Here is a 229150-nt window from a genome sequence, read left to right on the forward strand (position 1 = left end):
TTGGGACGTAAAGCGAAGCAGTCCCAAACACCGGCCCCGGAGGCCCGTCACCGCACCCACCACAAACCCAGCCCGCCGCAGGCGCAACGGCGAGAAGCAACAACGGTGGGACAGACAAGTACGTGCGGGGCGCCGCAAAGCGCAACGGCGACCAAGCCCCGCGGCGGGACGGCCAGGCACGTGGGAGGCGCCGCAAAGCGCAGCGGAACGGCGGGACGGCCAAGTACGTGGGAGGCAAGGTATAACGTGCCACCCCGTGAGCACGTTCATCTGGATCGCCGCCGCGATCATCCTCATCGGCATCTACCTCAGCTGGACGGCCGGCCGCCTCGACCGGCTGCATGCGCGCATCGATGCCGCCCGGGCGGCGCTCGATGCCCAGTTGCTGCGGCGGGCGTCCGTCGCGCAGGAGGTCGGGACGTCGGGGGTCCTCGACCCGGCCGCCTCGATCGTCCTGTACCAGGCCGCCCACGAGGCCCGGCAGGCCGAGGAGGACCACCGCGAGGTCGCGGAGAGCGAGCTGAGCCAGGCGCTGCGGGCCATCTTCGCCGAGGAGGCGCAGCTGGAGGCCGTACGGGAGGCACCAGGCGGCGAGCAGACGATCACCGAGCTCACCGCCGCGGTGCGCCGCGTCCCGATGGCCCGGCGGTTCCACAACGACGCCGTACGGGCCGCCCGCGCGGTCCGCCGCCACCGGGTGGTGCGATACTTCCGGCTCGCCGGCCACGCCCCGTTCCCGCTGGCCTTCGAGATGGACGACGAGCCGCCGGCCGTTCTCGATGACCGCTCGGCGGGCGGCTGACCGGGGAGCGGCAGGGCCCCGGGAAGCGCGTACGACGGACCGGAGGCCGCCCGGGGGAGCGGGTACCGGGCCGCGGGGCGGATGGCCCCAACGAGCCACCGGCCTTGAATTGGCCCTTTTCTTCCGCCGCTCACAAACGGTTGTGTGGTCGGCACGCACAACCACCCGCACTGAGTGAGGTCAAAACCGTGTCCAGCACGCCCACCACGTCCCAGAACCCCGAGACCGGAACCGCGCGCGTCAAGCGCGGAATGGCCGAGCAGCTCAAGGGCGGCGTGATCATGGACGTCGTCACGCCGGAAGAGGCCAAGATCGCCGAGGACGCCGGCGCCGTCGCCGTCATGGCCCTGGAGCGGGTCCCCGCCGACATCCGCAAGGACGGCGGCGTGGCCCGGATGTCCGACCCCGACATGATCGACGGCATCATCAACGCCGTCTCGATCCCGGTCATGGCCAAGTCCCGCATCGGCCACTTCGTCGAGGCCCAGGTCCTGCAGTCGCTCGGCGTCGACTACATCGACGAGTCCGAGGTCCTCACCCCGGCCGACGAGGTCAACCACTCCGACAAGTGGGCCTTCACCACTCCCTTCGTGTGCGGTGCCACCAACCTCGGCGAGGCCCTGCGCCGGATCGCCGAGGGCGCCGCGATGATCCGCTCCAAGGGCGAGGCCGGCACCGGCAACGTCGTCGAGGCGGTCCGTCACCTGCGCCAGATCAAGGGCGAGATCGCCAAGCTGCGCGGCTGTGACAACAACGAGCTGTACGCCGCCGCCAAGGAGCTGCGCGCCCCGTTCGAGCTGGTCAAGGAGGTCGCCGAGCTCGGCAAGCTGCCGGTCGTGCTGTTCTCCGCCGGTGGCGTCGCCACCCCCGCCGACGCCGCGCTGATGCGCCAGCTCGGCGCCGAGGGCGTCTTCGTCGGCTCCGGCATCTTCAAGTCCGGCGACCCCGCCAAGCGCGCCGCCGCGATCGTGAAGGCCACCACCTTCTACGACGACCCGAAGGTCATCGCGGACGTCTCCCGCAACCTGGGCGAGGCCATGGTCGGCATCAACTGCGACACCCTCCCCGAGGCCGAGCGCTACGCCAACCGCGGCTGGTAAGGACGTACGAACGCAGATGAGCACCCCCACCATCGGTGTGCTGGCCCTCCAGGGCGACGTCCGCGAGCACCTCACCGCGCTCGCCGAGGCGGACGCCCTGGCCCGGCCGGTACGCCGCCCCGAGGAACTGGACGAGGTCGACGGCCTGGTCATCCCGGGCGGCGAATCCACCACGATGTCCAAACTGGCGATCGTCTTCGGCATGCTGGAGCCGCTGCGCGCCTTCGTCCGCGCGGGCAAGCCGGTCTACGGCACCTGCGCCGGCATGATCATGGTCGCGGACAAGCTGCTGGACGCCCGCGAGGACCAGGAGACGTTCGGCGGCGTCGACATGATCGTGCGCCGTAACGCGTTCGGGCGGCAGAACGAGTCGTTCGAGGCGGCCATCGACGTGGCCGGCATCCCCGGCGGGCCGGTCGAGGGCGTCTTCATCCGGGCGCCCTGGGTCGAGTCGGTCGGCGGGGACGTCGAGGTCCTGGCCACGTACGACGGGCACACCGTCGCCGTGCGGCAGGGTAACGTCCTTGCCACGTCCTTCCACCCGGAACTCACCGGGGACCACCGTGTCCACGCCCTGTTCGTGGACATGGTGCGGGCCGCGGCCGGCTGAGTCTGCGGCGATCAGGTGAGTAACACCGTGTGACGCGGCCCCGGTAGGATCGACGGCGTTCGTTTCAGGATTGGTTACGCGAAGGAGACAGGCGGATGTCCGGCCACTCTAAATGGGCTACGACGAAGCACAAGAAGGCCGTGATCGATGCCAAGCGCGGCAAGCTCTTCGCGAAGCTGATCAAGAACATCGAGGTCGCGGCCCGTACGGGCGGCGCCGACCCGGACGGCAACCCGACCCTCTTCGACGCCATCCAGAAGGCCAAGAAGTCGTCGGTGCCGAACAAGAACATCGACTCCGCGGTCAAGCGCGGTGCCGGTCTCGAGGCGGGCGGCGCCGACTACGAGACGATCATGTACGAGGGTTACGGCCCCAACGGTGTCGCGGTGCTCATCGAGTGCCTCACCGACAACCGCAACCGTGCCGCCTCGGACGTCCGCGTCGCCATGACCCGCAACGGCGGTTCGATGGCCGACCCGGGCTCCGTCTCGTACCTCTTCAACCGCAAGGGCGTGGTGATCGTCCCCAAGGGCGAGCTGACCGAGGACGACGTCCTGGGCGCCGTGCTCGACGCGGGTGCCGAGGAGGTCAACGACCTCGGTGAGTCCTTCGAGGTGCTCAGCGAGGCCACCGACCTGGTCGCGGTCCGCACCGCCCTGCAGGAAGCCGGGATCGACTACGACTCGGCGGACGCCAACTTCGTCCCGACCATGCAGGTCGAGCTGGAGGAAGAGGGCGCACGCAAGATCTTCAAGCTGATCGACGCGCTGGAGGACAGCGACGACGTGCAGAACGTCTTCGCCAACTTCGACGTCTCGGACGACGTCATGGCCAAGGTCGACGCCTGAGCCGCACGATGGTCGACGCCTGAGCCGCACGATGGTCGATGCCTGAACCGGACGACGGTCGGTGCCTGAGCCGGAACCAGGACGGACCTCGCGCGGGCGTAACAGCCGCGCTTCGACGGGCCGACGGGGAGCACACCCCGTCGGCCCGTCGCGTTGTCGGCGGGCGGCCTTGCCGGCGGGTGGCGTGGTCGGTGGGGGGCGTTGTCAGTGCCACCCGATACTGTGCTGAGCAGGGGATCTCCGCGCCCCCCATGGGGGAGGTGCGGGGTGAAACGGTCCGTCAGGTCGGTAGGTCGACGGCCCGTGGTTCCACGGCCGGTTCGGCAGGTCCCCGGGCGGCAGCACGAGGGTGCGGCGGTCGTGGCGCGGTGCGTGAAGAGGGGAGGCGTCGTGAAGGTGCTCGGGGTGGACCCGGGGCTGACCCGGTGCGGGGTCGGCGTGGTGGAAGGCGTGGCCGGGCGCCCGTTGACGATGGCCGGGGTCGGTGTCGTCCGCACCCCGGCCGACGCCGACATCGCCCACCGTCTCGTCCTCATCGAGCGCGGCCTGGAGGAGTGGCTGGACCGCCACCGCCCCGAATTCGTCGCGGTGGAGCGGGTGTTCAGCCAGCACAACGTCCGTACGGTCATGGGCACCGCCCAGGCCAGCGCGGTGGCCATGCTCTGCGCCGCCCGTCGCGGACTGCCGGTCGCACTGCACACCCCCAGCGAGGTCAAGGCCGCCGTCACCGGCTCGGGACGGGCCGACAAGGCCCAGGTCGGCGCGATGGTGACCCGGCTGCTGCGGCTCTCCGCCCCGCCCAAACCGGCCGACGCCGCGGACGCCCTCGCCCTCGCCATCTGCCACATATGGCGCGCCCCCGCGGTCAACCGCCTCCAGGCGGCGCACGCCGCCGCCCGCCGCACCCCCGCTCCCGTACGTACGCCGAAGGGCACCCGATGATCGCCTTTGTCTCCGGCCCGGTCGCGGCCCTCGCCCCCGATGCCGCCGTCGTCGAGGTCGGCGGGATCGGCATGGCCGTCCAGTGCCCGCCGAACACCCTCTCCGGCCTGCGCGTCGGCGAGCCGGCCCGGCTCGCCACCTCCCTCGTCGTCCGCGAGGACTCGCTCACCCTCTACGGCTTCGCCGACGACGACGAGCGGCAGACCTTCGAGCTGCTGCAGACCGCCAGCGGCGTCGGCCCCCGGCTGGCCCAGGCCATGCTCGCCGTGCACTCCCCGGACGCCCTGCGGCTGGCGGTCGCCACCGGCGACGAGAAGGCCCTCACCGCCGTGCCGGGCATCGGCAAGAAGGGTGCGCAGAAGCTGCTGCTGGAGCTGAAGGACCGGCTCGGCGAGCCGGTGGGCAGCCGTCGTCCGGCGGCGGCCGCCGCGGGCCCGGCCGGCTGGCGCGACCAGCTGCAGGCCGCCCTGATCGGCCTCGGCTACGCCACCCGGGAGGCGGACGAGGCGGTCGCCGCGGTCGCCCCGCAGGCCGAGGCCGCCGTCGCCGAGGGCGGCGCCCCGCAGGTGCCGCAGCTGCTCAGGGCCGCCCTGCAGACCCTCAACCGCGCTCGATGACCGCCGCCGCGGGCCCCGCTCCGCGCCGTGCGCGGCGCCCCGGCCCGCGACCGTACGACCCGACCGGCGGCCCGGCCGCCCCGACCCCGCGAGGCATTCCGCAGTGAACTGGGACGACACCGCACCGTCCACCGACGACGCCGCCCCGGCCGGTCCCGACCGGCTGGTCGGCGCCGACGCGGACGGTGAGGACACCGCCGTCGAGGCCGCGCTGCGGCCCAAGGACCTCCAGGAGTTCGTCGGCCAGGAGCGGGTGCGCGAACAGCTCGACCTGGTCCTGCGCGCCGCCCGCGCCCGCGGCGCCACCGCCGACCACGTCCTGCTCTCCGGCGCGCCCGGCCTCGGCAAGACGACCCTGTCGATGATCATCGCCGCCGAGATGGGCGCCCCGATCCGGATCACCTCCGGCCCGGCCATCCAGCACGCCGGCGACCTCGCCGCGATCCTCTCCTCCCTCCAGGAGGGCGAGGTCCTCTTCCTCGACGAGATCCACCGGATGTCCCGGCCCGCCGAGGAGATGCTCTACATGGCGATGGAGGACTTCCGCGTCGACGTGATCGTGGGGAAGGGCCCGGGCGCCACCGCCATCCCGCTCGAACTTCCGCCGTTCACGCTGGTCGGCGCCACGACCCGGGCCGGTCTGCTGCCGCCGCCGCTGCGCGACCGCTTCGGCTTCACCGCCCACATGGAGTTCTACGCCCCCGAGGAGCTCCAGCGGGTCATCCACCGCTCGGCCGGCCTGCTGGACGTCGCCCTGGAGGCGGACGGCGCCGCCGAGATCGCCGGCCGCTCCCGCGGCACACCCCGGATCGCCAACCGCCTGCTGCGCCGGGTCCGCGACTACGCCCAGGTCAAGGCCGACGGCGTGATCACCCGCGAGATCGCCTCGCAGGCCCTGGCGGTCTACGAGGTCGACGCGCGCGGCCTGGACCGCCTCGACCGCGCGGTGCTCACCGCCCTGCTCAAGCTGTTCGGCGGCGGCCCGGTGGGCCTGTCCACCCTGGCGGTGGCGGTGGGGGAGGAGCGCGAGACCGTCGAGGAGGTCGCTGAGCCGTTCCTCGTACGGGAGGGCCTGCTCGCCCGGACCCCGCGTGGACGCGTCGCCACCCCTGCGGCCTGGGCGCATCTGGGGATGGTTCCGCCGCAGCACCAAGCGGGCGGAAACGGACAGCAGGGCCTGTTCGGGGCGTGACGGCGCGGGGACTCGCCCGGGCAGGAACTGCGGTGCGATGCTGGGCGTTGTTCCACTGGTGGGGACTCGCTTAGACTCCGCCGATGCCGTCCGTAGGGGCCGGCATACCACCCCCGTATATGAGGCCGCGGATGCGCGGTCGTGCGAAGGATCTTCGTCCCGTGCCCAACATCGTCTCTCTCCTCCCCTTCATCGTCCTCATCGGGGCCATGTTCCTGATGACGCGGTCCGCCAAGAAGAAGCAGCAGGCGGCCGCGCAGATGCGCAACCAGATGCAGCCGGGCGCCGGCGTGCGCACGATCGGCGGCATGTACGCCACCGTCAAGGAGGTCCACGAGGACACCGTCCTCCTGGAGGTCGCCCCCGGCGTGCACGCCATCTACGCCAAGAACGCCATCGGCGCAGTGCTCGCGGACGAGGAGTACAACCGCATCCTGGACGGTGCCGACCCGATCCACGCCGAGGAGACCGTCGTCCCCGACGACGCCTCGTCGCTGACCGGCGGCACCGCCGGCGAAGCCACCGAAACGGGTGACAAGGCCGACAAGATCGACCTGGGCAAGGCCGCGACGCCGGCCGACGCCGAGCCCGCCGCCGAGCAGACCGCGGCCGACGAGGCCGTGGCCGGCAAGGAAACCAAGGACGCCGGGGACGGCGCCAAGGCCGACGCGGACGCCGCCGAGAAGGACAAGAAGACCGGCGGCGACGACGCGAAGTAGTCCCTCCCACGGAACCGCGGAGCACGCGTCGAGGCGTGCACCGCGGTTCCGGGACGGTCTAGGCTCCGGCGGGGGCAGGTCCCCACAACACTTCGTGGCCGCTCGGCCGGTACCCCAGGCCGAGGGGTTGGACAGGGAGAATCGAGAAGGTGGCAGCACCGAAAAAGGGCCGCAGGGCGCCCGCGGGCCAGGGGCATCCGGTCCGCACCCTGCTCCTGGTCCTGATCGCGATGGCGGGGCTGATCGGAGGCATGTTCTACTCCGGCACCAAGGCGCCCCGGCTGGGCATCGACCTGGCCGGCGGCACGAGCTTCACGCTCCAGGCCGAGAACATGCCGGGCAGGCCCAACGCGATCAACGAGACCAACATGAAGACCGCCGCCGACATCATGGACCGGCGGGTCAACGGTCTGGGCGTCTCCGAGACCGAGGTCCAGACGCAGGGCACCAACCACATCATCGTGAACATCCCCCGGGGGACGAACGCGAAGCAGGCCCGCCAGCAGGTCGGCACCACCGCCCAGCTCGGCTTCCGCCCGGTGCTGACCACCACCGTGGGCACGAAGACCCTCGAGCCGAAGCCCAGCCCGTCGCAGAGCGGCAAGAACGCCAAGGGCAAGGGCGGCCAGCAGGCCGGCGGCACCCAGCAGCACGCCTCCTCCTCGCCGAAGCCCGACGCGAAGCCCTCGACGCAGGGCCGCGCCGTCACGGACTCCCTGAAGAAGGCGCCGTCCGCCAAGCCCACCCCCTCGGGTTCGGCCAAGCCCTCCACGCCTCCGACGCCCCCGGCGCCCGGTGGCGACCAGATCCCGCCGGCCCTCCAGAAGCAGCTGAACGCACTCGACTGCTCGACGAAGCAGGGCCGCGCCGCCGCCGGTGAGCAGGCCGCCGCGGCCAAGCCCTCCGACCCGGTCGTGGCCTGCAACACCGAGGGCACGCAGAAGTACGTGCTCGGCCCGGTGGCCGTCCAGGGCACCGACGTCAAGGGCGCCAAGGCCGTCTTCGACAGCCAGCAGGGCCAGGGCTGGATCGTCCAGATGGACTTCACCTCCGACGGCGGCAAGAAGTTCGCGGACATCACCGGCAAGCTCGCCACCAAGGCGCAGCCGCAGAACCAGTTCGCGATCGTCCTGGACGGCGCGGTGGTCTCCGACCCGCGGGTCAGCGAGCGGCTCAACGGCGGCAACGCCACCATCTCCGGCGGCTTCACCCAGCAGTCCGCGCAGGACCTGGGCAACATGCTCTCCTACGGTGCCCTGCCGCTCTCCTTCAAGATCGTCGACGAGACCACGGTCACCGCGGCGCTCGGTGGTGAGCAGCTGCACGCCGGTCTGATCGCCGGCGCGATCGGCCTGGGGCTGGTCGTGATCTACCTCGTCGCCTATTACCGGGGCCTGGCGCTGGTCGCGCTGGCGAGCCTCTGCGTCTCGGCGATCCTGACGTACGCGATCATGACGCTGCTCGGGCCGGCCATCCAGTTCGCGCTGAACCTCCCGGCGGTCTGTGGCGCCATCGTCGCCATCGGTATCACCGCCGACTCGTTCATCGTCTACTTCGAACGCATCCGGGACGAGATCCGCGAGGGCCGCACCCTGCGTCCGGCCGTCGAGCGCGGCTGGCCGCGGGCCCGCCGGACGATCCTGGTCTCCGACTTCGTGTCGTTCCTGGCCGCCGCGGTGCTGTTCGCGGTCACCGTCGGCAAGGTCCAGGGCTTCGCGTTCACGCTCGGCCTGACCACCGTGCTCGACGTCGTCGTGGTCTTCCTCTTCACCAAGCCGCTGATGACGCTGCTGGCCCGCCGGAAGTTCTTCGCCGACGGGCACTCCTGGTCCGGCCTCGACCCCAAGCGCCTGGGCGCCAAGCCGCCGCTGCGCCGTCGTCGCACCGCCCCCACCCAGACGAAGGAGGCGTGAGATGTCCAAGCTCGGAAGCATCGGCGCCCGGCTCTACCGCGGTGAGGTCGGTTACGACTTCATCGGCAAGCGGAAGATCTGGTACGGCATCTCGATCCTCATCACCATCACGGCCATCGTCGGCCTGGCGGTGCGCGGTCTGAACATGGGCATCGAGTTCTCCGGCGGCGCGGTCTTCTCGACCCCGCCGACCTCGGTGTCGACCGCGGAGGCGCAGGACCGGGCCGAGTCCGCGTCCGGCGGCCACCAGGCCGTGGTGCAGAAGCTCGGCGACGGTGCGCTGCGGATCCAGATCGGCGGTCTGGACACCAAGCAGGCGGTGCCGGTCCAGGAGCAGCTCGCCAAGGACCTGAAGGTCCCGGCCAACGACGTCAACACCCAGCTGGTCGGCCCGAGTTGGGGCGAGGAGATCGCCAACAAGGCCTGGCTGGGCCTGGGCATCTTCATGGTCCTGGTGGTGCTCTACCTGGCCATCGCCTTCGAGTGGCGGATGGCGCTGGCCGCCCTGATCGCGCTGATCCACGACCTCACGATCACCGTCGGCGTCTACGCCCTGGTCGGCTTCGAGGTCACCCCGGGCACCGTCATCGGTCTGCTGACCATCCTCGGCTACTCGCTGTACGACACGGTCGTCGTCTTCGACAGCCTCAAGGAAGCCTCCAAGGACCTCACCAAGCAGACCCGCTTCACCTACAGCGAGATCGCCAACCGCTCGATCAACGGCACGCTGGTGCGATCCATCAACACCACCGTCGTGGCGCTGCTCCCGGTCGCCGGTCTGTTGTTCGTCGGCGGCGGTCTGCTGGGCGCGGGCATGCTCAACGACATCTCGCTGGCCCTGTTCGTCGGTCTCGCCGCCGGTGCGTACTCCTCGATCTTCATCGCGACCCCGCTGGTCACCGACCTCAAGAACGGCGAGCCGGAGATCAAGGCGCTGGCCAAGCGGGTCAAGGCCAAGCGTGCCGCGGCCGCCGCCAAGGCCGCGAGCCAGGAGGACGGCCGGGAGGCGTCCGACGACGCGGCGGACGGTGCGGACGGCCCCGCGGTCGTCGGCCCCCGCCACCAGCCCGCCGCCCGCAACCGCGGACGCGGCCGCCCGTCGGGCAAGCGCCGATGAGCGCCCCCGCAGCGCTGCGGGAGCTGCTGCTCAGCAAGATCGCGGACGTGCCGGACTATCCCCAGCCGGGCGTGATGTTCAAGGACATCACCCCGCTGCTGGCCGATCCGGCGGCGTTCGGTGCGCTCACCGACGCCCTCGCCGGGCTGTGCGAGCAGCACGGCGCCGACAAGGTCGTGGGCCTGGAGGCGCGCGGGTTCATACTCGCCGCCCCCGTCGCGGTCCGGGCCGGCCTCGGCTTCGTACCCGTCCGCAAGGCCGGCAAGCTGCCCGGCACGACGCTCGGGCAGTCCTACGAGCTGGAGTACGGCTCCGCCGAGATCGAGATGCACGCCGATGCGCTGACGCCGGGGGAGCGGGTGCTGGTGATCGACGACGTGCTGGCCACCGGCGGCACCGCCGACGCCTCGCTCCAGCTGATCCGCCGGGCCGGCGCCGAGGTCGCCGGCGTCGCGGTGCTGATGGAGCTCGGCTTCCTCGCCGGCCGCCGGCGCCTGGAGCCGGGCCTGAAGGGCGCCCCGCTGGAGGCGCTGATCACGGTCTGACCAGGGCCACCCCACCCGCTGGACAAGCAGGGGCATCCGGAACAATCCGGGTGCCCCTGCTGCTGTGTCATGTACCTACCCATGGCCGCGCGGCGGTTGCGGCCCCGGGCTAGATACCATGGCACCCCGGCCTGTTCGAGGGCCTGGGGTCCGGAACCGCTTGAGGAGTGCTCTTGCCAGACGAGGCCCAGCCGCTCTCCCCCGGACTGCGTCCGGCGGGATCCCATGCCGCGCGCCCGGACGAGCCGAAGCCCGCGACCGGGGCTTCCCCGGACGCGTCCCGGCCCGAGCGGCACGGCGCGACCCCCGAGGGCACCGGCAGGTCCGGGACGGCGGCCCCCGCCGACCGGCCCGGCCCCGCGCCCAAGCCGGGGCCCGCCGCCGCCTCGCCCCACCCCGCGGCCGCACCGGCCCGCGCCCCCAAGCCCCCGGCCAAGGCCGACCAGCCCGCCGCCGCCAAGCCGCTGCCGGCCGCCCCGGCGGGCCGCTCCGGCTCCCCGAACCGCGTACGGGCCCGCCTGGCCCGCCTCGGCGTGCAGCGCTCCAGCCCGTACAACCCGGTGCTCGAACCGCTGCTGCGGGCCGTGCGCGGCAACGACCCCAAGATCGAGACCGCGACGCTGCGCCAGGTCGAGCGGGCCTACCAGGTCGCCGAGCGCTGGCACCGCGGCCAGAAGCGCAAGAGCGGCGACCCGTACATCACCCACCCGCTCGCCGTCACCACCATCCTCGCCGAGCTCGGCATGGACCCGGCGACGCTGATGGCCGGTCTGCTGCACGACACCGTCGAGGACACCGAGTACGGCCTGGAGCAGCTGCGGAGCGACTTCGGCGACCAGGTCGCGCTGCTGGTCGACGGCGTCACCAAGCTCGACCGGGTCAAGTTCGGCGAGGCCGCGCAGGCCGAGACGGTCCGCAAGATGGTCGTCGCCATGGCCAAGGACCCGCGCGTCCTGGTCATCAAGCTCGCCGACCGGCTGCACAACATGCGCACCATGCGCTACCTCAAGCGGGAGAAGCAGGAGAAGAAGGCCCGCGAGACGCTGGAGATCTACGCTCCGCTCGCCCACCGCCTGGGCATGAACACCATCAAGTGGGAGCTGGAGGACCTCGCCTTCGCGATCCTCTACCCCAAGATGTACGACGAGATCGTGCGGCTGGTCGCCGAGCGGGCGCCCAAGCGGGACGAGTACCTCGCGATAGTGACCGACGAGGTCCAGGCCGATCTGCGCGCCGCCCGCATCAAGGCCACCGTCACCGGCCGCCCCAAGCACTACTACAGCGTCTACCAGAAGATGATCGTGCGCGGCCGCGACTTCGCCGAGATCTACGACCTGGTGGGCATCCGCGTCCTCGTCGACACCGTCCGCGACTGCTACGCCGCCCTCGGCACCATCCACGCGCGGTGGAACCCGGTCCCCGGCCGGTTCAAGGACTACATCGCGATGCCGAAGTTCAACATGTACCAGTCGCTGCACACGACCGTGATCGGCCCCAGCGGCAAGCCTGTTGAGCTGCAGATCCGCACGTTCGACATGCACCGCCGCGCCGAGTACGGCATCGCCGCCCACTGGAAGTACAAGCAGGAGGCGGTGGCCGGCGCCTCCAAGGTCCGCACGGACGTGCCGAAGAACGCCGGCAAGGGCCAGGAAACCGTCAACGACATGGCCTGGCTGCGGCAGCTGCTCGACTGGCAGAAGGAGACCGAGGACCCGGGCGAGTTCCTGGAGTCGCTGCGCTTCGACCTGTCCCGCAACGAGGTCTTCGTCTTCACCCCCAAGGGCGACGTGATAGCGCTGCCGGCCGGTGCCACGCCCGTCGACTTCGCGTACGCGGTGCACACCGAGGTCGGCCACCGCACGATAGGCGCCCGGGTCAACGGCCGGCTGGTCCCGCTCGAATCGACCCTGGACAACGGCGACCTGGTGGAGGTCTTCACCTCCAAGGCGGCCGGCGCCGGCCCGTCCCGCGACTGGCTGGGCTTCGTCAAGTCCCCGCGCGCCCGCAACAAGATCCGCGGCTGGTTCTCCAAGGAGCGCCGCGACGAGGCCATCGAGCAGGGCAAGGACGCCATCGCGCGCGCGATGCGCAAACAGAACCTGCCGATCCAGCGGATCCTGACCGGCGATTCCCTGGTGACCCTCGCGCACGAGATGCGCTACCCCGACATCTCCTCGCTCTACGCCGCGATCGGCGAGGGCCACGTCGCCGCGCAGGGCGTCGTCCAGAAGCTGGTGCAGGCGCTCGGTGGGCAGGACGAGGCCACCGAGGACATCGCCGAGTCCACCCCGATCCGGCCGCGGTCCAAGCGCCGCTCCAGCGCCGACCCGGGCGTGGTCGTGAAGGGCGTCGACGACGTGTGGGTCAAGCTGGCCCGCTGCTGCACACCGGTGCCGGGCGACCCCATCATCGGCTTCGTCACCCGTGGCAGCGGCGTCTCGGTGCACCGCGCCGACTGCCTCAACGTCGACTCGCTCTCCCGGCAGCCGGAACGGATCCTGGACGTCGAATGGGCACCCACCCAGTCCTCGGTCTTCCTGGTCGCCATCCAGGTCGAGGCGCTGGACCGCTCCCGGCTGCTGTCGGACGTCACGCGGGTCCTGTCCGACCAGCACGTCAACATCCTCTCGGCGGCCGTCCAGACCTCCCGCGACCGGGTCGCCACCTCCCGCTTCACCTTCGAGATGGGCGACCCCAAGCACCTCGGGCACGTCCTGAAGGCCGTACGGGGCGTGGAGGGCGTGTACGACGTCTACCGCGTGACCTCGGCGCGCCGGCCGTAACGCCGCGCACACCGAAAAGGGCAACAGAAGGCAACAGAAAGGGCCCCGGTACCTCGGTACCGGGGCCCTCCTCGTACGCCCAACTACTGCTGGCCGCCGAACTCCTCCAGGCCCTTGAGCGCCTGGTCCAGCAGCGCCTTGCGGCCCTCCAGCTCGCGGCCGAGCTTGTCGGCCTTGGCGTCGTTGCCGGCCGCCCGGGCCGCGTCGATCTGCTTCTGCAGCTTGTCGACGGCGTCCTGGAGCTGGCCGGTCAGCCCCGCGGCGCGCGCCCGCGCCTCAGGGTTCGTCCGCCGCCACTCGGCCTCCTCGGCCTCCTGGATGGCGCGCTCGACGGCGTGCATCCGGCCCTCGATCTTGGGGCGGGCGTCCCGCGGGACGTGGCCGATGGCCTCCCACCGCTCGTTGATCGACCGGAACGCGGACCGCGCGGCCTTCAGGTCCGAGACCGGGAGCAGCTTCTCGGCCTCGACGGCCAGCTCCTCCTTGCGGGTCAGGTTCTCCCGCTGCTCGGCGTCGCGCTCCGCGAAGACCTCACCGCGGGCCTGGAAGAAGACGTCCTGGGCGCCGCGGAAGCGGTTCCACAGGTCGTCCTCGTGCTCGCGCTGGGCCCGGCCGGCGGCCTTCCACTCCTGCATCAGCTCGCGGTAGCGGGCGGCCGTCGTCCCCCAGTCCGTCGAGTTGGACAGCGACTCGGCCTCGGCGACCAGCTTCTCCTTGGCCTTGCGGGACTCCTCGCGCTGCGCGTCCAGCGACGCGAAGTGCGCCTTGCGCCGCTTGGAGAACGCCGAGCGGGCGTGCGAGAAGCGGTGCCACAGCTCGTCGTCCGCCTTGCGGTCCAGCCGCGGCAGGCCCTTCCAGATGTCGACCAGCGCCCGCAGCCGCTCGCCGGCCGCCCGCCACTGCTCACTGGCCGCCAGCTCCTCGGCCTCGGCGACCAGCTTCTCCTTGGCCTGCCGGGCCTCGTCGCTCTGCCGCGCCTTGGCCGCCTTGCGCTCCTCGCGACGGGATTCGACGACCTCCACCAGCTTGTCCAGCCGCTTCCGGAGCGCGTCCAGATCGCCCACCGCGTGGTGCTCGTCGACCTGCTGGCGCAGATGGTCGATCGCGGTCGTCGCGTCCTTGGCCGACAGGTCGGTGGTCCGCACCCGGCGTTCGAGGAGGTCGATCTCGACGACCAGGCCGTCATACTTGCGCTCGAAGTAGGCAAGGGCCTCCTCGGGGCTGCCCGCCTGCCACGATCCGACGACCTGCTCGCCGTCGGCGGTACGCACGTACACGGTCCCCGTCTCATCGACGCGGCCCCACGGGTCGCTGCTCACAGCGCCTCCTCCACATGATGCCGACGAAGGGCGTACGGCCCCCCGGCATCGTCCACAGTTTCTGTCCGGCAGGGCCGCGCCCTGACCGTCCGACGGGTGGTTTTGCGGGTGAGGGTGGAAGCCGTCGGACCAGGCACCCTACCCACCCGCCAATCTAGGCGACGGGCGGTCGGCTGTCCGCATCCAGCACGACCGAAATTCCGCCCGGCGGCCGGTCAGGACTTCGTGACGGTCGCCCGGTCGATCACGACGGTGGCGTGCGGGGCGGTGTTGCCGGTCTGCGGATCGGGTTCCGTCGCCCCGGCGGCGGCGATCTTGCGCAGCACGTCCATACCGCCGGTGATGGTGCCGAACGGGGTGTAGTTGGCGGGCAGCTTGCTGTCCTGGTAGACGAGGAAGAACTGGCTGCCGCCGGAGTTGCGGGTCTTGGGGTTCCTGCCGTCGTAGCTGTTGGCCATCGCGACCGTGCCCGCCGGATAGACGCCGCCCTTGAGCCGCGGGTCCTTGAGGTTCTCGTCCGGGATCGTGTAGCCGGGGGAGCCGCTGCCGGTGGCCGTCGGGTCGCCGCACTGCAGGACGTGGATGCCCTGGTCCACCAGGCGGTGGCAGCGGCTGTGGTCGAAGAAGCCCTGACGGGCCAGGAACGCGAAGGAGTTGACGGTGTGCGGCGCCTTGCCGGCGTCCAGCTTCAGGCCGATCGTGCCGCAGGTCGTCGCCAGCTTCACGGCGTAGGAGGCCGAGGTGTCGATCGACATCTTCGGCTCCTTCTTCCAGGTCTGCTGCGACGGCTTGCCCTTCGCGGGCGTGCGGCAGGGGTCGTCCGGCCGGTGGCTGCCCGCGGCCGCGTCGGAGGTCCGGTCGTCGCCGCCGATCAGCGCGGTGGAGGCGTAGACGGCCCCGCCGGCGGCCAGGGCGACGGCCACCGCGCCGGCGATGACGGCGTTGCGGCGCCTGGCCCTGTGCTGGGCGGCGGTCCGCCGCTGCTGCTGGCGCGCGTACTTCTCCCGGGCGAGCTGCCGCCGCCGCTGATCCTTGCTGACCACCGACTCGTCTCCTTGTCCGATCACCGATCGCTGAGGTGCGCCGTCGCCGTACCGTATACGGGTTCGCCCTGCCGGGAGTCCCGCCGGTAGGCTCTGGAGCTGCCGAGATGTCCGGGAGCGGCCCCGCGGCCGCCCGCCACACCGATCCTTAAGGACGAACGTGCTGATTGCCGGGTTCCCCGCCGGGGCCTGGGGCACCAACTGCTACTTGGTCGCCCCCGCCGCAGGCGAGGAGTGCGTCATCATCGACCCGGGCCACCAGGCCGCCCAGGGAGTCGAGGACGCGGTCAGGAAGCATCGGCTCAAGCCCGTCGCGGTCGTCCTCACCCACGGCCACATCGACCACGTCGCGTCGGTCGTCCCCGTGTGCGGCGCGCACGACGTCCCGGCCTGGATCCACCCCGAGGACCGCTACATGATGACCGAGCCGGAGAAGGCCCTGGGCCTCTCCGTCGGCCAGCAGCTCATGGGCGACCTCACCGTGGGGGAGCCCGACGACGTCAAGGAGCTGAGCGACGGTGCCGTCCTTGGACTCGCCGGCATGGAGTTCTCGGTCGCGCACGCACCGGGCCATACCAAGGGGTCGGTGACGTTCAGGATGCCCGAGCAGGCGGATGTCCCGCCGGTCTTCTTCTCGGGTGACCTGCTGTTCGCCGGCTCCATCGGACGCACCGACCTGCCGGGCGGCGACCACGCCGAGATCCTGAAGTCGCTGGCACGCGTGTGCCTGCCGCTGGACGACTCGACCGTCGTACTGTCCGGCCACGGCCCCCAGACCACCATCGGCCGCGAGCGCGCCACCAACCCCTTCCTGCGCGAGGTGGCCGCCGGCCTCGGAGACGGCGTCCGCGCCGCTCCACGACGAGGAATGTGACGAGAGCTTTCCGTGAGCACCTTCAAGGCCCCCAAGGGCACCTACGACCTGATCCCGCCGCAGTCCGCCACCTATCTCGCGGTGCGCGAGGCGATCGCCGCGCCGCTGAAGAACTCCGGCTACGGCTACATGGAGACGCCCGGTTTCGAGAACGTCGAGCTGTTCGCGCGCGGCGTCGGTGAGTCCACCGACATCGTGACCAAGGAGATGTACGCCTTCGAGACCAAGGGCGGCGACCGGATCGCGCTGCGCCCCGAGGGCACCGCCTCCGTGCTGCGCGCCGCACTGGAGGCCAACCTCCACAAGGCCGGCAACCTCCCGGTCAAGCTCTGGTACTCCGGCTCGTACTACCGCTACGAGCGTCCGCAGAAGGGCCGTTACCGCCACTTCTCCCAGGTCGGTGCCGAGGCGATCGGTGCCGAGGACCCGGCGCTGGACGCCGAGCTGATCATCCTGGCCGACCAGGCGTACCGCTCGCTGGGCCTGCGCAACTTCCGCATCCTGCTCAACTCGCTGGGCGACCAGGAGTGCCGCCCCGTCTACCGCGCCGCGCTGCAGGACTTCCTGCGCGGCCTGGAGCTGGACGAGGACACCCGGCGCCGGGTCGACATCAACCCGCTGCGGGTCCTGGACGACAAGCGGGACGCGGTCCAGAAGCAGCTGACCGGTGCGCCGATGCTGCGCGACTACCTCTGCGAGGCGTGCAAGGCGTACCACGAGCAGGTGCGCGAGCTGCTGACCGCGGCGGGCGTGGCCTTCGAGGACGACGAGAAGCTGGTGCGCGGCCTGGACTACTACACCCGCACCACCTTCGAGTTCGTCCACGACGGCCTCGGTTCGCAGTCCGCGGTCGGCGGCGGCGGCCGCTACGACGGCCTGTCGGAGATGATCGGCGGCCCGGCGCTGCCGTCCGTCGGCTGGGCGCTGGGCGTGGACCGCACGGTGCTGGCCCTGGAGGCGGAGGGCGTCACGCTCGACATCCCGGCGGCCACCGCCGTCTACGCCGTCCCGCTCGGCGACGAGGCCCGCCGGGTGCTGTTCGGCACGGTCACCGAGCTGCGCCGGGCCGGTATCGCCACCGACTTCGCCTACGGCGGCAAGGGCCTGAAGAACGCCATGAAGTCCGCCAACCGCTCCGGTGCGCGGCTGGCGCTGGTCGCCGGCGAGCGCGATCTGGCCGAGGGCGTGGTGCAGCTGAAGGACCTGGAGAGCGGCGAGCAGACGCCGGTCGCGGTGGCCGCCGTGACCGAGGAGGTCCGGCGCCGGCTGGGCTGAGGCGCGGCCGGACGACGACATGGCGAGGGGCCCGGGCGGCGTGACCGTCCGGGCCCCTCGCGTCAACGCCCCGCACCGGGGTTCATCCGCTTTATGCGCAGCGAACGGCCCGTTGTGGTGGGGTTGGGGCACAATGAGGGACGCGGCCGCGGGCCCGCCTGCCGCAGCACCAGCCCCCTTCCCAAGGCATCGACGGAACGGCGATATGACGACGACAGCGGTTGATGACGTGTCCATCGACGACGACCACGCCAGTGGCGCGCGCACCCTGGGCGCGGGCCGCGGCCTCGGGCTGCTGCTGGTGATCACCGGCGCGCTGGGCCTGCTGGCCGCCTGGGTCATCACCCTGGACAAGTTCGAGCTGCTGAAGGACCCGCACTTCAAGCCGGCCTGCAGCCTCAACCCGATCATCTCCTGCGGCAGCGTCATGCAGAGCAAGCAGGCGGCGGTCTTCGGGTTCCCCAACCCGATGGCCGGGCTCGTCGGCTTCGGCGTGGTCGTGGCGATCGGCATGGCCGTCCTGGCCGGTGCCCGCTTCCGCCGCTGGTACTGGATCGGCCTGAACATCGGCACCGGGCTCGCCGCGGTCTTCTGCATGTGGCTGATGAGCCAGTCGCTGTACAGCATCAACGCGCTGTGCCTGTGGTGCACGCTGACCTGGTGCGTGACGATCCTGATGTTCTGGTACACCACCGCGCACAACATCAAGCACGGCGTCATCCCGGCCCCCGCGGGCGTGCGGAACGCGGTCGTGGAGTTCCACTGGGTCGTGCCGGTCCTCTGGTACGGCGTGATCGCGCTGCTGATCCTGACCCGCTGGTGGTCGTACTGGAGCAGCCTGCTCTAGGGAACTGCCCTCCCGTCCGTCGGGAGGCCGCCTGCGCCCCGGTCCGTCCCCGACGGTCGCCGGGGCGTTGTCAGTGGGGTGGCATAGGCTCGTGAGCGTGGAGCCCGACCTGTTCACCGCCGCCGCCGAAGACCGCCAGGAGAGGGACCCCGCGGGGTCTCCGCTCGCCGTGCGGATGCGTCCGCGCACCCTCGACGAAGTCGTGGGCCAGCAGCATCTGCTGAAGCCCGGCTCACCGCTGCGCCGGCTGGTGGGAGAGGGCAGCGGGGGGCCGGCCGGGCCGTCGTCGGTGTTCCTGTGGGGCCCGCCCGGCACCGGCAAGACGACCTTGGCGTACGTCGTCAGCCAGGCGACGAACAAGCGCTTCGTGGAGCTCTCCGCGATCACCGCCGGCGTCAAGGAGGTCCGCGCGGTCATCGACGGCGCCCGCCGCGCCTCCGGGGGGTACGGCAAGGAGACGGTGCTCTTCCTCGACGAGATCCACCGCTTCAGCAAGGCCCAGCAGGACTCCTTGCTGCCCGCGGTGGAGAACCGCTGGGTCACCCTGATCGCCGCGACGACCGAGAATCCGTACTTCTCGGTGATCTCCCCGCTGCTCTCCCGTTCGCTGCTACTGACCCTCGAACCGCTCACGGACGACGATCTGCGCGCACTGCTGCGGCGAGCGCTGACCGATGCCCGCGGGCTGGCCGGGGCCGTCACGCTGCCCGAGGACACCGAGGGGCACCTGCTGCGCATCGCGGGCGGCGACGCCCGGCGCGCGCTGACCGCCCTGGAGGCGGGCGCCGGGGCCGCGCTGGCCAAGGGCGAGAAGGAGATCGCCCTGACGACGCTGGAGGAGTCCGTCGACCGCGCGGCGGTGAAGTACGACCGCTCCGGCGATCAGCACTACGACGTCGCCAGCGCCCTGATCAAGTCGATCCGCGGTTCGGACGTCGATGCCGCGCTGCACTACCTCGCGCGGATGATCGAGGCGGGGGAGGACCCGCGGTTCATCGCCCGGCGGCTGATGATCTCGGCGAGCGAGGACATCGGCCTGGCCGATCCGACGGCGCTGCAGACCGCGGTCGCCGCCGCCCAGGCCGTGGCGCTGATCGGTTTCCCGGAGGCCCGGATCACGCTGAGCCAGGCCACCATCGCCCTCGCCCTGGCGCCGAAGTCGAACGCCGCCTATCTGGCCATCGACGCCGCGCTGGCGGACGTCCGGGCCGGCAAGGCCGGCGCGGTGCCGCTCCATCTGCGCGACAGCCACTACAAGGGCGCCCAGAAGCTCGGCCACGGCCACGGCTACCAGTACCCGCACGACCTGCCCGGCGGTATCGCGGCCCAGCAGTACGCCCCCGACGAGGTGCACGGCAAGCGCTACTACGAGCCCACCCGCCATGGCGCCGAGGCCCGTTACGCCGACGTGGCGGACCGGGTCCGGGCCCGTCTGCGCGGCGCCGCCGGGGAGCCGGCCGCCGAGTAGCCGGCGGGCGGCGCCGGCCCAACCGGCCGGCGGGCGCGGCCTATTGGTCCGCCGCGTCGAAGAGCGTGTGCATCGCCCGCCGCAGCTCGGCCACGTCCCGTACCGGCTCGGGGAAGTCGAAGCGGGCGTCGAAGGAGCGCTGCGCGGGGCCGGTGAAGCGGACCCGCAGCCCGAAGCGGTCCAGGGCCACCGGTACGGCCTTCTCGCGCGCCCCGCAGACCCGGCCGCGCTCGCCCAGCAGCGTGCACAGCCCGCGGATCTGCTCGCCGTGCGCCGCGGCCAGGTGCTGCAGCAGTTCGGCCTCGTGGGCGACGAGCGGATCGGGCGCGGCGGCCGCGAAGTCGTCCGGCTCGACCGGCCCGGCGCCCCAGAGGTCGTCCACCGCCCCCTCGCCGACCTCCAGGCGCAGCATCATCCAGGCGGTCCGCCCGTGGAGCCCGGGCGCCGGCTCCGGGTGCAGCGCCTCGCCGAGCCCGAGGAGTTCGCCGACCGGGTGCCGCTCGGCGAGCAGCAGCGCGGCCTCGGCGCGATGGCCGTTGCGTACGGGGGTCAGCCAGCCGGCCAGCCAGGCCCGGGCGCGGATGCGGTGGGGCACCGAGACCGGTGCCACATCCGTGATCTCCATCACGGCGGTCAGGTCGTCGTCCTGGGCGTGGGCGGCCGCCCGGGCCGCCGCACAGTCGCCGGGAACCAGCAACAGCACGTCTCCGTCGGGCGTCACGGTCCGGCAGACCGGAGCGGTGAGCCCGGTCTCGTCCGGATCCTCGACTCCGGGGACGCTCAGCGACGCCATACCATGGGATTCGACGAGAGTGCGTACGCGTTCGGCGGCGGTCGGCTGCCGGGCGTCTTCCTTGGGACGCGGCTGACCCGTCCCGGTGCTCTGACCAGCACCGGGCAGGGGGATCCCAGGTCGAAACATGCGTTCTCCTCGCGCTAAGGTAAGCCTCACCTAACTTACATGGAGGAACGTTCCACGTGAACCAGTCGCGTCCCAAGGTCAAGAAGTCGCGCGCGCTCGGCATCGCGCTGACTCCGAAGGCCGTCAAGTACTTCGAGGCCCGCCCCTACCCGCCCGGCGAGCACGGCCGCGGCCGCAAGCAGAACAGTGACTACAAGGTCCGTCTGCTGGAGAAGCAGCGTCTGCGCGCGCAGTACGACATCAGCGAGCGCCAGATGGCGCGCGCCTACGACCGCGCCCGCAAGGCCGAGGGCAAGACGGGCGAGGCCCTGGTGGTCGAGCTGGAGCGCCGTCTGGACGCGCTCGTCCTGCGTTCGGGCATCGCCCGCACCATCTACCAGGCCCGCCAGATGGTCGTCCACGGCCACATCGCGGTCAACGACCGCAAGGTCGACAAGCCGTCCTTCCGCGTCCGCCCCGGCGACGTCGTGATGGTCCGCGAGCGCAGCCGCGAGAAGCACCCCTTCCAGGTCGCGCGCGAGGGCGGCTACGCCCCCGACGGCGAGACCCCGCGCTACCTGGAGGTCAACCTCCAGGCGCTGGCGTTCCGCCTCGACCGGGACCCCAACCGCAAGGAGATCCCGGTGATCTGCGACGAGCAGCTCGTCGTCGAGTACTACGCCCGCTGATACGGCACCGCGCGGCGCAGCACCACCTCAGCCCGCCGTCTCCCCTCCGCTGGCGGAGGGGGAGGCGGCGGGCTCGTGCGTGGCCGGCGGCACGATCCGCACCGCCCGGCGCGGCCCCGGCAGCGGGCCGGCCGGCCGCAGGACCCGGGCCACCGCCGCGTCCAGGTCGAGCCGGCCGCCCTCCCGCAGACAGCGCTCGTAGTCCCCGTCCCCCAGCTCCCGCCGGGCCCGGTCCTCGCACAGCGCGTGCGGCCGGCTGAAGTAGCGCGAGCCGAACAGCGGCAGCCCCACCGACGGCCAGATCCGCCCCGCCGCGCCCTGCAGCACCGCCGCCTCCGCCGCATCGCCCTCGCCCACCGTCACCAGCGCCAGCAACTCGATCGCCAGCACCGCGCCCAGCAGGTCGTGGAAGGTGTGGTCGATGGCCAGGCACTCCTCCAGCAGCGCCCGGGCCCGCCCGCCCTCGCCGCGCGACCACGCCGCGAAGGCCAGCACGAACAGCGCGTACGCCAGCGTCCAGCGCTCCCCGTGGTCCTCGCACACCTGCCGGACGTCCTCGCACAGCCGCACCGCGTCCGCCAGCTCGCCCTGGAAGGCCACCGCCATCGCCAGCTCGACCTGCCCCATCAGCACATTGCTGTTGAGCTCGCCGATCTCCCGGTAGCGCGCCAGCGCACCGCGCAGCAGCTCCTCGGCCCGCGGCATGTCGTCGCAGACCAGCGCCAGACAGCCGGTGCGGTGCAGCGCATAGGCGGCCGCGGTGGCGTTCCCGGTCCGCTCGGCCTCCTCGCTGCACTCCTGCAGCGCCCCCAGCGCACCGACGGTGTCCCCCTGGAGCACCGCCACGTAACCGGCCACCCACAGCGCCTTCAGCCGGGCGTCGTCATGGCCGCCGTCCAGCTCCAGCGCCCGGTCCAGCCAGTGCCGGCCCTCCGACAGCCGCCCGCAGCCGACCCAGTAGAACCACAGCGTGCCCGCCAGGTACTGGCCCAGATGCGTCTCGGTGGTGCTCTGCAGGCTCTCCTCCAGTGCCACCCGCAGATTGGGCAGCTCGGCCTCGATCCGGGCTGCGATCTCCGCCTGACGCGAGCTGAACCAGTCCAGCTCGCACCACGTCGCCAGCCCCAGGTACCAGTCCCGGTGCCGCCGCCGCAGCCGCTCGGCGTCCTGCGTCGCCGCCAGCCAGCCCGCGCCGTAGGCCCGTACGGTGTCCAGCATCCGGTAGCGCACCCCGGCCGCGGTCTCCTCGCGGACCAGCACCGACTGGGCGACCAACTCCTCGACCGTGTCCAGGAGTTCGTCGGCCGGCAGCTCCGGTCCCGAGCAGACGTACTCCGCCGCCTCCAGGTCGAACTGCCCGGCGAACACCGACAGCCGCGCCCACAGCAGCCGCTCCCCGGGCGTGCACAGCTCATGGCTCCAGCCGATCGCGCAGCGCAGCGTCCGGTGGCGGGGCAGCGCGCCCCTCGCCCGGCCGGCCAGCAGCCGGAACCGGTCGTCGAGCCGGAGCAGCACCTGGTCCACCGACAGCGCCCGCAGCCGCCCGGCGGCCAGCTCCAGCGCGAGCGGGATGCCGTCCAGGCGGTCGCAGAGCTCAGCGACGGCGGACTCGTTGGCCGGCCCGACGGCGAAACCCGGGACGACGGCCGCGGCCCGGTCGGCGAACAGCGCCACGGCGTCGGCCCCGGGCATCGGCGCCAGCGGCATCAGCTGCTCGCCCGGGATCCCCAGCGGCCGCCGGCCGGCCGCCAGCACCCGCAGCCCCGGCGCGCGGCGCAGCAGTTCGGCGGTCAGACCGGCGCAGGCGTCGACCAGGTGCTCATAGCCGTCCAGGACGAGCAGCAGCTCACGGCCGGCGAGGTGGTCGCAGAGCGTGGCGCGCACCGGGCGGCCGCTGTGGTCGGCGGCCGCCAGGGCCTCGGCGACCGCGTGGTCCAGGAGGTGCGGCTCGCTCAGCGAGGCCAGTTCGACCAGCCACACCCCGTCGCAGAAGCGATCCTGCAAGATCGCCGCGCCATGGCGGACCAGCCGTGACTTGCCGACCCCGCCGAGCCCGGTGACGGTCACCAGCCGGGCCGACCCCACCTGCCGGGCCAGCTCGGCCAGCTCGTCGTCGCGGCCGATGAACCGGTTCAGTTCCGCGGGGAGATTGCCCGGCGCACTTGGTGGCCCGCCCGGCCCGCCCGGCGGTCTCCCGGGCCCTTCCGGACGGTCGGGGGAGGGACCCGAAGCGGGCCCGGAGCCCGTGAAGCGTCGCATGGCACACGGAGCGTACTCGGCGGGATGCGGACCGTACAATCACCTCTCCCGGTTCCCCGGGCGCCCCCGTTCCGGCGCGGAGAACTGGGTACGGACGGACAGTCACGGCGCGATAAGGTCAAGGTTGCCGTTCGAGCAGGACGAGACCAGACCAGTCGGAGAGTGGTGCCAACGTGTCCGGTGGAGAGGTGGCCGGGATTCTCGTGGCCGTCTTCTGGGCGATCCTCGTGTCGTTCCTCGCCCTCGTGCTGGTGAGGCTCGCACAGACGCTGAAGGCGACGACGAAGATGGTGGCCGAGGTGTCCGAGCAGGCCGTTCCGCTGCTCGCCGACGCCTCCGCGACCGTCCGCTCCGCGCACACCCAGCTGGCGCGCGTCGACGCGATCGCCGCCGACGTCCAGGAGGTCACCGCCAACGCCTCCGCGCTCTCCTCGACCGTCTCCTCCGCCTTCGGCGGGCCGCTGGTCAAGGTGGCCGCCTTCGGCTACGGCGTACGCCGCGCGATCGGCAAGAAGGGCGCGGCAGCCCCCGCTGAACGCGCACCGCGCACCGTCGTCGTCGGCCGTACCCTGCCCGGCGCCCGCCGCGGCGGGCGCCGCAACCGCCGCTCCAAGGACTGATCACCGCGATGTTCCGCCGCGCATTCTGGTTCACCACCGGCGCCGCCGCCGGGGTGTGGGCCACCAACAAGGTCCACCAAAAGCTGCGCAAGCTGCAGCCCGACAGCCTCGCCGCCCAGGCCGCGGACAAGGCCGTCGAGACCGGACACCGGCTGCGCCAATTTGCATTGGACGTACGCAGCGGAATGGCGGACCGTGAAGAGCAGTTGCACGAGGCACTCGGCCTGAGCACGCCGGCCGAGCCGCGTGAGCTGCCCGCACCGCGCCGCGCGGTGCTCGAAGGGCACCACCGAACCACGAGAACAACCGGACCGACCGGTCTGACCGGACCGACTGGAAAAGAGGACCACTGATGGAGTCGGCTGAAATCCGCAGGCGCTGGCTGCGCTTCTTCGAGGAGCGCGGGCACACCGTCGTGCCGTCGGCGTCGCTCATCGCGGACGACCCGACGCTGCTGCTGGTCAACGCGGGCATGGTCCCCTTCAAGCCGTACTTCCTCGGCGAGGTCACGCCGCCCTACAAGACGGCGACCAGCGTCCAGAAGTGCGTCCGCACGCCGGACATCGAGGAGGTCGGCAAGACCACCCGGCACGGCACGTTCTTCCAGATGTGCGGCAACTTCTCCTTCGGCGACTACTTCAAGGAAGGCGCCATCAAGCACGCCTGGGAGCTGCTGACCGGCTCGCAGGCCGACGGCGGCTACGGCCTCGACCCGGAGAAGCTCTGGATCACCGTCTACCTCGACGACGACGAGGCCGAGCGCATCTGGCACGAGGTCGTCGGCGTGCCCAAGGAGCGCATCCAGCGCCTGGGCAAGAAGGAGAACTACTGGTCCATGGGCGTCCCGGGCCCGTGCGGCCCGTGCTCCGAGATCAACTACGACCGCGGCCCCGAATTCGGCGTCGAGGGCGGCCCGGCCGTCAACGACGAGCGGTACGTGGAGATCTGGAACCTGGTCTTCATGCAGTACGAGCGCGGCGTGGGCACCGGCAAGGAGGACTTCGAGATCCTCGGCGAGCTGCCCAGCAAGAACATCGACACCGGCCTCGGCCTGGAACGCCTGGCGATGATCCTCCAGGGCGTCCGCAACATGTACGAGACCGACACCCTGCGCGTCGTCATCGACAAGGCCACCGAGCTCACCGGCGTCCGCTACGGCTCCGCCGACGGCACCGACGTCTCGCTGCGCGTGGTCGCCGACCACATCCGCACGTCCACCATGCTCATCGGTGACGGCGTCACCCCGGGCAACGAGGGCCGCGGCTACGTCCTGCGCCGCATCATGCGCCGCGCCATCCGCAACATGCGCCTGCTCGGCGCCACCGGCCCGGTCGTCGGCGAGCTGCTGGACGTGGTCATCCGGACCATGGGCCAGCAGTACCCCGAGCTGCTGGCGGACCGCAGCCGCATCGAGACCGTCGCCCTCGCCGAGGAGGCCGCCTTCCTCAAGACCCTGAAGGCCGGCACCAACATCCTCGACACCGCCGTGACGGAGACCAAGGCCGCCGGTGGTGCGGTCCTCGCCGGCGACAAGGCCTTCCTGCTCCACGACACCTGGGGCTTCCCGATCGACCTCACCCTCGAAATGGCCGCCGAGCAGGGGCTCTCGGTCGACGAGGACGGCTTCCGCCGCCTGATGAAGGAGCAGCGGGAGCGCGCCAAGGCCGACGCCCAGGCCAAGAAGCACGGCCACGCCGACCTCGGCGCCTACCGCGAGATCGCCGACAGCGCCGGCGCCACCGACTTCATCGGCTACGCCTCCACCGAGGGCGAGTCCACCGTCGTCGGCCTGCTCGTCAACGGCGTCTCCTCCCCGGCCGCCTCCGAGGGCGACGAGGTCGAGGTCGTCCTGGACCGCACCCCGTTCTACGCCGAGGGCGGCGGCCAGATCGGTGACACCGGCCGCATCAGGCTGGACAACGGCGCGGTCATCGAGGTCCGCGACTGCCAGAAGCCGGTTCCGGGCGTGTACGTCCACAAGGGCGTCGTGCAGGTCGGCGAGGTCACGGTCGGCGCCCCGGCGCACGCCACCATCGACGTGGTCCGCCGCCGCGCCATCGCCCGTGCCCACTCCGCCACCCACCTCACGCACCAGGCGCTGCGTGACGCCCTCGGCCCGACGGCCGCCCAGGCCGGTTCGGAGAACCAGCCGGGCCGCTTCCGCTTCGACTTCGGTTCGCCGTCCGCCGTGCCCACGGCCGTGATGACGGACGTCGAGCAGAAGATCAACGAGGTCCTGGCCCGCGAGCTCGACGTGCAGGCCGAGATCATGTCGATCGACGACGCCAAGAAGCAGGGCGCCATCGCCGAGTTCGGCGAGAAGTACGGCGAGCGGGTGCGGGTCGTCACCATCGGCGACTTCTCCAAGGAGCTGTGCGGCGGCACGCACGTGCACAACACCGCCCAGCTGGGCCTGGTGAAGTTGCTCGGCGAATCGTCCATCGGCTCCGGCGTGCGGCGCATCGAGGCCCTGGTCGGCGTCGACGCGTACAACTTCCTCGCCAAGGAGCACACGGTCGTCGCCCAGCTCCAGGAGCTGGTCAAGGGCCGTTCCGAGGAGCTGCCGGAGAAGATCTCGGCGATGCTCGGCAAGCTCAAGGACGCCGAGAAGGAGATCGAGAAGTTCCGCGCCGAGAAGGTGCTCCAGGCCGCCGCCGGGCTCGCCGAGGGTGCCAAGGACGTCCGCGGCGTCGCCGTCGTCACCGGCCAGGTCCCGGACGGCACGGCCGCCGACGACCTGCGCAAGCTGGTCCTCGACGTACGGGGCCGCATCCAGGGCGGCCGGGCCGCCGTGGTGGCGCTGTTCTCGGTCGCAGGCGGCCGCCCGGTGACGGTCATCGCCACCAACGACGCCGCCCGCGAGCGCGGCATCAAGGCCGGTGACCTGGTCCGTACGGCCGCCAAGACGCTCGGTGGCGGTGGCGGCGGCAAGCCGGACGTCGCCCAGGGCGGCGGCCAGAACGCGGCCGCGGTGCCCGAGGCCATCGAGGCCGTCGAGCGCCTGGTCTCCGAGGCGGCCTGACGCGCGTGAGTGAGATGCGACGCGGCCGGCGCCTCGCGGTCGATGTCGGGGACGCCCGTATCGGGGTCGCCTCGTGCGACCCCGACGGGGTCCTCGCCACCCCCGTCGAGACCGTGCCGGGACGTGACGTGCCGGCAGCGCACCGCCGGCTGAAGGCGATCGTCGAGGAGTACGAACCCCTCGAGGTCGTGGTCGGTCTGCCCCGCTCCCTCAGTGGGGGAGAGGGGCCGGCCGCGGCCAAGGTCCGGGCGTTCGCCCAGGAATTGGCAAAGAACATCGCACCCGTAGGGGTCCGGCTGGTCGACGAGCGGATGTCGACGGTCACCGCGACCCAGGGCCTGCGCGCCTCCGGCGTACGCAGCAAGAAGGGCCGCTCGGTCGTCGACCAGGCGGCCGCGGTGGTGATCCTGCAGAGCGCACTGGAAACCGAACGCCTCTCCGGGGAACCTCCGGGCGAGGCCGTCGAAGTGGTCATCTGATCGCGATACGGTAACGTGCCGCGCGATGCGGCGGTGGTTCGAACAGCCGCACGTGCAAGTAGAGGCGGATCGATACAGCAAGCGCGCTGCCCGTACGGAGCGCACCGCCTCTCGGCTCTAGGGGATCGATGACCGAGTATGGCCGGGGCTACGGCTCCGAACCGTGGCATCCCGAGGACCCGCTCTACGGAGACCAGGGGCCCTACGGAGGCCAGGAGCACCAGCCGCAGTGGGGCGGGCAGCAGCCCGCCCCGCAGCACCACCCGGATCCCCAACAGCATCCTCAGCAGCACTACGGCCAAGGCTGGGACGGCTCCTCGACCGGGCAGCTGCCGGCGTACGACCCGTACGACCCCTACGCCGCCCAGCAGCCCCCGGCCGATCCGTACGCCGGAGCGGGACAGGACTACTACGGCCACCAGGACCCGTACCAGCAGCAGCCCCAGCACGGGCAGCAGCAGCCACCGCACCACCAGCAGGCACCGCAGCACCAGCACCAGCAGGTGCCGCACCAGCAGCCGTACCCGCCGGAGCAGTACGAGCAGCACCCCGCCGGGGCGCCGTACGAGGACCCCGCCTACGAGAACCCCGCCTACGAGAACGCCGCGTACGAGAACACCGCCTACGAGGACGCGCCGGGCGACGACTGGCGGGGCGACCCCGAGCGGCCGCGGGAACCGGAGCCGGAGCACTCGTTCTTCGCCGGTGACGATGCCGACGAATACCCCGACGACGAACCGGGCGACCGCCGCGGCGGCCGCGAACGGCGCGGCAAACGGAACGGCAAGAAGAACAAACGCCGCAGCGGCACCGCCTGTCTGGTCATGACCCTGGTCTTCGCCGGCGCGGTCGGCACCGTCGGCTATTTCGGCTATGACTTCTTCATGGCCCACTTCGGATCGGCGCCCGATTACGAGGGCGAGGGCTCGGGCTCCGTCCAGGTCGACATTCCGGACGGTTCGACCGGCTTGGAAATGGGCCAGATCCTGGCGAAGAAAGGCGTGATCAAGAGCGCCGGGGCCTTCACCGAGGCGTCCGACGAGAACCAGAAAGCCAGGTCGCTCCAGCCAGGTACGTATTCCCTCCGCAAGCAGATGTCGGCGGCCTCGGCGATCCAGCTGATGCTGGACCCCAAGAGCCGCAACGGCTTGACGATCCGTGAGGGGCTGCGGGCCGGCGCGGTCTATTCGCTCATCGACAAAAAGCTCAAGCTCACGCCCGGGACCACCAAGAAGGTTGCCCGGACCCAGGCCAAGAACCTTGGCCTGCCGTCCTGGGCGAATGACGCGCCGCACATCAAGGACCCGCTGGAGGGTTTCCTCTTCCCGTCCACCTACAGCGTGGGCAACCACGCGAAACCGGCGGACGTGCTCAAGCAGATGGTCGGCCGGGCCACCAAGGAATACGGGAAGTACGACCTGGAGGCCGAGGCCGAGAAGTTCCACCTCAAGTCGCCGCTGCAGGTCATCACCGTCGCCAGCCTCACTCAGGCCGAGGGCATGACGCACGACGACTTCCGAAAGATGGCCGCGGTCGTCTACAACCGACTGTCGCCGAGCAACACCGACACGAACCAGAAGCTCCAGTTCGACTCGACGTACAACTACCTGAAGAACCAGAGCAAGATCGATATCAGCCTGGACGAGATCAATCACTACGACGACCCCTACAACACGTACTTCTACCGGGGTCTGCCACCCGGACCGATCGGAAACCCCGGCGACGAGGCGCTGAAGGCGACGGTCAACCCGGACACCACCAAGCGGTGGCTCTACTTCGTCTCCATAGACGACAAGAAAACCGAATTCGCCACGAACCTCACCGAGCACAACAAGCTCGTCCAGGAACGCGAGAAGTGGCAGCAGGCACACGGAAATGGGAACTGAGGCGAGGCAGGGCCGTGACGGAGAACCAGGCTGTGTCGGCATTCAAGAAGGCGGCGGTCCTAGGGTCGCCCATCGCGCACTCCCTTTCCCCGGTGCTGCACCGCGCCGCCTATGACGCGCTCGGGCTCACCGGCTGGGAATACGGCCGGTACGAGGTCGACGAGGCCGCACTGCCCGGATTCCTGGAAAAGCTCGGGCCGGAGTGGGCCGGGCTCTCGCTGACCATGCCGCTCAAGCGCGCGGTGATCCCGCTGCTCGACGAGATCACCCCCACCGCGTCCTCGGTCGAGGCGGTCAACACCGTCGTCCTCACCCCCGACGGCCGCCGCCTGGGCGACAACACCGACATCCCCGGCATGGTCGCGGCATTGCGCGAACGCGGTGTCACGGAGGTCGAGCGCGCGGCGGTCCTCGGCGCCGGAGCCACCGCCTCCTCCGCGCTCGCCGCGCTCTCCCGGATCTGCTCGGGCCCGGTCACCGCGTACGTGCGCAGCGAGGCGCGGGCCGCGGAGATGCGGCAGTGGGGCGAGCGGCTGGAGGTGGACGTCCGCACCGCCGACTGGGCGGACGCGGCCGAGGCGCTCAGCGCGCCGCTGGTGATCGCCACCACCCCCGCCGGCACCACCGACGCCCTGGCAGCCGCCGTCCCGGACCGCCCCGGCACGCTCTTCGACGTCCTCTACGAGCCCTGGCCGACCGCGCTCGCCGGCGCCTGGGCCGACCGCGGCGGCGCGGTGGTCGGCGGCCTGGACCTGCTGGTGCACCAGGCCGTGCTGCAGGTGGAACAGATGACGGGCCGCTCGCCCGCCCCGCTGGCCGCGATGCGCGCGGCCGGTGAGGCCGCCCTCGCGGCCCGCTGAGCCGCCGGACGGTTCCCGCGCGGGACGCCGGGGTCCGCTTCCTGGACTCGGCGCCGCCGCTCCCGCGTGACGTGGGAGGATCAGGGGGAGACCGTACGCGGATGAGCAGTACTGAGGAGCACCGTTGAGCAGGTTGCGCTGGCTGACGGCGGGGGAGTCGCACGGCCCCGCACTGGTGGCGACGCTGGAGGGCCTTCCGGCCGGGGTCCCGGTCACCACCGACTTGGTGGCGGACGCCCTGGCGCGCCGCCGGCTGGGCTACGGCCGCGGTGCCCGGATGAAGTTCGAGCGGGACGAGGTCACGTTCCTGGGCGGGGTGCGACACGGCCTGTCGCTGGGCTCGCCGGTGGCGATCATGGTGGGCAACACCGAGTGGCCCAAGTGGGAGCAGGTGATGGCGGCCGACCCGGTGGATCCGGAGGAGCTGGCTGCGCTGGCCCGTAACGCGCCGCTGACCCGTCCCCGTCCCGGTCACGCCGACCTCGCCGGAATGCAGAAGTACGGTTTCGACGAGGCCCGCCCGATCCTGGAGCGCGCCTCGGCCCGGGAGACCGCGGCCCGGGTCGCCCTGGGCGCGGTGGCCCGCTCCTTCCTCAAGGAGACCGCCGGCATCGAGATCGTCTCGCACGTCGTCGAGCTGTGCTCCGTGAAGGCGCCGCAGGGCGTCTACCCCACGCCGGCCGACGTCGAGAAGCTGGACGCCGACCCGCTGCGCTGCCTGGACGCGGACGCCTCGAAGGCGATGGTCGCGGAGGTCGACCAGGCCCACAAGGACGGCGACACGCTCGGTGGTGTGGTCGAGGTGCTGGCGTACGGCGTGCCGGTCGGCCTGGGCTCGCACGTGCACTGGGACCGCAAGCTGGACGCCCGGCTCGCCGGTGCCCTGATGGGCATCCAGGCGATCAAGGGCGTCGAGATCGGCGACGGCTTCGAACTGGCCCGGGTGCCCGGCTCCAAGGCGCACGACGAGATCGTGGGCACGCCCGAGGGCATCCGGCGCGTCTCCGGCCGCGCCGGCGGTACCGAGGGCGGCCTCAGCACCGGCGAGCTGCTGCGGGTGCGGGCCGCGATGAAGCCGATCGCGACCGTGCCGCGCGCCCTGAAGACCGTGGACGTCACCACCGGCGAGCCGGCCCAGGCCCACCACCAGCGCTCCGACGTGTCCGCCGTGCCGGCCGCCGGGATCGTCGCCGAGGCCATGGTGGCCCTGGTCCTCGCCGATGCCGTGGTGGAGAAGTTCGGCGGCGACAGCGTGGCCGAGACCCGCCGCAACGTGCAGGGCTTCCTCGACAACCTGGCGATCAAATGACGTCCCCGGTCGTGGTGTTGATCGGCCCGCCCGGTGCCGGTAAGTCCACGGTGGGCGCGCTGCTGGCCGAGCGGCTGGGGGTCGGCTACCGGGACACCGACGCGGACGTCGTCGCCACCGTCGGCCGGCCGATCGCCGAGATCTTCATCGACCAGGGCGAGGCGCACTTCCGCGGACTGGAGCGGGAGGCGGTCCGCACCGCGCTCGACGAGCACCCGGGCGTGCTCGCGCTGGGCGGCGGCGCGATCCTCGACGAGGGCACCCGCACGCTGCTCACCGGGCTGCCGGTGATCTTCCTCGACGTCGAACTCGCCGACGCCGTCAAGCGGGTGGGCCTCGACGCGCCCCGCCCGCTGCTCGCCGTCAACCCGCGCAAGCAGTGGCGCGAACTGATGGAACGGCGTCGTCCGCTCTACACCGAGGTCGCGCGCGCCGTGATCCCCACGGCGGAGCGCACCCCCGGCCAGGTCGCCGAGGCGATCCTGGACGCATTGGACCTACGGCCGGCCGCGGGCGGCGCCCCGCAGGCGGCCCACAGGGAGGAGAACGCATGACGGAGCAGGCCACCCGGATCCAGGTCGGCGGCACCGCGGGCACCGACCCGTACGAGGTGCTCGTCGGGCGGCAGCTGCTCGGTGAACTCCCGGGCCTGATCGGCGCCGGGGTGAAGCGGGTCGCCGTGCTGCACCCGGAGGCGCTGGCCGCCACCGGTGAGGCACTGCGCGAGGACCTCGCCTCCCAGGGCTACGAGGCGATCGCCGTCCAGCTGCCGAACGCCGAGGAGTCCAAGACGGCCGAGGTCGCGGCGTACTGCTGGAAGGCGCTGGGGCAGTCCGGCTTCACCCGCAGCGATGTGATCGTCGGCGTCGGCGGCGGGGCCACCACCGACCTGGCCGGTTTCGTCGCCGCCACCTGGCTGCGCGGCGTGCGCTGGATCGCGATCCCGACCACCGTCCTGGGCATGGTCGACGCCGCGGTCGGCGGCAAGACCGGCATCAACACCGCCGAGGGCAAGAACCTCGTCGGCGCCTTCCACCCGCCGGCCGGGGTGCTGTGCGACCTGGCCGCGCTGGACACCCTGCCGGTGCACGACTACGTCTCCGGCCTGGCCGAGGTCATCAAGGCCGGTTTCATCGCCGACCCGGTGATCCTCGACCTGATCGAGGCGGACCCCGAGGCCGCCAAGCGCCCCGACGGCGTGCACACCGCCGAGCTGATCGAGCGGGCGATCCGGGTCAAGGCCGAGGTGGTCTCCGCGGACCTCAAGGAGTCCGGTCTGCGGGAGATCCTCAACTACGGCCACACCCTCGCGCACGCCATCGAGAAGAACGAGCGCTACAACTGGCGGCACGGCGCGGCGGTCTCCGTCGGCATGGTCTTCGCCGCCGAACTCGGCCGGATCGCCGGCCGGTTGGACGACGCCACCGCCGACCGGCACCGCGCGGTGCTGGCCTCCGTCGGGCTGCCGCTGACCTACCGCGGCGACCAGTGGCCCAAGCTGCTGGAGACGATGAAGGTCGACAAGAAGTCCCGCGGCGACCGGCTGCGCTTCATCGTCCTGGACGGCCTGGCCAAGCCGACCGTCCTGGAGGGCCCGGACCCGGCCATGCTGCTCGCCGCGCACGCGGAGATCGCCTCATGAGTGGCGCACTGCGGCGGGTACTCGTTCTGAACGGGCCCAACCTCGGCCGGCTGGGCTCCCGTGAGCCCGATGTCTACGGTGCCACCTCCTACGCCGGACTGGTCGAGGAGTGCGCCCGGCTCGGCAAGGAGCTGGGCCTGGAGACGGAGGTCCGGGAGACCAACGACGAGGGCGAGATGATCCGCTGGCTGCACGAGGCCGCCGACGGAGCCGTCCCGGTCGTCATCAACCCCGGTGCGTTCACGCACTATTCGTACGGAATGCGGGACGCGGCCGCCCAGCGCACCGCCCCGCTCATCGAGGTGCACATCTCCAATCCGTACGCCCGCGAGCAGTTCCGCCACACCTCGGTCATCGCGGCCGTGGCCAGCGGCACGGTGGCCGGATTCGGCATCGGCTCGTACCGGCTCGCGCTGCGTGCGCTGGCCGAGGAACTGAACGACTGACGCGTCCCGACGGGCGCTTCGGGCCCGCCCCCGGCCGTTCACGCGGTGCGTGCCGGGGGTAGGAGGCCCCCGGCGCGCCGCCGGGAGGGTACCGTTCGCAAGCAGTACCTCCCCACGCCGGCGGCCGTGGGCCCAACGGCCCCTGGGGGCCGCCGGGTTACCGCACGGCGCACCGGGCAGTCCGGCCCGGCGCCGTGCCCCGCACCACGTCGACCGCACGAGACGGAGAGCCACCGGATGCAGTACGCAGTGGGGGCTCCGCTGCCGCCGCCCCACGGGCAGGCATCAGGACCCGGGGCCGCCATGCACTGGACGCCCAACCCGGCAGGGCCCACCCCGCCCACCTCGCCGCCGGCCCCGCCGGCCGCCCCGCCCGCACCTCCCGCCCCCGCAGCCCCGCCGCCGCCCGTGCAGCAGCCCGCCCCGCAGCCGGGCTGGCACGGTCCCGCGCCGCAGCAGGCCCCGCAGCCCACCGGGCACAGCACCGACATCACCGGCCATGTCCAGCTGCCGCCGGGCGCGCCGGTGCCGCTGCCGAGCCCGCCCTCCGACCCGGCCGCGCCGGACGCCGCGCACGCCGCCGTCGCGGTGCTGCTGATCGGCCCGGCCGGCGCGGGCAAGACCAGCGTCGCCCGCCACTGGGCCGACACCCGCCGGGTGCCGACCGCGCACATCAGCCTGGACGACGTCCGCGAATGGGTCCGGGCCGGCTTCGCCGACCCGCAGTCCGGCTGGAACGACCACTCCGAGGCGCAGTACCGCCTGGCCCGCCGGACCTGCGGTTTCGCCGCCCGTAACTTCCTCGCCAACGGCATCTCCTGCATCCTCGACGACGCGGTCTTCCCGGACCGTCCGGTCGTCGGCCTGGGCGGCTGGAAGCGCCACGTCGGCCCCGGGCTGCTGCCGATCGTGCTGCTGCCCGGTCTGGAGATCGTGCTGGAGCGCAACGCCCGGCGCACCGGCAACCGCCGGCTGTCGGACGAAGAGGTGGCCCGGATCCACGGCCGGATGGCCGGCTGGTACGGCTCGGGCCTGCCGATCATCGACAACTCCCAGCACGATGTCGCCACGACGGTGCGGGTGCTGGACGACGTGGTCGCCCGCTCGCTGGCCAGCCCGCCCAGCTGGTAGCCGCCCTCGGGCGCGTCCTTGCTGGTCGTCCCCCGGGCGGCCCCCTCGACCGGCCGCCGCGGGGGAGCCGCCGTACCCTTGCGATATGTCCGAGTTGTACGCGGCCCGACGCACGCGGCTGCGCGACCGCTGTGCCGCAACCGGAAGCGCCGCCGCCCTGATCTCGCGCCCCGCGAACGTCCGCTACCTCACCGCCTGCGCCCCGCCGGGCGCCGCTCTGCTGCTGGGCCCGTCCGACGACCTGCTGCTGTGCGGCAGACCGCTGAGCGGCGATCCGTCCGAGGGGCGGCCGGTGGACGACGTACGGGTGTCGGTGCTGCCCGGCCGCGGCGGTGACCCGGTGGTGGCCGGCGCCGACCTGGCCGCGAAGGCCGGCGCGGACACCCTGGCCGTCGAGGAGCACCACCTGACCGTCACCCGGCACCGGGCGCTCTCCCAGGTCGCCCCGCAGCTCCGGCTGGCCGACCTGGCCTGTGCGGTCGAGGCGCAGCGGCTGGTCAAGGACGACGACGAGATCGCCTGTCTGCGGATCGCCGCGGAGATCGCCGACCAGGCGCTCGGCGAACTGCTGGAATCGATCCTGGTGGGCCGCACCGAGCGGCATCTCGCGCTGGAGCTGGAACGCCGGCTGGTGGACCACGGCGCGGACGGCCCGGCCTTCCCGACCTCCGTGGCGACCGGCCCGAATTCCGGCCGCCCGGGGCATCTGCCCACCGACCGGCGGGTGGAGGAGGGCGACTTCCTCAGCGTCTGCCTGGGGGCGAACTACCGCGGCTACCGCTGCGAGATCGGCCGCACCTTCGTCATCGGCACCACCCCGTCGGACTGGCAGATCGAGCTGTACGATCTCGTTTTCGCAGCCCAGCGGGCCGGCCGGGAGGCGCTCGCGCCGGGGGTGGAGTGCCGCGAGGTGGACCGGATCACCCGCCATGTGCTCGATGCCGCGGGGTACGGCGAGCGGCTCGGACCGTGGACCGGGCACGGTGTGGGGCTCGAAATCGATGAGGACCCTCAGTTGTCCCCGGCCGCCATGGGTAAACTGGACGCTTGCGTGCCGGTCACCGTCGAGCCGGGGGTTCACATCCCGGGCCGTGGGGGTGTCCGGATCGACGACACACTCGTCGTCCGCCCCGAGGCGGACGGCGGGCCCGAGCTACTCACGATCACGACCAAGGAGCTGCTCGCACTCTGAGCCGCAGCGGCTCGGTGGGCGTCGCTCCGGGTCCCACCACCTGCAGTCCAGGAGATTCCGCAACCGTGGCATCCACGAACGACCTCAAGAACGGCATGGTGCTCAAGCTCGAAGGCGGCCAGCTCTGGTCCGTCGTCGAGTTCCAGCACGTCAAGCCCGGCAAGGGCCCGGCCTTCGTCCGCACCAAGCTCAAGAACGTGCTCTCCGGCAAGGTGGTGGACAAGACCTTCAACGCCGGTGTGAAGGTCGAGACGGCCACCGTCGACAAGCGCGGGATGCAGTTCTCGTACATGGACGGCGACTACTTCGTCTTCATGGACATGGACACCTACGACCAGCTGCACGTCGACCGCAAGGCCGTCGGCGACGCCGCCAACTTCCTCATCGAGGGCTTCGAGGCGGTTGTCGCGCAGCACGAGGGCGAGGTGCTCTACGTCGAGCTGCCGGCCGCCGTCGAGCTCGTCGTCCAGGAGACCGAGCCGGGCGTCCAGGGCGACCGCTCCACCGGCGGCACCAAGCCCGCCACGCTGGAGACCGGCCACCAGATCCAGGTCCCGCTCTTCATCACCACCGGTGAGAAGATCAAGGTCGACACCCGCACGAGCGACTACCTCGGCCGGGTGAACAGCTAACCGTGGCTGCCCGCAGCAAGGCCCGTAAGCGCGCGTTCCAGATCCTCTTCGAGGCCGATCAGCGCGGCGCCGACGTGCAGTCCGTGCTCGCGGACTGGATGCGGCACGCCCGGACCGACCCCCGGCAGCCGCCGGTGAACGAGTACACCCTCCAGCTCGTCGAGGGGTACGCGGACCACATCGTCCGCATCGACGAGCTGATCTCCACCTACGCGGTCGACTGGGACCTGGACCGGATGCCGGCGGCCGACCGCTCGATCCTCCGGCTCGGGGCCTACGAGCTGCTCTGGGTGGACGACACACCGGACGCGGTGGCGATCGACGAAGCCGTGCAGCTCGCCAAGGAGTTCTCCACGGACGACTCGCCGGCCTTCGTCAACGGCCTCCTCGGCCGGCTGAAGGAGCTGAAGCCGGGTCTGCGGCGCGAGGCGTAGCAGCCGGCGCCGCGGGACGCGGCAGAGCACGGGACGGGCCCGGAGCGTTGGGTGAACGCTCCGGGCCCGTTCGTATGCCCGCACCGGCGCCCGGGGACGGCGGCAAACGGAACCGCCGCCCCGGGCTTGCCGGAGCGGCGGTACGTTTCTGCAGAGGCCGGGAGAGGCTCAGATCTCCTCGTGGGACACCGCGCGACGGGCGTCGGCGTCGAGCACGCCCCAGCTGATCAGCTGCTCGGTCAGCACCGAGGGCGACTGGTCGTAGATGACGGCGAGGGTCCGCAGGTCGTCCTGGCGGATCGAGAGGACCTTGCCGTTGTAATCACCGCGCTGGCTCTGGATCGTGGCGGCGTAGCGCTGCAGCGGGCCGGCCTTCTCCTGCGGGACGTGGGCCAGCCGCTCCAGGTCGAGCACCAGCTTCGGCGGCGGCTCGGCCGCGCCGCCCGGTGTCGTCCCCGGCAGCAGTTCCTGCACCGGAACGCCGTAGAAGTCCGCCAGCTCGGCAAGGCGCTGCACGGTGACGGCACGGTCGCCGCGCTCGTACGAACCGACCACCACGGCCTTCCAGCGACCCTGGGACTTCTCCTCGACGCCGTGAAGGGAGAGGCCCTGCTGGGTGCGGATGGCGCGGAGCTTGGCCCCGAGCTGTTTGGCGTATTCGCTGGACATATAGCTCCCCAGACAGCTGTATCGACATGCGGCTCCGCCGCGTGGCTGGTAACTCACTGTGAGGTTACGCAGCGTAATCTCGGTTCGTCAAGCGGAATGGGTCAGACCCTCACCCGTCAGGGGTGCAGACGGGCCAGCAGAGCGGTCCTGGTAACCTGACTGCGTAATTCCGACGTCCTTTAAGGTCCGTCCCGTGAGGCGGAGAAGGAGGTCCGTTTCGTATGGACGCAAACAGCTCCGAAGCGGGAGCCCAGCTCCCCGCGCGGCCGGTGCTCGAAGGCCCGGACATCGCGCGCATGCTCACCCGCATCGCCCACGAGATCGTCGAGCGCGCCAAGGGCGCTGACGACGTGGTGCTGCTGGGAATCCCCACCCGTGGCGTCTTCCTCGCCCGGCGGCTGGCCGCCAAGCTCCAGGACATCACCGGCCGCACGGTTCCGGTGGGCTCGCTCGACATCACGATGTACCGCGACGACCTGCGCCTGGGCCCGGCCCGGACGCTCGCCCGCACCGAGATCCCCGCCGAGGGCATCGAGGGCCGGGTCGTCCTGCTCGTCGACGACGTCCTGTTCTCCGGACGCACGATCCGCGCCGCCCTGGACGCCCTGGGCGACATCGGCCGGCCGCGCGCCGTCCAGCTGGCGGTCCTCGTCGACCGCGGCCACCGCGAACTGCCCATCCGCGCCGACTACGTCGGCAAGAACCTCCCCACGTCGCTGCGGGAGGCGGTCAAGGTCCAGCTGACCGAGGAGGACGGCCGCGACGCCGTACTGCTCGGCCTCAAGCAGACCGCCCCGGCCGGCGAGCGCTAGCGCACCGCTGACGGACCCGGTGACCCCGGGCCCGCACGCATGCCTGCCTGACGGACATTCCCGTACCCCTCCCTCACACACGGAGAAAACCGGATGAAGCGCCACCTCATCTCGGCCGCCGACCTCACCCGCGACGACGCCGTGCTGATCCTCGACACCGCCGAGGAGATGGCCCGGGTCGCCGACCGGCCGATCAAGAAGCTCCCCACCCTGCGCGGACGCACGGTCTGCAACCTCTTCTTCGAGGACTCCACCCGCACCCGGATCTCCTTCGAGGCCGCCGAGAAGCGGCTCTCCGCGGACGTCATCAACTTCGCGGCCAAGGGATCGAGCGTGTCCAAGGGGGAGTCCCTCAAGGACACCGCGCAGACCCTGGAGGCGATGGGCGTCGACGCCGTCGTCATCCGGCACGGTGCCTCCGGCGCCCCCTACCGGCTCGCCAACTCCGGCTGGATCGACGCCCCGGTCATCAACGCCGGTGACGGCACCCACCAGCACCCCACCCAGGCCCTGCTCGACGCCTTCACCATGCGCCGCCGGCTGATCGGCCCGGACGCCGGGATCGGCCAGGACCTGTCCGGCCGGCGCATCACCATCGTCGGCGACGTGCTGCACAGCCGGGTCGCCCGGTCCAACGTCGACCTGCTGCACACCCTCGGCGCCGAGGTCACCCTGGTCGCCCCGCCCACCCTGGTGCCGGTCGGCGTCGAGACCTGGCCCTGCGAGGTGTCGTACGACCTCGACGCCGTGCTGCCGAAGTCCGACGCCGTGATGATGCTGCGGGTCCAGCGCGAGCGGATGAACGCCGCGTTCTTCCCCACCGAGCGCGAGTACTCGCGCCGCTACGGCCTGGACGGCGACCGCATGGCGCGGATGCCCGGACACGCCCTGGTGATGCACCCCGGGCCGATGGTCCGCGGCATGGAGATCACCGCCGAGGTCGCCGACTCCGGACGCTGCACGGCCGTCGAGCAGGTCGCCAACGGCGTCAGCATCCGGATGGCCGTCCTCTACCTGCTCCTGGGCGGCAACGAGCCCGCCGTCACCCACCCCCGTACCGAGGAGAAGTAAGACCATGAGCAAGATTCTGATCCGCGGTGCGCAGGTGCTCGGCGGCGAGCCGCAGGACGTCCTGATCGACGGCGAGTTCATCGAGACCGTGGGCAGCGGCCTCGACGCGGACGGCGCCGAGGTCATCGAGGCCGGCGGCAAGGTCCTCCTCCCCGGGCTCGTCGACCTGCACACCCACCTGCGCGAGCCCGGCCGCGAGGACTCCGAGACCGTCCTCACCGGCACCCGCGCGGCCGCCTCCGGCGGCTACACCGCCGTCTTCGCCATGGCCAACACCTTCCCGGTCGCCGACACCGCCGGTGTCGTCGAGCAGGTCTACCGGCTCGGCCGGGAACACGGCTACTGCGACGTACAGCCCATCGGCGCCGTCACCGTCGGCCTGGAGGGCAAGAAGCTCGCCGAGCTCGGCGCCATGCACGAGTCCGCCGCCGGGGTCACCGTCTTCTCCGACGACGGCAAGTGCGTCGACGACGCGGTGATCATGCGCCGGGCGCTGGAGTACGTGAAGGCGTTCGGCGGCGTGGTCGCCCAGCACGCCCAGGAGCCGCGGCTGACCGAGGGCGCCCAGATGAACGAGGGCATCGTCTCGGCCGAGCTGGGCCTGGGCGGCTGGCCCGCGGTCGCCGAGGAGTCGATCATCGCCCGGGACGTGCTGCTCGCCGAGCACGTCGGCTCCCGGGTCCACATCTGCCACCTCTCGACCGCCGGATCGGTGGAGATCGTCCGCTGGGCCAAGTCCCGCGGCATCGACGTCACCGCCGAGGTCACCCCGCACCACCTGCTCCTCACCGACGAGCTGGTGCGCACCTACAACCCCGTGTACAAGGTCAACCCGCCGCTGCGCACCGAGCGCGACGTGCTGGCCCTGCGCGAGGCGCTGGCCGACGGCACGATCGACATCGTCGCCACCGACCACGCCCCGCACCCGCACGAGGACAAGGACTGCGAGTGGGGCGCCGCGGCCATGGGCATGGTCGGCCTGGAGACCGCGCTCTCCGTCGTCCAGCACACGATGGTCGACACCGGGCTGCTGGACTGGGCCGGCGTCGCCGAGCGGATGTCCTTCCGGCCCGCGCGGATCGGCCGCCTGGAGGGCCACGGCCGGCCCATCTCGGCTGGTGAGCCCGCCAACCTCACCCTGGTCGATTCCGCTTACCGTGGAGAGGTGGACCCCGCGGGCTTCGCCTCCCGCAGCCGCAACACCCCCTACGAGGGCCGTGAGCTGCCGGGACGCGTCACCCACACCTTCCTGCGGGGCCGCGCAACGGTCGTCGACGGGAAGCTCGCGTGACTCCTCCACTGATCCAACTGGCCGAGGCGCAGCGGTCCGCGCCGGTCACCGACTGGGCGGCACGGCTCGGCTGGGTCGCCGGCCTGCTGGTCCTCGTCGCGTTCGTCTACTGGCTGATGCGCCAGGGCTGGAAGTGGCGCGGCACGCTCCAGGGCGACCTGCCCGAGCTGCCGGCCACCCCCCAGGACCCGGGAGAGCCGAAGCTGACGCTCAGCGGGCGCTACCACGGCTCCACCACGGCCGGGCAGTGGCTCGACCGGATCGTGGCGCACGGCCTGGGCACCCGCAGCCGCGTCGAGCTGACCCTCACCGAGGCGGGCCTGGACGTCGTACGGCCGGGCGCGACGGACTTCTTCGTGCCGGCCGCCGCGCTGCGCGGCGCCCGCCTCGACAAGGGCATCGCCGGCAAGGTCCTCACCGAGGGCGGCCTGCTCGTCGTCACCTGGCAGCACGGGGACCAGGAGCTCGACTCCGGTTTCCGCTCCGACCGTGCCGAGGAGCACCCCGCCTGGGTCGAGGCCCTCACCGCACTGAGCACCACCCCCACCCGCACCACCCGAAACACCACCGAGCAGAGCGAAACGGAAGGCGCACGATGACGACCTCCACCAGGGGAAGCTCCTCTTTGAGGAACAAGGCGCTTCCCGCCGTACTTGTCCTGGAGGACGGCCGCACGTTCAGCGGGCGTGCCTACGGGGCCGTGGGGGAGACCTTCGGCGAAGCGGTGTTCTCCACCGGCATGACCGGCTACCAGGAGACGCTGACCGACCCCTCGTACCACCGCCAGGTCGTCGTCATGACCGCCCCGCACATCGGCAACACCGGGGTCAACGACGAGGACCCCGAGTCGCAGCGCATCTGGGTCGCCGGCTACGTCGTCCGCGACCCCGCCCGGATCCCGTCCAACTGGCGCTCGGTGCGCTCCCTGGACGAGGAACTCACCGCCCAGGGCGTCGTCGGCATCAGCGGCGTCGACACCCGCGCGCTCACCCGCCACCTGCGCGAGCGCGGCGCCATGCGGGTCGGGATCTTCTCCGGCGACGCGCTGCCCGACGCGGGCACCATGCTCGCCAAGGTGCGTCAGGCCCCCGAGATGAAGGGCGCCGACCTCTCCGCGCAGGTCGCCACCAAGGAGGCGTACGTCGTCCCGGCGATCGGCGAGAAGAAGTTCACCGTCGCCGCCGTCGACCTCGGCATCAAGGGCATGACCCCGCACCGCATGGCCGAGCGCGGCATCGAGGTGCACGTCCTGCCCGCCACCGCCACCGTCGAGGACGTCTACGCCGTCAACCCCGACGGCGTGTTCTTCTCCAACGGCCCCGGCGACCCGGCCACCGCCGACCACCCGGTCTCCGTCATGCGCGGCGTCCTGGAGCGCAAGACCCCGCTCTTCGGCATCTGCTTCGGCAACCAGATCCTCGGCCGCGCGCTGGGCTTCGGCACCTACAAGCTCAAGTACGGCCACCGCGGGATCAACCAGCCGGTCCAGGACCGTACGACCGGCAAGGTCGAGGTCACCGCGCACAACCACGGATTCGCCGTCGACGCCCCGCTCGACAAGGTTTCCGACACCCCCTTCGGCCGCGCCGAGGTCTCCCACGTCTGCCTCAATGACAACGTGGTGGAGGGTCTGCACCTCCTCGACCAGCCGGCCTTCAGCGTCCAGTACCACCCCGAAGCCGCCGCGGGTCCGCACGACGCCGCGTACCTCTTCGACCGCTTCGTTTCCCTGATGGAGGGCCAGCGTGCCTAAGCGCACCGATATCCAGTCCGTCCTGGTCATCGGCTCCGGCCCGATCGTCATCGGACAGGCCGCCGAGTTCGACTACTCCGGCACCCAGGCCTGCCGGGTCCTCAAGTCCGAGGGCCTGCGCGTCATCCTGGTGAACTCCAACCCGGCGACGATCATGACCGACCCGGAGATCGCCGACGCGACCTACGTCGAGCCGATCACCCCGGAATTCGTCGAGAAGATCATCGCCAAGGAGCGCCCCGACGCCCTCCTGCCGACCCTCGGCGGCCAGACCGCGCTCAACACCGCGATCTCCCTCCACGAGGCCGGCACCCTGGAGAAGTACGGGGTCGAGCTCATCGGCGCCAACGTCGAGGCGATCAACAAGGGTGAGGACCGCGACCTCTTCAAGGAGGTCGTGGAGGAGGTCAACCGCAAGATCGGCCACGGCGAGTCCGCCCGCTCGGTCATCTGCCACTCCATGGACGACGTCCTCGCGGGCGTCGAGGAGCTCGGCGGCTACCCCGTCGTCGTCCGCCCGTCCTTCACCATGGGCGGCGCCGGCTCCGGCTTCGCGCACGACGAGGACGAGCTGCGCCGGATCGCCGGCCAGGGCCTCACCCTCTCCCCGACCACCGAGGTGCTCCTGGAGGAGTCCATCCTCGGCTGGAAGGAGTACGAGCTGGAGCTGATGCGCGACAAGAACGACAACGTCGTGGTCGTCTGCTCCATCGAGAACTTCGACCCGATGGGCGTCCACACCGGCGACTCGATCACCGTCGCCCCGGCCATGACGCTCACCGACCGCGAGTACCAGATCCTGCGGGACGTCGGCATCGCGGTCATCCGCGAGGTCGGCGTGGACACCGGCGGCTGCAACATCCAGTTCGCGGTGAACCCCGAGGACGGCCGTGTGATCGTCATCGAGATGAACCCGCGCGTATCGCGTTCCTCGGCGCTCGCCTCCAAGGCCACCGGCTTCCCGATCGCGAAGATCGCCGCCCGTCTCGCCGTCGGCTACACCCTCGACGAGATCCCCAACGACATCACCGAGAAGACGCCGGCCTCCTTCGAGCCGACCCTCGACTACGTCGTCGTCAAGGTGCCGCGCTTCGCCTTCGAGAAGTTCCCGGCCGCCGACGCCAAGCTGACCACCACCATGAAGTCGGTCGGCGAGGCCATGGCCATCGGCCGCAACTTCCCCGAGGCGCTGCAGAAGGCGCTGCGCTCCCTGGAGAAGAAGGGCAGCCAGTTCGACTTCGCCGGCGAGCCGGGCGAGAAGGCCGCCCTGCTGGAGAAGTCCCAGGTCCCCACCGACGGCCGGATCAACACGGTCATGCAGGCGATCCGCGCCGGTGCCACCCCCCAGGAGGTCTTCGACGCCACGAAGATCGACCCCTGGTTCGTCGACCAGCTCTTCCTGGTCAAGGAGATCGCCGACGAGATCGCCGGCGCCGACAAGCTCGGCCCGGAAATCCTCGCGGAAGCAAAGCGCTACGGCTTCTCCGACGCCCAGATCGCCGCGGTCCGGGGCCTGCGCGAGGACGTCGTGCGCGAGGTCCGGCACGCCCTCGGTGTCCGCCCGGTCTACAAGACCGTGGACACCTGCGCCGCCGAGTTCGCCGCGAAGACCCCGTACTTCTACTCGTCCTACGACGAGGAGAGCGAGGTCGCCCCGCGCGAGAAGCCGGCCGTGATCATCCTCGGCTCCGGGCCCAACCGCATCGGCCAGGGCATCGAGTTCGACTACTCCTGCGTCCACGCCTCGTTCGCGCTGTCCGACGCCGGCTACGAGACCGTGATGGTCAACTGCAACCCGGAGACCGTCTCGACGGACTACGACACCTCCGACCGCCTGTACTTCGAGCCGCTCACGCTGGAAGACGTGCTGGAGATCGTGCACGCCGAGACCCAGGCCGGCCCGGTCGCCGGCGTCATCGTCCAGCTCGGCGGGCAGACCCCGCTGGGCCTGGCGCAGGCGCTCAAGGACAACGGCGTGCCGATCGTCGGCACCTCGCCCGAGGCCATCGACCTCGCCGAGGAGCGCGGCGCCTTCGGCCGGGTCCTCACCGAGGCCGGGCTGCCCGCCCCCAAGTACGGCACCGCCTTCTCCTTCGACGAGGCCAAGCGGATCGCCGCCGAGATCGGCTACCCGGTCATGGTCCGGCCGTCCTACGTCCTCGGCGGCCGCGGCATGGAGATCGTCTACGACGAGCCCTCGCTCGGCGAGTACCTGGAGCGGCACGCGGGGCTGATCTCCGAGCACCCGGTCCTCATCGACCGCTTCCTCGACGACGCCATAGAGATCGACGTCGACGCGCTCTACGACGGCCAGGAGCTCTACCTCGGCGGCGTCATGGAACACATCGAGGAGGCCGGCATCCACTCCGGCGACTCCGCCTGTGCGCTGCCCCCGATCACCCTCGGCGGCTTCGACATCAAGCGGCTGCGCGCCTCCACCGAGGCCATCGCCAAGGGCGTCGGCGTACGCGGACTGATCAACATCCAGTTCGCGATGGCCGGCGACATCCTCTACGTCCTGGAGGCCAACCCCCGCGCGTCCCGCACCGTCCCCTTCACCTCGAAGGCGACCGCGGTACCGCTGGCCAAGGCCGCGGCGAGGATCTCGCTCGGCGCCACCATCGCCGAACTGCGCGCCGAGGGCCTGCTGCCGAAGACCGGTGACGGCGGCACCCTGCCGCTGGACGCGCCGATCTCCGTCAAGGAGGCCGTGATGCCGTGGAGCCGGTTCCGCGACGTCCACGGCCGCGGCGTGGACACCGTCCTCGGCCCGGAGATGCGCTCCACCGGCGAGGTCATGGGCATCGACTCGGTCTTCGGCACCGCCTACGCCAAGTCGCAGGCCGGGGCGTACGGCGCGCTGCCCACCAAGGGCCGGGCGTTCGTCTCCGTCGCCAACCGCGACAAGCGCTCGATGATCTTCCCGGCCCGGGAGCTGGTCGCGCACGGCTTCGAGCTGCTCGCCACCTCCGGTACGGCCGAGGTGCTGCGCCGCAACGGCATCAACGCCACCGTCGTGCGCAAGCAGTCCGAGGGCGAGGGCCCGAACGGCGAGCAGACCATCGTCCAGCTGATCCACGCCGGCGAGGTCGACCTGATCGTCAACACCCCGTACGGCACCGGCGGCCGCCTCGACGGCTACGACATCCGTACGGCGGCGGTGGCCCGCTCCGTACCCTGCCTGACCACGGTCCAGGCCCTCGCGGCCGCCGTCCAGGGCATCGAGGCGATGAACCGCGGCGACGTGGGCGTCAGGTCACTCCAGGAACACGCGGAACACCTGACCGCGGCCCGCGACTAGCAGCCCGTGAGGGGGACACAGCGAAACCGCCGCTGTGTCCCCCTCTTCATGAGGACACACACCATGTACCAGCTCTTCTTCCGGCTCTTCTTCACGCGCATGGATCCCGAGCGGGCCCACCACCTGGCCTTCGGCTGGATCCGGCGGGCCGCGCAGGTGCCCGTGCTGCGCACCTTCCTCGCCGCCGCCCTCGCCCCCCGCCACAAGGAATTGCGCGTCGAGGCGTTCGGCCGCCGGATGCACGGCCCGTTCGGCCTGGCCGCCGGCTTCGACAAGAACGCGGTCGCCATCGACGGCATGACCATGCTCGGCTTCGACCACGTCGAGATCGGCACGGTCACCGCCCAGCCGCAGCCCGGGAACCCCAAGAAGCGCCTGTTCCGGCTCGTACCGGACCGCGCGCTGATCAACCGCATGGGCTTCAACAACGACGGTTCCGCGTCCGTCGCGGCCCGCCTGGCGGCCCGCAACCCGGTCTTCCCGACCACCCTCGGCGTCAACATCGGCAAGACCAAGATCGTCCCGGAGTCCGAGGCGATCGGGGACTACGTCACCTCCACGGAGCGGCTGGCCCGGCACGCCGACTACCTGGTCGTCAACGTCTCGTCGCCGAACACCCCGGGCCTGCGCAACCTCCAGGCGGTCGACCACCTGCGGCCGCTGCTGACCGCGGTCCGCGAGGCCGCCGACCGCACGGTCACCGACCGCCGGGTCCCCCTCCTGGTCAAGATCGCCCCGGACCTGGCCGACGAGGACGTCGACGCGGTCGCCGACCTCGCCGTCGAACTCGGCCTGGACGGCATCATCGCCACCAACACCACCATCGCCCGCGAGAGCCTGGGCCTGACGTCCGACCCGGCCGTGGTCCAGGAAACCGGCGGCCTCTCCGGCGCACCCGTCAAGCAGCGCTCCCTGGAGGTGCTGCGCCGCCTCTACGCCCGGGTCGGCGACAAGATCACCCTGGTCGGCGTCGGCGGCATCGAGACCGCCGAGGACGCCTGGCAGCGCATCCTCGCCGGCGCCACCCTCGTCCAGGGCTACAGCGCCTTCATCTACCAGGGCCCGTTCTGGTGCCGCTCGATCCATAAGGGCCTGGCCGCGCGCCTGCGCACCAGCCCGTACGCCACCCTCGCCGACGCCGTCGGCGCCGAGCACAAGAAGGTGAGCCAGTGACCGATCCCTTCGGCGCGCGCCTGCGCCGCGCCATGGACGAGCGGGGGCCGCTCTGCGTCGGCATCGACCCGCACGCCTCGCTGCTGGCCGACTGGGGCCTGAACGACGACGTCGCGGGCCTGGCCCGGTTCACCCGCACCGTCGTCGAGGCGCTCGGCGAGCACGTCGCCGTCTTCAAGCCGCAGTCCGCGTTCTTCGAGCGGTTCGGCTCGCGCGGCCTGGCCGTGCTGGAGACCGCCGTCGTCGAGGCCCGCGAGCGCGGCGCGCTGGTGCTCATGGACGCCAAGCGCGGCGACATCGGCTCCACCATGGCGGCCTACGCCGAGACCTATCTGCGCCCGGGCTCACCGCTGTTCTCGGACGCCCTGACGGTCTCCCCGTACCTCGGCTACGGCTCGCTGAAGCCGGCCGCCGACCTGGCCCGGGAGAGCGGCGCGGGCCTGTTCGTGCTGGCGCTGACCTCCAACCCGGAGGGCGCCGAGGTCCAGCGCGCGGTCCGTGAGGACGGCCGGACCCTCGCGGCGACCATGCTCGGCCATCTCGCCGCCGAGAACGCCGGTGCCGAGCCGCTGGGCTCCTTCGGCGCGGTGGTCGGCGCGACCCTCGGCGATCTCTCCTCGTTCGACCTGGCGATCAACGGCCCGCTGCTGGCTCCCGGCATCGGCGCACAGGGCGCCACCCCGGCCGACCTGCCGGCCGTCTTCGGCGCCGCGGCCGGCAACGTCCTCCCCAGCGTCAGCCGGGGGGTGCTGAAGCACGGTCCGGACGCCGCCGGACTGCGCGCCGCGGCGGACCGATTCACCGAGGAAGTGCGCACCGCGCTCGACAAGGCACCGTAAGACGGGGAGTTTGGTCCCGAATTGTCCTGGTCAGCAGAGTCTGACCAGGACTTTTCGTCTGTTCTCGCTGACTCCGGCGCGCTCGGCCGCTAGTCTCCGTCGAGAGCAGTGCACGTAAGCGCGTTGCTCGTTGCTCCGCAGATGCGGGGCGACTAGGTTCCACACCGGTCCTTATCCGACAGTTCGACATCCGAGGTGACGTAGGCGTGGCTCTTCCGCCCCTTACCCCTGAACAGCGCGCAGCCGCGCTCGAGAAGGCCGCCGCGGCTCGCCGGGAGCGCGCCGAGGTCAAGAATCGGCTCAAGCACTCCGGTGCTTCCCTCCACGAGGTCATCCAGCAGGGCCAGAAGAACGACGTCATCGGCAAGATGAAGGTCTCCGCCCTCCTGGAGTCCCTGCCCGGCGTGGGCAAGGTCCGCGCCAAGCAGCTCATGGAGCGGCTCGGGATCTCCGAGAGCCGCCGCGTCCGGGGCCTTGGCTCCAACCAGATCGCGGCACTGGAGCGCGAATTCGGCGGCAGCGCTTCCGGCTGAATTTTCCGGCATCGCCGGGAAGCTGGAATAATCGCTGCATGAGTTCTGCAGTCTCCCGGGGGACGACCCCCGCCGGCCCCCCGGCCAGACAACCGCGACTGACCGTGCTCTCCGGCCCCTCAGGGGTCGGCAAGAGCACGGTCGTCGCGCATATGCGCAAGGTCCACCCCGAGGTGTGGCTCTCGGTATCGGCCACCACCCGCTCCCCGCGACCCGGTGAGCGGCACGGCGTCCAGTACTTCTTCGTCGACGACGAGGAGTTCGACAAGCTGATCGCCAACGGCGAGCTGCTCGAATGGGCCGAGTTCGCCGGCAACCGCTACGGCACCCCGCGCCAGGCGGTCCTGGACCGCCTGGCGGCCGGCGAGCCCGTCCTGCTGGAGATCGACCTGCAGGGCGCCCGCCAGGTCCGGGAGTCCATGCCCGAGGCCCAGCTGGTCTTCCTCGCCCCGCCGAGCTGGGAGGAGCTGGTCCGCCGGCTCACCGGCCGGGGCACGGAGGCGCCCGAGGTCATCGAGCGCCGCCTGGAGGCGGCCCGGGTCGAGCTGGCCGCGGAGAAGGAGTTCGACGTGACGTGCGTCAACACCTCCGTCGAGGACGTGAGCCGTGAGCTGCTAGCCTTGATGCTGCATCGATCCGGGGACAAGAGCACCAGCGGCTGACCCCGCGGAGCCGCTCCGGCTCCGGACGCACAGACTTTGCGCCGGCCCGTACGACGGCCGGGCGCATGCCACCCAGGCTTCATCCCCTTTCGGAAGGTAGAGAGTGTCCTCTTCCATCACCGCTCCCGAGGGCATCATCAACCCGCCCATTGATGAGCTTCTCGAGGCCACCGACTCGAAGTACAGCCTCGTGATCTACGCCGCCAAGCGCGCGCGGCAGATCAACGCGTACTACTCCCAGCTCGGCGAGGGCCTGCTGGAGTACGTCGGCCCGCTCGTGGACACCCACGTCCACGAGAAGCCCCTGTCGATCGCGCTGCGCGAGATCAACGCGGGTCTGCTGACCTCCGAGTCCATCGAGGGCCCGGCCCAGTAGGCAGTAGCAGGTTCATCCAGGGCCCGGCGGCACTTCCGCCGGGCCTTTGGTGTGTCATAGGGACTACAGAGGCGCTACGGACGTGGTGCGGACCACAAGCTCGGGGAGCGGCGAAGCGATGGACAAGCGGGAGCGGGAGCGGCCCAGGGTCGTCCTGGGGGTCAGCGGCGGGATCGCCGCGTACAAGGCGTGCGAGCTGCTGCGCCGGCTGACCGAGTCCGGGCACGACGTCCGGGTGGTGCCGACCGCCTCGGCGCTGCACTTCGTCGGAGAGGCCACCTGGTCCGCGCTGTCCGGCCACCCGGCCGACACCGAGGTCTGGGAGTCCGTCCACGAGGTCCCGCACGTCCGGATCGGCCAGGCCGCCGACCTCGTCGTGGTCGCCCCGGCCACCGCCGACATGCTGGCCAAGGCCGCCCACGGCCTCGCCGACGACCTGCTGACCAACACGCTGCTGACCGCCCGCTGTCCGGTGGTCTTCGCCCCCGCGATGCACACCGAGATGTGGGAGAACCCGGCCACCCAGGAGAACGTCGCCACCCTGCGCCGCCGCGGCGCGATCGTCGTCGAGCCCGCGGTCGGCCGGCTGACCGGCGTCGACACCGGCAAGGGCCGGTTCCCCGACCCGGTGGAGATCTTCGCCCTCTGCCGCCGGGTGCTGGCCCGCGGGGCCGAGGGGGCCGCCGTGGCGGACCTCGCCGGACGCCACGTCGTGGTCAGCGCCGGCGGCACCCGCGAGCCCCTGGACCCGGTCCGCTACCTGGGAAACCGCTCTTCGGGCAAGCAGGGCTACGCGCTCGCGGCCACGGCGGCCGCGCGCGGCGCCCGGGTCACCCTCGTCGCCGGCAACACCGAGCTGCCCGACCCCGTGGGCGTGGACGTGGTCCCGGTCGGCACCGCCCGCCAGCTCCGGGAGGCCGTGCTGAAGGCCGCCGCGGACGCCGACGCCGTGGTCATGGCGGCCGCGGTCGCCGACTTCCGCCCCGCCGTCTACACCACCGCCAAGATCAAGAAGGTGGAGGGCCAGGAGCCGGAGCCGGTCGTGCTGGTCCGTAATCCGGACATCCTCGCCGAGCTGTCCGCCGACCGCGCCCGGCCCGGCCAGGTGGTGGTGGGATTCGCCGCGGAGACCGACGACGTGCTCGCCAACGGGCGCGCCAAGCTCGCCCGCAAGGGCTGTGACCTGCTGGTCGTCAACGAGGTCGGCGAGCACAAGGCGTTCGGCTCGGCCGAGAACGAGGCGGTGATCCTGGCGGCCGACGGCACCGAGACCCCGGTCCCGTACGGTCCGAAGGAGGCCCTCGCGGACACGGTGTGGGATCTGGTCGCCCCCCGGCTGGCCGAGAATCGCCGCTGAATCCGCGCACCCTCTGCTCTTTCACCCCACCGGCCCCACAAAATCGGGCGTGTTCCCTTGACCATGTCGCCCCCGCACGGTGATCGTCCTACCGTGAGGTGTGGTGTCCCAGGTCACGAGGGGTCCAGAAATCGAGACCGCGTGCCCGAACGACGCATACGACCGATAAACTGGCGAGTGGATCGGGCCGAGCGCAGCTCTCGGCCCTTCCGCCAATGATCAGCCAGCAGCCGCTGCAACCCCAGGGAGCGATGTGTCCCGCCGCCTGTTCACCTCGGAGTCCGTCACCGAGGGCCACCCCGACAAGATCGCTGACCAGATCAGCGACACGATCCTCGACGCGCTCCTGAAGGAGGACCCCACCTCCCGGGTCGCCGTCGAGACGCTGATCACCACCGGCTTGGTCCACGTGGCCGGCGAGGTGACGACCAAGGCGTACGCCGACATCCCCAACCTCGTCCGCAACAAGATCCTCGAGATCGGTTACGACTCGTCCAAGAAGGGCTTCGACGGCGCGTCCTGCGGCGTCTCGGTCTCCATCGGCGCGCAGTCCCCGGACATCGCGCAGGGCGTCGACACCGCCTACGAGAACCGCGTCGAGGGCGACGACGACGAGCTGGACCGGCAGGGCGCGGGCGACCAGGGCCTGATGTTCGGCTACGCCTGCGACGAGACGCCTGAGCTGATGCCGCTCCCGATCTACCTCGCGCACCGCCTCTCGCGCCGGCTGTCCGAGGTCCGGAAGAACGGCACCATCCCCTACCTCCGCCCCGACGGCAAGACCCAGGTCACCATCGAGTACGACGGCCACAAGGCCGTCCGCCTCGACACCGTCGTGGTCTCCTCGCAGCACGCCAGCGACATCGACCTCGACTCGCTGCTCGCTCCCGACATCCGCGAGTTCGTCGTCGAGCACGTCCTCAACCAGCTCGTCGAGGACGGCATCAAGCTGGACACCGACGGCTACCGCCTGCTGGTCAACCCCACCGGCCGCTTCGAGATCGGCGGCCCGATGGGTGACGCCGGCCTGACCGGCCGCAAGATCATCATCGACACCTACGGCGGTATGGCCCGGCACGGCGGCGGTGCCTTCTCCGGCAAGGACCCGTCCAAGGTCGACCGCTCGGCCGCCTACGCCATGCGCTGGGTCGCCAAGAACGTGGTCGCCGCCGGCCTCGCCGCCCGCTGCGAGGTCCAGGTCGCCTACGCCATCGGCAAGGCCGAGCCGGTCGGTCTCTTCGTCGAGACCTTCGGCACCGCCACCGTCGACACGGACAAGATCGAGCAGGCCATCACCGAGGTCTTCGACCTCCGCCCGGCCGCGATCATCCGCGACCTCGACCTGCTCCGCCCGATCTACTCCCAGACCGCCGCCTACGGCCACTTCGGCCGTGACCTGGAGGACTTCACCTGGGAGCGTACCGACCGCGTCGAGGCACTGAAGAAGGCCGTGGGCCTGTAAGCAGCGCACCGTCCCGGCCCCGGCCCCGTACCGCCCCGCGGTACGGGGCCGGCGGCGTTCCCGGGCCACCGCCCGCGGCCGCGCTCCGGCCCGGCGCCGTTGTCGGTGCCGTCTGCTAAGACTGGTGCTGTGAGCAGTGAGAACGGGCGGGATCCGGGGGAGCGGGGCGAGCAGCTGGCCCTCATCAGGGAGACCGTCCGGGAGACCAGGGCGGAGCGCGCCAAGCCACGGACGTGGCGGGGCGCGCAGCTCGCCGATGCCCTCCCCGTGGCCCGGGTCCTGGTCGACAAGGGCCCGGTCCATCTCGACAAGCTGTGGGACTACGCCGTACCCGCCGCCATGGACGCCGAGGCCCGGCCCGGCGTCCGGGTGCGGGTGCGGTTCGGCGCGGGGACCGGCCGGGTGCGCGAGGGCCGGCGCGAGGGCGGCGGGCTGCTCGACGGCTATCTGGTCGAGCGGGTCGCGGAGTCCGACTACCGCGGCCCGCTGGCCGCGCTCGCCCAGGTCGTCTCGCCCGAGCCGGTCCTCGGCCCGGAGCTGCTGGCGCTGTGCCGGGCGGTCGCCGACCGGTACGCCGGTTCGCTCGCCGACGTCCTCCAGCTGGCCGTTCCACCGCGGCACGCCAAGCCGGAGGCGGAGCGCTTCCCCGAACCGCCGCCCCCGCCCGGGCCGCCCGCCCCGGGCAGCTGGGCGCGCTATCCCGACGGCCCGGCGTTCCTGGACGCCCTCGCGCGCGGCGGTGCGCCGCGCGCCGTGTGGACCGCGCTCCCGGGGCCGCGGTGGCCCGGGGAGCTGGCCGCGGCGGTCGCGGCGACCCTGGCGTCCGGCCGCGGCGCCCTGGTCGTGATGCCCGACGGACGGTCGGCGGCGCGGGTGGACGCGGCGCTGACCGAGCTGGTGGGGCCGGGGCTGCACACGCTCCTGGTGGCCGATTCGGGCCCCGAGGAGCGGTACCGCCGCTGGCTGGCCATACGCCGCGGCGCGGTCCGGGCCGTCATCGGCACCCGCGCCGCGATGTACGCCCCGGTCGCCGACCTCGGCCTCGTCGCCATCTGGGACGACGGCAACTCCAGCCACAGCGACACCAACGCCCCGCATCCGCACGCCCGGGACGTCCTCCTGCTCCGCGCGGTGCACGAGAAGGCCGCCTGCCTGGTCGGCGACCTGGGCCGCACGGTCGAGGCCACCCAGCTCGTCGAGAACGGCTGGGCCCGGCCGCTGGAGGCCACCCGCGAACAGCTGCGTGCGGCCGCGCCGTTGGTCCGTACCGTCGACGACCTGCAGGCCGCGCGCGACGAGGCGGCGCGGGTGGCCCGGCTGCCGACGCTCGCCTGGCAGACGGCCCGCGCCGGACTGGCCCGCGGCCCGGTGCTGGTGCAGGTGCCCCGCCGGGGCTATGTCCCCCGGCTGGCCTGTGAGCGGTGCCGGGAGCCGGCCCGCTGCCGGACTTGCGCCGGCCCGCTGGAGGCGCGCAGCAACGACACCGCGCTGTGCTGCGGTTGGTGCGGCAAGGAGGCACCGGACTGGCACTGCACCGAGTGCGGCGGCGCCCGGCTGCGGGCGCGGGTCTTCGGTGCGCACCGTACGGCCGAGGAGCTGGGCCGGGCCTTCCCGGAGGTACCGGTGCGCACCTCCGGCCGGGACCACGTCCTGGACTCGGTCCCGGACCGCCCCGCCCTCGTCGTCTCCACCCCCGGGGCCGAGCCGGTCGCCGAAGGCGGCGGCTATGCGGCCGCGTTGCTGCTCGACGGCTGGGCGCTGCTCGGGCGGGCGGACCTGCGGGCGGGGGAGGAGGCGCTGCGGCGCTGGCTGGGAGCCGCGGCGCTGGTGCGCGGCCAGGCGGAGGGCGGCACGGTCGCGGTCATCGCGGAGCCGACGCTGCGGCCGGTGCAGGCGCTGGTGCGCTGGGACCCGGCCGGGCACGCGCTGCGCGAGCTGGCCGAGCGGGCCGAGCTGGGGTTCCCGCCGGTGTCCCGGATGGCCTCGGTGACCGGCCCGCCCGAGGACGTCGCCGAGCTGCTGCGGGCGGCCGAACTCCCGCCGGACGCCGAGGTGTTGGGCCCCGTTCCGCTTCCGGTGCCGGACCCCGGGCGGCCGCGCCGCCCGGGTGATCCGCAGCCCGGTGAGCAGTGGGAGCGGGCGCTGGTCCGGGTCCGGCCGGGCCGGGGCGCGGCACTCGCCGCGGCGCTCAAGGCGGCGCGGGCGGCCAGGCTGGTCAAGCGGGAGGGGGCGGCGGTGCGGGTCCGGATCGATCCGCTGGACCTGGGGTGATCGCGGGGTGCGGTGCGGGAGTTGGGGGTTCGGGGCTGCGCCGCGTGGGCGCCGGGGCCCGCGGCCGGGCGTGGGGGCGGGCATGACGCCGCCCCGGGACCGAGGTCGGCGGGCGGTCCCGGGGCGCTGGCGAGGGTGCCGGGTGACCGGCGTGGGGGAGGGGTTCAGCCGTTGCGCGGGCCGGGGAAGGCGCCCGGCCGGGTCGGCTCTTCGCGGGCGACCGCGGAGGACTGGCCGGGCATGGAGCGGGCGGCGGGCACGGACGGTGCGCCGGACAGCCCGGTGGTCACGCTCACCGCGCGGGTCGCGGCGGACTCCGGCGTACGCACCGCGGGCTCGGCCGCGCCGTCCGCGGCGGGCTGGGCGGCGGCCCGGCGGGCGCCGTAACGGCGGTGCACCGCCTGCTTGGTGACGCCGAGCGCCGAGCCCACCGCGTCCCACGAGAACCCCAGCGAACGGTCGAAGTCGACCGCGGCCGTGACGAGCGTCTCGACGCTGTCCCGCAGCTCCTGGGCAAGGCGCACGGTCGGCGCGGGCGCGCGTCCGTAGACGACGAAGCCCGCGGACGGACCCGTGCGCCGCGGCCGGTAGACGTTGCCCAGCTGAGCGGTCAGCGTGCGCAGTGCGTCCACCTGTCGGCGGACCCGCTCGATGTCCCGCACCAGGAGATGCAGGCTGGCGCGGGCCTGGGCGTCGTGGGTTGCGTGGTCGGCCATGAGCAAGCCTCTCGAACCGGCGTGGAATGAGGAAAAGGAAAACGATCGGGCCGCTTCGGCGGCCCGGTTCGGGTCAATGCTGTTTGACCAACGCGACAGGAGTGGCTCTGGTCACGGTATGGGGGCGTACGAGCTTCCGTGCGAGGCGCGGGAAATGTCGTACGCCCCCGGAAGCGGCGCTCCCGGCGCGGAGCAAGGCCCATACACTGGTGCGTCGTTCCGCTGCGTGTGAGAGGTAGTCCGCCACCCATGAGGCTTGTCTTCGCCGGCACCCCCGAGGTCGCCGTCCCCTCCCTCGATGCCCTGATCGCCTCCGACCGGCACGAGGTCGTGGCCGTCGTGACCAGGCCCGACGCGCCCGCGGGACGCGGCCGGAAGCTGGTCGCCAGCCCGGTCGCGGAGCGTGCGGAGGAGGCCGGCATCGAGGTGCTCAAGCCCGCCCGGCCGCGGGACACGGACTTCCTGGCCCGGCTGCGGGAGATCGCCCCGGACTGCTGCCCGGTGGTCGCCTACGGCGCCCTGCTGCCCAAGGTGGCGCTCGACATTCCCGCCAAGGGGTGGGTGAATCTGCACTTCTCGCTGCTGCCGGCCTGGCGCGGCGCGGCACCGGTGCAGCACGCGGTGCTGGCCGGCGACGAGGTCACCGGCGCCTCGACCTTCCAGATCGAGGAGGGGCTCGACTCCGGCCCGGTCTACGGGGTGTTGACCGAGGAGGTCCGGCCGACCGACACCAGCGGCGATCTGCTCACCCGGCTCGCGTTCGCCGGCTCCGGCCTGCTCGTCGCGACCATGGACGGCATCGAGGACGGCACCCTGACGCCGGTGCCGCAGCCCGCCGAGGGCATCTCCCTCGCGCCGAAGATCGAGGTCGAGGACGCCAAGGTGGACTGGGCGGCGCCGGCCCTGCGGGTCGACCGGGTGATCCGCGGCTGTGCGCCCGCGCCCGGCGCCTGGACGGCCTTCCGCGGTGAGCGCCTGAAGCTGATGTCCGCCACCTCCGCCGCGGGCCACACCGAACTCTCCCTGGCACCCGGCGAACTCGCCGTCACCAAGAAGGCGGTGTACGTCGGCACCGGCAGCCACCCGGTCGAACTGATCTGGGTCCAGCCGCAGGGCAAGAAGCCGATGCAGGCCGCGGACTGGGCGCGCGGCGTACGCATCGAGGCCGGCGAACGGCTCGGCGGCTGACGCCACCGGGGCCCGCGCGGCCCCGCGGATCCCAGTGGGTGGAATTCCCGGGCCGGTCGTCCGGGGCGGTTTGTATCCTCGGCGGCGCCACCTGAACGACGCGCCGCCCCCGCGGCGCGGCCCCTGGGAAAGGAAGCACCATGACCACCGAGCTGAGCCCCGACACGCCGGCCGGTCTCGTCGAGCGGGCCCGCCGGGACTACCAGGAACTCGCCGGACGGGGGCTCTCGCTCGACCTCACCCGCGGCAAGCCGGCCCCGGAACAGCTCGACCTCTCCACCGACCTGCTGAGCCTGCCCGGCGGACGGTACACCTCCGCCGACGGCACGGACGTCCGCAACTACGGCGGACTGCAGGGCCTGCCCGAGCTCCGGGAGATCTTCGCCGGGCTGCTCCAGGTCCCGGCCGGGCAGCTGCTCGCGGCCGGCAACTCCAGCCTGGAGCTGATGCACGACTGCCTGGTGCACGCCCTGCTGGGCGTGCTGCCGGGCGCCGGGTCCCGCTGGGCGGACCAGGAGCGGATCGCGTTCCTGTGCCCGGTGCCCGGCTACGACCGGCACTTCGCGCTCTGTGAGCGCTTCGGGATCGAGATGATCCCGGTGCCGATGACCGACGAGGGCCCGGACATGGAGATCGTGGAGCGGCTGGTCGCCGAGGACCCCGCGGTCAAGGGCATATGGTGCGTACCGAAGTACAGCAACCCGACCGGCGTCAGCTACAGCGACGCGACCGTGGCGCGGCTCGCCGCCATGCCCACCGCCGCGCCCGACTTCCGGATCTTCTGGGACAACGCCTACGCCGCGCACCACCTCACCGACGAGCCGGTGGAGATCGCCGACCTGCTCGCCGCCTGCGCCGACGCCGGCAACCCGGACCGGGCGTTCGTCTTCGGCTCCACCTCCAAGATCACCGCGGCCGGCGCCGGTGTCGCCTTCTTCGGCTCCTCGCCCGCGAACGTGACGTGGCTGCTCGGCCACAACGCCAAGCGGTCGATCGGCCCCGACAAGGTCAACCAGCTGCGGCACGTGATGTTCCTGCGCGACGCCGACGGGGTGCGCGCCCACATGGAGCGCCAGCGCGCCCTGCTCCGGCCCAAGTTCGAGGCGGTGGGCCGGATCCTCGCGAAGGAGCTCGGCGGGACCGGGCTCGCGACCTGGACCACGCCCAAGGGCGGGTACTTCGTGACCCTGGACGTGCCGGACGGCTGCGCCAAGGAGGTCGTCCGCCGGGCCGCCGAGGCGGGCATCGTGCTCACCCCGGCCGGCGCCACCCACCCGTACGGCGACGACCCGCGCGACGCGGTCATCCGGATCGCACCCAGCTACCCCGGCCTCGCGGAGCTGGAGCAGGCGATCGAGGGCCTCGCCGTCTGCGTCCGGCTCGTCGGCCACGAGCGGCAGGCCGCATAGGGCGGCGGGCCGCACAGGAGGCCGTACCGCGCGGGGAAGAGGCGTACCGCCGCGGTCCCGGGCCCCGCGCAGGCGGGCGTACTGCGGCGGCCCGGGCCCGCGTAGGCTGGGACGGATCCCTCATCCGGGACCCCCAGACCGCATGCCGTACATCCGGAGCACCTTTTCTGTGAGCCAGCCCCAGCCCCACCGCCGTCCCGGCAAGCCGCACCGCCGTCCGAAGAAGGACCCGGTCAGGATCCTCGCCTTCGAGGCGCTGCGGGCCGTCGACGAGCGGGACGCCTACGCGAACCTCGTCCTGCCGCCGCTGCTGCGCAAGGCGCGCGAGGGCGGGGAGTTCGACGCCCGGGACGCGGCGCTGGCGACCGAGCTGGTCTACGGCTCGCTGCGGCGGCAGGGCACGTACGACGCGATCCTCGCGCAGTGCGTGGACCGGCCGTTGCGCGAGGTCGACCCGCCGGTCCTGGACGTGCTCACGCTCGGCGCCCACCAGCTGCTCGGCACCCGCATCCCCACCCACGCCGCGGTCAGCGCGAGCGTCGAGCTGGCGCGGGTGGTGCTGGGTGACGGGCGCGCCAAGTTCGTCAACGCGGTGCTGCGCAAGGTCGCGGCCGACGACCTGGACGGCTGGCTGGCGCGGATCGCCCCGGACTACGACGAGGACCCCGAGGACCACCTCGGCCTGGTGCACGCGCATCCGCGCTGGATCGTCTCGGCGCTGTGGGACGCGCTCGGCGGCGGCCGGGCCGGCATCGAGGACCTGCTGGAGGCGGACAACGAGCGCCCCGAGGTGACGCTGGTGGCGCGGCCCGGCCGGGCCACCGCCGAGGAGCTGCTGGCCGCGGCCGGCGAGCGGGGCGCGCTGCCGGGCCGCTGGTCGCCGTACGCGGTCCGGCTCGCCGAGGGCGGTGAGCCCGGTGCGCTGGACGCGGTGGCCGAGGGCCGCGCCGGCGTGCAGGACGAGGGCAGCCAGCTGGTCGCCCTGGCGCTGGCGAACGCGCCCGTCGAGGGCACCGACCGGGCCTGGCTGGACGGCTGCGCCGGCCCCGGCGGCAAGGCCGCGCTGCTGGCCGCGCTCGCCGCCGGGCGCGGCGCCGCGCTGCTGGCCTCGGAGAAGCAGCCGCACCGCGCCCGCCTGGTCGCCCGGGCCCTCGAAGGCAACCCCGGCCCGTACGCGGTGATCACCGCCGACGGCACCCGCCCGGCCTGGCGCCCCGGCAGCTTCGACCGGGTCCTGATGGACGTCCCGTGCACCGGCCTGGGCGCGCTCCGCCGCCGCCCGGAGGCCCGCTGGCGCCGCCGCCCCGAGGACCTCGACGGCTTCGCCCCGCTCCAGCGCGAGCTGCTGCGCCAGGCGCTGGCCGCGGTGCGGGTGGGCGGCGTGGTCGGCTATGCGACCTGCTCACCGCACCCGGCCGAGACCCGGGCCGTGGTGGAGGACGTCATCAAGGGCCGCGGCGGCCCCGCGGTGGCGGTCGAATGGGTCGACGCCCGCCCGCTGATGCCCGGTGTCCCCGCCCTCGGCGACGGCCCGGACGTCCAGCTCTGGCCCCATCTGCACGGCACCGATGCGATGTACCTGGCCCTGCTGCGCCGCACCGGCTGACGGCGGGCGCACGGGACGGGCCGGGGCCGAGCCGCCCCGACCCGTCCCGCCTCCGTCCGCTGCGGAGCGGGGCGCCATACTGGGGGCATGGCCTTGATCAACCCCAGCATCCTGTCCGCAGACTTCGCCCGGCTCGCCGAGGAGGCGAAGGCCGTCGAGGGCGCCGACTGGCTGCACGTCGACGTGATGGACAACCACTTCGTGCCGAACCTCACGCTCGGTGTGCCGGTCGTCGAGTCGCTGAGCAGGGCGACGGACACCCCGCTCGATCTGCACCTGATGATCGAGGACCCGGACCGCTGGGCGCCGCAGTACATCGAGGCCGGGGCCGGTTCGGTGACCTTCCACGTCGAGGCGGCCGCCGCGCCGGTGCGGCTGGCGCGGGAGATCCGGGCCAAGGGGGCGCGGGCGTCGATGGCGCTCAAGCCGGCCACCCCCATCGAGCCGTACGAGGACCTGCTCCCCGAGCTCGACATGCTGCTGATCATGACCGTGGAGCCCGGCTTCGGCGGCCAGGCGTTCCTGGACATCATGCTGCCCAAGATCCGCCGCACCCGGGAGCTGATCTCCCGGCACGGCCTGGAGCTGTGGCTCCAGGTGGACGGCGGCGTCTCCGACGCCACCATCGAGCGGTGCGCGGAGGCCGGTGCCGACGTCTTCGTGGCCGGTTCCGCGGTCTACGGCGCGGACGACCCCGCCAAGGCGGTGCGGGATCTGCGGGAGAAGGCCGAGGCGGCGACCGCGGGGGCCGGCTGGGCCTGCGCACACTGAATTCCGGCCAACGGGGGCGGGCGGCAAGGCCGTTGCCGGCCACAGGAAGGGTCCCACGGCGGGGCCGAGCCGCCAATTGTCCGTGGCGCCACCGAGCGTTCACGACGGTCGCGGCGGTCAAGGTCCCCGTTGCCGCCGGGTTTCTGAAAGGATGAGCAAAGACTCGATCAGATGCGCAAAAGGGGAGAATTTCGTGGTAGCCAGCCGCCCACAGTCCGGAATGGGCCCTGCCGAGCTGGTGCAGGCCGCGGCCATGGCCCGCCGTTTCTATCTCGAGGGCAAGTCGAAGATCCAGATCGCGGAGGAGTTCGGCGTCAGCCGGTTCAAGGTCGCCCGGGTGCTGGAGACCGCCCTGGAGCGTGATCTCGTACGGATCGAGATCCGGGTGCCCTCCGAGCTGGACGCCGAGCGCTCCGACGCGCTGCGGGCCCGCTACGGCCTGCGGCACGCCGTGGTCGTCGAGTCCCCCGCGGACGCTCCCCCCGCCTTCGGCGGCCAGACCCCGCCCGACGACGCCGCCGACCCCGAGAACCTCGGCGAGGTCGCCGCCGACCTGCTCGGCGAGCTGGTCAACGAAGGCGATGTGCTCGGGCTCGCCTGGGGCCGTTCGACCATCCACATGGCGGCCGCGCTGCACCGGCTGCCGCCGTGCACCGTCGTCCAGCTGACCGGTGTCTACGACGCGGGCACCGCCGACCGCGGCTCGGTCGAGGCGGTGCGCCGCGCGGCCGACGTCGCCGGGGGCGAGGCCCACCCGATCTACGCGCCGATGCTGCTGCCCGACTCGGCCACCGCCGAGGCGCTGCGCCGGCAGACCGGCATCGCCCGCGCCTTCGACTACTTCGACAAGGTCACCGTCGCCTGCGTCTCCATCGGCTCCTGGGAGCCGGGCGTCTCCACGGTCTACGACATGCTGTCCGAGGAGGAGCGCGAGCACTACGCCTCGCTGGGTGCGGCCGCCGAGATGTCCGCGCACCTCTTCGACGCCGAGGGCCGGCGGATCGGCCGGGACCTGGGCGAGCGGTGCATCACCGTCGAGGCGGACCGGCTGCGCCGCATCCCGGAGGTCGTGGCCATCGCGGGCGGCCGGCGCAAGGCCGCGGCGATCGGCGCCGTGCTGCGCTCCGGGCTCGTGACGAGCCTGGTCACCGACACCGCGGCGGCCGACCACCTGCTGCTGGAGACCGGCCCCGGGCCGCGCCCCGCGCTGGACCGGGCGGATCCGGACGGGAAGTGAGCCCGGCCGCCGGCCGGCCGTACCGCCCGGCGGTCATCGGCGGGCGGCCCGGGCGGGCCTGTGACAGCATCGGCCCATGGTGATCCGTCCCCTCCCGCGCCGTGCCGCCGCCGTCCCCGGCGCGCTGCCCGCCGGGCTGCCGCCGGTGCTCACCGGACGGACCACCGGCCGGGCCGGCAGGGGGAGTTCGGCCGCCGCGCGGCACTCCACCCCCGCCGGCGGGCCATGCCCGTACCCGCGGGCCTTTCCCCGGACCTTCGAGGCGGTGCTGCGATGACGGAGCCGGAGGCCGTGCCGCGGCCGCTCGCGGCGGTGCTCGACGGGCGGACGCCGCCCGGGGTGCTGCCCTGGCCCGCCGACCGGCCGGTGGCCGAGGCGCTGGCCGCCGCGCGGGACGCCGGCTGGACCGGTGCCGCGCTGGACCTGGCGGGCGTCGTGGACAAGGCCGCCTTCATGGACCGGTGCGCGGTCGCGCTGCGGCTGCCCGACTGGTTCGGCCGCAACTGGGACGCGCTCGCCGACTGCCTGACCGACCTGTCCTGGTGCCCGGCCGGCCGCGGCCGGCTGCTGGCCCTCACGGGCTGGCACGGCTACGCGGCCGCCGCGCCCGAGGACTGGGCCGTGGTGGAGTCCGTCCTCGCCGACGCGGTGGGCCACTGGCGCGACACCGGCACCGGGCTGGCGGTGGTCATGGCCAGGGGCCGGGGCCGCCGCGAGGCGCCCTGAGGCCCGGCCGGGCGGTCCCTCCGCGGCCCTCTTGGCAGATCGCACACATGGTCCAGCGGGGGCTAGGACAATCGTATGAGCCCTGGTCAGGGCCCGTATCCTGGGCTATATGCGATTCCTGAATCCGAAGAACGGCGCGCTCGAAGAGAGTTCTTCGGTGCCCTACGACCTGACCTACGACGATGTGTTCATGGTGCCCGGCCGCTCCGCGGTGGGCTCCCGCCAGGGCGTCGACCTGGCCACGCCCGACGGGACGGGAACCACGATCCCCCTCGTGGTGGCCAACATGACGGCGATCGCCGGCCGCCGGATGGCCGAGACCGTCGCCCGCCGTGGTGGCCTGGTCGTCATCCCGCAGGACATTCCGATCGACGTCGTCACCGATGTCGTGACCTGGGTCAAGCGCCGTCATCTGGTACTGGACACGCCGATCGTGCTGTCCCCGGTGGCGACCGTCGCGGACGCCCTGGCGCTGCTGCCCAAGCGGGCGCACGGCGCGGGCGTCGTCGTCGAGGGCGGCCGCCCGGTCGGCATCGTCACCGAGCACGACCTGGCCGGGGTGGACCGCTTCACCCAGGTCGCCGAGGTCATGACCAAGGACCTGCTGGTCTTCGACGCGGACATCGACCCGCGGGAGGCCTTCAACCGCCTCGACGCCGCCAACCGCAAGCTCGCGCCGGCGGTGGACGCCGACGGCATGCTGGTCGGCGTGCTGACCCGCAAGGGCGCGCTGCGCGCCACGCTGTACACCCCCGCCACCGACGCCGACGGCAAGCTGCGGATCGCGGCCGCGGTCGGCATCAACGGCGACGTGGCCGGCAAGGCCAAGGCGCTGCTGGAGGCCGGTGTGGACACGCTCGTCGTGGACACCGCGCACGGCCACCAGGAGAGCATGATCAGCGCGATCAAGGCCGTCCGGGCGCTGGACCCGCAGGTCCCGATCGTGGCGGGCAACATCGTCGCCGCCGAGGGCGTGCGCGATCTGATCGAGGCCGGCGCGGACATCATCAAGGTCGGGGTCGGCCCCGGCGCGATGTGCACCACCCGGATGATGACCGGTGTCGGCCGGCCGCAGTTCTCCGCGGTGCTGGAGTGCGCCGCCGAGGCGAAGAAGTACGGCAAGCACGTCTGGGCCGACGGCGGTGTGCGGCACCCGCGCGACGTCGCCATGGCGCTGGCCGCCGGCGCGTCCAACGTCATGATCGGCTCCTGGTTCGCCGGCACCCTGGAGTCGCCCGGCGACCTCCAGCACACCGCCGACGGCCGTCCGTACAAGGAGAGCTTCGGCATGGCCTCGGCCCGCGCGGTGCAGCGCCGGACGAGCGAGGAGTCGTCCTACGACCGGGCCCGCAAGGCGCTCTTCGAGGAGGGCATCTCGCACTCCCGGATGTTCATCGACCAGGCCCGGCCGGGCGTCGAGGACCTGATCGACTCGATCATCGCGGGCGTCCGCAGCTCCTGCACGTACGCGGGCGCGGCCACGCTGGAGGAGTTCGCCGAGAAGGCCGTGGTCGGCGTGCAGAGCGCCGCCGGCTACGCCGAGGGCAAGCCGCTGCACGACAGCTGGAGCTGACCCGTAACGGGCCGCCCACGGCCCTGGGGAGCGCCTGACCGGCCCCGCACCGACCCGGTGCGGGGCCGGTTTGCGTTTCCGGGGTCTTACGGGGTTTCCTGGCGCAACGGCGCAACGATCCACCGTATGGGTCGCCGGTGCGCAACGATCAGCCGTGGTTGCGCAAGGAACCTGCATTACGGCAGCTCAACGGCGCCCCGTAAGGTCTGCGTCAGTACGTGGAGTGGCGGAGACCGCCTGCTCGGCGGTCTCCCGCACGGGGTGCTTTCGCATGCCCGTTTCCTGACCGCCGTCGGTCGCCGTCACCTGACAGGCAGCGATGAAGGAGCCTCCCCAGTGTTGGAGCACGGCGCAGCCCCGCCCGCAGGGGCCAGCGACACCAAGCCGCCCTCTCCCGGCGGCCCCGGCGGCCTCGGGACCCGGCTGATGCGGCGCAAGCCGGTCGAGCGGCTGGTCGCCGAGGGCGGGCAGGGGCAGGGCGGTGAGCTCCGCCGCTCGATGGGCGTCTGGCAGCTGACCATGATCAGCATCGGTGCCACCCTCGGCACCGGCATCTTCGTGGTGCTCGGCCAGGCGGTCCCGGACGCCGGCCCCGCGGTCGTGATCTCGTTCGTGATCGCCGGCATCACCGCGCTGTTCTCGGCGCTGTCCTACGCGGAGCTGGCCGGCACCATCCCGGTCTCCGGCTCCTCGTACTCCTACGCCTACGCCACCCTCGGCGAGCTGGTCGCCTGGGTCTGCGGCTGGTGCCTGATCCTGGAGTACGGCGTCTCGGTCGCGGCCGTCGCGGTGGGCTGGGGGCAGTACCTCAACGAGCTGCTCGCCGGCACGTTCGGCTTCACCCTCCCCGACGCGCTGTCCCAGCCGCCCGGCGACGGCGGCTACTTCAACCTGCCGGCGCTGCTGGTGGTGCTGCTGGCCATGGCGTTCCTGCTGGGCGGTGCCAAGGAGAGCGCCCGGGCCAACACCATCATGGTGCTGGTCAAGATCGCCGCGCTGCTGCTGTTCTGCGGCGTCGCCTTCCAGGGCATCAAGTCCGGCAACTACGCCAACTTCATGCCGATGGGCATGGCCGGTGTGAGCGCCGCGGGCGCCACCCTGTTCTTCTCGTACATCGGCTTCGACGCCGCCTCCACGGCCGGCGAGGAGGCCAAGGACCCGCAGCGCGACCTGCCCCGCGCCATCATGCTGTCGCTGGTGATCGTCACCGCGCTGTACTGCCTGGTCGCGGCCATCGCCGTGGGCGCCATGCCGTGGCAGAAGTTCGAGGGCTCCGAGGCCGCGCTGGCCGGGATCATGAAGGCGGTCACCGGGCAGAGCTGGTGGGCCGTGCTGCTCGCGTTCGGCGCGGTGATCGCCATCGCCAGCGTCGTGCTGACCGTGCTCTACGGCCAGACCCGCATCCTCTTCGCGATGTCCCGCGACGGCCTGGTGCCGAAGGCGTTCGCCAAGGTGCACGCCAAGAGCGGGGTGCCGCGGGTCAACACCGTGATCGTCTCGCTGTTCTGCGGCATCCTGGCCGCCGCGGTGCCGCTGGGCGAGCTGGCCGACGCCACCAGCATCGGCACGCTCTTCGCGTTCGCGCTGGTCAACGTGGCGGTGATCGTGCTGCGCCGGACCCGCCCGGAGATGAAGCGCACCTTCCGTACCCCGCTCTCGCCGCTGTTCCCGGCGATCGGCTTCCTGCTCTGCCTCTGGATGATGACCAGCCTCGGCGCCGTGACCTGGGTGGTCTTCGGTGTCTGGATGGTCGTGGGCCTTGTGATCTACTTCGGTTACGGCTTGCGCCGCTCCCGATTGGCCACGTCAGAGAAGTGATCCACCCGCAGTGCGACTGAACGATCTCGACGAACGCATCGTCCACGCCCTCGCCGAGGACGCCCGCCGCAGCTATGCCGACATCGGCCAGGAGGTCGGGCTGTCCGCCCCGGCCGTCAAGCGCCGGGTGGACCGGCTGCGGGCCGACGGCGCGATCACCGGCTTCACCGTACGGGTGGACCCGGCCGCGCTCGGCTGGGAGACCGAGGGGTTCATCGAGATCTACTGCCGCCGGAACACCTCGCCCGAGGCGATCCACCGCGGCCTGTCGCGCTACCCGGAAGTGGCGTCCGCCTCCACCGTCACCGGTGAGGCGGACGCCCTGGTCCAGGTCTTCGCGTCCGACATGCGGCACTTCGAGCGGGTGCTGGAGCGGATCGCGGGCGAGCCGTTCGTGGAACGGACCAAGTCCGTGCTGGTGCTCTCCCCGCTGCTCCGCCGGTACGGCTCGGGCGCGCCCCGCTAGGGCGCCGGTGCACCCAGGTCCGCAGGCACTTGCGGCGGGGTGCCGCGGGTCCGGACGATCCGCAGCGATGTGGCGGCGGTCCGCCGGCCGTCCGCGGTCCGCACCGGAGCGCTGCCGGTGTGACCCGCGGAGGCGAACACCTCCTTCGAGCCGTCGGCCAGGACGTGGGTGCTCAGCTGGGCGCCGCGCACGGTGGCCCGGTCCCCGTCGATCTCGATGACGGGGTTCGTGCCCAGGTGCACGGTCCGGTCGAAGAGGGCCGTCCCGGCCCGTACGCGGGCCCGCAGGGCGCCGCGGCCGTGGAGCGTGCCGATCGGCATCTCGGCGGTGACGTCGTCGGTGTGGAAGGCCCGGGCCCACTCCTCGTCGAACCGCCCCTCGTCGAGGGAGCGCAGACAGCGGTCCATCAGGTCGCCGATCCCGGCCCGGCCGGTCAGGTACTGGAGCTGGTACTGCATCGCTGCGGTGGCGCTTCCGGTGGAGGTCATACCGCCGAGCCTGCTGCCTCAAGTGGACTTGAGGTCAAGCTGGACTTGAGGTAAAGCGCCGGGCTGCCCGGAGCGCGCCCGGGTCCGCAGGCCGGCCACCGCGGCGATCCCCGCCACCAGCACCACGCCCGCGGCGATCCGGTACCCCAGCGCGGTGGCCTCGGTGAACGCGGTGGTCACCGCCGCGCCGTGCCCGGTGCCCGCGGCGAACCGCACCGACAGCACGGTCCCCACCACGGCGATCCCCAGCGCCGCCCCCAACTCCCGTGCCGCGCCCTGGAGTCCGGAGCCCATCCCCGACCGGTGGGCCGGCACCGACGCCACGATCGCATGCGACAGCGTCGGCATCGCCAGCCCCGCACCCACCGACATCACCAGCAGGAACGCCAGGTAGAGCGGATACGGGGTGCCGGCGGCGGCGGTGGACATCAGCAGCAGGCCCACCGCGATCAGCCCCAGCCCCGCACCCACCGCCCTGGCCTCGCCGGCCCGGTGCGCCCAGCGCATGCCGTACCGCGTCACCGCCGTCATCCCGACGGCCAGCGGCACGATCGCGAACCCGGTCTGCAGCGGCGAGTAGCCCTTCACGTACTGCAGGAACTGGGCGTTGACGTAGAACAGCGCGAACATCCCGAAGAACGTCACGGCGATCCCGAGGGCGCCGGCCCGCAGCCGCGGCAGCCGGAACAGCCGCGGGTCCAGCACCGGATGCGCGGCCCGCAGACCGTGCCGGACGAACACCGCGAACACCACCAGCGCCAGGGCGAAGGCCCCCGTCACCGTGGCCGAACCCCAGCCCCGCCCCGGGCCCTCGATGATGCCGAAGAGCAGCGCGCCCGCCCCGAGGACCAGCAGCACCGAGCCCGGCAGGTCCAGCACGGCGGTCTGCCGCGGGACCCGCGGCGCCACCGCGGCGACCCAGGCCAGCAGGCCCAGCCCGAGCGGCACATACGCCCAGAACAGCCCCTGCCAGGGCAGGTACTGGAGGATCAGCGCGCCGCCCGCGTTGCCCACCATGCCGCCGACGCCCAGCGCCGTGCTCCAGGCGGCGACCGCACCGGCCCGGCGGTCCGGCGGGGTCGCGTGCAGCAGGACGGACATGGTCGCGGGGACCAGCAGCGCGGCGCCCGCGCCCGAGACGGCCCGGCCGGCCAGCAGTACCGGCAGGGAACCCGCCACCGCGCTGAGCAGCGCACCCGTGGCGAACACGCCGAGCCCGGTCAGCAGCACGCCCTTGCGCCCGTAGCGGTCGCCCAGCGCACCGGCGGGGATCAGCAGCCCCGCGAAGACCAGGACGTAGGTGTCGACGATCCACAGCAGCTGGGCGGCGGACGGATGCAGTCCGCTCGCCGCTATCCGGGGGATCGCGAGGTTCATCGCGGCCACCAGTGACTGCGCGACCAGCACGCAGACGCACATCGCGGCCGTCACCGCACGCTGCCGGCCCGGGCCGGCCGCGGGTCTGTGAAGGGAATCCGAGGAAGAGGAACCCGAGGAAGGGGAAGGGGGCGGAGACAGTGTCGAGGTCATGGGCGGGACGCTAGGGTCACTGTGGATTAACCTCAAATGCAAGGTGTGCACTCCATGATTGCGCGAAACGCAAACATCGACCTCAACCTCCTGACGGCCCTCGACGCACTGCTCGAAGAAGAGAGCGTGACCGCGGCCGCCGACCGCCTCGGCCTCTCCGGACCGGCCATGAGCCGCGCCCTCGGCCGGATCCGCCGCACCCTCGGCGACCCCGTCCTCGTCCGCGCCGGCCGCCACATGGTCCCCACCCCGCGCGCCCTGGAGATCCGGGCCGAGGTGCGCCGCCTGGTGGACGCCGCCCACGGCGTGCTCGCCCCCGCCGCCCCCGCCGATCCGGCGCAGCTGGCCCGGGCCTTCACCCTCAGCGCCAACGACCTCGTCGTCACCGCCGTCGGCCCGCGCCTGGTCGCCCGGGTCGCCGAGGAGGCCCCGCAGGTCGTGCTGCGCTTCCTCGGCGAGAGCCACGTCGACCTGCCGCTGCTCCGGGACGGCGCCGCCGACCTGGAACTCGGGGTGATCGACAGCACCGAACCGGAGATCCGTTCCGAGGAGCTGTTCACCGACCGCGGGGTCGCGGTGGTCCGCGACGGCCACCCGCTCACCGAGGGCCGGCTCACCGCCCGCCGCTACGCCGCCGCGCCGCACCTGAACTTCACCCGCCGCGGCCGGCTTACCGGCCCCATCGACACCGCGCTGGCCGCCCTCGGACTGCGCCGCAAGGTGATCGCCACCGTCCCCACCTTCGCCGCCTCGCTGATGATGGTCCGCGACACCGACGCGGTCGGCTTCGCGGGCGAGGTGATCGCCGCCTCGACGGTCCGCGCCCTGGGCCTGCGCACCCTGCCCATCCCGCTCGAACTGCCCTCGATGAGCATGGCGATGGCCTGGCACCCCCGCCAGGAGGCGGACGCCGGCCACGTCTGGCTGCGCGGACTCGTCCGCCGGGTGGTCGGGGAAACGATCGCCGCCGGCCCCCCGCCGGAGGCCCGATGACCTCTGGCGCAACGAATCGCCGCGGAGGCGCTTGAACGCGCAATGAATCGTCCGGCCGCACGCAACGGTGGCGCCTTGTCCGGAATCGTCACCGACCCGTACCGTCATTGCGTCCCGCCCGAACCGTTCGCCGAGGGGTCCCATGACACCGCTGCACACCGCCCTGCTCCAGAGTTCGGGCCGGCCCGGCGATGTCGCCCACAATCTGCAGGTCCTGACGGACGCGGCCCGCGCGGCCGCCGCGCAGGGCGCCGGACTGCTCACCGCGCCCGAGATGTTCCTCACCGGCTACGCCATCGGCGCGGACGTGCCCAAGCTCGCCGAGCCCGCCGACGGCCCGTCCGCGGACGCCGTCGCCAAGATCGCCGCGGACCACGGCCTGGCGATCGCCTACGGCTTCCCCGAGCGGGACGGCGACACGGTCTACAACGCGGTCCAGCTGATCGACGCCCGGGGCGAGCGCCTCGCCACGTACCGCAAGACCCACCTCTTCGGCTGCTTCGAGCGCGAGTGGTTCACGCCGGGCGACCGGCCGGTCGTCCAGGCCGAGCTCGGTGGCCTCCGCATCGGCCTGATGATCTGCTACGACGTGGAGTTCCCGGAGAACGTCCGGGCGCACGCGCTGGCCGGCACCGACCTGCTGCTGGTGCCCACCGCGCAGATGCACCCGTTCCAGTTCGTCGCGGAATCGCTGGTCCCGGTCCGCGCCTTCGAGAACCAGATGTACATCGCGTACGTCAACCGCACCGGCCCGGAAGGGGAGTTCGAGTTCGTCGGGCTCTCCACGCTCGCCGGCCCGGACGGCGTCGCCCGGGCCCGCGCCGGCCGCGGCGAGGAGCTGGTCTGTGCCGCCGTCGACCCGGCCTTCCTCGCCGCCTCCCGCGAGACCAACCCCTACCTGAGCGACCGCCGCCCGGAGCTCTACGGGCCCCTCGTCTGACCCTCTCCCCGCCGCCCTGCCCCGCCCCGCCTTCAGCTTTCCCCGCAAGGAGTCCGTACCCCATGACGTCCACGGTGCCCCCCGCCGTCCCGCACACCGAAGCGCAGCCGCCGATCACCATGTTCGGCCCGGACTTCCCGTACGCGTACGACGACTTCCTGGCCCACCCGGCGGGCCTCGGCCAGATACCGGCGACCGAGCACGGCACCGAGGTCGCGATCATCGGCGGCGGCCTCTCCGGCATCGTCACCGCCTACGAGCTGATGAAGATGGGCCTCAAGCCCGTCGTGTACGAGGCGGACCAGATCGGCGGCCGGCTGCGCACCGTCGGCTTCGACGGCTGCGAGGAGAGCCTCAACTGCGAGCTGGGCGCGATGCGCTTCCCGCCGTCCTCGACGGCGCTGCAGCACTACATCGACATGGTGGGCCTTACGACCAAGCCGTTCCCCAACCCGCTGGCCGAGTCGACCCCGTCGACCGTCGTCGACCTCAAGGGCGAGTCGCACTACGCCGAGACGGTCGACGACCTGCCCCAGGTCTACCGGGACGTCGCGGACGCCTGGAACAAGTGCCTGGACGAGGGCGCCGACTTCTCCGACATGAACCAGGCCATGCGCGAGCGCGACGTACCGCGCATCCGCGAGATCTGGGCGAAGCTCGTCGAGAAGCTCGACAACCAGACCTTCTACGGCTTCCTCTGCGACTCCGACGCCTTCAAGTCCTTCCGCCACCGCGAGATCTTCGGCCAGGTCGGCTTCGGCACCGGCGGCTGGGACACCGACTTCCCCAACTCCATCCTGGAGATCCTGCGCGTCGTCTACACCGAGGCCGACGACCACCACCGCGGCATCGTCGGCGGCTCCCAGCAGCTGCCGCTGCGCCTCTGGGAGCGCGAGCCGCAGAAGATCGTGCACTGGGCCCAGGGCACCTCGCTGTCGTCGCTGCACGACGGCACGCCGCGCCCGGCCGTGACCCGGCTGCACCGCACCGCCGGCAACCGCGTCACCGTCACCGACGCCTCCGGCGACATCCGCTCCTACAAGGCGGTCGTCTTCACCGCCCAGTCGTGGATGCTGCTGTCCAAGATCGCCTGTGACGACGAGCTGTTCCCGATCGACCACTGGACGGCGATCGAGCGCACCCACTACATGGAGTCGTCCAAGCTCTTCGTCCCCGTCGACCGGCCGTTCTGGCTGGACAAGGACGAGGAGACCGGCCGCGACGTGATGTCCATGACGCTGACCGACCGGATGACCCGCGGGACCTACCTGCTGGACAACGGCCCCGACCAGCCGGCCGTCATCTGCCTCTCGTACACCTGGTGCGACGACAGCCTCAAGTGGCTGCCGCTGGACGCCAACGAGCGGATGGAGGTCATGCTGAAGTCGCTCGGCGAGATCTACCCGAAGGTCGACATCCGCAAGCACATCATCGGCAACCCGGTCACCGTCTCCTGGGAGAACGAGCCCTACTTCATGGGCGCGTTCAAGGCCAACCTGCCCGGCCACTACCGCTACCAGCGGCGGCTGTTCACCCACTTCATGCAGGACCGCCTCCCCGAGGACAAGCGCGGCATCTTCCTCGCCGGCGACGACATCTCCTGGACCGCCGGCTGGGCCGAGGGCGCCATCCAGACCGCGCTCAACGCGGTGTGGGGCGTGATGCACCACCTCGGCGGCACGACCGACGCCACCAACCCCGGTCCGGGCGACGTGTACGACGAGATCGCCCCGGTCGAACTGCCGGAGGACTGACCTCCGTTCATCCCCCCGCGCGCGGGCGGCCGGTCACACCCCGGCCGCCCGCGCCGCCGTGTACACCTCCGCCGCGAGGTCCTTGAGCTCCTCGGCGTCCCGGGCGTGGCCCTGCAGATCGATCAGGATCTCCTCCACGCCCACCGCGGCGTGCGCGGCGAGATCCTCGACGATCTGCGCCACGCTGCCCTGGAACGGCCGGCGGTCCGGGCCCCCGTACGGAGCGCCGGTGTGCTCGGTGTTCACCCGCAGCACGCTCTGCACCGGCTCCTCGCGGCCCCGTTCGGCGGCCAGCTCCTGCAGCCGCTTCCACTGCTTCGCGAGCTGCTCCGCACCCGTGCCGACCGGCATCCAGCCGTCCGCCCGGTCCACCAGCCGGCGCAGCGCCCGCGGGCTGTTGGCGGGCAGCAGGATCGGCAGCGGCCCCTTCGGCTTGGGCCCGACCTCGGACGGGGCGATGGTGGTCAGCTCCCCTTCGTACGCCACCGGGTCCGGGCCCCACACCGCGCGGCAGACGTCGATCAGCTCGTCGAGGACCTTCCCGCGCCTCTTGAACGGGGCGACCGCGGCGGCCGCGTACTCGTCCAGCGACCAGCCGGTACCCAGGCCCGCGACCACCCGGCCGCCGCTCGCCGCGTCCAGCGAGGCCAGCTGGCGGGCCAGCTGGAACGGCACGTGCAGCGGGGCGACCAGCACGCTCGTGCCCAGCCGGGCCCGCCGGGTGGCGCCCGCGGCCAGGGCCAGCGTCACCAGCGGGTCGGCGACCGAGCGGTACTGGTCGGGCCAGGGCAGTCCCGGGATGCCGTACAGGCCCTGGGTGGCGGGCTCCGGGAACAGGATCCGCTCGAAGACCCACAGGCTCTGATAGCCGGTCTCCTCCGCGGCCCGGGCCACGTCGGGAACGTCCCGTCCGATGTCGTACTGCCGCATCTGCGGAAGGCTCAGACCGAGTCGGATGGCCATGCGGCGCACTCCTTGGTGGGGTGTGGGGGTGGGTGTCGGGTGTCGCGTCGGTGCCGTTCCCTGCTTTGTGACCCCTTCAACTTACCTACTGCGCAAGGAAGTTCGTAGGCCACGGGCCACGAGGGGCGGCGGGCGGGCTCAGCCGGGCAGCGGGGTCAGCAGCATCCGGCCCACCAGGCCGACGCCGGCGTCCAGCCGCTCGGTGAACTCCTCCGTCACCTCCGGCAGCCGGCGCACGCCCCACAGGGCCCGGGCCGCCACCCAGGCGCCGTCCCGGGCCTTGTCCAGGCTCCAGGAACCGATCAGATGGGTCAGCGGATCGGCGATGTCGAGCAGATCGGGGCCGGGCATCAGCTGCTCGCGGATCCGCTCCTCCAGGCTCGTCAGCACCTCTCCCACCCGGTCGAAGTCGCCCTCCAGCGCCGCCGGTTCGCAACGCAGTGCCCGGCAGGTGTCCAGCACGGCGAGCGCGAGGTCGTGGCCGATGTGCGCATTGATCCCGGCCAGGGCGAACTGCAGCGGGTGGACGCCGGGGTGGCGGCGCAGCTGGAACAGCGGGCGCCAGCAGGCCGGTGGCCGCAGCCCGGCGGCCGCGGCGTCCACCGCGGCGAAATAGCGCCGGGCGAACCGGACGTCGAGCTCCCCGGCGGCCGCCGGGTCCCGGAAGGCACCGTCACCGAGGCGTCGCGCCACCGCCTCGGTGACGGTCAGATATACGCCGTTGAAGACGGCCACCCCGTCGCCGGCGGGCAGCGCCGCGTCCAGCGCCCGCATCCGCGCCAGCACCCCGGCCACGTCGCCGGGCGGCTCCTGGCGGGGCGACGCGGTGCCGATCCGACCCGGTTCGCCGGATTCCTGAATCGTCGTCATCCGACCAGCGTGACAGTTGCCTTGCGGAAATCCGCGTTTCCCGGGCGGCGTTGACCGGAACGGGGTAATAATCGGCGCGCCCTCTTGTGGCTCTCCGGAGAGCCACAAGAGCGGCAACGGCCTTTGAGAAACCCATATCTTTTCGCGTTCCAGGAGGCGCCGCGGTGAACGTGGTGCAGAATTCCGGAGGTTGGCGCATGTCCCGAAGACGTATACCCGCACTCACCGCCCCGCTTCTGGCCATAGCGGCGCTGCTGACCGCAGCCGCTCCCGCCCCGGCCGCCCAGGCCGTGCCCGCCGACAAGCCGCGGGTGCTGTCGAACTGGACCCAGACCGGCGCGGCCAGCTACACGCAGTGGGCCGCCGCCCGGGACCACCGGTCGAAATGGGCCGCCTACCGCTTCAACTGGAACACCGATTACTGCTCCAAGTCGCCCGACAACCCCCTCGGCTTCCCCTTCCACCTCCGCTGTGCGCGCCATGACTTCGGCTATCGCAACTACAAGCGGATGGGCACCTTCAAGGCGAACAAGGCCCGGCTGGACAAGGCGCTGTACGAGGACCTGAAGCGGGTCTGCGGCGGCTACTCCGGGGCCCGCAAGGTCTCCTGCAAGGCCCTGGCCTGGACGTACTACCAGGCGGTCAAGAAGTACGGCCACTGAGGCCCGGGGTGCCCGGGGACCTCGTGGTACGGCGGAGCGCAGCTCCCGGGGGTGGCCCTTCCCCCGGTCCTGGCCGTACGACGAGGTCCCCCGTCCGGCAGTGCTCCCGCGCACGGCAGCGGCGGCCGGGCGTCGGCGCGGTTTGTCCTGACGCAGTCGTTCGACTATGAATCACCTCGGCTCTGTGACGTGCAGGGCGTCGCGGAAGTGGAGAGTGATCATGGCCGGCTTCGGGTGGAAGCTACATGGGGACGGGCGGCACCTGAATCCGGGGGAGGTGGTCCGGCCCGGCGAGCGCCTGACGTGGGGCCGCACCATCGCGCTCGGCGCCCAGCACGTCGTCTCGATGATCGGCGCGTGTTTCGTCGCCCCCGTGCTGATGGGGCTGGACCCCAGCCTCGCCCTGATGGCATCGGGCGTGGCCACGGTGCTTTTCCTGGTGATGACCCGCGGCCGCATTCCGAGCTACCTGGGGTCCTCGCTCTCCTTCGTCGGGGTGTCCGCCGTCATCGCCGGCCAGGGCGGAGATGCCGGCACGCTGACGGGCGCGATGCTCGTCGTGGGTGCCGCTCTGGCGGGCTGCGGAATCGTCATCCACATCCTCGGCGCGCGGGTGATCCACGCGGTTCTGCCGCCCGTGGTGACCGGCGCGGTCGTGATGCTCATCGGTTTCAACCTCGCCCCGGTGACGGCGTCCGTCTATTGGCCGCAGGATCAATGGACGGCCCTGGCAACCATGTTGTTCACTGGTCTCGCCCTCGTGGTCCTGCGCGGGTTCTGGTCGCGTATTGCCATTTTCCTGGGCCTGGTTTTCGGATACGTCCTGTCCTGGGTTCTCGACCGCACCGCGGGAATGATTCATTCCGCCAATGGCGCGGGCAAGGTGACCGACCACTGGCGCATCGATTTCTCCGGCGTGGAGAAAGCCCACTGGATCGGGCTCCCGGATTTCCACGCCCCGAACTTCTCGGCCTCCGCAATTCTCGTGGCGCTGCCCGTTCTGGTGGCGCTGGTCGCGGAGAACGCCGGACACGTCAAGGCGGTCGGGGAAATGACCGGCGACCCCCTTGAGGACAAGATGGGCATGGCCATCGTCGCCGACGGCACGGCCACCGTTCTCTCCACCGCGGTCGGCGGCCCCGCCACCACGACGTACGCCGAGAACATCGGCGTGATGGCGGCCACCCGGGTCTACTCCACCGCCGCCTACTCCGCCGCGGCGGCCTTCGCGGTGCTGTTCGGCCTGTGCCCGAAGTTCGGTGCGGTGGTGGCCGCGATCCCCGGCGGCGTGCTGGGCGGCATCACGGTCATCCTCTACGGCATGATCGGCCTGCTGGGTGCCCAGATCTGGATCCGGAACGGGGTGGACTTCACCGTGCCGCTGAACCTCATCCCCGCGGCGGCCGGCATCATCATCGCCATCGGAGGCGTCTCGCTGAAGTTCACCGAGCACTTCGAACTCAGCGGCATCGCCCTCGGGACGCTCATCGTGCTGACCGGCTACCACTCCCTCCGCTGGCTCTCCCGGGCCGCCGGCCAGCGCCGTATGCCGCTCCTCGACGCGGGGACCAGCGGCTACGACGGGTCCGCGGACCGGAACGACGGACCGGCGTCGTAGCCGTCCCGGACCGTCCGGGCCGTCCGGTGCCGAACGGAGATCCGGCACCGGAACAGCGCCCGAAAGAGGGGAGTTAGCTCCCCTGCGTCGCGGTGTGCCTCAGGGGATGCTTGATCCACCTACCGCTGACAGGAAACGAGGCGACGATGAACGAGCATGGTGCCGTGGTGGGCCTCAGGCCCGGCTGGGGCGGATCCGCCGCCCTGTTATGGCGAGGCGTGGTGCTGACCGGACTGGCGCTGACCGAGGTCCTGCTCCTGGTCTGGGTGACCGTCGTGGTCGCCCTGGCCTGCGTCGGCGTCGGGATCCCGCTGCTGCCCGGGGCGCTGGACACCGTGCGCGCCGACGCGCGGCTGCAGCGCAGGCTCGCACTGGAGTGGACGGGGGTGCGGGTGCCCGAGCCGTACGCGCCCGAACCACCCGGTCAGGCCCGGCTGCCGGGTCTGCGCCGGGTGCACCGGATGATCGGCGATCCGGCCACCTGGCGTGATCTGCTCTGGCTGCTGATCAACCCCTGCATCGGACCGGTCCTGGCGCTGCTGCCCGCGGTGGCCCTGGTGCACGGGCTGTTCGGGCTGATCCTGCCGTTCATCTGGCAGCCCGTGGTGGAGAGTTGGGACAATACCTGGTTCCTCTTCCTGCCGGTGCAGAGCCTGCCCGCGGCGATCGGGGCGGCCGGTCTGGGCGTCGTGGAGATCGTGGTCTCGGTGGGGTACCTGCCGCGGGTGATGCTGCCGCTGCACGGCCGCTGGGCGCGTGCCGTACTGGGGACCTCCCGGACCGTGTTGTCGGCACGCGTCGACCACCTGACGCACTCACGGTCGGACGCGATGCGCATGCAGGCCGGGGAGATCCGCCGCATCGAGCGGGACCTGCACGACGGGGCGCAGGTGCGGCTGGTCGCCCTCGGCATGACGCTCTCCGCGGCCGAGTCCCTGCTGGAGGAGAACCCGCAGGCGGCGCGTGCCCTGCTGCTGGCCGCCAAGCAGGACTCCACCAAGACGCTCAACGAGATCCGGGACCTGGTCAACGGCGTCCACCCGCCGGTGCTCGCCGACCGCGGTCTGGTCGACGCGGTCCGCACCCTCGCCCTCGGCATCCCGCTGAAGATCCAGGTCGCCGGTTCCCTGCCGGGACGGCTGCCGGAGCCGGTCGAGTCCGCCGCGTACTTCTCCATCGCCGAACTCCTCGCCAATGTCACCAAGCACGCGGGGGCCCGTGAGGCACACGTCGACATCCGGCACGCGGACGGTGCGCTGCGCGTCGCGGTGCACGACAACGGCGCGGGCGGGGCCGACCTGAAGAAGGGCAACGGTCTGAAGGGGGTCGAACGCCGGCTGGCGGTCTTCGACGGCCCCCTCGCGATCACCAGCCCCGACGGCGGCCCCACCACGGTGGCCTTCGAGATCCCCTGCGACCTCGCCGACCCGACCGACGACCGAGCGGCGACCAGGTGACACATCGAGCCACGGGGAGCAGCCCCTGCGTACCGCGGGGGCTGCTGCCCGTCGGCCCGAGGGAGAAGGGTGGCAGGCATATGGCGTTACCTCGGTGCGGAGTCGTCGGTACGGCACGGTGGGCCGTCGGCGATCCGGAACGGGCGGTCCGCGGCTGGCTGGTCGTCCTAGGTCTCGCGGTCCTCTTCGGCACCCTGGTCCGGCCGTTCGGCACGGCCGGCCGGTTCGGGCCCCCGGTGGCGCTGCTGGCCCTGGTCACCGGTGCCCTCGCCACGGCCGGCGGGACGCGCCTGCGGCACCTGGCGACGCTCGCCTGGGGCGGCGGGCTGGCGGCGCTCGGCGGCCTGGTGACGCCGGGCGGGGCGCCGGCCGCCGCGGTGGTGGCCCTGGTGGGCCTGGTGCTGGGCCTGGACCTGCTCCCCGCCCACGTACGCCGGTACCAGGAGGAGAGCACCCGCGGATACCGTCCCGCCGCGGCGCTCACCATCGTGGCCGGCACCTCCGGGCGGTCCGTGGTGCGCAGCGCAGGCCTGCTGTTGCTGACCGCGGCCGGGCTCGCGGTGACCGGGGCCCCGGCACTGCCCGGCGTCGCGGCCGGGACGGCGGTGGTGTCCGTGGTGGCGCTGCTGACGGCGAACGTCGCGGTGCCCGCCGCGCTCGTGCTCGGCGACCGGTGCCGCCGCGCCGCCCCGCGCCGCGCGCCCCGCCGGGCGGAGTCCTCCCGGGCGTCCCGGCTGCACCGCGCGGTGCTCGCCCGGGTGACGGACCGTGCGCCGGCCGGCCTCGTCCTCACCGCGGGGGTACTCGCCCTCCTCGCCGGGGCGTTGACCCAGGCGGCCTCCGGTGCGCCGTGGCCGTGGTCGGCCGGGGGAGCGGTGCTGCTGGTCCTCACCGCGGCCGGCGCCGCGCTCGCCCTGCGGTCCTGGGTGCTCGGTCCGCTGGTCGTGCTTTCCCTGGCTCTGGTGGTCTCCGTGACGTGGGCGGTGCTCGGCGACCTGGCGCCGGCGTTCGTGGCACCGGCCGGCCAGGGCCCGCCGGCGGGCCGGTGGGCACCGGTGGCCGCCTGGCCGGTGCTGTCGGCGCTCGTCCTGCCCCGGTACGTCCGGGCGGCGGGCCGGATCCGGGAGAACCGGCGCCTGGGCATGCCGGCCGGCGCCGCCGCCCAGGACGGCTGCCGCCGCGCCGGGTTCCCGCTCGCCGCGCCGGCCGCCGTACTGGTGGTGGCCGGGTGGCTCCCGGCCGCCGGACCGATGGCCCAGATGCGGTCGGCGGCCGTGGTGGCCGCGGTCTCCGCCGTCGCCGTCGAACTGCTCGTCGGCATGGTCGCGCTGCCCGCCTGGTGCGCCTGGCGCGGGACGCACGGGGACTGCGGGGAGTCGGGCAGCGGCCCGGCGGACCTCCTCGGGCGGATCACGGGCCGGCCCGCCGCGCCGCGCCCCGAACGGCTGCTCTCCGGGCGGACGCAGCCCGCGTACCCGGTGCGCGGACCGGCGGCCGTGCTCAGCCGTTCGTCAGTCCCGCGTCAGCGCGCTTGAGCATAGTGAGCAGGACCACGCCGGCAGGCGAGAGGACGAGGGGCGGCCCATGAGTAACCCGTTCGACGACGCAGAGGGAACCTTCCACGTGCTGGTCAACGACGAGAACCAGCACAGCTTCTGGCCGGCGTTCGCCGAGGTCCCCGAGGGCTGGCGGCCGGTGCTCACCTCGGTGACCCGGCAGGAGGCCGCCGGTTACGTCGAGGAGCACTGGACGGACCTGGACCCCGCCCGTCTCGGCAGCCGGGGAGCCTGACGACGTGCCGGACGCGACGGCGGCCATCGAGGTCGAGGGACTGCGCAAGAGCTACAGGGGCGTCGAGGTGCTGCGCGGGGTGGACCTGCGCGTGCCGGCCGGCAGCGTACTGGGACTGCTCGGTCCCAACGGCGCGGGGAAGACCACCACCGTGCGCGTGCTCAGCACCCTCGTGCGGCACGACGCCGGCACCGTCCGGGTCGCCGGGTACGACGTGGCGAAGGAGGCCCGGCAGGTGCGCCGCCGGATCGGCCTGTCGGGCCAGTACGCCGCGGTCGACGAGCAGTTGACCGGCTGGGAGAACCTGACGCTGCTCGGGCGGCTGCTCGGGATGGGCCGCCGGGACGCCCGGGCCCGGGCCGGGGAACTTCTCGAACGCTTCGGCCTCGGCGCCGCGGCCGGGCGGCCGCTCGGCACCTACTCCGGCGGGATGCGCCGGCGCCTGGACCTGGCCAGCACCCTGGTGGGCTCGCCCGAGGTGATCTTCCTCGACGAACCCAGCACCGGCCTCGACCCGGCCAGCCGGATCGCGCTGTGGGACGTGATCAGGGAACTCGTGGCGCAGGGCGTCACCGTCCTGCTGACCACGCAGTACCTGGAGGAGGCCGACCAACTGGCCGACCACATCTCGGTGATCGCGGACGGCGTGGTGGTGGCCGAGGGCACCGCCGACGCGCTCAAGCGCAAGGTCGGGCAGGAGCGGCTGGAGATCACCCTCGCCGACGCGGCGGGCCTGGCCACGGCACGCCGGACCCTGCGCACCGTGGTGACCGGCGAGCTGGCGGAGGACGCACAGCGCGGCGTACTCGGCTGGCAGCTCGACGACGGGCTCGCCGGGATCGCCGCCGCCGCGTCCGCGCTCCACGGGGCCGGGATCGAGGTGGTCGACTTCGCGCGGCGGCGCCCCTCGCTGGACGACGTGTTCCTCGGCCTGACCGGCCGGCAGGCCGTCGACGGGCAGGGGTGAACCGGGCCGTGGCCGAAGCCCCCGTGTGCCGGGTGTGGTGGTCCCCCCTCGTCGACGATCCGGCTGCCCGGGACCTGCTCGACGCGGACGAGCGGGCCCGCCGCGAACGGCTGCACCAGGCGGCGGACCGGGCCCGTCTGACGACCGGACGGGCGCTGGTCAGGACGGTGCTCGGCCGGCTCACCGGGACGCCGCCGCGGCGGGTGGCGTTGCACCGGCGGTGCCGGCACTGCGGCGGCCCGCACGGCAAGCCGTTCGTGCCCGGTGCCGGGGTGCGCTTCTCGCTCGCCCATGCCGGTGACCGGGTGGTACTGGCCGTCACCGAGGGCCCGGAGCCGGGGGTGGACGTCGAGCGGGTCCCCGGCCGGTCCGTGCGGCGGCTGGCCCCGCGGGTGCTGGCCGAGGAGGAGTACCGCGCCTTCCAGGCGCTCCCCGAGCACCGGCGGAACGTGGCCTACGCGGTGTACTGGACGCGGAAGGAGGCCCTGCTGAAGGCGGTCGGGCTGGGCATCGTCGTGCCCAAGCGCGACATCACCGTCTCCGGCCCGGGCCGTTCGGCGGCGCTCGTGGCGTGGCGGGGACCGTACGCCGCCGGGCCGTTCGCCCTGTTCGACCTGGAGCCGGGCCCCGGGTACGCCGGGGCGCTGGCGGTGCACGGCCGCTCGGCGCGGGTCGAGGAGCGGTTCCTGGAGCACCCTCTTGACGACGGCCGAGAGGCGGTCGGGCGACGCCGGCCGCCTCCCTGACGACGCCCGCGTCAGCTGTCGGTCAAGTCGGTGAAGAAGTCCCTTGCTCGACAAGGACTTTGACTGCTCGTCACGACGCCGACGTCTGGGGCAGTCGCGCGTCGATGGCCACGTCCTGGGTGAGGATCGCCCGCTGCAGGCTCCGCAGCTTCCGGCCCGGTTCCACGCCGAGTTCGTCCTGCAGCCAGGAGCGGACCCGCTGGAAGGTGGCGAGGGCCTCCTGCTGGCGCCCGGAACGGTACAGCGCGACCATCAGCAGCTCGGTCAGGCGCTCGCGTTCGGGGTGTTCCAGGGCGAGTTGCTCCAGCCCGTTCACCACGCGGTAGCCGCCGCCGACCAGCTTGGCCTCGTAGAGGTCCTCCAGGGTGCTCAGCCGCTGGCTGGCCAGCCGGCTCATCTGGTTCTGGCAGCGCAGGCCGCCCAGCACGTCGAGCAGTGCGTCCCCGCGCCACAGGGCGAGCGCCTCCTCCAGCACCGCGACGGCCCCGTCGGGCGCGTGCGGCAGCAGGGCCGCTCCCTGCGCGGCGAGCGTGTCGAACCGGTGGGCGTCGACCCGGGCCGGCGGGACGTCCAGCAGGTAGCCGTTGGCGGAGGTGCGCACCATCAGGGTGCCCGGCGTCCCGGTGATCCGCTCCAGAGCGTCGCGCAGGCGGTGGACCCCGGCCTGCAGCGCGTTCTTCGGGTTCTTCCAGGGCCGGTCGGTGAGGAGTTCGTCGATGAGGAAGTCGATGGAGACGACCTCTTGGGCGGAGAGGGCGAGCACGGCGAGCAGGGCCCGGGCACGGTTCGGCCCGACGCCGTAGGACTTCCCCCGGTGGGCGACTTGTAAGGGGCCCAGTAAGCCGACCGACACCTCGCCCGTGTCCATGTTGTCCCCGTTCAGGATGTGCACAGCCATCTGTCTTCCATTCTTCTTCTCCCGGTGGTCAGCGTTCGGCGCCTGCTCCCTGTACTCGGCATTCGGCGTCTTCCCCTGTACTCACTTCGGCGTCGCCGGGCGGGCACAAACGCGTGATCCCGCCTGGTCGTTGCGGGTGCAGAACGGCGCATGCGTGGGCACGCACCGAGAACCCCTACTTCCCCCGGAAAAACGGACGGGAGAATTCCGTGCGAGGGGCGATGAGGTCAGGCTCGCGAACGAGCGAGCCTCCGGGAGATTCCCCACTGGACAACGGTCCGGCATTGCTGCATGAGCTGGTCCCCCCTGGGCCTGAGCTGCTGACCATCACTGTGCGCGTACTACGTGCTGAGCGTGGGTCCATGCTTTTCGGCCACGCCAAGCTAACACACGCCGTACTGGTCAGTGATATCGCGCGAGAGGTGCTTTTGCCTTCCCCTTACGGAAAATCCCGGGGGCGGGCGCCGCCGGGGGCGCCGGGCCGGACCGGTCCGGCCGGGGCCGGGGAAGGCACGGGACGGCGGACCCGTACGCGGCCGGACGCGGGCGCCGGCGCCCCGCACGGCGGCGAGGTTGCGGAGGGGTGGATTCTCCTTGACCACGGCCTTTCCTCGTCGCGCGCAGAGAAAAGGCGGGTGATGGCTCGAAATGGGTCAGGGGACGGCCCCGTTGCCGGACGCTCACCCGGCGAATACCACCGGCCGTTGATCGGCGTGGTCAGTGCTCAGTCAGTGCCTCGTCAATCGGCGCGATTACTTTGGGGCCCGTTCCCCGCACCCAATTCGGGGACAGTCGGGCTCGAAAGGAGTCGGCGGGCTGTGACCTCAATAGCCGAGGTATCCACGCACTGGCCGTCACCGGTTTCCCTCGCGGAGCGTCAGCACGACCTGGGACTCACGGACGCGGAACTGCGCCGCTACATCCGGGGGTTCGGACTTTCCCGGATCTGCTGGGACGAGGAGGTCCCGGAGAAGGAGTTGCTCCTCTCCGCGCTGGAGAAACTGCCGTCGCTGCGGGGTGCGGAAGAGCGGGTGCGTTTCCTGATCCGCGCCAGGACCTTGCGTGCGCCGTCACCGTATCCGCACAGCGTGCTCCAGGAGATACGGCGCGAGGCCGGGCTGCGGCACGCCCGCACCTTCGCGTTGACCGAGCACGCCTGCGCCTCCGGCCTGCTGGCGGTGGAGGTCGCGGGGACGCTGCTGGAGGAGGAGGGCGACCCCGAGGCGCTCGCGCTGATCCTGACCGGGGAGAAGGCGCTGACCCGGGAGACCCAGTTCGTGCCCGGGGTGGGCCCCACCGGCGAGGCGACCGCCGCCGTACTGGTGGCGGCGTCCGGGACCCGGGACCGGGTCCGCGGCTTCGCCACCCGGACCGTGTCCACCGGCCATCCGAAGATGGTGATGACGCCGGAGGCGGCCCGGTCCTTCCGCGGGATGTACGCCGACGTCCTCACCGAGGTCATCGACGAGGCGGTCGGCGCCGCCGGGCTGACCATGGGCGAGATCGCCCTGGTGCTGCCGCACAACGTGAACCGGGTCGCGTGGACGAACCTCGCGGACCGGCTGGGCACCCGCACCGAACGGGTGCTCCTGGACAACGTCCCGCGCACCGGGCACTGCTTCGGGGCCGACCCGTTCGTCAACTACGTCACGGCCTGCGAGCTGGGCAGACTCCGCCCCGGTGACCACTACCTGATGGTGGCCGTCGGGCTCGGGGCGTGCTTCGCCGCGATGGTCGTGGAGCACTGAGCGCCCCGGGTGTACGGGGAGGACGGAGATGCGGTGGAGGAGAACTTCAGCCGGCGGCTGAAGACCGCGGTGGCCGGTGACCCGGGTGCGTCCCTGGTGTTCCTGGGCAACTTCGAGGTCGAGGAGGAGTGGGCCCGCGGCGAGACCGGACTGCCCCGGCTCTCGTCGGCCGGCAACAGCGCCGTGGTCAACCGCATGGAGGAGTTCGCGCTGCTGCTGGGCGACGCCGACGACCACGTCGTCCTCAAGTCCCGGCCCGACGAGGACTACCTGGACCACCTGCGCGGGCTGGGCCTGGCCCTGCCCACCGTGCACGTGGTGGCCGACCAGCGGCCGGACCACATGGTCACCCGGGACGCCCTGGCGGACGACACGCTGATCGCCACCCTCGGGGAACTGGCCGACCGGGGCGCGCTGCTGGCCCCGCACGGCGTCTCCGCCCTGGAGGAGGAGCTCGCCGCCCGGGCCCGGATCCCGCTGGCCGCCCCGTCGGCACCGCTGTGCAAGGCGGTCAACAGCAAGGTCTACAGCCGGCGCGCCGCGGACGCGGCCGGGCTGCGGCAGCCGCGCGGCTGGGCCTGCGAGACGCTCGGCGAACTCGACGCCGTGCTGCCGGACGCCGCCGAACTCTGCGAGCGCGGCGCCGCCTTGATGGTCAAGGAGGCGTTCGGCGTCTCCGGCAAGGGCATCGCGGCCGTCGACGGCCGGCGCCGCCTCGACCGGCTGCACACCGTGATCACCCGGAGCGCCCGCGCCGCCGGCACCGACCGCGCCGCCTTCGTGATCGAGGAACGGGTGGCCAAGGACCGGGACCTCAACTACCAGATCACCGTGGGCCGGGACGGCACCGTACGGCTGGACTTCGTCAAGGAGGCCCTCACCGAGAGCGGGGTGCACAAGGGCCACCGCTTCCCACCGGACCTGACGCCACGCCAGCTCGACGTGCTCCGGCACGCCGCCGGGCTGCTCGGCAAGCAGCTGGCGTCCGACGGGTTCTTCGGCGTGGCCGGCATCGACGCGATCGTGGACACCGACGGCGGTGTCTTCCCGGTGATCGAGATCAACGCCCGCAACAACATGTCCACCTACCAGGTCCGCCTCCAGGAACGCGTGCTCGCCCCGGGACAGTCCGCCCTCGCCCGCCACTACCCCCTCCGGCTGCGCCGGGAGCTGCCGTTCGCCGCCGTGCGCCGGCTGCTGGACGGCCTGCTGCTGCGGGCGCCGGGGGAGGAGGGGCTGGTCGTCAACAACTTCGCCACCGTCAACGCCGGCGCCGGCTCCGGCCCCTTCCAGGGGCGGCTGTACGGACTGCTGGTCGGCGCCCCCGAACGGCTCCCCGCGCTGGACGAGGCCGTCTCGAAGCAACTGGCCACCCTTACGGAGGAGCCCGCCGATGCCCGCTGAGTTCACCGTGCAGAATCTCGGGATCACCACCCTCGCCGAGCAGTTCGGCACCCCGCTGTACCTCTACGACGGCGACCGCCTGACCGGCCGCATGGACGCCCTGAACGAGCTGCTGCACCCGCGGCTGGAGATCTTCTACTCGCTCAAGGCCAATCCGAACGTCTCGGTCTGCGCCCTGCTGCACGCGCACGGGGCCCGGGCCGAGGTCTCCTCGCTGACCGAGCTGCTCACCGCCCGGGCGGCCGGGGTGGCCGCCTCCGACATCGTCTTCCTCGGCCCCGGCAAGAGCCGCGAGGAACTCGGCGCCTGCCTCCGCCACGGCGTGTACGCGGTCATCTGCGAGTCCTTCCAGGAACTGGCGGCGATCGAGGAGCTGGCCGGGGAGCTGGGGCTGACCGCTCCGGTCGCGCTGCGCGTCAACCCGAGCTTCACCGTGAAGGGTTCGGGGCTCACCATGGGCGGCAAGCCCCGCCAGTTCGGCATCGACGAGGAACAGCTGCTGGGCTCGGAACCGCTGGGCAAGCAGCTGACGCACCTGCGGCTGATGGGCGTGCAGGTGTACATGGGCACCCGCATCCTCAGCGAGGAGGCCGTGGTGCTCAACACCGGGCGCATCCTCGGCCTCGCCGAACGCATCGCGGCGCACCACGGCTTCCCCCTGGAGATGGTCGACGTCGGCGGCGGCCTCGGCGTCGCCTACTTCGACGGCGAACGCGACCTGGACCTCGCGCGGCTGGCGGCCGGCGTCAATCCGGTCCTGGACGCCTTCGCCGAAGCCCACCCCGACACCCGGCTGATCATGGAACTCGGGCGCTACCTGGTGGCCGAGAGCGGGACGTACGTGGTCCGGGTCGGCTACACCAAGACCTCGGCCGGGGAGAACTTCGCGGTCGCCGACGGCGGCACCAACCACCACATGGCCGCCGTGGGCATCGGGTCGTTCGTCAAGCGGAACTTCCCCATCGAACTGCTCAACCGGCCCGGCGCCGGCGCCACCGAACCGTGGAACATCACCGGACCGCTGTGCACGCCCAACGACACCATCGGCAAGAAGGTGGCCCTGCCGCCGCTGCGGACCGGTGACCTCCTCGGCGTACGGCGGTCCGGCGCGTACGGCCCGAGCGCCTCACCGGTGTTCTTCCTCTCCCACGGCCACCCCGCCGAGGTGCTGGTCCACCGCGGGCGGGCGCACCTGGTCCGGGACGCCGACACCCCCAGGGACCTGCTGGCCCGTCAGCACCTCTACGACCCGGCGTCGTCCGCCGTGCGCTCGCCGCTCGACCCGCTCCCCACCGCCTAGGCCCGGCACCCGGGCCGGCCCCCTACCGAAGGACACGACATGACCGAAGCGACCATCCAGCAGCCCACGACCGAGCAGGACCGGGTCACCGCCGCCGTCACCGAAGCCCTCGGCGACGTCCTCCAGCGCGACCTGACCGGCCTTGCGCCCGGCACCAGGCTCTTCGACGAACTCGGGCTCGACTCCACCGGCGTGCTCGACCTGCTGCTCGCCCTGGAGGAGCTGCTGGACTGCGAGTTCGACACGGAGAACCTGGAGATGAGCCACTTCGCCACCGTCGGCTCGCTGGCCGACCACCTCTTGGGCGAGCTGAGAGCGCAGCGGTGACGGTCGCCCTGACGGTGTCCGCGACGGCACACCGCCGCTTCCCGGCCGGGGCCACCCGCCCCGGCGCCGCCGACGACGACCGGTACCACGCCCGGGTCGCCGCCGGCGCCGGCGTGCCCCTGCGGGAAGCCGGCCGGCCGACGGTCACCGGATCCACCTTCGAGGAGATGGCGGTCGCCCTGCTGGACCCGGTCGGCGCCCAGGACCGCCCCGTCGACCTGCTGTTGCTGGCCTACGCGACGCCCGACCTGCACCCGCTGACGCTCACCGGACCCACACTGGCGGCCCGCCTGCCCGGCCGGCCCCGGCTCTTCGGCGTCACCGACACCGGCGTCTCGGCACCCTTCACCATGCTGGCGCTGGCCCGCTCCAGCGTGCTCCGCCACCGCCTCCGGCGGGTGCTGGCGTTCGCCTTCGACCAGTCGGACCTGCCGTACGACGCTCCGCCGCCACCGGACCGGCGGGTGGCGGGCGACGCCGCGGTGGCGCTGGTCGTCGAGCCGGCGCCGGACGGCGCCCCGGACGGGCTCCAGGTGCGCCAGCGGGCGGGCGTCCCCGCCGAGGAGGTGCCGCGCACCCTCGACACCCTCGCGGCCGAACTCGCCGCCGACGGCGCCTCCACGGTCCTGGTCGGCGCCGGGGTGGGGGAGCGCTGGCAGCCGAAGATCCCGCACGGTGCGCTCCGGCACACCCCGGAAGGGTGGCCGTGCACCGCGTTGTTCGGGGCGCTGGCCGCACTGCGCCCGGCACCGGACGACGCCCCGGTGCTGCTCGCCGAGTACGACCGGTCCCTCGGTGACCTGTCGGTCTGCCGCGTCGGCCCGGTGGCCGCATGAGCCCCGCCGCCGGGGTGAGCGCCCCGCCCGACCACCGGCAGCTGTACGCCGCGGCCCGGGACGAGGGCCCGGCGGCCGCCCTGCGGGCCCTGCTGACCCGGTACGGCCCGCACGCCCTGGACGGCGGCGCCACCGGCCACGCCGTCCTGCCGGAGCCCGCGGGCCCGGTGGCCGGCCGGGTGCTGCGCCGGTACCCGCTGCCCGGCGGGCCCGTGGTCCTGGTCCGGCGAGCCCCGGACGCCGCGCCGTCCGCCCCCGCCGACCCGCCGGCCCTGCTCTGGATCCGGTTCGGGCTCACCGCCGGACTGCGCACCGCCACCCTGGCCCGGCTGGGCCGGCGCGCCAGCGGGGACGGCACCATCCTGATGCACCAACTGGTCAAGGCCCAGGCCGCGGAGGCGTACGCCGGCGAGCTGGAGCTCACCGCCCACGCCGCCTCGCTCGCCCCGGCCGGCGCGACGCCGGCACAGCTGCGGCAGCTGCACTCCCGGATCACCCGCACCGACCGGGCCTGGCTGCGGCTGCTGGGCGCCCACGGCTTCCTGCGCGAGGGACCCGGCGGCATCGCCGAGGTGTCGGAACTGCTGGCCGACGTCCACCTGCACACGGAGGAGGAACGGTGAACGGTGACGCACGGCTGGCCGCGCTGCGCGACCGGGCCCGCGAGTGGGGCGACCAGTTCCGCGCCGCCGCACTGGAGCTGGACCGGGACCCGGACGCCGTCCACCGCCACCTGGACCTGCCGGGCGTCCGCCACCTGCGCACCTACGGCACACCGCGCGAGTACGGCGGCCGGCCGCTGCGGGTCGGCCCGTACGTCTTCGACGGCACCGGCGCCGTGGAACACGTCGTGGTGCTGGAGGAACTGGCGCGCGGAGACGCGGGGCTGACCCTGGCCGCGCCCGGCCCGTCGATGTCCGGCGTGCTGGTGGACAAGCTGGCCGACCCGGCACAGCGCGCGGAGTACTACACCCGGATCGTGGGCGAACCCACCTGGACCTGCTTCGCGTTGACCGAACCCGGCCACGGCTCCGACGCCTCGGCGATGGAGACCACGCTGCGCCCCGGTGCCGACGGCCGGCTCGTGCTGACCGGCCGCAAACGCTACGTGGGCAACGCCGCCCGCGCCCAGCTCGCCGTGGTCTTCGCCCGCACCGGCAGCGGACCGCTCGGCGTGACAGCCGTCCTGGTCGACACCGGGTGCGCCGGCTGGCGGGCCGAGCCGCTGGACACGCTCGGACTGCGCGGCGCGCAACTGGGCGCCCTCACCCTCGACGACCTCCCCGTCGAGCCCGAGCGGGTGCTCGGCCGCCACCTGTCGCCGGTCCGCCGCGGCATGTGGGCCTGCGTCCAGGTGTTCAACCGGCTACGACCCGGGGTGGCGGCGCTGGCCCTCGGCATCGCCGGGGCGGCCCATGCCTACGTCGTCGAGCAGCGGCCCGCCGCCCGGGGCACCGCCCGGGACCGCATCGAGGAACTGGGCCGCCGGATCGAGGCCACCCGGCCCCTGGTCCTCCGGGCCGCCGCGGAGGTGGACGCCACCGGCGACGGGCACCTCGCCTCGGCCGCCAAGGCGCGGGCCTGCGCACTGGCCGAGGAGGTGACGCTGGCCGCCTGCGAGCTGCTGGCGCCCGCCGCCCGGGCCGGCCACCCGCTGCTGGACAAACTGGCGCGGGACGCCCGGGGCGTCGAGTTCATGGAAGGCACCCGCAACATCCAGCACCTCAACCTCTTCCCCGCGCTGCTGTCCGGGCGGGCCACCGGCTGACCGCCGCGGTCAGGAGTGGTTGAGATAGGTCAGCACGGCCAGCACCCGGCGGTTGTCGTCCTTGGACGGCGGCAGATCCAGCTTCTGCATGATGTTGCCGATGTGCTTGGTGACCGCCTTCTCCGTGATGACGAGCGAGGCGGCGATGCCGGCATTGGACCGGCCCTCGGCCATGCCGTGCAGGACGTCGCGTTCCCGGTCGGTCAGGCGCGTGACCTTTTCGTCCCGCCCGCTGCCGGACATCATCGCGGTGACCACGTCCGGGTCCATCACCGTGCCCCCGCCGGCCACCTGGCGCAGCGCCGAGACGAACTGCGTGGCGTCGAAGACCCGGTCCTTCAGCAGATAGCCCACGCCGCCCTCGCCGTCCGCGAGCAACTCCCGCGCATAGAGCTGGTCGACGTACTGCGACAGCAGCAGTGACGGCTGGCCGATGTGGCGGCGGCGCGCCTCCAGCACCGCGCGCAGTCCCTCGTCGGTGTGCGTCGGCGGCATCCGGATGTCCGCCAGGACCAGGTCGGGGCGTTCCACGTCCAGGGCCCGGACCAGCTCCGGGCCGCTGCCGACGACCGAGACGACCTCGAAGCCGTGCGGTTCCAGCAGCCGGATCAGGCCCTCGCGCAACAAGAACTGGTCCTCGGCGAGCACGATGCGCATGGCTGCCTTCCCCCCATTCGGCACCACCCGGACCACGACGTCGGGCCGGGCCGCCCAGAACCTAGCAACGGCCTTGTAAGAGCGGCAAGTTGGCAAATTCCGGTCAGCGGCCCGTCAACCGGTAGTCAGTGCGATTTGGCAGGATCGCGCACGCATCTGAAGAAGCCCATACCCATCAAGGCGGCAGGTGTCCCATTCACATCATCACCGCTCCCCACGAATTCAATGCCGACGACCTCTTCGTCGATCTGGAACCCCTCGTCGGTGAACCGTTGATGCTGAAATGCGAGGGATTCAATTTCGCCGGTTCCATCAAGCTCAAGGCCGCGCGCGCGATGGTGGACGCCGCCGAACGCCAAGGACGTCTGCGTCCCGGCTCCACCCTGGTGGAGAGCTCCTCGGGGAACCTCGGTGTGGCCCTGAGCCTGCTGGCCGCCGCCCGGGGCTACCGCTTCGTCTGCGTGACCGACTCCCGCTGCACCCTCGGCGCCCGTCAGCTCATGCAGGCACTGGGCAGCGAGGTGCACGTCATCACCACCCCGGACCCGGTGGACGGGCTGCTCGGCGCGCGCCTCGCGCACGTCCGCGAACTCTGCGCCGGCAACGAGGACTTCCTCTGGCTCAACCAGTACGCCAACCCGGACAACGGGCAGGCCCACTACGACACCACCGGCCCGGAGATCCTCAAGGCCTTCCCCGACCTGTCGGTCCTCTTCGTCGGGGCCGGGACCACCGGCACCCTGATGGGCTGCGCCCGGTACCTGCGCGACCACAAGCCGTCGGCCCGGGTGGTCGCGGTGGACGCGGAGGGCTCGGTCACCTTCGGCGGCCCCGCCCGGACCCGCATGATCCCGGGGCTGGGCACCGGCGTGCGGCCCCCACTGCTCGACGAATCGCTGGTCGACGACGTCGTCATGGTCGCCGAGCCCGACACCATCCGCAGCTGCCGCCGGCTGGCCCGCCGCGGCTTCCTCTTCGGCGGGTCCACCGGCACCGTCGTCAGCGGCGCCCTCACCTGGCTCGCGCGGCATCCGCTGCCGCCCGGCGGCCGGGCCGTCGCCATCGCCCCCGACCTCGGCGAGCGCTACCTGGACACCGTGTACCAGGAGCAGTGGGTCGCCGACCTGTACGGCCCGCGGACCCTGGACGACGACGTGCCCGCCCGGGTCGGCTGAGCCTCCCGCCGCCCTTCGCTCCCACCCTCGCCGAGGCGCCCCCGTAAGCGCGGCCCCGCCCTTCCACCGTGACGCGTCCAGGAGACACCATGACCCAACCCGCCGACACCGCCCTGCCGTTGACGGGCGCCCAGTTGGGCATCTGGTTCGACGAGCGGCTCTCGCAGGGGCGACTGGCCTACAACATGGCCGACTACCTCGACATCTCCGGCCCGCTCGACGCGGACCTGCTGCGCCGGGCGCTGGAGACGGTGCTGCACGAGGCGGAGTGCACCAGGGCGCGGTTCTCCGAGACGGACGGCGTCCCCGTCCAGCACGTGCGGCCGCTCGGGGAACTGCCGCTGCGGCAGCTGGACCTCGGCGGCACCGCCGATCCGGTCGCCGAGGCGCTGCGGCTCTTCGACGAGGACCTGCACCGGCCCTTCCGGCTCACCGGCGGCCTGCTGTTCCGGTTGACGCTGGTGCGCATCGCCGCCGACCGCCACCTGCTCCACCTGACCATGCACCACCTGCTCGCCGACGGCTACAGCCGGCTCGCGGTCTACCGCAGGCTCAGCGAGGTCTACGGCGGCCCGGCCACCGACGGGGGCGGACCGGCGGGCACACCGCTGCCCCCGCTGCGGGTGCTGCTGGACGGCGAGGCGGCGTACCTGGCCTCGCCCGCGGTCGAGCGCGACCGGCTCTTCTGGGAGCGCCACCTGCCGCAGGACGCCGAACCGACCAGCCTGGCCACCGGGGACCCGGCACCCGGCACCGCGTTCCTGCGGGTCACCCGCACCGTCGACGCCACCGCAGCGGCCGCCTGGCGCGCCGCCGCGGCGGACGCCGGGGTGACCTGGCCCACCTTCGCCATCGCCGCCACGGCCGGCTACGTCGCCAAGGCCACCGGCAGCCCCGAGGTGCTGCTGACCCTCCCGGTGACCGCACGGCAGTCCGCGCTCGCCCGCACCGTCCCCGGGATGGTCGCCAACTACCTGCCGTTCCCGGCCCGCCTGCCCGCCCCGACGACGGTGGCCGAGCTGCTCGGCGCGACCTCCCGGACCCTCGCCCGCTCGCTGCGGCACCAGCGCTACCCGGCCGAGCGGCTGCGCCGGGCGATGGGGCGGACGGCGGGCGACCGGCGGCCGTTCGGACCGTTCGTCAACGTCCTGCCGCAGAACCCGGAGATCCGCCTCGGCCCCTGCCGGGCGGAGCTGCACAACCTCTCCACCGGGATCGTCGACGACCTGATGATCACCGTCCTGGACGCCGTCGGCGGCGGCCTGGAACTGCACATGAACGGCAATCCCGCGCTCTACCGCCCGGAGGAGATCCGGGACCACCTGAGCCGGTTCGAGGCGTTCCTGCGCCGGCTGGCGTCTGCCCCGGCCCACACCCCGCTCGGCCGGCTGGAGATGGTCACCGAGGACGAACGCGCCGAGCTGCTCGCCGCCGGCACCGGAGCCACCGGCCCGGTACAGGGCGGCGTGGTGGAGCGGATACGGGAGCGCGCCGAGCGCGACCCGTCGGCCACGGCGCTGGCGGAAGGCGAACGGACCGTCTCCTACGGGGAGTTGGTGGCCTGGGCCGACGCGATGGCGCGGCGGCTGACCGAGGCCGGTGTGCGACCCGGCTCCCTGGTGGGCGTCCTGGCCGAACCCGGCGCGGTCTTCCTCGGCACGGTGCTGGCCGTCCTGCAGGCCGGCGGGGCCTGGGTCCCACTGGACGTCCGGGCCCCGGCGGCCCGCGCCGCCGGGCTGCTCACCGACGCCCGGGTGGGCCACTTGGTGGTCGGGCCCGGATGCGCCGTGCCGGCCGACGAGGTGACCGCGCTGACCGGCCACCCGGTGCGGCGGCTGGCGGCGGACGGGGACTTCACCGCGGCGGCCGCGCCCACCGCGCCGGCCGCTCCGGTCGGCGGGCCGCGCGACCCCGCCTACGTGATCTTCACCTCGGGGTCGACCGGCCGGCCCAAGGGCGCCGTCGTCGAACGCCGCGGCATGCTCAACCACCTCCTCGCCAAGATCGAGGACCTCGGCCTCGGGCCCGGCGACACGGTGGTGTGGAACGCACCGGTGACCTTCGACGTGTCGGTGTGGCAGATGCTGGGCCCGCTGCTGGCCGGCGGCGTCGTACAGATCGTCCCGCACGAGGTCGCCGCCGACCCCGAGGCACTGTTCGGCACGGTCGCGGACCACGCGGTGACGGTCCTGGAGGTCGTGCCGTCCCTGCTGCGCGCCGCCCTGGACCTCTGGCAGGTCTCGGGCACCGGCCCCGACACCGCCTCGCTCCGGTGGCTGATGGTCACCGGCGAGGCGCTCCCGGCGGACCTGTGCGCACGCTGGTGGCGGATCGCCCCGGTGCCGATGGTCAACGCCTACGGCCCCACGGAGTGTTCGGACGACGTGACCCACGCCGTGCTGCGGCCGGGGGAGGAGCTGGGCGCCCGGGTCCCCATCGGCCGGCCGGTGCGCAACACCGTCCTGCACGTGCTCGGCGGCGACCTGCGCCCGGTCCCGGTGGGCCAGGTGGGCGAACTCTTCGTCGGCGGCGCGGGGGTGGGCCGCGGATACCTCGGCGACCCGGTCAAGACCGCCGCCTCGTTCGTCGCCGACCCGTTCGCCGGGGGCGGGGCCCGGATGTACCGCACCGGCGACCGCGTGGTGCGCCGCCCCGACGGGCAGCTGGAGTTCGTCGAGCGCCTGGACCACCAGGTCAAGGTGCGCGGACACCGGATCGAACTGGGCGAGGTGGAGGCCGCGCTGCGCGCCGTCGACAAGGTGGCCGACGCGGCGGTGCGGGCGGTCACCGGCCCGTCCGGCGCCACCCGGCTGATCGCCTACGTCGTCGCGCCGGACGTGCCCACGGACGCGGTGCGCGACGCGGTCGCCTCGGCGCTGCCGGAGTACATGGTGCCGTCGGGCTGGGTCGCGCTGGACCGGATGCCGCTGACCGCGCACGGCAAGGTGGACCGGCGGGCACTGCCCGATCCGGTGTCCGGCGGCCCCGCCCCGGCCACCCGGCGGCGCCGCGGGCCGCGGCCGGGGGCCGAGACGGTGCTCTGCGAGACCTTCGCCGAGGTGCTGCACCTGGCCGAGGTCCACGCCGACGACAGCTTCTTCGCCCTCGGCGGCGACTCCATCGCCGCGATCCAGGTGGTCAGCCGGGCCCGGACCCGCGGGGTGACGCTCACCCCCCGGGCCATCTTCGACCACCGCACCCCCGCCGCCCTCGCCGCGCACCACCCCGTGGGCGGGGGCGCGGACGCCCCGGCGGGCCCGACGCCGCACACCGCGGCGGCCGACGACGGCGTCGGGGACGTCGAACCCACCCCGATCATCGCCCAGCTCTGCGAGGACCTGACCACGCTCGACGGGCCGGCGGCGCAGTACAGCCAGTACGTGGTCCTCCGCACACCCCCGGAGCTGACCGCCGAAACCCTCCTCCCCGCCCTGCAGGCCCTCGTCGACCGCCACGACGTGTTCCGGCTGCGGCTGCACGAACCGGTGCCCGGCGTCTGGACGCTGCGCACCGGGGAGCCCGGCACCGTCGACGCCGCCGGCCTGCTGCACACCGCGGACGGCGCCCTGCCCGACCCGGCCGCCCTCGAACGGACCGTGGCGGCGCAGGTCGAGGCGGCCCGCGCCCGGCTCGACCCGCGCGCCGGCGTCATGCTGCAGGCGGTGCTCCTCGGCCGCGGGCCGGACGGCACCGGCCGCCTGCTGCTGCTGGCCCACCACACCGTCGTCGACGGCGTCTCCTGGCGCATCCTCCTCGCCGACCTGCGCTCCGCCTGCGAGGCGGTCGGGGCCGGGCAGCGCCCGGAGCCGGCGCGGGTGCCCACCTCCTACCGGCGCTGGGCCGCCCTGCTGGCCCGCGAGTCCCGCTCCGGCCGGCGGATCGCCGAACTCGCCCACTGGCAGCGGCAGACCGCAGACCCGGCCGCCGGTCTCGGCCGGCGCCCCCTCGACCCGGCCCGGGACACCTACGGCCGGGCCGGCCGGCTGCGGCTGCAGCTGCCCGAGGACACCACCGCCGCCCTGCTCACCTCCGCCGTCACCGCCTTCCACGGCGAGATCAACGACCTCCTGCTGGCCGCGCTCGCCCTGGCCGTCGGCCGCTGGCGGTCCCGCCACACCCCGGACGCCGGCCCGCGGGTCCTGATCGAACTCGAAGGCCACGGACGCGAGGAACTCGACGAAGCGGCCGACCTGTCCCGCACGGTCGGCTGGTTCACCTCCGTCTTCCCCGTCCTGCTCGACCCCGGGGAGTTCGACGCCGCCGAGGCCTGGGCCGCCGGGCCGGCCCTGGCCACCGTCGTCAAACGCACCAAGGAGCAGCTGCGCGCGGTGCCCGACCGCGGCCTCGGCCACGGCCTGCTGCGCCATCTCCACCCGCAGACGGCCCGGTTGCTGGCGGCCGGCGGCACCCCGGAGATCGGCTTCAACTACCTCGGGCGGTTCACCGCGGACGGCGCGGCCGGCCCGTGGACCATGGACGGCGCGCACGCGGTCGTGGGCACCGGCGTCCACCCCGACATGCCGCTGCGCCACCCGCTGGCCGTCACCGCCGTCACCGAGGACCTCGGGACCGGACCCCGGCTGGCCGCCGAGTGGCTGTGGGCCGACGGCGTGCTGACCGCCGCGGACGCCGAGGAGATCGCCCGGGGCTGGTTCGAGGCGCTGCGGGCCGTGGTGCGCCACCTCGCGCTGCCGGACGCCGGCGGACCCTCCCCGTCGGACTTCCCGCTGGTCTCCCTGACCCAGGAGGAGACCGACGACCTGGCGCGGGAGGGCGCCGGTGCCCTGACGGACGTGCTGCCGCTGACCGCGTTCCAGCGCGGCCTGCTCTTCCAGGCCCAACTGCGCGGCGACGGACCTGACCTCTACACCCTCCAGGTCTCCGCCGACCTGACCGGCCCCCTCGACCCCGCGGCACTGGAGCGGTCGATGGCCGCCCTGCTCCACCGGCACCCACAGCTGGCGGCGGGCTACCGCTACCGCGACACCGGCGACCCGGTCGCCGTCCTGCGCGAGGGCGTCACCGTGCCGCTCACCCGGGCCGACTGCCGCGCCCTGTCCGCCGAGGAGCGCGCGGCGGAACTGTCGCGGCTCGCCGCGGCCGACCGGGAGCGCCACTTCGACCTCGCCCGCCCGCCGCTGATGCGCTGGACGCTGGTCCGCCTCGACGACCGGCGCCACCGGCTGATCTGGACCCTGCACCACATCCTGGTCGACGGCTGGTCCATGCCCGTCCTCGTCCGGGAACTGCTGACCTGCTACGCGGACGGCGGCGACGCCCAGGGCCTGCCCGCCCCGGTGCCGTTCCGCGCCTATCTGGCCCGGCTCGCCGCACAGGACCGGGCAGCGGCCCGGGCCGTCTGGCACGCGGCGCTGGAGGGCCTCACCGGGCCGGTCCTCCTCTGCGCGGCCGAGCCGGGCCGGGCACCGGTCGAGCCCGCGTCCGTGCCGTTGCTGCTGACCGAGGCCGAAACCGCCGCGCTCACCGGGTTCGCGGCCGCCCAGGGACTCACCGTCAACACCCTCCTGCTGGGCGCCTGGGCGGCGCTGCTGAGCCGGACCACCGGACGCGAGGACGTGCTGTTCGGCTCGATCGTCTCCACCCGTCCCGGCGGGCTGCCCGGTGTGGAGTCCATCGTCGGACCGTTCCTCAACACCCTCCCGGTACGTGCCGCGCTGCGCCCGGACGAACCGGCGACCGACTTCCTGCACCGGTTGCAGAAGGAGCAGTCGGCGCTGCGCGACGCCGACCACCTGACGCTCGGCGAGATGCTCGCCGGCAACCCCGCCCTCGCCGCGTCCGGTGAACCCTTCGACACGGTCCTGGTCTTCGAGAACTTCCCGACCGTGGCCCCCGAGGACCTGCCCACCGGGGCGGGCCTGCGGGTGGCCGACGCGGGCGCCCGCGACGCCCGCCACCACCCCCTCAGCCTGGTCGTACGGACCGGCACCCGCATGGAGATCCGCTTCGACCACGCGCCCGACGTCCTGGACCGGGCCACCGTCGAGGCGCTCGCCACCGCCTTCGGCCGGCTGCTCCTGGGTCTGGTGGAGCACCCCGGCCGGCCCGTGGCCGGACCGGACGTCCCGGGCCCCGACGAGCACGTGCTGCCCCGCGGCGGTGTCCCGGCGCCCGCCGGCGGGACGGACCCGGCCGGTACCGGACCGGCCCCCGGCCCGGCGGCCGCCGAGGTGGAGCTGCTGTGCGGACTGTTCGCCGAGGTCCTGGGGCTCGGCCAGGTGGGCCCGCAGGACAACTTCTTCCTGCTGGGCGGGGATTCGATCAGCGCGATCCAGGTCGTGGGCCGGGCCCGGGCGCAGGGGCTGGCCCTGACCGCCGGCCAGGTCTTCCGGCTGCGCACCCCCGCCGCCCTCGCCGCCGCCCGGCCACCCGCCGAGCAGCCCGCCCCGGCCGAGGTGCAGGCCACCGCGGGCTCGGCGGGCCCGGCGGACCTCCTCGGCCTGGACGGCGACGAACTGGCCGCACTCGAAGGTGAGTTGGCGGAACTCGACACTGAGCTGGAGTCATGATGGCGACCACCCCCACGAGCCGGCCGGGCAGTGAGTTCCTGCCGCTGTCGCCGCTGCAGCGCAGCTTCCTCTTCCACGCCGACCTCGTGCAGGACGGCCCCGACATCCACGTCCTGCAGTTCACGGCCGACCTCGCCGGCCCCCTCGACGAAGGCCGGCTGCGCTCCGCGGTGCGCACCCAGTTCGTACGCCATCCCAACCTGCGGGCCTGCTTCCGCACCCGCAGGTCGGGCGAGCCGGTGCAGGTGGTGCCCGCCGCCGTGCCCCTGCGCTGGACCACGATCGACCTCGGCCACCTGCCCCCCGACGGGCAGCGTGCCGAACTGGACCGGATCACCGAGGCCGACCGGACCGCACGCTTCGACCTCACCCGCCCGCCGCTGCTGCGGTGCACCCTCGTCCGCCGCGCCGACGGTCTGCACCGCTTCCTGCTCACCGTGCACCACATCGTGGTGGACGGCTGGTCCATGCCGCTGCTGCTGTCCGGCCTCTTCGAGGACTACGCCGCCGCGTCCGCCGCCACCGACCCCGCCGTACGCCCGGGGACCGGCTACCGGGACCACCTGACCTGGCTGACCCGCCAGGACGGCCCGGCGGCACGTCAGGCCTGGCGCGAGGCGCTGTCGGGGCTGTCCGAACCCTCCCTGGTCGCGCCGGACGACCCGGGCCGCGCCGCGGTCGTCCCGCACACCGTGCGCGGCCACCTCCCGCCACCGGCCGCCGCGCGCCTGGCCGGCTGGGCGCGCGGCCACCAGCTGACCACCGGCATGGTGGTCCAGGGCAGTTGGGGACTCCTCGTCGGCCAGCTCACCGGCCGGGCCGACGTCACCTTCGGCGTGGTGGACTCCGGCCGGCCGGCCGAGCTGCCCGGCGTCGACTCGCTGGTCGGGATGTTCGCCAACACCCTGCCCGCCCGGCTCCGGATCGACCCGGCCCGCTCCCTGACCCACCTGTTCAGCGCCTTCATGGACCAGCAGGCGGACCTGCTTCCGCACCGGCACCTCGGCCTCGCCGACATCCAGCAACTCGCCGGCGGCCGGACCCTCCTGGACACCGCGGTGCTGTTCCAGAACTACCCGCGGACCGGCGAGGACGCCTTCACCGAACTGACCGGCCTGCGCCTGCTCGCCTCCGACATCCGCAACGACACCGAGTTCCCGCTGAGCCTGGTCGTCCTCCCCGGGGACGGCCTCGAACTGCGCCTGCAGTACCACCCCGGACTCTTCACCGGGCAGGCCGCCCACCGGCTGCTGGCACGCGCCACCCGGCTGCTGGACCGCCTCCCCGACATCGCCGGCGAACCGGCCGGCCGCCTCGACCTCCTCACCCCCGGCGAACGTGAGCGCGTACTGGCCCGGTACAACGACACCGCCCGGCCCGCCCCCGGACGGCTGCTGCCGGACGCCCTCGCCCGGCGGGCCGCCGCGGACCCGGACCGGGTCGCCGTGGTCAGCGACCACGGGACGCTCACCGCGGGCGCGCTGGAGAGCCGCGCCAACCGGCTCGCCCGGCACCTGCTCGACCACGGCGTCGGCCCGGGGTCCGTCGTCGCCGTGGCGCTGCCCCGCACCGGCGACCTGCTGGTCGCCGTGCTCGCCGTCCTCAGGACCGGCGGCGCGTTCCTCGCGGTCGACCCCGACCACCCGCGCACCCGCATCCGGTACATGCTGGACGACGCGAGCCCCGCCGTGCTGCTGAGCGCCACCGCCGAGGCCGCCGCCATCGGCTGGCCGGGCCGCACCGTCCTGGTGGACCGGCCCGACGTCCAGGACCTGCTGGACACCCTCGCCGACGGCGACATCACCGACACCGAGCGCGGCGGCCCGCTCCGCCCCGGTCTGCCCGCCTACATCCTCTACACCTCGGGCTCGACGGGCCGGCCCAAGGGCGTCGTGGTCCCGCACGGCGCCCTCGCCAACTTCCTCCACGACGTGCCGCGCAGAGTGCCCCTGACCGCGGACGACCGCACCCTGGCGACCACCACCTTCGGGTTCGACATCGCCCTGCTGGAACTCTTCCTGCCGCTGCTGACCGGCAGCGGCCTGGTCCTCGCCGACCGCGCCACCACCCGCGACCCGGCGGCCCTCGCCGCGGCGGTACGCACCCACGGCACGACCGTCCTGCAGGCCACCCCCAGCCAACTGCAGGCCCTGCTGACCTCGCAGCCCGCCTGCCTGGCCGGACTGCGCCTGCTGTCCGGGGGAGAGGCACTGAGCGCGGGCCTCGCCGAGGGGCTGCTCCGGCACGCCCGGTCCCTCGTCAACTTCTACGGACCCACCGAGGCCACCGTCTACGTCACCGCGCACGAGGTACGGGCGCCGGTCGACCGCACCCCGCCCATCGGCACCCCGCTGGCCAACACCCGCGGATACGTCCTGGACGCGGCGTTGCGACCGGTACCGCCCGGCGTCGTGGGCGAGCTCTACCTGGCCGGCTCCCAACTGGCCGACGGCTACCTCGGCCGCCCCGCGCTGACCGCCGAACGCTTCGTCGCCGACCCGCACGGCGCCCCCGGCACCCGCATGTACCGCACCGGTGACCTGGCCCGCTGGGACGCCGACGGGCAGCTGGAGTACCTCGGCCGGACCGACCACCAGATCAAGGTGCGCGGCCACCGCATCGAACCCGGCGAGATCGAGGCCGCCCTCGTCGGACAGCCCGGCGTGACCCATGCCCTGGTGGTGCCGCGGACCTACGGGGAGGACGACGTACGGCTGGTCGCCTACCTCGTCACCCCCGACCCGGACCCGGACACCGCGCGGATCCGCGAACGGGTGGCCGCCGCGCTGCCCTCCTACATGGTCCCGGCGGCCTTCGTCCGCCTGGACGAACTGCCGCTCGGCCCCAGCGGCAAGGTCGACCGCGCCCGGCTCCCGGAGCCGCCGGCCGCCACCCGGGCCCGGCCCCTGCCGGCCACCGGCACCCCCGCGCTGGACATCCTGCGGGGCCTGTTCGCCGACGCCCTGGGCTGCGCCGACGTCGGCCCGGACGACGACTTCTTCGTCCTGGGCGGCCACTCCCTGCTGGCGACCCGGCTGGTCAGCAGGGTCCGGGCCGCGCTCGGGGCCGAACTGTCGGTCCGCGCCCTCTTCGACCACCGCACCCCGGCCGCCCTCGCCGGCCACCTCACCGCCGCGCCGGCCGCCCGGGAACCGCTGCGCCCGCAGGAACGGCCGTCGTTCGTGCCGCTGTCGCACATGCAGCAGCGGCTGTGGTTCCTCAACCGCCTCGCCCCCGGCGGCGGCGCCTACCACGTGGCGTCGGCGGTCCGCCTCACCGGCACGCTGGACACCGGGGCGCTGCGCGCGGCCCTGGGCGACCTCACCGACCGCCACGAGGTGCTCCGCACCGTCTACCCCGAACTGGCCGGCGTCCCCGGCCAAGTGGTGGTGGACGCCGCCGAGGCCCGGCCGGACCTGCCGCGGTACGAGGTGACCGGCGGCGAGCGGGAGCTGACCGCCCGGCTGGCGGCCGAGTGCGCCGCCGACTTCGACCTGACCGCCGAACTGCCCTTGCGCGCCCGGCTGTTCCGGCTCGGCCCGGACCGGCACGTGCTGCTGCTGGTGATGCACCACATCGCCGTCGACGGCTGGTCGCTGGAGGTCCTCGCCGGCGAACTCTCCCAGGCGTACCGCGCGCGGTCCGCCGGCCGCGCCCCCGAGCTGCCCGAACTCCCGGTGACCTACGCCGACTTCACGCTGTGGCAGCGGCGCCTGCTCGGCGACGGGGACGACCCCGAAAGCCTCCAGAACCGGCAACTCGACCACTGGACCACCGCCCTGCGCGGCATGCCCGAAGAGCTGGAACTGCCCACCGACCACCGGCGGCCGCAGATCGCCGGGTACGCCGGTGACGCGGTCGGCTTCACCGTGCCCGCCGAGATCCACCGCCGGCTGGCCGCGCTGGCCGTCTCCGCCGGCGTCAGCCCGTTCATGGTGCTCCAGGCCGCCCTCGCCGCCACCCTCACCAAACTGGGCGCCGGCACCGACATCCCCCTCGGCACCCCTGTGGCGGGCCGCACCGACGCCGCCCTGCACGACCTGGTCGGCTTCTTCGTCAACACCCTGGTGCTGCGCACCGACACCGGCGGCGATCCGACCTTCGGCGAACTGCTGCACCGGGTCAGGGAGGCGGATCTCGGTGCCTACGCGCACCAGGACCTGCCCTTCGAGCGCCTGGTGGAGGCGCTGGGCCCGACCCGCTCCCTGGCGCGCCAGTCGCTGTTCCAGGTGATGCTCATCCTGCAGAACACCGAGCGCACGCGGTTCTCCCTGGACGGGCTGGAGTGCGCGCCGGTGGAGGTGGGCCTCGGCGTCAAGTTCGACCTCGCCTTCGAGATCGCCGAGGAGCACGACGCCGACGGGCCGGCGGGTCTGACCGGCCGGCTGGAGTTCGCCACCGACCTGTACACCCGCCCCACCGCCGAGCGGCTCGCGGAGCGCTTCGTCCGGCTGCTGACCGCCGCGGTCACCCGGCCCGCGGAACGGCTGAGCTCCCTGGCGGTCCTGGCGCCCGGGGAACGCCGGCAGATCCTGGACCGGTGGAGCGCCGACGGGGGGTGGACCGCGCCCCCGCCCGTCACCCTGCCGGCCCTGTTCGAGCAGTGGGCGCGGCAGCAGCCCGGCCACCCGGCGTTCGTCTCCGACCGGGACCGGCTGAGCTACCGAGAACTGGACGAGCGGGCTGGCCGGTTGGCCCGCCATCTGCGGGACCTCGGCGCCGGCCCGGGCACCCTGGTCGCCCTGGCCCTGCCCCGCTCGGCCGACCTGGTGGTCGCGCTGTTCGCGGTGCTCAAGACCGGCGCGGCCTACCTCCCGGTCGACCCCGGCTACCCCACCGCGCGGATCACGCAGATGCTGACCGACGCCCGGCCCACGCTCCAGGTCACCTGCACCGCGGTGCGGGCATCGGGCGCGCTGCCCGACGACGTGCTGCCGGACGGCCGGACCGTGGTCCTCGACGACCCCGCGACCGCGGCGGCCGTCGCCGCGCACCCCGCCCGGCCGCTGACCGACGACGAGCGCACCCGGCCCCTGACGCCCGCCGACCTCGCGTACGTGATCTACACCTCCGGTTCCACCGGGCGGCCCAAGGGTGTCGCCGTCCGCCACGCCACGGCCGCCGACCTCGCCCGCGACCACCGGGCCCGCCTCGGGCTCGGCCCGCACACCAGGGCCCTGCAGTTCGCGTCCTTCGGCTTCGACGCGGCCGTGTGGGAACTGTGCGTCTCGCTGTTCAGCGGCGGCACCCTGGTCCAGGCCGACGACGACCGGCGGGCCGGCGAGCCGCTGGCCGACACGATCCGCCGGCACGCGGTCAACCTCGCGGTGCTCCCGCCGGTCGTGGTCGCCTCCCTCCCGCCGGACGCCCGGCTGCCGAAGGACATGCTGCTGGCGGTCGCCGGCTCGGCCTGCCCACCGGAGCTCGTCGAGCGCTGGGCCGGGGCCACCCGGATGGTCAACGCCTTCGGCCCGACCGAGACCACGGTCTGCTGCTCGATCAGCGAGCGGCTCGACGGGGGACGTCCACCGATCGGCCGCCCCGTCGCCGGACACCGGCTCCACGTCCTCGACGACGCGTTGTCCCCCGTTCCGGCCGGGGTCACCGGAGAGCTCTACGTGGGCGGCACGGGCCTCGCGGTGGGCTACCTCAACCGTCCGGAGCTGACCGCGGCCCGCTTCGTCGCCGACCCCTTCGGCCCGCCCGGCTCCCGCATGTACCGCACCGGGGACCTCGTGCGGTGGCTGCCCGACGGCAACCTGGACTACGTGGGCCGGGCCGACCAGCAGGTCAAGATCCGCGGCTTCCGGGTCGAACCCGGCGAGATCGAGAGCGCGTTGACCGAGGAGCCCGGGGTGGCCCAGGCCGCCGTCGTCGCGCGTGCGGACCGCCCCGGGGACCTGCGACTGGTCGGCTACCTGGTGCCCGAGGCCGGGACCGCACCCGACCTCGCGGCGCTGCGTGCCGCCCTCGCCCGCAAGCTGCCCGGCCACCTGGTGCCCGCGGCCCTGATGACCCTGCCGGAGCTGCCGTTGACCGCGCACGGCAAGCTGGACGTCGCCGCGCTGCCGGCGCCCGAGCGGGGCGGCACGCCGTCCCGGCCGCCCGCGGCCGGGACCGAACGGCTGGTCGCCGACGCCTTCGCGGAGGTGCTGGGGGTGGCCGCGGTCGGCGCCGAGGACGACTTCTTCGCCCTCGGCGGCAACAGCATCGGCAGCGTCCAACTGGTCTCCCGGCTGGCCAAGGACGGCCTGCGGATCGCCGTCGCGGAGGTCTTCACCGCCCGCACCGTCGCCGCCCTGGCCGCGCTGGCCGGCCCCGGCCCGACGGCCTCCGGTCACGGCACGGTCCGGCACCTGGAGGAGCAGTGGACGGCCGGCGGACTCGACGCGGCCGGCCTGGACCCGTTCGCCCCCCTGCTGCCCATCCGGCCCACGGGCGAGCTGCCGCCCTTGTGGTGCCTCCACGGCGGGCTGGGCCTCAGCCTTCCGTACCTCGGTTTGGCCGCCCACATCGACCCGGCCCGCCCCCTGTACGGCCTCCAGGCGCCGCAGGCGAGCGGCGGCGCACCGCCGGCCGGCCTGGAGGCGCAGGCCGACGACTGCCTCCGCCTGATCCGGCGGATCCAGCCCGAGGGCCCCTACCACCTGATGGGCTGGTCCTACGGCGGCCTGCTCGCCCACCAACTGGCCGTCCGGCTCCGGGCCGGCGGCGAACGCGTGGCCTACCTCGCCAACCTCGACGCCTATCCGCACGACCCCGCCCACGACGGCCCGCTGCCCGACGACCGGGAACTCCTGGTGCGCTTCCTCGCCTACCTCGGGCACGAGGACGCGGCCGGGGCGGCCGACGGCGGCGCCGGGTCCGTCGCGCGCACGCTCCGCCGGTACGGGGGGACGTTCGCCCGGCTCGCCACCGAGGACGTCGAGCGGCTGATGGCCACCATGCGGCACCACGCCGACCTGGCGACCCGCTTCCGGCCCGGCAGTCACGAGGGCGAAATGACCCTGGTGGTCGCCGCCGCCGAGCGCACCGCGGAAGCCACCACGCACGCCGTCCGGCGCTGGCGGCAGCACGTGACCGGCACGGTGCACCGGCACGACGTACCGCACGAGCACGAGTACCTGATGCACCCCGGCCCCCAAGCGGCGATCGGGAAGATCATCGACGACGACCTGCGCCGCCTCGCACCGCGGCGCCCCGGAAGGCAGGCATGAGCACCCTCACCGTCGACACCCCAGCCGGACCGTCCGCCGCAGCCGGCGTCGTCAGGGAGACCTTCGCCCTGGCCGGCCGGCGCCTGCGCCATCTGCGCCGGGCCCCCGGACGCATGGTGGGGCTCGTGATGAATCCCCTGGTGATGCTGCTCGCCGTGGGCTACCTGTTCAAGAACGCCATCGTGTCCCCGCCCGGCGGTGCCTACCAGGAGTACCTGATGGCCGGCATCACCGCGCAAGTCGGCCTGGCCGGTGTGGGGCCCACGGCGGTCAGCGTCGCCCTGGACCGGCGGGCCGGCCTGATGGACCGCTTCCGGTCGCTGCCCATCTCCCGGGCGGCGGTGCTGACCGCGCACGCGCTGGGTGACCTGCTGATCGGGCTCGGGATCCTGGTGGTGATCAGCCTCGTCGGCCTGGGCATCGGATGGCGGGTGCACGGCGACCCGCTGTCGGTCCTCGCCGGGTTCGGCGTCGCCGCCCTGTTCATCCTCGCGACCGTATGGGTGGGCATCGCGCTCGGGATGACCGTGAGCAACATCGAGTCCGTCGACTCGATCGCGGCCCTCGGCCTGGTCGTCTGCACCTTCCTCTCGGACGCGGTCTTCTCGGCGTCCGCGATGCCCGCCTGGCTCCGCCCGGTGGTGGAGTGGAACCCGGTCACCGCGGTGGCCGACGCCGTCCGCCACCTGTGGGGCAACCCCGTCCAGCCCGGCTCGGGCTTCCCCGGCCAGCACCCCTTCCTGGTCGCCGGGTGCTGGCTCGGGCTGCTGCTCGCCGGGGCCGTGGCGGCCGCCCTGACCAGCTTCCGGTCACGGGAGTGAGCCACGTCGTGCGGTGCGGCCGCCGCCGGGCCCCGGGGCACCCGGCGAGCGAGCCGTACTGAGCAGTCGCTTACGATGGATGGGCATGTCCGCAACAGCACCAGGAGCCCCGTCCGTGACCGTCGAATCCCTTCCGGCCGCCGCCCTCCCGTACGGCCGGCTCGTCCCCGTCACCGTCCACTTCGACGACCTCGACGCACTGGGCATGCTCCACAACTCCCGCTACCCGCTGCTGGTGGAACGCGCCTGGGCGGAGTACTGGCACGGCCAGGGCTTCGGCTTCGACGGCGACTGGGCCGCGGCCGGCGACATGTGCAACGTCATCAAGGAGATGCGGGTCTCCTACGAGCGCCCGGTCACCCGCCCCGGCTCCTACGCCGCCCACCTGTGGATCGAACGCCTCGGCCGCACCGGCCTCACCTACGGCTTCCGGCTCTGCTCGGCCGACGGCGGCGAGACCTACGCCCACGGCCACCGCGTCCTGGTCCGGGTCGACTCCGCCACGCTGCGGCCCACGCCGTGGTCCGACCGGGCCCGCGCGGTGGCCGGGGAACTGCTCCGGCCGGAGGGCGACGAGCCGGAGACGGCGGCGGAGGCGGCCTGATCCGCCGGACCGCGAACGGCCCGCCGCCGCGACCGGTCCGGGTCAGGACCGTTCCAGGTCGCCCGCCACCGCGGGCGCGCCCCCCGAAGCCGTACGGGCCGGGACGGCCAGCACCCGGGCGCCCACCAACAGACCGCAGGCCAGCGCCGTGACCAGCGCGAACGACACCGTCAGCGAACTGGCCTGGGCGATCCCGCCGATCGCGGACGGGGCGATCAGCCCGGACGTGTAGGTGATCGTGGCGACCCCCGCGATCGCCTGGCTCGGCGCCGGACCGCTGCGCCCGGCGGCCGCGAAGGCCAGCGGGACCACCACCGCGATGCCCAGGCCGATCAGCCCGAACCCGGCCATCGCCGGCACCGGGTGCCGGGCCGCGACGATCAGCAGTCCACCGGCCGCCGCCAGCGCGCCCCCGGCCCGTACCGTGCGCACCGCGCCGAAGCGGGCCACCACCTTGTCGCCGGCCAGCCGCGCGGCCGCCATGGTGCAGGCGAAGGCGGTGGTCGAAGCGGCCGCCAGGCCGGCGTCGGTGCCCAATCGGTCGCGGAGGTAGACCGCCGACCAGTCCAGCCCGGCGCCCTCCGCGAACACCGCGCAGAATCCGATGGCCCCGATGACCAGGGCCGACTTCGGCGGCAGCGCGAACCGCGGCGGCGGATGCTCCTCGGGGGCGCTGCGCAGGTCCAGCACGCCCCGGCAGGCGGCCGCGCCCAGCAGGGTCAACACCAGTGCGGCACCGGCGAGATGGAGCCGGGCGTCCCAGTCGGCGTGCGCGGCCAGGGTGCCGGCCGCCGAGCCGAGCAGCGCGCCCACGCTCCACATCCCGTGCAGCCCCGACATGATGGGCCGCCCGAGCCGGTCCTCGGTCTCCACGCCGAGGGCGTTCATCGCGACGTCCGCGGTGCCGGAGGCCGCGCCGTACACCAGCAGCGCCGGGCAGAGCGCGTACAGACCGGGGGAGAGGGCGGGCAGGACCAGCGAGAGGGTCCACAGCGCGAGCAGGGTGCGCAGTGCCGTCCGGGCGCCGAAGCGGTGGCTGATCCGGCCGGCCAGCGGCATGGCCAGCGACGCCCCGATCGCCGGGAAGGCGAGGGCCAGCCCGAGCTGGCCGGCGGAGATGCCGGTGTGGTCCTGGATCCAGGGGATGCGGGTGGCGAAGTTGCCGGTGACCGAGCCGTGGACGAGGAAGACCAGTGCGACGGACCGACGGGCGCGGCGCAGCCCGTCCTGTGGGAGCGGGCAGAGGGGGGAGAGGCGGGAGAGGGAGCCGTCGGGGGTGCCGGTGCCAGCCATGGGCGGTAAATTATCAGGAACCCTGCCTGTTAATAAGGGAGTTGGCCCGGCCGGATGACAGAATCCCGCCATGCATCCCCCGCGCGCGGCCGCCGCCGGCCGTACCGCCTCCCCGGCCACCGCCCGGCTGATCAACGACCGGCTGGCGCTCCAACTCCTGCAGTCCGACGGCCCGTTGACGGCAGGTCAGCTGAAGGGGCTGACCGGGCTGTCCCGGCCGACCGTGGCCGACCTCGTCGAACGCCTCCAGCAGGCCGGACTGATCGCCGTCGTCGGCGAGAGCGGCGCACAGCGGCGCGGACCCAACGCCCGGCTCTACGGAATCGTCGCCGACCGGGCCCACCTCGTCGGCCTCGACCTGCGCACCCACAGCGTCACGGCCGCGGTCGCCGACCTCCTGGGCCGGGTACGCGCCGAACACACCGCCCCCGTCGGCGCGGACGCCGGCCCCGAAGTGGCCGTCGCCACCGCCCTCGCCGTGGTCGACAAGGCGCTCGCCGCGGCCGGCGCCGACCGGCCGCACACCCTCGCGGTCGGCGCGCCCGGCCTGGTCGACCCGGCCACCGGCCGGCTCGGCGGCACCGACCGGCTCCCGTCCTGGCACGCCACCCTGGTCGGCGAACTGCGCACCCGGACGGCCGCACCGGTCCTGCTGGAGAACGAGGTCAACCTCGCGGCCCTCGCCGAACAGCGCGAGGGCGCGGCCCGCGACCACGACACCTTCGTCCTGCTCTGGCTCGGCCACGGCACCGGCGCCGCGGTCGTCCTGGACGGTGTGCTGCGGCGCGGCGCCTCGGGCGGCACCGGCGAGATCGGCTTCCTCCCCGTCCCCGGCACCGGCGCACTGCCCTCCGCCACCGGCTGCGACGGCGGCTTCCACTCCCTCGCCGGCTCCGCGGCGCTCTGCGCCCTCGCGGCGGAACACGGCCTCGCCGCCCCGCCCGGCGAACCGGCCGGCCGCCGCGGCACCGCCGGCCCCACCGACGCCCCGCCCGCCGAGGCCCTGGTCCGCGCCGCCGTCACCGCCGAGGAAGCCGGCGCCGACGCAGCCGCCACCGCCTTCCTCGACGCCCTGGCCGCCCGGGTCGCCCTGGGCGCGGCGGCCGTGTGCGCGGTGCTCGACCCCGGCTGCGTCGTCCTCGGCGGCGAGATCGGCCTGGCCGGCGGCGCCGCGCTCGCCGACCGGGTCGCCGACCGGCTGGCCCGGCTCTCCCCGCTGCGCACCGACGTACGGGCCGGCGCGGTCGGCGGCCGGGCGGTACTGCGCGGCGCCGTCCTCGCCGCCCGGGACGCGGCGCAGGACGAGCTGTTCACCCCGGCGGGCTGACCCCGTTCCGGACGGACCCGGGCCGCACCCGATGCCGCACGGCCCCGGGCCGACCGGACTCCGCCCGGCCCCGGCCCGGCACCGCTCCGCCCCGGCACCGCTCCGCCCCGCCCGGCTCTACTCCGCCCGGCCCGCGCTCAGTGCGCCGCCCCGCCACCCGCCCGTTCCGCCAGGAACTCCGCGTAGGTCCCCACCCCGACGGCGTTTTCCGGGGTGAGGTTCCCGCCCCGACGCAGCGCCGCGCCCACCTTGCCCGGCACCCGCACCGGCATCAGCAGCCGGCGCCGCCCACCCGCATCGAGCGTCGCCCGCACCAGCTCCCGCGCATCGAGCACCTCGGGCCCGCCCATGTCCGTGACCCGCCCCGCCGGCTCCCCGGCCGCCAACCCGGCCAGCCGCGCGGCCACTTCGCGGACCTCCACCGGCTGCATCCGCACCCCGGTCGGCACCGGCACCACCGGCGACCGGGCCCCCGCCTTGACCATCTGGAGCACCAGATCGTGGAACTGCGTCGTCCGCAGCACCGTCCAGCCGATGCCGGAGTCCTCGATCAACCGCTCCACCGCGAGCTTGGTCCGGTAGTAGCCGAGCGGCACCCGGTCCACCCCGACGATCGAGATGTAGACCAGATGCGGCACCCCCGCCGCCGTCACCGCGTCGAGCAGCGGCCGGGCCGCCTCCAGGTCACCACCGGACGGCGTCGAGGCGCAGTGCACCACGGCGTCCACGTCCGCGAGCGCCACGTCCAGCCCGGTGCCCTCGCGCAGATCGACCGCGTACGACCGCAGCCGCGGCCGTTCGGTGCCGGTGTGCGGCCGCCGGCTCACCGAGCGGACCTCGTGCCCGTCGCCCAGCAGCCGCTCCACCAGCGGCCGGCCGAGCGTGCCGGTACCGCCGGTCACCAGAATTCTCGCCATCGTCGATCAGTCCTTGCGTGCGGGGGGACAGCTGCGTCCCCGGGTCGTACCGTCCCCTCATGACGGAACAGCCGGCCGCGTTCGTGACACCGCGGCGCGCCGGACGCTGTGAGACAGCCCACAGCGGTTCGCCCGCATGGGCGACTATCGGCCGTGGCAGACTGAAGCTGTACTGACATAAGAGCAGCAGCGCACTCCGGGGTCGGTGTAATTCCGAACCGGCGGTAACAGTCCGCGACCCGTCCGCATCCAGTGGCCGGTTGAGCAGGTGGAATTCCTGCACCGACGGTGAAAGTCCGGATGGGAGGCAGTGCGCGGCGGGCGAGCTTCGGTACACCGCCGTCGGCGGCGCCTTCCGGTCGTATCCGGGCGGGCGCTCCCTTTTCCGGCGCGGTGCCCCCGTTGCGTCGTTCCGCTTCCTGTCGTCCAGACAGCCCCGGAGTCCGTGCCCGAAGAGGCAGGAGGACCCGGTGGCCACCGCAGCCCCCGTCGAGACCGCGGCGATGCGCCGAGCCATCGAGCTCGCCGCCCGCGGCCTCGGGCACACCAGCCCCAACCCCGTGGTCGGCTGTGTCGTCCTGGACTCCCACGGCCGCACGGTCGGCGAGGGCTGGCACCAGCGCGCCGGCGGCCCGCACGCCGAGGTCCACGCCCTGCGCGCCGCGGGCGAACGCGCCCGGGGCGGCACCGCCCTGGTCACCCTCGAACCCTGCAACCACACCGGCCGCACCGGCCCCTGCGCCCGGGCGCTGATCGACGCCGGGATCGCCCGGGTCGTCTACGCGGTCTCCGACCCCACCCCGACCGCCACCGGCGGCGCCGTCACCCTGGCCGAGGCCGGCATCGACGTCGAGGGCGGACTGCTCGCCGACGAGGCCGCGGCCGGCAACGAGGCCTGGCTGACCGCCGTCCTGCGCGGCCGCCCCTTCGTGCTGTGGAAGTACGCCGCGACCCTCGACGGCCGGATCGCCGCCGCCGACGGCACCAGCCGCTGGATCTCCTCGCCCGAATCGCGCGCCGACGTCCACCGCCTCCGGGCCGCCGCGGACGCGGTGATCGTCGGCTCCGGCACCGCCCGCGCCGACGACCCGCAGCTCGGCGCCCGGATCAGCGGGCTCACCGACGACGAGATCAGCCAGCCGCTGCGGGTCGTCGTCGACTCCGGCGCCACCGCCGTCAAGCCCGGCGCCCGCGTCCTGGACGGCACCGCACCCACCCTGATCGCGGTCGCCGAGGACGCCGACGCCGCCCACCTCGAAGGTCTCGCCCCGCTCGTCCGGCTGCCGCGCGCCGCCGGCGGGCCCGGACTGTCCATCCCCGCCCTCCTCGCGGCCCTGTACGAGCGGGACGTCCGCTCCGTACTCCTGGAAGGCGGGCCCACCCTCGCCGGCGCCTTCCTCGCCGCCCGGGCCGTCGACAAGGTCGTCGGCTATCTCGCACCGGTGCTGCTCGGCGCCGGACCGGCCGCCGTCGGCGACGCCGGAATCACCACCCTCACCCAGGCGTTGCGGCTCGACGTGACCGACACCCAACGGCTCGGCCCCGATCTGCGCATCACCGCCACGCCCCTTCGCCCCGCCCTCCCCGAGGAGAACTGAAGTGTTCACCGGAATCGTCGAAGAACTGGGAGAGGTCGTCGCCATCGAGGACCTCGGCGACGCCTCCCGGTTCCGACTGCGCGGCCCCGTCGTCACCGAGGACGCCAAGCACGGCGACTCGATCGCGGTCAACGGCGTCTGTCTGACCGTCGTCGAGACCGCCGACGGTGAATTCACCGCCGATGTGATGGCCGAGACGCTCAACCGCTCCAGCCTCGGCGCGCTGACCGCCGGCTCCCGGGTCAACCTGGAGCGCCCCATGGCGCTCGGCGGACGGCTCGGCGGACACCTCGTCCAGGGCCACGTCGACGGCACCGGCACCATCGTCGGGCGCACCCCCGCCGAACACTGGGAGATCGTCAAGATCGCGCTGCCGGCGACGCTGTCCCGCTACGTCGTCGAGAAGGGCTCCATCACCGTCGACGGCGTCAGCCTCACCGTCGTCGAGGCCGCCGACGACTACTTCACCATCAGCCTCATCCCGACCACCCTCGCGCTGACCACCCTCGGCATCAAGCAGGCCGGCGACCCGGTGAACCTCGAGGTCGACGTCCTCGCCAAGTACGTCGAGCGGCTGCTGGGCCGGCGCTCCGCGGACGCCGCGGACCTCCACGACATCGAAGAGATCAAGGAGATGGACCGGTGAGCGTCCTCGACCCGTTGAACGGCGTGGCCTTCACGGCCTTCGGCCAGCACGTCATCTGGTCGGACATGATCGGCAACACCATCGGTCTGGCCGCCCTGGCGCTCGGCTGGCGGCGGTCCATATGGACCTGGCCGGCCCAGTTCCTCTCCGGCCTGATCCTCGTCGCCGCCTACGCCTCGGCCCACCTCAGCGGTGGCGTCGGCAAGCAACTCCTCGTCATCGGCGTGGCGTTGTGGGGCTGGCGGCAGTGGCAGCGTGGCCGCCGGCAGGCCAGGGACGGCTCCATCGCCGTACGCTTCGCCGGCCGGCGCGAGCGCGGAGTGCTGCTCGCCGGCACCGCCCTGGGCACCGCCGCCGTCGGCGGCCTGTTCACCCTCTTCCCGCAACTGTCCTGGAACCCCTGGCCGGACGCCTACATCTTCGTCGGCACGCTCGCCGCGATGGTCGCCCAGGCCCGCGGCCTGGTCGAGTTCTGGTTCGCCTGGCTGCTGGTCGACGTGGTAGGCGTCCCGCTCGCCTTCAGCAGCGGCCTCGCCTTCTCCGGCCTCGTCTACGTCGTCTACCTCGCCCTCGTCGTGTGGGGCATGCGCGACTGGTGGCTGCGCTCGCGCGCCGTCGCAGATCGCACCGTCCTGGAAGGAGCCCTCTCGTGAGCGACGCACGCGCGGCCGCCGGGCCGCAGACAGTCACGAAGGCCGCACCTCTGCGCCGCGCGGGCGGAGAAGCGAACAAGGGAGCACAAGCATGACCGCCCTCAAGAGCTGGTACGACGCGGACGACGCCCTCCTCCTGGACCCCGTCGAGCGGGCCATCGCCGACATCGCCGCCGGCCGCCCGGTCGTCGTCGTGGACGACGAGAACCGCGAGAACGAGGGCGACCTCGTCATCGCCGCCGAGAAGGCCACCCCCGAGGTCGTCGCCTTCATGATGAGCGAATGCCGCGGACTGATCTGCGCGCCCATGGAGGGCCCGGAGCTGGACCGGCTGGAACTCCCGCAGATGGTCGACCACAACACCGAGTCGATGCGGACCGCCTTCACCGTCTCCGTCGACGCCACCGCCGCGCACGGCGTCTCCACCGGCATCTCCGCCGCGGACCGCGCCACCACCCTGCGCCTGCTGGCCTCCGGCGACTCCGCCCCCGGCGACTTCGTCCGGCCCGGCCATGTCTTCCCGCTGCGCGCCCGGCCCGGCGGCGTCCTCGTCCGCAACGGCCACACCGAGGCCGGCGTCGACCTCGCCCGGCTGGCCGGCCTGCGCCCGGCCGCCGCGATCGTCGAGATCGCCGGCGAGGACGGCGCGATGCTGCGACTGCCCGAGCTCGTCCCGTTCGCCCGCAAGCACGGTCTGTCGATCATCTCCATCGAGGACCTGATCGCCTACCGCCGCTCGTCCGAGCCGACCGTCCGCCGCGAGGCCGCCACCCGGCTGCCCACCGCGCACGGCGAGTTCACCGCGTACGGCTACCGCTCCACCGTCGACGGCGTCGAGCACATCGCGCTGGTCGCCGGCGATCTCGGGGACGGCGAGGACGTCCTGGTCCGGGTCCACTCCGAGTGCCTGACCGGCGACATCTTCCACTCCCTGCGCTGCGACTGCGGCCCCCAGCTGGAGGCGTCGCTGCAGCGGGTCAGCGACGCCGGCCGCGGCGTGGTGATCTACCTCCGCGGTCACGAGGGCCGCGGCATCGGGCTGATGTCCAAGCTGCGCGCCTACGAACTCCAGGAGCGCGGCCGGGACACCCTCGACGCCAACCTCGAACTGGGCCTGCCCGCCGACTCCCGCGACTACGCGGCCGGCGCGCAGATGCTGAAGGACCTCGGCGTGCGCTCGCTGCGCCTGATGACCAACAACCCGGACAAGACCGCCGCCCTGACACAGCACGGCCTGCAGGTCACCGGCCGGGAGCCGATGCCGGTCCAGGCCGGCGAGCACAACCTGCGGTACCTGCGCACCAAGCGCGACCGCATGGGCCACGACCTGCCCTGGCTGGATGCCGATCACGCCGGCACCTGCCACAACCAGTAATCCCCCCCAACCCCCAACCCCCGCAACCCCACCACCAACCGGCACCACCACCCCTACAAGGAGAACCGTGAGCGGCAAGGGCGCACCCGAACTGACCGTGAAGAACTGTGGCGACCTGCGGGTGGCCGTCATCGCCGCGCAGTGGCACGAAAGGGTGATGGACGGCCTGGTCGACGGCGCGCTGCGGGCGCTGACCGAGCTCGGCATCGACGAGCCCACCCTGCTGCGGGTGCCCGGCACCTTCGAGCTGCCGGTCGTCGCCAAGGTCCTGGCCGGCCGCGGCTACGACGCGGTGGTCGCGCTCGGCGTGGTCATCCGCGGCGGCACCCCGCACTTCGACTACGTCTGCCAGGGCGTCACCCAGGGCCTGACCCAGGTCTCGGTGGACACCGGCGTACCGGTCGGCTTCGGCGTGCTGACCTGCGACACCGAGGAGCAGGCGCTGGACCGCGCGGGCCTGGAGGGCTCGGCCGAGGACAAGGGCCACGAAGCGGTCACCGCCGCGGTCGCCACGGCCGCCACCCTGCGCACCGTGTCGGAGCCCTGGCGCTGAAGCGAGGGGGCGACCGCGTAGGGTAGTCACCATCATGTCCAAGAAGACGTTCGAGGAGCTGTTCGCAGAGCTCCAGCAGAAGGCCGCCACCGGCGACCCCGCCACCTCCCGTACCGCCGAGCTGGTGCAGGCCGGTGTCCACACGATCGGCAAGAAGGTCGTCGAGGAGGCCGCCGAGGTCTGGATGGCCGCCGAGTACGAATCCCACGAGGCCGCCGCCGAGGAGATCTCCCAGCTCCTCTACCACCTCCAGGTCATGATGGTCGCCAAGGGCATCTCCCTCGACGACGTCTACGCCCACCTCTGAACCACCCCAGGCACCCGGCCCAACTCCCTTTAGCTGCAAAGGAAATCGCTCTCATGCTGCGCATCGCTGTCCCCAACAAGGGTTCACTGTCCGAGCCTGCGTCGGCGATGCTGCATGAGGCCGGCTACCGCCAGCGCAAGGACCGCAGGGAACTGGTCCTGGTCGACGCCGAGAACGAGGTCGAGTTCTTCTTCCTGCGCCCCCGCGACATCGCGGTGTACGTCGGCTCCGGCAAGCTCGACATCGGCATCACCGGCCGTGACCTGCTGCTGGACTCCGGCTCGCCGGCCGAGGAGATCCTCCAGCTCGGCTTCGCCGGCTCGACCTTCCGCTACGCCACCCGTCCCGGCACCGCCAAGGACGTCAGCGAGTTCGGCGGCATGACGGTCGCGACCTCCTTCGCCGGACTGGTCAAGCAGCACCTCGCCGAGAACGGCGTGGACGCCTCCGTGGTCCGTCTGGACGGCGCGGTGGAGACCGCCATCCAGCTCGGTGTGGCGGAGATCATCGCGGACGTGGTGGAGACCGGCACCACCCTGCGCAACGCCGGACTGGAGATCATCGGCGAGCCGATCCTGAAGTCCGAGGCCGTGGTCATCCGCGGCACCGGAGCCCCGGACGACGACCCGAAGGTGCGCCAGTTCCTCCGCCGCATGCAGGGCGTCCTGGTGGCCCGCCGGTACGTGATGATGGATTACGACATCCGGGTCGAGCACGTCGAGAAGGCCGTCGCCCTGACCCCCGGTCTGGAGTCGCCGACCGTCTCCCCGCTGCACCACGAGGGCTGGGTCGCGGTCCGCTCCATGGTCCCGTCCAAGGAGGCCCAGCGCATCATGGACGAGCTCTACGACCTCGGCGCCCGGGCGATCCTGACCACCGGCATCCACGCCTGCCGGCTCTGACCGGCCCGTACCGCCCCAGCCCACCGACGAAAAGACTTCACGACGTGTCCGCGGCACCCCCCGCCCCGCTCCCCGGCCTCCCTGTGACGTTCCGGCCGACCCGCACCCGGGTCGTGCTGTACACGGTCGGCATCGCCCAGCTCGCCGCCCTCACGGCGATCGCGCTGGCGCTGCCGAAGCTGACCGGCGGCGAGCGGATCAGCTTCGTCGTCACCGGACTGCTGGTGGGCGCCGTCCTCCTGCTGCTCGGCCGCCCCAAGGTGGTCGCGCGGCAGGAGGGCGTCACGGTCGTCAACCTCACCACCCGGCGCGAGCTGGCCTGGGCCCAGATCGTCCGGGTCAACCTCCGGCAGGGTGATCCCTGGGTCCATCTCGACCTGGCCGACGGCACCAGCCTGCCCGCCATGGGCATCCAGCCCGGTATCGCCCGAAATCAGGCCATTCGGGACGCTCGTGCGCTGCGTGACCTCACCGAGAAGCACGGTGCGCTCGACCACACGGCCGGATGAGCCTGCCCTAACACGGGCCCCGCTGTTTACTCTGTTCTCCGGGACGCACCCCGCGCCCCGCCCCTTCGTGGGCCCAACCCGACCCGAGGAGTGACTCCCTCCGGCAATGGACGGATCGTCCTGTAGTACCTGCGCCGCCCCTCCGCATACCAAGGGGGCGGCGGCATGACCGGCCCCCTGCTGCTGCTCGCGGCGGCCCTCGTCCTGATCCTCGCCAACGGATTCTTCGTCGCCGCCGAGTTCGGCCTCGTCACCGTCGAGAAGGCGGACGCCGAACGCGCCGCGGCCGACGGCGACCGCCGCGCCGGTACCGTCGTCTCCGCACTGCGCGAACTCTCCTTCCAGCTCTCCGGCACCCAACTGGGCATCACCATCACCTCCTTGGTGGTCGGTATGCTCGCCGAGCCCGCGCTGGCCGACGTCCTGTCCGGCCCGCTGCTCGCCACCGGGCTGCCCAAGGGCGCGGTCCCCGGCATCGCCGTCGTCCTCGGCATGCTGCTGGCCTCCGCCGTCCAGATGGTCATCGGTGAGCTGGTGCCCAAGAACTGGGCGGTCTCCAAGCCGCTGCACGTCGCCCGCGTCGTGGCCGGCCCGCAGCGGCACTTCTCCCGCTTCTTCCGCCCGGTGATCACCCTGCTGAACACCGTCGCCAACCGGCTCGTGCGCGCCCTGGGCGTGGAGCCGACCGACGAGCTGGCCTCCGCCCGCACCCCCGGCGAACTGGTCTCGCTGGCCCGGCACTCCGCCCGGGCCGGCGCCATCGAGCAGGACACCGCGGACCTCTTCGTCCGCACCCTGTCGCTGGCCGACCTGACCGCGGAGAACGTGATGACCCCGCGGGTCCGGGTCAGCGCCCTGCAGGCGTCCGCGACCGCCGAGGACGTGGTGAACCTCACCCGCGCCACCGGCCTGTCCCGCTTCCCCGTCTACCGCACCCGGCTCGACGAGGTCGTCGGCATGGTCCACCTCAAGGACGCACTGGCCGTCCCGGCCGACGAGCGGCTGCGCACCCCGGCGGTCCGGATCGCGGTGCCGCCGCTGCTGGTGCCCGAGACGCTGCCGGTGCAGCCGCTGCTGGAGCGACTGCGCAGCGAACAGCCGATAGCCGTGGTCGTCGACGAGTACGGCGGCACGGCCGGCGTGGTCACCCTCGAGGACATCATCGAGGAACTGGTCGGCGAGGTCCGCGACGAGCACGACCGGGTGGACCTGCCCGAACTCGGGCAGGCGCCGCCCGAGGAGGGCCGCCCCGCCTGGGACGCCGACGGCGGCTGCCGGGTGGACACCCTGCGCCGGATCGGCCTGGACGCCCCCGAGGGGCCGTACGAAACGGTGGCGGGACTGGTGGCCCACATACTCGGGCGGATTCCCGCCCCCGGCGACACCGCCGAACTCGACGGCTGGCGGCTGCGGGTGCGGCTGGTCGCACACCACCGCGCCGAGCGGATAAGGATCGTCCGGACCGCGGCCGCCGCTCCGGCCACCCGTGAGCCCGTCGCGGCCGGTGCGGAGGTGGCCCGATGACCCTGGCCCAGCTGCTGCTCGCGGTGCTGCTCGTGCTCGCCAACGGCTTCTTCGTCGGCGCCGAGTTCGCCCTGGTCTCGGTCCGCCGCTCCCAGATCGAACCGCTGGCGACCGGGGGCTCCAAACAGGCCCGCCGGGTGCTGCACGGTCTGGAGAACCTCCCGCAGATGATGGCCGCCGCACAGTTCGGCATCACCGTCTGCTCCCTGACGCTCGGCGCGGTCGCCGAACCGACCGTCGCCCGCCTCCTGGAACCCCTGTTCGAGGCGGTCCGGATGCCCGCCGCCCTGATCCATCCGCTCGGCTACGTCATCGCCCTGGCGCTGGTGGTCTTCCTGCACCTGGTCATCGGCGAGATGGTCCCGAAGAACCTCGCGATGGCGGCGCCCGAGAAGACCGCCCTGTGGTTCAGCCCCGGCCTGGTGGCCTTCGCCCGGCTGTGCCGTCCGGTGACCGCCCTGCTCGGCGCCTGCGCCCACGGGGTGCTGCGGCTCTTCCGGGTCGAGCCGAAGGACGAGGTCGAGGCGGCCTTCACCAGCGAGCAGCTGACCCATCTGGTCGAGGACTCCGGCCAGGCCGGTCTGCTCGAACCGGCCGAGCAGGAGCGCCTCTCCGACGCCCTGGAGCTGGGCAGCCGCCCCGTCACCGACGTCCTGCTGGACCCGGCGGCGCTGATCACCGTCGAGCCGACGGTGACGCCCCGCCAGGTCGAGGAGCTGACCGTACGCACCGGCTACTCGCGCTTCCCGGTCTGCGCCCCCGGTGGCGCCTACATGGGCTATCTGCACGTCAAGGACGTCCTCGACCTGGAGGAACGGGACCGTGCGGTGCCCCAGCGGATCTGGCACGCGATGACCACGCTGCGCGCCGAGCTGCCCCTGGACGACGCCCTGACGGCGATGCGGCGGGCCGCCTCCCACCTGGCGGCGGTCGCCGACCCCAGCGGCCGGGTGCTCGGCCTGGTCGCGCTGGAGGACGTGCTGGAGATGCTGGTCGGCGAGGTCCGCGACCCGGCCCACCGCCGGACCCCGGCCTCCCGCACCCCGGGCGACCGGCTCGCGGAACCCCGCGACGAGACGTCGCTGCCCGCGGAGGACCGGGCGATGGCGCGCTAGGAAGGACACCCCGGCCGCGTCAGAATCCCGGTGACTCCGGCCCCCGCCCCGACAGCACCTCGCCGTACGCCTGCATCAGATCCGGCAGCCGCAGGGTGGCGAGGTCGTCGCGGGTGGGGGTGCCCTGCCAGGTGGACAGCCGCAGGTCGCGGTAGGCGCAGCTCTTCTCGTAGAGGGTGCGCAGGAAGCGGCCGTTGCCGAGCTCGTCGACCCAGCCCTGGTCGACGACGTGGCCGCTGATGCTGCACAGCTCGTCGCGGGCCTCCGCGTCCCAGCGGTCGCCGTTCTCCGCGGCCAGGACCTCCCCGATGGCGGTCAGCTCCAGCGGCCGGTAACTGGGGAAGTCGACCCGGGTGGTGAACCGCGAGGACAGCCCCGGGTTGGCGGCCAGCAGCCGGTCCATGCCCTCGGGGTAGCCGGCGAGGATGACCACCAGCCGGTCCCGGTTGTCCTCGGCGCGCTTGAGCAGCACCTGCAGCGCCTCGTCACCGTAGGCGTCGCCCTTGCTGTAGCCGGAGTTGGACAGGCTGTACGCCTCGTCGACGAAGAGCACCCCGCCCAGCGCGGAGTCGATCAGCTCGTTGGCCTTGACGGCGGTCTGCCCGAGGAACTCGCCCACCAGGTCGGCGCGTTGGGCCTCCACGAGGTGGTCGCCGCCGAGCAGCCCCAGCGCGTAGAAGACCCGCCCGAGTATCCGGGCGACGGTGGTCTTGCCGGTGCCCGAGGGCCCGGAGAAGACGAAGTGCCGTTTCGGCGGCTGGACCGGCAGGCCCTGGCCCGCCCGCAGCCGGGCCATCCGCAGCTGGGCCGACAGCGCCCGCACCTGCCGCTTGACCGGCTCCATGCCGACCATCCGCTCCAGCTCCGCCAGCGCCTTCTCCAGCAGCACCGGATCGGCCGGCCCGGCGGGCAGCCGCTCGGTGCCGCGCGGTCCCGGCACCGCGGCCTTGGCCCGGGCGGCGGCCGGCTCGCCGCCGGCCGCGGCGGCGCCGAGCGGATCACCGTCCGGCCCGCCCGCCTCACCGGTCGCCAGCAGCTCCCGCCCGTCGACGGGATCGAGCGGCGCCAGCGGGTCCAGGTCGCCGCCGGCCTCCTGGCCGAGCCCGGACGCGGAGACCGCCGCCAGGCCCGCGCCCTCGTCCAGCCCGTCCACCTCGGCGATCGCGGCGAGCCGGGCCGCGGTGTCCATGAACGCCGGGTCCACCCGGTGCACCGCGCGGTAGAGGGGGAGCGCCGCGGCGCTGCGTCCGGTGCCCTCGTGGGCGCGGGCGAGCCAGTAGCGCAGCTCCTTGCGCTGTGGCTGCTCGCTGCGGCACCGCATCAGCGCGGCCGACAGCAGCGGCTCGGCCTGCCCGTACATCTCCAGCCGCACCCGCGCCATCCCGCCGAACAGCCCGGCCTCGATGCCCAGCACCGCATCGCCCAGCAGCGGGTCGGTGTGCCGGACGAGCTGGTCCCAGTCCTTGACGAGATAGGCGCGGCAGGCGTGCAGGAAGCGCACCTGCGGGTCGGTGTCGACCGGCGGGCAGCCGGCCAGCGCCTGGTCGAGCTCGGCGACGTGCCGGCCGTCGAGCCAGTGCGAGGCGTGCGCCAGCAGCAGGTCGCGGCCGGTCTCCAGCACCGGCTGCACCCACCAGCCCAGCCAGTACCAGGAGTTGAGGGTGCGTCGGTGCCGGGTGCGCATCTCGCCGAAGCGGTCGCGGTGGCGGTGCATCCGCAGCAGGGCGATGGAGGTGTCGGCGCGCAGCGCGTGCAGTCCGAGCCAGGCGTCGGCCATCGACGGATCGAGCCGTACCGCGGCCCGGAACTCCTCCTCCGCCTGCGGATAGGCGCCCACGGTGTAGGCGTCGACCGCGCGCAGCCAGGCGAGCTCGGCCGGGGCGGGCGAACCCTGAGTTCCGAAATCCATCCGTCCCCCCACAAAGCGTCCCCCGTGTGTGCCGCCGGGCCGGTGCCCGCCGCTGGAAGCCGTCCGAACCGGCGTACGGCATACGGGAGTTGACCCTCGCCGCGGCGGATTTCCGGTGTGTGGCCTGCGGTGGCACAGACCCGCATGGTACCTGCGGGAACGGCGCGGGCCGTAGAGGGCGGTACGGGGCAGGAGCGGACGAGTGGTACGGCGCGGCGGCGCGAAGAATGCGGTGACCCAGGGTGAGGGTGAAGGCGGCGCACGCCGGCGGCGCGAGGTGGTTTTACGCAGAACGAAGCCCCCGATCACGGGGGAACAACCGGGGGCTTCGCATCTGCGGGCGGTCCGTTGAACCGCACATTGAGAACGTAAGTCCTGTACGCCCCCCAGGTCAAGCCGAGTTGGGGCACTCGGCAAGACCCTGTCGTCGGTGCGCCCCCCACCGGGCGCCGTCCGCTACGCAGAGTGAACTGCGGGGCCGATCACCACGCCGATCCCGGCCCCATCCGTACCTCGTACCCCAACTTCCCCTGGTGCACCAGAAAATCGGCGTAGGGGCGCGAAGGGTCCGCCGCGAAGTGCGCGCGCTCCGCCGGAATCCAGCCACTCCAGAACGCCGAGAGGCTCGGCCCGTCCCGGAGTTGCCCCCTTTCCCAGGAATGTTCGCGCGTCAGTTCCATCCACAGCAGAGCGCTCAGATACGGCCGCAGCGTCCGCCGGCCGGTGCCGACGCCCTCGACCAGGACCACCGGCGCGGGGGCCAGCGCACGCTCCTCGATGAACTCCCCGCGCACCCAGTCGTAGATCCCGTACCGCGCCGTCCCGCCCCGCGACAGCGGCTCCACCACCTGGGTGCGGAACCGCTCGTCCCAGGCGAACAACTCCTCATGGGTGGCCAGGTCGTCGGTGTGCACCACCGGCGCACCGCCCAGTGCCCCGGCGAGCCGCTCGGCGAAGGTGGTCTTCCCCGAGCCCGCGTGGCCGTCCACCGCGATCAGCCGCACCGGTCCGCAGGAGGGCGGCAACGTACGCAGCCGGGCGGCGAGCGGGGCCAGATCGTGAACCATCGCGCCAGCGTACGCCGCGGCCGGCGCCCTCCCGCTCGCCACTGGTGTGGACCAATATTTCCCGGGCGACGCGCGCCGCAGCGCCTTCCGAAGCAGGTCCGGAACGGCAATAGTTGAGCCACTGCCGATCCTCCCCGAGCTCTCCCTCGCGCCGAGCAGGGGAGACGCCGTTGCCCGTCCGCCGCCCCGGCCCGCCCCGCCCATCCGATCGCACGCATCCGACTGGGGGACCTCCACATGACCAAGTCCGCGCCCCGGCGCACCGTCCTGGCCGCCGCGCTCGCCGCCGCGGCCGGCGCCGCCACCCCCTTGGCCCTGGCGCACGCCGCCGACGAACCCCGCAGGACCGCCGCGGCCGCGGGTACCGCAGGGCAGGCGGCCCCGGACGCCACCGCCGACACCACCGCGCGCCGACCGAAGAGCCCCGTGGACTATCACGCCTGGACCACCCCGTCCGACTGGGGCCGGGGCCACGCCGACGGCACCGCCGTTGCCCACGGCCCCCGCCCCGGCATCCGCCTCGCCCGCCCGGCCGGCACCGCCGACTACAAGGACCCGCACACCGGCCGGACCGCCGCCTGGGAGTACGCCACCTGGACCTCCCCGGTGCACGCCCTTGAGGTCCCCGCCACCGAGGTCGTCGCCTCCTGGAACGCGCACACCCCGCCCGGCACCTGGATCACCGTCGAACTGCGGGGCACCTACAGCGACGGCACCGCAACGCCCTGGTACGTCATGGGCCGCTGGACGGCCGGCGACGGCGACGCGGACATCCGGCGGACCTCCGTCGACGGCCAGAAGGACGGCAAGAGCAGCATCTCCACCGACACCTTCGCCGTCGACAACCCCGCCGGCGGCCTCCGGCTCACCTCGTACCGGCTCCGCGCCACCCTCCACCGCAGGCCCGGCACCGCACTCACGCCCACGATCTGGCGGCTCGGCGCCATGGGCTCGGACCTCCCCGACCGCTTCGAGGTACCGGCGTCCACACCCGCCCTGACCGGCCGCGAACTGGTCGTCCCCCGGTACTCGCAGGAGATCCACAAGGGCCAGTACCCGGAGTACGACAACGGCGGCGAGGCATGGTGCAGCCCCACCTCGTCCCAGATGATCATCGAGTACTGGGGCCGCCGGCCCACCCAGCAGCAGCTGTCCTGGGTCAACCCCGACTACGCCGACCCCCAGGTCTGCCACGCGGCCCGCTACACCTTCGACTACCAGTACGACGGCTGCGGCAACTGGCCCTTCAACGCCGCCTACGCCGCCACCTACCGCGACCTCCAGGCCGTCGTCACCCGCCTGACCTCCCTCAACGACGCCGAACGCCTGATCCACGCCGGCCTCCCGCTCATCACCTCCCAGTCCTTCCTGAAGACCGAACTCGACGGCGCGGGCTACGGCACCGCCGGCCACCTGATGACCGTCATCGGCTTCACCAAGGACGGCGACGTCATCGCCAACGACCCGAACTCCCCGGACGACCAGGCCGTCCGCCACATCTACCGCCGCCGGCAGTTCGAGAACATCTGGCTCAGAACCAAGCGCAAGAACGCCGACGGCAAGGTCGTCAGCGGGAGTGGCGGGGTTTGTTACCTGTACTTCCCGGCCCGGCCCAGTGCCGTACAGCGCAGGGCGCTGCGCGCGGTCGGAGTCGTCTGACGGAAACGTGCCGAAAGGGTAAGGGCGCGGCCAACTCCCGTTCCTCGGACGTTCGTTGTGCCCTTTTCCGTTCCCCGTTGAATAGCAGAGCACGTAGTAAGTGGCAAGGCAGGAATTTTGGCCAAGATGTGAACGACCCTTGCCCCGGTCGTCGGTCGCCGCGTTCAATCGATCTTCATCACGGCAGTCAGGTTCCTGGCTGCCGTGCGCCATGAGATCGAGGAGCGAGTGCGTGACAGCCCAGAACGACCCACCCGTGCGGACCTACCCGTCCGCCGATTCCGCGGACCGGCCCACGAGCCCGGTGTGTTCCTACACGGAGTGGGACCCGCTGGAGGAAGTGATCGTCGGCATCGTCGACGACGCCAGTTTCCCGACCTGGCACATGGCCTTACCGCCGGTGCTCCCCGGCGACCAGCACGAGACCTTCCGGCGGAATGCCGGAAAGCCGTTCCCGCCCGAACAGGTCGCCGCGGCCCGCGCCGAACTGGAGGAATTCGTCCGGATACTGGAGGGCGAGGGGGTGACGGTACGCCGGCCGGAGCCCATACCGCAGCGCACGCCCTACACCACGCTCGACTGGACCAGCACCGGGATGTACGCGGCGATGCCCAGGGACGCGATTCTCGTCGTCGGTGACGACATCATCGAATGCCCGATGGCCTGGCGCTCCCGCTACTACGAGAACCTCGCCTACCGCCCGCTGCTCAAGGAGTACTTCCACGGCGGCGCGAAATGGACCGCCGGACCCAAGCCCGAGCTGACCGACGCCCAATTCGACCAGGAATGGAGCGATCCGGGCGAGGACGGCCCGCAGCGGCTGGTGGTGACGGAGTTCGAGCCGACCTTCGACGCGGCCGACTTCACCCGCTGCGGACGCGACATCATCGCGCAGAAGAGCAATGTCACCAATGACTTCGGAATCGAGTGGCTGCGCCGCCACCTCGGCGACGAATACCGCATCCATGTCTTCGAGTTCAAGGACTCGCACCCGATGCACATCGACGCCACGCTCGTTCCGATGGCGCCGGGCAAGCTGCTGATCCACCCCGAACGGGTGCCGGAAGTGCCGGATCTTTTCAAGGGCTGGGACGTGATGGCCGCGCCCGAACCGGTCATCCCGGATTCCCATCCGCTCTACATGACCAGCAAATGGATCAACATGAACATCCTCATGCTGGACGAACAGCGGGTCATCGTCGAGCGCCAGGACGAGCCGATGATCGCGACGATGAAGAAGTTCGGTTTCACCCCCATTCCCTGCAATTTCCGCAATTTCAACAGCTTCGGCGGATCCTTCCACTGCGCCACCGTGGACGTCCGGCGCCGGGGAACCCTGCAGTCCTACTTCTGAGGGAACCGCGGGGCGGAGTTCGCGGGCGCGGGCGTCAGGCGAGCCGCAGGTCGATCCAGGGGATGGTGTCGCCCGGCAGGAGGTAGCGCTCCACTTCCTCGAAGCCCTGCTTCAGCGCGAACCGCAGGCCGTCCTCGTTCGAGGACAGGACCACGGTCTCGATCGTTCCGGCACCCAGCGCGCGGGCCCGCTCCAGCCCCCGCGCGTACAGCTCCCCGCCGTACCCCTGCCCGCGGTGGGCGGCCAGCACCCGGGCGATCACCGTGGCCGTGCCGTCCACCGGCAGCCGGACGGTGCTGCAGCCGATGAGGACGTCACCGAGATACGCGACGTCCAGGTGGTGGCGCCCGGAACGCTCCCGTACGTCGTCGAGGGACAGCTGATGGGTGGGGATGATCACGTTGTGGACGTGCTGCCAGTCCGCCAGACCGGTCTCGCCGTCCACCCGTACGAAGCGCAGTGTGGGCACCGGGCAAGGTAACCGGCGAGTAGGGGCGACTGTCAACGGTTGCGCTTTGCGGCGCATCCCACGTACCTGTCTGTCCCGCCGCGGGTCGCCTCGCCGTTGCGCTTTGCGGCGCCCCCGAACGTACTCGGCCGTCCCGCCGCGGGGCGTCTCGCCGTTGCGCCTGCGGCGGGCTGGGTGGGTGTCGGGTGCGGTGACGGGCCTCCGGGGCCGGTTGTGTGGACTGCTGACGCTTTACGTCCACACAACCGGCCCCTCCGGCCCGTCCCCTCCCGTTGGGGATAGGAATGCGGTGGGTGGGGGTGGACGTTGGGGTTGCAAGGGGTCGTTGGGACCCGTAGGGGACGGTCGAACAGAACCCGTAAGGGTTACGAGCGCCCCTTGCAGGGCCTCAACCCAACGGGCGGGGGAGGTATTCCCGCTGCCCACGACGTGGGGTATTTCTGAGACGACGCCCGCCCCCACTCAGCTCACCCTTCCCCCTCACGGGAGGGGCTGGACCGGAGGACGAAGTCTGGAGGGCCGGCACCGCACCTACCACCCACCCAGCCCGCCGCAGGCGCAACGGCGACCAAGCCCGACGGCGGGACAGCCAGGTACGTGCGGGGCGCCGCAAAGCGCGCAACGGCGACCAAGCCCCGCGGCGGGACAGCCAGCTACGTACGCGGCGCCGCAAAGCGCCACGGCGAGCAACCCCGACGGCGGGACAGCCAGCTACGTGGGAGGAAAGCCAAACGCAGTGGAAGGGTCCTGTCGAGGGGAAGGCCGTCACGAGATATCTTGATGTCGAGCAATGTTGCAGACGTGGAGCGGAGCACCCGGTGACTGACTCGACCATCATTTACACCCACACTGACGAGGCCCCCGCCCTCGCGACGTATTCCTTCCTGCCTGTGATCCAGGCCTACGCGTCGCAGGCCGGCGTCAACGTGGAGACCCGTGACATCTCCCTGGCCGGTCGCATCATCGCGAGCTTCCCCGAGCGTCTCCAGGAGGGCCAGCGCATCGAGGACGCCCTCGCCGAGCTCGGCCGGCTGGCCAAGACGCCCGAGGCCAACATCATCAAGCTGCCCAACATCTCGGCCTCGATCCCGCAGCTGAAGGCCGCGATCGCCGAGCTGCAGGACCAGGGCTACGCGCTCCCGGACTACCCGGACGACCCGAAGACCGACGAGGAGCGCGACATCCGCGCCCGCTACGACAAGGTCAAGGGCAGCGCCGTCAACCCGGTCCTGCGCGAGGGCAACTCCGACCGCCGCGCCCCCGCCTCGGTGAAGAACTACGCCAAGGCCAACCCGCACCGCATGGGTGAGTGGACGGCGGGCTCGAAGACCAATGTCGCCCACATGACCAACGACGACTTCCGTTCCACCGAGAAGTCCGCGGTGGTCGGCGAGGCCGGTTCGCTGCGGATCGAGCTCTCCGGCGACGACGGCTCCACCACCGTCCTGCGCGAGTCGGTACCGGTCCTCGCCGGCGAGGTCGTCGACGCCTCCGTCATGCGGGTCGCCGCGCTGCGCGAGTTCCTCACCGCCCAGGTCGCCCGTGCCAAGGCCGACGGCGTGCTGTTCTCCGTGCACCTCAAGGCCACGATGATGAAGGTCTCCGACCCGATCGTCTTCGGCCACGTGGTCCGCGCCTTCTTCCCGAAGACCTTCGCCAAGTACGGTGAGGTCCTCGCCACCGCCGGCCTCACCCCGAACGACGGCCTCGGCGGCATCTACAAGGGCCTGGAGTCGCTGCCCGAGGGCCCCGAGATCAAGGCGTCCTTCGACGCGGAGCTCGCCGAGGGCCCGGAGCTCGCCATGGTCGACTCCGACCGCGGCATCACCAACCTGCACGTCCCCAGCGACGTCATCGTCGACGCCTCCATGCCGGCCATGATCCGCACCTCCGGCCACATGTGGGGCCCGGACGGCCAGGAGCACGACACCCTCGCGGTCCTCCCGGACAGCAGCTACGCCGGCATCTACCAGGTCGTCATCGACGACTGCCGCGCGCACGGCGCCTTCGACCCGTCGACCATGGGCTCGGTGCCCAACGTCGGCCTGATGGCGCAGAAGGCCGAGGAGTACGGCAGCCACGACAAGACCTTCGAGATCCCCACCACGGGCACCGTGCGGGTCCTCGACGCGGCCGGCAACGCCGTCCTGGAGCAGGTCGTCAGCGCCGGCGACATCTTCCGGATGTGCCAGACCAAGGACGACCCGATCCGCGACTGGGTCAAGCTCGCCGTCAGCCGCGCCCGCGCGACCGGCGACCCGGCCGTCTTCTGGCTCGACGCCGAGCGCGCCCACGACGCCCAGCTGATCCAGAAGGTCAAGCAGTACCTCACCGAGCACGACACCGAGGGCCTGCAGATCGAGATCATGGCGCCGGTCCACGCGATCAAGTTCTCGCTCGACCGCATCCGCCGCGGTGAGAACACCATCTCGGTCACCGGCAACGTCCTGCGTGACTACCTGACCGACCTGTTCCCGATCCTGGAGCTGGGCACCAGCGCCAAGATGCTCTCGGTCGTCCCGCTGATGAACGGCGGCGGCCTGTTCGAGACCGGCGCCGGCGGCTCCGCGCCCAAGCACGTCCAGCAGCTGGTCAAGGAGAACTACCTGCGCTGGGACAGCCTGGGCGAGTTCCTCGCGCTCGCGGTCAGCTTCGAGCACCTCGCCCAGAAGACGGGCAACGCGCGCGCCCAGGTGCTCGCCGACACCCTCGACCGGGCGACCGGCTCCTTCCTCGCCGAGAACAAGTCGCCCAGCCGCCGCCTCGGCGGTATCGACAACCGCGGCAGCCACTTCTACCTGGCGCTCTACTGGGCCCAGGAGCTGGCCAAGCAGACCGAGGACGCCCAGCTCGCCGAGGCGTTCAAGGGCCTGGCGGCGACCCTCGCCGAGCAGGAGAAGACCATCGTCGACGAGCTGATCGCGGTGCAGGGCTCGCCGGCCGACATCGGCGGCTACTACCAGCCCGACCCGGCGAAGGCCGCGGCGGTCATGCGCCCGTCGCAGACCTTCAACCAGGCCATCGCCTCGCTCGGCTGACCCGGCCGCTGCGGGCCCCACGGCCCCGTACCGCCCCGGCCGGCATCCTGCCCGGCCGGGGCGGCGCCGTACCGGAACGGATTGGTCCGGCGCCGTCCGCGGCATCATCACCCCGTGGACGCCACCCTGCCCCTCCTCTTCCTCGATGTCGACGGCCCGCTCAACCCCTGGCTGGCCCCACCGCACCGGCGGCCCCGGGGCTACACCACCCTGCGGATGCGGCCCACCGGCTGGGAGCCGCCGCGCCCCGCCCTGCGGGTGTGGCTCAATCCCGACCACGGCCCGCTGCTGATGGGGCTGGGCTTCCGGCTCGTCCGGGCGACGACGTGGCGGACCGAGGCCAGCACCTGGATCGCGCCCGTCCTGGGCCTGCCCGAACTCCCCGCGCTGGACTGGCCGGAGATGCACCGGCGCGACCCGGACGGCGTCCACTGGAACCCTCCCCCAAGCTCTCAAGGAGCAGGGGGGACCCCCACCCTCGTCGAGGCCGCCGCCGGCCGCCCGTTCGCCTGGGTGGACGACGAGATCGGCCCGCCCGACCTCACCTGGATCGCCCGCCACCACCCGGGCCCCGCCCTCCCGCACCGCGTCGATCCGGCCGACGGGCTCCTCCCCGACGACTTCGCCACGCTCCGGAAATGGGCCGCCGACCACGCCCCGGGAACCAGCCGTGGCCAGGGGCCGTGACCCGGCGGCACGGCGGCCCCCGGCGAGGTAGCGTCACCCCGTCGCCCTCGCCCTGCCTGACCGCGCACACCGGTCAGGGCGACCCGGTCATCACTTCTCACGGGGGAACGCACGGATGGAACTCGCCCAGATCCGCCTGCTCGTCACGGACTTCCGCGGCTGCTACCGCTTCTACCGGGACGTGCTGGGCCTCACCCCGCAGTTCGAGGCGGAGGACGGCCCGTACGCCAAGTTCACGTGCGACCAGGGCTCCGCGGGCATCGCCCTCCAGGACCGCGCCCAGCTCGCCCGGGTCCTCGCCGACCTCGCGGTACCCCCGGCCGGGCACCGCTCCGTCATCGCCCTGTGCGTCGACGACCTCGACGGGTACTGCGCGCAGCTCACCGGGCGCGGCGCGGTCCTGGACCACGGACCGGCCCCGATGACCGACCGGATGCGGGTGGCCCACCTCAGGGACCCCGAGGGCAACCTCCTCGAACTCCAGCAGTGGCTGGCCCCGCGCACCGCCGGCTGACCCGGCCCGGGCCGGGCGCCGCTCACCCCACCAGGTCCAGCACCGGCCGCAGGCCCTCCGGGCGGCGCTCCACCGGCAGATGGTCCACCGGCAGGTAGGCGCAGCCCAGCGCGGCCGCCCCGCCGTCCGCCGTACGGTCGTCGCCCACCATCAGCACGGTCGACGGGTCCAGCCCCAGCTCCCCGCAGGCGACCGCGAACAGCCGCGGATCCGGCTTCTGCAGACCGTGCTCGAACGACAGCACACAGCTGTCCAGATAACGGGCCAGGCCGTGCGCGCGCAACACCGGCCGCAGGTCCCAGCCGATGTTGCTCAGCACGCCGGTTGGGACACCGCGCCGGCGCAGCTCCGCCAGCACCTCGGCGGCGTCGGGGTAGGGCTGCCAGGCCGCCGCCGTCATGTGCCGTTCGTAGAGCGCGTCGTACAACTCCTCGGCCGGGAGCGGGACTTGGCGGGCCAGTCCGGTGTACAGCGCGCGGTGACGGGCGGCGTCCCGGTCCCGGATCTCCCACAGCCTGGCCAGCCCGTCGGGCAGCGCGACGGGGGAGGAGCCGCCGGGCAGCGCCCCCGCCCGCTCCAGCTCGGCCGCCCGGCGGGCCAGCTCCGCCTCGTCCATGGCGACCCCGGTGGCCCGCAGCGCGGCACGCAGCCAGGCATCGGCGGGCTCGATCCGCAGCAGCGTCCCGGAGAAGTCGAAGAGCACACCCTTGATCGTGGTCATGGCCCCATCCTGGCCCGGAACGCCGCGCGGGGCCACGGGCGGGCGCGAAGGTGAGACGCGCGCCCGCAGGACCGGCCCTCCGCCCGGGCTCCCGCCCCTCAGGTCAGCGCGCTCAGCCCCGGGATGAACGTGACCAGCAGCGGTACCGCCGGGACCAGGACGGCGCAGGCCGTCATCCGCAGCCGGCGGCCCGGGGTGAAGCGCGGGGCGGGCGCGAGCAGCCGGTCCACCCGCTGCGGGACCTGGGCGAGCTGGGTCGGGCAGGGCCCGAACACCCCGCGGTCCTCGTTGAGTTCGACCAGGGCCAGGGCGATCGTCAGCCGGCCGAAGCGGCGCGAGGCCACGTCGTCGGCGGCCAGTTCGACCAGCCGGTGCACCTGGTCGCGGAACGCCGCGAACACCGGGATCTGCGGGAAGCCGGCCGCCAGCGCCGAGGCGCAGTGCAGCAGCAGATCGTGCCGGGCCCGCACATGGCCCTGCTCATGGGCGATCAGCGCATCGAGCTGACGGCCCTTCAGGCGCCGCAACGCCGAGGTGGTGAGGACCAGTTGGGGTGAGGAGTGATGCAGCCACCACGCCTCCGGACGGTCGCCCTCCAGGACGACCAGCCGCTCCCCGGCCGGCTCCTCACCGGGCAGCAGCGGGGCGCGCAGCCGCAGCTCGTCCCGGCTCCGGCGCCGGCGGGCCCGTGCGTCGCGCACCTCCCGGGTCAGCGCCAGGCCCGTCCAGGCACCGCCGCCCGCGAGCAGCAGGGCCAGCACCCCGGCCCAAGGCCCGTGGGCCTGCAGGGCGTAGGCCTCGACGACCACCCGGGGCGCCGGGCCGAACACCGGGCTGCGGACGGACTCCCAGGCGGCGGCCGCGCTCAGCGACATCGCGAGGACGCAGCACAGCAGGACACCGGCCACCACGCACTGCCACACCCACAGGGCGAGCACCGGTTCGCGGTCGGGCCAGTCCGAACGGGCCATCAGCCGCGGCGCCGTCGCCGCGGCCAGCGCGCCGAGAATCATCAGCGCGAGAGGGACCATCATGGCGTCAGCCTATGAGCGCACGACTACTCGTTGGTACAGGCACGCATCGGAAGTGACGTACGCCACCCCGGCGCGAGGTGTGACACGGGAGGCGGCCGTACCGGCCGGGGGCGCGCCGCCCGGCTCACATCATGAGCAGCATCGCCAGCATGCCGATCCCCATCGCCACCCGGCAGGCACGCAGCACGTCCGCCGTCCCGGCCCCGCCCGCCACCACGGGCGCCCCGGCCACCGCCGGCCCGTCCGCCGCCGCACCCGCCGCGGGCACCAGCCGGACCCCCGCGCCGATCACATAGACCGTGTAGTAGGCGAGCAGCAGCGCCGTGACCAAGGGGACCCCGCCCGGCGCGGAGTGCGTCATCGTGCCCAGGTGGTCCGTCCCGGCCGTGCCGTGCCCCGCCCCCGGCCGGCCGGCGGGACCGCCCGGCCACACCATGGCCAGCGCCATGTACACCATCGCCAGCGCGCCCACCGCGTGGTGCAGATGCCGGCGCACCAGCGCCACCCCGGCCGCCGCCCCGAAGACCGCGGTGAACAGCCACGGCGACCACGGCGGCGGCGCCACCACGGACGCCGGCACGGCCATCCCCGCCATCCCCAGCGCCATCACCCCTTCCCCGCGGGCCGCCGCCCGCTGCGCCGGCGGTACGCCACCGGCCCGGGCCAGGCAGTAGGCCCCGGCGCCCGCGCACAGCAGGACCAGCAGCCAGCCGACCAACGGTGGTGCGTGCACGAAGCGCCTCCCTGCGGCCGTCGCCACCCGTACGCGTCGGCTGCAGGATGCCCGCGGGGGAGGCCGCACACGGGAGCGCACGGGCGCAGACGGGGAGCGCGGAGGCGAGCGGGAGAGGCCTTCAGGGCCGGTAGCGCAGCGGATGGTCCGCCGGGACCTCGGTGAGCACGATGCGGTGCCCGTCCGGGTCGGTGATCCACATCTCGATCAGTCCCCAGGGCTCCTGCACCGGCGGCCGCAGCACCTCCACCCCGCGCGCCACCAGCTTCCGGTGCGCGGCCTCGGCGTCCGCCACCTGCAGCCACAGCCGGAGGGTGTCCGTGGCCGGCTCCGTGGCGCGGCCGGAGACCTCCAGGAAGCCGCCGCCGAGGAAGTAGACCGTGCCGCGCTCGGGGCCGGTGCCGAACTCCCGGTAGATCTCCAGCCCCAGCGCCTCGCCGTAGAACGCCCGCGACCGTTCCGGATCGGACGGCCGCAACAGCACCCTGCTGCTCAGTACATGCACCATGCCGGCGACCCTACGCCGCCCGGCCGGTGGCCCTGACGCGGCACGCGCACCTCTTGTTAGCCTCGGACCCGCCAGCCGCCCGGCTCCGCCCCGCCCGGCCCGAGAGGACCCCGCCCGCCATGCCCACCACCGAGCTGATCTTCCGTACCGCCGTCGACGCCGATGTCCCCGGCCTCGTCGACCTCATCGAGTCGGCCTACCGGGGCGACGCGAGCCGGGCCGGCTGGACCACGGAGGCCGATCTGCTGGAGGGTCAGCGCACCGACCCGGAGGGCGTCGCCGCCGTGGTGCGGCACGAGACCGGGCTGCTGCTGGTCGCCGAGCGGGAGGGTGCGCTGACCGCCTGCTGCCAGCTCGAACACCGCGGTGACCACGCGTACTTCGGGATGTTCGCGGTGCGCCCCGCGCTCCAGGGCGGTGGCCTGGGCCGGACCATGCTCGCCGAGGCCGAGCGGACCGCCCGGGAGAACTGGGAGGCCCGCGAGATGCGGATGACCGTCATCCGGCAGCGCACGGAACTGATCGCCTGGTACGAGCGCCGCGGCTACCGCCGCACCGGCGAGTTCAGCCCGTTCCCGTACGGCGACGAGCGGTTCGGCATCCCGCAGCGCGCCGACCTGGAGTTCGAGGTGCTGGTCAAGCCGCTGGGCTGACCGTCCCCACCGGGCGCGCTACAGCCGCCCGGCCCGGATGATCCGCTGCAGGAACTGCCGGGTGCGCTCGTGTCGCGGCTCCCCGAAGACCTGCCCGGGCGCGCCGCGCTCCAGCACCACCCCGCCGTCCAGGAAGCACACCTGGTCGGCGACGTCCCGCGCGAAGCCCATCTCATGGGTGGCGATGACCATGGTCATGCCCTCCTCCTTGAGGTCGCGGACCACGCCGAGGACCTCGCCGACCAGCTCCGGGTCGAGCGCCGCGGTGATCTCGTCGAGCAGCAGCAGCCGGGGCCGGCCGGCCAGCGCCCGGACGATCGCGACCCGCTGCTGCTGGCCGCCGCTGAGCCGGTCGGGATACTCACCGGCCCGCCCGCCGAGCCCCAGCCGGTCCAGCAGCTCCCGGGCCCGCTCCTCCGCCTCGGCCCGCGGCACCCCGTGCACCCGCCGCGGCGCCAGCGTGATGTTGTCCAGCACGGTCATGTGCGGGAAGAGGTTGTACGCCTGGAAGACCACCCCGATCCGGCGCCGCACCGCGTCCGCGTCGGTCCGCGGATCGGTGATCTCCGTGCCGTCCAGGAAGATCGCCCCGTCGTCGATCTCCTCCAGCAGGTTCGCGCAGCGCAGCAGTGTCGACTTGCCCGACCCGGAGGCGCCGATCAGCGCGGTCACGGTGTGCGGGGGCACCTCCAGGTCCACGTCCCGCAGCACGACCGTGTCCCGCCCGTAGGTCTTGCGCACCGATTCCAGCCGCAGTACGGGGCCGTCCCCCGAGGTCGCCGCGGTCTCCTTCGCGGCGGGCTGCGGTGTGCGGTCCGTCGTGCTCATACCAGCCCTCCCTGGGCGCGCCGGCGGTCCGTCCGGGCCGTGATCCAGTCCGTGAAGCGGGTCATCGGGATCGTCAGCGCGACGAAGACCAGCCCGGCCACGACGTACGGCGTGAAGTTGAAGTCCTTGCCGGCGATGATCTGCGCGGCGTACACCGCGTCCACCGCGCCGGCGATGGACACCAGACCGGTGTCCTTCTGCAGCGAGACCAGGTCGTTCAGCAGCGGCGGCACCACCCGCCGCACGGCCTGCGGCAGCACCACGAAGCGCAGCGCCTGCCCGCTGGAGAGCCCCAGCGACCGGGCCGCGGCCCGCTGCGAGGGGTGCACCGATTCGATCCCGGCCCGGAAGACCTCGGCCACGTACGCCGAGTACGTCAGCACCAGCGCGGTCCCGCCGAGCACCACCGGATCGGTGGTGACGCCCTGCAGCCGCAGCGCCGGCACCCCGAACACCACCATCAGCAGACAGATGATCAGCGGCAGCCCGCGGAAGAAGTCGGTGTACGCGGTGGCCAGCGCGCGCAGCGGGAAGAACACCGGGCCGCGCAGCGTACGGGCCACCGCCAGCAGCAGCCCGAGCACCAGCACGGCGGCCCCGCACACCACCAGCAGACGCAGGTTCAGCAGCAGTCCGTCCAGCACCTGGGGCAGCGCCTTGCGGGCGTAGGCGGCGCTGAAGAAGGTGTCCCGGGTGCGCGGCCAGCCCGGGGAGCCGGTGATCACGACGAACAGCACGGCGGCGGTGACCAGGGTGCTCAGCGCGGCGACCGCCGTCGCACGACGGGCCCTGGCCCGCTTGAACCGCTCCCGCTCGATCCGCCGCGCGGACGGCACATAGCCGTCCACGGCCGTCTCCCCGCTGCCCGCCGGTACCTTCAACGACCTCTTGTCGTACGTCACTTGAGCACCGGAACGGCAACGGCGTCGGTCAGCCACTTCTTCTCCAGCGCGGCCAGCGTGCCGTTCTTCCTCAGCGCGTCGACCGCGGCCGACACACACGCGGTGATCCGGCTCTCCTTGTCCAGCACCAGCCCGAACTGCTCCTTCGTGCTGCCGGTGCCCGCGAACTGGCCGACCACCTTTGCGTCTGGGACCTCGGCCGAGGTGATGTAGAACGCCGTCGGAAGGTCGGTGACGATCGCGTCGACCTGGCCGTTCTTCAGGGCCGTCTTCGCGTAGTCGTTCTTCTGGAAGACCGCGGGGGTCCCGTCCGGGTGGATGGTGTCGTTGACGACGTCCAGGCTGGTGCTGCCGACCTGGGCGCCGAGCTTGACGTGCCGGAGGTCGGCGATGCTCCTGGCGTGCGCGGCCCGGGAGCCCTTGAGCGCGATGACCGCCTGGCGCACGTCGTAGTAGCCGGAGGAGAACGCCACCGCGTGCTTGCGCTGTGCGCTGATGGAGATCTGGTTGATGTCGAAGTCGAACTTCTTCTCACCGGGCGCGAAGGCGTTGGTGAACGGCACGGTCTGCCAGTCCACCGCGCCCTTGCCGTAGCCCAGCTGCCGGGCGACGGCGTAGGCGACGGCCGATTCGAAGCCCTTGCCGCTGGCCGGGTCGTCGTCCCGGAACCACGGTGCGTAGGCCGGCTTGTCGGTGCCGACGGTGAGCTTCCCGGCCCGCACCGTGGCGAGTTTGCCGCGGTCGCAGGCCTGCTTGCCCTGCCCGGTGGCCCGCGGGCCACCGGCGGACTCGTCCTGCGGGGCGCAGCCGACGGCCGCGGTGAGCAGCACGACGGCGGCGCAAGTGGCCAGGCGAAGAGGGCGGTTGACGAGGCGCATGGCGGGAGAGTGGCAGTGCGCACCGCCGTCTGTCGAGATCATCGGGGAAAACGTCCGCATGCTGGAAGCCTGTTGCGCCGCTGTGAACTGCGGATTTCCCCGTTCGGCGGACCGTCAGGCGGTGAAGCGCACCGCCCGCCGGATCTCCGGGAGGTCGGTCACCACCCCGTCCAGGCCGAGGCCGCGGGCCAGCCGGAGCTGGTCGTGGGTGTTGACCGTCCAGGCGACGACCTTCAGCTGCGCGGCGTGCGCCCGCTCGACCAGCTCCAGGGTGAGCCGGCGGATGTTCAGCGACAGCATGTACGCGCCGACGGCCTGGGCGCGGTCGACGACGTCGGCGCCGTACCGGCTGCCGACCAGCGCGGTGCGCACCCCGGGCAGCAGCGTGCGGATCGCGGCCAGCGCCTCGTCGTGGAACGAGATCACCTCGACCCGGCCGGTCAGATCGCGTGCCCGCATCACCTCGGCCAGCGCCTGCGCGGCCGCCACGTCCTTGATCTCGGCCTGCAGCGGCGCCTTGACCGCGTCCACGACCTCCTCGAACACCGGGATCCGCTCACCCTGGCCGGCGTCCAGCTCCCGCAGCTCGGCGAGGGTGCGCTCGGCGATCGGCCCGGCCCCGTCGGTGGTCCGGTCCACGTCCGCGTCGTGCATGACGACCAGCGCGCCGTCCTTGCTCAGATGCAGGTCCAGCTCGATGACGTCGACGCCCTCGTGCTCGGCACGTACGAAGGAGCGCAGGGTGTTCTCCGGCTCGACGCCCATGATCCCGCGGTGCCCGATGGTGAGAAAGGACAAGGCTGCCTCGCTTCTGTCGGCTCGGTAGTGCTGTCGGCTCACTGCCGGTGTCGACCGTCGACCGTCGGCAACGGCGTGCGAAACGGCGCTCAGCCTAACGGCCCGCATGCCCCGAAACCGGTTGCCGAACGACCCCGCGGTGTGTCCAGTACCCGTACCCGCCATATCCGCCCCCGGCACCCCTCACCCACACGTGGGCGCGCCTTTGTCCCGCTGACGCGGCCCCCACCGCGCCGGCCTCGGAACCCCTCACTCCGTTCACCGGCGGGGGTGGGGGAGTGTGGCATATGCCACAGTGGCCGCAACCGGAGAAAGTGCCAAATCCCTTGCTGCCACGGGCAGTAAGTGTCGCGAGAGCGGTATCCGACAGGAAAAATGAGGGTGAGGACGGGGTGTCCGCCGGATAATTTTCGGATCCCCCACTTGAGCGGACGATCCTTGGCTGGTTACCGTGTGCTGACAACACGATCTACCGCCGGAGGGCAGTCATGACGGAAATTCTTTCGCCTGTGGGTGTCCCGGGAGACACTCGGACCGCAGAGCGTGTGGTGGATCACCCGGCCTGGCCCGTGCTCAAGGACGCCGTCGAGACCATCCGGCCCTGGCAGGCCAAGGACGGCTCGATCGACCTCGCGGCCGAGGGCGCGCCGACCGCGGACGCCGTGCGCGCCGAGGTCGAGCGGGCGATAGCGGCCGTCCGCGAGCTCGCCCCGCTGCTCCCGCACGACGCCGCCTACCACGAGGCGCTCGTCGCCGACCTGCGCCGCTGGGCCGACGACGGCTACGGCGTGCCGGACTTCCTGGACTCGCTGCTCGCCTTCCAGCCCGCGCAGGCGCGCGCCCACGGCCTCCAGCACCTGGTGCTGTTCCCCATGTACACCCAGAACGGCAACCCGGACCGCAACTTCGAGGCCGTCGTGCTGCGCATGGTCTGGCCGGACTGGCTCGCCGAGCTGGAGCGCACCCGCTACGACAACCCCCTCTTCTGCGGCATCACCTTCGAGGACTTCACCGCCGGCTACGACACCAACTCCGCGGTCCTCTTCCCGGAGACCATCGCGGTGCGCGAGGCCCCCGCGCGGTTCACCTGGGGCGGCATCTTCTGCGACCGCGAGGCCGCCCGCTTCCGCCGGGTCACCGAGGCCGCCGTCGAGACGCTCGGCCTCGAAGTGCCCGAGGACATCCGCGAGATGCTCACCGACCAGGAGCGCTGCCAGGAGGCGTTCGTCCTGTGGGACATGGTCCACGACCGCACCCACAGCCACGGCGACCTGCCGTTCGACCCCTTCATGATCAAGCAGCGCCAGCCGTTCTGGATGTACGGCCTGGAGGAGCTGCGCTGTGACCTCACCGCCTTCAAGGAGGCCGTGAAGCTGGAGGCCGAGGGCTACTCCCAGGCCCGCGACGTGCAGTTCGCGGTGATCTTCGACCGGATGTTCCGCTTCCCGGTCACCGGCGACCGGGTCCGCAACTACGACGGCCTGGGCGGCCAGCTGCTCTTCGCCTACCTGCACAAGCACGACGTCGTACGCTGGACGGACAACACACTGCACATCGACTGGGAGCGGGCACCCAAGGTCACCAACGAGCTGTGCGGCGAGATCGAAAAGCTCTACCGCGACGGCATCGACCGGCCCAAGCTGGTCCACTGGTTCGCCGCGTACGACCTCGTCTCGACCTACCTCGCCCCGCACCCGGGCTCGGTCTGGGCCAAGGGACCGGACGCCCTCGACCTGGACCAGCCGCCGCGCAAGCTCGTGGACGACGTGCTCCCCGACGAATTCCCGCTGAGCATGTTCTACGAGGCGCTCGCCAAGAAGCTGCGTTCCGTGATCGCCTCGACCAAGGGCATCACCGCCCACAGCGACACGCTGGCGGCGGCATGAGCACCGACCGAGACAACCGGCCCACGGCCGTCCAGGAGCAGGACGAGGAGGCGACGGAGATGGTGACTTCGACGGGCGGTCACGGGCCGCTGGAGGGTGCGGTCATCGCGGTGGCGGGAGCGGCCGGTCCGGCCGGCCGGGCCACGCTGCTGCGGCTGGCCGAGGCGGGCGCCGTGGTGGTCGGCTCGGACGCCAACCCCGAACGGCTCGCCGAGGCCGTGGACGCGGCCCGCTACGCCCACGGCGGCGCCACCGTGATCGGGGACACCGTCGACCTCCTGGACCTCGACCAGACCCGCGAATGGGCGGACCGCACGGAGAAGGAATTCGGCCGCATCGACGGTCTGGTGCACCTCGTCGGCGGCTGGCGCGGCTCGTCCACGTTCGCCGAGACCGACCTGCGGGACTGGGACGCCCTGCACCGGCTCCTGATCCGCACCGTCCAGCACACCTCGCTCGCCTTCCACGACGCCCTGGAGCGCAGCGGGAACGGCCGCTTCCTCCTGATCAGCGCGGCCGGCGCCAGCAAGCCCACCGCGGGCAACGCCGCCTACGCCGCCTCCAAGGCCGCCGCCGAGGCATGGACGCTCGCCATGGCGGACGGCTTCCGCAAGGCGGGGGGCGAGCAGGGACCGCGCGCCGCGGCTGCCATCCTGGTCGTCAAGGCGCTCGTCAACGACCAGATGCGCGCCGAGCGACCGAACGCCAAGTTCGCGGGCTTCACGGACGTCTCGGAGCTGGCCGAGGCCATCGCCGGGGTCTGGGACCGGCCCGCCCAGGAAGTGAATGGAAAGCGTCTGTGGCTGACCCCCGAGCCGTGACCGGAGCGAAGACCGACGCCCGGCAGCACCACGATCCGCAGATCCGCGGCTTCGCCAGCGACAACTACGCCGGTGCCCACCCCGAGGTGCTGGCCGCGCTCGCCCTCGCCAACGGCGGCCACCAGATCGCCTACGGCGAGGACGACTACACCGAGCACCTCCAGCGGGTGTTCCGCAGCCACTTCGGCCAGCGGGCGCAGGCGTTCCCGGTGTTCAACGGCACCGGCGCCAACGTCGTCGCCCTCCAGGCCGTGACCGACCGCTGGGGCGCGGTGATCGCCGCCGAGTCGGCGCACATCAACGTCGACGAGTGCGGGGCGCCCGAGCGGGTCGGCGGGCTGAAGCTGCTCACCGTGCCCACCGAGGACGGCAAGCTCACCCCCGAGCTGATCGACCGCCAGGCCTGGGGCTGGGACGACGAGCACCGCGCGATGCCGCAGGTCGTCTCGATCACCCAGAGCACGGAGCTCGGCACGGTCTACACCCCCGACGAGATCCGGGCGATCTGCGAACACGCGCATGAGCGCGGCATGGTGGTCCACCTGGACGGTTCACGGATAGCCAATGCCGCGGCGACGCTGGACGTGCCCATGCGGGCCTTCACCAACGCCGTGGGCGTCGACATCCTCTCGTACGGCGGCACGAAGAACGGCGCGGTCTTCGGTGAGGCCGTGGTCGTGCTCAATCCCGACCGGGTGCGGGCGATGAAGCATCTGCGGAAGCTGTCCATGCAGCTGGCCTCCAAGATGCGCTTCGTCTCCGTCCAGTTGGAGGCGCTGCTCGCCAAGGACCTGTGGCTGCGCAACGCCCGGCACGCCAACACCATGGCGCAGCGGCTGGCGGCCGGCGTCCGGCAGATCGACGGGGTGGAGATCCTCTACCCGGTGCAGTCCAACGCGGTCTTCGCCCGGCTGCCGCACGACGTGAGCGAACGCCTCCAGAAGCGCTACCGCTTCTACTTCTGGGACGAGCAGGCCGGCGATGTGCGCTGGATGTGCGCGTTCGACACCACCGAGGAGGACGTCGACGGCTTCCTCGCCGCGCTCCGGGAGGAAATCGCCCGCTGACGCCGGACCCGACGGGCCCGCGCCCGGCCGGAGGTCATGACGTGACCCCCGGCCGGGCGCGGCCCTTTTTCCGGCACCCTCGCGGCGGCACCGGCCGGTACATCACAATGAACTCGACAGTACGGTTTGATTTACTGTGCCGCCTCGTGCTGCAATGCCGCCGGACGGCCGCCGACGCGGCCGCGCGACCGGCAGCCACCGCCACGACCTGCGAGGAACGGCCCGATGCCCACACCCCTGTACGTCTCCGACGAGGTACGCGCCCTGGCGCCGGGCTTCGCCCACCTCGCCGTCGAAGCCCACGGCCTGACGAACGGGCCCAGCGACGGGGCGAGCGCCGCACTGCTGGACGAGGCCGCCCGCCGGCTGGTGCGGCGCCTCGACGGGCGCGCCCCGCAGGACGACCCGCACCTCGCCGCCTGGCGCGCCGCGTACACCGCCTTCGGCGCCAAGCCCTCGCGCACCCGCAACTCCGCCGAGGCGCTGGCCCGGCGCGCCCTCGCGGACGGCGGGCTGCCCCGGATCAACCGCCTCGTCGACCTCTACAACGCCATCAGCGTCGCCCACCTGATACCCGTGGGTGGTGAGGACCTGGACCGCATCCAGGGCGGTATGCGGCTGGTCCGGGCGGCCGGCGACGAGCCGTTCGCGACCGCGGCCGGCGGCGCCGAGGTGATCGAGCACCCCGACGCCGGCGAGGTCGTCTGGTGCGACGACGAGGGCGTCACCTGCCGCCGCTGGAACTGGCGCCAGGGCGTCCGCACCCGGCTGACCGAGGACTCCGTCAGCGCACTGTTCCTGCTGGAACGGATGGCCCCGATGTCCCTCGACGACCTCGCGGCCGCGGGCGAGCAACTGGCCGAGGCGCTCCGGAAGACGTGCCCGGGCGCCCGGGTCGAGATCGGCGGGATCCGCACCGCATAGCGGCGGACCGGCACCGGCCGGCCCGCCCCGTGCGCTGCGTTACGCGCCGGGCGCCGCCGGTGCCGTACCGCCGAGGTGGGCCGGGATCCACCAGGTGTCGTCCGGGCCCTTGGGCCGTACGGGGTAGGCGCGCTGGGCGGCCTCCAGCAGGTCCTGGACGCGGGCCCGCAGCCGGTCGGTGATCTTCTCCGCCTGCTCGGCCGGGTCGGCCGCCACCGGCTCGCCGACCCGGATCGTGATCGGAATGTGGTTCCGCCCCAGGTCCCGCTTGTGGCCCTTGGTCCACAGCCGCTGGGTGCCCCACAGCGCCACCGGCAGCAGCGGCACCCCGGCCTCCTGCGCCAGCCGCGCCGCGCCCGACTTGAAGGACTTCAGGGTGAACGACTCGGAGATGGTCGCCTCCGGGAAGACCCCGATGATCTCGCCCGAACGCAGCGCCGTCAGCGCGTGCTTGTAGGCGTGCATGCCCTGCGCGCGGTCCACCGGGATGTGCTTCATCGCCCGCATCAGCGGCCCGGACACCTTGTGCCGGAACACCGACTCCTTCGCCATGAACCGCACCAGCCGCTTGGCCGGGCGGGCGGCGAGCCCCGCGAAGACGAAGTCCAGGTACCCGATGTGATTGCTCACCAGCACCGCCCCGCCGCGGCGCGGAACGTTCTCCGTCCCGGCGATGTCGAATTTCAGGTCGAGCGCCTTGAACAGCGTGCGCGCGGCACCGATCACGGGCGGGTAGACGAGCTCTGCCATTGTCCGGAGGACCCCTTTTTCCATGCCTGGGGAGGGTTCTCCCGGCGGAAACCTACGCCGTCGTCACTGCGGCTTTCGGGAGATCGTGCCCGATTGCGGCCGCCGCGGCCAGCGCGCCGGCCACCCCGGCCGGGAGATCCTCGTCACGTACCCCGCCGGCTCAGCCGGTCGCCCGCCGCAGCAGAAGGTACATTTCGCACCCCAGGCAGTACCCGAAAGCGGCATTGAGGAAGGCCGCCGCGAGGGCCGCCGCGGTGGCCGCGAGCCCCAGCCACTGCGCCCCCGCGGCGAAGCCGGCCAGACCCACCAGCGCGAAGAACAGCCCGACGCTCTGGGCGAAGCGCGGCGGGGCCGGGTCCTCGAACGCCGTCGGCGCGGGCAGCCGCGGCCGCACCGCCACTTTGAACAGCCAGGCGTAGGGCGACCGCCGGACCCCGGCCACCGCCCCCACGGCGAAGACCAGCGCCTGGCAGGCCAGCAGCCATCCACTCCCGCTGATCAGCACCGCCGCCAGCACCACGGCCGTCAGCGCCGCCCCGAACCGGGGGCCGCGTACGTCGATCCGGTCGTCGATCCCGTTGCTCGTCATGCCCCTACCTTCCCCCGGAACGGCCCGCGCGGAGCACCGGGAATCTTTGCGGTCCGGTGAACGCTGCACTCCTCGATGACCGGACTCATGGTGTGCCTCGCGGTGCTCGCGGCAGCGAGCCTCTTCGGCGTATGGCACCAACGCCGCAACGGGAGACTGTCGGTGCGCAAGCGGGACGAAACGGCGCGGCTCGGTGCCGCGGAGATCGGCGCGGCGCTGGGGGAGCGAGCCACCCTGCTGCAGTTCTCCAGCGCCTTCTGCCAGCCCTGCCGCGCCACCCGGCGCACCCTCGCCGAGGTCGCCGGCATGGTCGAGGGGGTGGCCCATGTGGAGATCGACGCCGAGGCCCACCTCGACCTCGTACGGGAGCTGAAGGTGCTGCGCACCCCGACGGTGCTGGTGCTCGACGCCGACGGCACGGTCGTCCGCCGTGCCTCCGGCCAGCCCCGCAAGGCCGACGTCATCGCGGCGCTCGGGGCGGCGGTCCGTGATTGATCTCCCAGATACCGGGCCGCCCTTGACGCTGTGGGTCACACATCGTCACTCTGACGTGATGCGGCCAGGAACCCTTCTCTACGGACGCGCCCACGTCGACCTTCTGCGGACCGCCAGCGCCCGCTGTCCGGGCGTGTGAGCAACGACGACGTAACCGCCGCAGGGCGCCGTACGGGCGCCGGCGGCCCCGCCCCGGCTCGTCCGCCCCAGCAGAAGGACAACTCCATGACGGTCTCGTCCGACCTCGGCACGCCCCGCACCGCCTCGCCCGACCTCCTGCGCTCCGTCTTCCGCCGGCACGCCGCCGGCGTCGCGGTGATCACCGCCCAGGGCTCCGGCCCGGTGGGCTTCACCGCCACCTCCCTCACCTCCGTCGCCGCCGAGCCGCCGCTGCTCTCGTTCGGCATCGGCACCGGCGCCTCCAGCTGGCCGGCCGTCTCGGTGGCCGACCACATAGGCGTCCACATCCTCGGTGAGCACCAGGCGGACCTGGCCGCCACCTTCGCGCGCAGCGGCGCGGACCGCTTCGGGCCCGGCACCTCCTGGCGCACCGGCCCCGAGGGCGTGCCCCTCCTGGACGGCGTACTGGCCTGGACGGTCTGCAAGGTCGTCGCCCGGGTGCCGGCCGGCGACCACCGCATCGTGCTCGCCGAGCCCGTCGTCGGCGACCCCGCGGGGCCCGGCCGCCCCCTCCTCTACCACCAGGGCCGCTTCAACGCGCTGCGCGACTGACGGGCCCGCCGCGGCGCGCTCCGCACCCGCGCTCCTCACCCGATCAGGGCCGTTGGGAAGGTCACATTTCGGCGGCCTTGATTCGGGGCACGAGACTGGATGTACTGGCGAGTAATATGGCGGTCGGCGTGGGGAACCGCATCCGACCGGGAGCCGCCCCGACAGGCGCCTATGCTGCCAGCACGAGGCAGTTCTGAAGAGACCAAGCAGGTAGGAGAGCCGGCGTGAGCTTGAGGATCGTTGTCTGTGTGAAGTACGTGCCCGACGCCACCGGCGACCGGCACTTCGCCGAGGACCTGACCGTCGACCGTGACGACGTGGACGGTCTGCTCTCGGAGCTCGACGAGTACGCCGTCGAGCAGGCCCTGCAGATCAAGGAAGCCGCCGACGACGCGGAGATCACGGTCCTGACCGTCGGCCCCGAGGACGCCAACGACGCGCTGCGCAAGGCCCTGTCCATGGGTGCCGACAAGGCCGTCCACGTCGAGGACGACGACCTGCACGGCACCGACGCGCTCGGCACCTCGCTCGTGCTGGCCAAGGCCATCGAGAAGACCGGCTACGACCTGGTCGTCTGCGGTATGGCCTCCACCGACGGCACGATGGGCGTGCTGCCCGCCCTGCTCGCCGAGCGGCTGAACGTCCCTCAGGTCACCCTGCTCTCCGAGGTTTCCGTCGCCGACGGCAAGGTCACCGGCCGCCGTGACGGCGACACCGCCAGCGAGCAGCTGGAGGCCGCGCTGCCGGCCGTCGTGTCCGTCACCGACCAGTCCGGTGAGGCGCGTTACCCCTCCTTCAAGGGCATCATGGCCGCCAAGAAGAAGCCGGTGGAGTCCCTGGACCTGGAGGACCTGGACATCGACGCGGACGAGGTCGGCCTCGAAGGCGCCTGGACCAAGGTCGAGGACGCGACCGAGCGCCCGGCCCGTACGGCGGGCACGATCGTCAAGGACGAGGGCGAGGGCGGCAAGCAGCTCGCCGAGTTCCTCGCGGGCCAGAAGTTCATCTGAGCCGCAGTCCTTCCCACCGCCCTCATTCTTCCCGCAGGAGAGCAATCCCATGGCTGAAGTCCTTGTCTACGTCGACCACGTGGACGGCGCCGTCCGCAAGCCCACCCTCGAACTGCTCACCCTGGCCCGCCGCATCGGCGAGCCGGTGGCCGTCCACCTCGGCCCGAACGCCGAGGAGGCCGCGAAGGTCCTCGCCGAGCACGGCGCCGTGAAGGTGCTGGCCGCCGACGTACCCGAGTTCGCCGAGTACCTCGTCGCCCCCAAGGTCGACGCGCTGCAGGCCGCCTACGACGCGGTCTCCCCGGCCGCCGTGCTGCTGCCGTCCTCCGCGGAGGGCAAGGAGATCGGCGCCCGCCTCGCGGTGCGCATCGGCTCCGGCATCATCACCGACGCCGTCGACCTGGAGGCCGGCGACGAGGGCCCGGTGGCCACGCAGTCCGTCTTCGCGGCCTCGTACACCACCAAGTCCCGTGTTTCCAAGGGCACCCCGGTCATCACCGTCAAGCCCAACTCCGCCGCCCCGGAGGCCGCGCCGGCCGCCGGTACGGTCGAGCCGCTCGCGGTGACCGTCGCCGACTCCTCCAAGGGCACCAAGATCGTCTCGCGCACGCCGCGCGAGTCGACCGGCCGCCCGGAGCTGACCGAGGCCGCGATCGTGGTCTCCGGCGGCCGCGGCGTCAACGGCGCCGAGAACTTCCCGGTCATCGAGGCGCTCGCCGACTCGCTCGGTGCGGCCGTCGGTGCCTCGCGCGCCGCGGTGGACGCCGGCTGGTACCCGCACACCAACCAGGTCGGCCAGACCGGTAAGTCCGTCTCGCCGCAGCTGTACATCGCGGCGGGCATCTCCGGCGCGATCCAGCACCGCGCCGGTATGCAGACCTCGAAGACCATCGTCGCCATCAACAAGGACGCCGAGGCGCCGATCTTCGACCTGGTCGACTACGGCGTGGTCGGCGACCTCTTCGACGTCGTCCCGGCCCTCACCGAAGAGGTCAAGACCCGCAAGGGCTGAGCCTCTCGGGCGCCTTCCGGGCGCCGCCGCCTCCGGCAGAACTGCACGAGGCCCCGTACGCGCGGTGCGTACGGGGCCTCGTGCTGCCCGGCCCCGACGGGGGCCCGGGCCTCAGGTGTTCGGCAGCCGGTCCTTGCCGAGCTCCCCGGACGGCACCGGCTCGACGACGGCGACGTCCAGCGGTGCGGCCAGCGCCTCGGCGATCTCCGCGCCCAGGGCCGCCAGGGCCGGGCCGGCCGAGTGGGCGTCGAGGGACGCCTGGTCGGCCCAGTTCTCGATGACCGTGACCCGGTCCTCACCGGCGTGCACCGCGTACAGCAGACAGCCCGGCTCGGCGTGCACGGCCGGGGTGTGCCGCCGGAACGCGGCGAGCACGTCCTCGCGGCGGCCGGGCTTGGTCCGGATGGTGGCGACAACGACGGGCACGGGGCCTCCTGGGGCACTACGGACGGATGTGATCACCGGTGAGCGATCGTAAGTGATCTTGGAGAGTGGGATCCGCTCAGTCGCCCGTCACCCCGTCGATCCGTTCGCGCAGCAGATCCGCGTGGCCGTTGTGGCGCGCGTACTCCTCGATCAGGTGGACGTAGACCCAGCGCAGGTTGAGCCGGGCGCCGCGCGGGGACGTGAAGGTCTCGTCCAGGCCGCGGTCCGCCACCGCCTTGTCGCAGGCCTCGATCTCGGCGCGGAAGGCGGCGAGGTCGGCCTGGGCGGCGGCCGGGTCGGCGTCGTCGAAATCGGCGTCCGGATTCTTCTCGGTGAGGTGCACGTCGGGGATCTGCTCGCCGAGGAAGCGCTGGCGGAACCAGGCGCGTTCGACCTCGGTCAGGTGGCGCACCAGGCCGAGCAGGGTGAGGGTGGACGGCGGGCTGGCCGCCTCGACGAGCTGCTCGCCGGTGAGCCCGGTGCACTTGGTGAGGAGGGTGTCGCGATGGAAATCGAGCCAGCCCTGCAGCATCTCCCGCTCGCCGGCCGCGGTCGGGAAGTCTCTGCGCTGGATGGAGGGTGCGGTCCACGTCATGCCGTGAGTCTGATGGCGGTGCGCGGCGGGCGCCACGGAGTTTTCCGGCCCGGTGCCGGCGGCCGTGACCTGCACCGCCTCCGGCGGCGGGGTGTTGACCTCGGCAATCTCCCCCGTTAACTTCGCTCTACGGATTGTTGATTCCGTTAAGCGGAAAACGCCCGGCGGCAGCATCGGGCGTAAGCGTCGGGAGGGTAACGAATGGGGCAGCAGGAGACCGTGGCGACGAGCCTCGCGGACACCGTACGCGAGGGGATCGGCGCCGCGCTCGCCCAGGTGGACGCGGATCTGGCCCGGCGCTACCCCGGTGACCCCGGCACCCGCCAGCCGGTGCACACGGTCTACGTGCCCGGCGACGTCTTCGCCGCCGACACCCTGCGCTCCTGGGGCGAGGCGGCACTCGCCGCCCTGGACGAGCACGCCCCGGACGCCGCCGCCCTGGCCGCCGTACTGGACATCCCGGACGAGCTCGCCACCGACGTCCACGACCGCGTCCGCGCCAAGCTGACCCGCGAGCCCGTCGAGGACCTGCGGATCGACTTCGAGGACGGCTACGGCCCGCGCCCGGACGCCGAGGAGGACGAGGCCGCGGCCCGCGCCGCGGCCCTGGTCGCGGCCGCCTACCAGGACGGCACCGCCGCCCCGTACATGGGCATCCGGATGAAGTGCATGGAGGCCGCCGTCCGCGACCGCGGCATCCGCACCCTCGACATCTTCCTCACCGGCCTGATGGCGGCGGGCGGACTGCCCGACGGCCTGGTGCTGACCCTCCCCAAGGTGACCTATGCCGAGCAGGTCACCGCCATGGTGCGGCTGCTGGAGGCGTTCGAGAAGGCGCACGGCCTGGAGAGCGGCCGGATCGGTTTCGAGATCCAGATCGAGACCACCCAGGCCATCCTGGACGCCGACGGCCGGGCCACCGTCTCCCGGATGATCGAGGCCGCCGAGGGCCGCGCCACCTCCCTCCACTACGGCACCTTCGACTACAGCGCCTCCTGCGGTGTCAGCGCCGCCCACCAGTCCCTCGACCACCCGGTGGCCGACCACGCCAAGGCCGTGATGCAGGTCGCCGCCGCGGGCACCGGGGTGCGGCTGTCCGACGGCTCGACGAACGTCCTGCCCGTCGGCCCGACGGCTCGGGTGCACGACGCCTGGCGGCTCCACCACGGCCTCGTACGCCGCTCGCTGGCCCGCGCGTACTACCAGGGCTGGGACATGCACCCGGCCCACCTCCCGACCCGTTACGCGGCCGTCTACGCCTTCTACCGAGAGGGCCTCGAACAGGCCGCGGCCCGGCTCGCGGCGTACGTGGCCAAGGCGGGCGGCGACGTCATGGACGAACCCGCCACCGCCAAGGCCCTCAGCGGCTACCTCCTCCGCGGCCTCGACTGCGGCGCCGTCGACACGTCCGAGGTGGCCCGCCTCACCGGCCTGACGCGCACGGACCTGGACTCGCTGGCGGGGCGGGTGGGCCGGGAGGGGTAGATGGCGGAGGCGGGGGAGACGGGAGAGACGGGGGAGGCAGGTGGGCGTCCCTTCGCCCGCGAACTCGCGCCTGGGCGTCCCTCCGCGCCGGACTTGCGCCTGGGCGTCCCTCCGCGCCGGACTTGCGCCTGGGCGTCCCTCCGCGCCGGACTTGCGTCTGGGCGTCCTTCCGCCCCGACTTGCGCCTGCGGGGCCCTTCGCCGGCGAACTCGCCCTCCGCATCCCCCCACCCCCGAACCCACCCCCCGCCCCCTCCCCCGAAGGGGGAGAGGGGGAGGGGGCGGGGGAGAGCGCGGAGCGCCGCTTGTGCGGCCTCTGCGCCGCTCCCGCGGCCCAGCGCCCCGTCGCCTCCCCTTCGGCCGCCTCGCGCTCGTTCAGCAGCCTCGTGCTCGGTCCACCCCTTCCTGCTCCTGCGTCCCCGTCGCTGCTCCTGCTCGTAGCCCAGAACCCGTCCTCCGCCCCGGCATTGTCAGTGGCTCGTGCGAGCATGACGGTGCGTTGGGAAACGACCGGGACGGCGCAGCGGTACGAGCCGCGGGCAGGGCACGAGTGCAGCGGGGGAGGGGAGTTGATGAGGCAAGGACGAGGGGTGGCCGGCCGCCGTACGGGGCGAGCCGGCGCCGAGCCCGTGGAGCGGTCAAGCGCGGACCTCGTGGAGTTCTCCAGCATCGCCCCCACGGGGCAGCCGTGCCTCGCCCCCGCCGTGCGGCCAGGTCCCGACCCCGCGAGACAGTCAGGTGCCGACCCCACCGTGCGGCCAGGCGACGACCCCGCGAGACAGTCAAGGGCCGACCCCGCGAGGCATACGGGCGTCGGCCTCAAGGAGTCGTCACGTCTCGGCCGGGGTGGGCGATCAGCCTTCCGTCGGGGGGATTTCGCCGGAGCCGCGGGGGATCAAGCGGGTGGGGATCTCCGTGCGGTGCGGGGGTTCGGTGATGCCGTCGAGGCGGCGGAAGAGCAGCCCGGCGGCCGTGCGGCCCATCAGGGCCGGGTCCTGGGCGACGACCGTGACCGCCGGCCGTACGAGATCGGCGAGTTCGAAGTCGTCGAAGCCGACGAGCGCGACCGGCCGCGGCGCGGCGCCGAGGACCCGTACGGCGGTGACGGTGACGCGGTTGTTGCCCGCGAAGAGCGCGGTGACCGGCTCCGGCGCGTCCAGCATGGCCGCGGCGGCGGAGCGTACGCGCTCGGGCGCGGTGGAGCCCAGCGACACCCAGGACTCGTCAACGGGCAGTCCCGCGGCGGCCATTGCGCTGCGATAGCCGCGCAGCCGCTCCCGCGCGGTGTGGATCCGCGGCTGGTCGCCGATGAAGCCGATCCGGCGGTGGCCGTGCGCGATCAGGTGGGCCACCGCGTCCCGCGCGCCGCCGAAGTTGTCGCAGAGCACCGCATCCGCGTCGATCCGGCCCGCCGGGCGGTCGACGAACACGGTCGCTATCCCGGCCGTGATCTCCGGCTCCAGATAGCGGTGGTCGTCACCGGCCGGGATGATGACCAGCCCGTCCACCCGCCGTGCGCACAGTGCCAGCACCAACTCCTGTTCGCGCGCCGGGTCCTCGGCGCTGGAGCCGTTGATCAGCAGCGCGCCGTGACTGCGGGCGACCTCTTCCACGGCGCGGCTGAGCGGGCCGTAGAAGGGGTCGGCGAGGTCCTCCAGGACGAGACCGATGCTGGCCGTGCGGCCCTTGCGCAGGATCCGCGCCGAGTCGTTGCGGCGGAATCCCAGGGCCGTGATGGCTTCCTGGACGCGGCGTTCGGTGTCCGGCGTGACCCCCGCCTCGCCGTTGACCACGCGGGAGACCGTCTTGAGGCCGACCCCGGCGCGCGCCGCGACATCCTTCATCGTGGGACGGGTGCCATAGCGGCGGGACGTGCCCCGCGCGGTGTCGGTCACGGTCTGCGGTCCTGTTTCTCTCGGCGCCTGGGTGTGGCGTCGAGCATAGCCTCTAGACAACGTTGTCAAACGAGGGAAGACTGGCGTTCTCAACGCCGGGCCGGCAGCCCCGGCCCCCGGGCCCACCAGGAGATTCCACACCGATGCAGACGGACCTCAGCGCAGCGCTGGACATTGGCGGCACGAAGATCGCCGGCGCTCTGGTGGACGCCCGCGGCAGACTGCTCGTACGGGCCGCCCGGCCCACCCCGGCCGACCAGGACGGGGCGACGGTGATGCGTGCGGTGGCCGAGGTGGTCGGTGAGCTGTCCGCGGCCCCTGACTGGGGCCGGGTGGCGGCGGTCGGCATCGGCAGCGCCGGCCCGGTGAACGCCCGCGCCGGCACGGTCAGCCCGGTCAACATCCCCGGCTGGCGCGACTTCCCGCTCGTCGCCGGCGTACGGGCGCTCGTCGGCGGGCGCCCGGTCGTGCTGGTCGGTGACGGCGTCGCGATGACCGCGGCCGAACACTGGCAGGGCGCCGCGCGCGGCCACGCCAATGCGCTGTGCATGGTGGTCTCCACGGGAGTGGGCGGCGGTCTGGTCCTCAACGGCCAGTTGCACCCCGGCCCCACGGGCAACGCCGGCCACATCGGCCACATCAGCGTCGACCTCGACGGCGACCCCTGCGCCTGCGGGGGCCGGGGCTGTGTCGAGCGGATCGCCAGCGGTCCGAACATCGCCCGCCGCGCCCTGGCCAACGGCTGGCGTCCGGGCCCCGACGGGGACACCGGCGCCGCCGCCGTCGCCGCGTCCGCACGGGCGGGTGACGAGGTCGCCCTGCGCTCCTTCGAGCGGGCCGCGCAGGCGCTGGCCGCCGGGATCGCCGCCACCGCCACGCTCGTCGAGATCGACATCGCGGTCATCGGCGGGGGAGTCGCGGGCGCCGGCGACATCCTGTTCGCCCCGCTGCGCTCGGCCCTGCGGGAGTACGCGACGCTGTCGTTCGTCGCCGGCCTGACCGTCGTACCTGCCCAAATGGGCACCGACGCCGGGGTGGTGGGCGCCGCCGCGGCCGCCGCGCAACAGTCCCGTCTCGATGCCTTCGCCGCCGCACCCTGACGCCACCACAGGCCCCCGCGCGCCCCTTAGTCTGGTGCCGACCGCGCCGGACGGCGACGTGCCGGCGGCCGTGCGCCGGCACGCGTGAGGTGCTGGGCGTACGGAACGGACCTGGGTACCGAGGGGATTGGCGACGGTGACATCGGGGGAGCGGGAGCAGCGCGGGCCGGACGAGGTACCGGGGGCGGGCGGGGCACAGGGCGCGCAGGGGGCGAACGTCCCCGGGGAGCCGGCCGGAACCCCGCCGCAGGACACGGGTGACGGACCGGCCGGAGCGGCACCGGGCAGCCCGGCCGGCGGCGCGCCCGGCGCGCCCGGCGCGCCCCGCGCCGCCGAGGCGAGCGGTCCCCGGCGCGGCACCGACGCCGATCTGACCGGACGGCTGCTCGGCGGCCGTTACCGCGTCACCGACCGGATCGGCCGCGGCGGGATGGGAGTGGTCTGCCGGGCGGTGGACGAGGTGCTGGGCCGTGAGGTCGCGGTCAAGGTGTTGCGCGCCTATACGGACGCCTCCGCGCCGGAGCTCGCCGATCTGCGCACCCGTATGCAGCGCGAGGCGCGCGCCGCGGCCCGGATCCGGCATTCCGGTGTGGTCACGGTCCACGACGTCATCGACGAGGCCGGCCGGCCGGTCATCGTCATGGAGCTGGTGGACGGCCCGTCGCTGGACGACGCCCTGGAGGAGCGCGGACCGCTCGACCCGCGGGAGATCGCCCGGATCGGCGCCCAGGTGATGGACGCGCTGGACGCCGCCCACCAGGTCGGTGTGCTGCACCGCGATGTGAAGCCGGGCAATGTGCTGCTCGACCGCACCGGCCGGGTGGTGCTCACCGACTTCGGCATCGCCAGCATCGAGGCCCCGGGCGACGGCGCGACCACGAACCTCACCCGCAGCGGCGAACTCGTCGGCTCGATCGACTACTTGCCCCCGGAGCGGGCGCAGGGCCAGGATCCCACCCCGGCCTCCGACATCTGGTCGCTGGGCATGACGCTGTACGCGGCGGTCGAGGGCGGCGGCGCGCCGTTCCGCCGTACGTCGGTGTGGTCCACGCTCACCGCGATCGTGACCGAGGCGCTGCCCGAGCCGCGCCGGGCCGGTCCGCTGACACCCGTGCTGCACGCCCTGATGGCCAAGAACCCGGCCGACCGGCCGTCCGCCGCGGAGGCCCGGAGCATGCTGCGGGCGGTGGCCGAGGGACGGGACCCCGCGCCCGCCCCGGCACCCGGCGCACCGCATCTGCCCACCGCGACCGATCTGCGGCCGCTCACCCCGCCGGTCCCGCCGCAGGAACTCCCGCCACCGCCGCAGCCCCGGGCCCAGGGGCACAACCACCCCCCGTCCCAGGCCTCGGGCCCCACCCAGGCGCACCCCCGACCCCACACCCCGGCCCCGGCCGCCGCCCGGCAGCCCGGCTTTTCCCACCCGACGCCCGGTGAGCGGGACACCGAGCGGCTGCCCGCGCGGCGCCGGCGTCGGGTGGCGCTGGCCGTGGCGGCGGTGCTGGCCGTGCTCGCCGCCGGTGGCGGGGTGACGTACGCACTGGTCGGCGGCGGCCCGAGCGGTACGGTCGCGGACCGCGGCCGGCAGTCGCCGGAACCGGCGTCGACGCCCAGCGGGGCGGGCGCACCGAGCGCGGCCACCGGCAAGGACGACGCTCAGGGCAAGGACCAGGGGAAGGCGCGGGACGCGGGGGCGGACGGCGGGGCGGGCGCGTCGTCGTCCGCGTCCGGCCGGCCCACCGACGGAGCGACGTCCAAGGGCACGGACACCAAGCCCGGTGGAACGGGCGGGAGTTCGGGGGGTGACGGGAGCGGCGGCGCGGACGGCGGCCATGACGGCAGCGGTGGCGGCAGCGGCTCGGGCGGGACACACGGCGGCGACTCCGGGAGCGGTGGCGCCGCAGGCAGCGGCGGCGACCCGACCCCGGCGCCGACGTCCTGTGCGTCCATCGGCGGCGGCAGGACCAACTGCGACGTCTGGCGCACCGCGAATTCCTACACCGCGTCGTTCCAGCAGGTCGGCACGGTGAACATGGGCACCAACTACTTCTACTGCCAGGCGAACCTGGGCCGCCGCGAGACCTACGGGAAGTGGACGAACGTCTGGTGGGCCAAGACGGACGACGACAGCGGCAACGCGGGGGTCTACGTCAGCGTCGTCTACCTCAAGGGCGGGGCGAACGACCAGCCCGTCCCCGGGCTGCCGGTCTGCTGACGGCCGTTCGCGAACGCGCGGCGGGCGGGACCCGGTGCAGAGCCCGGGATCCCGCCCGCCCCTGAGCGCCGGTGCGGCGCTCAACTTCCGTATCAGCAGCTGAACTTGGCGTCCGCCCAGTCGGCGTGGTCGTAGTCGATGCCGTCCCCGCCGTCGGTGACGACGAGGCGGACGGTCTCGGCCCCGGCGACCGCGGCGGTCAGCGTCCGGGCGGCGTCGGTGCCGGTCACGGTCCCGCTCGCGGCGACCCGTTTGCCGTCCGCCCAGACCTCGAAGCCGGCCGAACCCCGGTCACCGACCTCGTCGTCGATGCCGACCCGGGCGCTGAACGCCGAGCACCTCCGGCCGGTGTAGAGGGTGACGTCGCTGGTCGCATGGACGCCCAGGCCCTTGGTGAAGCCGGTGCCGCCGATCCGGAGCGGGCCGCCGTCCCCGGCCGCGTTCTCCCCGACACTGGTGTTCCGCTCGACCGGGCCCCAGCCGTTGGCGGCGGTCAACCAGGGCAGTTCGGCGGCGTACGCGGTCCCGGCGGGCGGCGGCACCACGATGTGGGCGGTGCCGGGCAGGGTGGTGGTGACCCGTTCGCCGCGCGGTGAGCGGTAGTCGGCGGTCAGCGGCAGGTCGTACGCGCCGGGGGCGGCGCCGGCCGGTGCGGCGATCCGCCAGGTGGTGGTGAGGGCCCGGCCGCCGGGCAGCGCTCGGGCGGTGGCGGGGGAGGCGGCCGTGGCGTGCCAGCCCTGCGGGGCCTTGAGCGTCACCGTGAGGTTCCGGGCGGGGGTGCCGCCCAGGTTGCGGACGGTGGAGCGGATGTCCGTGGACGCTCCGGCCTCGACCAGGGGCGTGCGGTCGGTGCCGGCCTCGACGGCCGGCGGGTAGGTCGCCCAGTTCTTGTCGGCGGCGACCCGGTAGACGGTGGTGCCGTGCGCGGGGACGGTGACGGCGATGGCGCCCGTGGTGTGGGTGTCGCGGTGCTGCCACAGGTCGCGCAGCCGGTAGCCGGCGGCCTGCGGGAGGCCGACGGCCCGGGCGGTGGTGGCGATCCGCTGCGGCCGGTCGGTCTCGTTGAAGAGCGCCACCGCCCGGTCACCGCCCGCGAGTTGCTTGACCAGGGTCCAGCGGCCGGACTCGGACGCCAGCACGGTGGCCTGCTTGCCCAGGGCGTCCTGGTCGAGCGCGATGACGTCCTTGTTGGCCAGGATCTCGAACGTCTCCGGGCCGGCCTTGCGCAGGTCGGAGCCGATCAGCAGCGGCGCGGCCATCATCGACCAGAGGGAGAAGTGGCTGCGGTACTCGGTGTCCGTCATCCCGCCGTTGCCGACCTCCAGCATGTCCGGGTCGTTCCAGTGTCCCGGGCCGGCGTACGGCGCCAGCGGCAGGTTCTGCCGGGCGATCGCCAGCATGCTCGACCAGGAGTCACTGATGTCGCCGGTCGTGCGCCACAGATGTCCTACGTCCGACGCCCACTCCCAGGGCTTGTTCTCGCCCCATTCGCAGATGCTGTAGACGATGGGCCGTCCGGTGGCCCGCAGCGCGTCCCGCATCGCGCGGTACCGCTGCTGGGCGTCCACGCCCTGGTTATTGCAGTTGTCGTACTTGAGGTAGTCCACGCCCCAGTCGGCGAACTGCTGGGCGTCGGACTTCTCGTGTCCGAGGCCGCCGGGGAATCCGGCGGAATTGCAGGTCTTGGTTCCGGCGCTGGTATAGATGCCGAACTTCAGGCCCTTGGAGTGGACATAGTCGGCGACCGCCTTGATGCCGTGCGGGAATCGGCGCGGGTCCGGTACGAGCTTGCCGTTCGCGTCGCGCGTGGGCAGCGCCCAGCAATCGTCGAGATTGACGTACTGATATCCCGCGTCCTTGAGTCCCTTGGCGAGGAAGAGGTCGGCGATGCCCTTGACCATGTCCTCGGTGAACTCGGCGCGGCAGTGCGTGGAGTTCCAGTTGTTGAAGCCCATCGGGGGCGTCTTGGCCAGCCCGTCGGGGAGCCGCGGCGCGGGGTGTGCGGGGGCGGCCGGTGCCGCGCCGGGGTTGCCCGGGGTACGGGCCGCGGCGGGCGGCGCGGTCGCGCCCGCCGCACAGAGCAGGGCGAGGGACAGCGCTCCGACGAATCGTCGGTGGCTTGTCCGGCGGATGGAGCGGATAGGAACGCGCATGGTTCGCGTCCTCCGTCTTCGCGAGAGGTGGGGTGAGGTCGGGTACCTGCCACTGGCGAGTGCTTACGGTAGAGCTTGTTGGAGTCTGTTGGAAGAGGAGCGGTAACGGTTGATGCTCTGCCCGCCAAAGCCCTTGACGCACCCGACAGTTCGGAGTGAGATCCCACCACTCGCGTTCGTTTCTGTTTGGTTCCACCCCTGAGGAGGGGGCCATGGCCCAGTCACCGTTCAGCGGTTCGGATGCGTACGGGGAAGCGGCAGGAGGTCGGATGTCCCGCCGGACGCTGCTGAGGGGCGCCGCGCTCGGCGCCGGGGCGGTGGCCCTGCCGGCCCTGCTCACCGCCTGCGACAGCGGCCCCAGCGGCATCACGATGGGCTCCAACGCCTCGGACGCCGTACCGAAGAAGGCCTTCGCCGCGGCCTTCACGGCGTACGAGAAGAAGTCCAGGAAGACGGTGAAGGTCAACACCGTCAATCACGAGAACTTCCAGGAGAACATCAACCGGTATCTCCAGGGCAGCCCGGACGACGTCTTCATGTGGTTCGCCGGGAACCGCATGCAGTACTTCGCACAGAAGGGTCTGCTTTCCGACATCAGCGATCTGTGGCGGCACTTCGACGGATTCACCGACGCGCTGAAGAAGCAGTCGACGGGACGCGACGGCAAGCAGTACCTCGTGCCGTACTACTACTATCCCTGGGCCGTCTTCCACCGTAAGAGCGTGTTCCGGGAAAGGGGTTACGAGACACCCCGGACCTTCGACGAGTACCGCGCGCTCGCCAAGAAGATGCAGAAGGACGGGCTGGTGCCGTTCGCCTTCGGCGACAAGGACGGCTGGCCGGCGATGGGCACCTTCGACTACCTCAACATGCGCGCGAACGGCTACGACTTCCACCTCGCGCTGATGAGCGGCCAGAAATCCTGGAACAGCCCGCAGGTCAAGCAGGTCTTCGACCTGTGGCGCGGACTCATGCCCTACCACCAGAAAGGCGCCAACGGCCGCACCTGGCAGGAGGCCGCACAGACGCTCGCGCAGAAGAAGGCCGGCATGACCGTCCTCGGACTTCCCCACCCCGGGCAGCAGTTCAGCGCCGCCGACCGCCCGGACCTGGATTTCTTCCCCTTCCCGGAAATCGACCCGGCGCACGGCCAGGACGCGGTCGAGGCACCGATCGACGGATTCCTGATGTCGCGCAAGGCCAAGGACAAGGACGGCGCCAGAGACCTGCTGAAGTTCCTCGCCACCCCGGAGGCGGAGAACACCTACCTCAGGTACGACCCCAACAACATCGCGGTCAACAGCCGCGCGGATACCGCCGCGTACACCGCGCTGCAGAAGAAGGCCGTGCACCTCGTCGCCGGCGCCAAGCAGATCTCGCAATTCATGGACCGCGACACCCGGCCCGATTTTGCCTCGACGGTGATGATCCAGGCGATCCAGCAGTTCCTCAACAATCCGGATGACATCGACGGCCTGGTCAACGACATCGAACGCCAGAAGAAGCAGATCTTCGCCACCGGATGAGCCCGGGCGCCGGCAGAACGACCTACCGCGAGAAATGACGGGGAGCGAACCGCCGTGGTGAAAACCCGTGCCCGGCGCGCCGGAAGACCGGGGCCGCGGCGGCACACCCGCCGCGACCTCGCCGTCCTCGGCGCCCTGCTGGGCCTGCCGATCCTGCTCGATCTCGCCCTGATCTGGGGCCCGACGCTGGCCTCCGTCGGACTGTCCTTCACCACCTGGGACGGTATCGGCGACCTCAAATGGGCCGGGCTGGAAAACTACCGGAACCTGTTCACCGACTATCCGCCGTTCTGGCCCGCGGTCCGCCACAATCTGCTGTGGCTGGCATTCCTCGGCCTGCTCGCCGCCCCCTTCGGGCTGCTGCTCGCCGTCCTCATCGACCGCGGCGTCCGCTTCAGCCGCTTCTACCAGTCCACCCTCTACATGCCGGTGGTGCTGTCGCTCGCCGTCGTCGGTTTCATCGCCCAGCTGATCCTCTCCCGGGACCAGGGCGCGCTCAATGCCGTACTCGGCGGGAAGAATCCCACCGACTGGCTGGGAGATCCCGGCCGCAACATCTGGATGGTGCTGCTGGCGGCCTGCTGGCGGCACACCGGATACGTCATGATTCTCTATCTCGCCGGCCTGAAATCCGTCGACCCGAGCCTCAAAGAGGCCGCCGCCATCGACGGCGCGAACGAACGGCAGGCATTCTTCCGCGTCGTCCTGCCCACCCTGCGGCCGGTGAACGTCATCGTCGGCGTCATCACCGTCATCGAATCGCTGCGCGCCTTCGACATCGTCTACGCCGTCAACAAGGGCCGCAACGGCCTGGAACTGCTGTCCGTACTCGTCACCGACAACATCATCGGGGAGGCCGGCCGGATCGGCTTCGGCTCCGCCATCGCCGTCGTCCTGCTCCTCGTCTCGCTCGGATTCATCGTGACCTATCTCGTCCAGGAACTCCGAGGGGAGCAGCAGCAATGACGGTATCGCCCGCCCCGCTTCGGCCAACGCCGCCTACCGGCCCGGCCCGCCGCGGCCGGTTCGGCGTGCACCTCTTCCTCACCGCCGTTTCGCTGGCCTTCCTGGCCCCCCTGCTGCTGGCCGTCTACGCCTCCCTGCGCCCCTACGAAGAGACCGCGCAATACGGCTATTTCTCCCTCCCCCGCCACCTCTCCTTCGCCTATTACCGCCAGGCATTCGTCGACTCCGGAATGAGCAAGTACTTCCTGAACTCACTCGTCATCGCCGTCCCCGGAGTCCTGCTCACCCTCTTCCTCGCGTCGTTCGTGGCGTTCGCCGTCTCCCGGCTCCGGATCCGCGGCGGTACGGCCCTGCTGATGGTTTTCACCGCCGGGAACCTGCTGCCCCAGCAAGTGCTCGTCACCCCGCTCTACGTACTCTTCAACAAGGTCCCGCTGCCGTACTGGATGTCCGACTCGATGACGCTCTACGACTCCCTGTGGGCCGTCATCGCCGTGCAGATCGCCTTTCAGCTCGGATTCTGCGTCTTCGTCCTGGCGAACTTCATGCGCACCCTGCCCCGGGAAATCCTCGAAGCCGCGATCGTCGACGGCGCCGGCGTCTGGACGCAGTACCGGCAGGTCACCCTCCCGCTGTGCCGGCCCGCACTCGCCGCACTCGGCACCCTGCAATTCACCTGGATGTACAACGATTTCCTGTGGGGCCTGGTCTTCCTCTCGGACGGCGACAAACTGCCGGTCACCTCCGCCCTCAATAACCTGCGTGGCCAGTTCTTCACCGACTACAACCTGCTCGCCGCCGGCTCCGTCCTCGTCGCCCTCCCCACCGTCGTGGTCTTCCTCCTCCTGCAACGGCATTTCATCGCCGGCCTGACCCTCGGCGCGAGCAAGGGCTGACCGCCGTGCGCGCCGCCGGAGCCAGGCACGATGCGCCCCCGTCATATGCGGATTCCGGCGGTTCCGCGCAGGTACGCGCACCGGGTGTGCGGGTGAGGGTTTCGGTGCTGGAGGGGCTGGGGAGCGCTTGTTTGCCGGGGCCTCCCCGGCCGGACCGGCGGTCGAACAGGCAGCGTTCCCGGCCGTGCGCGCGGCCCGTGACCCCGAGCGTTTCCGTGGCAGGGTGTTGCGGGCAACTCACCTGGGTCTAGGGAAGAGGGGAAACCGTGATCGTCTGGCTGAACGGCACGTTCGGTGCGGGCAAGACCACTGCGGCTCATGAACTGCTCGACCTGCTTCCCGGAAGCACGCTCTACGACCCCGAACTCCTCGGCAGCGGGCTGCGGCTGATGCTGCCGGCCAAGCGCTTCGAGGAGGTCGACGACTACCAGGATCTGCCGTCCTGGCGGCGCATGGTGGTCGACACCGCGGCGGCGCTGCTCACCGAGGTCCCCGGCCCGCTGGTCACCCCCATGACGCTGCTGCGGCAGGAATACCGCGATGAGATCTTCGGCGCCCTCGCCGCCCGCCGGATACCCGTCCGGCACGTTCTCCTCCATGCGGAGGAAACGATCCTGCGCACGCGGATAGCGCACCGCGAGGAAACACCCGGGGACGACGCGGCCAATGCGTCCATCCGCCGCTGGTGCCTGGCGCACCTCGGCCCGTACGCCGATGCGCTGCCGTGGCTGACGACCGACGCCCATGTCGTCGACACCACCAAGCTGACGCCCCGGCAGACCGCCGAACGCGTCGCCGAGGCGCTGCGCACCGGCGCCGGCGCCTGCGACATCGTGCAGACCCCCGAACCGACCGCCGAAACCCTCGCCGCCGGCGTCCTGCTCTTCGACGACCAGGACCGGGTGCTGCTGGTCGACCCCACCTACAAGGCGGGCTGGGAATTCCCCGGCGGCATCGTGGAACGCGGCGAGGCCCCCACCCACGCCGGCGTCCGCGAGGTCGCCGAGGAACTCGGCATCGAACTCCCCAGCACGCCACGCCTGTTGGTGCTCGACTGGGAGGCGCCCCGCCCACCCGGCTACGGCGGCCTGCGGCTGCTCTACGACGGCGGCATGCTGAGCGACGACCGGATCAGCAAACTGCTGCTGCCCGGCGCGGAACTGCGCGCCTGGCGCTTCGTCACCGAGGCCGAAGCGGAAACCATGCTGCCCCCCGTCCGCTGGAACCGCCTCCGCTGGGCACTACGCGCCCGGGAACAGGGGTACCCACTCCACTTGGAGGCGGGCGTTCCCCTCTAACGTTTCGCTGCGCTTTGGTGTGACTCCCACGTACTTGTCTGCGGCGCTGCGGGGGTTGCTCGCCGTTGCGCTTTGCGGCGCCCCGCACGTACTCGTCTGTCCCGCCGTTGTTGCTTCTCGCCGTTGCGCCTGCGGCGGGCTGGGTGGGTGTTGGGTGCGGTGACGGGCCTGCGGGGCCGGTGTTTGGGACTGCTTCGCTTTACGTCCCAAACACCGGCCCCTCCGGCCCGTCCCCTCCCGTTGGGGGGTGGGAATGCGGTGGGTGGGGGTGGGCGTTGGGGCTGCAAGGGGTCCTGGGGACCCGTAGGGGACGGTCGAACAGAACCCGTAAGGGTCAGGAAAGCCCCCTTCGGAGCCACGACTCGACGCGCCGGACGACGTATTCCCAAGACCTCACCGCACCAGATGCTCGCGAAACAACGCGCGCCCCCACTTATCCGCATACTCCCCCAACGGGAGGGGTCAGGCCGGAGGGGCCTGGTGTGTGGGCTTCGCTTCCGAGGACTCAATAAAGAGCGAAGGCGGAGCGCAGCGGAGCGTAAAGCGTCAGCAGTCCACACAACCGGCCCCGGAGGCCCGTCACCGCACCCACAACAAACCCAGCCCGCCGCAGGCGCAACGGCGAACAACACCCGCGGCGGGACGGCCAGGTACGTGCGGGGCGCCGCAAAGCGCAACGGCGAGCAACCCCGCCGGCGGGTCAGACGGATACGTGGCCGGCGTATCGCCGGAGGAACACCGCCTCCGCCAAGGAGAGCCGCTCCAGTTCCTCCGGCGACACGCTCTCGTTCACCGCGTGGATCTGTGCCTCCGGCTCGCTCAGCCCGATGAGGAGGATCTCCGCGTCGGGGTAAAGACCGGCCAGGGTGTTGCACAGCGGGATGGAACCACCCATACCCGATGTTTGCATCTCCGCGCCGTCGTAGGCCTCCCGCAGCGCCGCCGCCATCGAGGCGTACGCCGGGCTGCTGGTGTCCGCGCGGAACGGCTGGCCCTGGCCGACCTGCTCCACCGCCACCCGCGCGCCCCACGGCGCGGCCTTCTCCAGGTGCGCCGCCAGCAGCTTCGTGGCCGCCGCCGCGTCCGTGCCCGGCGGGACCCGCAGGCTCACCAGGGCCCGCGCCCCGGCCTGCACGGACGGGGTGGCGCCGACCACCGGCGGGCAGTCGATGCCCAGCACCGTGACGGCCGGGCGGGCCCAGATCCGGTCCGCGACCGACCCGTTGCCGATCAGTTCGACGCCGTCCAGGACCTTGGCGTCCCGGCGGAACTCCTCCTCCGGATACTGCAGGCCCTCCCAGGTCGCGTCGCCGGTCAGCCCGTCCACCGTCGTCGAGCCGTCCTCGGCGCGCAGCGAGTCCAGGATCCGGATCAGCGCCGCCAGCGCGTCCGGGGCCGCACCGCCGAACTGGCCCGAGTGCAGATTGCCCTCCAGGGTGTCGACCTGGACGCGCACCAGGGTCATCCCGCGCAGCGTCGCGGTCACCGTCGGCAGCCCGACCCGGAAGTTCCCCGTGTCACCGATGACGACCGCGTCCGCGGCCAGCAGCTCCGGGTGCGCCTCGGCGTACCGCTCCAGCCCGCCGGTGCCCTGCTCCTCGGAACCCTCCACGATCACCTTGACGTTGACCGGGACCCCGCCGTGCTCCTTCAGCGCGCGCAGCGCCGTCAAATGCATGATCAGCCCGCCCTTGCAGTCGGCGGCGCCGCGGCCGTACCAGCGGCCGTCCCGTTCGGTCAGCTCGAACGGCGGCGAGACCCAGGCAGCCTCGTCCAGCGGCGGCTGCACGTCGTAGTGGGCGTAGAGCAGGACGGTCTTCGCGCCCTCGGGGCCGGGCAGGTAGCCGTAGACGGACCGGGTGCCGTCCGGGGTGTCGAGCAGCGCCACGTCCTGGAAACCGTCCGCCCGCAGCGCCGCGGCGATCCACTCGGCGGCCGCCTCGCACTCGCTCGGGGGGAACTGGGCCGGATCGGCCACCGACTTGAAGGCCACGAGCTCCGCCAGTTCGGTCCTGGCACGGGGCTGCAGCGCGGCGACGGTCTGCGCGAGCGGGCTGTCGGACATGAACGCTCCTTGTGGGCGCGGCGTGTGGGGGACCGGCCGCCCGGCCTCGTGAGCCGGCCGGGCCGGACGCAGGGCACGGCTTCCCGTAGGGGCCCTGCGGGTGTGCATTCCACCGATCTTCCCACAGGCCCCGTGCGCAACAGCGGCCCGTAGGATGCGAAGGCGGTACGCAACCAGGCATCGAACGGGAGCAGAAGCACAGGTGAGCAGCGAGCGGGCAGCCGAGGGCAACCAGCAGGTGTGGGACGTCGTGGTGGTGGGGGCGGGGCCGGCGGGCGCCTCGGCCGCACACGCCGCGGCCTGTACGGGGCGCCGGGTGCTCCTCCTGGAGAAGGCCGAGCTGCCGCGCTACAAAACCTGCGGCGGCGGCATCATCGGCCCCTCGCGCGACTCCCTCCCGCCCGGCTTCGACCTGCCGCTGCGCGATCGCGTGCACGCCGTGACCTTCTCGCTGAACGGCCGGCTGAGCCGCACCCGCCGCTCCAAGCACATGCTCTTCGGGCTGATCAACCGCCCCGAATTCGACGCCCGGCTGGTCGAGTCGGCCCAGGACGCCGGCGCCACGGTCCGTACGGGCGTCACGGTCTCCCGGGTCGAGCAGCACGGCGCCGAGGTCCCGGACCGCCGCACGGTCGCGGTGGTGCTGGGCGACGGGGAGGTGGTGCTGGCGCGCGCCGTAGTGGGCGCGGACGGCAGCGCCGGCCGGATAGGAGCGCACGTCGGGGTCAAGCTCGACCAGGTCGACCTCGGGCTGGAGGCGGAGATTCCGGTGCCCGAGCCGGTCGCCGAGGACTGGGCGGGCCGGGTGCTCATCGACTGGGGTCCGCTCCCCGGCAGCTACGGCTGGGTCTTCCCCAAGGGCGACACGCTCACCGTCGGCGTCATCTCGGCGCGCGGCGAGGGCGCGGCGACCAAGCGGTACCTGGAGGACTTCATCGGCCGGCTGGGCCTGGCCGGCTTCGAGCCGAGCATCTCCTCGGGCCATCTGACCCGCTGCCGCGCCGATGACTCGCCGCTCTCCCGCGGCCGGGTGCTGGTGTGCGGCGACGCGGCCGGTCTGCTGGAGCCGTGGACCCGGGAGGGCATCTCGTTCGCCCTGCGGTCCGGGCGGCTCGCGGGGGAGTGGGCGGTCCGGGTCGCGGAGGCCCACGACGCGGTCGACGCCCGTCGCCAGGCGCTCAATTACGCCTTCGCGATCAAGGCGGGGCTCGGCGTGGAGATGGGCGTGGGGCGGCGCATGCTGCAGGTCTTCTCCCGCCGCCCCGGCCTGATGCACGCCGCGGTCACCGGCTTCCGCCCGGCCTGGCACGCCTTCGCGAAGATCACCCGCGGGACGACCACCCTCGCCGAGATGATCCGCACGAACGGCATGGCCCGCCGCGCGCTGGAGGCACTGGACCGGGGGTGAGGGCGGGCGGCGCGGGGGCGTCGCGCGCTGGACCGAGGGGGAGGGCGGGCCGGGGAGTGCGCCGAGTGGGTGTCCTGGGGCGCCTGGGGGAGCCTTCCCGAGTGGGCGTCCTGGAGGGTCGGGGGGCGTGCCGGGGCTCGGGGGAGCGTGCCGAGTGGGCGTTCCGGGCCTGGGTGGGGCGAACCGTGGGGGTGCCGGGGGCGGGGGGAGCGGGCCGAGTGGGCGTTCCGGGCCCGGATGGGGTGCCCCAAGAGGGTGCCGGGGCCGGGATGGGGTGCCCCGAGCGGGGTGTCCCGGAGGGCCGGCGGAGTGTGCCGAGTGTGCCGAGTGGGCCTGCCAGGGCCCGGGTGGGGTGCACCGTGGGGGTGCCGGGGCCCGGGGGAGCGTGCCGAGTGGGCATCCCCGGCTCGGGTGGGTGCCCTGAGGGGACGTGGCGTCCCCGGGCCGGGTGGGGTGCACCGAGGGGGCGTCCCCCGGCCGGGTGGGGTGCCCCGAGCGGGAAGAGTGCCCCGAGCGGGAACCGGGGGCCCGGGCTTCGCTTCAGGCTTCGGTGATGTGGAAGACGGGGTGCTGGGGGGCCGCGGCGCGGAGTTCCTCGTCGGTGGAGGCAGCGGTGACCTCGCCGAAGTACGCCTTCACCTCCCAGCCCCAGCGTTCGAGGTAGGCGCGCAGCAACTCGGGGGTCTCGGCGGGCGCCAACTCGACCGCCGTGAACGGGCGGACCCGCCGTCCGACCCGCAGTTCGCCGCCGCCCGCCGCGCGGAGATTGCGCACCCATTCGGAGTTGCCGCGGGCCGAGACGAGATAGCGGCCGTTCCCGTACGTCATGGGGTTGACCGGGACGCGGCGCCATTCGCCGCTCTTACGGCCCCGGACCGCCAGGTCGGCCGAGCCGGCGAGGCTGATGCCGCGGCGCGCGAGCCAGCCGACGGCCCCGTTGAGACGGGCGGCGAAGCGGCTGGGCTTGAGGTGGCGGGACATGGGATGGGCTCCTCGGGCTCGGGGACTCTGGTCGTGCGTAGGCGGATGGTCGGTGGCGTGGGTGGCGTGGGCGCCGACCCGGGCGCTGCTCTGATTCGAGAGCAGTGCTCTCACTCGTGAACAGTGTGCGCACGATCGCTGCGCCAAAGCAAGAGCACTGCTCTCGTTTTTGTGCGGCGCTCCGAAGCTGACACACTGCTCACATGACTGCGATCCGAGGAGCCAGGGAACGGGCCCGTAGCGAAATCACCGAGGCCATCAAGGCAGAGGCACGGGCTCAGCTCGCCGCCGAGGGCGCCGCGAAGCTCTCCCTGCGGGCCGTCGCCCGGGAGCTGGGCATGGCCTCCTCCGCGCTCTACCGCTACTTCCCCAGCCGCGACGACCTGCTCACCGCTCTGATCGTCGACGCCTACAACGCGATCGGTGCGGCCGCGGAGCGGGCCCGGGACCGTCACGGTGCCGCGACCACGAGCCCCGTGGACCGCTGGACCGCGATCTGTACGGGCGTGCGCGCATGGGCGCTGGCCCATCCGCACGAGTACGCGCTGATCTACGGCTCACCCGTTCCCGGCTACCGCGCCCCGCGCACCACCACGGAACCCGCCGCCCGCGTCGGCCTGGCGCTGATCGGCGTGGTCCGCGAGGCCCATGCCGCCGGTGCACTGAAGGAACCCGCCGAACCGCTGCCCGACCCGGTGGTGGCCGATGCCCTGGCGCTCGGGGCCGAGCACGGCGTCGAGCTGTCCCCCGCGGTACTGGCCCGGCTGGTCGGGGCCTGGGCCCAGCTCTTCGGGCTGCTGAGCTTCGAGCTGTTCGGCCAGTTCCAGAACGTCATCGAGGCCCGTGCGGAGTTCTTCGAGCAGGCCGTCCTCCAACTGGCCCGCAGCGTCGGCCTGACCACCCCGCGCTGAGCCGAACGGCCCCGGCCGAACTCGACCCACCGACGCCCGTTCGCCGCAGACCCCGGCCAACCGGCACCCGCTCAGAGCAGCCCCGGCCAACCGACGCCCGCTCACCGCACCGCGGCCCGTTGTACCGCTGCGGCCGCAACGCTGCGCCGCCCGCGGCTCGTCGTACCGCTGTGTGCGCCCGGTGGCGTCGGTCGTTCCGTCGCTGTGGTCGGGTAGCCGTGTCGGTCGTCCCGTCGCTGTGGTCGGGTAGCCGCGTGGGTCGTTCCGTTGCCGCGGGCGGGTAGCCGCGTCGGTCGTTCCGCCGCGCCGCTCGCCGGCCCGTCGTACTCCCGTGGGAGTACGACCGGTCACTGCGTCCGGCTGACGCCGCCGCGCCCCGCTGCGGTCTAGCGTTGCGGCATGGAGAACGCACGGCCGCCGTGGGCGCGGCGCTGCCTCGGCCCGGCGTGGGAGCGGTGGCTGTCGGCCCCGCCCGCCCGCGGGCATGACCGTCCGGCCGCCCGGCTGCCCTGGCTGTCGACGCTGGCCGTGACCGTCTTCGTGACCGTCGGCTCCGGCTTCGCCGCGCATCAGCAGCCGAGCCGCGCCCCGCTGGACGCACTTGGCCGCGCGCTCCTGGTCGTCGGCGCGGTCCTGTTGTTGTTCCGGCACCGCGCCCCGCGCACCGTCGCGCTCGGCACGGCCGTGACCACCGCGGCCTACCTCACCGCCGGCTACCCCTACGGGCCGGTCTTCCTCACGCTCGCCCTCGGTGCCTTCGCCGCGCTCGTCGCCGGACACCGCGCGGTCGCCTGGTGCGCGCTGGGCGGGGTGTGGACCACCCATCTCGTCGTCACCCACTGGCTGTACCGCTGGCTGCCGCCCCCGCACGACGGCCCCGCCCCCTGGAGCGACGAACTCTTCGTCACCGCCTGGGTGGTGGCCGTGGTGGCCCTCTCCGAACTGGTCCGCGTACGACGCGAGCAGCTCGCCAGGGCCCGGGCCGAGCGGGCCGTAGCGGAACGCCGCCGGGCCGACGAGGAGCGGCTGCGGATCGCCCGCGAGCTGCACGACGTCCTCGCCCACAGCATCTCCGTCATCAACGTGCAGGCGGGGGTCGGCCTGGCGCTGCTGGACCAGGACCCGGAGCAGGCGCGCACCGCGCTGACCACCATCAAGGCGGCGAGCAAGGAAGCGCTCGGCGAGGTCCGCCAGGTCCTCGACACCCTGCGCACCGGGGGTGCCGCGCCGCGCTCCCCGGCCCCGGGGCTGGACCGGCTGTCCGAACTCACCGACCAGGCCCGGCGCGCCGGTCTCGCCGTGGACGTCACCACCGAAGGCAGCCCGCGCCCGCTGCCGCCCGGCACCGGCCTCGCCGCCTTCCGCATCGTCCAGGAGGCGCTCACCAACATCGTCCGGCATTCCGGTTCCCGCACCGCCCGGCTACGGCTCCGCTACGCGCCCGGGGAGCTGGACATCCGGGTCGACGACGACGGCCCGGCGACCTCCACGACGGGCGAGCCGGCCGGCGGCGGTAACGGGCTGGTCGGCATGCGGGAGCGGGCCGCGGCACTCGGCGGCACCGTCGAGGCCGGCCCGCGCCGGGACGGCGGCTTCCGCGTCCGGGCCCGTATCCCCCTGACCGACCCTGCAGCCGAGGACGCCCCCGATACCGATTCCGATACCGATACCGAGCGCCCGGCCCCGGCCCCGGCCCCGGAGTCGGCACGGGCCTCTGCCCCTTTCCCTGCCCCGGATTCGGCGTCTGCCCCGGCCCCGGCTCCCGAGTCGGCCCCCGCCACCGAGGAGGAGTCGTGATCCGCGTACTGCTCGCCGACGATCAGCTGCTGGTCCGGGCCGGCTTCAAAGTGCTGCTGGACGCCCAGCCCGGCATCGAGGTGGTCGCCGAGGCCGACGACGGACAGCAGGCGGTGGCCGCGGTCCGTGAACACCGCCCGGACGTCGTCCTGATGGACATCCGCATGCCGGTGCTCGACGGGCTGGCCGCCACCCGGCGGATCACCGAGGATCCGCAACTGGCCGACGTCAGGGTCGTCATGCTGACCACCTTCGAGCTGGACGAGTACGTCTTCGAGGCGATCCGCTCGGGCGCCTCCGGTTTTCTGGTCAAGGACACCGAACCGGACGAACTGCTGCGGGCCGTGCGCGCCGTCGTGGCCGGTGACGCCCTGCTGTCGCCCGGGGTCACCCGCCGGCTGATCGCGGAGTTCGCGGCCCGCTCCAAGGAACCGGCCGCCGCCGACGCGCTGTCCGCCCTGACGGAGCGGGAGCGCGAGGTGATGGCGCTGGTCGGCATCGGCCTCTCCAACGAGGAGATCGCCCGTCGCCTGGTCGTCAGCCCGCTGACCGCCAAGACCCACGTCAGTCGCACCATGGTCAAACTGGGCGCCCGCGACCGCGCCCAACTCGTCGTGCTGGCCTACGAGTCGGGGCTCGTACGTCCCGGCTGGCTGGGCTGACCGGGCCGCCACACGACGTCCCGGACACTCGGCCGTCCGCCGGACGCGACGTACGGCCGGCGCAACACCCGCACCACCCGGACGACGAACAGCACACCGCCGACCACGGCACTGACCGTGAGCCACGGCCCCTTCCATGCGCCGGGCAGGCCGGCCCACAGCACCGCACTGCCCAGCAACAGGAACCCAGCGGCCCCCAGAAACCCGCCGCTGACCAGTGCAAACATGATCTCGACAGTGATCGCGTCACGCTCGGCCCGGTCACGGGTGGGCGACATACCCTCCCGCTCCCTTCTCAGCCATCCGTCCCGTTCCCCCTTCAGGCATACCGTCCCGCTCCCCGCTCAGATGCCCCCCTTCGCACGCCACAGCTCGGCCAGGGCCTGCTCGCCCGTGACCGTGAGGGCGTCCCACGGCAGGCGGTTCCACAGGGCGAGGTACAGCTCTTCGGCGGGGCCCTCGATCGTGCAGTCGGCGGGCTTGACGTCGGCCGGCGGCTGGTCCACCGGGGTGCCGGGAGTCGGGCCCGGGGTTGGTGTTGTACGGATCGCGCGCGGCGGGGCGTCGGAGAGGTGCACGGTCCAGTCGGCGCCGGGCACGTCCGTCGCGCGCACCCGGACGGTCCGCGGTATGTCCGTGCGCAGCTTGCTGCGCTCGAGGGAGTGCAGGCCCGCGAGGAGTTCGTCGACCCCGTCGGCGGCGAAGGCGGACGGCAGGGGCGTGAGCGAGGCGGCTGCCGCCTGCTGGGCGTCGACGCGGTGCACCGAAGTCTCGTGGGCCTGTCGGCGGGCCCAGAACGCCAACGGGGAGTCCGTCGGCAGGATCGTCCAGGCCGTCAGGTCCCGCGGGGCGCCGTGCAGCGCCAGGACGAGCTGGTGGTGGCCCTCGCGGAGCCAGGGCACGAGTTCGTCGTCGGTCAGATCCGGTGCCTCCGCGGGCCGGACGGGCTGCTGCAGCCCCTGCACCACGATCTCCGTCGACCAGCGGTGGACCCGCCCCACATGGACGACCAGGTCCCGCATCCGCCACTCGGGGCAGGCCGGAATGGCCGCGTCCGGGCCGGCTTCCTGGGCGGCGTCGGCGAGCAGGCCGCCGTCCAGACGCAGCGTTTCGACGAACTCAGTGATCTCCATGCCCACGAGTGTGCCAGCCGCCACTGACAACGGACCGCCGCGGGTCCACCACCCCCGAGCAGCCAGGAGGGCGTGCGGACTCGAGGCGTGGACCGCATGCGCAGCCGCTTGTTGTAGCCGGGCTGCTGGGGCAGGTTGGGGAAGAGGCGGCGCAGGTGGGCACGGGCATGGCGGAGCCATGTGGCCTCGGAGGTGTAGCCGAGTATGGCCTGCATCGTGGGGAGAGTGACCAGTTCGGCATCGCTCAGGCGGGGCGTGATGTCGACCGGCGGGCGCCACGGCGCCAGGTCGGGATGCTCCTTCAGCATGTCGTCGGTCGTTGCATAGAGTGCTGTCGCGAGGGTGTCCACGTCGTTCGTCACAAAACGATCTTGGACACCCTCGTTCTCGTCTCGGCAGGCACCCCTTGGACCACACCACCAGGAGGAACCAGTGTCACACCCGCAACTGCTCACCCCCGAGGAGAAGCTCGCCGACGCGAAGAAGCTGTTGAGCCTCCCGCCTATCGTCGTGATCTGCGGCTCCACCCGCTTCATGAGCGAGATGAACGAGGCCGATCTGCGGGAGACCAAAGCTGGAAAGATCGTCGTCAAACCGGGCTGTGACATGAAGTCGCCGCACGAACTCTGGTCCGATCCTGTCAAGGCCGAGGCGCTGAAGCTTCGACTCGACGATCTGCACCGGGCGAAGATCCGGCTCGCTGATGAGGTGCTCGTAGTCGGCGACTACATCGGAGACAGCACCCGAGCCGAAATCACCTACGCCCGGTCGCTGGGCAAGCCCGTGCGGTTCACGCACCCCGAAGTCGACCCTGACGCCTGATCGCCCGCTGCCACCTCGACGACCAGGGCCGGCAGCCCGCCGCCTGACCGTCTCGCGGTGGCTTCGGCCGCCGCCCACCCCGCACCCTCCGGAGGCATCCCTCGGAATTGATCATCTAGCGGCCCGCGTGGTGCGCCCGTCGCGTCGCGTAGGCAATCCCCGCCGCGACCGCGGCGAGCAGGGCGACCGTCGTGAGGGCGACCGGTAGCGTGCTGGTCTCGGCGAGGAACCCGATGGCGGGCGGGCCGAGCAGCATGCCGCCGTAGCCGACCGTGGAGGCCACCGCGACCCCGTCGGACCCGCCGGCCTCACCGGCCCGGGCGATGGCGATCGGGAAGATGTTGGCGAGCCCGATACCGGCGACGGCGAAACCGAGGCAGGCCGCCCAGGCGGTGGGGGCGAGCGCGCCGAGCAGCATGCCCGCGGCCGCCGTCGTACCGCCCGCGATCAGCGACCGGGCGGCCCCGAACCGCTGCACCACCGCGGTCCCCGACAGCCGCCCCGCGGTCATCGCCAGCGCGAACACCGCATAGCCGGCCGCCGCGAGCCCCGGCCCGGCGGACAGGTCCTGGGAGAGGTGCAGCGCACCCCAGTCGGCCATCGCGCCCTCCCCGTAGGCGGTGCAGAGCGCGATCAGTCCGAAGACGAGGACGAGACGGCGCCCGTGGGACGGGCCGGCGTTCTGCGGGCGGTCCGCGGACGCCGGCAGCCGCTCGGGGACGACGGGGGCCGGGTGGGTGTGCAGGACGCGCCCCGCAACGGCCGTCACCAGCAGGCCGATCACGGCGAGCAGCAGCAGGTGCACGGTGGGGGTGAGGCGGCCCGCGATCACGCCTCCCAGGCCCGCACCGAGCATGCCGCCCAGGCTGAAGGCCGCGTGGAAGCTCGGCATCACGGGGCGGCGCAGCGCCTCGATCAGGTCGACGGCGGCACTGTTCATCGCGACGTTGAGCGAACCGTAGGCAGCGCCGAAGACCAGCAGGACGAGCCCCAGAGCGGTCGCCGAGTGGGTGAGCGGCGGGAGCACGATGCTCAGCGCCATGGCGGCCCCGGAGGCGGTCGTCACGGCATGGCTGCCGAACTGGCGGCACAGGCGCCCGGTCAGCATCATGAAGGCGACCGCGCCCGCCGACACGCCGAGCAGGGCGAGTCCGAGCGCACCGGCGCCGGCGCCGGTCTGCTGCTTGATCGCGGGGATCCGCACCACCCAGCCGGCGAACAGGAAGCCGTCCATGGCGAAGAACGCCGTGAGGGCGAGCCGGAGTCGGGTCAGGGCGGTGCGGGACGGATCGGAGGGGGACGGGGTCAGGTGTCGATCGGCGGGGGCGGGGCCGTGGTGCTTCCTCCAGGCCCACCGTATTTTGTTTAGCGTCGGCACAAAGTCAGAATAGGGGGGTGACCCAGATTCGGACAACCAGGCTGGAGCGGGGCCGTGGCGCCCTCGGACCCGCACTGGAGCTCGTACACACCGGACGCGCGCCCACCCGTGCCGTGCTGACCTCGGAACTCGGCGTGACCCGCGCGACCGCGGGCGCGGTGGCCGCCGAGCTCGAAGCGCTCGGATTGATCTCCGTCGACTCCCGGCCGACCGCCTCGGCCGGTTCCCAAGGGCGCCCGTCCCACCGGCTGTTCGTCAACGAGAACGGCCCGGTGGTGCTCGCCGCACAGATCCACGCCGACGGGTACCGGGTCGCCCTGGTCGGCCTCGGCGGGCGCATCGTGGCGACGACGAGCGGCTGCGGCACCATCCCTGCCGATCCGGCCCTCGTCCTCGCCGAGGCCGTCGCCGCAGGCTCGGAACTGCTGCGCGAGACCGGGCGGCGCTGCCTGGGCGCCGGGTTGGCGGTGCCGTCCGCCGTCGCGGAACCGGATGGCGAGGCCCTCAACCCGCTGCACCTCGCCTGGCCTTCGGGCGCGCCGGTACGCGCCCTCTTCCTCCGGGCGCTCGCCGATGCCGGCATCCCCGGGGTCACCGAGGCGATCGGTTTCACCGGCAACGACGTCAACCTCATGGCGCTCGCCGAACACCGGCACGGCGCCGGCCGGGGCGCCCGTGACCTGCTCTGCGTGGCCTCCGGCCACCGGGGCGTCGGCGGCGCGCTGGTGCTCGACGGGCGGCTGCACAGCGGCAGTTCGGGGCTGGCGCTGGAGGTCGGCCATCTGACGGTCAACCCCGAGGGCGCACCCTGCCACTGCGGCAGCCGCGGCTGCCTGGACGTCGAGGCCGACCCGCTGGCCTTCCTGGTCGCGGCCGGCCGTGAACCGGGCCCCGAGGTCTCGCTGCTCCGGCAGGCCGCCGACCTGCTCCGGGACGAGTACGCCGACCCGGGCGTACGCGCCGCCGCCGATCTCCTCGTCGACCGGCTCGGCCTCGGGATCGCCGGGCTCGTCAACATCCTCAACCCCGACCGCATCATCCTCGGCGGAGTGCACCGCTCCCTGTTGGAGGCCGACCCGGAGCGGCTGCGCGCGGTGGTCGCCGACCGCAGCCTGTGGGGCCGCAGCGGCGGCGTACCGATCCTGCCGTGCAGCCTCGACTACAACAGCCTGGTGGGCGCGGCGGAACTGGCCTGGCAGCCGGTGCTGGACGATCCGCTGGTGGTGCTGGAGCGGTAGCGACGGCATCGCAGTGGTCGCGTTCCCGGCAACGGTCGAGGTTCCCGGCAACGGCCGAGAGCCTCGCAACGATCGCCTGTTTCCCCGCAACCGCCGCCTGTTTCCCCGCAACGGTCGCCGGTTTCCTCGCAACGGTCGCGAGCCCAGCAGCGTTGGTGATTTTTCGCAGCGCTGGCGATCTTCGCAGCGGTCGCGGGGCCGGAACGATCGCGCCGGCCGCGGCCCGGAAGTGGACCATTACACCCGCCCACCCCCCGAAGGGGGGTGGGCGGCGGGGAAAAATGAGGCGGTGGGAAAAAGCGGAGGCAAAGCGGCGGAAAAGCAGCGGAGAGGTGGAGGGGCGGCAGAGGGGCGGCAGAGGGGCGGCGGAGAGGCGGCGGAGAGGCGGCGGAGAAGAATGCGGCCCGCGCCGCAAACTAGGCCGCGGAGGCCGTCACCCGCCCCCCCAATCCGCCCCCTACTCCGCCCCTCACTTCGCTCCCCGCCCCGCCCCCCACTCCGCCGCGAACGCCCGCGCCGGGTTGTCCGTCAGGAAGCGGGTCACCAGGTCGGCTCCCAGGGCGAGTTCGAGCCGGGCCCGGAGGCGGCGGAGCAGGTGCGGCATGCCGGGGCCGCCGTCGACCGAGCGCGCGGCGGCCGTCGTGGTGTCCCCGCCGAGCAGGATCCGGTCACCGAAGCCCGCCTCCGCCAGCGCGGCCAGCGCCTCGGGCAGCCGCCAGTCCGTCGCGTGGTTGGCCCGCGACGGCCCGTCGAAGGCCAGATACGCGCCCGCCTCCGCGGCCGCCCGGTGGACCGCGAGATCGGGTGACCGGTTGAGGTGCCCGAGGATCACCCGGTCCGGCGACACCGCCAACTCGCCACAGAGGAGCTCCAGTACGTCCAGCGCCCCGGTGCCCAGCTCCAGATGGACCCCGATGGCCGCCCCCGTGGCCCGCTGGGCCTCGGCGGCCGCGGCCAGGGTGTAACGGGCGTGCGGGTCCAGCCCGTGGAACCCGCCGGCCACCTTGATCATCCCGGCCCGCGTCCCGGTGCCGCCGATACCCTCGGTCAGCTCGGTGACGAACAGGTCGGCCAGACCCGGACGAACGCGTTCCACGGTCCCGGGAGCGTAGTGCGCCGCCTGATGCAGCCCGGTGGCGGCGACCACGGTGACCCCCGACTCCCGTGCCAGCCGAGGCAGTTCGGCGGCGCCCCGGCCCATGCCGTACGGCGTCCACTGGATCACCGCGGCGCCGCCGGCCGCCCGGAACGCGGCCAGTTCCGCGGCCGCGGCACCGGCGTCGGCCAGCTCCTGCCCCGGCAGTTGGGGGCTGCGCAGGAACAGGTGGTCGTGCGCGTTGCACACGCCGAGGTCGGCGGGCGAGATGTCGCCCAGGACCGTACGGATCGTCGGCCCGGTCACCACTGCCGCCCCGCACCGAGCCCGGCGATGCCCGGAGCGGACAGATGCAGCACCTGATAGCGGTCGCCTGCGGACGGCGGAACGTCCGCCGTGGCGTCCGCCCAGAGGGTGAAGCGGATCAGTTCCCAGTGCCGTGGGTCGAGCGCCACCACGGCGCTGTGCACACCGTCCGACAAGGCCAGTTCCTCCTGTTCGGCGGCCGCCTCCGCCACTACGGTGGCCAGGTCGGCGCCCTCGGGGAGGGCCTCGACCCGCCGTGTGTACGCGCGGGGAACGGCACCGGCCGACGGGCCGGGCCGGTGGAAGAGCCCCCGCCAGTGCTGGACGACCGGCCGCCCGAAGTCCCGCACCACACCGCGGAACCCGTCGCCCAGCAGGAAGCGGTTCATCGCCTCCGGGTCCGCCCAGAGGTAGAACGGCGCGTACTGGTTGACCGGCGAGCCGTCCACACCCCGCTCCCGCATCCCGTACGCCTTGAGGCCGAGCCCCTCGTAGGCGTCCAGAAGGTGGCCCTTGGACCGCACCCGCTCCCGGATGATCCCCATGTCGTAGTCGGCGGGCAGGGTGATGGCGTATTGCATGGCGTGCATCGGGTCTCCGAAGTCTCAATACGGGCGGACGGGCGGCCGGTCGGACGGCCCGTCGGACGGGCAGGCGGGCGAACGGTCGGAGGGATAGGCGTGCGAACGGTCGGACGGAGGGTCGGCCGGCCGGTCGGAGGGGCGGGCGGAGGGACGGACGGCGGCGGCGTGTCACCGGCCGTCGGTGGCCGGGGCGGGGCCGGGGGCGCTCCCGGTGGCCTGGGCCGCGAGCAGGGCCAGGACGCCGCGTACGGCCGCGTCGAACGGCGCCGGGTCGTCGGCCGCCCGGGCCAGCACGTATCCGCCCTGGACGACGGCCGCGACGGTGGCGGCGGTGGCTTCCGGATCGAGCCCGGCCGCCAGTTCGCCGCGGCGCACTCCCTCGGTGAGGACCTCGGCGATCCGTTCCTGCAGCCAGCCGAACATCTCGTCCAACGGGGCCCGCAGTTCGGCGCTCTGCACCACGTCGCGGTCCTGCGTCATCCGCCCGATCGGGCAGCCGCGCAGCACCCGCCGCTCGCGCAGCAGATAGGCGGCCACCCGGTCGTACGCCGTACCGGGAGCGGCCAGGCACTCCTCGGCGGCCGCCCTCATGTCCTCGGCGGTCCGCCGGATGGCCGCCAGGGCGAGGTCGGACTTGCCGGAGAAGTGGTGGTACATGCTGCCCTGCCCGACACCGGCCCGCTCCAGGATCGCCTTCGGGCTGGTGCCGACGTAGCCGCGCTCCCAGAGGAGCTCCTGAGTGCTGCGCACCAGCCGCTCCTGCGCGCCGAGCCGTGGCTGCGCTGCCGGAGGGGCGGGCGGGTGCTGCTGAGTGCTCATGATCAGGACTGTACATACCAGTAGTTACAGAAATCAAGAGAGGCTGTGCCTGTGCCTGTGCCGGTGGCGGTGGCGGTGGCGGTGGCGGTGGCTATGGCCTTGGCTACGGCTTGCAGGGCGAGGGGCCGACGAAGCAGCCCGCTCGCCCCCCGTGTACTCCCCGCGTGGTACCGGCGAAGCCGCTGGCCGTACGACGACGGACGGGCCTCGGGGGACCAGGCTCGGAAGGGCAACGACACCCGTCCCGCAAGGACGGCGTCCCGTCCTCCCAAGGAGCTGATTGCGATGTTCGAGCTGGCCCAACCCTGGTCCGGTGGCGGCCCCGGCCCCTGGATCCTCTTCGTCCCGTTCCTCTGGGCGCTGGCGATCTTCGGCGTGGTCACGCTGCTGCGCCGAACGATCTGGCGCCACGGCGGACCCGGTCCGCGGTTCGCCGGCGGCCCGCGCTCCGCCGCCCGTACGGGCCGCACCGCCGGCCCCTCCGGTGCGGACGTCCCCTCCCCGATCGCCGTACTGGGGCGTCGATTTGCGGCGGGCGAGATCGACGAGGAGGAGTACTGGCGCCGGCTGTCCGTCCTGGAGGAGCACTTCGCCACCGGCGGCCCCAAGGGCGGCGCGGCGTAGTCGGCTGCGGCATCTTCGTCGCCTCTGTCCGCGGCGGCCGGCGGGCGGCGGTCGGTGACGGTGGCCCGGTGGTCAGCGGTCCGGTGGCCCGGCGCCCGGCGGCTTCCTCGGCTGGGTGCCGTACGGGCCGCCGGCCGTGAGCGGAGTGCCGTTTCCGCGTATCTGCCCTACCTCCAGGCCAGTTGGCGCCTGTCGCCCTGTCGCCCTGTCGCCCTGTCGCCCTGTCGCCCTGTCGCCCTGTCGGGTCGGTGGGGGTCGGCGGGGTGCGGCGGGATCGGCCGGATCGGTCGCCCGCCGGGTCAGCCGACCCGGGCACCCCGTACGCCGCTCCGGGGCGCGGTCTCGGCGGGCGTGCGGGCGGGGGCGCCGTCCAGCGGCAACGGGTCCCAACGGGAGCGGACCGTGCGGGCCTCCCCGGGCGCGGCGGTCAGGGCCGGAAGGGTGAACCACACGACCTTTCCGCCGCCCTCCGGGCGCATCCCCCAGCTCTCGCTGAGCGCCGCGATCAGCGCCAGGCCGCGACCGCAGGTCTCCCAGTTGCCGGCGGTCCGGATCCGAGGCAGCCGGGGGTCGTCGTCGTGCACGGAGACCGTCAACTCGCCGATGAGCAGGCACAGTTCGACGGTGCAGCGTTTGCTGGGGCTCGCGTGCCGGTGGACGTTGGCGAGGAGTTCGGTCACCCCGAGCGTCACGGGGTCTATCAGGGCGTCGAGATGCCAGCGCCGCAGCTGGGCGGAAACGATTCTTCGCACATGTCCGATGCGTGCCGGAACGGCGTGGAGCTCCACCGTGCAGTGCCTGCTGGGCTGCGTGATCACGACCGCGACTCCCTGATGAGGCCGGGCGCCCCCCCGTTCCTGGCAGGGCGAAGATCGGATCCAGCGATGCCCGCTGCACCACAGCGTCACCGCTGGTGAACCCTCAGTGATACGAGTCCAGGGTCAGTCAGACGGTGCGCTCCCGCAACCGCACCTCACCGGTCGCGCCGGTGGGTCAGGAACGCGGCGGGCGGGCCGTTTCCAGGGCCTTGAAGAAAAGTTCCGGGGTGTCGAGGGTGAGCGAATAGCGGTGGCCGTTGAGGGTGGCCAGCGCCCGGTCCCGCGCCGCGAACAGCGGTTTGTGGGCCTCGACCGACCGCAACGGGGCGCTGTCGATCTCCGTGCCGTAACTGGTCAGCAGGACCAGTCGGCCGTCGCTGATGACCACCTGTCCGGCGCGGGTCAGCGACCGCAGCGAGCGCTCGATCCGTACGCCGGTCGCGGTGAACTCCGGCTCCGCCATGGCCGGCACCTCCTCGGTGAGACGGGCGGATCCCCTCCACCGCCCCTTGTGGGAAGTTTGCCGGGAGGGCGCCCGGCGCACCAGTGCCGCAGGTCACCGGTCAGGGGCACGGCCCCTCGGGCGCGCCGGTCGCGGCGGTCCGACGCTCGCCGGATGCCGCCCTCCCGGTCTCCCGCACCGGGTAACGCCGCCGGCGATCCCGCCGGAAACTGCGCCGCAAGAGGCCCGCCCCAGGGCTGCCTTGGGGTCTCTCAAAGCGATGTTTATGCAGGTGAGAAGGGTGCGACCGATGGCTATAGTCGGAAACAGGCCCGCCGTCGTGCGCGGGCTCGCAACCGTCTGAGGAGTGTGCCGGTGAGTACCGCACAGCAGCCCACGAGCCGGCCCGGCGACACGGTCGCGGCCGGGGCCCCGATGCCGACCGTCGACGTCGACCGCTCGGATCCGGACTACCGGGACTGGCTGAAAGAAGCCGTACGCAAGGTCCAGGCGGACGCCAACCGAACCGCCGACACCCACCTCCTGCGCTTCCCGCTGCCCGAGGAGTGGGGCATCGACCTCTACCTCAAGGACGAGTCGACGCACCCCACCGGCAGCCTCAAGCACCGGCTGGCCCGATCGTTGTTCCTCTACGGCCTGTGCAATGGCTGGATCCGGCCGGGCAAGCCCGTCATCGAGGCGTCCAGCGGCTCCACGGCGGTCTCCGAGGCGTACTTCGCCAAGCTGATCGGCGTCCCCTTCATCGCGGTCATGCCGGCCACGACCAGCCGCGAGAAGACCCGGCTGATCGAGTTCCACGGCGGCCGCTGCCACCTCGTCCAGGACCCGCGGACGGTCTACGAGGTCTCCGCCCGCCTCGCGGCCGAGTCCGGCGGCCACTACATGGACCAGTTCACCTACGCCGAACGGGCCACCGACTGGCGCGGCAACAACAACATCGCCGAGTCGATCTACCAGCAGCTGCGGCTGGAGCGGTACCCGGAACCGGCCTGGATCGTGGCCACCGCGGGCACCGGCGGCACCTCCGCGACCATCGCCCGCTACGTCCACTACATGCAGTACGACACCCGGATCTGCGTCCCCGACCCGGAGAACTCCTGCTTCTTCGACGGCTGGCTCACCGGCGACGCCAAAACGGACTGCGCCACCGCCTCCCGGATCGAGGGCATCGGCCGGCCGCGGATGGAGCCGAGCTTCGTGCCCGGCGCGATAGACCGCATGATGAAGGTCCCGGACGCGGCCAGCATCGCCGCCGTACGCGCCCTGGAGGCGGCGATCGGCCGCAAGGCGGGCGGCTCGACCGGGACGGGGCTGTGGAGCGCCCTGAGGATCGTCGCGGAGATGGTCGCCGAGGGCCGTACGGGATCCGTCGTCACCCTCCTCTGCGACCCCGGCGACCGCTACCTCGACAAGTACTACTCCGACGACTGGCTGGCCGCGCAGGGCCTGGACATCACGCCCTATGCCCGCACGCTCGACGAGTTCCTGGCCACGGGGCGCTGGCCCTGCTGAGCCCGCGGGGGCTCGCCTCCTGAGCCCGCGTGCGATTGCCTCCTGAGCCCGCTTCGGGGCGAGGGGGGACCCGGGGCGGCGGGGGTGACGGGCTGCGGGGGCGACGGGCTGACGGGGGCGACGGGGGGTGGCATGCGGCGGCATGTGGCCGGCCGGAGGGGCGCGGCGCCGACATGGTTTGGCTTCGGGGCCGACGTCAGCTACGGGCGGGCCAGGCGGTGGTCCAGCGCCCGTGCCGACTCCCGGAAGGCCCGGCCCAGTCCTGGCCTGGCCAGCGCCACCACCCAGCGGAACGGTGCCGGGCCGTCCGCCGCGAACGTCCACCGCAGTCGGGTACCACTGCCCGCCGGTGTCAGCCGCCAGTCCTCCAACAGGGCGCGCAGCCCAGGGGTGTTGGTGGTGTCGACCCGGTAGGCGTAGTGCACGTCCGGCTCGGCCGCCAGCACCGTCTCGGCGAAACGGGTACCTCCCGCGAGCCGTACCTCGCGGCCCCGGCCGTCGTGCGTCGACGACGCCCACGCCACCCCCGTGAACCAGGATGACCACCCGGCCACGTCGTCCGCGAGCGCCGCATAGACCGCCTGGGGCGGCGCGGCGACCTCTCCGGAGAACACCAGCCGCAGCGGCGCGGACTCGACGAAATCCAGCTCGACGGCGCGAAGTCGGCGTGCCATGGACGAGCACCCCCTGGGGGACGGGAGGGAACGGGCCGGGACGGAATGGGAGGGAAACCCGCTAGGCGGCGGGGCAGCGGGGCGGGGCGGCTCCGGTGGACGAGGCCACGGGAGCGCACACCGTACCTGACGCCCCATCAGGTGACCAGCCCTTCACGGTCCAGGCGGGCGCCGCAGCCGTCAGACGTCTCCGCCCCCCGCCTGTCCGCCCGTCCGTCCTTCGGCCCGTCCTCATCCGCCGCCGGCCGTCAGAGGTCTCCGTCCTCCGGGAGCTCGCCCGCCACCACCAGCTCCGGCGGCAGCTCCGCGAACTCGGCCCGGGCTTCCGCGGACAGCCCCGAGTCCGTCACCAGCACATCGACCTCGTCCAGCGTCGCGAACGAACTCAGCCCGACCGTGCCCCACTTGGTGTGGTCGGCGACCACCACCACCCGCCGCGCGGACCGGACGAAATGCCGGTTGGTCTCCGCTTCCGCCAGATTCGGCGTCGACAGCCCGGCTTCCACCGATATGCCGTGCACCCCGAGGAACAGGACGTCGAAATGGAGCGAGCGGATCGCGGCATCGGCGACCGGCCCCACGAGCGTGTCCGACGGCGTACGCACCCCGCCCGTCAGCACGACCGTCGCGGCCCCCGCACGGGGCGCCGCACCGCCGCTGGCCGCCGCCCGCTGGGCGGTGTAGAACACATCGGCCACCCGGACCGAATTCGTCACCACCGTCAGATCCGGCACCTCCAGCAGCTGCTGCGCCAGCGCGAAGGCGGTCGTGCCGCCCGCGAGCGCGATCGCGCTGCCGGGCGCCGCCATCTGAGCCGCCGCCTTGGCGATGTCCTCCTTGGCGCTCAGCTCCAGCCCGGACTTCGCCTCGAACCCGGGCTCATGGGCGCTCGGCTCGCTGACCGGCACCGCGCCGCCGTGCACCTTCTCCACCATGCCCTGGCGGGCCAGCGCGTCGAGATCGCGACGGACCGTCATGTCGGACACGCTCAGCTTGCGGGTGAGTTCATTGACCCGCACCCCGCCGCGTCGCCTGACCTCGTCGAGAATCAGGGCCCGCCGCTGCTCCGCGAGGAGGTTCTGGTTGTCGCTCACCCCACCCGTCCCTTCCGCCCGGCTCGCCACGTCGGGTCGTACGCGCCGGCTCCCGCCTGCGATCACTGATGCCCTCATCCTCGCACGAGGCACTGACACCGCAGCCGTCCCGACGAACACCGCCGAAGCCGAGGCGACCGGCGACGCCCCGTGGAGGCTTCTCTGCGCCTCCGGTTCGCCCGCCTTACCTTTGTCGCGCCCGCTGCCCCGCCGCCCCTGCTTGCCGCGCCTGGCCGGTCCTGGCGGCCCCGCCCGGCCGGCTCCTGGCGCCGCTGCATCTGGCCTCCCGCCGCCTGCCGGGCCCGCTGGCCTGCCGGGGCCCTGTCGGCTTGCCGGGGGCCCTGCCGCGCCTGGCCGCCTCCCGGAGTCCCCGGCTGCCGCTGCCCGGTTGCCTCCCGGCGCCCTGTCTGCTGCTCTTCGAGGACTTTGCAGGTACTGGCGCCTGCCGAATGTCCCTCCCGGGGCCGTGTATTCGCCGCGCCTCGGCGCCCCTCTTCCCGGAGCCCGGTACGTTGCCGCGCCTCGGCGACCGCCCGTCGTGGGGCCCTGTACGTCGCTGCGCTTCGGCGACCGTCCTCCCGGAGCTCTGCGCGCCCCGGGTGCGCGCCGACCGTCCCCCCGGGGCCGTGTGCGTCCTGGCGACCGTCCCCTCCGGGGCCCGGTGCGTACCGGCAGCCGCCGACCGTCCCGCCCGGCCCCTGTGCGCCCCGGCGCCTGTCGGCCGTCCTCCCGGAGTCCTGTGCGTCCCGGCGCCTGCTGACGGCGCCTCCCAGGGCCCTGTGCGTCCCGCTCCGCGGGCCACCCCTCCCGCCACCCCGCCCGCGCGGCGCCTCGGCCCGTCGCCTGCCTCAACCCCCACTCAACGGCCGGCTCCCGCACTGCCGCGCCTCCAGCCGCCTTTCGGCGCTTTCCCCGCCTGCAGGCGCTTCCCCGCGTTTCGGCGCTTCCCCGCCGGCCGGCGCTTCCCCCGCCCCCTCCCCCTCTCCCCCTTCGGGGGAGGGGGCGGGGGGTGGGTTCGGGGGGGGATGGGCGCCGCGCGCGAAGCGCACCCGCGGGCGGCACCCGCGGGCGGCACCCGCGGGCGGCACCCGCGGGCGGCACCCGCGGGCGGCACCCGCGGGCACCCAGGGCCCCGGAGCCCCCGGAATCCCTGGAACCCCTGGAACTCCCGGAACTCCCGGAACCCCCGGAACTCCCGGAACCCCCGGAACCCCCGGGGCACTCGCTCAAGTCGCCTCCGCCCCACGCGGCATGGCGTGGATGAGACGTCAGCGGGCCGCCGTGCCGGTCCGTGTCTCAGTTCGGGTGGATGGGTCCCCGCCGGAAAGGGACAATCCTTGGTGCGTCGCATCACGTTCGCGGGCGTACCAAGGGGCTCAAGCCCGGACCAAGGGCCAAGCCCGCACCAAGACCAACACAGCACGAAGCCAACGCAGCACGAAGACAACCCACTACGAAAACGATGCAGCACCAAGACCAAGTGCCGCACCCCACAACAGGCGCCCCACACAGCCACCACCCACACCACGCCGCAACCACGTCACAACCACACCGCACGCGCACCGCGCCCAGCCGCCCCGCCGCCGCGCGGCCGCGCCACACCGACACACACCGACACACACCGAAAACGGGGGACACCAGTGGAGACCGCAAAACCCACACCGGCCGACCCACTCGAACAACATCCACCGGCCGACCCGCTCGAACACCACCCGTCAACCACCCGTCCCCCAGCGCAAGTTGACCACCCCACAGACGCCTCCCAGCCCCAGCCCCAGCGCCAGCCTCAGCTCTCCCTGGAGCTTCTGGTGCACGGTGTGGGTGGTACGACCGCTCAGGACATGCTCGGTGATCCGCGGGTGCAGTTGGTCACGGGGGACGACACCGCCGCCTGTTACCGGCGTACGGAGGATGCCGACGCCGAGGAGCGGCCCGGTGACTACCGGGGCGAGCCGGTGCGGGAGGCGTACTGCTGGTCCAACCTCACCTCGGGCAACGGGGCGCGTGCCCTGTGGCTGATCCTGGTGCCCTTCATGGTCGCCAATCTCGCGCACTGGATGCGCCCGGCCGCGCCCCCCGACCACCGGGCGCAGCGGATCTACGACCTCCTGGTGCGGATGCTCGCCCTCTCCCTGACCGTTCTGCTCGCCGCCGCGGCCTGTGAGGTCGCCCTGGACCTCACGGCCTGGCAGTGCGCCGGAACCCCCGTGTGCGTGGCCGGGAAGTCCTGGCTGGGGTTCCTCAGCCCGGACAACGGCGGCTGGTGGAGCGCCCCCGGCCGGCGGCTGGCGCTCGCCGCCGTGGTGCCGCTGCTCGTCATCGGCTTCCTGTGGTGGCTCTCGCACCGCACCTGGAGCGCCTACGAATCCGCCTCCCCGCCACCACGGGTGCCGGGCAGCTCCCGTTACACCCCGGACGCCGAACGCACCGCGCTGAGCCTGGAGGGCTTCTGGTACGGCCGTCGGCTGGTCGCCCGGCTGCGTGCCGCGCACACCACCGCGGGGGTGCTCACCATCGCGGCGGTGCTGCTCGCGGCCGGTGCGAAGGCGGACGGGGCCGGAGGCCACTATTCCGTTCTCGCGGTCACCGGGCGGGCGCTGACCGCCGTGGTCATCCTGCTCGCCGCGGCCACCCTGGTGGTCGTCTGGCGCACCGCGCGCAGTGAGGCCGCGCCGGACGAGGAGTCCGACCGGCTGGTCGTCCGCGCGCTGCCCTACGCCGCCCTCGTGGTGCTCGGACTGATCGCCGTGCACTCCGGTTGGGCGCGACCCGGATCGCACAGTTACGGCCCGCTGCCCGGCGCCGCGGCCTTCGGCGGTATCGCCGTCTTCCAGGGGGTGCTGGTCCTCGCCCTCGCGGTGACCGCCTGGGTGCTGCAGCGCGCCGCCGCCCGGGACGACGACGCACGGACGGCGCTACGAGGCATGGGCGGCCCGGCCGTCGCCCTGCTGGCGTGCGCGGTCGGCGGGGTGCTCTCCGGGGGAGTGGCCCAGCGCTTCGCCGACTGGATGGACGGCGGAGCGACGCCGGGGCAGGCGCACGCGCCCATTCCCGGCCCGCCGGTGCTGCTGTCCTGGCAGGCGTCGGCCATCCCGGCGCTGCTGGTCGTGTGCGCGGTCGTCGCGGTGCTCGCCGCCGTCCGCGTGCTGATCGTCCGCCGCCGGGTCGCCGCGGACGTGCCCGGCCTCTACGACCCGCGCGAACACCCCGACCACCGCCGTACGCGGGCGATCGCCGGCACCATCGCCCGGGCCGGGCTCACCGACGCGGCGCCCGTCCTGGTCGCCGCCACCTCCGCGGTCACCCTCGTCCTCGGCGCGGGCGCGGTGGCCGGCGCCTGGCTGACCGACCGCGCGCCCGGCCGCGCCACCGAGGGCGCACCGCCCGTCGTGCACGCCGCCGCCGAGACCGCCGAGTCCCTCGGTTCGTGGCTGATGAGCGCCGGCGTCATACTGCTGCTCGCCATGGGGCGGCGCGCCTACCGTGACCACTCCGCCCGCCGCACCATCGGCATCCTCTGGGACGTCGGCACGTTCTGGCCGCGCGCCGCCCACCCCTTCGCGCCGCCCTGTTACGCCGAGCGCGCCGTACCGGACCTCACCTGGCGGATGGCCACCTGGACCGAGCGGTTCGACGGCCGGCTGGTGATCTCCGGGCACTCCCAGGGCAGCGTGCTCGCGGCCGCCGCCGTCTGGCAGCTGGACCTGGTCACCCGCAGCCGGGTCGCCCTGCTGACGTACGGCAGCCCCCTGGAGCGGCTCTACGGACGCTGGTTCCCGGCCTTCTTCGGCCCGCCCGCGCTCACCGGACTCCACCGCGAGATGGACGACTGGCGCAATCTGTGGCGGTTCACCGACCCCATCGGCGGGCCGATCCGGCTCACCTGTGAGGACGGCCGCCGGGTCGACCAGGGGCCGCTGCGCGACCCGCTCGCCTTCGGCCGTACGCTGCAGAACCCGCTGCCCGCCCAGATACTGGGCCACGGCGACTACCAGGCCGACCCGGTCTTCGACACCGTCCGGGCCGAGCTGATCGCCCGCCTCGGCCCGGGGCTGCCGGGCATGCCGGAGCAGCGGCCGGCCGGCGGCCATCCGGACGGCCGCCCCGCTCAGGGCAGTTCGGGCAGGTCCTCGGCGTAGAGCAGGGTCAGGTCGTCGGTGCTCGGGTCGGTCAGCTGCGCCACCCGGCCCGCGTGCCGCTCGACCATCGCCTCGAAGGTCTGCCGCGCGGTGCGGCCGTTGCCGAACGACGGGCCCTTCGGCAGCACGGTGAAGTACTTCAGCAGCGCCTCGCCGGCCCCCTCGGCGAGGTGGTACTCGTGCTCCTCGCCCTGCTGCTCGACGATCCGCAGCAGCTCCTCCGGGGCGTAGTCGCCGAACCTGATGGTGCGTGAGAAGCGCGACGCCACACCGGGGTTGACCGCCAGGAAGCGCTCCATCTCGGCGGTGTAGCCGGCCACGATCACCACCACGGCTTCCCGGTGGTCCTCCATCAGCTTCACCAGGGTGTCGATGGCTTCCTTGCCGAAGTCCCGCCCGGAGTCCTCGGGGGAGAGGGCGTACGCCTCGTCGATGAACAGCACCCCGCCGCGCGCCCGGTCGAACGCCTCCTGGGTGCGGATCGCGGTCGACCCGATGTGCTCGCCGACCAGGTCCACCCGGGACACCTCGACCAGATGGCCGCGCTCCAGCACCCCGAGGGAGGCCAGGATCTCGCCGTAGAGCCGGGCCACCGTGGTCTTGCCGGTGCCGGGGGAGCCGGTGAAGACGAGGTGGCGGCGCACCGACGCGGCCTTCAGGCCGGCCTGCTGCCGGCGGCGGCCCACCTCGATCATGTTGATCAGGCTGCGCACCTCCCGCTTGACGCTCTCCAGCCCCACGAGGGTGTCCAGTTCGCCCAGTACCTCGTCGGACGGCCGGCTCTGCACGGCCGGCTCCGGTTCCGGGACCGCGGCGGCGGCCGGCGGCGGGCTCTGCGCCGGGACGTTGCCCAGCAGCCCGGCGGTCTGCGTCGCGTGCTGCACGGTGGGCGCGGTGCCGGTTCCGGGCGCGGGCACGGCCCGGCTCTCGTCGCTGGTGCAGTCCTGGACGGTCGGCCCGTCGCCCTGCCCGGCGCCGCCCTCGGCGAACTCGTAGCCGCCGCGCGCGCACCGCTCCGTACGGCACCGGGTCAGCGTCGTACGGCAGCCGTCGATCACATGGAAGCCGAAACCGGAGCTGCCGGTGACCCGGCAGCCGTGGAACGTGCCGCGCCCCTCGGCGGAGACGTAGAACCCGGCCTCCGCCGGGGAACTGACCGTGCAGCCCTCGATGGTGGGGTCCGCGCCCTTGGTGACGATCACGCCGGTCTGGGCGCCGTCGATGGTGCAGTTGGCGAGCGTGCCGCCGCTGCCGTGGTCGCGGAACCAGGCGCCGGTCGCGGCCTCCCGGATCCGGCAGTCGTCCAGCTGGACGGTGGCCCCGTCGCTCACCGACACCGCGGTGTTCCGCACCTGGGCGAGGTCGCAGTCCACCACGTCGGCCCGGGAGCCGCGGTCCAGGACGAACAGCGCGTCCGGCACGTCGTGGACCCGGGTCGCGTCCAGTACGGCGGTGGCGCCGTCGCTGACCCACACGGCCGGGTAGTCGCCCGTACTGTCGTGGATCTCGCACTGGTTGGCGTCCACCCGCGTGCCGGGGTCCCATACGGACAGGCCGTTCCGCCCGAAGTGGCGCACCGTGCTGCGGGTCAGCGTCAGCACCGAACGGGAGCGCAGATCGACCGCGTTCTCCGGGATGTCGTGGATGTCGCAGTCGGCGAGGGTGAGCACCGCGTCGGTGTCCAGGGTGACGCCGTCGGCGGAGGTGCGGTGGACCGTGCAGTCGGTGAGATGGCCGGTGGCGCGCGCGGCCACCTGGATCCCGGTGCCCTTGATCTCGTACAGCTCGCAGCCCACCGCTTCGACCGCGCTGCCCTCGCCGTTGACCGCCAGGCCTGCGCCCGAGGCGTGGTGGACCTTGCAGTTCTCCAGGCGGGGGTGGGCCCCGTCGCGCACCGTGATCCCCGTCTGGCCGGCGGCCATCACCTCGCAGTCCTCGAAGAGCCCGCCGGCGCCGTCCAGGACGCTGATGCCCACCCCGCCCGCGTTGTCGACGGTGCAGCGGCGCACCGTCGGGCGGGCTCCGCCGCGCACCTCGATGCCGGACGCGGACCGGGTCACCACCCGCAGCCCGGACAGCTCGGGGGCGCCGTCCTCCACCAGCAGCGCGGGCGCGGCCGAATCGGTGGCCTCCAGATGGAGGTCGTGCACGGTCGCCGACGACCGGATCGTCAGCGCCACGCCGTCCGGCGGCGCGATCCGCACCGAGCCGCGCGACCCGTCCGCGCCGCGCAGCGTCACCGCGCGCGCCAGCACCAGGTTCTCGCGGTACGTGCCGGCCGGGACGGTGAGCACATCACCGTCCCCGGCGGCCTCCAGGGCTGCGGCGAGCGAGCTGTACTCCCCTGTACGGCGCCGCCATCGCGACGTGCCGGAGTGCGTCACCTGGACCGAGCCCTGTGCCATGGCGCTGTCGTGTCCCCACTTCGTGCGGCTGATGTCGGCCCGGCACGCTCCGTCCGCGGATGTCCGCATTCGGGTCCGCCGGGCCCCAGCCGGGAGGCTGGCGCCCCCACCGTAGCGCGCCCGGAGGGCGGCAGTTGACACGGTCAGCTGCTGGTCAGCCGCCGCGGCCCCGGGGCCTCAACTCCCGGTGTCCGCCCGGCCCCAGGTCTGGCCCGCGCGCTCCCACTCCTGGTCCCACCGGCGGAAGCGACGCGCCATCAGCCGGCCGACGAGCAGCCGCCGGCCGGCCTCGATCAGTCCGCCGGCCGCGGCGGCGGTGCCCAGACCGGCCAGCACCGCATGCGTACCGGCCGTGCTCACGTCCATCGGGCGCGGCATCACCCGCCCACGGCCGTCCGTCCAGATCCGGAACCCTTCGCCGGGCTCCACCGGATGCGGCGCCGCGATCTGCCCGATGTGCCCACTACCGTCGACGGCCGTCCAGCGGGCGATGACCCGGAGGTGCGCATCGCGCTGCGACGACGTCTCCGGGTCGGGGTCGAGCGGGGCGCGGGAGACCAGCCGGTCGACGCTGACCCGGACCAGATACCGCTGCTGGTGCTGCAGCCGTACGGTCTCCAGCAAGGCCCCGTGCGCGGCCCGGCCGGTGAACCAGCCCGCCAGGGGAGCCGCGAGGACGATCAGGAGCGCGGCCGTGAGGGCCGCCCAGGCCTCGGTCCGGTCCGTGCGGCGGCGCAGCGGATTGCGCCGCCAGCGCCAGACTCCGGTCATCGCGCGCATCGTCGCCCCCTCTCGTGTCCGTTGAATACCGCATCAGGGGCGGTCCACGCGAGGGTTGTGCGAAGAGAGAGCGACATCACGCCCCCGGCGCACGGCGTCCGGCCGCGGGCAGCAGGGCGCTCCGGCCGTGCGGCACGGGCCCGCCGTACGGCGCCGGCGAGGTCAGCGCAGACGGACGGCCAGGGTCACCTCGGCCCCCGGCATGCCCGTCCCGGCCGGCCCCGAGGCCACCGAGAACCGGTCCGCCACCAGGCGCGCGAGCCACAGCCCGCGCCCCTTCGGCGCGCCGTCCAGACCGGGCAGCAGCTCGGGGATCACCGCCTCGCTGAACCCGGGGCCGGTATCGGTGATCCGGCACTCCAGTTCGTCGCCGATCCGGCGCAGCACCAGCCGTCCCGAGCCGCCCGCGTGCTCCACGGCGTTGCCCGCGATCTCGTCGACGGCGAGCACGAACTCCCCCCGCCGGGGCTCGCACAGGCCCTCCCGGGCGGCGCATTCCTCGACCAGCAGCCGCAACTGCGGCAGCAGCCGGGCGGTGAACCGCCGCTGGAGCAGCCGGCGGCCGGACCCCTCGGTCGGGTCCGCCGGATCCGCGTTCACCACGGCCGTACCACCTCCTCCCACAGCAGCCGCGGCAACTCGTCGCCGCCCAGCCGGCACAGCATCCGGCGCTGCCCGCCGTCGCAGCGCACCTCGACCACATCGTGGCCCACCGCGCCGCGGACCAGCAGGAGCAGGCCGACGGCGCAGCTCACCGACAGGAAGTGCAGCCCGGTCAGATCCACCGTCAGCCGCCGGGCCGGCGCGCTGTGCGCCAGCGCGAGCTGCAGCGCCCGGGTGAAGGCGTCCTGCTGGGCGGCGTCCGCCTCACCGATGAAGCGCAGCGTGCCGTCCGGCTCACGCTCCCGGCGCAGGCTGCCCAGCCGCTCCAGCAGCGCGCGCGGATGCGCCCGTTCCATGGCGGTGAGCACCGCGCGGTCGAACCGGCGGCGGTCGTAGGCGCAGATCTCGGTGTAGGGCCGGCCGGTGAACAGTGCCTCGGCGCCGGTCTCGCGGTGCATCATCGCCTCGACGCCGGCGCCGAGCGCGGCCACCCAGCCCATGTCGATGAACGCCCGCAGCCCCGCGTACCCCTCGGCCGCCGCCCGGTCCGTCTCGGCGTGCAGCCGGCCCATCTGGCGGGCGGCGGTGAACTCCGCGTCAGGGCGGATGACTTCGCGCATGCTGCTCACCACCAGCTGGCCGCGCTCGCGGGCGCGCAGCGTGCTGCGGCTGGGGAAGTCGAGGCGGGCCAGCACCTCTTCCTCGGACACGTCGGGGCAGGGCAGCACCAGAACCTTCTCGCCGCGGGCCAGTCCGAGCCGTACGAACGCCGTGACCACGTCCCAGCGCACCTCGTCATTGCCGTAACTCACAAAGGCGTGGTCCCCGGGGCGCAGCTGCTGGACGGGAAGGAGATGGTCGCTCCCAGGGTCGTTCGCAGGCATCGACACGCAGTTCTCTGTCTCCCGTCGCGCTGCGCCGGCGGCGGACGCGGCCGGGTGGGGCCTTTGCCGGCCCGTCAGTCGAGTATCTCGAACGGGTCGCCGACGCGGATCGTGCCGACCCCGCGGGGTATCAGGTTCTGGCCGAAGACCAGACGGTCACCGAAGCGGCGGTGCCGCGCGAGGGTACGCAGCGGTTCCTTGCCGCGCTCGGCGGTGAGCTGGTCGGTGGTCGTGACGACACAGCGGGAGCAGGGCTTGACGATCTGGAAGACCACCTCGCCGATCCGGACCCGGTGCCAGTCGTCCTCCGCCCAGGGGGCCGTGCCGTCCACCACCACATTGGGCCGGAAACGGTTCATGGGCAGGGGGCCCTCGTCGGCGTGGTCGCCCTGCGCGATGAGGGAGTTGAGGGCGTCGAGCGAGGACGTCGTGGTCAGCAGCAGCGGGAAGCCGTCCGCGAAGCTGACCGTGTCCCCGGGGGCGGAGTACTTCGGATCGACCGGCCGGCGCTTCTCCGGGAGGTCGAGGTACATCAGCCGGCACTCGACGCCCAGATACGCGCTGAACCACTCCGCGGCGGCGGTGCCCGCGGGCACCGCCTCGACCACGTCCCGCCAGACCTCCACCGGGAGGGTCCCGGTGTACTCGGGCACCTGAACCGTCAGCGGCTCCTTGCCGGGAGCGGTGAGGCGCAGGCCGCCGCCCGGCAGCTCCTCGGCATGCGCCAACGCCAGCGTCGGCTGCTGCCGCTGGGTGATCTGCCGGCGCTCGGCGTCCACCAGCAGCCACCGTCGGTCCCCGGCGAGCCCCCACGGCTCCACGACCGCCTCGCCGGGACCGGACCCCGCAATGGATTTGACCGGATAGAGATGGATCGACTGGAGCGCAGGCTTGAGCATGCGTTCCATCCTGCCAGGCACCTCTGACAGCCGGTCCGGTGACCGGGTCAGTACCCGCGCGGATACTGCCGGCCGTACGGATCGTCGTACGCCGGGGCCGGCCGGGGCGCGACCGGAGCGGCCGGCCGCATGGCCTCGTAGCCCGTGCCCATGCCCGGTGCCGGGCGCTGGGGTTGCGGCGCCTGCTGCGGCTGGTAGCCGCCGCGGGACCCCGCCTGCTGGGGGATGTAGGGCGCCGGCGCCTGCTGCAGAGGGGCGACCGGATGCGCGGAGGCGGCCGGGTAGCCCTGCGCGGGCGAGGAGTGGGACGGAGCGGCCGGAAGTGCCGGCAGCGCCGAGGGCAGCGCCGGCAAATACGACGAGCCCGTGTCGTAGGGCGAGGGGTTCACCCTGATAGGCGCGATCTGCGGTGTGCCGCGCTCGGCCACGAGGCTGTCGTAGATCGGGGTGTCGGGGAAGGAGGGCGAAGCGTAGTAGCCGCCGCCGTAGGTAGAGCGGGGGGAGGTCATGCGTCATAAGTTAAGCCCACGATGTGTCGATTGGGGAGCCTGAAAAGAAGGTTGTTTTACGTGTGCGGAGTGGCCATGGATCCCCAATGGGAGCGAACTTGGGAAAATCGGTCGCGATCGCCCGTTGGAATCGTGTAAAGACCTCGCTTCTCACGGGTGAACGGCGGACGTTCGGCGCGGTCCGGGGCACGTTAGGTTGAGGAAGGTCGCGTACGGGGGGCGCCACGGGTGCCACCGCGCACGCGGCACGGCGGACGAGAGGAAGGCGCAGCATGTCGATGCCCAAAGGCGGCAACGTTCCGGTCCCGGCCCCGGCGGTACGGGTGGAACTGGGCTGGCGGGCCGGCCCCGGCGCACCGGACGTCGACGCCTCCGCGCTCCTCCTTTCGTCCGGAAAGGTCCGCGACGACGGCGACTTCGTCTTCTACAACCAGCCCGTGCACGCCTCCGGCGCGGTGCGCCACGAGGGCAAGCACGCCGCGGGCGGTGCTTCGACGGACGGCCTGACGGTGACCCTCGGCGCCGTGGAGCCGGCCGTCGACAAGGTGGTGCTGGCCGCCTCCGCCGACGGCGGCACCTTCGGGAGCGTCCCCGGGCTCCACATCCGCGTACTGGACGCGGCCGACGGCGCCGAGCTCGCCCGGTTCGACAGCCGGGACGCCACCACGGAGACCGCGTTCGTGCTCGGGGAGCTCTACCGGCGCCAGGGCGCGTGGAAGTTCCGCGCGGTCGGGCAGGGCTACGACAGCGGACTCGCCGGTCTGGCCACCGACTTCGGCATCAGCGTCGAGGAACCGCACCAGGCTCCGGCCGCCGCCCCGGCCGCCCCCACGGCGGCCGTTCCGCCGCCCGCCGCACCCCCGGCCGCCGCGCCCGCGCCTCCCGTCGCGCCGCCCCCCGCGGCGTTCGCGCCCCCGTTGCCGGCCGGTCAACCGGCGGTGTCAATGGCGCCCCCGTCGGGGCAGCCCGCGCCGGTTCCCGCGCCCCCTGCCGTTCGTCTGACAAAAGTCACCCTCACGAAGGAGGCTCCCGCCGTCTCGTTGACGAAGCAGGGCGGCACCTCCGGGGTGATGCGGGTGAACCTCAACTGGAGCGGCGGCAGCGCCGGCAAGCGGCTGACCCAGAAGCTCGGCCGCAAGGCGATGCAGGCCATGGGCGCCCGCGGGGCCCTGCTGCCCCCGTCCGGCGAGCTGGACCTCGACCTGTGCGCGCTGTACGAACTCACCGACGGCGCCGCGGGGGTGATCCATCCGCTGGGCAACAACTTCGGTGCCCTGCACGCCCCGCCGTACATCCAGCTCGACGGGGACGACCGCACCGGCGCGGTCGCGGCCGGCGAGAACATGACCATCAACCTCGACCACCAGGCGCGCATCAAGCGCATCCTGATCTTCGTCACCGTCTATGCCGGCGCCCGCACCTTCGAGGGCCTGAACGCGACGGTCACCCTCCAGCCGCAGCACGGCGCCCCCGTCGACTTCACGCTCGACGCCTGCACGGTCCCGTCCAACGTCTGCGCACTGGCCCTGATCACCCGCACCGGCGGTGAACTCGTCGTCCAGCGTGAGGCCCGCTACCTCGTCCCCCAGCCCGGCGTCAGCCCGCAGCGCACTGTCGACCACGCCTACGGCTGGGGGCTCAACTGGTCCCCGGCCAGCAAGTGACCGCACCCCGGCGGGCGCGGCTCACGGCGCCCCGTACGTCCGGCCCTTCCAGGCCGCGCCGCGCCCCCGGTAGTGCTGCACCGCCGAGTCCACCGTCATCAGGAGGTAGAGCAGCGCCGTGAACGGCAGCAGGGGCGCGGTCCACAGCGGCTGACCGTAGTAGCGCAGCATCGGCAGGTACGTCCCGCACATCACCGCCCAGGCCGCCCCGCCCAGCGCCGCGAGCAGCGCCCCGCCGCCGGCCAGCCCCGCCACCAGCGCCACCGGCGGCGCCAGATAGACCAGGGCCAGCCCCAGGACCGTGCCGAGCAGCAGTTCCGGCCGGTGCAGCAGCTGGGCGTACGCGCTGCGCGAGACCATCCGCCACAGCTCGGCCAGCCGCGGATACGGCCGCACGCTGTCCACCCGGTCCGCCAGCCCCAGCCAGACGGCGCCGCCCGACCGCTTCACCGCCCGCGCCAGTGTCACGTCGTCGATCACCGCGTGCCGGATCGCCTCCGGGACGCCCGCCCGCTCCGCCGCCTCCCGCCGCAGCAGCACACAGCCGCCGGCCGCCGCCGCGGTCCGCGCCCCCGGCCGGTTGACCCGGCGGAACGGATACAGCTGCCCGAAGAAGTACACGAACGCCGGCACGATCAGCCGCTCCCAGAACGTCACCACCCGCAGCCGCGCCATCTGGGACACCAGGTCCAGGTCCGCCGACCGGGCCGCCGCCACCAACTCCCGCAGACTGTCCGGGGCGTGGGCGATGTCCGCGTCGGTCAGCAGGAGATAGTCCGGTGCGGTCCGCTCCCGCGCGAGCGCGATCCCGTGCCGGAGGGCCCACAGCTTCCCGGTCCACCCCGGCCCCGGCTCCCCGGGCGAGGTGACGGTCAGCGGCAGCCCGCCCCGCGCGGCCGCCAGTTCCCGCGCCAGCGCACCGGTCCCGTCGCCGCTGCCGTCGTCGACCAGGAACACCTCCGCCCGGCCCGGGTACTTCTGGCCGAGCAGCGAGGGCAGGCTCACCGGCAGCACCGCGGCCTCGTCCCGGGCCGGCACCACCACCGCGACCGACGGCCAGCGGTCCGGGTCCCCCCGCTCCGGCAGCCGGACGTCGGTCCGCCAGAAGAAGCCCTGGCCCAGCAGCAGCCACAGCCAGGCCAGCAGCGACCCGGCACCGATCCACTCCATCGCTCCCACGGCCGCAGTCTGCCGCACCGCCCCGCCGCCGGACGTCCCCGGCACGGGCCCGGACCGACGTGTCTCTCAGGACCGGGCGCGTCCGGGGGACGTGAGACCCGGGCCACCCCGCTGGACCCGGGCCACCTGCTGAACCCGGGCCACCCGCTCGCCGGGCCGGTATGACAAGTGGGGCCCGCCGCCCGGTAAAGTGTCCGGGTGAAGATCGCGCTGATGGACTCCGGAACCGGCCTGCTCGCGGCGGCCGCGGCCGTACGGCGACTGCGGCCGGACGCCGATCTGATCCTCTCCTCCGACCCCGACGGCATGCCCTGGGGCCCGCGCACGCCCGAGGACGTCACGGCACACGCCCTCGCGGTGGCCCGGGCGGCCGCCGCGCACCGCCCCGACGCGCTGATCGTCGCCTGCAACACCGCGTCCGTCCATGCCCTGCCCGCGCTGCGCGCCGAACTGGAACCGGCCGTCCCGGTCATCGGCACCGTCCCGGCCATCAAGCCCGCCGCGACCGGCGGCGGCCCGGTCGCCATCTGGGCCACCCCCGCCACCACCGGCAGCCCCTACCAGCGGGACCTGATCGAACGCTTCGCGCGCGGTGTGGACGTCACCGGCGTCGCCTGCCCGGGGCTCGCCGACGCGGTGGAGCAGGCCGACGAGGCCGCCATCGACGCGGCCGTCGCCGTCGCCGCGGGCCGCACCCCGCGCGACGTGCGGGCCGTCGTCCTGGGCTGCACCCACTACGAGCTGGTCGCCGAACGCATCCGCGCCGCCCTCCAGCAGCCCGGCGCCCCGGCGCTCGTCCTGCACGGCTCGGCCGAGGCGGTCGCCGCCCAGGCGCTGCGCCGTATCGGTGCCGAGCCGGCGCCCGCGGCCACCCCGGTCGGCGGACTCACCGTGCTCCTCAGCGGCCGCACGGCGGAGCTCCCCGCGGCCACGCTCGCCTACGCCGAGGGCCGGCTGCTGGCGCAGTCCCGTACGGACACCGCCGGGGCGCTGAGCGGCTGAACGGGGCGTTCGACACCCTGCCGCAGCGTGCGAAGACGCGTACGCTGCGTCTCATGAGGGACCACCCCCACGAGGGGGCAGCAGCCCCCGGCGCAGACGGCAGCACGGACGGCGGTACCGACGGCGGTACCGACGGCACCGGCCGGCCCGCGGGGCCGGGGCGGGTGCCCGGCGGCTCGTACGCGGAGATCCCCGAGGTCTGGCACGGCAGCGCCACCAACCGCGTCCAGTGGCTGCTGGCCGCGATCGGGGCGGCCTGTCTGGCGCTCGGCATCGAGCTGGCCGTCGACAGCAGCTGGACCTCCGGTCTGGCGCCGCTGGTGATGGCGGTGGTCGGCTGTGTCGCGGTCGGCCTGCTGGTGCTGTTCGGCACGCTCGCCTTCGTCCACGTCGCGGTGCGGGTCGACAAGGAATGCCTGGAGGTGCGCTGCGGCCACATCGGTGTGCCGCGCCGCCGGATCCCCCTCGACACCGTCGTGGGGGCCGAGTTCGCGCCCCAGGTCACGCCCCGCCACTGGGGCGGCTGGGGCTACCGCTGGCGCCCGGACCAGGGCACGGCGGTGGTCGTCCGCCGTGGGGAGGCCGTGGTCCTCCGGCTCGGCGACGGGCGTACCTTCACGATCACGGTCGACGACGCCGAGGGCGCGGTCCGGGCGGTCCGTGGCCGGCTGCGGCCGCGCAAGGGGAGCCCGGCGGGCGCCTGAGCGCGCGGCAGGGGTGTGCGGGGCGGGCCGTGCTTCCGGATCGGGGAGCCCTCCGGGTCGTCCCGTAGGGTCGGAGCATGGCAACACCCGAATTCATCCGTGACCTCCGGAGCTCCATCGGCCGGCAGCTGCTGTGGCTGCCCGGGGTGAGTGCGGTCGTCTTCGACGACGACGGGCGGGTCCTGCTGGGCAAGCGGGCCGACACCGGCGGCTGGTCGGTGATCGGCGGCATCCCCGAGCCCGGTGAGCAGCCCGCCGAGACCGCGGTGCGCGAGGTCTACGAGGAGACCGCGGTACGGGTCGTCCCCGAGGGGGTGGTCCTCGTCGAGACCATGCCGCCCACGGAGTACCCCAACGGCGACATCTGCCAGTTCATGGACGTGACGCTGCGCTGCCGCGCGGTCGGCGGCCAGGCCCGGGTCAACGACGACGAGTCGCTGGAGGTCGGCTGGTTCGCCATGGACGCCCTGCCGGAGCTGGACGCGTACGCACTGACCCGCATCCGCCGGGCCGTCGCGGCCGGCCCGACGTGGTTCCACGGGATGGACGAGGTCTAGAAGGGGCCCGCCAGGGGACACGGCCCGCCTACAGCTCCTCCGTCGACGGGTCGTCCATCGGGGCGGAGGGATCACCGGGCAGCGGGGGCAGCTGCGAGCCGTCCGGGGCGTCCGGTTCGTCCGGCCCGTCCGGACCGGTGTCCTGGTCGTCCGCCTCCTCCGTGTGCATCTCCCGTTCGTCCTTGCTGCAGGCCGAGATCCAGGTGCCGGTCGGCCCGCTCTCGTAGTGGCAGAACCAGCCGCGTACGGACAGCGTGCCGCGGTCGTCACCGGCCTCCCGCGGGGCCCGCAGGAAGAACTCGGTCATCACGTCCCGGGCCTGCGTGCACGGCACCGTGCCCGCTGCCGTCGGGTCCGCGTACAGCGCGACGTCCCCGTCCTGGCCCAGCGCGTCCTTCAGCCGCCCGCAGCTCACCGGCTGGCCGGGCACCCCCGGTGAGCCCTCACCGGTGCGCTGCGGCCCGGGCCCGGTACCGGTGGACGACGCCGAGCGGGTCCCGCTGTCGTCCCCGTCCGCGCAGCCCGCCGCGGCCAGCGCGAGCAGCACGGTCGGCACGGTGATCAGCCTGCGCATGGGGACTCCCTCGTGGCGGCGGTGCAGGCGGCGCGCTGCGTCGTACGACGCTAGGAGCCCGGCGGAAGCGCGGCGAACCGGGACGGCCGATCAGGTGACCCGGCGCGTCGCGCCCACCGGCACCGGGCCCGGACCGCGGCGCACCGCCCGCCGTCCGCTTCCCCGGCTGCCGTCCGTGCCACGCCACCCGGGTGGCCGGCCCCCATCTCCCGCCCGCGAACTGTGGTGCCGCGGCACATCGGTGCCCGGTCCGCCCGTGCCTAAGGTGCGGACATGACCACGATCGGCACCCCGGGCCCGGTATCCCTCGACCTCGGCGGCCGCACCGCCCTCGTCACCGGCGCGGCCGGCGGCATCGGACGCGCCTGTGCCCTGCGGCTGGCGGCGGCCGGCGCCACGGTGCGGGCGGTCGACCGGGACGCCGCCGGCCTGGCCGCACTGGCCGCGGACCTCCCCGAGGGCACCGGCGGCACCATCGAGCCGCAGGTCCTGGACCTGACCGACCTCGACGCCGCCGAGCGGGCCGCGGCCGGCACCGACCTGCTGGTCAACAACGCCGGACTGCAACTCGTCCGCCCCATCGAGGAGTTCCCGCCCGAGGTCTTCCACCAGGTGCTGACCGTGATGCTGGAGGCGCCCTTCCGGCTGCTGCGCGGCGCCCTGCCCCACATGTACGAGCGGGGGTGGGGGCGGATCGTGAACATCTCGTCGGTGCACGGGCTGCGGGCCTCACCGTTCAAGTCCGCCTATGTGGCGGCCAAACACGGTCTGGAGGGCCTGTCGAAGACCGCCGCCCTGGAGGGCGCCCCGCACGGCGTCACCAGCAACTGCGTCAACCCCGGCTACGTCCGCACCCCGCTCGTCGAACGGCAGATCGCCGACCAGGCCGCCGCGCACGGCATCCCCGAGGAGCGGGTGCTGGCCGACGTCCTGCTCGCCGACGCAGCCCTCAAGCGGCTGCTCGAACCGGAGGAGGTCGCCGAGGCCGTCGCCTACCTCTGCACCCCGCAGGCGTCCTTCGTGACGGGGGCCTCGCTCACCCTGGACGGCGGCTGGACCGCGCACTGACGATCCAGGGACGCCGAGCCGGCGGCAGGGAAGAGACCCCGGAGCCCCTGGCGCACGGCGACGACCCGAAGGTATCCCTGTGACCATGCCCACCGATCCGTCCCCCTCCGCGCCCGCCACCGAACCGGCCGAGGCCCCCTTCCTCGCGCTGCTCACCGCCGACGCCCCCGCCGAGGACTACGAGCGGCCGGTGCTGCGCGCCCGTGCCGAGGGTGCCGCGCCCGGCCGGCTCGCCGCCCTGGAGCGGGCCAAGCGCCAGGCCCTGCGGATACGCACCGAACTGGAGGGCCGCCGGCGGCGCGAGGCCGAACTGTCCGCGCTCTACGCCACCGCACACGACCTGGCGGGGCTGCGCGACCTGGACGCCGTGCTGCGGGCCATCGTGCGCCGGGCCCGCTCCCTCCTGGGCACCGAGGTCGCCTACCTCACCCTGCACGACCCCGCCGCCGGCGACACCTATATGCGGGTCACCGACGGCTCGGTCTCCGCGCGGTTCCAGCAACTGCGGCTCGGCATGGGCGAGGGACTGGGCGGACTGGTCGCACAGACCGCCCGCCCGTACGTGACCGACAGCTATTTCCACGACGAGCGGTTCCGGCACACCGGCACCATCGACGCCGGCGTCCGCGACGAGGGCCTGGTGGCGATCCTGGGCGTGCCGCTGATGCTGGGCAGCGGCGTCATCGGGGTGCTCTTCGCCGCCGACCGCCGCGAGCGGGTCTTCGAGCCCGGCCAGATCGCCCTGCTCGCCGCCCACGCGGCGCACGCCGCGGTCGCCCTCGACACCGCCCGCCTGCTCGCCGGGACCCGTAAGGCGCTGACCGAACTGGAAGCGGCCAACGAGATCATCCGTGACCGCAGCGCGGTCATCGAACGCGCCTCGGACATCCACGACCGGCTGACGGAACTGGTGCTGCGCGGCGGCGGGGTGCAGGACGTCGCGGCCGCGGTGGCCGAAGTGCTGCACGGCGACGTGGAGTTCACCGAACCCGCCGGCGCCCCGGCCGCCGCCCTGGACCGGTCCCGGGCCGACGGGCACGCGGTACGGGACGGTGCCGACTGGGTCGCCGCGGTATCGGCGGGCGGGGAGGTCCTCGGCGCGCTGGTCCTGCGCGGCCACCCGGCCCTGGACCCGGTCGACCAGCGGACCCTGGAGCGGGCCGCCGTGGTCACCTCGCTGCTGCTGCTCGCCCGCCGGACCGCGGGCGAGGCCGAACAGCGGGTCCGCGGCGAGCTGTTGGACGACCTGCTGGACGCCGCCGGGCGCGACCCCCGGCTGCTGCGGGAACGCGCGGCCCGGGTCGGTGCCGACCTCGACGCGCCGCAGGTCGTGCTGGCCGCCCGGGTCGACGCCCCCGCGGCCCAGGGCGCCGCCGGCGACCGGCGGCGCCTGTGGTCGGCGGCCTCCCATCTCGCCGCCACCCGGCACGGGCTGGCCGCGGTCCGCGACGGCGGCGCCGTCCTGCTGCTGCCGCTCGGGCCCGACGGCGATCCGGCCGGCCGGGCACGGGAGGTCGCCGCCCGGCTGGGCGCCGCGCTCCACGTACCGGTCACGGTCGGTGCCTCGGCTCCGGTCCCGGCCCCGGCCGGACGGCCCGCGGCGGTCGCCGACGCGTACGCCGAGGCCCGGCGCTGCCGGGAGGCGCTGCGGGTGCTGGGCCGGGCCGGTCAGGGCGCGGCCGCCGCCGACTTCGGCTTCCTGGGACTGCTGCTCGCCGACACCCGCGACGTCGACGGCTTCGTGCGCCGCACGCTCGGGGTGGTCGCCGACTACGACGCCCGCCGTGGGACGGAGCTGCTGCGCACCCTGCGGGCGTACTTCGCCTGCGGGATGAGCCCCGGCCGCACCAAGGACGAGCTGCACGTTCACGTGAACACCGTGGCGCAGCGTCTGGAGCGGGTGGGCCGGCTGCTGGGGCCCGACTGGCAGAGCCCGGCGCGCGCCCTGGAACTCCAGCTGGCGCTGCGGCTGCACCAGCTCTCGGCCGCCGTGGAGCAGGGGAGCGAGCGGTAGCGGCACCGCGGACGCGCCGGTGGGCGCGGGTGCGAAACGGAGGAGTAACGGGGCCGTCGCTCCGGGTGCGCACCGGTGGGCCGTGCGGCAGCCTGGGATGCGGAGCCCTCCATTCCGCGAGTGCTCCGCACGTCCCGTGGCTTCCCGGCCCCTACGCGGACCACGGGCCCCAGATCACGCACGAAGGAGTTGGACATGGCCGGCAAGGGCGCCAAGGACAAGATCAAGGGCAAGGCCAAGCAGGCCACCGGCAAGATCACCGGTGACGACCGCCTGAAGGCCGAAGGCCGGATGGAAGAGGCCAAGGGCAAGGCCAAGGACACCATGGACGACGCCGGGGAGAACGTCCGCGGCACGAAGGAGTCCATCAAGCGCAGGACCGAGCGGTCCTGACGTCCGGCGGGGGCGCGGCGGGCGAGCTTGCCCCGTCTCCCGGAGCGTCCCACGGCCCGCCGCGCCCCCGCCGCACATCAGACCCTCATCTCCCGCCCGTCGCCGGTCTTCCCGGAGGCGGGCCGCGGCTCGTCCTCCGCCACCGCCGCCAGGTCCCGGCTGCGGGTCTCCCGGGCCGCGCCCACCGCGACCAGCGTCAGCAGCGCGGCCGCGACCACGTACAGCGCGATCGGCGCCGGGCCGCCGAAGTCGGCGAGCAGCGCGGTCGCGATCAGCGGGGCCGGCGCACCGGCGGCGACCGACGCGAACTGGGCACCGATCGAGGCGCCCGAATACCGCATCCGGGTCGCGAACATCTCCGCGAAGAAGGCCGCCTGCGGCGCGTACATCGCCCCGTGGAAGAACAGCCCGACGCCCACGGCGAGCAGCAGCGGACCGAACCGGCCGGAGTCCACCAGCGCGAAGAACGGGAACGCCCAGGCGCCGACGCCGGCCGCGCCCAGTAGATAGACCGGCCGGCGCCCGATCCGGTCCGACAGCGCGCCCCAGGCGGGGATCACCGCGAAGTGCAGCGCCGAGGCGATCAGCACCGCGTTCAGCGCGGTCTGCTGCGCCACCCCGGCGTGCGAGGTCGCGTAGACCAGCACGAACGCCGTGAGGACGTAGTACGAGATGTTCTCGGCCATCCGCGCGCCCATCGCGATCAGCACCTCGCGCCAGTGGTGCCGGAGCACGGCGACCAGCGGCAGCTTCTCCGCGCGGGTGGCCGCCCCCTCCGTCCGGCGGGCCTCGGCACGCGCCAACGCCGCCCGGAACACGGGGGATTCGTCCACCGACAGCCGCATCCACAGCCCGACCAGGACCAGGACACCGGAGAGCAGGAACGGCACCCGCCACCCCCAGGCGGCGAACGCCGTGGCCGGCAGCAGCGCCGTCATCAGCGAGAGCACGCCGGTGGCCAGCAGTTGCCCGGCGGGCGCGCCGGTCTGCGGCCAGGAGGCCCAGAACCCGCGCCGCCGCGCATCACCGTGCTCCGACACCAGCAGCACCGCACCGCCCCACTCACCGCCCAGCGCGAACCCCTGGACCAGCCGCAGCACGGTCAGCAGCACCGGCGCCGCCGTCCCGATCGTGGCGTGCGTCGGCAGCAGCCCGATCGCGAACGTGGCCCCGCCCATCATCAGCAGGCTCAGCACCAGCAGTCTCTTCCGGCCCAGCCGGTCGCCGAAGTGCCCGAAGACCAGCGCACCGACGGGCCGCGCGGCGAACCCGACCGCGTACGTCAGGAACGCCAGCAGGGTCCCGACGAGCGGATCGGAACCGGGAAAGAACAGCTTGTTGAAGACCAGCGCGGCGGCGGACCCGTAGAGGAAGAAGTCGTACCACTCGATCGTGGTCCCGATGAGGCTGGCGGCGACGATGCGCTTGAGGTCGGTGGGTGGTGGGGGAGCGGTTGCTGCGCGGGCCATGTGCACCACTTCCAGGCGGTCGGCGGGATGTGCTCGTGCCGCCACACGGTAGGAACGCGCAGGTCAGTGGCCCATGTGGTGGGACGCCATAGTTCCGGGCACGGGGGTGCGCGCTCCCACCATGAGGGGCCGCACGGCCCCGCGGCAGCGCCGGAGCCGGCACCTCATGTGACGGCCCGGCGGCAGACCTGCCGGGAACCGCCTTCCGGGCCGGGGCGGTCGGCTCCGAAGGTGACCACCTCGATGGTGCCCGGGCCCGGTTTTTGCTTGGCTGCGAAACGATCACCGGTTACGCTCCCCCGGCGCACATGCGGCGCGAATCAGCAGATGGGGGACGTGCGGGAAGTGGGGGAAGTGGGGGACATGGACGGGGAATTCGACAGATCCACGGCCGGAGCCAAGGCCGGGCCCGAGAAGGGGATGAATGCCGGGGCGCAGGTGGTCGCGGCGGTGGTGCTGGTCGGGGGCCTCGCGGGGGGCATGTGGGTCATGGCGACGGCTTCGGGGCAGGAGGTCGAGGAGAGCAAGCCGGCTGTTTGCTCGCCCGCGCACGACGACGCCCGGCCGCCGAAGCATGCTGGCTCGAAGCACGGTGCGTCGCAGCACGTTTCGGGGGCGCAGCTGTGCACGGCGCTGAACCGTGCGGACCTGCCGGAGCTCCTCGGAACGCCGGCGGAGCGTGCGGAGACCGCTGACGGCAGCGAGAGCACGACCAAGCTCGCCGGCGGCACAAAGTTCGTCACCCCCGAGGCGAAGGTGACGCTGAAGACCTACTCCGTGCAGCTCTCGGCGTCCTCCGACGACCTCTCGGTCGCCAGGACGGCCGACCTGCTGGGCAATGCCGCGGAGAAGCGGACGGTTCTGGGGCGTCCCGCGGTCCTCTCCTCGGACCGGACCATCGCCATCCGCTTCAACTTCGAGGGTGGCAAGCCAGGCAAGGCCGACACCGCGCCCGGCGGTATCGCCCGCCGCCTGCAGGTCGCCCGGAACGCCAAGGACGGCGGCGGCTCCTTCGACATCGTCGTCTGGCGGGAGGACGAGGGGATGCCCGATGACGCGGCCTTGCTCCGCGTCGCCGAGAAGGTGCTGCCGACGGTTCCGGGCTGGGACGCCGGCTGACGATGCCGTGGGCCGGCTTCCGGGATGCGGGGGGAGCGGCGGCGGCCGACCCTGGGACCAGGGCCCCGCGCCGGACGAGGAGGAGCTCACGTGCCGGATCGTGCGCAGCAAGGCGCGACGTCGCCGCCCGGGGCCCGGCACCGCATGTCCGAGGCGGCCTTCCGCTCCCTGTACCGCCGGCTGCGTGAGCAGGCGCTGGACGGCCCGGATCCCGGGCGCGGAGCACTGGGCCACCTGACCCCCGAGCGGGTGGTGGCCGCCGCCACCGAGGTGCGGGCCGGCCGCACCGTATCGCTGGCCGCCCCGATCGGGACCACGCCGGTGCCGGACGACCCGCAGCCCGCCACCCACCGGATGACCGCACCGGCGCCCGGCGAGGCCGACGCCCCCGGACTGCACTTCGCCCTCGACCGGTTCGCCATGAACGTGCACGGGGACGCGGACAGCCACCTCGACGCGCTGTGCCATGTGATGTTCGACGGCGAGCTCTACGGCGGGGTTCCGGCGAGCAGCGTGACGCCGGACGGGGCCGGCGCGCTCACCGCGGACCTGGTGCGCGACGGCATCGTCGGCCGCGGGGTGCTGCTGGACGTCCCGCGCCTGCGCCGGGTGCCGTGGCTGGAGCCCGGCGACCACGTGACCGCCGACGACCTCACCGCGGCCGAGGCGGCCCAGGGCGTCACGGTCGGGCCGGGCGATGTGCTGTTCGTGCGCGTCGGGCACCGCCGCCGGCGCCGCAGCCTCGGCGCCTGGAACGCCGCGCAGCAGCGGGCCGGCCTGCACCCGGCTGCGCTGCCCTTCCTCGCCGAGCGGCGGGTGGCCGCCCTGGGGTCGGACGGCAACAACGACACGGCACCCAGCGCGGTCGCCGAGGTCCCGTTCCCGGTGCACGTGCTGGCCGTGAACGCCCTGGGGCTGCATCTCATGGACTACCTGAACTTCGAGGAGCTGGTACCGGTGTGCGCGCAGCTGCGCCGCTGGCACTTCCTGTGCGTGGTCGCCCCGCTGCGGCTCCCGGCTGCCACCGGCTCCCCGGTGAACCCGATCGCCGTCCTGTGACCGGCCCGGACGGCGCGGCCCCTTCCAGGTGCCGCGCCGTCCCGGGGCGTATACGTTCGAAGGAGCGCCAGAAGGCTACCGGCAGGTCCCGGCAGCGGCCGGCGACCGCAACGGCAAGGACGGTGGTCGCTGTGGGCGACACCTCCCACTACGACGTCATCATCATCGGCACCGGCGCCGGCGGTGGCACCCTCGCCCACCGGCTCGCCCCCTCCGGCAAGCGGGTGCTCCTCCTCGAACGCGGCGGCTGGCTGCCGCGCGAACGCGACAACTGGGACTCCACCGCCGTCTTCGTCAAGGCGAAGTACCGGGCCCCGGAGTTCTGGCTCGACCGGCACGGCAACGAGTTCCCGCCCGAGGTCAACTACTACGTCGGCGGCAACACCAAGTTCTACGGCGCGGCGCTGTTCCGGCTGCGCCCGGAGGACTTCGGCGAGCTGCGCCACCACGACGGTGTCTCTCCCGCCTGGCCGCTCCGCTACGAGGACCTGGAGCCGTACTACACCCAGGCGGAACACCTCTACCTGGTGCACGGCCGGCACGGCGAGGACCCCTGGGAAGGGCCGTGCAGCGGACCGTACGCCTACCCGCCGGTGGAACACGAGCCGCGCATCCAGCAGTTGAGCGACGATCTGGAGAAGCGCGGACTGCACCCCTTCCACCTGCCCATCGGGGTCGACCTCACCCAGGACGGGAACGGGCGGGCGGCCCACTCCAGCGTCTGCATCCGCTGCAACCGGGTGGACGGCTTCCCGTGCCTGGTCCGCGCCAAGTCCGACGCCCAGGTCATCTGTGTGGAGCCGGCACTACGGCACCCCGGCGTCGAGCTGGTCACCCACGCCCGGGTGACCAGGCTCGAAACCGATCCGGCCGGACGCAGCGTCACCACCGTCGTCGCCGAGCTCCCGGACGCGGAGCAGGCCCGGTTCTCGGCCGACATCGTGGTCGTGGCCTGCGGGGCGGTCAACTCCGCGGCGCTTCTGCTGGCTTCGGCCGACGACCACCATCCCCACGGGCTGGCCAACAGCTCCGACGTGGTCGGCCGCCACTACATGCGGCACAACAACCTCGCGCTGATGGCGATTTCGAAGGAGCCCAACGACACCCAGTTCCAGAAGACCCTCGCCCTGCACGACTGGTACCTGGGCGCGGACGACTGGGACTACCCGCTCGGCGGGATCCAGATGCTCGGCAAGTCGGACGCCGAGCAGATCCACGGCGAGGCGCCGCGCTGGGCCGGCGCGGTCACCCCGGACATGCCCTTCGAGGTCCTGGCCCACCACGCCGTCGACTTCTGGCTGTGCGGGGAGGACCTGCCGCAGCCGGACAACCGGGTCACCCTGGACGCCGACGGCCGCATCCACCTCGCCCTCGACGAGACCAACAACATCGCCGGCCTGACCCGTCTGCGGCACAAGCTCCAGCACATGCTCGGCCACCTCGGCATGCACGAGCACCATCTGCTGTCCCACAGCATCTACCTGCACAAGGGCATGCCGATCGGCGCCACCGCCCACCAGGCGGGCACCGTACGGTTCGGCGACGACCCGGCGTCCTCGGCCCTCGACCTCAACTGCAAGGCCCACGACCTGGACAACCTCTACGTCGTCGACACCAGCTTCTTCCCGAGCATCGGCGCGGTCAATCCGTCCCTGACGGCCATCGCGAATGCCCTGCGGGTGGGCGACCACCTCCTCGCCCGGCTCGGCTGACCGGCCCGCGGCGACGCACCACCGATCGGGCGAAGATCGTCAGCCGGGCAGCGCAAAGCGGACCGCTCCGCCGCACCGTCACCCCTCCCCGGTGGTTGTGTGACGCCTGCACCTCCGGGCCATGCGCCCGGATGGTCCCGGGCCATGCAGTGGAGGAGTAGGGCATCGTGAGTTCCCCCGAGGGCGCACCCCAGGACGTGATCCCCGCGGCTCTGCTGAAGGGCCAGAAGGCGCTGGTCACCGGCGCGAATTCGGGCATCGGCCGGGCCACCGCCGTCGCCCTGGGCCGGGCCGGCGCCGACGTCGTCGTGAACTACGTGGCCGGCCGCGACGAAGCCGAGAAGGTGGTCGAGGAGATCGCGTCCTTCGGAGTGCGGGCGGCGGCCTACGAGGCGGACGTCTCCGACGAGGGGCAGGTCGTCGCCATGACGGACCGGATGGTCAAGGAGTTCGGCACCGTCGACATCCTCGTGGCCAACGCCGGACTGCAGCGTGACGCGTCGTTCACCGACATGTCCCTCGCCCAGTGGCAGAAGGTCCTGGACGTCAACCTCACCGGGCAGTTCCTCTGTGCCCGCGAGGCGACCAAGGAGTTCCTGCGGCGCGGGGTCGTCCCCGAGGTGTCGCGTGCGGCGGGCAAGATCATCTGCATGAGCTCGGTGCACCAGATCATCCCGTGGGCCGGCCACGTCAACTACGCCGCCTCCAAGGGCGGTGTGCAGATGATGATGGAGACGCTGGCGCAGGAACTCGCCCCGAAGAAGATCCGCGTCAACGCGATCGCCCCCGGAGCCATCAAGACCCCCATCAACCGCGATGCCTGGGACACCCCCGAGGCCCAGCAGGACCTCCTGAAACTGATCCCCTACGACCGCGTCGGCGCCCCCGAGGACATCGCCTACGCGGCCGTCGCGCTCGCCTCCGACCTCCTGGACTACGTCGTGGGCGCCACCCTCTACGTGGACGGCGGGATGACCCTCTTCCCCGGGTTCGCCACCGGCGGCTGACCGACCCCACCCACGTCGGTCCCGAGGAGACTCCATGCACACCACGCTCGCGCTGCTGGCGGACGCGCCCGCGCAGCTGCTCCCGGCCAGATCGATGATGGCCTTCACCCTCGCCACGCACATCATCCTGGTGCCGCTGGGGGTGGCGCTGCCGCTGATCACGCTCATCATGCACGGCTACGGACTGCGCCGGAACGACCCGACCGCCCTGCTGCTGGCCCGGCGCTGGTCGGCGGTCATGGCGGTCCAGTTCGCGATCGGCGTCGTCACCGGCACCGTGCTGTCCTTCGAGTTCGGGCTGCTGTGGCCGGGCATGATGGGCCGTTGGGGCGATGTCTTCGGTCTCGGCTTCGGGGTGGAGGCGTGGGGTTTCTTCCTGGAGGCGGTCCTCATCGCCGTCTACCTCTACGGCTGGCGGAGACTGCCCTCCCGCGCCCACTTCCTGCTCGCGGTGCCGCTGCCCTTCGCGGCCCTGCTGGGCGCCTTCGGGATCCTGGCCGCCAACTCGTGGATGAACACCCCCCGCGGCTTCGGCCTCGACCCCGCGGGCAACCCGGTGGACGTCGACGTCCGCAAGGCGATCTTCACGCCCATGTTCGGCCCGGAGTACTGGCACTTCGTCGTGGCGATGTTCGTCACGGCGGGCTACGTCACGGCGGGCGTCTACGCCGTGGGCTGGCTGCGGGGCCGCCGCGACCGGTACCACCGGCTCGGCTTCACGATCCCCTTCACGCTCGCCGCGGTGTTCACCCCCGTGCAGTTCTTCCTGGGCGACTCCATCGCCCGGCAGGTCTTCCACAAGCAGCCGGTGAAATTCGCCGCGATGGAGATCGTCTGGAGGACCGACACCCACGTGCCGGAGTACCTCTTCGGCCGGCTGCATCCCGACGGGACCATCTCCGGCGGCCTCAAGATCCCCCAACTCGACTCCATCCTGGCCGGCTTCCGGCCGGACACCAAGGTCACCGGGCTGACCACGGTCCCGGCCGGCGACCGGCCGACGGCCACTCAGGCCACCCTCGTCCACTGGACCTTCGACATCATGGTCGGGATCGGCTCCCTGCTGCTCCTGCTCGCGCTCTGGTACGGCGCCCTGTGGCTGTGGCGCCGCCGGCTGCCGGCCTCCCCGTGGTTCTTCCGCGGCGCGGCGTGCGCGGGCGTGGCCTCCGTCGTCGCCGTGGAGTGCGGCTGGATCACCACCGAAGTGGGCCGCCAGCCGTGGATCGTCTACCAGAACATGCGGGTCGCGGAGGCGGTCACGGCGACCCGCTCCACCAGCCTGTGGATCATGTTCGCCCTGGTCGTCGTGGTGTACGTCTTCGTGTTCGGGTCGTTGCTGCTGATCCTTTTGAAGATGCGCTCCCGCTGGCGGCTCGCCGACGGCACGGGCGGGCCGCAACCACCCACGGAGACACCGGAGACGGACACACCGTACGGGCCGCGGTCCCTCGGGAGCCGGCCGTGATCGCCGGGGTCATCGCCGTCGTCCTGCTGCTGGGCGTCGTCGCCTACGCCTGCGCCGGGGGCACCGACTACGGCGCCGGATTCTGGGACCTGACCGCGGGCGGAGCGGCGCGGGGCGAGCGCCCCCGCAGGCTGATCGACCACGCCATGGAGCCCGTCTGGGAGGTCAACAACGTCTGGCTGATCTTCGTGCTGGTCATCATGTGGACTGGCTTCCCGGTCCTCTTCGCGCGGGTGTTCCTGGCGATGTGGCTGCCCCTGGCGCTGGCCGCGGTGGGCATCGTCCTGCGCGGTGCCGGCTTCGCCCTGCGCAAGCCCGCCAGGCGGCTGGCCGGCCGGCGCCTGTACGGGGCGGTCTTCGCCGTCTCCTCGCTGCTGACGCCGTTCTTCCTGGGCGCCGCCGCCGGGGGTGTGGCCTCGGGCCGGGTGACTGCGGGCGCGACGGCGTCGGCGGACGCCTGGGCCAATCCCACCTCCGTCCTGTTCGGGCTGCTCGCCGTGGCGACCACGGCCCTGCTCGGAGCGGTGTTCCTCGCCGCGGACGCCCGGCGCTTCGCCGCGCCGGACCTCGACCGGTACTTCCGGCGCCGGGCGCTGGGTGCCCTGGCCGTCGTCGCCGTGCTCGCCGTCCTCACCCTGTTCGTCACCCACGGGGACGCGCCGTACGTCTGGCACGGGCTCACCCACGGGGTGGGGCTCGTCTTCGTCGTCCTCGCGGCGCTGGCCACCTGCGCCACCGTCTGGCTGCTGATCCGGCCCTCCGGGGCCTGGTCACGCATCGCGGCGGTCGGTCTGGTCGCCTCCGCCGTGCTCGCCTGGGGGATGGCGCAGCGCCCGTACCTGATCCCGACCTCGCTCACCGTGGCCGAGGGGGCCGGCGCGCACACCACGCTCCGCTGGCTGGGCCTCGTCACCCTCGTCGCCGTCGTCCTGATCATCCCGGCGGTGGCCCTGCTGTACTGGCTGGACACCCACGGTGAGCTGGAGGGTCTCACCGATGCCGACCTGCGGCGCACCGGTGCCGGCGACGAGGGCTGACCTCGCGCGCCGAACGGCGGCGGCCCGATGAGCAGGGACCAGATCCTGCTGGGCGTCGGACTGACCGTGGCCCTCGCCGTCGGTTGCCAGATCCTCGCCGGCCGGCTGCGGATCCCGGCCCTGATCCTGCTGCTGCCGGCCGGGTTCGCCGCCGGAGCGCTCACCGACACCGTCCGTCCCGACACACTCCTGGGGCCGGCCTTCTCGCCCCTGGTGTCGCTGTCGGTGGCGCTCATCCTCTACGACGCCGGCCTGGGACTGGACCTGCGCCACCTCAAGGGCGCGACGCGGACCGTCGTCGTGCGCCTCATCGTGCTGGGCGTGCTGCTCACCGCGGGCAGCGTCATGGCCCTGGGACCGGCCCTGTACGGCGTGCCGTTCGCCGTCGCCTGCATGATCGGCGTGATCCTCGTGGTGTCCGGTCCGACCGTCGTCGCTCCGCTGCTCGAACACGTCAGGCCGTCGGACAAGGTACGGCGGGTCCTGCTGTGGGAAGGGTCCCTGGTGGATCCCGTCGGCGGCATCCTCGGCGCCGTCGTCTTCCACTCCGTCATCTCCGGCGGCTTCCGGACCGGACACGGGTTCCGGGCCGCGGACTTCGTCGCCGGTATCGCCCTGGGGACCGCGGCCGGGGTGGCCGGTGCCGCACTGCTGTGGTTCACCCTCCGGCGGCTCGGGCTCGGCGAGACGCTCGGCACCCTCGCCCAGCTGGCCACCGTCGTCGCGGTGGCCGCGGGCTGCGACATGGTCTACGACGACACCGGGCTGATCGCCGCGGTCGTCACCGGGCTGATCGTGGCGAACCTCCCCGGCTTCGACATGCCCGCCCGGCGGCCGTTCTTCGAGACGCTCGTCCAGCTCATCATCGGCCTGCTGTTCGTCTCCATCTCGGCGACGGTGACGCCGGAGTCCCTCGTCCCCGTGCTGCTGCCCACCCTCGCGCTCGTCGCCGTGCTCGTCCTGGTGGTCAGGCCCCTGGTCGCCCTGCTGTCCACGGCGGGGACCGAACTCACCGCCCCGGAACGCGCCTTCACCGGCTGGATGGCCCCGCGCGGCATCGTCGCCGCGTCCACCGCCACGACGTTCTCCGCTTCGCTGATCGCCGCGGGACTGCCCGGCGCCGACAAGATCCTCCCGGTGACCTTCCTGGTGATCGTCGGAACGGTGGTGCTCTACGGCCTGACCGCCAGGCCGGTGGCCACCGGCCTGGCCGTCGTCCGCCCCGCACGGGCCCGTCCGCTCCTGGTGGGCGGCGATCCCTGGGTGATCGACCTCGCCCGGTCGCTGCGCACCGCCGGACTCGACGTGCTGATGTGGGCCGGCCTCGCCCACGAGCGGGACCGGATCGCGGAAGCCGGGATCGAGCTGGCGGCCGGGGAGCTGATGGCCGCGGCCACCGATCCGCAGGCCCGGCTGGAGGGGGTCACCGCGGCCTTCCTGCTGACCGGCGACGACGACTTCAACGCCCTCGCCTCGATCGTGATGCGGGACAGCGTCGACGGCCCAGTCCACCGCATCGGCCCGCCACCGGGCGGCCGCGGCGTCGTCGCCCCCTATACGGCCGGGGACACCCTCTTCGGCGGCGGGCTGCTCCGCCACGCCCTGGTGGCCCGGTACGAACAGGGCGCCCGCTTCCACGTACAGACCGCCTCGGACCCGCCCCCGCCGGGGTACGCGACCCTGTTCGTCGTCCGGCGCGACGGCCGGCTGGACCCGGTCACCACGGCCGTGCCGGTCACCGCGGAGGAGGGCGACACGCTGATCCTCCTGGGACCGGCGTCCGCGCCGGGGGCGGAACCGGCCGGCTGAACCGGTCCGGCTACCGCCGGTCGAGCGCCGCGTTCAGGGTGAGGGCCGCGTCGATAAGGGCGAGGTGGGTGAACGCCTGGGGGAAATTGCCCAGTTGACGACCCGTCAGGTCGATCTCCTCGGAGTACAGGCCCAGGTGGTTGGCGTACCCCAGCATCTTCTCGAACACCAGCCGCGCCCGGTTCAGGCGTCCCGCGCGGGCCAGCGCGTCGACGTACATGAACGTGCACAGCGAGAAGGTGCCCTCGGAGCCGCGCAGGCCGTCGGGGGAGGCCCCGGGGTCGTAGCGGTAGACCAGGCTGTCGCTGACCAGCTCCTGGTCCATGGCGTCCAGGGTCGATGCCCACATCGGATCCTCGGGGGTGAGGAACCCGACGGTCGCCATGCGCAGCAGCGAGGAGTCCAGGACGTCACCGCCGTAGTGCTGGACGAAGGCCTGCCGTTCCTCGCTCCACCCCTTGGCCATGACCTGCTCGTAGACGGCGTCCCGCTCGGCGCGCCAGCGTTCGGACGCCGACGGCCACCCCTTCGACTCGGCGAGTCGTAGCGCGCGGTCGAACGCCACCCACGACATGACCCGGCCGTAGGTGAAGTCCTGGCGACCGCCGCGGGTCTCCCAGATGCCCTCCTCCGCCTGGTCCCAGTGGTCGGCGAGCCAGTCCAGGTCCGCCCGCATCGAGGTCCATCCCCCGTGCCCGACCTGGAAGCCGTGCCGGTGCGCGAAATAGATGCTGTCCAGCGCCTCGCCGTAGATGTCCAGTTGGAGCTGCGTCGCGGCGCCGTTGCCGATCCGTACCGGTGCGGAGCCCGCATAGCCCTCCCAGTGGTCGAGGATCTGCTCGTCCAGGTCGGAGGAGCCGTCGACCTTGTACATGATGTTGAGGGGGCCCGTGTTTCCACCGCTGCCGGCCCGCTCCTTGACCCGGTCGCTCAGCCAGAGGATGAACGCCCGGGCCTCGTCCGTGAAGCCCAGTCCCAGCAGGGCGTACACGGAGAAGGAGGCGTCCCGGATCCAGGTGAAGCGGTAGTCCCAGTTGCGTTCGCCGCCCAGTTGTTCCGGGAGGGCCGCCGTCGGGGCGGCCACCACGGCGCCGCTGGGGGCGAAGGTCATGAGCTTCAGGGTGATCGCGGAACGCTCCACCACCTCCCGCCAGCGTCCGGCGTAGCGCGACTGCGTCAGCCAGGAGCGCCAGAACGCCACGGTCTCGTCGAAGAGGCGTTGGTGTGCGTCGAGGCGGACCTCCACCGGCGGCCCCTCGCCGCCCATCTCCAGAATCAGCCCCCGCTGCTGCCCGGCCTGCAGGGTCAGCGAGAGGTGCAGGTCGGCATCCCGGCCCGTGAGAACGTCCACGAGCCGCTCGTCCTCCGGTTCGCGGATCGGGTGCACGGTGAGTTCCGTGCCGTCCTCCGCGACGAAGACCGCTCCGTGCTCGGTGATGCGCAACTGGTGGGACGTACGCCCGTAGTTGAAGCGCGGCGCGATCTCGACCTCGAAGGACATGCTGCCGCGCACGCAGCGGACCATGCGCACCAGCCGGTGGTCGGCCGTGACCGTCGTCCCGGTCACGGGCATGAAGTCGAGCACCTCACCGGCGCCCGCCTCGGTCATGAAGCGGGTCACCAGGATCGCCGTGTCGGGCAGGTACAACTGCTTGGTCGAGTGGGTCCGATGCGCCGGCCGGACCGTGCAGTGCCCGCCCTTCTCCTTGTCCAGCAGCGCCCCGAACACACTCGGCGAGTCGAACCGTGGGGAGCAGAACCAGTCGACCACGCCCTCGGTGGTCACCAGCGCCGCGGTCTGCAGATCGCCGATGAGACCGTGGTTCTCGATCAGTGGGTAGTCGTTCATCGGGGCGCCCCTTTCGGCGTGCGAGCCACCCGAATGCCGCCCTCCGCCCAGGGTAAGGCGGGGTCCGGATCCCGGCGCGCCGAGCCCGGGGTGCCGGTCGCGGGCGGCCGGCCCCTACTGCCGGGGCTTCTTCGTGGCACGCCGGCCCGCGCGGCGCCACAGGCGTCGCTGCAGACGGAGGGTGAGGACGCCGACCACGACCAGCACGACGACGTTGAGCAGCAGCTGGAGCAGCGAACCCCATGCCTCGTGCCAGTCGGCGAAGGCCAGCGAGACGGCGATGTCCGAGGCGGCCGGGATCGTGGTCACGGAGATGAAGACGCCGAGCAGGGCACTGCCGCGCGCCTCGGTGAGCGAGACGATGCCGACCACGCCGGCGAGGAAGGCGACGACGAGGGAGAAGAAGTCCGGGGTGTCGATGAGGTGGGAAACGGGCCGCAGGCCCAGGTCGAAGGCCTCGGACTGCAGGTGCGCGGCCCGCGACAGCGCGGCGAAGCCCAGGGTGACCACGATGGCCAGCAGGAAGCCGGCGGTCAGCGCACGGAACCCGTCCCGGACCCGGCGCCGGTTGCCCCGGTCGAGGCCGAGGGCGATGCTGGTGATCGCGTTGTACTCGGGGCCGACCACCATGGCCGCCACGATCAGGATCTGCGAGTTCGACATGATGCCGACCGCGCTGATCAGGCCGGCGATCACCAGGAACAGGTAGAAGGACGGCAGATAGGTGCCCTCCGACCGGATGTGCGCCTCGACCGTGGCCCACAATGGCGCGTGGACCAGGGCGCTCGGCTGGTCGGCCTCGACCTGCTCGGCGCGGTGCGAGAACATCATCTCCACGCCGTCGACGGCGATCGATCCGGCCCGGTCGACGCCCAGCGCGCGCAGCTCACCCAGGACGTCGTTCGCGGCGCCCTTCATCACATCGCATTCGAGCGCGTCGCCCTCCGGGAGGTGCGCCGACCTCACGACCATGAGGTTGAGCACGCGGTCGTCCGCGCTGAGCAGGTCGACGGCCGGCGGGGTGAGTGCGGGCGGCATGACCATACGCAAGTGGATCAAGTCCATCCGGACCTCCGGCGGCAGTCGGACACCGGCACATGTCCACTATCGCCCGCCGCTCCGTCACCCGCCGCACGGGCAGAACCCCCGCCCGGGCGGGGAGGCCGGGGCCGTCCGCTAGGCGCAGTCCGCGTCGAGCAGGTCGCCGTCCAGGTGCCGTACGAGCGCCTCGCGGTGCAGATCGGCGACCGGGGCGAGGAGGTCGGGGTGGCGCAGCAGGGCCGCGGCCCGGCGGTCGCGGTCGTCGGGGTGGGTCAGCCGGCGGAAGTCGGGGGAGACCCCGGCGACGTGCTCACCGTCCGCGAGGGCGGCCACCGCGTCATCGGCGAGCCGGGGGGTGGTGAGCAGGCAGGCCGCCCAGCTGGCCACGACCTCGTCGACCCAGCTCCGCCAGGCTTCCTCGGGGGCCTCGGGCCCGGACACGTCGGCACCGGTGAGCCAGTCCAGCCGGGCCGAACCACCGGGACCGACCAGTGCGACCAGTGCGGCGTCCGCCGCCGTGGGGTAGCGCAGCCAGGCGGCGACCGTGACGGCCTGCCGCGCCTGGGCCTGCGCGAGGGCCGTGTCGAGGGCGCCGCCGGTGACGGGGTAGGAGCGCAGCAGCCACTGCGCGGTGGAGGCTATGACCGGCGAGATGTCGGCGGACAACGGCACGGGGTCCCTTCTCTGGCGGGGAGGGGGCGGCCCGAGGAACCGGGCCTCCGGAAGCCTAGGCGCCCGGCCTATCGGGCGAAATGACGCAGCTCACGCGAAAGCCCCGAAATTCTGGCCGCGCCCGTGACGGCACCCCTGACGGCACCCCCGCCGCACCCGCCCACTGCCTCCCCGGCCCCGCCTCCCGTCCCCGCCTCCGGGTGACAACGCGGCGCCAACCAGGGCCAAGACGCCCCTCGCCCCGTTAGGAAGCGCCGTGCCCGGGAACCCGTGGTGAGGCCCGCCGCACGGTGCGCGGGCGGCACGGCCCACCGTTTCAGGAGGCATTCATGGCACACGGCGGCAACATCATCGACGAACTGACCACCGACCACCGCGAGGTCGAGGACCTCTTCCGCCGGATCGAGGCCATGCCCAGCGGCCACAAGGACCGCAAGAAACTCATCGACCAGGTCACCATCGAGCTGGTACGGCACTCGGTCGCCGAGGAGCAGTACCTGTACCCGGCGGTCCGCGAGCACGTGGCGAACGGCGGCCCGATGGCCGACAAGGAGCTCAAGGACCACGCCGAGGTCGAGAAGATCCTCAAGAAGCTCGAAGGCTGTTCCGCCGACGACCCGCAGCTGGACCAGCTCTTCATGCTCCTGAAGGACTCGGTCACCAGCCACGTCCAGGACGAGGAGGCCAACCTCTTCCCCCAGCTGCGCGCGGTCTGCTCCGCCGATGCCCTGGACACCCTCGGCGACAAGATCCGTACCGCGAAGAAGATGGCCCCCACCCGTCCGCACCCTTCCGCGCCCGACACCCCGCCGACGAACAAGCTGCTCGCGCCGGGGGCCGGGCTGGTGGACCGGGCCAGGGACTTCGTCACCGGCCGTGGGAAGCCCGCGTAGCGGCGCTGCGGAGCGGCGACGTCAGCACGCCCGGCCGGACGCAGACGCATGCCCGATCACGGGCGTATCGTCCCGATATGGTCGATGTGCGGTGTGGCAGATGCGGCAACCGGCCGGGGAGGCTGACGCGGTGACGGACATCTTCGGGTCCGCTGCCGCCGGGGGCTCCGACATGCTGCTGGACGCCCCCCTGGTCCAGGCCGTCCAGGAATCGGGGGCCTCCGCCGGTCTGGTGTTCCTGCTGCCCCCGGGCGACAGCCGGCTGCATCTGACCGTCATGACGGGCATCTCCCAGCGGATCGTCGCCCCCTGGGAACGGATGCGGCTGGCCGGATCGGTCCCGGTGACGGACGCGGTCCGCGAGCGGCGCCTGGTCTGGGTCGCCGGACACGAGGAGATGGCCCGCCGGTACCCCCGGGCCGCCCTCGCCCTGCCCTACGCCTTCGCGCTGGCCACCGCGCCGATCACCGCCGACGGGGCCGACTGGGGCGGCCTGGCGCTGCTCTGGCCCGGCTCGCACCCGCCGGAACTCTCCCCGCGCGAGCACGACAGCCTCCGCGCCTGCTGCCACCACCTGGGACTGCTGCTGCAGCACGCCGCCGACACCGGCCACCCGGTCCTCCCGGGCCCGGAGCCGCGGATCATCCCGGCGCTGCGGACCCGCGCGCCCGGTGCGGCCGAGGCGCTGGCCGCCTTCGACTTCGCCGAGCGGCTGCCCGAGGGCGCTTGCGCGCTGGACCTCGACGGCCGGATCACCTTCATCACCGCCACCGCCGCGGAGCTCGTCGGCGCCACCGTCGGCGAGCTGCGCGGCGCGCTGCCGTGGGAGGCGCTGCCCTGGCTGCACGACCCGGTCTTCGAGGACCACTACCGGGCCGCGGTCATCAGCCGGCAGCCGGTGTCCTTCACCGCGCTGCGCCCACCGGACTGCTGGCTGTCCTTCCGCCTCCACCCGGACGCCGGCGGCCTCAGCGTCCTGATCGCCCCGGCACCCACGGACCGGCCGAGGGACCGGACCGGGGACGGGCCCGCGGACCTGCCCGTCGCCGCGGACCGCCCCGTGGACGGCTCCGGCCCGAGCACGCCGGCCGGGCCCGCCGGGCCGAGCCGCACGGACGTGCTCTACCACCTGCTGCACCTGGCCGCCGCGCTGACCGAAGCGGTCGGCGTGCAGGACGTGACCGAACGGGTCGCCAACCAGATCATGCCCGCCTTCGGCGTACACGCCCTCGCCCTGACGACCGCCGCCGAGGGACGGCTGCGCATCGTCGGCCACCGCGGCTTCACCGCCGACGTCCTGGACCGCTTCGAGGGCCTGACGCTGACCGCCGACACCCCCGTCGTCCGCGTGCTGAGCAGCGGCGTCCCCAGCTTCTTCGCCACGTTCGAGGACCTCAGGCGGGCCTACCCCGAGGCCGTCCTGCAGGACGACATGGCCGCCTGGGCCTTCCTGCCCCTGATCGCCTCCGGCGCACCCGTCGGCTCCCTCGTCCTCGCCTACGACCGGCCCTTCCCCTGGTCCCCGCAGGAACGCGCGATGCTGACCTCCCTCGCCGGGCTGGTCGCCCAGGCCCTGGACCGCGCCCTGCTCTACGACACCAAACACCGGCTCGCCCGCAGCCTGCAGGCCGGCCTGCTGCCCACCGGCCTGCCCCGCATCCCCGGCCTGGACGTGGCCGCCCGCTACCTCCCGGCCGGCCGGGTCACCGACATCGGCGGCGACTTCTACGACCTCATCCACCTCGGGGACCGCACCGCCGCCGCGGCCATCGGCGACGTCCAGGGCCACAACGTCAACGCCGCCGCCCTCATGGGCCAGGTCCGCACCGCCGTCCACGCCACCGCCGGCGCGCCCCCGGGCGAGGTCCTCGCCCGCACCAACCGCCTGCTCACCGACCTGGACGCCGGACTGCTGACCAGCTGCCTCTACGTCCACCTCGACCTCGCCGAGCACCGCGCCCGGATGGCCAGCGCCGGCCATCCGCCCCCGCTGCTGCGCCATCCGGACGGGTACACCGAGGTCCTCACCCTGCCGCCCGGCCTGCTGCTCGGCATCGACCCCGACACCGACTACCCGACGACCGAGATCACCCTCCGGCCCGGCAGCGTGCTCGCCCTCTACACGGACGGACTCGTCGAATCGCCCGGCGGCGACATCGAGGAGGAGATCGCCGGCCTCGCCGGCCACCTCGCCCGCTCCGGGCCCCCGCCCATGGAGACGCTCGCCGACGACCTCCTCCGCCGCACCGGCCTCACCTCACCACGGGGCGACGACATCGCGCTCCTCCTCATCGGCGCACTGGCCGACGACGACGGCGGCACGGCCCCCGGCACCGGACGTGACACACCTGGAAGGGACTGCTCCGATGGCTGACCGGACCACCGATGTGTGGGGGGCACGCACCCCGTACGGCGCGGGCGACCGGTGGCCGCCCCGCGGGGACCGGTACCTGACCGTGCCGGACGACGAGGTCGAGCGCTGGGTGCCGTCCGCCTGCGTGCTGTGCTCCAACGGCTGCGGACTGGACATCGCGGTCGCCGGCGGCCGCATGGTCGGCGTACGCGGCCGGGAGGACGACCGGGTCAACCACGGCCGGCTGGGGCCCAAGGGCCTCTACGGCTGGCAGGCCAACCACTCCGGCGACCGGCTCACCCGGCCGCTGGTCCGCACCGACGGCGCCCTCCGGCCGGCGGACTGGGAGACCGCGATGCGTGCGGTGACCGACCGGTCGAAGGCGGTGCTCGCCGAACACGGGCCGCTGGCCATGGCCTTCTACACCAGCGGCCAGCTGTTCGCCGAGGAGTACTACGCCCAGGCGCTGATCGCCCGCGCCGGCATCGGCACCCCGCACCTGGACGGCAACACCCGGCTGTGCACCGCCACGGCGGAATGGGCGCTGATCGAGAGCTTCGGCAGCGACGGCGCCCCCGGCTCGTACACCGACATCGACGTCTGCGACACCCTGCTGCTGGTCGGCCACAACGTCGCGGAGACCCAGACCGTGCTGTGGTCGCGGATGCTGGACCGGCTGCACGGCCCGGACCGCCCCCGGCTGGTCGTGATCGACCCGCGGGCGACGCCCACCGCGCGCGAGGCCGACGTCCACCTGGCCCTCCGGCCGGGCACCAACGTCGCCCTGCTCAACGCCCTGCTCCACGAACTGATCGACCACGACCGGATCGACCGGGCCTTCCTCGACGCGCACACCGTCGGTTTCCCGGACCTGGCGGAGGTGACCGCGCAGTACCCCGCGGAGAAGGCGGCCGGCATCTGCGGCGTACCGGCCGACGACATCCGCGCGGCCGCCCGGATCATCGGCACCGGACAGCGGCTGGTCTCCACCGTGCTGCAGGGCGTCTACCAGTCCCACCAGGCCACCGCCGCGGCCGTCCAGGTCAACAACATCAACCTGGTCCGCGGCATGATCGGCCGCCCCGGCTGCACCGTCTTCCAGATGAACGGCCAGCCCACCGCCGAGAACACCCGCGAGACCGGCGCCGACGGCACCCTGCCCGCGTACTTCAACTGGCAGAACGAGGCGCACGTACAGCAGCTCGCCGACGCCTGGAACGTCGACGCCCTGCAGATCCCGCACTGGTCACCGCCCACCCACGCCATGGAGATCTTCCGGCACTGCGAGAACGGCTCGATCCGGTTCCTGTGGATCACCGGCACCAACCCGGCCGTCTCCCTCCCCGAACTCCACCGCATCCGCGCCATCTACGGCTCCGACCGGCTGTTCCTCGTGGTCTCCGACGCCTTCCCCACCGAGACCACCGCCCTGGCCGACGTCGTCCTGCCGGCCGCGATGTGGGGCGAGAAGACCGGCTGCTTCACCAACGCCGACCGGACCGTGCACCTGTCCGAGCGGGCCGTCGACCCGCCCGGTGAGGCCCGCAGCGACTTCGACGTCCTGCTGGACTACGCCCGGCGCATGGACCTCACCGACCGGGACGGCCGCCCCCTGCTCCCGTGGAGCCGCCCCGAGGAGGCCTGGCACGACTTCATCGCCCTCACCAAGGGCCGCCCCTGCGACCAGTCGGCCCTCACCTACGACGCGTTGCGCGACGCCGCCGGCATCCAGTGGCCCTGCACCGACCGGGCGCCCGACGGCACCGAACGGCTCTACACCGACCACCTCTTCCCCACCGCGGCCGACCGCTGCGAGGACTACGGCCACGATCTGACCACCGGCGCCCAGAAGGACGCCGACACCTACCGGGCCCACGACCCCGACGGCCGGGCCGTCCTCAAGGCGGCGCACTACCTGCCGCCGCACGAACCGGTCGACGAGCGCTACCCCCTGCAGCTCACCACCGGCCGCACCGTCCACCACTGGCACACCCGCACCAAGACGGCGCGCAGCCCGCAACTCCAGGACGCGGCGCCCGAGATGTGGGTCGAACTGCACCCCGAGGACGCCGCACACGCCGGCATCGCCGAGGGCGACCTGGTGCGCGTCGCCTCCCGCCGCGGCGACCTCGTCGCCCCCGCCCTGCTGCGCGGACCCCGGCCCGGCGTGGTCTTCGCCCCGTTCCACTACGGCTACTTCGACCAGGCCGACCCCGACCGCCACAACCGGGCCGCCAACGAACTCACCCGCACCGAATGGGACCCGGTCTCCAAACAGCCGGTCTACAAGGTCACCGCCGTCCGCATCGTCAAGGTCGCCGATGCCGCGGTCGGCGGCCGGCCCGTCGTCATCAGCGAACCCGGCCTCAGCGCCGTGGCCCCGCCCCAGCCCCCGAAGGAGCGGCCATGAGCAAGACCGGCCTCCTGCTGAAGGAACTCCACGCCGCCGAGACCGAGTTGGCGGCCGCCTACCACGCCGTGGCCGAGCGCCACGCCGCCGACCACGGCACCTACTACCCGTGCCACACCCTCGCCGCCCAGTGCGACGCCCACGCCGAGCAGATCCGCGGCTGGGGCGAACGCTACGGCGCCGCCCTCCACCCGCCGGTCCACTCCGACCTGCTGACCGCGGCCCGGGACGCCCTGCGCCACGAAGGCTCCGCACTCCTCGGCCGCCGCCCCGGGTCCGGCCTTCTTCTGTTGCGCGATCTGCGCCGGCTGTACGTCAGGGCCGAGGCCACCTACATCAACTGGATCATGCTCGGCCAGGCCGCCCGGGCCCTCCGCGACCAGGACCTGCTGACCGCCCTCGGCCCGCTCCAGCAGCAGACCCGCACCCAGGCCACCTGGATCACCACCCGCATCAAGGAGGCCGCGCCCCAGATCCTGGTGGCCACCGACTGATCACGGCTCACGCGCCGCCGGTGGAGCGGGAGTCGGCGTGGTCCGGGAAGAGGGTGCGGGCCACGTGGTGGGTGTCGGCGTACTCGATGACCGAGGTGATCCGGCCGTCGCGGACGGTGTAGATGCCGAGGCAGCGGTTGTCGTACCGGTCGCCGTGCACGGTCGTGGCCCTCGCCGTCCACTCGGCGACCACCCGGTCGCCCTCGGCCACGGTGCTGACCAGCGCGATCTCCATGGTGCCGGGGACGAAGGCGGGCCCCATGCCGCCGAGGAAGTCATCGACGATCGCGTCACGGCCCTGCCACACCCGGGAGACCGGCAGATCGCCCGGGTAGTCCCAGGTGGCGTTTTCGGCGAAGCTGTCGCGGATGACGGCCGCGTCGCCGTCACGGACGGCCTCGACGTAGCGGATGACGACGGACCGGGGGTCGGTGAGGGTGCTCATGAGTGTGCTCCTTCGTTCGGGATGCGTTCCCGGGCCGGGGTTTTCCGGCCCGGAGGGGTTCAGGACAGGGTGAGGACGGCCTTGCCGCGGATCCGGCGGTCGCGCAGGTCGGTGAGGGTGGCCGCGGTGTCGGCCCAGTCCGCGACCCGGCCGATCTCCGGGTGCAGCCGGCCCTCGTCGGTCAGCCGGACCAGCGCCGCCAGGTCGTCGTCGAGGCGGGTGTCCGCGTCGAGGTAGTGGAAGTGCCGGAGCACGGCCGACTCGGGGCCGCGGAAGAAGTCGAAGAAGTCGAGCGTGGCAGGGGTGCGGCTGGCCTGGCCGAACCAGATGAGCGTGCCGCGCCGGGCCAGCCGCGCCAGAGCGAGCGGGAGGGCCCGGCCGCCGGTCGACTCCAGCACCAGGTCGTACGGACCGCTCGCGTCGGCGACCTCATGGACGATCTCCGCGGCGCCGAGTCCGGCCAGCCGGGCGCCGCGTTCGGCGTCCCTCGTCACGGCGGTGACCTGCGCCCCCGCCGCGGCCGCGAGCTCGGTCACGTAGTGGCCCACACCGCCGGACGCACCGGTCAGCAGGACCCGCCGGCCCACCACCGGCCCGGCGGCGCGCAGCAGCCGCAACGCGGTGAGCCCGGCCAGCGGCAGCGCCGCGCCCTGGAGCACCGGGACCCCGTCCGGCAGTACCGCGAGCGCATCGGTCGGCACCGCCACGTACTCGGCCCAGCCGCCCGCCATCGGGTGGCCGACGACCCGGGTGATCCCGGACGGTCCGCTTCCGTCGGCGGCCGGCTGCACCACCAGCCCCGCGACGTCCTTCCCCGGGCGCTCGCCGGGGACCGGACGCTCCAGCTTGAACGTCTCGCCCCGGTTGACCGAGAACGCCTCGACCTTGACCAGCGCCTCATGGGGACGCGGGGTCGGCTCCGGGACGTCGGCGAGCACGACCGGCTCGGCGGGGTCCCCGGTCGGTATCAGGGCTTTCATCGTGGTCGGTCCTCCTCGGTGGCCTCCGGGGGCCCTCCCCGGTGCCGCGCCTGGTGCGGCGTCAGGACCATCTGACCAGGCAGCGGGCCGGCCCGGCCAACAACCGGACCACCCGGCCGACAACGCGCGGTTGTCGCATAAGGTCAGCGGCATGGATCTCGACCTCGCCCTGGTCCGCGCGTTCACCACGACCGCCGGGACGCTGCACTTCGGGCGGGCCGCCGAGGAGCTGAGGACCAGTCAGCAGGCGCTGTCCAAGCGCATCGCACGGCTGGAGGAGCTGCTGGCCGTGCGGCTCTTCGTGCGCACAGGGGGCATCCGGCTGACCGAGGCGGGCGAGCGGTTCCTGCCGGCCGCGCACGAGGCGCTGGCGGCGGGCGAGCGCGCGGTCGCGGCGGTGAGCGGCTCCGGCCCGGCCGTACGGATCGACACCTGGGGACACCTCTACGCGCCGATGCGCACCGTCGCCCAGGCCGTGCAGGCGCTCGGGCCGGTGCGGCTGGAGCCCGGCCCGGGACGCGACTGGCCCTCGGTCGCACAGGCCCTGCTGCACGGAGCGACCGACCTGGGCTTCGGCCGGGTGCATCCGCTGCCCGGCGACCGCGACGCCGGGCTCACCCAGCGGCTGGTGCGGCTGGAACCGGTCGACGCGGTGGTCGGCCCCGACCATCCGCTGGCCGGCGCGGAGGCGCTGCGTCCGGCCGATCTGCGCGCGTGCACGCTGTGGTGCCCGGCCGAACTGACCCGGCTGGACTTCCTCCGCCGCTTCGCCGACGCCTTCGGCATCACCCGGCGGCAGGACGGCCCCAACCTCGGCCTGGACCACCTCGTCCAGCACCTCCGCGGCGACACCGCGTGCTTCACGCTCTTCCCCGCCGACGCCCCGCTCCCCGACCACGCGGGCCTGCGCGCGATCCCGCTCGTCGAGCCGGTCCCGCTCTACGCCTGGTCGCTGGCCTGGCGCGAGTCCGCCCGCCACCCGCTGCTCGACACCCTGCTCCGCGGCTTCACCGAAACCGGCCGCTCCCGCCGCTGGCTGGACTACACGCCCCGGCGCGACTGGCTCCCCGACACCGACCACGCGAAGCTCGCCGGGGACCGGGGATGACGGGGGCCAGCGGCGTCACGGCCGGGGACGGACACCCCTAGCCGGCGCGCGGGCCCTCGCGGTCGATCAGGGTCTGCACCCCGTCGAGGATGCGGTCCAGACCGAAGGCGAGCGGGTCCTCGCCGGTGGGGGCGAAGGCGCCGGCGGCGATGGCCTTGGTCAGGGCGGGGAAGCGGTCGGCGTGCCGGTCGAGGAGCTCGCCGGTGAGGCGGTTCCACTCCTGGTCCTGCTCCGCGTCGAAGTCGGTCGACTGCTGGGCGAGGTTGCGGATCAGCCCGACGACGAGCAGGAAGACCTGGTGCCGCTGCGCCGCGGTCAGACCGGTCGGCTCCAGGGCCGCCAACGCGGCGTCCAGCCAGCCCAGTTGGTGCGGTCCCATGGCCTGGCGGCGCATCGCGGTGGCCGCGAGCAGCCAGGGGTGGGCCTGGTGGACGGCCCAGGACCGGCGGGCCCATTCGGTCAGCTGCGGCCGCCAGCCGTCTCCCGCCACCGAGAGGTCGGGCCGCTCCGCGAGCACGGCCTCGACCATCAGCTCGACCAGCTCGGCCTTGCCGGGGACGTAGCGGTACAGGGCCATCGCCGAGACGTCGAACGCGCCGGCGACCTTGTTCATGGAGACGGCCTCCAGGCCCTCGGCATCGGCCAGCGCCACGGCGGCCTCCGCTATGCGGTGGGGGGTGAGGCTGGGCTTGGGCCCCCGGGTGGGCCGGTCCTGCTCGCCCCACAGCAGCGCGAGGCTCGCGCGCACGTCCCGCGCCTCCTTGGCCTTGGTGGTCCTGGCCACGGCGGTCCTCCTTCTCCTCGCGGTCGACGGAAGCCGGTTGACGTCCGCTCCAACTGTATATACCGTAAAGCTCACTGCTGATGGCATAAACAGTTTAGGGGGGACACCCATCATGCTGGGAACCGTTCTTGGGGCTTCTGCCGCCGCCGTCGTTGCCGCACCCGCGGCGGGGGTGCTGGGGTACCGCCAGGTCAAGCGCACCGCCCTGGCGCGGCGGCTGCGCATCACCGCACCCGGGGGGATCGACGAGGCCGGTTTCGTCCGGATCGGCGGCATCGACCAGTACGTCTCCGTCCGCGGCGAGGACCGCCGCAACCCGGTCGTCCTGGAGCTGCACGGCGGCCCCGGCGCGTCCAACCTGGTCTTCGTCCCGCGCACCCGCGCATGGGAGAAGCACTTCACGATCGTGCGGTGGGACATGCGCGGCGCCGCCAAGACCTTCGGCCGCGGCGGCCCGGCCGGGCAGGGCGAGATGAGCCTGGCGCGGCTGCAGAGCGACGCCCTGGAGCTGACCGAGCACCTCCGGGCCCGGCTCGGCGTCGGCAAGGTCCTGCTGGTCGCCAACTCCTTCGGCACGTTCGTCGGCCTCCGCCTGGCCCGCAGCAATCCGGAGCTGTTCTCCGGCTATGTCGGCACCGACCAGAACATCGCCGCGGGCGGCCGCGACCGGTCCTCCTACCGCGCCCTGTGCGAGCGCCTCCGGGAATCCGGCAAGCGCAAGGAGCTGGCCGCCGTCACCGCCATGGGACCCGACGCCGCCGCCTGGAGCGCCGAACAGTGGTCGCAGTACGCCAAGTTGGTCGTCACGTCCGACCTGCTGACCTACGACACCATGAAGACCGTGGTGGTCCGCTCGCTCTGGTTCTCCCCGCTGCACAGCCTGGGCGAGCTGCGCACGTACTTCAAGGGCATGAGCTTCTCCGAGCAGCTCGGGCCCGCGGCCATGGGTATCGACGAATGGGCCGAGGGGACAGAGTTCCGCATCCCGTTCTTCCTCTTCCAGGGCGACCGCGATGTGCTCACCCCGCCCGAGCCCGCCCGGCGGTTCTTCGACGACGTCACCGCGCCGGTCAAGGACTTCGCGCTCATACGCGACGCCAGCCACTTCGCGTCGTTCCGCCACCCCGACCAGTTCCTGGACCTGATGCTCACCAAGGTGCGGCCCGTGGTCACCGGCCGGCCGATCGCCTCCTGACCGCGCGGGCGGGTGCGGGCCCCGGCGAGGCCTGCCCGCACGGCTCTGCCCGCACGGCTCTGGCCGCGGGTGCCGGACCGCAGCTGTCAGACCGCAGCTGTCAGACCGCCGGTGTCAGACCGTGGGGGTCGCCGCCCAGCTGGCCAGCAGTCGTAGTCGTTCCTCGGTCTGCGAACCGGGCTCCGGGGTGTAGACCACCAGCATCTGGTCCGGCTCTCCGGATACGGTCAACGTCTCGTAGGGCATGGTGAGTTCACCGACCACGGGATGCCTCATGCGTTTCGCCCCGGCGGTCTTCTCCTTGACCAGGTGGTCCGCCCACAGCCGACGGAAGTCCTCGCTGCCCAGCGACAACTCGCCGATCAGCGTGGCCAGTTGCCGGTCGTGGGGATGGCTGCCCGCGTCCAGGCGCAGATAGGCCACCGTCTCCGCGGCCACCGCCGGCCAGTCGGGGTAGACCTCGCGCGCCTGCGGGTTGAGGAAGACCTGCCGCGGCATATTGCGTTCCGCGGGCGGCATCTGGGAGAAGCCGACGACGGCGTCGCCCAGCGCGTTCCAGGCGAGCACGTCCATGCGCCGGCCGAGGATGAAGGCCGGGACCTTGTCGATGCTGTCCAGGAGGAGACGCAGTCCCGGGCGGACCTTCTGGGGCGCGGAGCCGGCGGCGGCCTTCCGGCGGGCGGCGGGCCTGGCCACCGTGCGCAGGTACTCCTGCTCGGTGTCGTCGAGGCGCAGCACGCGCCCGACGGCGTCGAGCACGGCATCCGAGACGGAGGGGCCGCGGCCCTGTTCCAGGCGGATGTAGTAGTCGACGCTGACGCCCGCGAGCTGGGCGACCTCCTCCCGCCGCAGGCCCGGCACCCGTCGCCTGCCGTGCCCGGGCAGTCCGACCTCCTCGGGCTGGATGCGGGCGCGCCGCGAGCGCAGGAAGTCGCCGAGTTCCCGGTCCGGGGATATGTCCATGACGTGATCCTAGGCGCCGGGGCCGATCCGCTCCTGGTACTGCCAGACCCAGGAAAACGGCAACCCTGGGTAAGGGCGGCGGACCGGAGCAAGGTGAGGTCGTCGCCGGGGGACGCCCGGCGGCACACCACCTCTCACCAGGAGTTCCCATGTCGTACGACACCCTCACCGGCCGTACCGCCGTCGTCACCGGAGCCGCCAGCGGGATGGGCGAGGCCACCGCCCGGCTGCTCGCCTCGCACGGCGTGCGGGTGGCACTGCTCGCCCGCCGGGCCGAGCGGCTGACGCAACTGGCCTCGGAGATCGAGGCAGCGGGCGGGCAGGCCCTCGCGGTCGTCACCGACGTCACCGACCCGGCGTCCGTGGAAGCGGCGACGGCACGGGTACACGCCGCGTACGGCCAGGTCGACCTGGTGGTCAACGCGGCGGGCGTGATGCTGCCGAACCCGATCACCGACGGCCGCTCCGACGAATGGCAGCGCATGCTCGACACCAACGTCGCCGGCGCGCTCCGCGTCATCCGCGCCTTCACACCCGACCTGATCGCGGTGGCGGAGTCCGGCCGGACCGCGGACCTGGTCAACGTCTCCTCGATCGGCGCGCACATCCCCTTCCCGAATTACGCGGTGTACGGCGCGACGAAGGCCGCGCTGACGTACCTCTCGCAGTCCCTGCGCACGGAGCTGGGCCCGCGCGACGTCCGCGTCACCAACATCGAGCCGGGCCTCACCGACACCGAGCTGGGCGGCCACATCGACAATGCGGAGCTGTCCGGGCAGCTGGACGGGATGTTCGACGCCCTGACCGGCCTGTCCGCGGACGACATCGCGGACCTGATTGCCTACACGACCAGCCGCGCCCGCCACGTCAACCTGCGCCAGGCCATCGTGCTGCCGACCCGCCAGGCGTGAGCCGGGAGAGCGGGCGGGGAGGGGGAAGCGAGGGGGAGGGGGAGGCGGAGGTGCCCGGTGTGTGAGACCTCGCACATCGGGCCGGTGAATCTGGTGGATTCCCGCGCTTTCCGTGTATGCCTGGTATTCGCCTTCGCCCGGTTGAGGTGAAGTGACCGGGATTACCCGGTGAGGTGCCGAATGCGCAGCGCAATCACCGAAATCCCATCTCCGCATTTCTTTGTCGAATTTCCGTACACCAGGGGGATTGCTCGAGAGGGGCAACAGAACCGTGCATCGTCTGAAGGTGGCTGCGACCACACTTGCCGTCGGGGCGCTCGTTTCGGTCCCGGCGATCGCCGAGGGCGCCGCGAAGTCCTCGTCCCAGCCGTCCACCACCGCCCGCCCCTCGGCTGACGTCGCGCCCCGGCCCGCATCGGCCGGACCGGCCGGAATCCCCGGCAGCTGGACGACGAAATTCGCCGATGAATTCAACGGGACGACGCTGTCCCGCACCTGGACGCCCGGCTGGTTCGGCACCGGGGTCACCAAGCCGGTCAACGGTAAGGAACAGGCCTGCTACGACTCCCGCAACGCCACGCTGCCCGGCGACGGCGCCCTGCATCTGAAGGTCAAGGCCGGCAGTTCGACCTGCGGCGGGCAGACCAAGCCGAACACCGGGGCGCTGGTCAGCAGCAACGGCCGGTTCTCCTACACCTACGGCACCGTGGAGTGGCGCGCGTACCTCCCCTCCAGCGGGACGCAGATAGCCAACTGGCCCGCCCTGTGGTCCAACGGCCAGAACTGGCCGACCGACGGTGAGAACGACACGATGGAGGGCCTCGGCGGAAAGGCCTGCTTCCACTTCCATTCGCCCTCGGGCGGCCCCGGCAACTGCGTCCCCGGCAACCTCAGCGGGTGGCACACCTTCGCCTCCGACTGGGAGCCCGGCAGCGTCACCTACTACTACGACGGCGTGAAGGTCGGCCGGATCGCGACGGGCATCACCCGCTCCCCGCAGTACCTCGTGATGGACCACACGGTGTCGTCGTCGATCGGCGGACCGACCGTTCTGCCCAGGGACATGAAGGTCGATTACGTACGGGTCTGGCAGCACTGAGGCCCGCCGGGAGGGGCGTCCCGGCCAACCGCCATACTGCGTGCGATCTTTCTCCCCGCCCGAAGGGAATCGCACGACGTGAACCCGCCTGCCTCCGCCTCCTTCACCCGCACCTCGGTCGCCGTCGTCGGCGCCGGGCCCGCCGGGCTCACCGTCGCCAATCTGCTGCGCGCGGCCGGTGTCGACTGCGTGGTACTGGAGGCGGAGAGCAGGGAGTTCATCGAACAGCGGCCGCGCGCCGGCTTCATGGAGGAGTGGGCGGTACGCGCCCTGTCCCGGCACGGTCTGGCCGGCCGGCTGCTCGAAACGGCCGAGACCCAGGAGAAGTTCGAGTTCCGGTTCGACGGGCAGCGGCACACCTTCCGGACGGCCGAACTCTCCGGCCGCCGGCACTTCGTCTATCCCCAGCCGTTGTTGGTCACCGACCTGGTCGCGGCGTACGTCGACCGGGCGGGCGGTGACGCCCGCTTCGGTGTGCGCGACGTCCGGCTGCACGACATCGACGGTGACCGGCCCGCCGTGTCGTACACCGATCCCCGGACCGGC

The 229150-nt window shown here is 73.0% G+C and carries 200 protein-coding genes, 1 pseudogene and 1 riboswitch (1 of these 202 cut by a window edge); of the genes and pseudogenes, 141 read left to right on the plus strand and 60 right to left on the minus strand.

What is annotated here, in order from left to right; genetic code table 11:
- The first annotated feature begins 256 nt into the window (after positions 1-256).
- The 12 genes from ACGF4C_RS10415 (at position 257) to ACGF4C_RS10470 (ending at position 13188) form a co-directional block, all read left to right on the plus strand.
- Positions 257-802, plus strand: a complete 546-nt coding sequence (locus tag ACGF4C_RS10415) for a hypothetical protein (protein WP_030415312.1) — start codon at positions 257-259, stop codon at positions 800-802.
- A 188-nt stretch (positions 803-990) separates the two neighbouring features.
- Positions 991-1902: a pyridoxal 5'-phosphate synthase lyase subunit PdxS gene (gene pdxS, locus ACGF4C_RS10420; protein WP_030415313.1), complete on the plus strand. Its 912-nt coding sequence runs from the start codon at positions 991-993 to the stop codon at positions 1900-1902.
- Positions 1903-1918: 16 nt separating this feature from the next.
- On the plus strand, positions 1919-2512 hold the full coding sequence (pdxT, locus tag ACGF4C_RS10425) for a pyridoxal 5'-phosphate synthase glutaminase subunit PdxT (protein WP_393565031.1): 594 nt from the start codon (positions 1919-1921) through the stop codon (positions 2510-2512).
- A 95-nt stretch (positions 2513-2607) separates the two neighbouring features.
- Positions 2608-3360, plus strand: coding sequence for a YebC/PmpR family DNA-binding transcriptional regulator (locus ACGF4C_RS10430; RefSeq protein WP_329393767.1), 753 nt, complete (start codon positions 2608-2610; stop codon positions 3358-3360).
- A 390-nt stretch (positions 3361-3750) separates the two neighbouring features.
- Positions 3751-4302, plus strand: a complete 552-nt coding sequence (ruvC, locus tag ACGF4C_RS10435) for a crossover junction endodeoxyribonuclease RuvC (RefSeq protein WP_393565033.1) — start codon at positions 3751-3753, stop codon at positions 4300-4302.
- Entirely contained in the window at positions 4299-4919 is a 621-nt protein-coding gene (ruvA, locus tag ACGF4C_RS10440; RefSeq protein ID WP_393565035.1) for a Holliday junction branch migration protein RuvA, read from the plus strand. Before ruvC ends, ruvA begins: the two co-directional genes overlap by 4 nt.
- A gap of 103 nt (positions 4920-5022) precedes the next feature.
- Positions 5023-6111, plus strand: coding sequence for a Holliday junction branch migration DNA helicase RuvB (gene ruvB / locus ACGF4C_RS10445; RefSeq protein WP_393565037.1), 1089 nt, complete (start codon positions 5023-5025; stop codon positions 6109-6111).
- Between the two features lie 131 nt (positions 6112-6242).
- The gene (gene yajC / locus ACGF4C_RS10450; protein ID WP_393565039.1) at positions 6243-6830 is read left to right on the plus strand and encodes a preprotein translocase subunit YajC; all 588 of its coding nucleotides are present in this window, start codon (positions 6243-6245) and stop codon (positions 6828-6830) included.
- A 149-nt stretch (positions 6831-6979) separates the two neighbouring features.
- On the plus strand, positions 6980-8743 hold the full coding sequence (secD, locus tag ACGF4C_RS10455; protein ID WP_393565040.1) for a protein translocase subunit SecD: 1764 nt from the start codon (positions 6980-6982) through the stop codon (positions 8741-8743).
- A 1-nt stretch (position 8744) separates the two neighbouring features.
- The gene (secF, locus tag ACGF4C_RS10460) at positions 8745-9860 is read left to right on the plus strand and encodes a protein translocase subunit SecF (protein WP_393565042.1); all 1116 of its coding nucleotides are present in this window, start codon (positions 8745-8747) and stop codon (positions 9858-9860) included.
- Positions 9857-10405 carry an adenine phosphoribosyltransferase gene (locus ACGF4C_RS10465; RefSeq protein ID WP_393565044.1) on the plus strand — a complete coding sequence of 183 codons (549 nt, stop codon included), beginning with the start codon at positions 9857-9859 and terminating at the stop codon, positions 10403-10405. The genes secF and ACGF4C_RS10465 overlap by 4 nt, the downstream gene beginning before the upstream one ends.
- 173 nt (positions 10406-10578) lie before the next feature.
- Entirely contained in the window at positions 10579-13188 is a 2610-nt protein-coding gene (locus ACGF4C_RS10470) for a RelA/SpoT family protein (RefSeq protein ID WP_393565046.1), read from the plus strand.
- An 83-nt stretch (positions 13189-13271) separates the two neighbouring features.
- Here the strand turns inward: ACGF4C_RS10470 and ACGF4C_RS10475 are convergent, their stop codons facing one another.
- Positions 13272-14507: a DUF349 domain-containing protein gene (locus tag ACGF4C_RS10475; protein WP_393565049.1), complete on the minus strand. Its 1236-nt coding sequence runs from the start codon at positions 14505-14507 to the stop codon at positions 13272-13274.
- Between the two features lie 215 nt (positions 14508-14722).
- The gene (locus ACGF4C_RS10480) at positions 14723-15550 is read right to left on the minus strand and encodes a peptidylprolyl isomerase (protein WP_393565050.1); all 828 of its coding nucleotides are present in this window, start codon (positions 15548-15550) and stop codon (positions 14723-14725) included.
- A gap of 160 nt (positions 15551-15710) precedes the next feature.
- Between ACGF4C_RS10480 and ACGF4C_RS10485 the strand changes: the two genes are divergently transcribed.
- The 4 genes from ACGF4C_RS10485 to ACGF4C_RS10500 all read left to right on the plus strand — a co-directional run bounded on the left by ACGF4C_RS10485 (position 15711) and on the right by ACGF4C_RS10500 (position 20014).
- On the plus strand, positions 15711-16424 hold the full coding sequence (locus ACGF4C_RS10485) for an MBL fold metallo-hydrolase (RefSeq protein ID WP_393565051.1): 714 nt from the start codon (positions 15711-15713) through the stop codon (positions 16422-16424).
- Positions 16425-16436: 12 nt separating this feature from the next.
- Positions 16437-17699: a histidine--tRNA ligase gene (hisS, locus tag ACGF4C_RS10490; RefSeq protein WP_393565053.1), complete on the plus strand. Its 1263-nt coding sequence runs from the start codon at positions 16437-16439 to the stop codon at positions 17697-17699.
- 205 nt (positions 17700-17904) lie between these two features.
- Complete coding sequence (locus tag ACGF4C_RS10495; RefSeq protein WP_393565055.1) at positions 17905-18546, plus strand: vitamin K epoxide reductase family protein; 642 nt, start codon at positions 17905-17907, stop codon at positions 18544-18546.
- A 97-nt stretch (positions 18547-18643) separates the two neighbouring features.
- On the plus strand, positions 18644-20014 hold the full coding sequence (locus ACGF4C_RS10500) for a replication-associated recombination protein A (protein ID WP_393565057.1): 1371 nt from the start codon (positions 18644-18646) through the stop codon (positions 20012-20014).
- 40 nt (positions 20015-20054) lie between these two features.
- On the opposite strand, the gene ACGF4C_RS10505 is transcribed toward ACGF4C_RS10500, so the two are convergent.
- Complete coding sequence (locus ACGF4C_RS10505; protein WP_393565059.1) at positions 20055-20807, minus strand: DUF2470 domain-containing protein; 753 nt, start codon at positions 20805-20807, stop codon at positions 20055-20057.
- 185 nt (positions 20808-20992) lie between these two features.
- Here ACGF4C_RS10505 and rpsD point away from each other — a divergent pair, with 185 nt between their 5' ends.
- Positions 20993-21604, plus strand: a complete 612-nt coding sequence (rpsD, locus tag ACGF4C_RS10510; RefSeq protein WP_030415331.1) for a 30S ribosomal protein S4 — start codon at positions 20993-20995, stop codon at positions 21602-21604.
- 27 nt (positions 21605-21631) lie between these two features.
- Here the strand turns inward: rpsD and ACGF4C_RS10515 are convergent, their stop codons facing one another.
- Positions 21632-23863: an ATP-binding protein gene (locus ACGF4C_RS10515; protein ID WP_393565062.1), complete on the minus strand. Its 2232-nt coding sequence runs from the start codon at positions 23861-23863 to the stop codon at positions 21632-21634.
- Between the two features lie 173 nt (positions 23864-24036).
- Here ACGF4C_RS10515 and ACGF4C_RS10520 point away from each other — a divergent pair, with 173 nt between their 5' ends.
- The 14 genes from ACGF4C_RS10520 to nusB all read left to right on the plus strand — a co-directional run bounded on the left by ACGF4C_RS10520 (position 24037) and on the right by nusB (position 37516).
- The gene (locus ACGF4C_RS10520; protein WP_234442254.1) at positions 24037-24483 is read left to right on the plus strand and encodes a DUF948 domain-containing protein; all 447 of its coding nucleotides are present in this window, start codon (positions 24037-24039) and stop codon (positions 24481-24483) included.
- Positions 24484-24491: 8 nt separating this feature from the next.
- Positions 24492-24836 (plus strand): DUF6167 family protein, encoded by a 345-nt coding sequence (locus tag ACGF4C_RS10525; protein WP_385860157.1) that lies wholly within the window; start codon positions 24492-24494, stop codon positions 24834-24836.
- A complete protein-coding gene (alaS, locus tag ACGF4C_RS10530) occupies positions 24836-27505 on the plus strand; it encodes an alanine--tRNA ligase (protein ID WP_393565064.1) in 2670 nt (889 codons plus the stop codon). Before ACGF4C_RS10525 ends, alaS begins: the two co-directional genes overlap by 1 nt.
- A gap of 14 nt (positions 27506-27519) precedes the next feature.
- Positions 27520-27984, plus strand: a complete 465-nt coding sequence (gene ruvX, locus ACGF4C_RS10535; RefSeq protein WP_030415336.1) for a Holliday junction resolvase RuvX — start codon at positions 27520-27522, stop codon at positions 27982-27984.
- Between the two features lie 128 nt (positions 27985-28112).
- Positions 28113-29870, plus strand: a complete 1758-nt coding sequence (mltG, locus tag ACGF4C_RS10540) for an endolytic transglycosylase MltG (RefSeq protein WP_393565066.1) — start codon at positions 28113-28115, stop codon at positions 29868-29870.
- A 32-nt stretch (positions 29871-29902) separates the two neighbouring features.
- Positions 29903-30730, plus strand: a complete 828-nt coding sequence (locus tag ACGF4C_RS10545; protein ID WP_393565068.1) for a shikimate dehydrogenase — start codon at positions 29903-29905, stop codon at positions 30728-30730.
- Between the two features lie 124 nt (positions 30731-30854).
- Positions 30855-32039, plus strand: a complete 1185-nt coding sequence (gene aroC / locus ACGF4C_RS10550; protein ID WP_107052810.1) for a chorismate synthase — start codon at positions 30855-30857, stop codon at positions 32037-32039.
- Positions 32036-32593, plus strand: coding sequence for a shikimate kinase (locus ACGF4C_RS10555; RefSeq protein ID WP_393565070.1), 558 nt, complete (start codon positions 32036-32038; stop codon positions 32591-32593). Before aroC ends, ACGF4C_RS10555 begins: the two co-directional genes overlap by 4 nt.
- Complete coding sequence (aroB, locus tag ACGF4C_RS10560; RefSeq protein WP_393565072.1) at positions 32590-33681, plus strand: 3-dehydroquinate synthase; 1092 nt, start codon at positions 32590-32592, stop codon at positions 33679-33681. The genes ACGF4C_RS10555 and aroB overlap by 4 nt, the downstream gene beginning before the upstream one ends.
- A complete protein-coding gene (aroQ, locus tag ACGF4C_RS10565; RefSeq protein WP_030799936.1) occupies positions 33678-34127 on the plus strand; it encodes a type II 3-dehydroquinate dehydratase in 450 nt (149 codons plus the stop codon). The genes aroB and aroQ overlap by 4 nt, the downstream gene beginning before the upstream one ends.
- Before the next feature lie 237 nt (positions 34128-34364).
- Complete coding sequence (locus ACGF4C_RS10570) at positions 34365-35258, plus strand: Pro-rich N-terminal domain-containing protein (RefSeq protein ID WP_393565075.1); 894 nt, start codon at positions 34365-34367, stop codon at positions 35256-35258.
- Between the two features lie 85 nt (positions 35259-35343).
- Positions 35344-36450: an aminopeptidase P family protein gene (locus ACGF4C_RS10575; protein ID WP_030412003.1), complete on the plus strand. Its 1107-nt coding sequence runs from the start codon at positions 35344-35346 to the stop codon at positions 36448-36450.
- 65 nt (positions 36451-36515) lie between these two features.
- Positions 36516-37082 (plus strand): elongation factor P, encoded by a 567-nt coding sequence (efp, locus tag ACGF4C_RS10580; RefSeq protein WP_030412004.1) that lies wholly within the window; start codon positions 36516-36518, stop codon positions 37080-37082.
- Positions 37083-37084: 2 nt separating this feature from the next.
- On the plus strand, positions 37085-37516 hold the full coding sequence (nusB, locus tag ACGF4C_RS10585) for a transcription antitermination factor NusB (RefSeq protein WP_030412005.1): 432 nt from the start codon (positions 37085-37087) through the stop codon (positions 37514-37516).
- 168 nt (positions 37517-37684) lie between these two features.
- On the opposite strand, the gene bldD is transcribed toward nusB, so the two are convergent.
- Positions 37685-38185 carry a transcriptional regulator BldD gene (gene bldD / locus ACGF4C_RS10590; protein ID WP_030412006.1) on the minus strand — a complete coding sequence of 167 codons (501 nt, stop codon included), beginning with the start codon at positions 38183-38185 and terminating at the stop codon, positions 37685-37687.
- Positions 38186-38406: 221 nt separating this feature from the next.
- On the opposite strand from bldD, the gene pyrR reads away from it, so the two are divergent.
- From pyrR to ACGF4C_RS10660, 14 genes are all read left to right on the plus strand, one after another.
- Positions 38407-38997: a bifunctional pyr operon transcriptional regulator/uracil phosphoribosyltransferase PyrR gene (gene pyrR, locus ACGF4C_RS10595; RefSeq protein ID WP_030412007.1), complete on the plus strand. Its 591-nt coding sequence runs from the start codon at positions 38407-38409 to the stop codon at positions 38995-38997.
- Positions 38998-39090: 93 nt separating this feature from the next.
- A complete protein-coding gene (locus ACGF4C_RS10600) occupies positions 39091-40068 on the plus strand; it encodes an aspartate carbamoyltransferase catalytic subunit (protein ID WP_393565079.1) in 978 nt (325 codons plus the stop codon).
- Between the two features lie 4 nt (positions 40069-40072).
- On the plus strand, positions 40073-41359 hold the full coding sequence (locus ACGF4C_RS10605; protein WP_393565081.1) for a dihydroorotase: 1287 nt from the start codon (positions 40073-40075) through the stop codon (positions 41357-41359).
- Positions 41356-41958 carry a hypothetical protein gene (locus tag ACGF4C_RS10610; protein ID WP_393565083.1) on the plus strand — a complete coding sequence of 201 codons (603 nt, stop codon included), beginning with the start codon at positions 41356-41358 and terminating at the stop codon, positions 41956-41958. Before ACGF4C_RS10605 ends, ACGF4C_RS10610 begins: the two co-directional genes overlap by 4 nt.
- Entirely contained in the window at positions 41955-43112 is a 1158-nt protein-coding gene (gene carA, locus ACGF4C_RS10615) for a glutamine-hydrolyzing carbamoyl-phosphate synthase small subunit (RefSeq protein ID WP_393565086.1), read from the plus strand. The genes ACGF4C_RS10610 and carA overlap by 4 nt, the downstream gene beginning before the upstream one ends.
- Positions 43105-46413, plus strand: a complete 3309-nt coding sequence (carB, locus tag ACGF4C_RS10620; protein ID WP_393565088.1) for a carbamoyl-phosphate synthase large subunit — start codon at positions 43105-43107, stop codon at positions 46411-46413. Before carA ends, carB begins: the two co-directional genes overlap by 8 nt.
- A 63-nt stretch (positions 46414-46476) precedes the next feature.
- The gene (locus ACGF4C_RS10625) at positions 46477-47586 is read left to right on the plus strand and encodes a quinone-dependent dihydroorotate dehydrogenase (RefSeq protein WP_393565090.1); all 1110 of its coding nucleotides are present in this window, start codon (positions 46477-46479) and stop codon (positions 47584-47586) included.
- Positions 47583-48425 (plus strand): orotidine-5'-phosphate decarboxylase, encoded by an 843-nt coding sequence (gene pyrF / locus ACGF4C_RS10630; RefSeq protein WP_393565092.1) that lies wholly within the window; start codon positions 47583-47585, stop codon positions 48423-48425. The genes ACGF4C_RS10625 and pyrF overlap by 4 nt, the downstream gene beginning before the upstream one ends.
- A 206-nt stretch (positions 48426-48631) precedes the next feature.
- The gene (gene mihF, locus ACGF4C_RS10635; RefSeq protein ID WP_030412015.1) at positions 48632-48958 is read left to right on the plus strand and encodes an integration host factor, actinobacterial type; all 327 of its coding nucleotides are present in this window, start codon (positions 48632-48634) and stop codon (positions 48956-48958) included.
- 38 nt (positions 48959-48996) lie between these two features.
- Positions 48997-49620, plus strand: a complete 624-nt coding sequence (gene gmk, locus ACGF4C_RS10640) for a guanylate kinase (RefSeq protein WP_393565095.1) — start codon at positions 48997-48999, stop codon at positions 49618-49620.
- Between the two features lie 103 nt (positions 49621-49723).
- Positions 49724-49996, plus strand: coding sequence for a DNA-directed RNA polymerase subunit omega (gene rpoZ, locus ACGF4C_RS10645; protein WP_030412017.1), 273 nt, complete (start codon positions 49724-49726; stop codon positions 49994-49996).
- A gap of 118 nt (positions 49997-50114) precedes the next feature.
- On the plus strand, positions 50115-51353 hold the full coding sequence (coaBC, locus tag ACGF4C_RS10650; protein WP_393565097.1) for a bifunctional phosphopantothenoylcysteine decarboxylase/phosphopantothenate--cysteine ligase CoaBC: 1239 nt from the start codon (positions 50115-50117) through the stop codon (positions 51351-51353).
- 253 nt (positions 51354-51606) lie between these two features.
- On the plus strand, positions 51607-52815 hold the full coding sequence (metK, locus tag ACGF4C_RS10655) for a methionine adenosyltransferase (RefSeq protein ID WP_393565099.1): 1209 nt from the start codon (positions 51607-51609) through the stop codon (positions 52813-52815).
- 129 nt (positions 52816-52944) lie between these two features.
- Positions 52945-55086, plus strand: coding sequence for a primosomal protein N' (locus ACGF4C_RS10660; RefSeq protein WP_393565101.1), 2142 nt, complete (start codon positions 52945-52947; stop codon positions 55084-55086).
- A 164-nt stretch (positions 55087-55250) separates the two neighbouring features.
- On the opposite strand, the gene ACGF4C_RS10665 is transcribed toward ACGF4C_RS10660, so the two are convergent.
- A complete protein-coding gene (locus ACGF4C_RS10665; protein WP_393565103.1) occupies positions 55251-55802 on the minus strand; it encodes a hypothetical protein in 552 nt (183 codons plus the stop codon).
- Between the two features lie 249 nt (positions 55803-56051).
- Between ACGF4C_RS10665 and fmt the strand changes: the two genes are divergently transcribed.
- From fmt to ACGF4C_RS10715, 10 genes are all read left to right on the plus strand, one after another.
- The gene (gene fmt, locus ACGF4C_RS10670; RefSeq protein WP_393565104.1) at positions 56052-56990 is read left to right on the plus strand and encodes a methionyl-tRNA formyltransferase; all 939 of its coding nucleotides are present in this window, start codon (positions 56052-56054) and stop codon (positions 56988-56990) included.
- 140 nt (positions 56991-57130) lie between these two features.
- Positions 57131-58399 carry an aminotransferase class I/II-fold pyridoxal phosphate-dependent enzyme gene (locus ACGF4C_RS10675; RefSeq protein ID WP_393565106.1) on the plus strand — a complete coding sequence of 423 codons (1269 nt, stop codon included), beginning with the start codon at positions 57131-57133 and terminating at the stop codon, positions 58397-58399.
- A 169-nt stretch (positions 58400-58568) separates the two neighbouring features.
- Positions 58569-60005: an RsmB/NOP family class I SAM-dependent RNA methyltransferase gene (locus tag ACGF4C_RS10680; protein WP_393565107.1), complete on the plus strand. Its 1437-nt coding sequence runs from the start codon at positions 58569-58571 to the stop codon at positions 60003-60005.
- Positions 60006-60092: 87 nt separating this feature from the next.
- Positions 60093-60776, plus strand: coding sequence for a ribulose-phosphate 3-epimerase (rpe, locus tag ACGF4C_RS10685; protein ID WP_030412025.1), 684 nt, complete (start codon positions 60093-60095; stop codon positions 60774-60776).
- Between the two features lie 220 nt (positions 60777-60996).
- On the plus strand, positions 60997-62013 hold the full coding sequence (locus ACGF4C_RS10690; protein WP_030412026.1) for a sugar-binding transcriptional regulator: 1017 nt from the start codon (positions 60997-60999) through the stop codon (positions 62011-62013).
- 76 nt (positions 62014-62089) lie between these two features.
- Positions 62090-62290 carry a hypothetical protein gene (locus ACGF4C_RS10695; RefSeq protein ID WP_393565109.1) on the plus strand — a complete coding sequence of 67 codons (201 nt, stop codon included), beginning with the start codon at positions 62090-62092 and terminating at the stop codon, positions 62288-62290.
- A complete protein-coding gene (locus ACGF4C_RS10700; RefSeq protein ID WP_393565111.1) occupies positions 62287-62739 on the plus strand; it encodes a barstar family protein in 453 nt (150 codons plus the stop codon). Before ACGF4C_RS10695 ends, ACGF4C_RS10700 begins: the two co-directional genes overlap by 4 nt.
- Positions 62740-62848: 109 nt before the next feature.
- Complete coding sequence (locus ACGF4C_RS10705; protein WP_030412029.1) at positions 62849-64312, plus strand: GuaB1 family IMP dehydrogenase-related protein; 1464 nt, start codon at positions 62849-62851, stop codon at positions 64310-64312.
- A gap of 336 nt (positions 64313-64648) precedes the next feature.
- Positions 64649-66130 carry an amino acid permease gene (locus ACGF4C_RS10710; protein ID WP_393565114.1) on the plus strand — a complete coding sequence of 494 codons (1482 nt, stop codon included), beginning with the start codon at positions 64649-64651 and terminating at the stop codon, positions 66128-66130.
- Between the two features lie 10 nt (positions 66131-66140).
- A complete protein-coding gene (locus ACGF4C_RS10715) occupies positions 66141-66596 on the plus strand; it encodes an Lrp/AsnC family transcriptional regulator (RefSeq protein WP_030412031.1) in 456 nt (151 codons plus the stop codon).
- Here ACGF4C_RS10715 and ACGF4C_RS10720 read toward each other — a convergent pair.
- A complete protein-coding gene (locus tag ACGF4C_RS10720) occupies positions 66593-67084 on the minus strand; it encodes a nuclear transport factor 2 family protein (RefSeq protein ID WP_393565116.1) in 492 nt (163 codons plus the stop codon). The two genes, ACGF4C_RS10715 and ACGF4C_RS10720, sit on opposite strands and share 4 nt — an antisense overlap.
- Before the next feature lie 18 nt (positions 67085-67102).
- Positions 67103-68515 (minus strand): MFS transporter, encoded by a 1413-nt coding sequence (locus tag ACGF4C_RS10725; RefSeq protein WP_393565118.1) that lies wholly within the window; start codon positions 68513-68515, stop codon positions 67103-67105.
- Positions 68516-68668: 153 nt separating this feature from the next.
- Here ACGF4C_RS10725 and ACGF4C_RS10730 point away from each other — a divergent pair, with 153 nt between their 5' ends.
- From ACGF4C_RS10730 to ACGF4C_RS10740, 3 genes are all read left to right on the plus strand, one after another.
- Positions 68669-69607, plus strand: a complete 939-nt coding sequence (locus ACGF4C_RS10730) for a LysR family transcriptional regulator (protein WP_393565119.1) — start codon at positions 68669-68671, stop codon at positions 69605-69607.
- A gap of 142 nt (positions 69608-69749) precedes the next feature.
- On the plus strand, positions 69750-70547 hold the full coding sequence (locus ACGF4C_RS10735; RefSeq protein WP_393565121.1) for a carbon-nitrogen hydrolase family protein: 798 nt from the start codon (positions 69750-69752) through the stop codon (positions 70545-70547).
- A gap of 62 nt (positions 70548-70609) precedes the next feature.
- Positions 70610-72301, plus strand: coding sequence for a flavin monoamine oxidase family protein (locus ACGF4C_RS10740; RefSeq protein ID WP_393565123.1), 1692 nt, complete (start codon positions 70610-70612; stop codon positions 72299-72301).
- A 33-nt stretch (positions 72302-72334) separates the two neighbouring features.
- On the opposite strand, the gene ACGF4C_RS10745 is transcribed toward ACGF4C_RS10740, so the two are convergent.
- Both ACGF4C_RS10745 and ACGF4C_RS10750 read right to left on the minus strand, forming a co-directional pair.
- Complete coding sequence (locus ACGF4C_RS10745) at positions 72335-73264, minus strand: LLM class F420-dependent oxidoreductase (RefSeq protein ID WP_393565125.1); 930 nt, start codon at positions 73262-73264, stop codon at positions 72335-72337.
- Between the two features lie 138 nt (positions 73265-73402).
- Entirely contained in the window at positions 73403-74134 is a 732-nt protein-coding gene (locus ACGF4C_RS10750; protein ID WP_393565127.1) for a DUF5995 family protein, read from the minus strand.
- A 197-nt stretch (positions 74135-74331) separates the two neighbouring features.
- Between ACGF4C_RS10750 and ACGF4C_RS10755 the strand changes: the two genes are divergently transcribed.
- From ACGF4C_RS10755 to ACGF4C_RS10785, 7 genes are all read left to right on the plus strand, one after another.
- Entirely contained in the window at positions 74332-74796 is a 465-nt protein-coding gene (locus tag ACGF4C_RS10755) for a phospholipase (protein WP_393565129.1), read from the plus strand.
- A gap of 220 nt (positions 74797-75016) precedes the next feature.
- Positions 75017-76414: a uracil-xanthine permease family protein gene (locus ACGF4C_RS10760; RefSeq protein WP_393565130.1), complete on the plus strand. Its 1398-nt coding sequence runs from the start codon at positions 75017-75019 to the stop codon at positions 76412-76414.
- 146 nt (positions 76415-76560) lie between these two features.
- Positions 76561-77871 carry a sensor histidine kinase gene (locus tag ACGF4C_RS10765; protein ID WP_393565131.1) on the plus strand — a complete coding sequence of 437 codons (1311 nt, stop codon included), beginning with the start codon at positions 76561-76563 and terminating at the stop codon, positions 77869-77871.
- Between the two features lie 80 nt (positions 77872-77951).
- Entirely contained in the window at positions 77952-79406 is a 1455-nt protein-coding gene (locus ACGF4C_RS10770) for a hypothetical protein (RefSeq protein ID WP_393565132.1), read from the plus strand.
- A 49-nt stretch (positions 79407-79455) separates the two neighbouring features.
- Positions 79456-79662 carry an MbtH family protein gene (locus ACGF4C_RS10775; protein ID WP_393565133.1) on the plus strand — a complete coding sequence of 69 codons (207 nt, stop codon included), beginning with the start codon at positions 79456-79458 and terminating at the stop codon, positions 79660-79662.
- A 4-nt stretch (positions 79663-79666) separates the two neighbouring features.
- A complete protein-coding gene (locus ACGF4C_RS10780; RefSeq protein WP_393565135.1) occupies positions 79667-80629 on the plus strand; it encodes an ATP-binding cassette domain-containing protein in 963 nt (320 codons plus the stop codon).
- Positions 80630-80637: 8 nt separating this feature from the next.
- Entirely contained in the window at positions 80638-81375 is a 738-nt protein-coding gene (locus ACGF4C_RS10785; protein WP_393565137.1) for a 4'-phosphopantetheinyl transferase family protein, read from the plus strand.
- Between the two features lie 70 nt (positions 81376-81445).
- On the opposite strand, the gene ACGF4C_RS10790 is transcribed toward ACGF4C_RS10785, so the two are convergent.
- On the minus strand, positions 81446-82273 hold the full coding sequence (locus ACGF4C_RS10790) for a BTAD domain-containing putative transcriptional regulator (protein ID WP_393565138.1): 828 nt from the start codon (positions 82271-82273) through the stop codon (positions 81446-81448).
- Positions 82274-83091: 818 nt separating this feature from the next.
- Between ACGF4C_RS10790 and ACGF4C_RS10795 the strand changes: the two genes are divergently transcribed.
- Genes ACGF4C_RS10795 through ACGF4C_RS10825 form a run of 7 tightly spaced genes read left to right on the plus strand, consistent with a single transcriptional unit; the run spans position 83092 to position 89656 of the window.
- Entirely contained in the window at positions 83092-84021 is a 930-nt protein-coding gene (locus tag ACGF4C_RS10795) for a 3-oxoacyl-[acyl-carrier-protein] synthase III C-terminal domain-containing protein (RefSeq protein ID WP_393565139.1), read from the plus strand.
- A 33-nt stretch (positions 84022-84054) separates the two neighbouring features.
- Positions 84055-85425, plus strand: coding sequence for a hypothetical protein (locus ACGF4C_RS10800; RefSeq protein ID WP_393565141.1), 1371 nt, complete (start codon positions 84055-84057; stop codon positions 85423-85425).
- Positions 85415-86725: a type III PLP-dependent enzyme gene (locus tag ACGF4C_RS10805; protein ID WP_393565142.1), complete on the plus strand. Its 1311-nt coding sequence runs from the start codon at positions 85415-85417 to the stop codon at positions 86723-86725. Before ACGF4C_RS10800 ends, ACGF4C_RS10805 begins: the two co-directional genes overlap by 11 nt.
- Before the next feature lie 39 nt (positions 86726-86764).
- Entirely contained in the window at positions 86765-87052 is a 288-nt protein-coding gene (locus ACGF4C_RS10810; protein ID WP_393565144.1) for a phosphopantetheine-binding protein, read from the plus strand.
- Positions 87049-87888: a hypothetical protein gene (locus ACGF4C_RS10815; RefSeq protein ID WP_393565146.1), complete on the plus strand. Its 840-nt coding sequence runs from the start codon at positions 87049-87051 to the stop codon at positions 87886-87888. Before ACGF4C_RS10810 ends, ACGF4C_RS10815 begins: the two co-directional genes overlap by 4 nt.
- A complete protein-coding gene (locus ACGF4C_RS10820; RefSeq protein ID WP_393565147.1) occupies positions 87885-88511 on the plus strand; it encodes a hypothetical protein in 627 nt (208 codons plus the stop codon). The genes ACGF4C_RS10815 and ACGF4C_RS10820 overlap by 4 nt, the downstream gene beginning before the upstream one ends.
- Positions 88508-89656, plus strand: coding sequence for an acyl-CoA dehydrogenase family protein (locus ACGF4C_RS10825; RefSeq protein WP_393565149.1), 1149 nt, complete (start codon positions 88508-88510; stop codon positions 89654-89656). Before ACGF4C_RS10820 ends, ACGF4C_RS10825 begins: the two co-directional genes overlap by 4 nt.
- Before the next feature lie 9 nt (positions 89657-89665).
- On the opposite strand, the gene ACGF4C_RS10830 is transcribed toward ACGF4C_RS10825, so the two are convergent.
- Entirely contained in the window at positions 89666-90313 is a 648-nt protein-coding gene (locus ACGF4C_RS10830; RefSeq protein WP_393565151.1) for a LuxR C-terminal-related transcriptional regulator, read from the minus strand.
- A 194-nt stretch (positions 90314-90507) separates the two neighbouring features.
- On the opposite strand from ACGF4C_RS10830, the gene sbnA reads away from it, so the two are divergent.
- From sbnA to ACGF4C_RS10855, 5 genes are all read left to right on the plus strand, one after another.
- Positions 90508-91488 carry a 2,3-diaminopropionate biosynthesis protein SbnA gene (gene sbnA, locus ACGF4C_RS10835; RefSeq protein WP_393565462.1) on the plus strand — a complete coding sequence of 327 codons (981 nt, stop codon included), beginning with the start codon at positions 90508-90510 and terminating at the stop codon, positions 91486-91488.
- Between the two features lie 89 nt (positions 91489-91577).
- Positions 91578-98018 carry an amino acid adenylation domain-containing protein gene (locus ACGF4C_RS10840; RefSeq protein WP_393565152.1) on the plus strand — a complete coding sequence of 2147 codons (6441 nt, stop codon included), beginning with the start codon at positions 91578-91580 and terminating at the stop codon, positions 98016-98018.
- Positions 98018-105235 carry an amino acid adenylation domain-containing protein gene (locus ACGF4C_RS10845; protein WP_393565154.1) on the plus strand — a complete coding sequence of 2406 codons (7218 nt, stop codon included), beginning with the start codon at positions 98018-98020 and terminating at the stop codon, positions 105233-105235. The genes ACGF4C_RS10840 and ACGF4C_RS10845 overlap by 1 nt, the downstream gene beginning before the upstream one ends.
- Complete coding sequence (locus tag ACGF4C_RS10850; RefSeq protein WP_393565156.1) at positions 105232-106056, plus strand: ABC transporter permease; 825 nt, start codon at positions 105232-105234, stop codon at positions 106054-106056. The genes ACGF4C_RS10845 and ACGF4C_RS10850 overlap by 4 nt, the downstream gene beginning before the upstream one ends.
- Before the next feature lie 115 nt (positions 106057-106171).
- A complete protein-coding gene (locus ACGF4C_RS10855) occupies positions 106172-106660 on the plus strand; it encodes an acyl-CoA thioesterase (RefSeq protein WP_393565157.1) in 489 nt (162 codons plus the stop codon).
- A gap of 42 nt (positions 106661-106702) precedes the next feature.
- On the opposite strand, the gene ACGF4C_RS10860 is transcribed toward ACGF4C_RS10855, so the two are convergent.
- A complete protein-coding gene (locus tag ACGF4C_RS10860; RefSeq protein WP_393565159.1) occupies positions 106703-107953 on the minus strand; it encodes an MFS transporter in 1251 nt (416 codons plus the stop codon).
- 70 nt (positions 107954-108023) lie between these two features.
- On the opposite strand from ACGF4C_RS10860, the gene ACGF4C_RS10865 reads away from it, so the two are divergent.
- Positions 108024-109280: an ROK family transcriptional regulator gene (locus tag ACGF4C_RS10865; RefSeq protein WP_393565161.1), complete on the plus strand. Its 1257-nt coding sequence runs from the start codon at positions 108024-108026 to the stop codon at positions 109278-109280.
- A gap of 137 nt (positions 109281-109417) precedes the next feature.
- Here ACGF4C_RS10865 and ACGF4C_RS10870 read toward each other — a convergent pair whose 3' ends face one another.
- Positions 109418-110197 (minus strand): SDR family oxidoreductase, encoded by a 780-nt coding sequence (locus ACGF4C_RS10870; protein WP_393565162.1) that lies wholly within the window; start codon positions 110195-110197, stop codon positions 109418-109420.
- Between the two features lie 187 nt (positions 110198-110384).
- Positions 110385-110515: riboswitch (FMN riboswitch) on the plus strand.
- Between the two features lie 152 nt (positions 110516-110667).
- On the opposite strand from ACGF4C_RS10870, the gene ribD reads away from it, so the two are divergent.
- From ribD to ACGF4C_RS10920, 10 genes are all read left to right on the plus strand, one after another.
- On the plus strand, positions 110668-111795 hold the full coding sequence (ribD, locus tag ACGF4C_RS10875) for a bifunctional diaminohydroxyphosphoribosylaminopyrimidine deaminase/5-amino-6-(5-phosphoribosylamino)uracil reductase RibD (RefSeq protein ID WP_393565164.1): 1128 nt from the start codon (positions 110668-110670) through the stop codon (positions 111793-111795).
- Between the two features lies 1 nt (position 111796).
- Entirely contained in the window at positions 111797-112441 is a 645-nt protein-coding gene (locus tag ACGF4C_RS10880) for a riboflavin synthase (protein WP_393565166.1), read from the plus strand.
- Positions 112438-113094 (plus strand): nicotinamide riboside transporter PnuC, encoded by a 657-nt coding sequence (locus ACGF4C_RS10885; RefSeq protein WP_393565168.1) that lies wholly within the window; start codon positions 112438-112440, stop codon positions 113092-113094. Before ACGF4C_RS10880 ends, ACGF4C_RS10885 begins: the two co-directional genes overlap by 4 nt.
- 91 nt (positions 113095-113185) lie before the next feature.
- Complete coding sequence (locus ACGF4C_RS10890) at positions 113186-114469, plus strand: bifunctional 3,4-dihydroxy-2-butanone-4-phosphate synthase/GTP cyclohydrolase II (RefSeq protein WP_393565169.1); 1284 nt, start codon at positions 113186-113188, stop codon at positions 114467-114469.
- 67 nt (positions 114470-114536) lie between these two features.
- Positions 114537-115022 (plus strand): 6,7-dimethyl-8-ribityllumazine synthase, encoded by a 486-nt coding sequence (gene ribH / locus ACGF4C_RS10895; RefSeq protein WP_030412066.1) that lies wholly within the window; start codon positions 114537-114539, stop codon positions 115020-115022.
- A gap of 34 nt (positions 115023-115056) precedes the next feature.
- Entirely contained in the window at positions 115057-115329 is a 273-nt protein-coding gene (locus ACGF4C_RS10900; RefSeq protein ID WP_030412067.1) for a phosphoribosyl-ATP diphosphatase, read from the plus strand.
- 53 nt (positions 115330-115382) lie between these two features.
- Positions 115383-116231: an ATP phosphoribosyltransferase gene (hisG, locus tag ACGF4C_RS10905; RefSeq protein WP_030412068.1), complete on the plus strand. Its 849-nt coding sequence runs from the start codon at positions 115383-115385 to the stop codon at positions 116229-116231.
- A 44-nt stretch (positions 116232-116275) separates the two neighbouring features.
- Positions 116276-116740, plus strand: coding sequence for a PH domain-containing protein (locus ACGF4C_RS10910; protein ID WP_393565171.1), 465 nt, complete (start codon positions 116276-116278; stop codon positions 116738-116740).
- 165 nt (positions 116741-116905) lie between these two features.
- A complete protein-coding gene (locus tag ACGF4C_RS10915; RefSeq protein ID WP_030412070.1) occupies positions 116906-118264 on the plus strand; it encodes a hemolysin family protein in 1359 nt (452 codons plus the stop codon).
- Positions 118261-119379 carry a hemolysin family protein gene (locus tag ACGF4C_RS10920; RefSeq protein WP_393565172.1) on the plus strand — a complete coding sequence of 373 codons (1119 nt, stop codon included), beginning with the start codon at positions 118261-118263 and terminating at the stop codon, positions 119377-119379. Before ACGF4C_RS10915 ends, ACGF4C_RS10920 begins: the two co-directional genes overlap by 4 nt.
- Before the next feature lie 19 nt (positions 119380-119398).
- Here ACGF4C_RS10920 and ACGF4C_RS10925 read toward each other — a convergent pair whose 3' ends face one another.
- Positions 119399-121288 (minus strand): AAA family ATPase, encoded by a 1890-nt coding sequence (locus tag ACGF4C_RS10925; protein ID WP_393565173.1) that lies wholly within the window; start codon positions 121286-121288, stop codon positions 119399-119401.
- Positions 121289-121770: 482 nt separating this feature from the next.
- The gene (locus tag ACGF4C_RS10930) at positions 121771-122355 is read right to left on the minus strand and encodes a uridine kinase (protein WP_393565174.1); all 585 of its coding nucleotides are present in this window, start codon (positions 122353-122355) and stop codon (positions 121771-121773) included.
- 237 nt (positions 122356-122592) lie between these two features.
- On the opposite strand from ACGF4C_RS10930, the gene ACGF4C_RS10935 reads away from it, so the two are divergent.
- Together ACGF4C_RS10935 and ACGF4C_RS10940 are read left to right on the plus strand one after the other, a co-directional pair.
- The gene (locus tag ACGF4C_RS10935) at positions 122593-124014 is read left to right on the plus strand and encodes a peptidase C39 family protein (RefSeq protein ID WP_393565176.1); all 1422 of its coding nucleotides are present in this window, start codon (positions 122593-122595) and stop codon (positions 124012-124014) included.
- 232 nt (positions 124015-124246) lie between these two features.
- Entirely contained in the window at positions 124247-125368 is a 1122-nt protein-coding gene (locus tag ACGF4C_RS10940; protein WP_393565177.1) for an amidinotransferase, read from the plus strand.
- 34 nt (positions 125369-125402) lie between these two features.
- Here the strand turns inward: ACGF4C_RS10940 and ACGF4C_RS10945 are convergent, their stop codons facing one another.
- Positions 125403-125837, minus strand: a complete 435-nt coding sequence (locus ACGF4C_RS10945; RefSeq protein ID WP_393565179.1) for a GNAT family N-acetyltransferase — start codon at positions 125835-125837, stop codon at positions 125403-125405.
- An 818-nt stretch (positions 125838-126655) separates the two neighbouring features.
- On the opposite strand from ACGF4C_RS10945, the gene ACGF4C_RS10950 reads away from it, so the two are divergent.
- From ACGF4C_RS10950 to ACGF4C_RS10960, 3 genes are all read left to right on the plus strand, one after another.
- Positions 126656-128875 carry an NADP-dependent isocitrate dehydrogenase gene (locus ACGF4C_RS10950; protein WP_393565181.1) on the plus strand — a complete coding sequence of 740 codons (2220 nt, stop codon included), beginning with the start codon at positions 126656-126658 and terminating at the stop codon, positions 128873-128875.
- A gap of 114 nt (positions 128876-128989) precedes the next feature.
- Positions 128990-129562 carry a hypothetical protein gene (locus ACGF4C_RS10955; protein WP_393565183.1) on the plus strand — a complete coding sequence of 191 codons (573 nt, stop codon included), beginning with the start codon at positions 128990-128992 and terminating at the stop codon, positions 129560-129562.
- A gap of 115 nt (positions 129563-129677) precedes the next feature.
- Positions 129678-130076: a VOC family protein gene (locus tag ACGF4C_RS10960; protein ID WP_393565184.1), complete on the plus strand. Its 399-nt coding sequence runs from the start codon at positions 129678-129680 to the stop codon at positions 130074-130076.
- Positions 130077-130098: 22 nt separating this feature from the next.
- On the opposite strand, the gene ACGF4C_RS10965 is transcribed toward ACGF4C_RS10960, so the two are convergent.
- The 4 genes from ACGF4C_RS10965 to ACGF4C_RS10980 form a co-directional block, all read right to left on the minus strand.
- Positions 130099-130797 carry an HAD family hydrolase gene (locus ACGF4C_RS10965; protein ID WP_393565185.1) on the minus strand — a complete coding sequence of 233 codons (699 nt, stop codon included), beginning with the start codon at positions 130795-130797 and terminating at the stop codon, positions 130099-130101.
- A 98-nt stretch (positions 130798-130895) separates the two neighbouring features.
- Positions 130896-131831, minus strand: coding sequence for a M56 family metallopeptidase (locus tag ACGF4C_RS10970; RefSeq protein WP_393565186.1), 936 nt, complete (start codon positions 131829-131831; stop codon positions 130896-130898).
- A gap of 124 nt (positions 131832-131955) precedes the next feature.
- Positions 131956-132564: a DUF5134 domain-containing protein gene (locus ACGF4C_RS10975; protein ID WP_393565188.1), complete on the minus strand. Its 609-nt coding sequence runs from the start codon at positions 132562-132564 to the stop codon at positions 131956-131958.
- 121 nt (positions 132565-132685) lie between these two features.
- Positions 132686-133072 (minus strand): VOC family protein, encoded by a 387-nt coding sequence (locus ACGF4C_RS10980; protein ID WP_393565190.1) that lies wholly within the window; start codon positions 133070-133072, stop codon positions 132686-132688.
- Between the two features lie 119 nt (positions 133073-133191).
- Here ACGF4C_RS10980 and ACGF4C_RS10985 point away from each other — a divergent pair, with 119 nt between their 5' ends.
- Positions 133192-133725 carry a GNAT family N-acetyltransferase gene (locus ACGF4C_RS10985; protein ID WP_393565192.1) on the plus strand — a complete coding sequence of 178 codons (534 nt, stop codon included), beginning with the start codon at positions 133192-133194 and terminating at the stop codon, positions 133723-133725.
- A gap of 18 nt (positions 133726-133743) precedes the next feature.
- Here the strand turns inward: ACGF4C_RS10985 and ACGF4C_RS10990 are convergent, their stop codons facing one another.
- The 4 genes from ACGF4C_RS10990 to ACGF4C_RS11005 form a co-directional block, all read right to left on the minus strand.
- Positions 133744-134553, minus strand: a complete 810-nt coding sequence (locus ACGF4C_RS10990; protein ID WP_393565193.1) for an amino acid ABC transporter ATP-binding protein — start codon at positions 134551-134553, stop codon at positions 133744-133746.
- Positions 134550-135455: an amino acid ABC transporter permease gene (locus ACGF4C_RS10995; RefSeq protein WP_393565195.1), complete on the minus strand. Its 906-nt coding sequence runs from the start codon at positions 135453-135455 to the stop codon at positions 134550-134552. The genes ACGF4C_RS10990 and ACGF4C_RS10995 overlap by 4 nt, the downstream gene beginning before the upstream one ends.
- A complete protein-coding gene (locus ACGF4C_RS11000; RefSeq protein ID WP_393565464.1) occupies positions 135452-136333 on the minus strand; it encodes an ABC transporter substrate-binding protein in 882 nt (293 codons plus the stop codon). The genes ACGF4C_RS10995 and ACGF4C_RS11000 overlap by 4 nt, the downstream gene beginning before the upstream one ends.
- Positions 136334-136447: 114 nt before the next feature.
- Complete coding sequence (locus ACGF4C_RS11005) at positions 136448-137131, minus strand: glycerophosphodiester phosphodiesterase family protein (protein WP_030413225.1); 684 nt, start codon at positions 137129-137131, stop codon at positions 136448-136450.
- A gap of 488 nt (positions 137132-137619) precedes the next feature.
- On the opposite strand from ACGF4C_RS11005, the gene ACGF4C_RS11010 reads away from it, so the two are divergent.
- The 4 genes from ACGF4C_RS11010 to ACGF4C_RS11025 all read left to right on the plus strand — a co-directional run bounded on the left by ACGF4C_RS11010 (position 137620) and on the right by ACGF4C_RS11025 (position 141829).
- Entirely contained in the window at positions 137620-139017 is a 1398-nt protein-coding gene (locus ACGF4C_RS11010) for a DUF6421 family protein (RefSeq protein ID WP_393565197.1), read from the plus strand.
- Positions 139014-139838, plus strand: coding sequence for an SDR family NAD(P)-dependent oxidoreductase (locus ACGF4C_RS11015; RefSeq protein ID WP_393565198.1), 825 nt, complete (start codon positions 139014-139016; stop codon positions 139836-139838). Before ACGF4C_RS11010 ends, ACGF4C_RS11015 begins: the two co-directional genes overlap by 4 nt.
- On the plus strand, positions 139835-140905 hold the full coding sequence (locus ACGF4C_RS11020; RefSeq protein ID WP_393565466.1) for a threonine aldolase family protein: 1071 nt from the start codon (positions 139835-139837) through the stop codon (positions 140903-140905). The genes ACGF4C_RS11015 and ACGF4C_RS11020 overlap by 4 nt, the downstream gene beginning before the upstream one ends.
- A gap of 225 nt (positions 140906-141130) precedes the next feature.
- Positions 141131-141829 carry a B3/4 domain-containing protein gene (locus ACGF4C_RS11025; RefSeq protein ID WP_393565200.1) on the plus strand — a complete coding sequence of 233 codons (699 nt, stop codon included), beginning with the start codon at positions 141131-141133 and terminating at the stop codon, positions 141827-141829.
- A 39-nt stretch (positions 141830-141868) separates the two neighbouring features.
- On the opposite strand, the gene ACGF4C_RS11030 is transcribed toward ACGF4C_RS11025, so the two are convergent.
- A complete protein-coding gene (locus ACGF4C_RS11030; RefSeq protein WP_362138088.1) occupies positions 141869-142579 on the minus strand; it encodes a lysophospholipid acyltransferase family protein in 711 nt (236 codons plus the stop codon).
- Positions 142580-142739: 160 nt separating this feature from the next.
- Positions 142740-143168, minus strand: a complete 429-nt coding sequence (locus ACGF4C_RS11035; protein WP_393565202.1) for a DUF4395 domain-containing protein — start codon at positions 143166-143168, stop codon at positions 142740-142742.
- Between the two features lie 75 nt (positions 143169-143243).
- On the opposite strand from ACGF4C_RS11035, the gene ACGF4C_RS11040 reads away from it, so the two are divergent.
- The 4 genes from ACGF4C_RS11040 (at position 143244) to ACGF4C_RS11055 (ending at position 146417) form a co-directional block, all read left to right on the plus strand.
- Complete coding sequence (locus ACGF4C_RS11040) at positions 143244-143663, plus strand: thioredoxin family protein (RefSeq protein ID WP_362138082.1); 420 nt, start codon at positions 143244-143246, stop codon at positions 143661-143663.
- Between the two features lie 225 nt (positions 143664-143888).
- Positions 143889-144395 (plus strand): flavin reductase family protein, encoded by a 507-nt coding sequence (locus ACGF4C_RS11045; protein WP_030413217.1) that lies wholly within the window; start codon positions 143889-143891, stop codon positions 144393-144395.
- Positions 144396-144619: 224 nt separating this feature from the next.
- On the plus strand, positions 144620-145405 hold the full coding sequence (locus tag ACGF4C_RS11050; protein ID WP_393565205.1) for an electron transfer flavoprotein subunit beta/FixA family protein: 786 nt from the start codon (positions 144620-144622) through the stop codon (positions 145403-145405).
- A 49-nt stretch (positions 145406-145454) separates the two neighbouring features.
- Positions 145455-146417, plus strand: coding sequence for an electron transfer flavoprotein subunit alpha/FixB family protein (locus ACGF4C_RS11055; protein ID WP_030413215.1), 963 nt, complete (start codon positions 145455-145457; stop codon positions 146415-146417).
- A 111-nt stretch (positions 146418-146528) separates the two neighbouring features.
- On the opposite strand, the gene ACGF4C_RS11060 is transcribed toward ACGF4C_RS11055, so the two are convergent.
- Entirely contained in the window at positions 146529-146843 is a 315-nt protein-coding gene (locus ACGF4C_RS11060; protein WP_030413214.1) for a putative quinol monooxygenase, read from the minus strand.
- A 76-nt stretch (positions 146844-146919) separates the two neighbouring features.
- Positions 146920-147438 carry a DinB family protein gene (locus tag ACGF4C_RS11065; RefSeq protein WP_393565207.1) on the minus strand — a complete coding sequence of 173 codons (519 nt, stop codon included), beginning with the start codon at positions 147436-147438 and terminating at the stop codon, positions 146920-146922.
- Between the two features lie 201 nt (positions 147439-147639).
- Here ACGF4C_RS11065 and ACGF4C_RS11070 point away from each other — a divergent pair, with 201 nt between their 5' ends.
- On the plus strand, positions 147640-148923 hold the full coding sequence (locus ACGF4C_RS11070) for a DUF6986 family protein (protein ID WP_393565208.1): 1284 nt from the start codon (positions 147640-147642) through the stop codon (positions 148921-148923).
- 853 nt (positions 148924-149776) lie between these two features.
- Here ACGF4C_RS11070 and ACGF4C_RS11075 read toward each other — a convergent pair.
- Positions 149777-150817: a LacI family DNA-binding transcriptional regulator gene (locus tag ACGF4C_RS11075; protein ID WP_393565210.1), complete on the minus strand. Its 1041-nt coding sequence runs from the start codon at positions 150815-150817 to the stop codon at positions 149777-149779.
- A gap of 143 nt (positions 150818-150960) precedes the next feature.
- Between ACGF4C_RS11075 and ACGF4C_RS11080 the strand changes: the two genes are divergently transcribed.
- Together ACGF4C_RS11080 and ACGF4C_RS11085 are read left to right on the plus strand one after the other, a co-directional pair.
- Complete coding sequence (locus tag ACGF4C_RS11080) at positions 150961-151917, plus strand: ROK family protein (protein ID WP_393565212.1); 957 nt, start codon at positions 150961-150963, stop codon at positions 151915-151917.
- 370 nt (positions 151918-152287) lie between these two features.
- On the plus strand, positions 152288-154132 hold the full coding sequence (locus ACGF4C_RS11085) for a serine/threonine-protein kinase (protein WP_393565468.1): 1845 nt from the start codon (positions 152288-152290) through the stop codon (positions 154130-154132).
- Between the two features lie 92 nt (positions 154133-154224).
- On the opposite strand, the gene ACGF4C_RS11090 is transcribed toward ACGF4C_RS11085, so the two are convergent.
- Complete coding sequence (locus ACGF4C_RS11090) at positions 154225-156285, minus strand: NPCBM/NEW2 domain-containing protein (protein WP_393565214.1); 2061 nt, start codon at positions 156283-156285, stop codon at positions 154225-154227.
- Positions 156286-156554: 269 nt separating this feature from the next.
- Here ACGF4C_RS11090 and ACGF4C_RS11095 point away from each other — a divergent pair, with 269 nt between their 5' ends.
- The 4 genes from ACGF4C_RS11095 (at position 156555) to ACGF4C_RS11110 (ending at position 160971) form a co-directional block, all read left to right on the plus strand.
- The gene (locus ACGF4C_RS11095; RefSeq protein ID WP_393565216.1) at positions 156555-157811 is read left to right on the plus strand and encodes an ABC transporter substrate-binding protein; all 1257 of its coding nucleotides are present in this window, start codon (positions 156555-156557) and stop codon (positions 157809-157811) included.
- Positions 157812-157865: 54 nt separating this feature from the next.
- Positions 157866-158777, plus strand: a complete 912-nt coding sequence (locus tag ACGF4C_RS11100) for a carbohydrate ABC transporter permease (protein WP_393565217.1) — start codon at positions 157866-157868, stop codon at positions 158775-158777.
- Entirely contained in the window at positions 158774-159673 is a 900-nt protein-coding gene (locus ACGF4C_RS11105) for a carbohydrate ABC transporter permease (protein WP_393565219.1), read from the plus strand. The genes ACGF4C_RS11100 and ACGF4C_RS11105 overlap by 4 nt, the downstream gene beginning before the upstream one ends.
- A 266-nt stretch (positions 159674-159939) precedes the next feature.
- Positions 159940-160971: an NUDIX domain-containing protein gene (locus ACGF4C_RS11110; RefSeq protein WP_393565221.1), complete on the plus strand. Its 1032-nt coding sequence runs from the start codon at positions 159940-159942 to the stop codon at positions 160969-160971.
- A gap of 700 nt (positions 160972-161671) precedes the next feature.
- On the opposite strand, the gene ACGF4C_RS11115 is transcribed toward ACGF4C_RS11110, so the two are convergent.
- Positions 161672-163036, minus strand: coding sequence for a dipeptidase (locus ACGF4C_RS11115; protein ID WP_393565222.1), 1365 nt, complete (start codon positions 163034-163036; stop codon positions 161672-161674).
- 202 nt (positions 163037-163238) lie between these two features.
- On the opposite strand from ACGF4C_RS11115, the gene ACGF4C_RS11120 reads away from it, so the two are divergent.
- The gene (locus ACGF4C_RS11120; protein ID WP_393565224.1) at positions 163239-164444 is read left to right on the plus strand and encodes a geranylgeranyl reductase family protein; all 1206 of its coding nucleotides are present in this window, start codon (positions 163239-163241) and stop codon (positions 164442-164444) included.
- Positions 164445-164984: 540 nt separating this feature from the next.
- On the opposite strand, the gene ACGF4C_RS11125 is transcribed toward ACGF4C_RS11120, so the two are convergent.
- The gene (locus ACGF4C_RS11125; RefSeq protein ID WP_393565226.1) at positions 164985-165425 is read right to left on the minus strand and encodes a nitroreductase family deazaflavin-dependent oxidoreductase; all 441 of its coding nucleotides are present in this window, start codon (positions 165423-165425) and stop codon (positions 164985-164987) included.
- A gap of 203 nt (positions 165426-165628) precedes the next feature.
- Here ACGF4C_RS11125 and ACGF4C_RS11130 point away from each other — a divergent pair, with 203 nt between their 5' ends.
- The 3 genes from ACGF4C_RS11130 to ACGF4C_RS11140 all read left to right on the plus strand — a co-directional run bounded on the left by ACGF4C_RS11130 (position 165629) and on the right by ACGF4C_RS11140 (position 168795).
- Positions 165629-166336, plus strand: coding sequence for a TetR/AcrR family transcriptional regulator (locus tag ACGF4C_RS11130; RefSeq protein ID WP_393565228.1), 708 nt, complete (start codon positions 165629-165631; stop codon positions 166334-166336).
- Positions 166337-166735: 399 nt separating this feature from the next.
- On the plus strand, positions 166736-168133 hold the full coding sequence (locus tag ACGF4C_RS11135) for a sensor histidine kinase (protein WP_393565230.1): 1398 nt from the start codon (positions 166736-166738) through the stop codon (positions 168131-168133).
- Positions 168130-168795, plus strand: a complete 666-nt coding sequence (locus ACGF4C_RS11140) for a response regulator transcription factor (RefSeq protein WP_351528570.1) — start codon at positions 168130-168132, stop codon at positions 168793-168795. The genes ACGF4C_RS11135 and ACGF4C_RS11140 overlap by 4 nt, the downstream gene beginning before the upstream one ends.
- Here ACGF4C_RS11140 and ACGF4C_RS11145 read toward each other — a convergent pair.
- The 3 genes and pseudogenes from ACGF4C_RS11145 to ACGF4C_RS11155 form a co-directional block, all read right to left on the minus strand.
- Complete coding sequence (locus tag ACGF4C_RS11145; protein WP_393565231.1) at positions 168756-169073, minus strand: DUF6332 family protein; 318 nt, start codon at positions 169071-169073, stop codon at positions 168756-168758. The genes ACGF4C_RS11140 and ACGF4C_RS11145 overlap by 40 nt on opposite strands.
- A 66-nt stretch (positions 169074-169139) precedes the next feature.
- Positions 169140-169928, minus strand: coding sequence for a maleylpyruvate isomerase family mycothiol-dependent enzyme (locus ACGF4C_RS11150; RefSeq protein WP_393565233.1), 789 nt, complete (start codon positions 169926-169928; stop codon positions 169140-169142).
- Between the two features lie 98 nt (positions 169929-170026).
- Positions 170027-170290, minus strand: a pseudogene (locus ACGF4C_RS11155) (IS982 family transposase); the annotation flags it as partial.
- A 70-nt stretch (positions 170291-170360) separates the two neighbouring features.
- Between ACGF4C_RS11155 and ACGF4C_RS11160 the strand changes: the two are divergent.
- Positions 170361-170750, plus strand: coding sequence for a hypothetical protein (locus tag ACGF4C_RS11160; RefSeq protein ID WP_393565235.1), 390 nt, complete (start codon positions 170361-170363; stop codon positions 170748-170750).
- Positions 170751-170865: 115 nt separating this feature from the next.
- On the opposite strand, the gene ACGF4C_RS11165 is transcribed toward ACGF4C_RS11160, so the two are convergent.
- Positions 170866-172128 carry an MFS transporter gene (locus ACGF4C_RS11165; protein WP_393565236.1) on the minus strand — a complete coding sequence of 421 codons (1263 nt, stop codon included), beginning with the start codon at positions 172126-172128 and terminating at the stop codon, positions 170866-170868.
- Positions 172129-172145: 17 nt separating this feature from the next.
- Between ACGF4C_RS11165 and ACGF4C_RS11170 the strand changes: the two genes are divergently transcribed.
- On the plus strand, positions 172146-173366 hold the full coding sequence (locus tag ACGF4C_RS11170; RefSeq protein ID WP_393565238.1) for an ROK family protein: 1221 nt from the start codon (positions 172146-172148) through the stop codon (positions 173364-173366).
- A gap of 469 nt (positions 173367-173835) precedes the next feature.
- Here the strand turns inward: ACGF4C_RS11170 and ACGF4C_RS11175 are convergent, their stop codons facing one another.
- From ACGF4C_RS11175 to ACGF4C_RS11185, 3 genes are all read right to left on the minus strand, one after another.
- On the minus strand, positions 173836-174768 hold the full coding sequence (locus ACGF4C_RS11175) for a phosphotriesterase (protein WP_393565240.1): 933 nt from the start codon (positions 174766-174768) through the stop codon (positions 173836-173838).
- Positions 174765-175358, minus strand: coding sequence for a DUF4865 family protein (locus ACGF4C_RS11180; RefSeq protein ID WP_393565242.1), 594 nt, complete (start codon positions 175356-175358; stop codon positions 174765-174767). The genes ACGF4C_RS11175 and ACGF4C_RS11180 overlap by 4 nt, the downstream gene beginning before the upstream one ends.
- A 162-nt stretch (positions 175359-175520) precedes the next feature.
- Complete coding sequence (locus ACGF4C_RS11185) at positions 175521-176171, minus strand: TetR family transcriptional regulator C-terminal domain-containing protein (RefSeq protein WP_393565244.1); 651 nt, start codon at positions 176169-176171, stop codon at positions 175521-175523.
- A 285-nt stretch (positions 176172-176456) separates the two neighbouring features.
- On the opposite strand from ACGF4C_RS11185, the gene ACGF4C_RS11190 reads away from it, so the two are divergent.
- Positions 176457-176795 (plus strand): SHOCT domain-containing protein, encoded by a 339-nt coding sequence (locus ACGF4C_RS11190; protein WP_393565245.1) that lies wholly within the window; start codon positions 176457-176459, stop codon positions 176793-176795.
- A 299-nt stretch (positions 176796-177094) separates the two neighbouring features.
- On the opposite strand, the gene ACGF4C_RS11195 is transcribed toward ACGF4C_RS11190, so the two are convergent.
- Positions 177095-177613: an ATP-binding protein gene (locus ACGF4C_RS11195; RefSeq protein WP_393565247.1), complete on the minus strand. Its 519-nt coding sequence runs from the start codon at positions 177611-177613 to the stop codon at positions 177095-177097.
- Between the two features lie 175 nt (positions 177614-177788).
- The gene (locus tag ACGF4C_RS11200; protein WP_030416707.1) at positions 177789-178076 is read right to left on the minus strand and encodes a hypothetical protein; all 288 of its coding nucleotides are present in this window, start codon (positions 178074-178076) and stop codon (positions 177789-177791) included.
- A gap of 414 nt (positions 178077-178490) precedes the next feature.
- Between ACGF4C_RS11200 and ACGF4C_RS11205 the strand changes: the two genes are divergently transcribed.
- On the plus strand, positions 178491-179588 hold the full coding sequence (locus ACGF4C_RS11205) for a PLP-dependent cysteine synthase family protein (RefSeq protein ID WP_310723878.1): 1098 nt from the start codon (positions 178491-178493) through the stop codon (positions 179586-179588).
- A gap of 200 nt (positions 179589-179788) precedes the next feature.
- Here ACGF4C_RS11205 and ACGF4C_RS11210 read toward each other — a convergent pair whose 3' ends face one another.
- A complete protein-coding gene (locus ACGF4C_RS11210) occupies positions 179789-180262 on the minus strand; it encodes an SRPBCC family protein (protein ID WP_393565249.1) in 474 nt (157 codons plus the stop codon).
- A 248-nt stretch (positions 180263-180510) separates the two neighbouring features.
- On the minus strand, positions 180511-181356 hold the full coding sequence (locus ACGF4C_RS11215) for a DeoR/GlpR family DNA-binding transcription regulator (protein WP_393565251.1): 846 nt from the start codon (positions 181354-181356) through the stop codon (positions 180511-180513).
- A gap of 1841 nt (positions 181357-183197) precedes the next feature.
- Between ACGF4C_RS11215 and ACGF4C_RS11220 the strand changes: the two genes are divergently transcribed.
- A complete protein-coding gene (locus tag ACGF4C_RS11220; RefSeq protein ID WP_393565470.1) occupies positions 183198-185495 on the plus strand; it encodes a hypothetical protein in 2298 nt (765 codons plus the stop codon).
- Here the strand turns inward: ACGF4C_RS11220 and ACGF4C_RS11225 are convergent.
- The 6 genes from ACGF4C_RS11225 to ACGF4C_RS11250 all read right to left on the minus strand — a co-directional run bounded on the left by ACGF4C_RS11225 (position 185465) and on the right by ACGF4C_RS11250 (position 191575).
- Positions 185465-187900 carry a right-handed parallel beta-helix repeat-containing protein gene (locus ACGF4C_RS11225; RefSeq protein ID WP_393565252.1) on the minus strand — a complete coding sequence of 812 codons (2436 nt, stop codon included), beginning with the start codon at positions 187898-187900 and terminating at the stop codon, positions 185465-185467. The two genes, ACGF4C_RS11220 and ACGF4C_RS11225, sit on opposite strands and share 31 nt — an antisense overlap.
- Before the next feature lie 177 nt (positions 187901-188077).
- The gene (locus ACGF4C_RS11230) at positions 188078-188671 is read right to left on the minus strand and encodes a hypothetical protein (RefSeq protein WP_393565253.1); all 594 of its coding nucleotides are present in this window, start codon (positions 188669-188671) and stop codon (positions 188078-188080) included.
- A 171-nt stretch (positions 188672-188842) separates the two neighbouring features.
- Positions 188843-189283 (minus strand): ATP-binding protein, encoded by a 441-nt coding sequence (locus ACGF4C_RS11235; protein WP_201802381.1) that lies wholly within the window; start codon positions 189281-189283, stop codon positions 188843-188845.
- Positions 189277-190167 carry an MEDS domain-containing protein gene (locus tag ACGF4C_RS11240; RefSeq protein ID WP_393565256.1) on the minus strand — a complete coding sequence of 297 codons (891 nt, stop codon included), beginning with the start codon at positions 190165-190167 and terminating at the stop codon, positions 189277-189279. The genes ACGF4C_RS11235 and ACGF4C_RS11240 overlap by 7 nt, the downstream gene beginning before the upstream one ends.
- Positions 190168-190241: 74 nt before the next feature.
- A complete protein-coding gene (locus tag ACGF4C_RS11245; RefSeq protein WP_393565258.1) occupies positions 190242-191066 on the minus strand; it encodes an MOSC domain-containing protein in 825 nt (274 codons plus the stop codon).
- 47 nt (positions 191067-191113) lie between these two features.
- Positions 191114-191575: a DUF6643 family protein gene (locus tag ACGF4C_RS11250; RefSeq protein ID WP_362138019.1), complete on the minus strand. Its 462-nt coding sequence runs from the start codon at positions 191573-191575 to the stop codon at positions 191114-191116.
- A gap of 272 nt (positions 191576-191847) precedes the next feature.
- Here ACGF4C_RS11250 and ACGF4C_RS11255 point away from each other — a divergent pair, with 272 nt between their 5' ends.
- Positions 191848-193239, plus strand: a complete 1392-nt coding sequence (locus tag ACGF4C_RS11255; RefSeq protein WP_393565260.1) for a TerD family protein — start codon at positions 191848-191850, stop codon at positions 193237-193239.
- A gap of 21 nt (positions 193240-193260) precedes the next feature.
- On the opposite strand, the gene ACGF4C_RS11260 is transcribed toward ACGF4C_RS11255, so the two are convergent.
- On the minus strand, positions 193261-194409 hold the full coding sequence (locus ACGF4C_RS11260) for a glycosyltransferase (RefSeq protein ID WP_393565472.1): 1149 nt from the start codon (positions 194407-194409) through the stop codon (positions 193261-193263).
- Positions 194410-194616: 207 nt separating this feature from the next.
- Here ACGF4C_RS11260 and ACGF4C_RS11265 point away from each other — a divergent pair, with 207 nt between their 5' ends.
- The 3 genes from ACGF4C_RS11265 to ACGF4C_RS11275 all read left to right on the plus strand — a co-directional run bounded on the left by ACGF4C_RS11265 (position 194617) and on the right by ACGF4C_RS11275 (position 196681).
- Positions 194617-195420, plus strand: coding sequence for a glutamate racemase (locus ACGF4C_RS11265; protein ID WP_393565262.1), 804 nt, complete (start codon positions 194617-194619; stop codon positions 195418-195420).
- 53 nt (positions 195421-195473) lie between these two features.
- On the plus strand, positions 195474-196124 hold the full coding sequence (locus ACGF4C_RS11270) for a hypothetical protein (RefSeq protein WP_393565264.1): 651 nt from the start codon (positions 195474-195476) through the stop codon (positions 196122-196124).
- Between the two features lie 77 nt (positions 196125-196201).
- On the plus strand, positions 196202-196681 hold the full coding sequence (locus tag ACGF4C_RS11275) for an NUDIX domain-containing protein (RefSeq protein WP_030798510.1): 480 nt from the start codon (positions 196202-196204) through the stop codon (positions 196679-196681).
- A gap of 28 nt (positions 196682-196709) precedes the next feature.
- Here the strand turns inward: ACGF4C_RS11275 and ACGF4C_RS11280 are convergent, their stop codons facing one another.
- Positions 196710-197255 carry a hypothetical protein gene (locus ACGF4C_RS11280; protein ID WP_393565266.1) on the minus strand — a complete coding sequence of 182 codons (546 nt, stop codon included), beginning with the start codon at positions 197253-197255 and terminating at the stop codon, positions 196710-196712.
- A gap of 273 nt (positions 197256-197528) precedes the next feature.
- Between ACGF4C_RS11280 and ACGF4C_RS11285 the strand changes: the two genes are divergently transcribed.
- From ACGF4C_RS11285 to ACGF4C_RS11295, 3 genes are all read left to right on the plus strand, one after another.
- Positions 197529-198323 (plus strand): 3-hydroxybutyrate dehydrogenase, encoded by a 795-nt coding sequence (locus ACGF4C_RS11285; protein ID WP_393565267.1) that lies wholly within the window; start codon positions 197529-197531, stop codon positions 198321-198323.
- Between the two features lie 85 nt (positions 198324-198408).
- Positions 198409-200337, plus strand: coding sequence for a helix-turn-helix domain-containing protein (locus ACGF4C_RS11290; RefSeq protein WP_393565269.1), 1929 nt, complete (start codon positions 198409-198411; stop codon positions 200335-200337).
- Between the two features lie 195 nt (positions 200338-200532).
- On the plus strand, positions 200533-200730 hold the full coding sequence (locus ACGF4C_RS11295) for a CsbD family protein (RefSeq protein ID WP_393565270.1): 198 nt from the start codon (positions 200533-200535) through the stop codon (positions 200728-200730).
- A gap of 77 nt (positions 200731-200807) precedes the next feature.
- Here ACGF4C_RS11295 and ACGF4C_RS11300 read toward each other — a convergent pair whose 3' ends face one another.
- Positions 200808-202199, minus strand: coding sequence for an MFS transporter (locus ACGF4C_RS11300; RefSeq protein ID WP_393565272.1), 1392 nt, complete (start codon positions 202197-202199; stop codon positions 200808-200810).
- Positions 202200-202430: 231 nt separating this feature from the next.
- On the opposite strand from ACGF4C_RS11300, the gene ACGF4C_RS11305 reads away from it, so the two are divergent.
- The 7 genes from ACGF4C_RS11305 to ACGF4C_RS11335 all read left to right on the plus strand — a co-directional run bounded on the left by ACGF4C_RS11305 (position 202431) and on the right by ACGF4C_RS11335 (position 211407).
- On the plus strand, positions 202431-203318 hold the full coding sequence (locus ACGF4C_RS11305) for a DUF6215 domain-containing protein (RefSeq protein WP_393565274.1): 888 nt from the start codon (positions 202431-202433) through the stop codon (positions 203316-203318).
- Between the two features lie 144 nt (positions 203319-203462).
- Positions 203463-204377, plus strand: a complete 915-nt coding sequence (locus ACGF4C_RS11310; RefSeq protein WP_393565474.1) for a cyclase family protein — start codon at positions 203463-203465, stop codon at positions 204375-204377.
- A gap of 131 nt (positions 204378-204508) precedes the next feature.
- Positions 204509-206089: a GMC oxidoreductase gene (locus tag ACGF4C_RS11315; protein WP_393565275.1), complete on the plus strand. Its 1581-nt coding sequence runs from the start codon at positions 204509-204511 to the stop codon at positions 206087-206089.
- Positions 206090-206256: 167 nt separating this feature from the next.
- The gene (locus ACGF4C_RS11320) at positions 206257-207096 is read left to right on the plus strand and encodes an SDR family oxidoreductase (RefSeq protein ID WP_393565277.1); all 840 of its coding nucleotides are present in this window, start codon (positions 206257-206259) and stop codon (positions 207094-207096) included.
- A gap of 34 nt (positions 207097-207130) precedes the next feature.
- Entirely contained in the window at positions 207131-208561 is a 1431-nt protein-coding gene (locus ACGF4C_RS11325; protein ID WP_393565279.1) for a cytochrome ubiquinol oxidase subunit I, read from the plus strand.
- Positions 208558-209598, plus strand: a complete 1041-nt coding sequence (locus ACGF4C_RS11330; RefSeq protein WP_393565281.1) for a cytochrome d ubiquinol oxidase subunit II — start codon at positions 208558-208560, stop codon at positions 209596-209598. Before ACGF4C_RS11325 ends, ACGF4C_RS11330 begins: the two co-directional genes overlap by 4 nt.
- Before the next feature lie 27 nt (positions 209599-209625).
- On the plus strand, positions 209626-211407 hold the full coding sequence (locus tag ACGF4C_RS11335; RefSeq protein ID WP_393565283.1) for a cation:proton antiporter: 1782 nt from the start codon (positions 209626-209628) through the stop codon (positions 211405-211407).
- Positions 211408-211417: 10 nt separating this feature from the next.
- Here the strand turns inward: ACGF4C_RS11335 and ACGF4C_RS11340 are convergent, their stop codons facing one another.
- From ACGF4C_RS11340 to ACGF4C_RS11350, 3 genes are all read right to left on the minus strand, one after another.
- Positions 211418-213256 (minus strand): glycoside hydrolase family 15 protein, encoded by a 1839-nt coding sequence (locus ACGF4C_RS11340; RefSeq protein ID WP_393565285.1) that lies wholly within the window; start codon positions 213254-213256, stop codon positions 211418-211420.
- Positions 213257-213370: 114 nt separating this feature from the next.
- Entirely contained in the window at positions 213371-214321 is a 951-nt protein-coding gene (locus ACGF4C_RS11345; protein ID WP_393565286.1) for a DUF389 domain-containing protein, read from the minus strand.
- Between the two features lie 111 nt (positions 214322-214432).
- Entirely contained in the window at positions 214433-214963 is a 531-nt protein-coding gene (locus ACGF4C_RS11350; protein WP_393565476.1) for a hypothetical protein, read from the minus strand.
- A gap of 335 nt (positions 214964-215298) precedes the next feature.
- Here ACGF4C_RS11350 and ACGF4C_RS11355 point away from each other — a divergent pair, with 335 nt between their 5' ends.
- From ACGF4C_RS11355 to ACGF4C_RS11370, 4 genes are all read left to right on the plus strand, one after another.
- Entirely contained in the window at positions 215299-215862 is a 564-nt protein-coding gene (locus ACGF4C_RS11355; RefSeq protein WP_393565287.1) for a hemerythrin domain-containing protein, read from the plus strand.
- Positions 215863-216034: 172 nt separating this feature from the next.
- Positions 216035-218236 carry a SpoIIE family protein phosphatase gene (locus ACGF4C_RS11360; RefSeq protein WP_393565477.1) on the plus strand — a complete coding sequence of 734 codons (2202 nt, stop codon included), beginning with the start codon at positions 216035-216037 and terminating at the stop codon, positions 218234-218236.
- On the plus strand, positions 218229-220625 hold the full coding sequence (locus tag ACGF4C_RS11365; RefSeq protein WP_393565289.1) for a molybdopterin oxidoreductase family protein: 2397 nt from the start codon (positions 218229-218231) through the stop codon (positions 220623-220625). The genes ACGF4C_RS11360 and ACGF4C_RS11365 overlap by 8 nt, the downstream gene beginning before the upstream one ends.
- Positions 220622-221119, plus strand: a complete 498-nt coding sequence (locus ACGF4C_RS11370; protein ID WP_393565291.1) for a hypothetical protein — start codon at positions 220622-220624, stop codon at positions 221117-221119. The genes ACGF4C_RS11365 and ACGF4C_RS11370 overlap by 4 nt, the downstream gene beginning before the upstream one ends.
- A 7-nt stretch (positions 221120-221126) precedes the next feature.
- On the opposite strand, the gene ACGF4C_RS11375 is transcribed toward ACGF4C_RS11370, so the two are convergent.
- Both ACGF4C_RS11375 and ACGF4C_RS11380 read right to left on the minus strand, forming a co-directional pair.
- Positions 221127-221564: a nuclear transport factor 2 family protein gene (locus tag ACGF4C_RS11375; RefSeq protein ID WP_393565292.1), complete on the minus strand. Its 438-nt coding sequence runs from the start codon at positions 221562-221564 to the stop codon at positions 221127-221129.
- 59 nt (positions 221565-221623) lie between these two features.
- Entirely contained in the window at positions 221624-222544 is a 921-nt protein-coding gene (locus ACGF4C_RS11380) for a zinc-binding dehydrogenase (RefSeq protein ID WP_393565293.1), read from the minus strand.
- A gap of 151 nt (positions 222545-222695) precedes the next feature.
- Here ACGF4C_RS11380 and ACGF4C_RS11385 point away from each other — a divergent pair, with 151 nt between their 5' ends.
- Positions 222696-223652, plus strand: coding sequence for a LysR family transcriptional regulator (locus tag ACGF4C_RS11385; RefSeq protein ID WP_393565295.1), 957 nt, complete (start codon positions 222696-222698; stop codon positions 223650-223652).
- A 37-nt stretch (positions 223653-223689) separates the two neighbouring features.
- Here the strand turns inward: ACGF4C_RS11385 and ACGF4C_RS11390 are convergent, their stop codons facing one another.
- Positions 223690-224436: a TetR/AcrR family transcriptional regulator C-terminal domain-containing protein gene (locus ACGF4C_RS11390; protein WP_393565296.1), complete on the minus strand. Its 747-nt coding sequence runs from the start codon at positions 224434-224436 to the stop codon at positions 223690-223692.
- A gap of 112 nt (positions 224437-224548) precedes the next feature.
- On the opposite strand from ACGF4C_RS11390, the gene ACGF4C_RS11395 reads away from it, so the two are divergent.
- Entirely contained in the window at positions 224549-225631 is a 1083-nt protein-coding gene (locus tag ACGF4C_RS11395) for an alpha/beta fold hydrolase (protein ID WP_393565298.1), read from the plus strand.
- Positions 225632-225745: 114 nt separating this feature from the next.
- Here ACGF4C_RS11395 and ACGF4C_RS11400 read toward each other — a convergent pair whose 3' ends face one another.
- Positions 225746-226594 (minus strand): helix-turn-helix transcriptional regulator, encoded by an 849-nt coding sequence (locus ACGF4C_RS11400; RefSeq protein ID WP_393565300.1) that lies wholly within the window; start codon positions 226592-226594, stop codon positions 225746-225748.
- A 149-nt stretch (positions 226595-226743) separates the two neighbouring features.
- On the opposite strand from ACGF4C_RS11400, the gene ACGF4C_RS11405 reads away from it, so the two are divergent.
- The 3 genes from ACGF4C_RS11405 to ACGF4C_RS11415 all read left to right on the plus strand — a co-directional run.
- Positions 226744-227505, plus strand: a complete 762-nt coding sequence (locus ACGF4C_RS11405; protein WP_393565302.1) for an SDR family oxidoreductase — start codon at positions 226744-226746, stop codon at positions 227503-227505.
- Positions 227506-227791: 286 nt separating this feature from the next.
- Entirely contained in the window at positions 227792-228604 is an 813-nt protein-coding gene (locus ACGF4C_RS11410; RefSeq protein ID WP_393565303.1) for a family 16 glycosylhydrolase, read from the plus strand.
- 78 nt (positions 228605-228682) lie between these two features.
- On the plus strand, positions 228683-229150 hold the 5' end (the start) of the coding sequence (locus tag ACGF4C_RS11415) for a 4-hydroxybenzoate 3-monooxygenase (RefSeq protein WP_393565305.1). It continues 741 nt past the right edge of the window; 468 of the gene's 1209 nt are visible here — the first part of the coding sequence; its start codon is at positions 228683-228685; its stop codon lies beyond the right edge, outside the window.

The organism is Streptomyces sp. NPDC048197 (genome assembly GCF_043202395.1).
GTDB classification, from domain to species: Bacteria; Actinomycetota; Actinomycetes; order Streptomycetales; family Streptomycetaceae; genus Streptomyces; species Streptomyces siderophoricus.

Excerpts from the sequence above, each read along its gene's own strand:
- ACGF4C_RS11345 (WP_393565286.1), bottom strand. The coding sequence starts at position 214,321 with ATGGACTTGATCCACTTGCGTATGGTCATGCCGCCCGCACTCACCCCG.
- ACGF4C_RS10515 (WP_393565062.1), bottom strand. The coding sequence starts at position 23,863 with ATGCGACGCTTCACGGGCTCCGGGCCCGCTTCGGGTCCCTCCCCCGAC.
- ACGF4C_RS11035 (WP_393565202.1), bottom strand. The coding sequence starts at position 143,168 with ATGACGAGCAACGGGATCGACGACCGGATCGACGTACGCGGCCCCCGG.
- ACGF4C_RS11400 (WP_393565300.1), bottom strand. The coding sequence starts at position 226,594 with ATGGACATATCCCCGGACCGGGAACTCGGCGACTTCCTGCGCTCGCGG.
- ACGF4C_RS11030 (WP_362138088.1), bottom strand. The coding sequence starts at position 142,579 with ATGGCAGAGCTCGTCTACCCGCCCGTGATCGGTGCCGCGCGCACGCTG.
- ACGF4C_RS10575 (WP_030412003.1), top strand. The coding sequence starts at position 35,344 with ATGTCCGAGTTGTACGCGGCCCGACGCACGCGGCTGCGCGACCGCTGT.
- ACGF4C_RS11000 (WP_393565464.1), bottom strand. The coding sequence starts at position 136,333 with ATGCGCCTCGTCAACCGCCCTCTTCGCCTGGCCACTTGCGCCGCCGTC.
- ACGF4C_RS11295 (WP_393565270.1), top strand. The coding sequence starts at position 200,533 with ATGGCCGGCAAGGGCGCCAAGGACAAGATCAAGGGCAAGGCCAAGCAG.
- ACGF4C_RS10820 (WP_393565147.1), top strand. The coding sequence starts at position 87,885 with ATGAGCCCCGCCGCCGGGGTGAGCGCCCCGCCCGACCACCGGCAGCTG.
- ACGF4C_RS10900 (WP_030412067.1), top strand. The coding sequence starts at position 115,057 with ATGTCCAAGAAGACGTTCGAGGAGCTGTTCGCAGAGCTCCAGCAGAAG.
- ACGF4C_RS10960 (WP_393565184.1), top strand. The coding sequence starts at position 129,678 with ATGGAACTCGCCCAGATCCGCCTGCTCGTCACGGACTTCCGCGGCTGC.
- ACGF4C_RS10760 (WP_393565130.1), top strand. The coding sequence starts at position 75,017 with ATGGCCGGCTTCGGGTGGAAGCTACATGGGGACGGGCGGCACCTGAAT.
- ACGF4C_RS11080 (WP_393565212.1), top strand. The coding sequence starts at position 150,961 with ATGCAGACGGACCTCAGCGCAGCGCTGGACATTGGCGGCACGAAGATC.
- ACGF4C_RS11070 (WP_393565208.1), top strand. The coding sequence starts at position 147,640 with ATGGGGCAGCAGGAGACCGTGGCGACGAGCCTCGCGGACACCGTACGC.
- ACGF4C_RS11150 (WP_393565233.1), bottom strand. The coding sequence starts at position 169,928 with ATGGAGATCACTGAGTTCGTCGAAACGCTGCGTCTGGACGGCGGCCTG.
- alaS (WP_393565064.1), top strand. The coding sequence starts at position 24,836 with ATGGAGTCGGCTGAAATCCGCAGGCGCTGGCTGCGCTTCTTCGAGGAG.
- rpe (WP_030412025.1), top strand. The coding sequence starts at position 60,093 with ATGGCCTTGATCAACCCCAGCATCCTGTCCGCAGACTTCGCCCGGCTC.
- ACGF4C_RS10700 (WP_393565111.1), top strand. The coding sequence starts at position 62,287 with ATGACGGAGCCGGAGGCCGTGCCGCGGCCGCTCGCGGCGGTGCTCGAC.
- ACGF4C_RS10695 (WP_393565109.1), top strand. The coding sequence starts at position 62,090 with ATGGTGATCCGTCCCCTCCCGCGCCGTGCCGCCGCCGTCCCCGGCGCG.
- ACGF4C_RS10430 (WP_329393767.1), top strand. The coding sequence starts at position 2,608 with ATGTCCGGCCACTCTAAATGGGCTACGACGAAGCACAAGAAGGCCGTG.
- ACGF4C_RS11190 (WP_393565245.1), top strand. The coding sequence starts at position 176,457 with ATGTTCGAGCTGGCCCAACCCTGGTCCGGTGGCGGCCCCGGCCCCTGG.
- gmk (WP_393565095.1), top strand. The coding sequence starts at position 48,997 with ATGAGTTCTGCAGTCTCCCGGGGGACGACCCCCGCCGGCCCCCCGGCC.
- ACGF4C_RS11040 (WP_362138082.1), top strand. The coding sequence starts at position 143,244 with ATGACCGGACTCATGGTGTGCCTCGCGGTGCTCGCGGCAGCGAGCCTC.
- ACGF4C_RS11405 (WP_393565302.1), top strand. The coding sequence starts at position 226,744 with ATGTCGTACGACACCCTCACCGGCCGTACCGCCGTCGTCACCGGAGCC.
- aroB (WP_393565072.1), top strand. The coding sequence starts at position 32,590 with ATGACGGAGCAGGCCACCCGGATCCAGGTCGGCGGCACCGCGGGCACC.
- ACGF4C_RS10690 (WP_030412026.1), top strand. The coding sequence starts at position 60,997 with ATGGGCCCTGCCGAGCTGGTGCAGGCCGCGGCCATGGCCCGCCGTTTC.
- ACGF4C_RS11380 (WP_393565293.1), bottom strand. The coding sequence starts at position 222,544 with ATGAAAGCCCTGATACCGACCGGGGACCCCGCCGAGCCGGTCGTGCTC.
- aroQ (WP_030799936.1), top strand. The coding sequence starts at position 33,678 with ATGAGTGGCGCACTGCGGCGGGTACTCGTTCTGAACGGGCCCAACCTC.
- ACGF4C_RS10775 (WP_393565133.1), top strand. The coding sequence starts at position 79,456 with ATGAGTAACCCGTTCGACGACGCAGAGGGAACCTTCCACGTGCTGGTC.
- ACGF4C_RS11105 (WP_393565219.1), top strand. The coding sequence starts at position 158,774 with ATGACGGTATCGCCCGCCCCGCTTCGGCCAACGCCGCCTACCGGCCCG.
- fmt (WP_393565104.1), top strand. The coding sequence starts at position 56,052 with ATGAGGCTTGTCTTCGCCGGCACCCCCGAGGTCGCCGTCCCCTCCCTC.
- ACGF4C_RS10750 (WP_393565127.1), bottom strand. The coding sequence starts at position 74,134 with ATGACGACGATTCAGGAATCCGGCGAACCGGGTCGGATCGGCACCGCG.
- ACGF4C_RS10740 (WP_393565123.1), top strand. The coding sequence starts at position 70,610 with ATGACGTCCACGGTGCCCCCCGCCGTCCCGCACACCGAAGCGCAGCCG.
- ACGF4C_RS11115 (WP_393565222.1), bottom strand. The coding sequence starts at position 163,036 with ATGTCCGACAGCCCGCTCGCGCAGACCGTCGCCGCGCTGCAGCCCCGT.
- ACGF4C_RS10845 (WP_393565154.1), top strand. The coding sequence starts at position 98,018 with ATGGCGACCACCCCCACGAGCCGGCCGGGCAGTGAGTTCCTGCCGCTG.
- ACGF4C_RS10705 (WP_030412029.1), top strand. The coding sequence starts at position 62,849 with ATGCGATTCCTGAATCCGAAGAACGGCGCGCTCGAAGAGAGTTCTTCG.
- ACGF4C_RS11335 (WP_393565283.1), top strand. The coding sequence starts at position 209,626 with ATGAGCAGGGACCAGATCCTGCTGGGCGTCGGACTGACCGTGGCCCTC.
- secF (WP_393565042.1), top strand. The coding sequence starts at position 8,745 with ATGTCCAAGCTCGGAAGCATCGGCGCCCGGCTCTACCGCGGTGAGGTC.
- ACGF4C_RS11285 (WP_393565267.1), top strand. The coding sequence starts at position 197,529 with ATGACCACGATCGGCACCCCGGGCCCGGTATCCCTCGACCTCGGCGGC.
- ACGF4C_RS10555 (WP_393565070.1), top strand. The coding sequence starts at position 32,036 with ATGACGTCCCCGGTCGTGGTGTTGATCGGCCCGCCCGGTGCCGGTAAG.
- ACGF4C_RS10860 (WP_393565159.1), bottom strand. The coding sequence starts at position 107,953 with ATGGCTGGCACCGGCACCCCCGACGGCTCCCTCTCCCGCCTCTCCCCC.
- ACGF4C_RS10465 (WP_393565044.1), top strand. The coding sequence starts at position 9,857 with ATGAGCGCCCCCGCAGCGCTGCGGGAGCTGCTGCTCAGCAAGATCGCG.
- ACGF4C_RS11045 (WP_030413217.1), top strand. The coding sequence starts at position 143,889 with ATGACGGTCTCGTCCGACCTCGGCACGCCCCGCACCGCCTCGCCCGAC.
- ACGF4C_RS11280 (WP_393565266.1), bottom strand. The coding sequence starts at position 197,255 with ATGCGCAGGCTGATCACCGTGCCGACCGTGCTGCTCGCGCTGGCCGCG.
- ACGF4C_RS11130 (WP_393565228.1), top strand. The coding sequence starts at position 165,629 with ATGACTGCGATCCGAGGAGCCAGGGAACGGGCCCGTAGCGAAATCACC.
- ACGF4C_RS11230 (WP_393565253.1), bottom strand. The coding sequence starts at position 188,671 with ATGACCGGAGTCTGGCGCTGGCGGCGCAATCCGCTGCGCCGCCGCACG.
- ACGF4C_RS10920 (WP_393565172.1), top strand. The coding sequence starts at position 118,261 with ATGACCCTGGCCCAGCTGCTGCTCGCGGTGCTGCTCGTGCTCGCCAAC.
- ACGF4C_RS11095 (WP_393565216.1), top strand. The coding sequence starts at position 156,555 with ATGTCCCGCCGGACGCTGCTGAGGGGCGCCGCGCTCGGCGCCGGGGCG.
- ACGF4C_RS10870 (WP_393565162.1), bottom strand. The coding sequence starts at position 110,197 with ATGGCGAGAATTCTGGTGACCGGCGGTACCGGCACGCTCGGCCGGCCG.
- ACGF4C_RS11220 (WP_393565470.1), top strand. The coding sequence starts at position 183,198 with ATGCTCGGTGATCCGCGGGTGCAGTTGGTCACGGGGGACGACACCGCC.
- ACGF4C_RS10805 (WP_393565142.1), top strand. The coding sequence starts at position 85,415 with ATGCCCGCTGAGTTCACCGTGCAGAATCTCGGGATCACCACCCTCGCC.
- ACGF4C_RS11360 (WP_393565477.1), top strand. The coding sequence starts at position 216,035 with ATGCTGCTGGACGCCCCCCTGGTCCAGGCCGTCCAGGAATCGGGGGCC.
- ACGF4C_RS11090 (WP_393565214.1), bottom strand. The coding sequence starts at position 156,285 with ATGCGCGTTCCTATCCGCTCCATCCGCCGGACAAGCCACCGACGATTC.
- ACGF4C_RS11210 (WP_393565249.1), bottom strand. The coding sequence starts at position 180,262 with ATGGCACGCCGACTTCGCGCCGTCGAGCTGGATTTCGTCGAGTCCGCG.
- mltG (WP_393565066.1), top strand. The coding sequence starts at position 28,113 with ATGACCGAGTATGGCCGGGGCTACGGCTCCGAACCGTGGCATCCCGAG.
- ACGF4C_RS11065 (WP_393565207.1), bottom strand. The coding sequence starts at position 147,438 with ATGACGTGGACCGCACCCTCCATCCAGCGCAGAGACTTCCCGACCGCG.
- ACGF4C_RS10765 (WP_393565131.1), top strand. The coding sequence starts at position 76,561 with ATGAACGAGCATGGTGCCGTGGTGGGCCTCAGGCCCGGCTGGGGCGGA.
- ACGF4C_RS10525 (WP_385860157.1), top strand. The coding sequence starts at position 24,492 with ATGTTCCGCCGCGCATTCTGGTTCACCACCGGCGCCGCCGCCGGGGTG.
- ACGF4C_RS10965 (WP_393565185.1), bottom strand. The coding sequence starts at position 130,797 with ATGACCACGATCAAGGGTGTGCTCTTCGACTTCTCCGGGACGCTGCTG.
- ACGF4C_RS11245 (WP_393565258.1), bottom strand. The coding sequence starts at position 191,066 with ATGCTCAAGCCTGCGCTCCAGTCGATCCATCTCTATCCGGTCAAATCC.
- ACGF4C_RS10865 (WP_393565161.1), top strand. The coding sequence starts at position 108,024 with ATGCATCCCCCGCGCGCGGCCGCCGCCGGCCGTACCGCCTCCCCGGCC.
- ACGF4C_RS11135 (WP_393565230.1), top strand. The coding sequence starts at position 166,736 with ATGGAGAACGCACGGCCGCCGTGGGCGCGGCGCTGCCTCGGCCCGGCG.
- ACGF4C_RS11125 (WP_393565226.1), bottom strand. The coding sequence starts at position 165,425 with ATGTCCCGCCACCTCAAGCCCAGCCGCTTCGCCGCCCGTCTCAACGGG.
- ACGF4C_RS10915 (WP_030412070.1), top strand. The coding sequence starts at position 116,906 with ATGACCGGCCCCCTGCTGCTGCTCGCGGCGGCCCTCGTCCTGATCCTC.
- pdxT (WP_393565031.1), top strand. The coding sequence starts at position 1,919 with ATGAGCACCCCCACCATCGGTGTGCTGGCCCTCCAGGGCGACGTCCGC.
- ACGF4C_RS10840 (WP_393565152.1), top strand. The coding sequence starts at position 91,578 with ATGACCCAACCCGCCGACACCGCCCTGCCGTTGACGGGCGCCCAGTTG.
- ACGF4C_RS10730 (WP_393565119.1), top strand. The coding sequence starts at position 68,669 with ATGATTGCGCGAAACGCAAACATCGACCTCAACCTCCTGACGGCCCTC.
- ruvA (WP_393565035.1), top strand. The coding sequence starts at position 4,299 with ATGATCGCCTTTGTCTCCGGCCCGGTCGCGGCCCTCGCCCCCGATGCC.
- ACGF4C_RS11260 (WP_393565472.1), bottom strand. The coding sequence starts at position 194,409 with ATGGAGTGGATCGGTGCCGGGTCGCTGCTGGCCTGGCTGTGGCTGCTG.
- ACGF4C_RS11290 (WP_393565269.1), top strand. The coding sequence starts at position 198,409 with ATGCCCACCGATCCGTCCCCCTCCGCGCCCGCCACCGAACCGGCCGAG.
- ACGF4C_RS10495 (WP_393565055.1), top strand. The coding sequence starts at position 17,905 with ATGACGACGACAGCGGTTGATGACGTGTCCATCGACGACGACCACGCC.
- ACGF4C_RS11270 (WP_393565264.1), top strand. The coding sequence starts at position 195,474 with ATGAGGGACCACCCCCACGAGGGGGCAGCAGCCCCCGGCGCAGACGGC.
- ruvX (WP_030415336.1), top strand. The coding sequence starts at position 27,520 with ATGCGACGCGGCCGGCGCCTCGCGGTCGATGTCGGGGACGCCCGTATC.
- ACGF4C_RS11385 (WP_393565295.1), top strand. The coding sequence starts at position 222,696 with ATGGATCTCGACCTCGCCCTGGTCCGCGCGTTCACCACGACCGCCGGG.
- pyrR (WP_030412007.1), top strand. The coding sequence starts at position 38,407 with ATGGACGCAAACAGCTCCGAAGCGGGAGCCCAGCTCCCCGCGCGGCCG.
- ACGF4C_RS10505 (WP_393565059.1), bottom strand. The coding sequence starts at position 20,807 with ATGGCGTCGCTGAGCGTCCCCGGAGTCGAGGATCCGGACGAGACCGGG.
- ACGF4C_RS10930 (WP_393565174.1), bottom strand. The coding sequence starts at position 122,355 with ATGGTTCACGATCTGGCCCCGCTCGCCGCCCGGCTGCGTACGTTGCCG.
- ACGF4C_RS10665 (WP_393565103.1), bottom strand. The coding sequence starts at position 55,802 with ATGGCCGACCACGCAACCCACGACGCCCAGGCCCGCGCCAGCCTGCAT.
- ACGF4C_RS11240 (WP_393565256.1), bottom strand. The coding sequence starts at position 190,167 with ATGCCTGCGAACGACCCTGGGAGCGACCATCTCCTTCCCGTCCAGCAG.
- ACGF4C_RS10985 (WP_393565192.1), top strand. The coding sequence starts at position 133,192 with ATGCCCACCACCGAGCTGATCTTCCGTACCGCCGTCGACGCCGATGTC.
- ACGF4C_RS10990 (WP_393565193.1), bottom strand. The coding sequence starts at position 134,553 with ATGAGCACGACGGACCGCACACCGCAGCCCGCCGCGAAGGAGACCGCG.
- ACGF4C_RS10810 (WP_393565144.1), top strand. The coding sequence starts at position 86,765 with ATGACCGAAGCGACCATCCAGCAGCCCACGACCGAGCAGGACCGGGTC.
- ACGF4C_RS11325 (WP_393565279.1), top strand. The coding sequence starts at position 207,131 with ATGCACACCACGCTCGCGCTGCTGGCGGACGCGCCCGCGCAGCTGCTC.
- ACGF4C_RS11200 (WP_030416707.1), bottom strand. The coding sequence starts at position 178,076 with ATGGCGGAGCCGGAGTTCACCGCGACCGGCGTACGGATCGAGCGCTCG.
- carA (WP_393565086.1), top strand. The coding sequence starts at position 41,955 with ATGACGACCTCCACCAGGGGAAGCTCCTCTTTGAGGAACAAGGCGCTT.
- hisG (WP_030412068.1), top strand. The coding sequence starts at position 115,383 with ATGCTGCGCATCGCTGTCCCCAACAAGGGTTCACTGTCCGAGCCTGCG.
- ACGF4C_RS10570 (WP_393565075.1), top strand. The coding sequence starts at position 34,365 with ATGCAGTACGCAGTGGGGGCTCCGCTGCCGCCGCCCCACGGGCAGGCA.
- ACGF4C_RS10600 (WP_393565079.1), top strand. The coding sequence starts at position 39,091 with ATGAAGCGCCACCTCATCTCGGCCGCCGACCTCACCCGCGACGACGCC.
- ACGF4C_RS11250 (WP_362138019.1), bottom strand. The coding sequence starts at position 191,575 with ATGACCTCCCCCCGCTCTACCTACGGCGGCGGCTACTACGCTTCGCCC.
- ACGF4C_RS10720 (WP_393565116.1), bottom strand. The coding sequence starts at position 67,084 with ATGACCTCCACCGGAAGCGCCACCGCAGCGATGCAGTACCAGCTCCAG.
- ACGF4C_RS10925 (WP_393565173.1), bottom strand. The coding sequence starts at position 121,288 with ATGGATTTCGGAACTCAGGGTTCGCCCGCCCCGGCCGAGCTCGCCTGG.
- ACGF4C_RS11025 (WP_393565200.1), top strand. The coding sequence starts at position 141,131 with ATGCCCACACCCCTGTACGTCTCCGACGAGGTACGCGCCCTGGCGCCG.
- ACGF4C_RS11185 (WP_393565244.1), bottom strand. The coding sequence starts at position 176,171 with ATGAGCACTCAGCAGCACCCGCCCGCCCCTCCGGCAGCGCAGCCACGG.
- ACGF4C_RS11340 (WP_393565285.1), bottom strand. The coding sequence starts at position 213,256 with ATGAACGACTACCCACTGATCGAGAACCACGGTCTCATCGGCGATCTG.
- ACGF4C_RS10735 (WP_393565121.1), top strand. The coding sequence starts at position 69,750 with ATGACACCGCTGCACACCGCCCTGCTCCAGAGTTCGGGCCGGCCCGGC.
- ACGF4C_RS11275 (WP_030798510.1), top strand. The coding sequence starts at position 196,202 with ATGGCAACACCCGAATTCATCCGTGACCTCCGGAGCTCCATCGGCCGG.
- ACGF4C_RS10755 (WP_393565129.1), top strand. The coding sequence starts at position 74,332 with ATGTCCCGAAGACGTATACCCGCACTCACCGCCCCGCTTCTGGCCATA.
- bldD (WP_030412006.1), bottom strand. The coding sequence starts at position 38,185 with ATGTCCAGCGAATACGCCAAACAGCTCGGGGCCAAGCTCCGCGCCATC.
- yajC (WP_393565039.1), top strand. The coding sequence starts at position 6,243 with ATGCGCGGTCGTGCGAAGGATCTTCGTCCCGTGCCCAACATCGTCTCT.
- ACGF4C_RS10675 (WP_393565106.1), top strand. The coding sequence starts at position 57,131 with ATGACCACCGAGCTGAGCCCCGACACGCCGGCCGGTCTCGTCGAGCGG.
- ACGF4C_RS11180 (WP_393565242.1), bottom strand. The coding sequence starts at position 175,358 with ATGCACGCCATGCAATACGCCATCACCCTGCCCGCCGACTACGACATG.
- ACGF4C_RS10980 (WP_393565190.1), bottom strand. The coding sequence starts at position 133,072 with ATGGTGCATGTACTGAGCAGCAGGGTGCTGTTGCGGCCGTCCGATCCG.
- ACGF4C_RS11310 (WP_393565474.1), top strand. The coding sequence starts at position 203,463 with ATGTCCGAGGCGGCCTTCCGCTCCCTGTACCGCCGGCTGCGTGAGCAG.
- ACGF4C_RS11300 (WP_393565272.1), bottom strand. The coding sequence starts at position 202,199 with ATGGCCCGCGCAGCAACCGCTCCCCCACCACCCACCGACCTCAAGCGC.
- ACGF4C_RS11395 (WP_393565298.1), top strand. The coding sequence starts at position 224,549 with ATGCTGGGAACCGTTCTTGGGGCTTCTGCCGCCGCCGTCGTTGCCGCA.
- ACGF4C_RS11225 (WP_393565252.1), bottom strand. The coding sequence starts at position 187,900 with ATGGCACAGGGCTCGGTCCAGGTGACGCACTCCGGCACGTCGCGATGG.
- ACGF4C_RS11375 (WP_393565292.1), bottom strand. The coding sequence starts at position 221,564 with ATGAGCACCCTCACCGACCCCCGGTCCGTCGTCATCCGCTACGTCGAG.
- ACGF4C_RS11015 (WP_393565198.1), top strand. The coding sequence starts at position 139,014 with ATGAGCACCGACCGAGACAACCGGCCCACGGCCGTCCAGGAGCAGGAC.
- ACGF4C_RS11365 (WP_393565289.1), top strand. The coding sequence starts at position 218,229 with ATGGCTGACCGGACCACCGATGTGTGGGGGGCACGCACCCCGTACGGC.
- ACGF4C_RS10935 (WP_393565176.1), top strand. The coding sequence starts at position 122,593 with ATGACCAAGTCCGCGCCCCGGCGCACCGTCCTGGCCGCCGCGCTCGCC.
- ACGF4C_RS10770 (WP_393565132.1), top strand. The coding sequence starts at position 77,952 with ATGGCGTTACCTCGGTGCGGAGTCGTCGGTACGGCACGGTGGGCCGTC.
- ACGF4C_RS11355 (WP_393565287.1), top strand. The coding sequence starts at position 215,299 with ATGGCACACGGCGGCAACATCATCGACGAACTGACCACCGACCACCGC.
- ACGF4C_RS10745 (WP_393565125.1), bottom strand. The coding sequence starts at position 73,264 with ATGGCCATCCGACTCGGTCTGAGCCTTCCGCAGATGCGGCAGTACGAC.
- ACGF4C_RS10850 (WP_393565156.1), top strand. The coding sequence starts at position 105,232 with ATGAGCACCCTCACCGTCGACACCCCAGCCGGACCGTCCGCCGCAGCC.
- ACGF4C_RS11010 (WP_393565197.1), top strand. The coding sequence starts at position 137,620 with ATGACGGAAATTCTTTCGCCTGTGGGTGTCCCGGGAGACACTCGGACC.
- ACGF4C_RS10625 (WP_393565090.1), top strand. The coding sequence starts at position 46,477 with ATGTACCAGCTCTTCTTCCGGCTCTTCTTCACGCGCATGGATCCCGAG.
- ACGF4C_RS11055 (WP_030413215.1), top strand. The coding sequence starts at position 145,455 with ATGGCTGAAGTCCTTGTCTACGTCGACCACGTGGACGGCGCCGTCCGC.
- ACGF4C_RS10970 (WP_393565186.1), bottom strand. The coding sequence starts at position 131,831 with ATGATGGTCCCTCTCGCGCTGATGATTCTCGGCGCGCTGGCCGCGGCG.
- ACGF4C_RS10790 (WP_393565138.1), bottom strand. The coding sequence starts at position 82,273 with ATGGCTGTGCACATCCTGAACGGGGACAACATGGACACGGGCGAGGTG.
- ACGF4C_RS10830 (WP_393565151.1), bottom strand. The coding sequence starts at position 90,313 with ATGCGCATCGTGCTCGCCGAGGACCAGTTCTTGTTGCGCGAGGGCCTG.
- ACGF4C_RS11205 (WP_310723878.1), top strand. The coding sequence starts at position 178,491 with ATGCCGACCGTCGACGTCGACCGCTCGGATCCGGACTACCGGGACTGG.
- ACGF4C_RS10605 (WP_393565081.1), top strand. The coding sequence starts at position 40,073 with ATGAGCAAGATTCTGATCCGCGGTGCGCAGGTGCTCGGCGGCGAGCCG.
- ACGF4C_RS11255 (WP_393565260.1), top strand. The coding sequence starts at position 191,848 with ATGTCGATGCCCAAAGGCGGCAACGTTCCGGTCCCGGCCCCGGCGGTA.
- ACGF4C_RS10890 (WP_393565169.1), top strand. The coding sequence starts at position 113,186 with ATGACCGCCCTCAAGAGCTGGTACGACGCGGACGACGCCCTCCTCCTG.
- coaBC (WP_393565097.1), top strand. The coding sequence starts at position 50,115 with ATGGACAAGCGGGAGCGGGAGCGGCCCAGGGTCGTCCTGGGGGTCAGC.
- ACGF4C_RS11145 (WP_393565231.1), bottom strand. The coding sequence starts at position 169,073 with ATGTCGCCCACCCGTGACCGGGCCGAGCGTGACGCGATCACTGTCGAG.
- ACGF4C_RS11370 (WP_393565291.1), top strand. The coding sequence starts at position 220,622 with ATGAGCAAGACCGGCCTCCTGCTGAAGGAACTCCACGCCGCCGAGACC.